At 33.5% G+C, this 219,757-nt stretch carries 200 protein-coding genes and 5 tRNA genes (1 of these 205 running past the window's edge); 89 read left to right on the top strand and 116 right to left on the bottom strand.

All coding sequences use genetic code 11. From position 1 onward, the window contains the following. Positions 1-36 precede the first annotated feature (36 nt). Positions 37-6,255, top strand: coding sequence for a DUF8693 domain-containing protein (locus AC4FRF_RS12555; protein ID WP_491159899.1), 6,219 nt, complete (start codon positions 37-39; stop codon positions 6,253-6,255). Positions 6,256-6,321: 66 nt separating this feature from the next. Here AC4FRF_RS12555 and AC4FRF_RS12550 read toward each other — a convergent pair whose 3' ends face one another. Continuing rightward, positions 6,322-6,774, bottom strand: coding sequence for a DUF4442 domain-containing protein (locus AC4FRF_RS12550; RefSeq protein ID WP_491159898.1), 453 nt, complete (start codon positions 6,772-6,774; stop codon positions 6,322-6,324). Between the two features lie 149 nt (positions 6,775-6,923). Between AC4FRF_RS12550 and AC4FRF_RS12545 the strand changes: the two genes are divergently transcribed. The 5 genes from AC4FRF_RS12545 to AC4FRF_RS12525 all read left to right on the top strand — a co-directional run bounded on the left by AC4FRF_RS12545 (position 6,924) and on the right by AC4FRF_RS12525 (position 11,098). Then, entirely contained in the window at positions 6,924-7,379 is a 456-nt protein-coding gene (locus AC4FRF_RS12545; RefSeq protein WP_491159897.1) for a DUF4870 domain-containing protein, read from the top strand. A gap of 13 nt (positions 7,380-7,392) precedes the next feature. Beyond that, positions 7,393-7,731, top strand: a complete 339-nt coding sequence (locus AC4FRF_RS12540; RefSeq protein ID WP_491159896.1) for a PadR family transcriptional regulator — start codon at positions 7,393-7,395, stop codon at positions 7,729-7,731. Then, the gene (locus AC4FRF_RS12535; protein WP_491159895.1) at positions 7,728-9,410 is read left to right on the top strand and encodes a PspC domain-containing protein; all 1,683 of its coding nucleotides are present in this window, start codon (positions 7,728-7,730) and stop codon (positions 9,408-9,410) included. Before AC4FRF_RS12540 ends, AC4FRF_RS12535 begins: the two co-directional genes overlap by 4 nt. Before the next feature lie 2 nt (positions 9,411-9,412). After that, entirely contained in the window at positions 9,413-10,183 is a 771-nt protein-coding gene (locus AC4FRF_RS12530) for a head GIN domain-containing protein (RefSeq protein WP_491159894.1), read from the top strand. An 87-nt stretch (positions 10,184-10,270) separates the two neighbouring features. Continuing rightward, a complete protein-coding gene (locus tag AC4FRF_RS12525; protein WP_491159893.1) occupies positions 10,271-11,098 on the top strand; it encodes a GIN domain-containing protein in 828 nt (275 codons plus the stop codon). An 86-nt stretch (positions 11,099-11,184) separates the two neighbouring features. Here the strand turns inward: AC4FRF_RS12525 and trxB are convergent, their stop codons facing one another. Together trxB and AC4FRF_RS12515 are read right to left on the bottom strand one after the other, a co-directional pair. Continuing rightward, positions 11,185-12,129, bottom strand: a complete 945-nt coding sequence (gene trxB, locus AC4FRF_RS12520) for a thioredoxin-disulfide reductase (RefSeq protein WP_491159892.1) — start codon at positions 12,127-12,129, stop codon at positions 11,185-11,187. 137 nt (positions 12,130-12,266) lie between these two features. Next, positions 12,267-12,344 (bottom strand) — tRNA-Pro (locus tag AC4FRF_RS12515). A gap of 204 nt (positions 12,345-12,548) precedes the next feature. Between AC4FRF_RS12515 and AC4FRF_RS12510 the strand changes: the two genes are divergently transcribed. From AC4FRF_RS12510 to AC4FRF_RS12485, 6 genes are all read left to right on the top strand, one after another. Then, positions 12,549-13,316, top strand: a complete 768-nt coding sequence (locus tag AC4FRF_RS12510; RefSeq protein WP_491159891.1) for a ParA family protein — start codon at positions 12,549-12,551, stop codon at positions 13,314-13,316. A 4-nt stretch (positions 13,317-13,320) separates the two neighbouring features. Beyond that, complete coding sequence (locus AC4FRF_RS12505) at positions 13,321-14,223, top strand: ParB/RepB/Spo0J family partition protein (protein WP_491159890.1); 903 nt, start codon at positions 13,321-13,323, stop codon at positions 14,221-14,223. Further along, the gene (locus AC4FRF_RS12500) at positions 14,223-14,780 is read left to right on the top strand and encodes a DUF5683 domain-containing protein (protein WP_491159889.1); all 558 of its coding nucleotides are present in this window, start codon (positions 14,223-14,225) and stop codon (positions 14,778-14,780) included. Before AC4FRF_RS12505 ends, AC4FRF_RS12500 begins: the two co-directional genes overlap by 1 nt. A gap of 55 nt (positions 14,781-14,835) precedes the next feature. Next, positions 14,836-15,537, top strand: coding sequence for a 4-hydroxy-tetrahydrodipicolinate reductase (gene dapB / locus AC4FRF_RS12495; RefSeq protein ID WP_491159888.1), 702 nt, complete (start codon positions 14,836-14,838; stop codon positions 15,535-15,537). A gap of 35 nt (positions 15,538-15,572) precedes the next feature. Further along, positions 15,573-17,153, top strand: coding sequence for a signal peptidase I (lepB, locus tag AC4FRF_RS12490; RefSeq protein WP_491159887.1), 1,581 nt, complete (start codon positions 15,573-15,575; stop codon positions 17,151-17,153). 85 nt (positions 17,154-17,238) lie between these two features. Continuing rightward, a complete protein-coding gene (locus tag AC4FRF_RS12485) occupies positions 17,239-17,859 on the top strand; it encodes a WbqC family protein (protein ID WP_491159886.1) in 621 nt (206 codons plus the stop codon). A 43-nt stretch (positions 17,860-17,902) separates the two neighbouring features. Here AC4FRF_RS12485 and AC4FRF_RS12480 read toward each other — a convergent pair whose 3' ends face one another. The 6 genes from AC4FRF_RS12480 to AC4FRF_RS12455 form a co-directional block, all read right to left on the bottom strand. Beyond that, positions 17,903-18,949, bottom strand: a complete 1,047-nt coding sequence (locus tag AC4FRF_RS12480) for an endonuclease/exonuclease/phosphatase family protein (protein ID WP_491159885.1) — start codon at positions 18,947-18,949, stop codon at positions 17,903-17,905. 44 nt (positions 18,950-18,993) lie between these two features. Further along, on the bottom strand, positions 18,994-19,860 hold the full coding sequence (locus tag AC4FRF_RS12475; protein WP_491159884.1) for a rhomboid family intramembrane serine protease: 867 nt from the start codon (positions 19,858-19,860) through the stop codon (positions 18,994-18,996). A 32-nt stretch (positions 19,861-19,892) separates the two neighbouring features. Beyond that, positions 19,893-20,639, bottom strand: coding sequence for a rhomboid family intramembrane serine protease (locus AC4FRF_RS12470; RefSeq protein WP_491159883.1), 747 nt, complete (start codon positions 20,637-20,639; stop codon positions 19,893-19,895). Further along, positions 20,636-22,507 carry a DNA mismatch repair endonuclease MutL gene (mutL, locus tag AC4FRF_RS12465; protein ID WP_491159882.1) on the bottom strand — a complete coding sequence of 624 codons (1,872 nt, stop codon included), beginning with the start codon at positions 22,505-22,507 and terminating at the stop codon, positions 20,636-20,638. Before mutL ends, AC4FRF_RS12470 begins: the two co-directional genes overlap by 4 nt. A 167-nt stretch (positions 22,508-22,674) precedes the next feature. Further along, entirely contained in the window at positions 22,675-23,247 is a 573-nt protein-coding gene (ribH, locus tag AC4FRF_RS12460; protein ID WP_491159881.1) for a 6,7-dimethyl-8-ribityllumazine synthase, read from the bottom strand. A gap of 101 nt (positions 23,248-23,348) precedes the next feature. Further along, positions 23,349-24,122: a tetratricopeptide repeat protein gene (locus tag AC4FRF_RS12455; protein WP_491159880.1), complete on the bottom strand. Its 774-nt coding sequence runs from the start codon at positions 24,120-24,122 to the stop codon at positions 23,349-23,351. Positions 24,123-24,365: 243 nt separating this feature from the next. On the opposite strand from AC4FRF_RS12455, the gene recF reads away from it, so the two are divergent. From recF to AC4FRF_RS12395, 12 genes are all read left to right on the top strand, one after another. Further along, entirely contained in the window at positions 24,366-25,445 is a 1,080-nt protein-coding gene (recF, locus tag AC4FRF_RS12450) for a DNA replication/repair protein RecF (protein ID WP_491159879.1), read from the top strand. A 172-nt stretch (positions 25,446-25,617) separates the two neighbouring features. After that, the gene (locus AC4FRF_RS12445; RefSeq protein ID WP_491159878.1) at positions 25,618-26,007 is read left to right on the top strand and encodes a rhodanese-like domain-containing protein; all 390 of its coding nucleotides are present in this window, start codon (positions 25,618-25,620) and stop codon (positions 26,005-26,007) included. A 22-nt stretch (positions 26,008-26,029) separates the two neighbouring features. Beyond that, positions 26,030-26,707, top strand: a complete 678-nt coding sequence (locus tag AC4FRF_RS12440) for a DUF2461 domain-containing protein (protein ID WP_491159877.1) — start codon at positions 26,030-26,032, stop codon at positions 26,705-26,707. Between the two features lie 79 nt (positions 26,708-26,786). Further along, positions 26,787-27,848, top strand: a complete 1,062-nt coding sequence (locus AC4FRF_RS12435; protein WP_491159876.1) for a glycosyltransferase — start codon at positions 26,787-26,789, stop codon at positions 27,846-27,848. A gap of 105 nt (positions 27,849-27,953) precedes the next feature. After that, positions 27,954-29,006, top strand: coding sequence for a UDP-N-acetylmuramate dehydrogenase (gene murB / locus AC4FRF_RS12430; protein ID WP_491159875.1), 1,053 nt, complete (start codon positions 27,954-27,956; stop codon positions 29,004-29,006). A 109-nt stretch (positions 29,007-29,115) separates the two neighbouring features. Beyond that, entirely contained in the window at positions 29,116-30,222 is a 1,107-nt protein-coding gene (locus AC4FRF_RS12425; protein ID WP_491159874.1) for a glycosyltransferase, read from the top strand. Beyond that, positions 30,213-30,767 (top strand): RNA polymerase sigma factor, encoded by a 555-nt coding sequence (locus tag AC4FRF_RS12420; RefSeq protein WP_491159873.1) that lies wholly within the window; start codon positions 30,213-30,215, stop codon positions 30,765-30,767. The genes AC4FRF_RS12425 and AC4FRF_RS12420 overlap by 10 nt, the downstream gene beginning before the upstream one ends. Positions 30,768-31,021: 254 nt before the next feature. After that, entirely contained in the window at positions 31,022-31,588 is a 567-nt protein-coding gene (locus AC4FRF_RS12415) for a hypothetical protein (protein WP_491159872.1), read from the top strand. A 705-nt stretch (positions 31,589-32,293) separates the two neighbouring features. Further along, complete coding sequence (locus AC4FRF_RS12410; RefSeq protein ID WP_491159871.1) at positions 32,294-33,145, top strand: energy transducer TonB; 852 nt, start codon at positions 32,294-32,296, stop codon at positions 33,143-33,145. A gap of 194 nt (positions 33,146-33,339) precedes the next feature. Then, positions 33,340-34,239 (top strand): lipoyl synthase, encoded by a 900-nt coding sequence (gene lipA, locus AC4FRF_RS12405; RefSeq protein WP_491159870.1) that lies wholly within the window; start codon positions 33,340-33,342, stop codon positions 34,237-34,239. Positions 34,240-34,313: 74 nt separating this feature from the next. Continuing rightward, the gene (gap, locus tag AC4FRF_RS12400; protein ID WP_491159869.1) at positions 34,314-35,315 is read left to right on the top strand and encodes a type I glyceraldehyde-3-phosphate dehydrogenase; all 1,002 of its coding nucleotides are present in this window, start codon (positions 34,314-34,316) and stop codon (positions 35,313-35,315) included. Further along, positions 35,316-37,496, top strand: coding sequence for a tetratricopeptide repeat-containing hybrid sensor histidine kinase/response regulator (locus tag AC4FRF_RS12395; RefSeq protein ID WP_491159868.1), 2,181 nt, complete (start codon positions 35,316-35,318; stop codon positions 37,494-37,496). Here AC4FRF_RS12395 and AC4FRF_RS12390 read toward each other — a convergent pair. Beyond that, the gene (locus AC4FRF_RS12390) at positions 37,493-38,305 is read right to left on the bottom strand and encodes a purine-nucleoside phosphorylase (RefSeq protein WP_491159867.1); all 813 of its coding nucleotides are present in this window, start codon (positions 38,303-38,305) and stop codon (positions 37,493-37,495) included. The two genes, AC4FRF_RS12395 and AC4FRF_RS12390, sit on opposite strands and share 4 nt — an antisense overlap. Beyond that, positions 38,277-39,302: a tetraacyldisaccharide 4'-kinase gene (gene lpxK / locus AC4FRF_RS12385; RefSeq protein ID WP_491159866.1), complete on the bottom strand. Its 1,026-nt coding sequence runs from the start codon at positions 39,300-39,302 to the stop codon at positions 38,277-38,279. Before lpxK ends, AC4FRF_RS12390 begins: the two co-directional genes overlap by 29 nt. A gap of 74 nt (positions 39,303-39,376) precedes the next feature. Between lpxK and AC4FRF_RS12380 the strand changes: the two genes are divergently transcribed. The 4 genes from AC4FRF_RS12380 to rluF all read left to right on the top strand — a co-directional run bounded on the left by AC4FRF_RS12380 (position 39,377) and on the right by rluF (position 43,060). After that, positions 39,377-40,471: a Nif3-like dinuclear metal center hexameric protein gene (locus tag AC4FRF_RS12380; RefSeq protein ID WP_491159865.1), complete on the top strand. Its 1,095-nt coding sequence runs from the start codon at positions 39,377-39,379 to the stop codon at positions 40,469-40,471. Between the two features lie 3 nt (positions 40,472-40,474). Further along, complete coding sequence (locus tag AC4FRF_RS12375; protein ID WP_491159864.1) at positions 40,475-41,254, top strand: zinc ribbon domain-containing protein; 780 nt, start codon at positions 40,475-40,477, stop codon at positions 41,252-41,254. A 40-nt stretch (positions 41,255-41,294) separates the two neighbouring features. Then, on the top strand, positions 41,295-42,185 hold the full coding sequence (locus AC4FRF_RS12370) for an alpha/beta hydrolase (protein WP_491159863.1): 891 nt from the start codon (positions 41,295-41,297) through the stop codon (positions 42,183-42,185). Between the two features lie 62 nt (positions 42,186-42,247). Beyond that, entirely contained in the window at positions 42,248-43,060 is an 813-nt protein-coding gene (gene rluF, locus AC4FRF_RS12365; RefSeq protein ID WP_491159862.1) for a 23S rRNA pseudouridine(2604) synthase RluF, read from the top strand. On the opposite strand, the gene AC4FRF_RS12360 is transcribed toward rluF, so the two are convergent. The 8 genes from AC4FRF_RS12360 to AC4FRF_RS12325 form a co-directional block, all read right to left on the bottom strand. Beyond that, positions 43,057-44,400 carry a TlpA family protein disulfide reductase gene (locus AC4FRF_RS12360; protein ID WP_491159861.1) on the bottom strand — a complete coding sequence of 448 codons (1,344 nt, stop codon included), beginning with the start codon at positions 44,398-44,400 and terminating at the stop codon, positions 43,057-43,059. The genes rluF and AC4FRF_RS12360 overlap by 4 nt on opposite strands. Positions 44,401-44,562: 162 nt before the next feature. Further along, positions 44,563-45,939, bottom strand: coding sequence for a DUF4153 domain-containing protein (locus AC4FRF_RS12355; RefSeq protein ID WP_491159860.1), 1,377 nt, complete (start codon positions 45,937-45,939; stop codon positions 44,563-44,565). Positions 45,940-45,995: 56 nt separating this feature from the next. After that, positions 45,996-46,286, bottom strand: a complete 291-nt coding sequence (locus AC4FRF_RS12350; RefSeq protein ID WP_491159859.1) for a winged helix-turn-helix domain-containing protein — start codon at positions 46,284-46,286, stop codon at positions 45,996-45,998. A gap of 8 nt (positions 46,287-46,294) precedes the next feature. Further along, positions 46,295-46,909 (bottom strand): hypothetical protein, encoded by a 615-nt coding sequence (locus AC4FRF_RS12345; RefSeq protein WP_491159858.1) that lies wholly within the window; start codon positions 46,907-46,909, stop codon positions 46,295-46,297. A gap of 184 nt (positions 46,910-47,093) precedes the next feature. Beyond that, positions 47,094-47,759, bottom strand: a complete 666-nt coding sequence (locus tag AC4FRF_RS12340; protein WP_491159857.1) for a hypothetical protein — start codon at positions 47,757-47,759, stop codon at positions 47,094-47,096. Next, complete coding sequence (locus AC4FRF_RS12335) at positions 47,746-48,123, bottom strand: GntR family transcriptional regulator (RefSeq protein ID WP_491159856.1); 378 nt, start codon at positions 48,121-48,123, stop codon at positions 47,746-47,748. The genes AC4FRF_RS12340 and AC4FRF_RS12335 overlap by 14 nt, the downstream gene beginning before the upstream one ends. A 1-nt stretch (position 48,124) precedes the next feature. Continuing rightward, entirely contained in the window at positions 48,125-48,955 is an 831-nt protein-coding gene (locus AC4FRF_RS12330) for a hypothetical protein (protein ID WP_491159855.1), read from the bottom strand. Further along, positions 48,942-49,781 (bottom strand): ABC transporter ATP-binding protein, encoded by an 840-nt coding sequence (locus AC4FRF_RS12325; protein WP_491159854.1) that lies wholly within the window; start codon positions 49,779-49,781, stop codon positions 48,942-48,944. The genes AC4FRF_RS12330 and AC4FRF_RS12325 overlap by 14 nt, the downstream gene beginning before the upstream one ends. A 281-nt stretch (positions 49,782-50,062) precedes the next feature. Here AC4FRF_RS12325 and AC4FRF_RS12320 point away from each other — a divergent pair, with 281 nt between their 5' ends. Continuing rightward, the gene (locus tag AC4FRF_RS12320; protein WP_491159853.1) at positions 50,063-52,300 is read left to right on the top strand and encodes a response regulator; all 2,238 of its coding nucleotides are present in this window, start codon (positions 50,063-50,065) and stop codon (positions 52,298-52,300) included. A gap of 56 nt (positions 52,301-52,356) precedes the next feature. Here the strand turns inward: AC4FRF_RS12320 and AC4FRF_RS12315 are convergent, their stop codons facing one another. The 4 genes from AC4FRF_RS12315 to AC4FRF_RS12300 form a co-directional block, all read right to left on the bottom strand. Next, entirely contained in the window at positions 52,357-53,238 is an 882-nt protein-coding gene (locus AC4FRF_RS12315) for a bifunctional 5,10-methylenetetrahydrofolate dehydrogenase/5,10-methenyltetrahydrofolate cyclohydrolase (protein WP_491159852.1), read from the bottom strand. A gap of 79 nt (positions 53,239-53,317) precedes the next feature. Continuing rightward, positions 53,318-54,676: a signal recognition particle protein gene (gene ffh / locus AC4FRF_RS12310; protein ID WP_491159851.1), complete on the bottom strand. Its 1,359-nt coding sequence runs from the start codon at positions 54,674-54,676 to the stop codon at positions 53,318-53,320. A 212-nt stretch (positions 54,677-54,888) separates the two neighbouring features. Then, a complete protein-coding gene (locus AC4FRF_RS12305) occupies positions 54,889-55,491 on the bottom strand; it encodes an HmuY family protein (RefSeq protein ID WP_491159850.1) in 603 nt (200 codons plus the stop codon). Between the two features lie 26 nt (positions 55,492-55,517). Further along, positions 55,518-57,578 carry a TonB-dependent receptor plug domain-containing protein gene (locus AC4FRF_RS12300; protein WP_491159849.1) on the bottom strand — a complete coding sequence of 687 codons (2,061 nt, stop codon included), beginning with the start codon at positions 57,576-57,578 and terminating at the stop codon, positions 55,518-55,520. 106 nt (positions 57,579-57,684) lie between these two features. On the opposite strand from AC4FRF_RS12300, the gene AC4FRF_RS12295 reads away from it, so the two are divergent. Next, positions 57,685-58,596, top strand: coding sequence for a DUF6607 family protein (locus AC4FRF_RS12295; RefSeq protein ID WP_491159848.1), 912 nt, complete (start codon positions 57,685-57,687; stop codon positions 58,594-58,596). Between the two features lie 189 nt (positions 58,597-58,785). On the opposite strand, the gene argS is transcribed toward AC4FRF_RS12295, so the two are convergent. The 5 genes from argS to AC4FRF_RS12270 form a co-directional block, all read right to left on the bottom strand. Further along, entirely contained in the window at positions 58,786-60,564 is a 1,779-nt protein-coding gene (gene argS, locus AC4FRF_RS12290; RefSeq protein WP_491159847.1) for an arginine--tRNA ligase, read from the bottom strand. 132 nt (positions 60,565-60,696) lie between these two features. Continuing rightward, positions 60,697-61,704: a 3-oxoacyl-ACP synthase III family protein gene (locus AC4FRF_RS12285; protein WP_491159846.1), complete on the bottom strand. Its 1,008-nt coding sequence runs from the start codon at positions 61,702-61,704 to the stop codon at positions 60,697-60,699. 170 nt (positions 61,705-61,874) lie between these two features. Next, positions 61,875-62,822, bottom strand: coding sequence for an ABC transporter ATP-binding protein (locus tag AC4FRF_RS12280; protein ID WP_491159845.1), 948 nt, complete (start codon positions 62,820-62,822; stop codon positions 61,875-61,877). A 207-nt stretch (positions 62,823-63,029) separates the two neighbouring features. Next, complete coding sequence (locus tag AC4FRF_RS12275; protein WP_491159844.1) at positions 63,030-63,725, bottom strand: YiaD family glycine zipper/OmpA-like lipoprotein; 696 nt, start codon at positions 63,723-63,725, stop codon at positions 63,030-63,032. Positions 63,726-63,764: 39 nt separating this feature from the next. Next, complete coding sequence (locus tag AC4FRF_RS12270; RefSeq protein ID WP_491159843.1) at positions 63,765-64,241, bottom strand: hypothetical protein; 477 nt, start codon at positions 64,239-64,241, stop codon at positions 63,765-63,767. A gap of 182 nt (positions 64,242-64,423) precedes the next feature. On the opposite strand from AC4FRF_RS12270, the gene htpG reads away from it, so the two are divergent. From htpG to AC4FRF_RS12195, 15 genes are all read left to right on the top strand, one after another. Next, positions 64,424-66,307: a molecular chaperone HtpG gene (gene htpG / locus AC4FRF_RS12265; RefSeq protein WP_491159842.1), complete on the top strand. Its 1,884-nt coding sequence runs from the start codon at positions 64,424-64,426 to the stop codon at positions 66,305-66,307. A 296-nt stretch (positions 66,308-66,603) separates the two neighbouring features. Then, on the top strand, positions 66,604-67,191 hold the full coding sequence (locus AC4FRF_RS12260; RefSeq protein ID WP_491159841.1) for a hypothetical protein: 588 nt from the start codon (positions 66,604-66,606) through the stop codon (positions 67,189-67,191). 224 nt (positions 67,192-67,415) lie between these two features. Continuing rightward, positions 67,416-67,721 (top strand): GIY-YIG nuclease family protein, encoded by a 306-nt coding sequence (locus AC4FRF_RS12255; protein ID WP_491159840.1) that lies wholly within the window; start codon positions 67,416-67,418, stop codon positions 67,719-67,721. Between the two features lie 59 nt (positions 67,722-67,780). Beyond that, positions 67,781-68,308 (top strand): hypothetical protein, encoded by a 528-nt coding sequence (locus tag AC4FRF_RS12250; RefSeq protein WP_491159839.1) that lies wholly within the window; start codon positions 67,781-67,783, stop codon positions 68,306-68,308. A gap of 409 nt (positions 68,309-68,717) precedes the next feature. Further along, complete coding sequence (locus tag AC4FRF_RS12245; protein WP_491159838.1) at positions 68,718-69,089, top strand: DUF1801 domain-containing protein; 372 nt, start codon at positions 68,718-68,720, stop codon at positions 69,087-69,089. Between the two features lie 41 nt (positions 69,090-69,130). Next, on the top strand, positions 69,131-69,796 hold the full coding sequence (locus tag AC4FRF_RS12240; protein ID WP_491159837.1) for a hypothetical protein: 666 nt from the start codon (positions 69,131-69,133) through the stop codon (positions 69,794-69,796). Between the two features lie 42 nt (positions 69,797-69,838). Continuing rightward, the gene (locus tag AC4FRF_RS12235; protein ID WP_491159836.1) at positions 69,839-70,405 is read left to right on the top strand and encodes a YdeI/OmpD-associated family protein; all 567 of its coding nucleotides are present in this window, start codon (positions 69,839-69,841) and stop codon (positions 70,403-70,405) included. A 97-nt stretch (positions 70,406-70,502) separates the two neighbouring features. Further along, on the top strand, positions 70,503-71,060 hold the full coding sequence (locus tag AC4FRF_RS12230) for a DUF4256 domain-containing protein (protein WP_491159835.1): 558 nt from the start codon (positions 70,503-70,505) through the stop codon (positions 71,058-71,060). Between the two features lie 76 nt (positions 71,061-71,136). Then, positions 71,137-71,487, top strand: coding sequence for a DUF2200 domain-containing protein (locus tag AC4FRF_RS12225; protein ID WP_491159834.1), 351 nt, complete (start codon positions 71,137-71,139; stop codon positions 71,485-71,487). Between the two features lie 9 nt (positions 71,488-71,496). Beyond that, positions 71,497-72,036: an NADPH-dependent FMN reductase gene (locus AC4FRF_RS12220; RefSeq protein WP_491159833.1), complete on the top strand. Its 540-nt coding sequence runs from the start codon at positions 71,497-71,499 to the stop codon at positions 72,034-72,036. 111 nt (positions 72,037-72,147) lie between these two features. Beyond that, complete coding sequence (locus AC4FRF_RS12215; RefSeq protein ID WP_491159832.1) at positions 72,148-72,951, top strand: NYN domain-containing protein; 804 nt, start codon at positions 72,148-72,150, stop codon at positions 72,949-72,951. A gap of 96 nt (positions 72,952-73,047) precedes the next feature. Then, positions 73,048-74,556 (top strand): FMN-binding glutamate synthase family protein, encoded by a 1,509-nt coding sequence (locus AC4FRF_RS12210; RefSeq protein ID WP_491159831.1) that lies wholly within the window; start codon positions 73,048-73,050, stop codon positions 74,554-74,556. Positions 74,557-74,846: 290 nt separating this feature from the next. Beyond that, positions 74,847-75,419 carry a non-canonical purine NTP diphosphatase gene (locus AC4FRF_RS12205; protein WP_491159830.1) on the top strand — a complete coding sequence of 191 codons (573 nt, stop codon included), beginning with the start codon at positions 74,847-74,849 and terminating at the stop codon, positions 75,417-75,419. A 208-nt stretch (positions 75,420-75,627) separates the two neighbouring features. Then, the gene (locus AC4FRF_RS12200) at positions 75,628-77,493 is read left to right on the top strand and encodes a DEAD/DEAH box helicase (RefSeq protein WP_491159829.1); all 1,866 of its coding nucleotides are present in this window, start codon (positions 75,628-75,630) and stop codon (positions 77,491-77,493) included. Between the two features lie 89 nt (positions 77,494-77,582). Then, positions 77,583-78,350: a carboxypeptidase-like regulatory domain-containing protein gene (locus AC4FRF_RS12195; protein WP_491159828.1), complete on the top strand. Its 768-nt coding sequence runs from the start codon at positions 77,583-77,585 to the stop codon at positions 78,348-78,350. Positions 78,351-78,660: 310 nt separating this feature from the next. Here the strand turns inward: AC4FRF_RS12195 and AC4FRF_RS12190 are convergent, their stop codons facing one another. Then, positions 78,661-80,124, bottom strand: coding sequence for an aminoacyl-histidine dipeptidase (locus AC4FRF_RS12190; protein ID WP_491159827.1), 1,464 nt, complete (start codon positions 80,122-80,124; stop codon positions 78,661-78,663). Between the two features lie 106 nt (positions 80,125-80,230). On the opposite strand from AC4FRF_RS12190, the gene AC4FRF_RS12185 reads away from it, so the two are divergent. Further along, a complete protein-coding gene (locus AC4FRF_RS12185) occupies positions 80,231-81,292 on the top strand; it encodes a DUF3810 domain-containing protein (RefSeq protein WP_491159826.1) in 1,062 nt (353 codons plus the stop codon). A gap of 1 nt (position 81,293) precedes the next feature. Here AC4FRF_RS12185 and AC4FRF_RS12180 read toward each other — a convergent pair whose 3' ends face one another. Both AC4FRF_RS12180 and AC4FRF_RS12175 read right to left on the bottom strand, forming a co-directional pair. Beyond that, positions 81,294-82,109, bottom strand: a complete 816-nt coding sequence (locus tag AC4FRF_RS12180; RefSeq protein WP_491159825.1) for a lysophospholipid acyltransferase family protein — start codon at positions 82,107-82,109, stop codon at positions 81,294-81,296. Between the two features lie 92 nt (positions 82,110-82,201). After that, on the bottom strand, positions 82,202-82,843 hold the full coding sequence (locus AC4FRF_RS12175) for an NUDIX hydrolase (RefSeq protein WP_491159824.1): 642 nt from the start codon (positions 82,841-82,843) through the stop codon (positions 82,202-82,204). 86 nt (positions 82,844-82,929) lie between these two features. Here AC4FRF_RS12175 and AC4FRF_RS12170 point away from each other — a divergent pair, with 86 nt between their 5' ends. Continuing rightward, positions 82,930-83,370, top strand: a complete 441-nt coding sequence (locus tag AC4FRF_RS12170; protein WP_491159823.1) for a DUF4268 domain-containing protein — start codon at positions 82,930-82,932, stop codon at positions 83,368-83,370. A gap of 8 nt (positions 83,371-83,378) precedes the next feature. Here the strand turns inward: AC4FRF_RS12170 and AC4FRF_RS12165 are convergent, their stop codons facing one another. The 12 genes from AC4FRF_RS12165 to AC4FRF_RS12110 form a co-directional block, all read right to left on the bottom strand. Beyond that, positions 83,379-83,792, bottom strand: a complete 414-nt coding sequence (locus AC4FRF_RS12165) for a hypothetical protein (protein ID WP_491159822.1) — start codon at positions 83,790-83,792, stop codon at positions 83,379-83,381. 13 nt (positions 83,793-83,805) lie between these two features. After that, positions 83,806-84,747, bottom strand: a complete 942-nt coding sequence (locus tag AC4FRF_RS12160) for an NAD(P)H-dependent flavin oxidoreductase (RefSeq protein ID WP_491159821.1) — start codon at positions 84,745-84,747, stop codon at positions 83,806-83,808. A 6-nt stretch (positions 84,748-84,753) separates the two neighbouring features. Further along, entirely contained in the window at positions 84,754-86,373 is a 1,620-nt protein-coding gene (locus AC4FRF_RS12155) for a S8 family serine peptidase (protein ID WP_491159820.1), read from the bottom strand. An 86-nt stretch (positions 86,374-86,459) separates the two neighbouring features. Continuing rightward, a complete protein-coding gene (gene mnmA / locus AC4FRF_RS12150; protein ID WP_491159819.1) occupies positions 86,460-87,647 on the bottom strand; it encodes a tRNA 2-thiouridine(34) synthase MnmA in 1,188 nt (395 codons plus the stop codon). A 97-nt stretch (positions 87,648-87,744) separates the two neighbouring features. Further along, on the bottom strand, positions 87,745-88,458 hold the full coding sequence (locus tag AC4FRF_RS12145) for a toxin-antitoxin system YwqK family antitoxin (RefSeq protein ID WP_491159818.1): 714 nt from the start codon (positions 88,456-88,458) through the stop codon (positions 87,745-87,747). A 94-nt stretch (positions 88,459-88,552) separates the two neighbouring features. Beyond that, entirely contained in the window at positions 88,553-90,445 is a 1,893-nt protein-coding gene (gene yidC / locus AC4FRF_RS12140) for a membrane protein insertase YidC (protein WP_491159817.1), read from the bottom strand. Between the two features lie 70 nt (positions 90,446-90,515). Then, positions 90,516-92,129, bottom strand: a complete 1,614-nt coding sequence (pyrG, locus tag AC4FRF_RS12135) for a CTP synthase (RefSeq protein ID WP_491159816.1) — start codon at positions 92,127-92,129, stop codon at positions 90,516-90,518. A 143-nt stretch (positions 92,130-92,272) separates the two neighbouring features. Further along, positions 92,273-92,506, bottom strand: a complete 234-nt coding sequence (locus AC4FRF_RS12130) for a DUF3820 family protein (RefSeq protein ID WP_491159815.1) — start codon at positions 92,504-92,506, stop codon at positions 92,273-92,275. A 15-nt stretch (positions 92,507-92,521) separates the two neighbouring features. Further along, positions 92,522-94,414, bottom strand: a complete 1,893-nt coding sequence (locus AC4FRF_RS12125; protein ID WP_491159814.1) for a LysM peptidoglycan-binding domain-containing protein — start codon at positions 94,412-94,414, stop codon at positions 92,522-92,524. 117 nt (positions 94,415-94,531) lie between these two features. Next, positions 94,532-96,061, bottom strand: a complete 1,530-nt coding sequence (gene guaA, locus AC4FRF_RS12120) for a glutamine-hydrolyzing GMP synthase (protein WP_491159813.1) — start codon at positions 96,059-96,061, stop codon at positions 94,532-94,534. A 123-nt stretch (positions 96,062-96,184) separates the two neighbouring features. Further along, positions 96,185-96,877: a hypothetical protein gene (locus AC4FRF_RS12115; RefSeq protein ID WP_491159812.1), complete on the bottom strand. Its 693-nt coding sequence runs from the start codon at positions 96,875-96,877 to the stop codon at positions 96,185-96,187. Positions 96,878-97,008: 131 nt separating this feature from the next. Continuing rightward, positions 97,009-97,608, bottom strand: a complete 600-nt coding sequence (locus AC4FRF_RS12110; protein ID WP_491159811.1) for a hypothetical protein — start codon at positions 97,606-97,608, stop codon at positions 97,009-97,011. A 238-nt stretch (positions 97,609-97,846) separates the two neighbouring features. Between AC4FRF_RS12110 and AC4FRF_RS12105 the strand changes: the two genes are divergently transcribed. The 8 genes from AC4FRF_RS12105 (at position 97,847) to AC4FRF_RS12070 (ending at position 105,548) form a co-directional block, all read left to right on the top strand. Then, positions 97,847-98,233 (top strand): RidA family protein, encoded by a 387-nt coding sequence (locus AC4FRF_RS12105; protein WP_491159810.1) that lies wholly within the window; start codon positions 97,847-97,849, stop codon positions 98,231-98,233. A 106-nt stretch (positions 98,234-98,339) separates the two neighbouring features. Then, positions 98,340-99,587 (top strand): voltage-gated chloride channel family protein, encoded by a 1,248-nt coding sequence (locus AC4FRF_RS12100; protein ID WP_491159809.1) that lies wholly within the window; start codon positions 98,340-98,342, stop codon positions 99,585-99,587. A 61-nt stretch (positions 99,588-99,648) separates the two neighbouring features. Further along, positions 99,649-101,130 carry a rhomboid family intramembrane serine protease gene (locus tag AC4FRF_RS12095; protein WP_491159808.1) on the top strand — a complete coding sequence of 494 codons (1,482 nt, stop codon included), beginning with the start codon at positions 99,649-99,651 and terminating at the stop codon, positions 101,128-101,130. 78 nt (positions 101,131-101,208) lie between these two features. Next, positions 101,209-102,213 carry a DHH family phosphoesterase gene (locus AC4FRF_RS12090; RefSeq protein ID WP_491159807.1) on the top strand — a complete coding sequence of 335 codons (1,005 nt, stop codon included), beginning with the start codon at positions 101,209-101,211 and terminating at the stop codon, positions 102,211-102,213. A gap of 4 nt (positions 102,214-102,217) precedes the next feature. Continuing rightward, positions 102,218-102,871 (top strand): gliding motility-associated peptidyl-prolyl isomerase GldI, encoded by a 654-nt coding sequence (gene gldI, locus AC4FRF_RS12085; RefSeq protein WP_491159806.1) that lies wholly within the window; start codon positions 102,218-102,220, stop codon positions 102,869-102,871. A gap of 10 nt (positions 102,872-102,881) precedes the next feature. After that, positions 102,882-104,000 (top strand): peptidylprolyl isomerase, encoded by a 1,119-nt coding sequence (locus AC4FRF_RS12080; RefSeq protein WP_491159805.1) that lies wholly within the window; start codon positions 102,882-102,884, stop codon positions 103,998-104,000. Between the two features lie 34 nt (positions 104,001-104,034). Continuing rightward, the gene (locus tag AC4FRF_RS12075) at positions 104,035-105,198 is read left to right on the top strand and encodes a peptidylprolyl isomerase (protein WP_491159804.1); all 1,164 of its coding nucleotides are present in this window, start codon (positions 104,035-104,037) and stop codon (positions 105,196-105,198) included. Positions 105,199-105,326: 128 nt separating this feature from the next. Then, positions 105,327-105,548 (top strand): hypothetical protein, encoded by a 222-nt coding sequence (locus AC4FRF_RS12070; protein WP_491159803.1) that lies wholly within the window; start codon positions 105,327-105,329, stop codon positions 105,546-105,548. 67 nt (positions 105,549-105,615) lie between these two features. Here AC4FRF_RS12070 and AC4FRF_RS12065 read toward each other — a convergent pair whose 3' ends face one another. Further along, positions 105,616-106,056, bottom strand: coding sequence for a hypothetical protein (locus tag AC4FRF_RS12065; protein WP_491159802.1), 441 nt, complete (start codon positions 106,054-106,056; stop codon positions 105,616-105,618). Between the two features lie 203 nt (positions 106,057-106,259). Here AC4FRF_RS12065 and AC4FRF_RS12060 point away from each other — a divergent pair, with 203 nt between their 5' ends. Continuing rightward, positions 106,260-108,155 carry a heavy metal translocating P-type ATPase gene (locus AC4FRF_RS12060; protein ID WP_491159801.1) on the top strand — a complete coding sequence of 632 codons (1,896 nt, stop codon included), beginning with the start codon at positions 106,260-106,262 and terminating at the stop codon, positions 108,153-108,155. 132 nt (positions 108,156-108,287) lie between these two features. Next, positions 108,288-109,760, top strand: a complete 1,473-nt coding sequence (locus tag AC4FRF_RS12055) for a PAS domain-containing protein (RefSeq protein ID WP_491159800.1) — start codon at positions 108,288-108,290, stop codon at positions 109,758-109,760. A gap of 44 nt (positions 109,761-109,804) precedes the next feature. Here the strand turns inward: AC4FRF_RS12055 and AC4FRF_RS12050 are convergent, their stop codons facing one another. From AC4FRF_RS12050 to AC4FRF_RS12040, 3 genes are all read right to left on the bottom strand, one after another. After that, the gene (locus tag AC4FRF_RS12050; protein ID WP_491159799.1) at positions 109,805-110,170 is read right to left on the bottom strand and encodes a hypothetical protein; all 366 of its coding nucleotides are present in this window, start codon (positions 110,168-110,170) and stop codon (positions 109,805-109,807) included. A 60-nt stretch (positions 110,171-110,230) separates the two neighbouring features. After that, positions 110,231-111,409, bottom strand: a complete 1,179-nt coding sequence (locus AC4FRF_RS12045; protein ID WP_491159798.1) for an AIR synthase related protein — start codon at positions 111,407-111,409, stop codon at positions 110,231-110,233. A gap of 179 nt (positions 111,410-111,588) precedes the next feature. Beyond that, positions 111,589-113,778 carry a glutamine synthetase III family protein gene (locus tag AC4FRF_RS12040; protein ID WP_491159797.1) on the bottom strand — a complete coding sequence of 730 codons (2,190 nt, stop codon included), beginning with the start codon at positions 113,776-113,778 and terminating at the stop codon, positions 111,589-111,591. A gap of 275 nt (positions 113,779-114,053) precedes the next feature. Between AC4FRF_RS12040 and AC4FRF_RS12035 the strand changes: the two genes are divergently transcribed. From AC4FRF_RS12035 to AC4FRF_RS12020, 4 genes are all read left to right on the top strand, one after another. Beyond that, complete coding sequence (locus AC4FRF_RS12035) at positions 114,054-115,073, top strand: glutamine synthetase beta-grasp domain-containing protein (RefSeq protein ID WP_491159796.1); 1,020 nt, start codon at positions 114,054-114,056, stop codon at positions 115,071-115,073. Positions 115,074-115,200: 127 nt separating this feature from the next. Next, entirely contained in the window at positions 115,201-116,142 is a 942-nt protein-coding gene (locus AC4FRF_RS12030; protein ID WP_491159795.1) for a TerC/Alx family metal homeostasis membrane protein, read from the top strand. A gap of 179 nt (positions 116,143-116,321) precedes the next feature. Continuing rightward, on the top strand, positions 116,322-116,822 hold the full coding sequence (locus tag AC4FRF_RS12025; RefSeq protein WP_491159794.1) for an RNA polymerase sigma factor: 501 nt from the start codon (positions 116,322-116,324) through the stop codon (positions 116,820-116,822). Positions 116,823-116,824: 2 nt separating this feature from the next. Beyond that, complete coding sequence (locus tag AC4FRF_RS12020; RefSeq protein ID WP_491159793.1) at positions 116,825-119,317, top strand: vWA domain-containing protein; 2,493 nt, start codon at positions 116,825-116,827, stop codon at positions 119,315-119,317. A 72-nt stretch (positions 119,318-119,389) separates the two neighbouring features. On the opposite strand, the gene AC4FRF_RS12015 is transcribed toward AC4FRF_RS12020, so the two are convergent. Both AC4FRF_RS12015 and mtaB read right to left on the bottom strand, forming a co-directional pair. Next, positions 119,390-120,265 carry a L,D-transpeptidase gene (locus tag AC4FRF_RS12015; protein WP_491159792.1) on the bottom strand — a complete coding sequence of 292 codons (876 nt, stop codon included), beginning with the start codon at positions 120,263-120,265 and terminating at the stop codon, positions 119,390-119,392. A gap of 295 nt (positions 120,266-120,560) precedes the next feature. Then, positions 120,561-121,889, bottom strand: a complete 1,329-nt coding sequence (gene mtaB / locus AC4FRF_RS12010; RefSeq protein ID WP_491159791.1) for a tRNA (N(6)-L-threonylcarbamoyladenosine(37)-C(2))-methylthiotransferase MtaB — start codon at positions 121,887-121,889, stop codon at positions 120,561-120,563. Positions 121,890-122,070: 181 nt separating this feature from the next. Between mtaB and AC4FRF_RS12005 the strand changes: the two genes are divergently transcribed. From AC4FRF_RS12005 to AC4FRF_RS11995, 3 genes are all read left to right on the top strand, one after another. Continuing rightward, on the top strand, positions 122,071-122,859 hold the full coding sequence (locus tag AC4FRF_RS12005) for a hypothetical protein (protein ID WP_491159790.1): 789 nt from the start codon (positions 122,071-122,073) through the stop codon (positions 122,857-122,859). Between the two features lie 493 nt (positions 122,860-123,352). Beyond that, positions 123,353-124,300, top strand: coding sequence for a DUF2167 domain-containing protein (locus AC4FRF_RS12000; protein ID WP_491159789.1), 948 nt, complete (start codon positions 123,353-123,355; stop codon positions 124,298-124,300). 156 nt (positions 124,301-124,456) lie between these two features. Then, positions 124,457-125,956 (top strand): hypothetical protein, encoded by a 1,500-nt coding sequence (locus AC4FRF_RS11995; protein WP_491159788.1) that lies wholly within the window; start codon positions 124,457-124,459, stop codon positions 125,954-125,956. A 107-nt stretch (positions 125,957-126,063) separates the two neighbouring features. Here AC4FRF_RS11995 and AC4FRF_RS11990 read toward each other — a convergent pair whose 3' ends face one another. The 10 genes from AC4FRF_RS11990 to hisS form a co-directional block, all read right to left on the bottom strand. Beyond that, positions 126,064-126,861 carry a Cof-type HAD-IIB family hydrolase gene (locus tag AC4FRF_RS11990; RefSeq protein ID WP_491159787.1) on the bottom strand — a complete coding sequence of 266 codons (798 nt, stop codon included), beginning with the start codon at positions 126,859-126,861 and terminating at the stop codon, positions 126,064-126,066. A gap of 33 nt (positions 126,862-126,894) precedes the next feature. Further along, entirely contained in the window at positions 126,895-127,179 is a 285-nt protein-coding gene (locus AC4FRF_RS11985) for a hypothetical protein (protein ID WP_491159786.1), read from the bottom strand. Positions 127,180-127,210: 31 nt separating this feature from the next. Next, positions 127,211-127,429, bottom strand: a complete 219-nt coding sequence (locus tag AC4FRF_RS11980) for a putative signal transducing protein (RefSeq protein ID WP_491159785.1) — start codon at positions 127,427-127,429, stop codon at positions 127,211-127,213. Positions 127,430-127,443: 14 nt separating this feature from the next. Further along, the gene (locus AC4FRF_RS11975) at positions 127,444-128,112 is read right to left on the bottom strand and encodes a DEAD/DEAH box helicase (protein WP_491159784.1); all 669 of its coding nucleotides are present in this window, start codon (positions 128,110-128,112) and stop codon (positions 127,444-127,446) included. 87 nt (positions 128,113-128,199) lie between these two features. Further along, positions 128,200-129,363: a sigma-54-dependent transcriptional regulator gene (locus tag AC4FRF_RS11970; RefSeq protein ID WP_491159783.1), complete on the bottom strand. Its 1,164-nt coding sequence runs from the start codon at positions 129,361-129,363 to the stop codon at positions 128,200-128,202. 62 nt (positions 129,364-129,425) lie between these two features. Next, on the bottom strand, positions 129,426-130,742 hold the full coding sequence (locus AC4FRF_RS11965) for an ABC transporter permease (protein WP_491159782.1): 1,317 nt from the start codon (positions 130,740-130,742) through the stop codon (positions 129,426-129,428). Between the two features lie 74 nt (positions 130,743-130,816). After that, positions 130,817-131,737, bottom strand: a complete 921-nt coding sequence (locus AC4FRF_RS11960) for an ABC transporter ATP-binding protein (protein ID WP_491159781.1) — start codon at positions 131,735-131,737, stop codon at positions 130,817-130,819. 158 nt (positions 131,738-131,895) lie between these two features. Continuing rightward, positions 131,896-133,008, bottom strand: coding sequence for a molecular chaperone DnaJ (gene dnaJ / locus AC4FRF_RS11955; protein WP_491159780.1), 1,113 nt, complete (start codon positions 133,006-133,008; stop codon positions 131,896-131,898). Between the two features lie 55 nt (positions 133,009-133,063). Then, entirely contained in the window at positions 133,064-133,642 is a 579-nt protein-coding gene (locus AC4FRF_RS11950) for a nucleotide exchange factor GrpE (RefSeq protein ID WP_491159779.1), read from the bottom strand. 322 nt (positions 133,643-133,964) lie between these two features. Then, positions 133,965-135,335, bottom strand: a complete 1,371-nt coding sequence (hisS, locus tag AC4FRF_RS11945) for a histidine--tRNA ligase (RefSeq protein ID WP_491159778.1) — start codon at positions 135,333-135,335, stop codon at positions 133,965-133,967. Positions 135,336-135,514: 179 nt separating this feature from the next. On the opposite strand from hisS, the gene AC4FRF_RS11940 reads away from it, so the two are divergent. After that, the gene (locus tag AC4FRF_RS11940) at positions 135,515-136,756 is read left to right on the top strand and encodes an ABC transporter permease (RefSeq protein ID WP_491159777.1); all 1,242 of its coding nucleotides are present in this window, start codon (positions 135,515-135,517) and stop codon (positions 136,754-136,756) included. 491 nt (positions 136,757-137,247) lie between these two features. Here AC4FRF_RS11940 and prmC read toward each other — a convergent pair whose 3' ends face one another. Beyond that, positions 137,248-138,105 (bottom strand): peptide chain release factor N(5)-glutamine methyltransferase, encoded by an 858-nt coding sequence (gene prmC, locus AC4FRF_RS11935; RefSeq protein ID WP_491159776.1) that lies wholly within the window; start codon positions 138,103-138,105, stop codon positions 137,248-137,250. Positions 138,106-138,350: 245 nt separating this feature from the next. Between prmC and ribD the strand changes: the two genes are divergently transcribed. The 3 genes from ribD to AC4FRF_RS11920 all read left to right on the top strand — a co-directional run bounded on the left by ribD (position 138,351) and on the right by AC4FRF_RS11920 (position 140,659). Further along, positions 138,351-139,394 (top strand): bifunctional diaminohydroxyphosphoribosylaminopyrimidine deaminase/5-amino-6-(5-phosphoribosylamino)uracil reductase RibD, encoded by a 1,044-nt coding sequence (ribD, locus tag AC4FRF_RS11930; RefSeq protein WP_491159775.1) that lies wholly within the window; start codon positions 138,351-138,353, stop codon positions 139,392-139,394. Further along, positions 139,387-139,989 (top strand): HAD family hydrolase, encoded by a 603-nt coding sequence (locus AC4FRF_RS11925; RefSeq protein WP_491159774.1) that lies wholly within the window; start codon positions 139,387-139,389, stop codon positions 139,987-139,989. The genes ribD and AC4FRF_RS11925 overlap by 8 nt, the downstream gene beginning before the upstream one ends. Positions 139,990-140,053: 64 nt before the next feature. After that, the gene (locus tag AC4FRF_RS11920; RefSeq protein ID WP_491159773.1) at positions 140,054-140,659 is read left to right on the top strand and encodes an IMPACT family protein; all 606 of its coding nucleotides are present in this window, start codon (positions 140,054-140,056) and stop codon (positions 140,657-140,659) included. A 120-nt stretch (positions 140,660-140,779) separates the two neighbouring features. Here the strand turns inward: AC4FRF_RS11920 and AC4FRF_RS11915 are convergent, their stop codons facing one another. Then, on the bottom strand, positions 140,780-141,181 hold the full coding sequence (locus AC4FRF_RS11915) for an acyl-CoA thioesterase (RefSeq protein WP_491159772.1): 402 nt from the start codon (positions 141,179-141,181) through the stop codon (positions 140,780-140,782). 199 nt (positions 141,182-141,380) lie between these two features. On the opposite strand from AC4FRF_RS11915, the gene dnaA reads away from it, so the two are divergent. From dnaA to scpA, 10 genes are all read left to right on the top strand, one after another. Continuing rightward, positions 141,381-142,808 (top strand): chromosomal replication initiator protein DnaA, encoded by a 1,428-nt coding sequence (dnaA, locus tag AC4FRF_RS11910; protein ID WP_373405347.1) that lies wholly within the window; start codon positions 141,381-141,383, stop codon positions 142,806-142,808. Positions 142,809-142,815: 7 nt separating this feature from the next. Continuing rightward, positions 142,816-143,283 (top strand): low molecular weight protein-tyrosine-phosphatase, encoded by a 468-nt coding sequence (locus AC4FRF_RS11905; protein ID WP_491159771.1) that lies wholly within the window; start codon positions 142,816-142,818, stop codon positions 143,281-143,283. 16 nt (positions 143,284-143,299) lie between these two features. After that, positions 143,300-144,022: an SAM-dependent methyltransferase gene (locus tag AC4FRF_RS11900; RefSeq protein WP_491159770.1), complete on the top strand. Its 723-nt coding sequence runs from the start codon at positions 143,300-143,302 to the stop codon at positions 144,020-144,022. Between the two features lie 225 nt (positions 144,023-144,247). Continuing rightward, positions 144,248-145,375 carry a methionine aminotransferase gene (locus AC4FRF_RS11895; RefSeq protein ID WP_491159769.1) on the top strand — a complete coding sequence of 376 codons (1,128 nt, stop codon included), beginning with the start codon at positions 144,248-144,250 and terminating at the stop codon, positions 145,373-145,375. Between the two features lie 289 nt (positions 145,376-145,664). Further along, on the top strand, positions 145,665-146,546 hold the full coding sequence (locus AC4FRF_RS11890) for an SDR family oxidoreductase (RefSeq protein ID WP_491159768.1): 882 nt from the start codon (positions 145,665-145,667) through the stop codon (positions 146,544-146,546). 365 nt (positions 146,547-146,911) lie between these two features. Beyond that, positions 146,912-147,751, top strand: a complete 840-nt coding sequence (locus AC4FRF_RS11885; protein ID WP_491159767.1) for a toll/interleukin-1 receptor domain-containing protein — start codon at positions 146,912-146,914, stop codon at positions 147,749-147,751. 260 nt (positions 147,752-148,011) lie between these two features. Then, the gene (udk, locus tag AC4FRF_RS11880; protein ID WP_491159766.1) at positions 148,012-148,620 is read left to right on the top strand and encodes a uridine kinase; all 609 of its coding nucleotides are present in this window, start codon (positions 148,012-148,014) and stop codon (positions 148,618-148,620) included. 120 nt (positions 148,621-148,740) lie between these two features. Further along, on the top strand, positions 148,741-149,064 hold the full coding sequence (locus AC4FRF_RS11875; RefSeq protein ID WP_491159765.1) for an FtsB family cell division protein: 324 nt from the start codon (positions 148,741-148,743) through the stop codon (positions 149,062-149,064). A gap of 72 nt (positions 149,065-149,136) precedes the next feature. Continuing rightward, positions 149,137-150,501 (top strand): methylmalonyl-CoA mutase subunit beta, encoded by a 1,365-nt coding sequence (locus tag AC4FRF_RS11870; RefSeq protein WP_491159764.1) that lies wholly within the window; start codon positions 149,137-149,139, stop codon positions 150,499-150,501. A gap of 37 nt (positions 150,502-150,538) precedes the next feature. Then, positions 150,539-152,701, top strand: a complete 2,163-nt coding sequence (gene scpA, locus AC4FRF_RS11865) for a methylmalonyl-CoA mutase (protein WP_491159763.1) — start codon at positions 150,539-150,541, stop codon at positions 152,699-152,701. 45 nt (positions 152,702-152,746) lie between these two features. Here scpA and AC4FRF_RS11860 read toward each other — a convergent pair whose 3' ends face one another. The 5 genes from AC4FRF_RS11860 to dapF form a co-directional block, all read right to left on the bottom strand. Continuing rightward, the gene (locus tag AC4FRF_RS11860) at positions 152,747-153,385 is read right to left on the bottom strand and encodes a peptidoglycan-binding protein LysM (protein ID WP_491159903.1); all 639 of its coding nucleotides are present in this window, start codon (positions 153,383-153,385) and stop codon (positions 152,747-152,749) included. Positions 153,386-153,482: 97 nt separating this feature from the next. Beyond that, the gene (locus AC4FRF_RS11855) at positions 153,483-154,397 is read right to left on the bottom strand and encodes a DUF2279 domain-containing protein (protein WP_491159762.1); all 915 of its coding nucleotides are present in this window, start codon (positions 154,395-154,397) and stop codon (positions 153,483-153,485) included. A 2-nt stretch (positions 154,398-154,399) separates the two neighbouring features. After that, the gene (gene mltG / locus AC4FRF_RS11850; RefSeq protein WP_491159761.1) at positions 154,400-155,440 is read right to left on the bottom strand and encodes an endolytic transglycosylase MltG; all 1,041 of its coding nucleotides are present in this window, start codon (positions 155,438-155,440) and stop codon (positions 154,400-154,402) included. A gap of 10 nt (positions 155,441-155,450) precedes the next feature. Beyond that, a complete protein-coding gene (locus AC4FRF_RS11845) occupies positions 155,451-155,984 on the bottom strand; it encodes a GNAT family N-acetyltransferase (protein WP_491159760.1) in 534 nt (177 codons plus the stop codon). A 29-nt stretch (positions 155,985-156,013) separates the two neighbouring features. Beyond that, the gene (dapF, locus tag AC4FRF_RS11840) at positions 156,014-156,796 is read right to left on the bottom strand and encodes a diaminopimelate epimerase (RefSeq protein ID WP_491159759.1); all 783 of its coding nucleotides are present in this window, start codon (positions 156,794-156,796) and stop codon (positions 156,014-156,016) included. A 136-nt stretch (positions 156,797-156,932) separates the two neighbouring features. Between dapF and AC4FRF_RS11835 the strand changes: the two genes are divergently transcribed. Further along, on the top strand, positions 156,933-158,333 hold the full coding sequence (locus AC4FRF_RS11835; protein ID WP_491159758.1) for a Do family serine endopeptidase: 1,401 nt from the start codon (positions 156,933-156,935) through the stop codon (positions 158,331-158,333). A 343-nt stretch (positions 158,334-158,676) separates the two neighbouring features. On the opposite strand, the gene AC4FRF_RS11830 is transcribed toward AC4FRF_RS11835, so the two are convergent. The 5 genes from AC4FRF_RS11830 to AC4FRF_RS11810 form a co-directional block, all read right to left on the bottom strand. Then, complete coding sequence (locus AC4FRF_RS11830) at positions 158,677-160,140, bottom strand: LysM peptidoglycan-binding domain-containing protein (protein ID WP_491159757.1); 1,464 nt, start codon at positions 160,138-160,140, stop codon at positions 158,677-158,679. Between the two features lie 221 nt (positions 160,141-160,361). Next, on the bottom strand, positions 160,362-162,623 hold the full coding sequence (locus AC4FRF_RS11825; RefSeq protein ID WP_491159756.1) for an aconitate hydratase: 2,262 nt from the start codon (positions 162,621-162,623) through the stop codon (positions 160,362-160,364). 126 nt (positions 162,624-162,749) lie between these two features. Continuing rightward, positions 162,750-165,521, bottom strand: a complete 2,772-nt coding sequence (locus AC4FRF_RS11820; RefSeq protein WP_491159755.1) for a bifunctional aconitate hydratase 2/2-methylisocitrate dehydratase — start codon at positions 165,519-165,521, stop codon at positions 162,750-162,752. Between the two features lie 314 nt (positions 165,522-165,835). Further along, positions 165,836-166,789, bottom strand: a complete 954-nt coding sequence (locus tag AC4FRF_RS11815; protein WP_491159754.1) for an AAA family ATPase — start codon at positions 166,787-166,789, stop codon at positions 165,836-165,838. Between the two features lie 78 nt (positions 166,790-166,867). Next, the gene (locus AC4FRF_RS11810) at positions 166,868-168,298 is read right to left on the bottom strand and encodes a peptidylprolyl isomerase (RefSeq protein ID WP_491159753.1); all 1,431 of its coding nucleotides are present in this window, start codon (positions 168,296-168,298) and stop codon (positions 166,868-166,870) included. 348 nt (positions 168,299-168,646) lie between these two features. Here AC4FRF_RS11810 and AC4FRF_RS11805 point away from each other — a divergent pair, with 348 nt between their 5' ends. Next, positions 168,647-170,236 carry a peptide chain release factor 3 gene (locus AC4FRF_RS11805; RefSeq protein ID WP_491159752.1) on the top strand — a complete coding sequence of 530 codons (1,590 nt, stop codon included), beginning with the start codon at positions 168,647-168,649 and terminating at the stop codon, positions 170,234-170,236. Positions 170,237-170,309: 73 nt separating this feature from the next. On the opposite strand, the gene AC4FRF_RS11800 is transcribed toward AC4FRF_RS11805, so the two are convergent. The 20 genes from AC4FRF_RS11800 to AC4FRF_RS11705 form a co-directional block, all read right to left on the bottom strand. Then, positions 170,310-170,624, bottom strand: coding sequence for a hypothetical protein (locus tag AC4FRF_RS11800; RefSeq protein WP_491159751.1), 315 nt, complete (start codon positions 170,622-170,624; stop codon positions 170,310-170,312). A 213-nt stretch (positions 170,625-170,837) separates the two neighbouring features. Continuing rightward, positions 170,838-171,140, bottom strand: coding sequence for a DUF3467 domain-containing protein (locus tag AC4FRF_RS11795; RefSeq protein ID WP_491159750.1), 303 nt, complete (start codon positions 171,138-171,140; stop codon positions 170,838-170,840). A 97-nt stretch (positions 171,141-171,237) separates the two neighbouring features. Beyond that, positions 171,238-175,545 (bottom strand): DNA-directed RNA polymerase subunit beta', encoded by a 4,308-nt coding sequence (gene rpoC, locus AC4FRF_RS11790; RefSeq protein WP_491159749.1) that lies wholly within the window; start codon positions 175,543-175,545, stop codon positions 171,238-171,240. Positions 175,546-175,788: 243 nt separating this feature from the next. After that, positions 175,789-179,601 (bottom strand): DNA-directed RNA polymerase subunit beta, encoded by a 3,813-nt coding sequence (gene rpoB / locus AC4FRF_RS11785; protein ID WP_491159748.1) that lies wholly within the window; start codon positions 179,599-179,601, stop codon positions 175,789-175,791. Positions 179,602-179,869: 268 nt separating this feature from the next. Beyond that, on the bottom strand, positions 179,870-180,241 hold the full coding sequence (gene rplL, locus AC4FRF_RS11780) for a 50S ribosomal protein L7/L12 (protein WP_408081203.1): 372 nt from the start codon (positions 180,239-180,241) through the stop codon (positions 179,870-179,872). Between the two features lie 87 nt (positions 180,242-180,328). Continuing rightward, positions 180,329-180,832: a 50S ribosomal protein L10 gene (rplJ, locus tag AC4FRF_RS11775; protein ID WP_491159747.1), complete on the bottom strand. Its 504-nt coding sequence runs from the start codon at positions 180,830-180,832 to the stop codon at positions 180,329-180,331. 22 nt (positions 180,833-180,854) lie between these two features. After that, positions 180,855-181,544, bottom strand: a complete 690-nt coding sequence (gene rplA / locus AC4FRF_RS11770; RefSeq protein WP_491159746.1) for a 50S ribosomal protein L1 — start codon at positions 181,542-181,544, stop codon at positions 180,855-180,857. 13 nt (positions 181,545-181,557) lie between these two features. After that, a complete protein-coding gene (rplK, locus tag AC4FRF_RS11765) occupies positions 181,558-181,995 on the bottom strand; it encodes a 50S ribosomal protein L11 (protein ID WP_071185147.1) in 438 nt (145 codons plus the stop codon). Positions 181,996-182,061: 66 nt separating this feature from the next. Beyond that, complete coding sequence (gene nusG, locus AC4FRF_RS11760) at positions 182,062-182,613, bottom strand: transcription termination/antitermination protein NusG (protein WP_491159745.1); 552 nt, start codon at positions 182,611-182,613, stop codon at positions 182,062-182,064. Between the two features lie 8 nt (positions 182,614-182,621). Then, positions 182,622-182,819: a preprotein translocase subunit SecE gene (gene secE / locus AC4FRF_RS11755; RefSeq protein ID WP_486243137.1), complete on the bottom strand. Its 198-nt coding sequence runs from the start codon at positions 182,817-182,819 to the stop codon at positions 182,622-182,624. A 19-nt stretch (positions 182,820-182,838) separates the two neighbouring features. Continuing rightward, positions 182,839-182,909, bottom strand: a tRNA-Trp gene (locus AC4FRF_RS11750). A gap of 53 nt (positions 182,910-182,962) precedes the next feature. Then, on the bottom strand, positions 182,963-184,150 hold the full coding sequence (tuf, locus tag AC4FRF_RS11745) for an elongation factor Tu (protein ID WP_491159744.1): 1,188 nt from the start codon (positions 184,148-184,150) through the stop codon (positions 182,963-182,965). 54 nt (positions 184,151-184,204) lie between these two features. Then, positions 184,205-184,276: transfer RNA gene (locus tag AC4FRF_RS11740), tRNA-Thr, on the bottom strand. A gap of 85 nt (positions 184,277-184,361) precedes the next feature. Then, positions 184,362-184,442: transfer RNA gene (locus AC4FRF_RS11735), tRNA-Tyr, on the bottom strand. Between the two features lie 28 nt (positions 184,443-184,470). Beyond that, positions 184,471-184,544 (bottom strand) — tRNA-Thr (locus tag AC4FRF_RS11730). Positions 184,545-184,635: 91 nt separating this feature from the next. Further along, positions 184,636-184,938, bottom strand: a complete 303-nt coding sequence (gene hpf / locus AC4FRF_RS11725) for a ribosome hibernation-promoting factor, HPF/YfiA family (RefSeq protein ID WP_073240954.1) — start codon at positions 184,936-184,938, stop codon at positions 184,636-184,638. A gap of 19 nt (positions 184,939-184,957) precedes the next feature. After that, positions 184,958-185,866 (bottom strand): tyrosine-type recombinase/integrase, encoded by a 909-nt coding sequence (locus AC4FRF_RS11720; RefSeq protein WP_491159743.1) that lies wholly within the window; start codon positions 185,864-185,866, stop codon positions 184,958-184,960. 74 nt (positions 185,867-185,940) lie between these two features. After that, on the bottom strand, positions 185,941-186,135 hold the full coding sequence (rpsU, locus tag AC4FRF_RS11715) for a 30S ribosomal protein S21 (RefSeq protein ID WP_035659878.1): 195 nt from the start codon (positions 186,133-186,135) through the stop codon (positions 185,941-185,943). Between the two features lie 120 nt (positions 186,136-186,255). Beyond that, complete coding sequence (locus tag AC4FRF_RS11710) at positions 186,256-187,398, bottom strand: acyl-CoA dehydrogenase family protein (RefSeq protein WP_491159902.1); 1,143 nt, start codon at positions 187,396-187,398, stop codon at positions 186,256-186,258. Positions 187,399-187,416: 18 nt separating this feature from the next. Next, positions 187,417-188,298: a ComEA family DNA-binding protein gene (locus AC4FRF_RS11705; RefSeq protein ID WP_491159742.1), complete on the bottom strand. Its 882-nt coding sequence runs from the start codon at positions 188,296-188,298 to the stop codon at positions 187,417-187,419. A gap of 142 nt (positions 188,299-188,440) precedes the next feature. On the opposite strand from AC4FRF_RS11705, the gene AC4FRF_RS11700 reads away from it, so the two are divergent. Then, positions 188,441-190,078 (top strand): amino acid permease, encoded by a 1,638-nt coding sequence (locus AC4FRF_RS11700; protein WP_491159741.1) that lies wholly within the window; start codon positions 188,441-188,443, stop codon positions 190,076-190,078. Between the two features lie 70 nt (positions 190,079-190,148). Here AC4FRF_RS11700 and AC4FRF_RS11695 read toward each other — a convergent pair whose 3' ends face one another. From AC4FRF_RS11695 to AC4FRF_RS11680, 4 genes are all read right to left on the bottom strand, one after another. Continuing rightward, complete coding sequence (locus tag AC4FRF_RS11695; RefSeq protein WP_491159740.1) at positions 190,149-190,376, bottom strand: PspC domain-containing protein; 228 nt, start codon at positions 190,374-190,376, stop codon at positions 190,149-190,151. A gap of 55 nt (positions 190,377-190,431) precedes the next feature. Then, on the bottom strand, positions 190,432-191,703 hold the full coding sequence (locus AC4FRF_RS11690) for a DUF2851 family protein (protein ID WP_491159739.1): 1,272 nt from the start codon (positions 191,701-191,703) through the stop codon (positions 190,432-190,434). A gap of 72 nt (positions 191,704-191,775) precedes the next feature. Beyond that, the gene (locus AC4FRF_RS11685; protein WP_491159738.1) at positions 191,776-192,258 is read right to left on the bottom strand and encodes a 3'-5' exonuclease; all 483 of its coding nucleotides are present in this window, start codon (positions 192,256-192,258) and stop codon (positions 191,776-191,778) included. Positions 192,259-192,270: 12 nt separating this feature from the next. Next, entirely contained in the window at positions 192,271-194,244 is a 1,974-nt protein-coding gene (locus tag AC4FRF_RS11680; RefSeq protein WP_491159737.1) for a putative porin, read from the bottom strand. A 173-nt stretch (positions 194,245-194,417) separates the two neighbouring features. Between AC4FRF_RS11680 and rnhB the strand changes: the two genes are divergently transcribed. Beyond that, positions 194,418-195,077: a ribonuclease HII gene (gene rnhB, locus AC4FRF_RS11675; protein WP_491159736.1), complete on the top strand. Its 660-nt coding sequence runs from the start codon at positions 194,418-194,420 to the stop codon at positions 195,075-195,077. Positions 195,078-195,212: 135 nt separating this feature from the next. Here the strand turns inward: rnhB and lipB are convergent, their stop codons facing one another. The 11 genes from lipB to AC4FRF_RS11620 form a co-directional block, all read right to left on the bottom strand. Beyond that, complete coding sequence (gene lipB, locus AC4FRF_RS11670) at positions 195,213-195,914, bottom strand: lipoyl(octanoyl) transferase LipB (RefSeq protein WP_491159735.1); 702 nt, start codon at positions 195,912-195,914, stop codon at positions 195,213-195,215. A gap of 117 nt (positions 195,915-196,031) precedes the next feature. Beyond that, positions 196,032-196,694: an SCO family protein gene (locus AC4FRF_RS11665; RefSeq protein WP_491159734.1), complete on the bottom strand. Its 663-nt coding sequence runs from the start codon at positions 196,692-196,694 to the stop codon at positions 196,032-196,034. Next, positions 196,672-197,280, bottom strand: coding sequence for a toxin-antitoxin system YwqK family antitoxin (locus AC4FRF_RS11660; protein ID WP_491159733.1), 609 nt, complete (start codon positions 197,278-197,280; stop codon positions 196,672-196,674). Before AC4FRF_RS11660 ends, AC4FRF_RS11665 begins: the two co-directional genes overlap by 23 nt. A 4-nt stretch (positions 197,281-197,284) precedes the next feature. Then, positions 197,285-198,049: a YHYH protein gene (locus tag AC4FRF_RS11655; protein ID WP_491159732.1), complete on the bottom strand. Its 765-nt coding sequence runs from the start codon at positions 198,047-198,049 to the stop codon at positions 197,285-197,287. Between the two features lie 87 nt (positions 198,050-198,136). After that, positions 198,137-198,628 carry a hypothetical protein gene (locus tag AC4FRF_RS11650; protein WP_491159731.1) on the bottom strand — a complete coding sequence of 164 codons (492 nt, stop codon included), beginning with the start codon at positions 198,626-198,628 and terminating at the stop codon, positions 198,137-198,139. Positions 198,629-198,630: 2 nt separating this feature from the next. Then, positions 198,631-198,903 (bottom strand): hypothetical protein, encoded by a 273-nt coding sequence (locus AC4FRF_RS11645; protein WP_491159730.1) that lies wholly within the window; start codon positions 198,901-198,903, stop codon positions 198,631-198,633. Between the two features lie 23 nt (positions 198,904-198,926). Further along, a complete protein-coding gene (locus AC4FRF_RS11640; protein ID WP_491159729.1) occupies positions 198,927-199,472 on the bottom strand; it encodes an RNA polymerase sigma factor in 546 nt (181 codons plus the stop codon). Between the two features lie 27 nt (positions 199,473-199,499). Then, positions 199,500-200,258 carry a hypothetical protein gene (locus AC4FRF_RS11635; protein ID WP_491159728.1) on the bottom strand — a complete coding sequence of 253 codons (759 nt, stop codon included), beginning with the start codon at positions 200,256-200,258 and terminating at the stop codon, positions 199,500-199,502. 61 nt (positions 200,259-200,319) lie between these two features. Next, positions 200,320-200,484, bottom strand: coding sequence for a hypothetical protein (locus AC4FRF_RS11630; protein ID WP_491159727.1), 165 nt, complete (start codon positions 200,482-200,484; stop codon positions 200,320-200,322). Between the two features lie 155 nt (positions 200,485-200,639). After that, entirely contained in the window at positions 200,640-200,795 is a 156-nt protein-coding gene (locus AC4FRF_RS11625; RefSeq protein ID WP_491159726.1) for a hypothetical protein, read from the bottom strand. A 140-nt stretch (positions 200,796-200,935) separates the two neighbouring features. Next, positions 200,936-201,460, bottom strand: a complete 525-nt coding sequence (locus AC4FRF_RS11620) for a hypothetical protein (RefSeq protein WP_491159725.1) — start codon at positions 201,458-201,460, stop codon at positions 200,936-200,938. A gap of 379 nt (positions 201,461-201,839) precedes the next feature. Here AC4FRF_RS11620 and lysS point away from each other — a divergent pair, with 379 nt between their 5' ends. Together lysS and AC4FRF_RS11610 are read left to right on the top strand one after the other, a co-directional pair. After that, positions 201,840-203,543, top strand: coding sequence for a lysine--tRNA ligase (gene lysS, locus AC4FRF_RS11615; protein ID WP_491159724.1), 1,704 nt, complete (start codon positions 201,840-201,842; stop codon positions 203,541-203,543). A 174-nt stretch (positions 203,544-203,717) separates the two neighbouring features. Continuing rightward, positions 203,718-204,191: a DUF4890 domain-containing protein gene (locus tag AC4FRF_RS11610; RefSeq protein ID WP_491159723.1), complete on the top strand. Its 474-nt coding sequence runs from the start codon at positions 203,718-203,720 to the stop codon at positions 204,189-204,191. Between the two features lie 83 nt (positions 204,192-204,274). Here the strand turns inward: AC4FRF_RS11610 and AC4FRF_RS11605 are convergent, their stop codons facing one another. From AC4FRF_RS11605 to AC4FRF_RS11580, 6 genes are all read right to left on the bottom strand, one after another. Further along, the gene (locus AC4FRF_RS11605) at positions 204,275-205,879 is read right to left on the bottom strand and encodes an LVIVD repeat-containing protein (protein WP_491159722.1); all 1,605 of its coding nucleotides are present in this window, start codon (positions 205,877-205,879) and stop codon (positions 204,275-204,277) included. Positions 205,880-206,016: 137 nt separating this feature from the next. Next, the gene (locus AC4FRF_RS11600) at positions 206,017-206,274 is read right to left on the bottom strand and encodes a DUF6755 family protein (protein ID WP_491159721.1); all 258 of its coding nucleotides are present in this window, start codon (positions 206,272-206,274) and stop codon (positions 206,017-206,019) included. A gap of 11 nt (positions 206,275-206,285) precedes the next feature. Then, the gene (locus AC4FRF_RS11595; protein WP_491159720.1) at positions 206,286-206,807 is read right to left on the bottom strand and encodes a QcrA and Rieske domain-containing protein; all 522 of its coding nucleotides are present in this window, start codon (positions 206,805-206,807) and stop codon (positions 206,286-206,288) included. Positions 206,808-206,817: 10 nt separating this feature from the next. Continuing rightward, complete coding sequence (locus AC4FRF_RS11590) at positions 206,818-207,387, bottom strand: 4Fe-4S dicluster domain-containing protein (RefSeq protein ID WP_491159719.1); 570 nt, start codon at positions 207,385-207,387, stop codon at positions 206,818-206,820. Between the two features lie 21 nt (positions 207,388-207,408). After that, positions 207,409-209,625 (bottom strand): molybdopterin oxidoreductase family protein, encoded by a 2,217-nt coding sequence (locus tag AC4FRF_RS11585; RefSeq protein ID WP_491159718.1) that lies wholly within the window; start codon positions 209,623-209,625, stop codon positions 207,409-207,411. Between the two features lie 25 nt (positions 209,626-209,650). Beyond that, positions 209,651-210,700, bottom strand: coding sequence for an MFS transporter (locus AC4FRF_RS11580; protein WP_491159717.1), 1,050 nt, complete (start codon positions 210,698-210,700; stop codon positions 209,651-209,653). Between the two features lie 413 nt (positions 210,701-211,113). Here AC4FRF_RS11580 and AC4FRF_RS11575 point away from each other — a divergent pair, with 413 nt between their 5' ends. After that, entirely contained in the window at positions 211,114-213,573 is a 2,460-nt protein-coding gene (locus AC4FRF_RS11575; protein ID WP_491159716.1) for a TonB-dependent receptor, read from the top strand. Between the two features lie 247 nt (positions 213,574-213,820). Continuing rightward, on the top strand, positions 213,821-214,264 hold the full coding sequence (locus AC4FRF_RS11570) for a DUF4890 domain-containing protein (protein ID WP_491159715.1): 444 nt from the start codon (positions 213,821-213,823) through the stop codon (positions 214,262-214,264). Between the two features lie 49 nt (positions 214,265-214,313). On the opposite strand, the gene hemL is transcribed toward AC4FRF_RS11570, so the two are convergent. From hemL to AC4FRF_RS11550, 4 genes are all read right to left on the bottom strand, one after another. After that, a complete protein-coding gene (hemL, locus tag AC4FRF_RS11565; protein WP_491159714.1) occupies positions 214,314-215,600 on the bottom strand; it encodes a glutamate-1-semialdehyde 2,1-aminomutase in 1,287 nt (428 codons plus the stop codon). A 90-nt stretch (positions 215,601-215,690) separates the two neighbouring features. Beyond that, complete coding sequence (locus tag AC4FRF_RS11560) at positions 215,691-216,527, bottom strand: glucosaminidase domain-containing protein (protein ID WP_491159713.1); 837 nt, start codon at positions 216,525-216,527, stop codon at positions 215,691-215,693. Continuing rightward, positions 216,520-217,416, bottom strand: coding sequence for a 1-aminocyclopropane-1-carboxylate deaminase/D-cysteine desulfhydrase (locus tag AC4FRF_RS11555; protein ID WP_491159712.1), 897 nt, complete (start codon positions 217,414-217,416; stop codon positions 216,520-216,522). The genes AC4FRF_RS11560 and AC4FRF_RS11555 overlap by 8 nt, the downstream gene beginning before the upstream one ends. 63 nt (positions 217,417-217,479) lie before the next feature. Beyond that, positions 217,480-217,815 (bottom strand): hypothetical protein, encoded by a 336-nt coding sequence (locus tag AC4FRF_RS11550; RefSeq protein ID WP_491159711.1) that lies wholly within the window; start codon positions 217,813-217,815, stop codon positions 217,480-217,482. Between the two features lie 67 nt (positions 217,816-217,882). Between AC4FRF_RS11550 and AC4FRF_RS11545 the strand changes: the two genes are divergently transcribed. From AC4FRF_RS11545 to ilvA, 3 genes are all read left to right on the top strand, one after another. Next, positions 217,883-218,065 carry a C1orf53 family protein gene (locus tag AC4FRF_RS11545; RefSeq protein WP_491159710.1) on the top strand — a complete coding sequence of 61 codons (183 nt, stop codon included), beginning with the start codon at positions 217,883-217,885 and terminating at the stop codon, positions 218,063-218,065. Between the two features lie 87 nt (positions 218,066-218,152). Continuing rightward, positions 218,153-218,692 carry a DUF4136 domain-containing protein gene (locus AC4FRF_RS11540; protein ID WP_491159709.1) on the top strand — a complete coding sequence of 180 codons (540 nt, stop codon included), beginning with the start codon at positions 218,153-218,155 and terminating at the stop codon, positions 218,690-218,692. A gap of 189 nt (positions 218,693-218,881) precedes the next feature. Next, positions 218,882-219,757, top strand: the 5' portion of a protein-coding gene (gene ilvA / locus AC4FRF_RS11535) for a threonine ammonia-lyase IlvA (protein ID WP_491159708.1). Its footprint extends 369 nt past the window's final position; the window shows 876 of its 1,245 coding nt (coding positions 1-876); it begins with the start codon at positions 218,882-218,884; its stop codon lies beyond the right edge, outside the window.

Genomic DNA, 219,757 nt, shown 5'->3' with positions numbered 1-219,757 from the left:
GATAATTGTACTGGAATTACTATTACACAAAATCCTGTGGCAGGAAGTACCCAGGCTGCTGTTCACAACGGAACTATTAATGTAACGGTTACCGCTACCGATGCTGCTGGAAATACCGATTCTAAAGTGGTGGTAATTACAGCTAAAGATACGACCAATCCTGTTTTAACTCCGGAAGCCAATCAAAATGTGACTTTGAATGCCGGTTGTATGGTTACTATTCCTAATTTGGTCGATGCCTCTTCGGCTACCGATAATTGCTCGGGAATTACTATTACACAAAATCCAGTCGCTGGAAGTTCACAAACCACGGTTCACAACGGAACTATTAATGTAACGGTTACCGCTACCGATGCTGCTGGAAATACCGATTCTAAAGTGGTGGTAATTACAGCTAAAGATACGACCAATCCGGTGTTGACTCCGGGAGCGAATCAAAGTGCTAACACAAATTCAGGATTATGTACTGCTACTGTGGCTGTAATCAATGCCATTTTCTCTGATAATTGTTCCGGAGCGACTATTACTTATACACTTAGTGGTGCAACTACTAAAACCTCAACAGTGGGGCAAGTAGGAACTTTTATTTTTAACAAAGGTGTTACTACCATAACTTATGTTGTTACAGATGCCGCTGGAAACACCAATACCGATTCTAAAACCATTACGATTACAGACAACATTAAACCGACTATAACTGCTCCTGCCACAATAAATACAACCACGAATACAGCTTGTACCGCAACAGGAGTTAGTTTAGGCACACCAATAACAGCTGATAATTGTGCTGTTGCATCGGTAACTAACAACCATCCTTCAACTACTTATCCTTTAGGAAACACGACCGTCATATGGACAGTAACTGATACTTCGGGAAATACCGCTACAGCAAATCAAATAGTAACGGTAAAAGATAATATTCCTCCAACAATTATATGCCCTGGAAATATCAGTGCAAATACAAGTGCAAATGGAACAGGAGATTGTTATACTACTGTAAATGTGGGTACGCCAACAACATCCGACAACTGTGGTGTTGCCTCTGTTGTTGCAAAAGTAGCAGGTGTTACAATAAATACAGCTACCTATCAATTTCCTACTGGTTCTACTACCCTAACATGGACTGTAACAGATAATGCAGGCTTAACTACTAGTTGTGACCAAATCATTACTGTAATTGATGATGAAAACCCATCAATTAGCTGTCCAGCAGATCAAAATGTAAATTACGATAACAATTGTCAATACAGTTTACAAGATTATACTGCATTGGCAACCACTTCTGACAACTGTGACAGTAGTTTAACTATTACGCAAAATCCTGCTCCAGGTACTTTAATTTCAGCTTCCTCAACTACTGTAACACTTACTGCAAAAGATGATGCCAACAGAACCACCTCTTGTACATTTAAAGTTACAGCGGTAGATAATACTGCTCCTACCGCAGTTTGTAAAAACTACACAGCTGTATTAAGTAGTAATGGAACCGTTAATGTTGCTGCTTTAAATTTGGATAATGGATCATACGATAATTGCGGAATTGCTAATATGACTATTAATCCTAGTTCTTTTAACTGTAGTAATGTAGGAGATAACTCTGTTACTTTTACTGTTTATGACAATGGTGGTAATAGCAGCAGCTGTAATGCTGTAATAACCGTCGTTGATAATACAGCTCCTACTGTTATTTGTAAAAACTATGTAGTCGTAATTGATGCTATTACCAGAATAGCAACCATAGACGCTTCGGATGTTGACAATGGTTCTAATGATGCCTGCGGAATTGCTTCATTAAGTGTTTATCCAAATCAATTTGCAGATTCGCCTAATATCTACACTACAACAACTACTTTAACGGCTGTAGATGTGAATGGAAATTCAAGCAGTTGTACAGCAACTATTACTGTAGAACCACCCAAAAATCTTTATACCTATTTAACCGGTGAAATTGTTTATCCAGTACCTGATAACCCTCAACCACCAAGTGCATTAGTTGAAGTAACTGCTTGCCCTGGAGGAATTACAACTCCAAAAGACATTCAATTTACCTTACAAGCTATTGGAACTTATAATTTACAAGCTTCAGATGTTTTAAATTGGGAATATTCAGACAACAATGGGGAAACTTGGACTACAATACCTAATACCGCTGGCTTATTAACCTATACTTTAACAGGATTAACTAGTGACACCTTTGTACGATTGAGAATTACAGATGCTGATGATTCTTCACTTATAAAAACATCTGCTGAAGCCTATGCCAGATTCCTTCCTCCTGATGAACCTCCTATTATTGTGAGTCATTCGGCTTTAGACATTTGTTTGGGAGATTCAGTAACTATAAATGCCGAGAGTTTTTACGATCAGCCAGAAGGACAATTTGGTAAAGGAGGTAAATTTAATTACGCACAGCCCGATGGATGGCGTGTAGATGGACTAGATGGCTTCTTCCCTGCCAGTGGAAATACAGGTAGCCAACCAACATGGAAGGAAACCAATTCAAATAGTAATTCAAATACAACATTTAGCGGAATAAATTATGACACTTCCGATAATACTAAATTTGCTATTGCTCATGCTGCGCAAGCCAATACAACCACAACATTAGAAACTCCTGTATTTAGCACCATTGGAATGACTTCTAGTGAAGCTATTTTATCTTTTTATACAGCTTATTATTTCTGTAATGGAGGTTCTGGAAAAATTGAATTATCATTTGATGCTGGTAATACTTATACGGTAACACTTAATACGGTACAAAATGATATTTTAACAGCTGGACATACAACAGGTGTGCATACTAAAGTGGGATCAAATTGCAACAAACAATATCCAGTAGCCGATGCCTTCCGCTATACCTCAATAGACTTAGGCGCCTATGCTGGTCTAGCTGGATTACGTGTTCGATTCACTTTTAATTCAGGTCCAAGTGGGGGTTCTTGCAATAATGTAATATTTCCAAAAGACGCTTCTAATACCTGCTCAACAAATCCAAGTTTTAATGTAGGAAGTGGTTGGGCTATTGACGATGTTGGTTTTGCATTTGCAACTGTTGATGATGAATTAGAATGGACTGACGAAGACGGAAACGTAATAGCCAAAGGTACAACAGCTACTGTTACTCCTACTACGCCTGGTATTAGAGAATACGGTGTAACTACTTTAGTAAATGGTTGTAGAACTGATAATGACTCCGGAACTAACTTTGTTAATGTAAACACTAGTTTAGCCTATGCTGGAGAAGACTATACTCCACTTGCTAGTAATTGTGGTGAAAATGCAATCCAATTAAACGCTTATGACAATACTAAATCGGCTGTAACAAATTATAACAAAGGAGCTTGGAAAACAAATCTCTACACTGTTCCTGATACAGCTTCTGGCGATACAGATTATCCTGGAACTGGAATTACAGGAACATGGTCTATAACTTCTGCTAGTTACTCTTCCTGTGGAAATTCAGCTACTTTCTCTAGCGCGACTGATCCTGATGCTATTTTCACAGCTGACCCAGGTAATTACTCCTTAAGATGGACCCTATCAAATGGCTGTTTTGATGATGTAAACATTACTGTTATTGATTGTAAATCAGTAGATTTTGATGGTACTAATGACTATGTATCTTTCAAAGACAATTACAACCTAAACAGTAATTTTAGCATTGAAATATGGGTAAAAGCCAATGCTGTGAATGGTACACGAACAATAATTTCGAGAAAAGATGCAGCAGACAATACTAAAGGTTATGACTTAAGCATAATAAACGGACAAGTTCAGTTTAACTGGTATAATAGTTCTGGAGCAAACAGTATAACAACTGGAAGTTATTCTATTAGCACTGATAGATGGTATCATTTGGCGATTACTTTTGATGGAGTAACTTATAAATTGTACGTGGATGGTTTAGAATTAGCTTCTAAAAATGGAGCAGCTCCAGCAACAACCTCCAGCTCGGTCGAAGCACTTTTAGGTGCTATGGATCAAACCTCTACAAACATTCCTACTAACTATTTTAATGGCTGGGTGGATGAAGTAAAAATTTGGAGCAAAGCCCTAGAGATTGAACAAATACGTCAAATGATGAATCAGGAAATTGATGCTTCGGGGACTGATGTTGGTGGTGTTGTGATTCCAACTAAAATTTATGGAACAGATACAGATCAAAACAGCATTGAAGACAATCCATTATTATGGAGTGACCTTACCGGCTATTATCGTATGAATACCAATTGCGGTGATTTAACCGCCTACAAAGGAGTTAGTGGTCGACTTCACAATATCAATTCCAGCGAACAACAAACTGCCCCTATTCCCTATACTTCAAGAGTTTCAAACCAAAGCTGGGATACTGATAATACTTGGACTAATTATGATGTTTGGGATGTCCCAAATAGTTTAGGGATAAACAATCAGCCTATCAATTGGAATATTGTAAAAATCAATCATAAAATAACTGAAAACACTCAAGATTTAACCTTACTTGGACTGATTGTTATGTCAAATGAACTGGTGATTACAAATTCAGGCACACAAGACGAAAATAATCTTGGACACGGTTTGTGGATTACTCATTATTTAAAATTAGATGGTAAAATTGATTTAGTGGGTGAATCACAATTGATTCAAAAACGATACAATACAAATCAATTCAACGAAAGCGTATTTGAAGAAAGCAGCACTGGATATATTGAACGTGACCAACAAGGAAAACAAAATAGTTTTAATTATAATTACTGGTCTTCGCCTGTTAGCAATCGTGGAGCAGCTAATAACTCCTCTTATTCTATGTCAAATATTTTAAGAGACGGAACTGATTCTGCCAATCCTAAAACCATCACTTTTGGTGACGGAGCATATTTTGCCGATGGTGCACTGACAAGTCCAATTAAAATAAGTAATCGATGGATTTGGACTTATAGTTCTTTAACACCTGCTTCTAATTCAAATTGGGATAACTATTGGCAATGGCAATATAAAGCTAGTACAGGACTTATAGCCGTAGCTGATGGATTTACCATGAAAGGAAGTGGAGGTACTGCTCCTTTAACCGCTTCTCAAAATTATGTATTCACTGGAAAACCTAATTCAGGGACTATCAATAAGTTCATTGCAATAGATCAAACCTACTTAATAGGAAATCCATATCCAAGTGCTTTAGATGCTGATGAATTTATAAAAGACAACCTAAAAGATTGTACTGGCTGTAGAGGAACTACTAATACTTTTGGTGGAGCCTTATATTTCTGGGATCATTTTGGATTATCTAACAATCATATATTGGCGGAATATGAAGGAGGTTATGCAACTTATACACTAACAGGTGGAGTGGCTGCTGTAGCTGATGATCCACTTAATGTAAACAATGGAGCAACAGGTACTAAAATCCCACAACGTTATATCCCTGTTGGACAAGCTTTCTTTATAGATGCTCCTTCAAGTAGTAGCGCTCTAGGAGGTACATTTTCATTTAAAAACAGTCAACGTGCCTTTGTTAGAGAAGCTTCTGGTAATTCTATTTTCATGAAAAAGGTCAATGATAAAAATTCTTTTGCCGCAAAAGAAACTGTAGATAAACGAATGAAAATCAGACTCGGATTTGATTCTCCTATTGGGTATCACAGACAAATATTAGTAGGTACCGATCCTAATACGACTAATAAATTTGATTTAGGTTACGATGCCAAAATGATCGAAATCAAAGGCAATGATATGTATTGGGAATTGGAAAACTTACCATTAATCATTCAAGGAATTCCAAATTTTGATACCGACCAAATTATTCCTTTTGGAATAAAAATTACTGATGAAGGAAAAGCAATTATTAAAATTGATGCCTTAGAAAATGTACCTAATAGTCTTGATATTTATATATTCGATAATGCTACAAAAATCTATCATGATTTGAGAAAAGATGTTTTTGAAATTTCACTTGCTGCAGGAGAATACAACAACCGATTCTCATTACAATTTGTAAACAAAACCTATAGCATCAATGATACCAATGTAAATAACGGAATTATCTGTTACTACACTAATGAAAATCAGATGTTAAATATCAAAAACTACTTTTACGATGTAAACATAGAAGCAGTTACATTATTCAATATTGCCAAACAAAAAATTGGCACTTGGAAAATTACAGATGAAGAACAAAATTTCATTCAAATCCCAATAAATCATGTAAGTACTGCAGTTTATATTGTATCAATTAAAACAGATAAAGGTGAGTTTAGCCAAAAAATAATTATCAAATAACAGCAAATCCAAACCCTAAACCAAGAAACACTTTCATAAATCTTTTTTCATGAAAGTGTTTTTTATTTATTTCAACTTAATAGTCCATTCAAAATCCATCTTGGATACTTCTTCTCCATTTTCATTGGTGCCAATGGATTGTAGCCAAAAAGTTTGCCCTTCACCTGTTGCTATCGTTTTCTGTATTGCTGTTTTTATTTCATTCACATTCTGGCATACAAAAGTAATTCGACCTGTTGCTTTTTTGGAAAAAACACTCTTATTACTAGCCACCAACATTGCTATATTCCGTTTACTTTCTTGGATATGAAGCATTACTAATGCGCCTGTTGTCAATTCAGCTGCCATTGCTTGTACCGCAAAATACATGGAACGAAACGGATTTTGATTAATCCATCGGTGTTTTACGGATACTACACATTTTTCAAATACTATCGATTTTACTCGTACCCCACAAATATAAGCCGACGGCAATTTAAATAGTAAAAATCGATTAAGATTAGTCGCAGTAAGTTTCATTTCTTTGGTTTTAAAACTAATATACAAAATATTACAGAACTCCTAACGGAATTATATTCGTTAATTTTATGTTAATTTTAAGTACTTTGCAATACATAATACCTGCTTTAATACATATATTTGTATAAGAAATTACTAGAATCAAAAAAATGGAAACCAAAAACGACAAAACAATAGCGGCCTTAACCCATTTAAGCGCACTATTACAGTACTTTATCCCTTTTGGGAATTTTATTTTTCCAATCATCATCTGGAGTAGTAAAAAAGAAAAATCTGAATTGATTGATTATCATGGCAAACAAATAATTAATTTTCAACTGAGTTTATTTATCTATTCCCTACTATTTGCTCTGATTGCAATTCCAGCATTTTCAACTGCTATTTTTAGTAGTATGGATTGGACTGAATTATTAAATAATCATGATTTTTTCTGGAACAAGATAAATTTTGCAGACAACATCAGTATTATAACCATAGGAATTATAAGTGTACTGTTATTTTTTATTTTAAAAATAATCGAATTCTTCTTGATTATAATAGCCGCTATAAATGCCTCAAACGGAGAAAAATACGAGTATCCTTTGACAATTAACTTTATTAAGTAAAAACAGTTACATTATGAACATTGAAAACACAAAAGCCCAGATGCGTAAAGGTGTTCTCGAGTTTTGCATCTTGTCTGTATTAAAACAAAAAGATGCCTATACCTCCGAAATATTAGAAACATTAAAAGACGCAAAACTATTAGTCGTAGAAGGAACTATCTATCCTTTACTAACACGATTAAAAAATGATGGATTACTAACTTACCGATGGGAAGAATCTACTTCAGGACCACCGAGAAAATATTATGGTTTAACCGAAAATGGACAAATTTTTCTAAACGAACTTAATGGTACATGGACCGAATTATCCAATGCCGTAAATCTAATCACAAATCAAAAAACAGAGTCATGAACAAAACTGTAAACATAAATCTAGGCGGGGTATTTTTTCACATTGACGAAGATGCATACCAAAAACTTTCACGCTATTTTGACGCTATAAAACGCTCTCTTTCTAATTCATCGGGTCAAGATGAAATCATCAAAGATATCGAAATGAGGATTGCTGAATTATTGAATGAAAAACAAAAAAGCGATAAACATGTAGTAGGCCTTAAAGAAGTAGATGAAATTATTTCTATCATGGGACAACCTGAGGATTATATCATTGAAGACGAACCTAAAACGTTTAAAAATCAAGAACAAGCCAACATTAACTACAAATCAAAAAAATTATATCGCGACAGTGACGGAATGATTGGCGGTGTAGCTTCAGGTTTAAGTTACTATTTTGGTATAGACGTAGTTTGGATTCGCATTTTATTAGTACTACTTGTATTTGCAGGATTTGGAACAGGAATTATTGCCTATATCATTCTTTGGATTGTAACTCCAGAAGCGCGTACTACATCAGAAAAATTAGAAATGACAGGAGAACCTGTTAATATTTCGAATATTGAAAAAAAAGTTAGAGAAGAATTCGAAACAGTTTCAGAAAAAATCAAGAATGCTGATTACGATAAATACGGAAATCAAATAAAAAAAGGCGCTAATAGAGTGGGAAACTCATTAGGAAATTTTATTATAAGTGTTTTTAAAATCATCGCTAAATTTATTGGTGTTTTTTTAATCATCGCCGGATTAGCAACTTTGACAATTTTACTCATTGGCGTTTTTACTTTAGGAACTAATACTTTTATCCATTTTCCTTGGCAAGGATTTATAGAAACAGGCAATTTTACTGAATACCCTGTTTGGGTTTTCGGTTTACTAATGTTTTTTGCAGCAGGAATCCCCTTCTTCTTTCTAACTTTATTAGGATTTAAATTGTTGGCTCCTAACACAAAATCAATAGGTCCAATTGCTAAATATACCTTATTAGCAATCTGGATTATAGCCATCGCTTTAGCTACTTCTTTAGGAATAAAACAAGCTTCAGCTTTTGCAATGGATGGTCGTGCTGCCAAAAAAGAAACGATAAATATTCCTTTAAAAGATACTCTAACAATAAAATTTAAATACAACGATTACTTTGCTAGAGACATATACGATCGCTCTGAATTTAAAATCACAACAGATTCTATCAACAATGATATTATTTTTTCTAATGAAGTTCACTTTAGAATAAAAAAATCAAACGAAAATTACAGTTATATTCAAATTGAAAAAAACGCCAGAGGTAAATCGTTTTCTGAAGCTAGAAAAAATGCAGAAAAAATCCAATATCAGTATAAAATTGTTGGAAACCAACTGATTTTTGATAATTATTTAATTACCGATTTGAAAAACAAATTCAGAAATCAACGAATAGAAATTATCTTATTTTTAACCGAAGGAACCATTTTTAAAATAGATGAAACAGTTCAAAATTATGACCGTTCTGACAATGATTTCTTTGATTTAGATTACGACACCTACGAACCTGTCTACAGAGTAGAGCATTCATCGACTGTTTGTTTAAATTGTATTTCTCATGATACCGATACTAACGAAAGCGCTTCCGAAAACCAAACATCAGACACAATTAACAAAAAAACTACTATTCAAGAATTAAAAATAAACAAAGACGGAATTATCATTAAAACAAAATAGTTATGCAAAAAACAAAATTCAGCAAATACATTTTGTTCGCTTTTGTAACGATTGTTACAAGCTCTTGTATGAATTATGAAAAAAATGAAACCATCAAATTTAGAGGAAACATAACCAATGAATCCAGACATATTGACAAAAAATTCAATAAAATCAATGTAAGCGATGGCATCACTTTAATCATAAAACAATCGGATGATACTGAAGTTATTGTAATAAGCAATAAGGGGTTCAACAAAGAAATCCAAACAGAAGTGAAAAATGGAACTTTGTACATCTCTAACAACACATACAAAACTAGTTTTTCTCTATTTGGCTATAAAAAAAGTACAACAAGAGAAGCTGAAACTAAAAAAGTATTGATTCGCATACCTATAATAAAGGCATTAGAAACAAATTCTGCATCAAGAATTGAAAGCAAAGGAATCTTAAAAGGAGATGCTATTTCTTTAAAATCATCTAGCGCAAGTAAAATAAAACTAAATCTAGAATATGAAAAAATAGAAGCCGAATCTAACAGTGCTAGCAAAATTGAACTAAAAGGAATGGCATTAGATTTTAATGCAAATGCATCTAGTGCAAGCAAAATTGATACTGAAGATTTATTAGTTAATTCCATAAATGCAGAATCCTCAAGTGGTTCCAAAATAATCATTTACCCTACTGTAAGTCTAAATGCAACTGCTAATAGTGGTGGTAAAATAGAATACAAAAACAGCCCTAAACACATTGAAAAAACAATGAATTCAGGCGGAAACATCGAACAAAATTAATACTAAATTCTCTTAAAAAAATCAGAAATCGCCCGCTTTTGGTAGGCGATTTCTTTATATTTGTACACAACATAAATGAACATGAATATGAAAAAAATTAGCATCTTACTTCTGGCATTTTTATCTACAACAATTATTTTGGCTCAAAAAAAAGATAAAATCAGTGGCTCAAAAACAGTAACTACAAAACAAAAAAACATACATAATTTTTCAGCTATTGAAGTCGAAGATAATCTAGAAGTTTCCTTAGAACGAGGTGAATTTCCTGATATTAAAATTGAAGCCGATGACAACCTTATTGATGTAATTGATATTGATGTCACCGAAAACGTGTTACATCTTTCAACCTCAAAAAGAGTGGTAAAAAGTAAATCTTTAAAAATAAAAGTGACTTACACAGCACTATTAAATTCAATTACATCTAAAAATAATGCTGTTGTAAATGTAATTCAAGAAATACTTAGCGACAATTTTACGGTAAAAACATTTGATGATTCTAAAATTTTAATGAATGCCAACACGAAAAACTTTGCTTTACAAGCCGATGGCGATTCTGAAATAGAATTGAACCTAAAAAGTGAGAAAACAAAAATCGAGTTAACAAAAGATGCCGAATTAAAATCATTAATAACAACTGATGATTTAGCTTTAGACATGTATCAAAAAACGAAAGCTAAAATAGAAGGAGAAGCTAACACTAGCCTTATTCGACTAGAAAATAATTCTGATCTTGACGCAAGCAAATTAGAAATAAAAAGCATTGAATTAATCACTGAAGGGCAAAGTAAAAGTAGTGTAAATGCTAAAAAAGACATTATTATTAATGCCAGCGAAAAATCGGAAACAGAACTTTATGGTGAAGCCAAAATTGAAATGAATAAATTTAGCGATAAAGCCAAGCTTTCTAAAAAATAAAATTTTTCACATAGTTAAGTCATAAAAAAAATAGGCTGTTTCTTGTTAGAAACAGCCTATTTTTTTTTTATATAATTTATTACTAATTATTTAGCTGCCAAGTATCTTTCAGCATCTAAAGCCGCCATACAACCTGTACCTGCAGCAGTAATAGCTTGACGATATACATGATCCGCAGCATCTCCAGCAACAAAAACCCCTTCTACATTCGTTTTAGAAGTCCCTGGAGTATTGATAATATAACCTGTTTCGTCTAAATTTAGGTAATCTTTAAAAATATCAGTATTTGGTTTATGACCAATGGCCACAAAGAAACCAGTAGCAGGAATATCAAAAACCTCTCCTGTAGTTTTGTTTTTAGCTTTAACCGCTTCTACCACTTGCTCGTCTCCTAATACTTCAACAGTATCATGATTCATTAAAATAGTAATATTTTCGGTTTTACGAACACGTTCTTCCATGATTTTAGAAGCTCTAAACTTATCGCTTCTTACTAACATAGTTACCTTTTTACAAAGTTTAGATAAATAATGCGCTTCCTCACAAGCTGAATCCCCTGCTCCAACGATTACCACTTCTTGATTTCTATAGAAAAATCCATCACAAACTGCACAAGCAGAAACACCACCGCCCATTTTTAAATAATGTTGTTCAGAAGGCAATCCTAAATATTTAGCAGAAGCACCTGTAGAAATAATTACAGTTTCACAATTCAATTCGATTGTATCATTAATCCAAACTTTATGAATATCACCAGAAAAATCTACTTTAGTAGCCCATCCATCACGAATATCAGCTCCAAAACGCTCTGCTTGTTTTTGCAATTGTATCATCATTTCCGGTCCTGTTACACCATCTACATAGCCTGGGAAATTTTCTACTTCGTTAGTAGTAGTCAATTGTCCACCTGGTTGCATTCCTTGGTACAATACTGGATTCATGTTAGCTCTAGCTGCATAAATAGCAGCAGTATAACCCGCAGGCCCAGAACCTATAATAAGACATTTTATTTTTTCGATTGTATCAGACATAATTATTATGGTTTAATTTTAAAAACAGCACAAAAATAAGTTTTTATTATTGGAAAACTAGATTTGAATTATCAGTTTTTATTATCCTAAAATAGATAAATAAAAAAACCTTCCTGAAGAAACAGAAAGGTTTTGTTTGGTCGGGGTGGCAGGATTCGAACCTGCGGCCTCCTGCTCCCAAAGCAGGCGCGATAACCGGGCTACGCTACACCCCGGTAACGCGGCTGCAAATATACAACTCTTTTTTTCTTTTACAAACAATTATCAAAAATTAAATAAAAATTTAAAAAAAGGGTGTTTTTATGTATAAAATTAATCCCTCAAAACATCCCTAATCAAGCTTTAACAAATGTTAACAAAATAGATTTTTAGAAACAATAATAAATTGTATTTTTACCGTTCAAAATTATAGAAAATAAATGGGCAAAATCATTGCGATTGCTAATCAAAAAGGAGGAGTTGGAAAGACTACATCATCTGTAAATCTTGCCGCTTCTTTAGGTGTTTTAGAAAAAAAAGTATTATTAATTGATGCTGATCCTCAAGCTAATGCTAGTTCTGGATTAGGTATTGATGTGGAAAGTGTAGAAATTGGTACTTACCAAATTCTAGAACACAGCAATACTCCTAAAGAAGCAGTAGTTCAATGTTCAGCACCCAATGTTGATGTTATACCTGCTCACATTGACCTTGTGGCTATCGAAATCGAATTGGTCGACAAGGAAAACAGAGAGTACATGCTTAAAAAAGCATTAGAAAGTGTCAAAGACGATTATGATTTTATTATTATCGACTGCGCCCCTTCTCTTGGTTTATTAACATTAAACGCTTTAACAGCTGCCGATTCTGTAATAATCCCTATCCAATGCGAATATTTTGCTTTGGAAGGACTGGGTAAATTATTGAACACGATAAAAAGTATTCAAAAAATCCATAATCCTGAATTAGACATTGAAGGTTTACTTCTTACAATGTATGATTCCAGATTGCGTTTATCCAATCAAGTTGTAGAAGAGGTGCAAAAACATTTTAACGATATGGTTTTTGAAACCATCATTCAAAGAAATGTAAAACTAAGTGAAGCTCCAAGTTTTGGTGAAAGCATCATTAACTATGATGCCACTAGTAAAGGCGCAACGAATTATTTACATCTTGCTCAAGAAATTATAAAGAAAAACATCCAATAATTTTATGACGAAAGCAATAAAAAAACAAGCCTTGGGAAGAGGTTTATCTGCATTATTAAAAGACCCAGATAACGATATCAAGTCTGTAGAGGATAAAAATGCTGACAAAGTTGTTGGAAATATTATTGAGCTTGAAATTGAAGCAATTGAAATAAACCCTTTTCAACCTAGAAGCAATTTTAACGAAGAATCTTTAAAAGAATTAGCTACTTCCATCAAAGAATTAGGTGTAATTCAACCTATTACGGTTCGCAAATTAGATTTTAACAAATACCAATTAATTTCAGGGGAGCGTCGTTTACGCGCTTCTAAATTAGTAGGATTAACAACTGTACCCGCTTACATTAGAATTGCAAATGACAACGAATCATTAGTAATGGCTTTGGTTGAAAATATTCAACGTCATGACTTAGATCCTATTGAAATTGCACTTTCTTACCAACGTTTAATAGACGAAATCCAATTGACTCAAGAGCAAATGAGTGAACGTGTAGGTAAAAAACGTTCTACTATTGCCAATTATTTGCGTCTTTTAAAACTGGATCCGATTATTCAAACTGGTATCCGTGATGGTTTTATCAGTATGGGACACGGTAGAGCTATTATAAACATTGAAGATTTAGATGCACAAACTGATATCTACCAAAAAATTGTAAGTCAAAATTTATCCGTTCGTGATACTGAAACTTTGGTAAAAAACTACCAAGAAAGTTTAAAACCAAAAGCTGCTGCTACGAAAGCTAAAACAGCTTCTTTTGATATTGATGACAGTCAAAAAAGAATTTTTAATACCTATTTTGGAAACAAAGTAGACATTAAAGTCGCTAGCAATGGAAAAGGAAAAATTACAATTCCATTCCTTTCTCAAGAAGATTTTAATCGAATTATAGAACTAATAAAAGGATAGTGAATAAAAATATTTTCATAGCACTATTTCTTTTAATCTTGGGCAATACCGCTGCATTGGCACAAAAAAAATCCCAATCAGTAGTTGCAAAAGATACTTTAAAGTCAATCGATATTGATCCATTAACTCCCGCAAAAGCAGCTTTTTATTCAGCTGTTTTACCTGGTTTGGGTCAGGCTTACAATAAGAGATATTGGAAAATACCTTTGGTTTATGGTGCCATTGGAACGAGTCTTTATTTTTATATCGACAGTAATAAAAAATACCATCAGTTTAGAGATGCATACAAAAGAAGATTAGAAGGATACACGGATGATGAATTCTCTTATTTAGATAATAGCCGATTGATAGCCGGGCAAAAATTCTACCAGCGTAATCGTGATTTATCTTCTTTATTTGTTGTAGGTTTTTATGTTTTAAACATTATCGATGCCAATGTTGATGCGGCATTAATGCAATTTAATGTTGACGATCGTCTGTCTGTAAAACCTACACTTTATCAAAACAATCTGAATTACAAAACAAATGTAGGGCTCACCCTAAATTATAACTTTTAATCACCTACAAAAGAATTGATCAAATCAATCTTTTTAATTTAAAATAAAAACACAAATGAAAATTGCGCTCTTAGGATACGGAAAAATGGGACAAGTAATCGAAAGAATTGCTCTGGAAAGAGGTCATGAAATTGTTTTAAAAAAAGACGAATTCAATACCTATGATGGACTTTCAACTGCTGATGTAGCTATTGATTTTAGTGTTCCTATGGCAGCCGTTGACAATATTTCGGCATGTTTTAACAACAATGTTCCTGTAGTTTCTGGAACAACTGGATGGCTAGACCGTTATGATGAAATGATTGCTTTATGCAAAGAAAAAAACGGTGGCTTTATCTCTAGTTCTAACTTTAGTTTAGGTGTCAATCTATTCTTTGGACTAAACGAATATTTAGCTAAAATGATGGCTAAAATTGAAGGTTATAAAGTAAGTATGGAAGAAATTCACCACATCCATAAACTAGATGCCCCAAGTGGAACTGCCATTTCATTAGCTCAAGGAGTTATTGAAAACAGCGAATACAGCAAATGGACACTAGATGGAGCTCAAGAGAAAGAAATCCATATTGAAGCTGTTCGCACAGGTGAAGTTCCGGGAACTCATACAGTAACTTATGATTCTGGTATTGATAGCATCGAAATCAAACATACCGCTCACAATCGTGAAGGATTTGCACTAGGTGCTGTTATTGCTGCTGAATGGTTAGCAGGAAAACAAGGTATCTTTAGTATGAGAGATGTACTTAATATTCAATAATTAAAATCCAAACTAACCCTTAATTCAAGAGCATTATGACACTATATCAATGGTTTGTATTCTTTCTTTTAATCCAAATTGTTCACTTTTTAGGAACTTGGAAACTTTATGAAGCAGCTGGAAGAAAAAAATGGGAGGCAGCAATACCAGTATATAATGCAATTGTATTAATGAAAATTATAAGTAGACCTACTTGGTGGACCTTATTGCTTTTCATCCCTATCATCAATCTAATCATGTTTCCAGTTATTTGGGTAGAAACCCTAAGAACTTTTGGAAAACGCAGTCAGTTAGATACTTTTTTAGGAATTATTACTTTTGGATTCTACATCTATTACATCAATTACACTCAAAAATTAGACTATAACGCTGAAAGAAGCTTACACCCAACTAATAAAACTGCCGATACCATTAGCTCTCTTCTTTTTGCTATTATTGTTGCCACTTTTGTACATACTTATTTTGTACAACCTTACACTATTCCAACTTCTTCTTTAGAAAAATCATTATTAATAGGCGATTTTCTCTTTGTAAGCAAAGTAAATTATGGTGCAAGAGTTCCAATGACAACGGTAGCTTTACCAATGGTACACGACTCTATTCCACTGACCAAAAGAAAATCTTATTTAAATTGGCCTCAATTGCCGTACTTTAGATTACCAGGAATTGAAGATAAAATCAAACGTACTGACATCGTAGTATTCAATTGGCCAGTAGACACAGTACATCGTTTCTTTGAATCAAAAGGATCTCCTGGAGTTATAAAACCTATTGACAAAGAATCGAATTACGTAAAAAGATGCGTTGGAATACCGGGTGATAGCTTAGTTATAAAAGACGGAATAGTATACATTAACGGAAAAGTATTAGAACTTCCTGAACGTGCAAAACCTCAATTTTCTTATGCAGTAGGTATTGACCCAAAAAATCCTCCAGTAAACTTTGAAAATCTATTAAGAGAAATGGATGTCACGGATGGTGTGGGGATAAATGAATCCAAAGACACTCTTTATTTTAGAGCGTTAACAGCTGCTAGTGCCGAAAGATTAAAAAATACAGCGGGTATTACTGCTGTGAAAAGACAAATAAGCAGAGGAACTGAACAAGGTATTTTCCCTCACATCAATAAATGGAATGCTGATAATTTTGGCCCAATTTACATTCCTCAACAAGGAAAAACAGTTCCACTTACATTAGAAAGTTTACCATTTTACAAAAGAATTATCACCACTTATGAAACAGATGATAATGGTAATAAAAACGATTTAAAAGTAACTGGAAACGAAATCCGTTTGAATGGAAAAGTAGTGAACAGCTATACTTTCAAACAAAATTACTACTGGATGATGGGTGATAACCGTCATAATTCAGAAGACAGCCGTTATTGGGGTTATGTTCCTGAAGACCACATTGTAGGAAAGCCAGTTTTTATTTGGTTAAGTTTAGACCCTAACGGAAAAGGATTGAACAAAGTGCGTTGGGACAGAGTTTTTACTACTGTTAGCGGTGAAGGTCAGCCTCAATCTTATTTCAAAATCTTCTTAATCCTATTAGCCGCATTTTTTGTAGCTGAATATTTTTCGAAAAAAAGAAAAGAAAAAAAAGAAAACATATAGTTAAATAGCTAAAAGTCAAAAGTCATAAAGTATTTATTTTATGACTTTTGACTTTATGAGTTTAAAACTTTAGACCAATCAACAAATGAAAGCCTTACTACATCCCTCTTATTTCCCATCGATTAGCCATTTTGTTGCTATGTTGCAATCGGATAGTATCGTATTTGAAATGGAAGATAATTTTCAAAAACAAACCAATAGAAATCGAACGTATATCTATAGTCCTAATGGGATACAGCTTTTAAATATCCCCATAAAACATTCGAAAACGAGCCATCAAAAAACAAAAGATATCCAAATAGAAAACGATTTTGATTGGCAAAAACAACATTTTAAATCTCTGGAAGCAGCTTACAGAAGTTCTCCTTTTTTCGAATTTTTCGAAGATGATTTTGTTCCTTTTTTCGAAAAAAAGCATACTTTCTTAATGGATATGAATTTTGAAGCATTGGAAATCATCTCAAAATGCATGCGTACCAAATTTAATTTTGAAACTACTTCAGAATATTTCCACGAAATCGAGGACAAAGAGATTTTAGATTATCGCTTTTTGATCAATGGAAAAAAAGATTCTTCAGTTTTTGAACCCTACACTCAGGTTTTTGATGATAAATTTGGCTTTATCAACAATCTAAGCATTTTGGATTTGCTTTTCAACGAAGGAAAATTTACAGTGGATTATTTAAAATCGCAGCAATTAGTATAATTTTTCTGGAATTTGGAATTTTATAAATTGGAATTTCTGAATTTTAATCCAAAGATAATTTGGCCATTATAGGAAAGTGATCTGAATTTTCAAATTCTGGAAAAGTCTCAAACTTTTTTACAGTCATTTGTCTATCGGCAAAAATATAGTCTATTCTGGCCGGATAATACTTAAAACGATAGGTTTGACCAAAACCTTTTCCAGCTTCTTCAAATCCATCTTTTAAGCTTCCTTTGATGATGCGATACACATAAGAAAAGGCACTATTATTCATGTCACCGCAAATAATAACAGGATAAGGACAATCTTTTAAATTTTCCTTTAAAATCTCTGCTTGTTGCTGTTGCTGTTTGAAAGCCTTGCTAATCCTAATAAACATCATTTGGGATTTCTCTTTGTTAATCACATCGATATTTTCGGAAATCTCGTCTACATCAGGCGAAATTTTAATAGACTGCAAATGCATGTTGTACACACGAATAATATCCTTTCCTTTCTTAATATCAGCATAAACAACGTTATTACTGGAATTAGGAAAAACAATTTTACCTTGTTCGATAATTGGGAATTTAGAAAAAATTGCCTGACCGGTCTTAATCTGATTTCCATCCATAAAAATGGTACGATGTGGATAGACTTTTAAATCCAGATGCCCAGAATTAGAATATTCCTGGACACATAAAATATCAGGATTTTTTTCATTTATGAATTCCAAGATGGTTTCAGGAACATCAGCCTTGTCCTGCCATTTAAACAAATTAAACAAGCGAACATTATAACTCATGACCACAAAATCTTTTTCACTTTCTGGATACTCTTTAGACGAAAATTTATAAAACTTATTGATAAACGTAATTCCTATCAAAAGAACCAAACCTGACATAATCATTCTTTTTTTGAATTGGATGGCCCAATACACAAAAAAAAGACTGTTCAAAATGAAAAAAAAAGGCATAAACAAAGTCAACACCGATAGAAAAGGGAAGATTTTTGGTGCCAAAAAAGGCAACACATAAGCGATAAAAGTAACTACGATGAGGACAATATTTAAGAAAAACATTCCTCTATTGAACCATGAAAGATTTTTCATTTTACTTTATTTAATGTCCGAAGTTTACAAATACTTCAAAACAATTATTTCCCTGATTTAAATAAAAAATCCTTTTCTTCTTTTGTTAAACTATCATAACCTGATTGACTAATTTTATCTAAAATTTCATCAATTTGTTGTTGTGTTTTATCTTTTGTTACAATTCTAGAAGCCGTTCGCTTCTCCACTGGTTTAGAATAATTCTTATGCACTTTCTTAAATGGTGTCGATTTTGATCTTTTAAAACCATTGGCAAAAAAATCAATAATCTTTGTAACCAGCAAACTCATATCAGTTCCATTTTGCAAAGCTTTAATATAAACAAAACCAAAAAAAGCTCCTGCTAAATGCGAGATATGTCCGCCCATATTCTCTAAACGAAGTTGCATCAAATCTAGTATAAGCAACACCGCAGTAATATGCCATAATTTGACATTTCCTATCAACAACAAGCGCACTTGCATTAAAGGTTGGTAAGTAGTTGCAGCCATCAAGATAGCCATAATTGCAGCCGAAGCGCCTACAATTGCGGTATTAATCCCCATAAAATAATAGCTAGCCACAAAAACAACTCCAGCAAAAACAGCACTCAAAAGATACAATCCCAAAAACTGCTTTTGAGTAAAAAAGGTTAAAAACAATTGACTGGCAAAGTTCAAAACCATCATATTAAAAACCAAATGCCAAAACCCTTCATGGAGAAAAGCATAAGTCAAAAAAGTCCAAGGTTTATATATAAAATCAGCTGGATTGGTGGACAAAGCAATCCAAGATGGGAATGAAAAAGAACCCACTTGAAATTGGTAGAAAAAAATTAATGAAATCAAGAAGCAGGCTATATTCCAATAGATCAATCTATGAGCTACGCCTCCTAGTTTGTATTGTAATTTTAAGTCGTCAAAAATATTCATTTACTCTTTTTTAATTTAATTCTTATCTACTATTAATTCCAACGATTGTTATTAAATTGATTTTTTTTCCAATACCACATAATTAAGAAACCTACTAAGGCTCCGCCTACGTGTGCAAAATGTGCAATTCCAGGTCCACCAAAAATAGATTGTCCTGACACACCTAAATACAAATCGATTAGAACCAAACCAGGTACAAAATACTTTGCTTTTATTGGTACAGGAATAAACATTAATGCCAATTCGGCATTTGGAAACATAAAAGCAAAAGCAACTACAACTCCATATATAGCACCAGAAGCTCCAACAACGGTTCCTGCAAAAGCACTAATAAAATTTTGGTATTCTGAAGGTGTTAAAATAGATTGCCATTCGGTATTAATCTTTCCTTCGTTTAAAAGCTGTAAAATATCCGCTCTTTGAAATCCATGTTCTCCTAAGATACCTATTGCATCATTAAAATAATAATAGTTAATCCCTGTGTGCAATAAGGCCGCACCTAAACCACAAGAAATATAAAAAAACAAAAACTTATGACTTCCCCAAAAATGTTCTAATGCTGAACCAAAAGAATACAAAGCAAACATATTGAAAAAGATATGCATAAATCCACCATGCATAAACATGTGCGAAATAATTTGCCATCCATGAAAATCTTGGTTTTCTGGAAAATACATCGCTAACATTTGATACGCTGGGTCACCAACTACCAATGTTCCAATAAAAAATAAAATATTAATTATTACTAATTGTTTTACCGTTTCGGTTACATTCATCATAGTGCAAATTTTTTATCTAAATCTTCCACACGCATCGTGATGAAAGTTGGTTTCTGAAAAGGAGAAACATTAGGATCTTTGCAGGCAAAAAGCCCATTTACTAAATTCTCCTGTTCTTTTATGGTTAAACTTGTTCCTGTTTTTACTGCTAAACTCTTTGCCATCGACTTAGCGATAGTATCGTTTTGACTAAAACTATTTTCTGGTATTCCGTCTTGCAAATCACTTAATAATTGTTCCAAAACCATCGAAATTTCACTTTCGGTCACATTTACTGGAATTCCCGAAATTACCACATGATCGTCATTAGTTTCTTCAAAAACAAATCCTGTATTGACCAATGAAAGTTTGAGTTCGTCGATTAGTTCCATTTCGCTTGACGAAAAATACAAATTCAATGGAAATAACAATTGCTGACTCGATGCTTGATGCACGGTCATATTCGTTAAGAATTGCTCGTACAAAACACGCTGATGCGCGCGCTGCTGATCCACAATTACCATTCCAGATTTTATAGGCGAAACAATATATTTTTTATGAATTTGATACACATTCTGAACTGCGTGCTCTACTTCTTCGTCGTTAAATAACGAACCTGTTACCTCTTCGCTTTCAAATGAAATCTCATTACTTTCAGTTGAAAATTCAGGCTCTTGTTCTAAACCTACATACAAACTTTCCCAACTGGATGTTGATGCCGGTTTTCTATAGCTTGAACCCGATGATCCCGAAGCCGCATAATGTTTGTTGACTTTATCATCTGAAAATGGATTAAAAGTACTATCTACCTGAATAGTAGGCACTGCTCCTTCCAAATCTTTGTAATGATAAGGCGTATCCAAATTAGCATCTCTGTCAAAGTCTAAAACTGGTGCCACATTAAACTGCCCCAAACTATGTTTGATAGATGCTCTTAAAATAGCATACAAAGCACTTTCGTCATCAAACTTGATTTCTGTTTTGGTTGGGTGAATATTGATATCAATAGAATTAGGCGGAACCGACAAATACAAGAAATAACTGGGTTGCGCTCCATCTTTCAAAATTCCGTCATAAGCCGCCATTACTGCATGATGCAAATAACCACTTTTTATAAATCGGTCATTGACAAAGAAAAACTGTTCGCCTCTATTTTTTTTGGCAAATTCAGGCTTGCTAACAAATCCTTGAATTGTAACGATTTCGGTTTCTTCCTGAACGGGAACTAATTTCTCATTGGTTTTTCCCGAAAAAACATTCACCACTCGCTGTCTTAATGTCGAAATGGGTAAATTGAACATTTCACTACCATTATGGTAAAAGGTAAAATGTATGTTCGAATGTGCCAAAGCCACACGCTGAAACTCATCTATAATATGTCTATATTCCACCGTATCCGACTTTAAGAAATTGCGTCGGGCAGGAATATTAAAAAACAAATTTTTAACTGCAAATGAAGTTCCTTGAGGCAACACTGCCGATTCTTGAGAAACAAACTTACTCCCCTCAATAACAATTTGGGTTCCCAGTTCGTCCTGATCTTGTTTGGTTTTCATTTCCACATGCGCAATCGCAGCAATAGAAGCCAATGCCTCGCCACGAAAACCTTTAGTATGCAGTGTGAACAAATCTTCGGCATGACGGATTTTAGAAGTGGCATGACGCTCGAAACACAAACGCGCATCGGTAACGTTCATTCCTTTTCCATTATCAATTACCTGAACCAATGATTTTCCGGCATCTTTTATAATCAACTTAATATCCGTTGCATTAGCATCTACCGCATTTTCAAGTAATTCTTTCACTACCGAAGCAGGTCTTTGAACCACTTCTCCAGCAGCAATTTGGTTAGCAACATGATCAGGAAGTAATTGGATGATACTCGACATTTTTTTAGTATTCAGTTTACAGTAATTAATATTCAGAAGATAAGTAAGGCAAGCAAATTTAATAAATTTCTATCGGCTTTTAGGTCATCCCCACTCATAAATAAAACAAAAAACCTACACTATTTCCAACAAATAGTATAGGTTTCATTCTGAATTATTTAGTTTTTTTATTCTTTTAATTCTAAAGGTGTCCCTTCGTCTAATTGAATTGCTCCTGAAGTCAATAAGTTTGGAGCATAATCATGCGTTAAAGAAGCTTGTTGACGTATATAAGCCATTTTAATCGCTGCAATCGCCGCTTCAGTTCCTTTGTTCCCATGAATCCCTCCACTTCTATCAATAGATTGCTGCATGGTATTATCGGTCAAAACACAAAATATAACCGGAATATCCGTTTGAACATTCAGGTCTTTAATACCTTGCGTTACACCTTCACAAACAAAATCAAAATGCTTCGTTTGTCCTTGAATTACACAACCAATAGCAATTACTGCATCTACTTTTTGAGTTTGCAACATTTTTTTGGCACCATAAATCAACTCAAAACTCCCAGGAACATTCCATCTAATGATATTTTCAGCCGGAACTTCATTGTCTAAAAAAGCTTCTTCGGCTCCTTTATACAAACCTTCTGTGATGTTTTCATTCCACTCCGAAACTACCACTCCAAAACGAAAATCTTTCGCACTTGGTAGTGTATTCTTATCGTAAACTGATAAATTTTTATTAATCGTTGCCATAATCAAATTAAATTTTAAAACTTGAAATTATAAATAAAAATTGGTGATTACAAGTATTTAATTTCTTGTAATCACCAATTTATCTAAATCTTAATTTATTATTATTGAGATAAACCAATCAAAGCTTCAACAGCAGCAGCTTCTGGAGCATTTTCATAATTCTCTTTAATATCTGTAAAGTATTTTAAAGCTTCTTCTTTGTTTCCTAATGCCAAAGCGGTTTTTCCTGCTTTTAACAAGAAACGTGGTGTTGTATAATCATTTTTATTAGATTCAGCTGCTTTTACATAATTCTCTAAAGCTTCTTTAGGTTGTTTGTTTTCAGCATAAGCATCTCCAATAGCTCCTTTTGCCAAAGCGCTTAAAACAACATCTTCTGATTTGAATTTACCTAAATAATCAATAGCCTCAGTAAATTTTCCAGTATTCAAATAAGCAATACCTGCATAATAATTTGCTAGATTTCCAGCTGAAGTTCCTGAATACTCATCAGCAATTTTAAGGAATCCAAATTTTCCTTCTGAACCATTTAATGCTAATTTGTATAAAGAATCGCTTGCCACACCGTTAGCCGCTTGCTCAAAATTTTGTTGTGCCACAAACATTTCGCTCGCCGCTTCTTCTTCTTTAGGCTCAGAAATAAACTTTTGAAAAGCCAAATAACCTACTGTAAACAAAGCAATCGCTCCTACTACACCAATAATGATTTTTTGGTTTTTAGCAACCCAGTCTTCCGTTCTTGATGCAGTTTCATCTAATTTAGAAAAAACCTCAGCCGTTGTACTGTTTTTTTCGTCAATTACCACTTCTTCTACTGTCTCTTTTACTTCTTTCTCTTTTGGTGCTTTATATCCTCTTTTATTGTACGTAGCCATTTAAAAATAATTTAGTGAACCGCAAAAATAAAATTTTTATTCAAACCCACGCAAAAAAACAGAAATTTTATATCTAAATCGAAAATATTTTTATTTTAATTCATTTTCAACAAATTCTAGGCTATTTTTTTTGAAACAGAAAAATCCCAAAAGCCTTTTATATCGATATTTTTCAATAATTTGCAGCCTTTTTTAAAAGCCAATTCAAAAACAGCAAATTCCTCCATAGCAGCAAACTTTAAAATGTATTTAAAAAAAATCTCTTTATTCAATTACAAAAATTTTTCGGAAGCCACTTTTGAGTTTGATGGCAAAATAATCTGTTTTGTGGGTAAAAACGGGATTGGTAAAACCAATGTTCTAGATGCCATTTATCATTTGTCTTATGGAAAAAGCTACTTCAATCCTCTTGCAGTTCAAAACATCAAACATGGCGAAGAGTTTTTTGTTATTGATGCCGAATTCATCAAAAACGAAAGAAGCGAACAATTAGTTTGCAGTTTAAAAAAAGGGCAGAAAAAAATATTAAAACGCAACGGCAAGGCTTACGATAAATTTTCAGATCATATTGGATTTATTCCGCTCGTTATTATTTCGCCCGCCGATAGAGATTTAATTATTGAAGGTAGCGAAATCCGTCGCAAATTCATTGACAGCATCATCTCGCAATTGGACACGCAATACCTACAACAGCTCATTCAATATCAAAAAGTAATGAGTCAGCGCAATGCTTTGTTGAAATATTTTGCTTTGAATCATGTTTTTGATAATGACACCTTATCTATATATAATGAGCAATTGGACAATTTTGGAAAGTATATTTTCGAAAAAAGAAAAGAATTCATCGCCGAGTTTATTCCGATTTTCAATGCACACCATCATGCTATTACAGATTCGCAGGAATCAGTACAATTAGTTTATGAAAGTCATTTATTTGAAAACGATTTATTAACGCTTTTACAAGAAAACATCAACAAAGATCGTGCATTGCATTACACCAGCGTGGGAATTCACAAAGATGATTTGGCTTTTGAAATCGACAATCATCCCATCAAGAAATTTGGTTCACAAGGACAGCAAAAATCATTTTTAATTGCGTTAAAACTGGCACAATTTGAGTTCTTAAAAAAACAAAGTGGCGTGAAACCCATTCTATTGTTCGATGATATTTTTGACAAACTGGACGAAACTCGAGTAGCCAAAATTGTAGAAATGGTCAATTCCGATACTTTTGGTCAGCTTTTTATTTCCGACACTCATCCGGAAAGAACCGAAGCCATTGTAAAATCGACACATCAATCGTATAAGATCTTTAACTTATAATTTTTTTAACCACAAAGAACACAAAGTTTTCCACAAAGAGCACAAAGTTTTTTTAGCTAATAAAAAAGGAAAAATCCATTTAAATCGGTGAAATTCGTGGCAAAAAAAATTCACATACTAAAGAAAACCTATCCTTTTTGATTATTTTTGATACTATTAAAATTAAAATTCGATGAAATTCAAATCCTTACTATCGCTTATTATTTTATTTACTATAATTTCTTGTCAGAGTCAAAGTTCTGAACCCATTAAAACTGTTGAAGTAGCTGCTTTCGCAAAAGAAATAAAGACAACTGAAAAACCACAACTTTTAGATGTCCGCACTCCAGAAGAATTTGCCGAAGGACATATTGACAATGCTCTAAACATCAATTGGCTTGGCGACCAATTTATTCAAGATGCCGAAAAACTTGATAAAGACAAAGCTGTGTATGTGTATTGTAGAAGCGGAAAACGAAGCCTGAAAGCCTCTGAAAAACTAGCTGAATTGGGTTTTAAAAAAATCTATAATCTTGATGGTGGTTATTTAAAATGGAGTACCGAAACTGCAACAGCAAAATAAAAAATTAAAAAACGACACCTTTATGCTTACTAAAGAATCACTACAATTTCTGGACGATTTAAGAGAAAACAACAACAGAGAATGGTTCCAGGCTAACAAAAAAAGATACGAACTCTTCAAAAAAGACTACCACCAATTGGTTGCTGATTTTTTAGATGCCATGAAACCTTTGGATCCTTCTTTAGAAATGCTGGAAATCAAAAACTGTACGTTCAGAATCAATCGTGATATTCGTTTTTCTAAAGACAAATCACCCTATAAAGCCCATTTGGGAATATGGTTATCTTCTGGCTTTAAAGGACTCAATCGCGCAGGTTATTATGTACACATTGACAGAAATGGTTCTTTTATTGCCGGTGGTTTCTATGCGCCAGAAGCCGAAGATTTAAAGAAAATCCGAAAAGAAATTGTTTTTTTTCACGAAGACTTAGAAGCCATCTTAAACGAACCTAATTTTAAAAGAGAGTTTGGTGATTTTAGCCGCAATGAAAAAAGCGTACTTAAAAACCCACCAAGAGGTTACGAAAAAGAGCATCCTGCCATAGAATTATTAAAATTAAAAAGTTTTGAAACGGTACAAAAAATTGACTTTTCAGAAGTGACTAAAAAAGATTTTGTTTCAAAAATGACTCAAAAATTAATCCTTTTAAAACCTTTAAACGAATTCATGAACCGTGCTCTGGAAACAGAGGAGTTTTAAAAACAATGCTAAAATTTCGCTACGAATTCACCAATTCATCTAAAAATAATTTGTGCATTCGTGGCAAAATAAGTCTTTAATGAAAAAAAGAAAAATACTTTTTCTTGGAGAATCCTATCGTGCCGACGCCATTACTTGGATGAACGGCCTAAAAGAATTTGGCGATTTTGAAATCATCACTTGGGAATTAAAAACACCAAATAATTCTTTTTTGAATCGACTGCTGCGTACACTGGAATTCCTATTGGCAATTTTTAACATCAAAAAAAAAATTCGACAACAGCAACCCGACATGATTATTGCCGAAAGAACCACCAGTTATGGTTTTCTAGCAGCACTTTCGGGATTAAAACCAGCTGCCATTGCACAACAAGGAAAAACCGATTTATGGCCTGAAGATGCTATTACAATTCCGTTTAAAAAAATGATTCAGAATTACGCTTTCAAAAAAGCCACACTTATTCATGCTTGGGGTCCAATAATGGCTGAACACATGAAAAATTCTAAAGTGGATATGACCAAAATTTTGATTTTGCCAAAGGGAATTGATTTAAACAAATTTGAAAACAAAAACAATTCTAATTCCAATAAAATTCAGGCTATTGTTACGCGTTCCCTTTTACCCGAATACCGACATGATGTTATCTTAAAAGCATTTGGCATTTTACATCAAAGAGGAATTGATTTCAGTATAACTATTATTGGAGATGGCAAACAACTTTATTCTTTGAAAACCCTAGCTAAAGAATTAAACATCGAAAACAAAGTAATTTTCACAGGAAGAATTCCCAATACGGAACTCCCTAAATTACTTCAAGAATCCAATATTTACATCAGCATGCCTGTAACCGAAGGCGTTTCGGCTTCTTTATTTGAAGCCATGGCTTGCGGTTGTTATCCCATAGTTTCTGATATTCCAGGAAATCAAAGTTGGATTCAACATCGCGAAAACGGTCAATTAATTACAATCGACGATATTGAAATGTTGGCTGAAGAGATAATTTGGGCTTTTGAGAATACAAGTATTCGAAACCAAGCCGTTACAAACAACCGCAATTTCATTGGAAAACAGGTGAATTACAAAACCAATATGAAAATTATTGCGGACAAATACCATGAATTAATAGATTCTAAAAAATAATTTAACCGCAAAGTTCGCTAGGTTTTCACAAAGAATACAAAGCTTAGCGAACTTTGCGCAAACTTTGTGTCTTTGCAGTAAAACCAAAAATTATAATTCTTACTTTTGAACCTTCAATTCACGACTAAAAAAGCACTTTCTTTTATGGAAATTCTAAATCATTTTTCTTTAAAAAAATACAATACTTTTGGCATTGAAGCCAAAGCCAAACAATTTGTTGCTGTTCATTCGGTATCCGAATTGAAAACGATTTTAGAACAACATCAATCAGAGAAAAAATTCATTTTAGGTGGCGGCAGTAATATGTTACTGACCCAAGATATTGATGCTTTAGTGATTCATATTGATTTAAAAGGCAAAAAAATCATCAAAGAAGACGATGATTTTGTTTGGATTGAAGGACAAGCAGGTGAAAACTGGCATGAATTTGTGCTTTGGAACATCGAACAAAATTTTGGTGGACTAGAAAACATGTCGCTCATTCCAGGAAATGTTGGGACAACTCCAGTTCAAAACATTGGTGCATACGGAACTGAAATTAAGGACACTTTTGTTTCCTGTGAAGCTATGAATATTGACACTCAGGAAATGAGAACTTTTACCAATGAAGAATGTCATTTTGGTTATCGCGAAAGTATTTTTAAGCACGAAGTTAAAGACCAATTTATTATTACTTCGGTAGTTTTTAAATTAACGAAACGCAATCATAAAATCAATACTTCTTACGGAGATATTTTAGCCGAATTAGAAAAAAACAACGTTACAATTCCTGGATTAAAAGATGTAAGCAACGCCGTAATAGCCATTAGACAAAGTAAATTACCTGATCCAAAAGAACTGGGAAATAGCGGCAGTTTTTTTAAAAATCCTATTGTTTTAAAAAGTGACTTTGAAGCCATTCATAAAAAGTTTCCGGAGATGAAATATTATGAAGTTTCGGCAACCGAAGTTAAAGTTCCTGCCGGCTGGCTGATTGAGCAAGCTGGCTTTAAAGGAAAACGCTTTGGCGATGCTGGAATTCATAAAAACCAAGCTTTGGTTTTAGTGAATTATGGCAATGCTACAGGACAGGAAATATTAGCCGTTTCTAGGGATGTTCAACAAACGGTTTTTGAGATTTTCGGGATCCAAATTGAAGCCGAGGTTAATGTTATTTAATCCTAAAAATAAGGCTGAAAATTTTCTTTTAAAATTCATATTGTATCATTTTCAAATCTTAATTCTATTCATACCTTTGCACTCGATTTAAACAACCCATTAAACACTGATGCTTATACTGATTCTTTACTTTTTTATTGCTATTGTTGCTATTCAAATTGCGTATTATTTAGGTGTTTTTGGGAAATTTGCTTTCGCCAAAGCACAAAAAATAACACCCAAAAGAATTCCTATTTCTGTTATCGTTTGTGCCAAAAATGAAGAAGAAAATGTAGCAAAATATGTTCCCTTATTAGCGGAGCAAAACTACCCTGATTTTGAGATCGTTTTAATCGATGATGCATCGAGTGATAATACTTTAGAACTTTTTGAAGCATTCGAAAAACAATATTCTAACATTCGTCTCGTTAAGGTACAAAACAATGAAGCATTTTGGGGAAATAAAAAATATGCACTAACCTTAGGCATCAAAGCAGCTAAGAAAGAATATTTATTATTTACGGATGCCGATTGTTACCCAACATCTAAAGATTGGATAACCGCTATGAGTTCGCAATTTACATTACATAAAACGATTGTTTTAGGATATGGAGGCTATGAAAAAATTGCCAATTCTTTCCTAAACAAAGTAATCCGTTTTGAAACGGTACTTACTGCAGTTCAATACTTTTCTTGGGCAAAACTAGGACATCCTTATATGGGTGTAGGTCGAAATTTAGCCTACAAAAAAGAAGAATTCTTTAATGTAAACGGGTTCATCAACCACATTCAAGTACGCTCAGGCGATGATGATTTGTTTATCAACGAAGCTGCTAAAGGAAGCAACACCACAGTAGCTTTTATGCCTGAAAGTTTTACCTATTCGGCACCAAAACTGTCTTTCAAAGATTGGTTTACCCAAAAAAGAAGACATGTAGCTACGGCAAAACATTATAAAATGGTGGATCAATTGCAGTTAGGGTTCTTTTTCAGCACGCAATTATTGTTTATTGTTTTTGCTACAATCTTATTATCTTTCCAATTCCAATGGATATTAGTATTGAGTTTGCTTGGTCTTAGGTATTTATGCGCTTGGATTTGCATTGGATTCTCGGCAGGAAAACTAAAAGAAAAAGATATTAAATTTTGGTTCCCCATTGTAGAATTAGCACTTATTTTTACACAAATAAATGTATTCCTAACTAATATTTTTTCAAAACCAGTCAATTGGAAATAAGCAATCAAATAGAAAAAGCAAAACAAGGAGACCAAACGGCCTTCACTTTTCTGTTGAATCAGTATTGGAACGAAGTCTATGGATTCATGCTCAAACGCACGGAAAACGAGACCAATGCCGAAGACATTACCATTGAAACTTTTTCAAAGGCTTTTGACAAAATCGCTACTTACAATCCTGAATTCCAATTTAATACCTGGTTAATTTCTATTGCCAAGAATGTGTATATTGACATGCTTCGTAAAAGAAAATCAAGTCTTTTTGTGGAGATTACCGAACAGGAAGACCAAAAAGCCTACAACATTGCCGACACCAGTCCTTCCAAAGAAGACGAGCTAATTACCGAACAAAACCTGTCGCAATTACTCCAATACATCAAGGAATTAAAACCGCATTATCAGGAAGTTATCCAACTGCGTTATTTTCAGGAAATGAGCTACCAGGAAATAGCCAAAAAAATTGACGAACCCCTAAACAACGTCAAAGTAAAACTCCTAAGAGCTAAGAAATTATTAGCTGAAATTATCAATAACCACCGTAGATAACATTTTTTAGTTTTTAAAACCATTAAGGAATTTAAGTTACATTAAGAGATTTTTAATGTAGTTGCATTTTGTATTGTATTTACTTTTATACAAGTAAGAAAAGTTTTTATATTTGTATTTTGCAATTAGAAATAATACGCAAAAAAACTAAAACATGCGCATAACATAACAATAAAGAATATAACTAGTTTAGTTTATGCATGTATAAACGAGTTTGCGGTAATTTAGTCTGAAACGTCACAAATCAATAAAGTATGGGAGTTTTTGTTTTTTGTCTAATGCTTATAATCTTTTCAATTGGAGGTGGAATATTATATTTAATTTACTTGCCTTTCAAAATATACCTTAAAAGAAAGCAAAAACTCTCACATGAATTGAGTCGGAAAATAAATATAGCTTATATTTTAACTATTCTATTCGCAATAGTATATATAACTTATGACTCACTTTATCCTTCTGAAAGCTTTTATGCGGAAGAATTTAATACAGTGACTTTAAGAGAACTTCCAGAATCGGCTGAATTCATCGAAAAATCAGCTTCTTACCCTGATTTTAAAGGAGAATATTGCTCTAGTTCTCAAATTAAATTATCTAAACCTGATTATGAAAAGCTTTTAAAGGAACTAGAAGAAGACAAAAGAATTACTGAAGAAAAAGAAATTATTAGTTTCTCAGAATTCAAAAACACGTTAAAAGAAAAAAAAGAAAACAAGATAATTAAAAAGTTTACGCGAAAAATTGCGGGAGAAGAAGATCATTTTTTGAACATTTTTTTCTATAATGATAAGCAAACTATCTTTGTTAATATTTGTGTAACATAACGAAACTACCACTAAGCCCGATAGCGCAAAAATACTTTCCGTGCCCGCAACAATGAGCAAATAACGCAAACAAAATACTTTGTGGAGTTACCGGATGAGATTCCTCGTTCCTCGCAATGAACAGGATTGTGTTAAAGGCGGAAATGTTTTCCCTACCCAAACCAATTAATGAATTCACCTAACTTTTAAAAATCATAGATACGCCTACTAAAACTATAGGCGAGCATATAAAAACCAAAGGCAAGCCTACATAAAACATAGGCGATGCCTTCAAAATAGTAAGCACGCCATACTAAAACTATAGCACTCCTACCTAAAACATAGGTGTTACCTTTAAAAATTACAGCCACGCTTACCTAAACTATAGGCATGCCTACCTAAATCATAGGCAGTACATTCAAAAACAGCAGGCATACCTAATAAATTTGTAGCCACACCTAGCTAAACTATAGGCAATGCCTTTAAAAACAATAAGCAAGCCTACTATTAGCATGGTACGTCTGGTCAATAGCACAAATAAACTATCAATCCCCACAATGACAATCCTATTTATTCATAGCTAGGAACTAAATTTAAAATTATTCTAAATTATTTTCAAAAACAGTACAGAATTTACATATAAATTTATTATCTTAATCCTTTCTAAATAAGAATACCACATACGCTTACGATTTAACTGAATTCTTAACCATTAAATCTATAATTATGTCACACCACAGTCTTTATGAAAGCAAATGGATTAACCTAGTTTTCGAAAACAGAAACAAAGAGTACGGCGCTTTTCAACTGCGCAAGGAGACCACTAAAACTTCTTTTCAAGCTCTTTCTTTGGGAATTTTATTGTGCACTACCCTTATTGTACTGCCCAATTTATTAAGTCATCCTAGCGAAATTTCGGTTCCCAGTGTTCCGGATTGGAAAGAAACCGTAATTCAGTTGCAAGACATTTACTCGGCTGAAAAAGAAGAAGCAGCACCTGCTCCTGCATTATCTGAAGTTAAAGCACAAACGCCAAGCGATGTGATTGACAAAAAACAGCTCATTAATCCAGTGGTAGTAAGTGCACCGCAAGCTAATGCAGATGTTGAGTTCACTATGGATAAACCAATACCAAAAGACTTAAACCCAGATGGAGTGGTGATAGCAGGATCAAGCACAGGAACCTCTGATGGAGTTGGTACTGGAGTTGGAAACGGAAATGGAACAGCTATCGGCAATGGAACTGATGGAAACTCTTCGGATGTTATTATCAATGAGGTGTTAGATAAAAAACCACAATTTCCCGGAGGAATTGAAAAATTCTATCGCTATGTTGGGAATAATTTCAGAAGCCCATTTCTAGATGAAACTAAAAATGTGCGTATCTATGTTTCTTTTATAGTCGAAAAAGACGGTAGCATGAGTACTATAAAAGTACTTAATAAACCAGGACAAGCCTTAGAGAAAGAAGCCATTCGTGTTTTGAATTCTATAAAAGTAAAATGGACACCTGGAATTTACAATTCAAAACCCGTAAGAACGGCCTATAACTTACCGATTATCGTACAAATTAATTAAACCCTTTTTTTTGATAAACCAAAAAGCAGCTTTCGAGCTGCTTTTTTTAAATAATCCTTTCAAGGATTTTACCATACTATACCTTTGCTACATAAGCTCTTTTATTTTTATAACAAATCCAACAAAAAGCTTGATTACATAAAACAATGCTATTAAATGAACATTACGTATATTTGTAGCCTTAAAATTGATTTATGGAAACTGTTTTAGATACTACTACACCGATTGCAAAACAAGGCGCAGCCGAACAGAGCATAGCTAAACCAAAATGGTTAAAAGTAAAATTACCAATCGGAAAAAAATATACAGAACTTCGTGGCTTAGTTGATAAATATAGCTTAAATACCATTTGTACCTCTGGAAGTTGTCCTAATATGGGCGAGTGTTGGGGAGAAGGAACGGCTACTTTTATGATATTAGGAAATACCTGTACGCGTTCTTGTGGTTTTTGTGGAGTTAAAACAGGTCGTCCGGAAACAGTTGATTGGGACGAACCAGAAAAAGTAGCTCGTTCTATAAAAATCATGAACATCAAGCATGCTGTAATTACCAGTGTGGATCGTGATGATTTAAAAGATGGTGGTTCTATCATTTGGATTGAAACCGTAAAAGCCATCCGTAGAATGAATCCTAATACAACTCTAGAAACATTAATTCCTGATTTTCAAGGCATCGAAAGAAATATTGATCGTATTGTGGAAGCCAATCCAGAAGTAGTATCGCACAACATGGAAACCGTACGCCGATTGACTCGTGAAGTCCGTATCCAAGCTAAATACGACAGAAGCTTAGAAGTATTGCGTTATTTAAAAGAAAAAGGCATCAACAGAACCAAATCTGGAATCATGCTGGGATTAGGTGAAGAGGAAGAAGAAGTATTCCAAACCATGAGAGACCTTCGCGCTGCTAATGTTGATGTGGTAACTATTGGTCAATACTTACAACCCAGTAAAAAACATTTACCCGTTAAGGAATTTATCACTCCAGAACAATTTGCTAAATACGAGCAGTTTGGTTTGGAACTAGGTTTCCGTCATGTAGAAAGCGGCCCATTAGTTCGTTCTTCATACAAAGCACAAAAACACATATTATAATAAAGTTTATCTGGTTATTCGGTTATTTGTGTAACGATTAACCAAATAAACAAATAATCAAATAAACGATACAATTGAAAACAAGAATTGCCATCAATGGTTTTGGTCGAATTGGTCGAAACCTTTTTCGTCTACTATTAAATCATCCTGAAATTGAAGTCGTTGCTATAAATGATATTGCCGACACTAAGACGATGGCTCATTTAATCAAATACGACAGTATCCACGGTGTTTTGCCTCAAACCGTAATTGCCGATGAAAAAGGATTTACAATTGATAGAACACATTTTTTGTTTTTCCACGAAAAAAGTATTGCTAATCTGAATTGGAAAGATTTAAATATTGATTTTGTAATTGAATCAACAGGAAAACATAAAACTTACGAAGCTCTAAACGAACATATTATTGCAGGAGCAAAAAAAGTAATTCTTTCAGCGCCTTCAGAAGTTGATACCATAAAAACCGTTGTTTTAGGAGTTAACGAACATATTCTTGATGGAACAGAAACAATCATCTCAAATGCTAGTTGTACTACCAACAATGCAGCTCCGATGATTAAAATAATCGATAAATTGTGCGGAATAGAACAAGCTTATATTACCACTATTCACTCCTTTACTACGGATCAAAGTTTACACGACCAACCGCATAAGGATTTACGAAGAGCCAGAGGTGCCAGCCAATCTATTGTTCCTACAACAACAGGTGCAGCTAAGGCATTAACAAAAATTTTTCCTATCTTAGAGGGCAAAATTGGCGGATGTGGTATTCGTGTTCCCGTTCCAGATGGTTCATTAACTGATATTACTTTTAATGTAAAAACAGCTGTAACGATAGAAGAAATCAACAAAGCTTTTAAATTAGCTTCGCAAAATGAACTCAAAGGAATTCTAGATTACACCGAAGATCCAATCGTATCGGTAGATATAGTAGGAAATAGAAATTCTTGCTTATTTGATGCTCAACTGACTTCTGTTATTGATAAAATGGTAAAAGTAGTTGGCTGGTATGATAATGAAATTGGATATTCATCGCGCTTAATAGATTTAATACTTTTGACCAAACCAACTAACTAAATGAAATTACAAATCAAGTTTTATCTGATTTTAGTTTTTTTATTTAATGCAACTCTGTATTCTCAAAAAGAAGAAACGGATAGTGTGGTCTTTTACAATAGTCAGGCAAATGCAAACATAAAAGCAAACAAATACAAAGAAGTTTTTCTTTATACCCAAAAAGCAATTGATTACGCCCGAGAAAATTCAAATATTAATGAGCAAGCCAAACAAACGGCTAAACTGGGCAGACTCTATTACAGCTTAAAAAAATACGATGATGCCGTTGAAAAATTATCAGAAAGCATCAGCATATTCAAGACTCTTAGTCCTTCTGCGGATTATGCTAAAGCCTATTATTATCTTAGCCTAGCCTATATAGGAAACACCAATTTCAGAGCTGCCGAAATTTGCATCAACAAAACAGCTGCAATCTCTAAAACACTACAAATAAAAGACAATGATGATTTAATCAATCTTCAAAAAGCGATTATTTACAGCGCTAATAAAAAATATGATAATGCGACTTCATTATTCAATTCAATTATTGCTAAAGCTGATTCTCCTTCTATTTTAGATATGAAAGCAGAAGCTTTGTATCAAATGGGACTCATAGAAGAACATAACAACCGAAACAACCTAGCGTTAAACTATTTCAACAAAGCCTTAGACTTAAATGCTAAAAATCAAAATCTAGATCAAAAATCCAATATTTTACTAGCCATTAGCACTGTTTACGACAAAATGTTGGATAAAAGCAATGCTTATTCTTATTTAAAATTACATCTTAATTTAAAAGAAAGTATTGCTATTGCACTCAACGAAAAATTAGGTATTAACGATTACGAAGCTTTTAAAGAAAACCAAAAAAGACAAAATTTAGCCCGTCTTGATAAGAAGAAAAAAGAACAAGAAAAAACCCAAAGATTCTCCAGATTAATCAATTATCTATCCATTGCATTAATTGCTATTCTCTCGATGTTGAGTTTTTCATTGTACAAAAACAACCTCATCAAGAAAAAAACCAATCTTTTATTACAAGAAAAAAATAACGAGCTCATTAAGGCCAAAGAAAAAGCCGAAAAAGCATCTAATGCCAGAGCCGATTTCTTATCCACAGTGAGTCATGAATTAAGAACGCCGTTGAATGCTATTAACGGAATTACCCATCTTTTATTAGAAGAAAACCCTAAAAAAACGCAGTTGCATTATCTAAGTTCTTTGCAATATTCCGGTAATTATCTCACTGCTTTTATCAATGACATTTTAGAAATCAATAAAATCGATTCGAACAAAGTAGAATTAGAACACATCCATTTTGACCTAAAAAAATTATTGGAGGATATCAAAAATTCTTTACTTGAGGTGGCAACAAAAAATCGGAATGAGTTTGTACTTGAAATTGATCCTGAAATACCTAGTAATTTAATTGGCGATCCTATAAAATTGTCTCAAATTTTCATGAACCTGATTAACAATGCGCTCAAATTTACCAAAAATGGAAAAGTAAGCATTGTAGCCAAACTGAAATCTTTCGAAAATCAAAAAGCAGTCGTATCTTTTGAAGTAATCGATACCGGAATTGGAATTCCAGAGGAGAAACTGGAAACTGTTTTTGATAGTTTTTCACAGGGTTCCACTGAAATTAACCGAAAATATGGTGGTACAGGTTTGGGTTTAACTATTGTAAAAAAGTTACTAAACTTATTAAATAGCGATATTCAATTAAAAAGTAGCGTAGGCGAAGGTTCTACTTTTTCGTTTGAATTAGACTTAAAAGTAAGCGATAACCAAACAGTAGCCGAACCTAAAAAAGAAAATTCTTTTGATATATCTAAAATAAAAGGCAAAAATATTTTGGTAATTGAAGACAATAAAATCAACCAAATGATTACCAAAAGAATGCTTGAAAACAAAGAAATTCTTTGTGAAGTGATTGATAATGGAGAAGATGCAATCGAAGCCGTTAAACTTAATACTTACGACTTAGTCTTAATGGACGTCCATTTACCTGGAATAAACGGTACAATTGCTACGCAAGAAATCAGGAAATTTGACAACAAAACGCCCATTATAGCCATGACAGCCATTTCATTGAATGAAAATAGAGAAATGCTGCTTTCTTTTGGAATGGATGATGTAATTACAAAACCATTTATCCCAAACGATTTTTACAAATTACTATTAAAACACTTAAGTTAGCAATTCAAGATTAATTCTTTAATTAACATGCGTACTTTGGGTTCAGCTTTTTTAGCTGCTTCTAAAACTTCGTCATGTGAAATCGTTTCAATACTTTCTTCATTACCCATATCAGTAATTACACTAACTCCAAAGGTCTCTAAATCCATATGACGTGCTACAATAACTTCCGGAACTGTAGACATTCCTACACAATCGGCACCCAGAATTTTTACCATTTTATATTCAGCTAAGGTTTCAAATGTTGGCCCTTGTAACCCCAAATAGATTCCGTTTTTTACCTCTATTTTGTTTTTCTGTGCCAATTCTTTTGCCACAGCTATCATTTTTTTCGAATAAGGTTCGCTCATATTAACGAATCTTGGTCCAAAACGCTCGTCATTTTTTCCACGCAACGGATGCTCTGGAACCATATTAATATGATCATTTATAAGAACAATATCTCCGACTTTATAATTCGGATTCACTCCGCCCGAAGCATTAGAAACAATCAATTTTTGAACTCCTAAATATTTCATGACACGAACCGGAAAAGTAACTTCCTCCATCGAATAGCCTTCGTAGTAATGAAAACGACCTTGCATGGCCACTACTTTTTTAGTGCCAATGGTTCCAAAAATTAAAGCTCCCTTATGTCCTTGAACCGTAGAAACAGGAAAATTAGGAATATCAGCATAAGGCAAACTAAATTCAATTTGAATGTCATCCGTAAAATTCCCCAAACCAGAACCTAAAATCACACCATATTCAGGAGTAAAATGTGTTTTCTCTTGGATATAACTAACGGTTTGCTGTACTAGTTCCCACATAATTTTTTATTTTTTTATCAAATTGATCTGCCGCCGACAGAAACGAACTTTGTATTGGTAAGTAAAAAAGCTCTTCGCTAGGCAAACTTCCTTTTAAACGAACATAGTCTTTTTCGGTAGTAATGATAATACTGTCTTTTGCTTTAAGAACAATTTCCTGAATGTCATTCTCTGAAAAATGATGATGATCGGGATAAGTCAAACAAACATCTTTTCCATTTTTTAAATACGTAAAAAATGGTTCTGGCTTTGCAATTCCTGCCAAAAGCAATTTCTTTTTCTCTTTAATTTCACTTACTACAATTTTCTCATTTTCAGAATAAATGTAATTATCATAAGCGATACAGCTAAAATAAACCTCTTGATTGTTCGTTAATTTTAGCCTCTTTTTTATAAAAAGTTGTTCTGATTCGGAAAGATTTGACGGACATTTAGTTACAACAATTATATCGGCTCTTTGAGCACCATTCCTGCTTTCACGCAAATTGCCTGTTGGTAACATAAAATCATCAACATAGATATCGCCATAAGCCGTAAGTAGAATATAAAATCCGGCTTTTACTTTTCGGTGTTGATACGCATCATCGAGTAAAATAACTTCTGGTTTTTCTGCCTGTTCTAATAATTGTTCAATACCATTTTTACGATTCGCATCAACAGCCACTTGGATATTGGGGAACTTTTGAAAAAACTGAAAAGGCTCATCCCCTAAGATTTCTGCATTCGCATTGGCATCAGCCAAAACAAATCCTTCTGATTTTCTTTTATATCCACGACTTAAAGTAGCTACTTTATATTTTGGCGAAAGCAAACGAATTAAGTATTCTATTTGAGGCGTTTTACCCGTTCCACCTACACTGAGATTACCCACAGCAATTACAGGCAAATCAAACGAGTAAGATTTCAAAACTCCTTTATCAAAAAGAAAATTTCGAATACTGGTAATCCAACCATATAAAATAGCAAAGGGAAAAAGTATTTTTCGAAGTACATTCATACTACGAAAGTATATTTTTTATTTTAAAGTTGATTTGTTTATTCGTTAATTTGTTTATCCGAAAATATCTAAAAATGACAATCAAAGAAATAATTTCCGTTCTAGAAGAAATGGCGCCATTAGCCTATGCCGAAGATTTTGACAATGTAGGCTTACTTGTAGGCGATGCTAAAACTAAAGCAACTGGAGTTTTAGTTTGCCATGATGCGCTGGAAAATGTTATAGACGAAGCGATTGCTAAGCAATGTAATTTGGTGGTTTGCTTCCATCCCATTTTATTCTCGGGTCTAAAGAAAATAACCGGCAAAAATTATGTAGAACGTGCCATTATCAAAGCTATCAAAAACGATATTGCCATTTATGCCGTTCATACTGCTTTAGACAATCATCAATATGGAGTGAATAAAATTTTCTGTAATGCCTTAGGTTTAACCAACACTAAAATATTAATTCCGAAGCCCAATTTTATTCGAAAATTAATCACTTATACCATTCTTGAAAATGCCGAAAAATTGCGTAATGCTTTATTTGATGCTGGAGCAGGAAAAATAGGAAATTATGAAGATTGTAGTTTTAATTCTAAAGGAATTGGAACCTATATGGGCAATGAAAATAGCAATCCCGAAATAGGAGAGCGTTTTGAATTTGTAGAAAGTGAGGAAATAAAAATTGAAGTTACTTTTGAGAAACATTTAGAATCTAAGATTTTAAAAGCACTTTTTAAAAACCATGTGTACGAAGAAGTCGCTTATGAAATTTATGATTTGCAAAATGCACATCAAAATATTGGTTTGGGAATGATAGGCGAGTTAGAAAATCCGATACCTGAAAAAGATTTTTTACTGCTAGTAAAAGACAAAATGCAAGCTGATGGGATTCGTCATTCGAGCTTTTTAGGAAAACCGATAAAAAAAGTGGCTGTGTTAGGAGGTTCTGGAAGTTTTGCTATAAAAAATGCGATTCAGGCGGGTGCCGATGCTTTTTTAACTGCTGATTTGAAGTATCACCAATTTTATGAGGCCGAAAATCAGTTAATTTTGGCCGATATTGGACATTTTGAATCAGAACGCTATACAAAAAATTATATTGTTGATTTTCTTAGAAAAAAAATCCTTAATTTTGCAATCATTTTATCTGAAGAAAATACAAATCCAGTTAAGTACTTATAGAATATGACTAATACGAAAGAATTAAGTGTTGAGGACAAGTTAAGAGCCATCTACGATTTACAATTGATTGACTCTAGAATTGACGAAATTAGAAATGTAAGAGGGGAACTTCCTCTTGAAGTGGAAGATTTAGAAGATGAAGTTGCCGGGTTAAGCACGCGTTCTGAAAAATTGAAAAGTGAGCTTGAAGTAATCGAAGAGCAAATTAAAGCTAAAAAGAATAGTATTGACGAGCACAAAGAGGCTATCAAAAAATATACTAAACAACAAGAAACTGTTCGTAACAACCGCGAATTCAACTCTTTAACTAAAGAAGTAGAATTCCAAGAGCTTGAAATTCAATTGGCTGAAAAGCAAATGAAAGAAATGAAAGCTTCTATCGAACACAAAAAAGAGATTATTGCTCAATCTAAAGAAAAATTAGAATTGAAATCGAATCACTTAAAACACAAAAAATTAGAGTTAGATGATATCATGGCAGAAACTGCTAAAGAAGAAGAATTCTTAACTCAAAAATCTATCGAATTCCAAGAGCAAATCGAAGAAAGATTGTTAGCAGCTTACAAAAGAATTCGCTCTAGTGTACGTAACGGATTAGCAGTAGTTTCTATTGAAAGAGGTGCGTCTGCAGGTTCATTCTTCACCATTCCACCGCAAACACAAGTTGAAATTGCTTCCAGAAAAAAAATCATCATTGATGAGCATTCCGGAAGAATTTTAGTTGACAGTAGTTTAGCTGAAGAAGAAAAAGAAAAAATGGAAAACTTATTCGCAAGTATTTAATTATATTTAAGTCCCGATTCATCATCGGGACTTTTTTATTATGAAGAAAGCACTCTATTTTATTTTTACAAAATCGATTGGTTTATACATTAACCTCTTGAGTTTTATTTTTCCCGAAAAAGCTATCCAAATGGCGCATGGTTATTTTAGCATGCCCAGAAAGGGGAAATTCAACAAAAACAAACTTCCTAAATTTTTAGAAGAAGCTCAACTCGAGACGATTTCACACAATGACGAATCGATTCAAACTTATATCTGGAAAGGAAACGAAACCACCATTTTACTCGTTCATGGCTGGGAAAGCAATTCTTCCAGATGGAAAAAAATCCTACCTTACTTAAAAAAATCCGGCAGTACTATAATTGCCATTGATGGTCCCGCACAAGGATTATCTAGCGGAACAGAATTTACGGTTATTAAATATGCCGAATTTATTGATATTGCATCCAAGAAATACCAACCTAACTACATCATCGGACATTCCTTAGGAGGAAAAACCAGTTTGTATTACCAATACAAATATCAAAATCCGAGTATCCAAAAGATGGTTATTTTAGGAGCACCTAGTGATTTCAACATTATATTTAATAATTTCATTAGACTACTAAGCTTAAACGATAAAGTCGTAAAAGCTCTGGAAAATAAATACGCTTCTATCTTAGAGCAAAGCCTCCATCTTTTTAGTGCTCAGGAATTTGCTTCAAAAATAAATGTAAAAGGCTTTCTTGCTCACGATACTGAAGATATTATTGTATTATTTAAGGAAGGAAAAAAAATTGCTCAATCCTGGAAAAATGTCCAATTTGTTGAAACAAAAGGCTTAGGTCATAAACTTCATGATGAAGAATTATACCAAAAAGTGTATCAGTTCTTATTTGAACAAATTTTCAATGACAATGACAATGACAATCGCAATAATCAATTGCAATAGCAATCTAAATGTATTGTTATTGAAATTGATTTTTTGACATTGAAATTGTTTATTTTTGCAACATGGAAGAAAATCTAAAACGTCTTAATAAATTCATTGCCGAAACGGGTTTTTGTTCCCGTCGTGAAGCGGACAAATTCATTGAAGAAGGTCGTGTTACCATAAATGGTGTGGTCCCCGAATTAGGAACTAAAGTCGCTCCTACTGACGAAGTGCGAATCGATGGTAAACTCATTCATGAGAAAAATGAAAAACCAATTTATCTCGCTTTCAACAAACCTGTGGGAATTGAATGTACTACAAACCTAGAGGTTCGCAACAACATTGTAGATTACATCAATTATCCGAAACGTATTTTCCCTATCGGTCGATTAGACAAAGCTTCAGAGGGTTTGATTTTCATGACTAATGATGGAGATATTGTCAACAAAATTTTGCGTGCCCGAAACAACCACGAAAAAGAATATACAGTTACAGTTAACAAACCTATCACAGAACGTTTTATCCAACGCATGGGGAATGGTGTTCCTATTCTGGATACTGTAACCCGTAAATGCAAGGTAGAACAAATTAGCAAAAACACCTTCAAAATCATTCTCACACAGGGCTTAAACCGACAAATTAGAAGGATGTGTGAATATTTAGGCTATGAAGTTACAGCGCTGAAACGTATTCGTATCATCAATATTTCACTGGATGTACCTGTAGGACGTTACCGTGATTTAACCGATGCCGAAATTAAAGAACTCAATGAGTTGATTGCACCATCCAGTAAAACAGAAGAAGCCAGTTTACCAAAAACGGAAGCACCAAAACGCCGAACGGAATTCATCAAAAAGGACGATCCGAGGTTTAGAAATAGAAAGAGGGATTAATTTAATAATCCCTCTAATAATTTATCTAATTCTTGAGCGCTTGGGTTTACGGCCACTATCACTCCTTTAGAATTAACAAGAAAGGTAGAGCCTCCTGAATTAGAAATATTGTATTTGTCCCAGATTCTATTTGCATTTTCTAGTTCAATAAGGTTCAACCAAGGGTATTTATCTTTTTCCATTGCCTTCTTAAAAGCATTGGTGTTTTTATATTCGTTGGCAACCCCTAAAATCACAAAACCTTTGTCTTTGTATTTTTCATAAATAGGAATATAACTTTTACTAGTAACGCGGCAAGGACCACACCAGGAAGCCCACATATCTAACAAAGCTACTTTTCCTGCAACAATATCCGAAGCGACTATCATCTTTCCATCTATATTAGGTGCTGAAAAATCAACAAACATGCCCCCTACTTTTGCAGTTTTAATACCTTCAAAAATATCAGCAATCTGCTTTGTGTATGGATGGAGCGGATATTTTTTAGCATAAACAGAAACCAATTGATTAATATGATTAATATCAATATTTTTTTTATTCTGTTTGTACCATCGAATTTCTTCTAATAATATCGAATACGAAACAATATTTATGTTTTTTGCAATATATTTTGCTTCCCAATCATACATTAATTTCTGAATAGAATCCATTTTATTATTTAAAAACAAAGCTCTGGAAGTATAGGCTTTTCCATTTTCCATTAATTCATCACGTTCCTTATATAATTTATTCAATTCTTCATCCTTAGCACCTCCTTTGGCTTTAATTTTTTCCATTACTCTATTATAAACTTCGCTAAAATAACTTCCTGAATTCCACAAAGAATCAATTTCCTCGCTAAAATCTTTTTGTTTCGGCTCAAAAATTTTCTTTTTCTCCACTTCATAAGCAATCATTTTATCGGTTAATTTTCCCCCTGAAATGGTATTATTATCAAATGCATCTCCTGTATATAAATTAAAATCAAGCACCGCATTTTCTGCAAAAAAAGAAATAGAACGGAACGCCCCTTTTTCTAATTCTTCTCCAAGTATCAAAGTATATTTTTCAGCAAATGGAGTATGTAAATCATATTCAAAATATCCATTCACAATCGGAATTTTAATTCCACTCATAAAAGGATTATCTCTATCAGTGACCAACTTTAAGTAGTTAGATTTCCCCGCATTTAGTTTTCCTCTTAATTTACAATTGACATCCTCAGTTGTATTAAATTTCGAAGATTTAAATGCAGAATCATAAACAACAGTTTTAGAATTTGAATCCAAATTGACTTTTGTCGTTTGAGAAATACCTATACTAGTTACAAAAAGCAAAACGAGAAGATAACTTTTTTTCATTTTTTGAAAAATTAATTGATTTGCAATATACAAAGATTTATCTTACACAACATACAATATTAACAACTAATCTAGATTCTTGTTCAATATCTCTTTAACAACCCGACTAAGTTGCCTTGCTCAAAAAGATACAATTACAAATATTTTATCAATAATATATTTCTACTCTCTAACCGTTACGAATTCATAATAAAGCGCTTTGGACAAAAATGAAGTTTTCTTATTTTTATTTAAATCATAATCTCCCCATACGTTTTCAATATTATGTTCTTTATAATAATCATTACGTAAATCATGATTATAATCCAAACTATATAAAAATTTAGCATCTACTCCTTTATTGGCTGCGATATTATATTTGGTTATCAAATTTCCCCAATTGACAAAACTGCATATTAAAATTGTCCCATAAAAATACCAAAACATTTGGTTGAATAGAAAGGCGTTTGTTTTTTGCTTTGCTATTTTCACAAAAGAAATCACCAAGCCAATTATTGCTAAAATTAAGAAAGCATATACACCAAGTCGTTTGTAAGTCAAGCCGTAAAAAGAAACATATTCTGAGTTTTTAACCATTGTGCTAAGAATCAAAACTCCATTTAAGACAAGCCAAACTTTCGCCATTTTTTTAAGTGAATTTGCTTTTTTATCAAAATTAAAGCCTCGTTTAAAATAAAATAAAATAACACCAACAGCCATGACAATGGAAAAAATAACTGCATTCACTCTTTCGTGCGTATCCGAACTTAAATTTGATTTTTTAACTGCTTCAAAAAACTGCTCATAATTATACGTTGCAATAAAAATTAACAGCAATACATTTAAAAGAAACAAAGTGATGACACCACTTTTTCTTTCGAAATCAATATCCAAAAAAGAGAAGGTATTCTCGTTTTGGGATTTAACTTCATCCTTAAAATCATTATCTAAAAGTTGATTTTTTTCATAACAAACTTCCGGAACCCAATAATTCCAAAAAGTAAATGAAATATAAAATCCTAAACTTACAATAAGGATCAAATACCAAAAATCAATATCTAAATAATAATCCGTAAATAGAGAAGAAAAATGATCACTTCCAAAAGAGTAAACCGCGAAAAACAATCCCAAAAATACTGTTGGAATAACAAAATAAGCAATTAGTTTTTTAGCAAAACCATTATTTACCTGGCGCTTTGGGATGTACCGGCTAAACATAAAGACTCGACCTAATGTTGTGATTCCATTTAAAAAAATAAGAGGAATCACTTGCACTACTTTCAGATTTGATTCTTGCGTCTTAAACTGTAAAAAAATAATGGATAAACTCAATGCTAAAAAAGAAACAAAATCACCATACCAGGCAAAAGCCAAGCAAGACAATACTGAAGTTGTAACTAATACTAAATGGGTTCTGGTTTTGAGTTTTTCCTGAAAGAAATAACAAATAAAGGCTATTAGTGCCAGTCCAAAAATGGCTAAGTTCAGCCCTACACTCTCATTGTAAAAAAGAAGAGTAAAAATGAAACTACTCACGACGATAAAATGGATTTTTTTCATAATTTAAAATTTAAAAGTACTTTGTATTTCAAAGTTATTGATTAAAAAAAAGGATATTAAGACTTAAATAATTTTTCCAAGGCATTAAGATGAGCGCTAAATGCTACTCTTCCTAGATTAGTGACACGATACGATGTTTTGGGCTTTTTACCCACAAATTCTTTCTTCACTTCTATGTATTGCGCTTTCTCAAGAGCAGCAGAATGACTGGCTAAATTACCATCAGTAATATTCAATAAAGATTTCATTTCGCTAAAATCAATCCAATCATTCACCATCAGAATAGACATAATACCCAATCTAACTCGGCTTTCAAATTCCTTATTTAATTTATCAATAATTCCCATTATCAGGCTTATTTATATTTTTTGAATACGATTAATCCATATAAAATATGTAAAACTCCAAATCCAATTATCCAAAAAATCAAACCATAACCTAGATAAAAAAGTGAAATACAACCTAAAAGCATTTCACAAAATCCTAAATATTTAATATCCGAAAAAGTATATTTCTCAGCATTCACCAATGCTAAACCATAAAATAATAAAGTTGTAGGTGCAATTAACACTGCTATTTGATGGTACAAAAGAGCTAAACAAAAAACTCCTCCCGCTAAAAGCGGAATAGCCAAATTAATCAACATCTTCTTAGTAGAAGAAGTCCAGATGGGTAAATCATTTTTTCTACTTTTTCTAACCGTAAACACAATCCCGAAAATAAATGCAGAGACAAAAATAACAACACCAATAGTTATTAACTCATAAATCAAACTTAATGAAAACTCTTTGCTGGTCGCTTCAAAATAATTAATTCCATTTTGTTCTAACAATTGGTACACATACAATCCTCCTATCAAGGCTGAAAGACCTGCAAATACTCCTGAGAGCCCACTTAAAGAAATAAATCGTGAAGAACGCTCCATCATAGAGCGAATATGTGATAAGTCTTCCTGATGTTTTTGATTCATAATTAAAGTACTTTGAATTGCAAAGTTATATTTTATTTTGAAATAATAATACAGATATTGACTTTATTTAAAAAAAATCCGATAAAGAAAATATTTATTTCTTTATCGGAATCAAATTTAATGTAAAAAATACCTTTTGTAAGTTTAATTTAATTTTTAATTACATAGTATAAATAGAAAATTTTTATCTTATATAGGTTCGACTTGATTTATCTACCTCAAGACTTACTTTTCCTTCTATTGATCCTTGAAATTCTGAATCATTGATTAAACTTCCTGACAACTTTTTAGTTGCTTTTTTAGAATTCATATAAAGTGTTGTTTTATCAAATTGCAGATTTATTTTTTCAATATAATCTCCGTTAAGATGCACATAAGAATTTTTAGAAATAATATTTAGATAAGTAGGTTTATTAAAATCCCAATAGCATGAGGATTTGTTAAGATTCACATACAAGCTATCCACCTGATAATTTCTCAAATTAACATTGTTTTTTTCTTTTGCAATAATAGACTGAACATTTTTGCAATAGATTTCGGGAACAATAAACCATTCGCCATCTTTTCTTGATTTAACTGCAGAAACAAACAACGTATCATTTCTAACTTCATAAGGAGCAAAATCAGGAACCACATCTTTTTTATAACTCTGAGAAACACTAAATTCTCTACCATTCTTTAAAACTAAATAAGCACCTGGTTCAGCAACTACAACCGAAAAAGGAGCTGTCTTATTTGCTGAAACAGAAAATTTTTCCTCAACATAATATTTTGAACCAATACATGCTAAGGTTATTCCCCCAAACAGAAAAATTAAAAAAGAAATAAATAGGATGTTACTTGTTTTCATAGTCGTTATTTTTAATTGCGGATAATAATTCGTTTAAGTCGGTACTGTTCAATTGGAGTAATTTTACTTTAAGTAAGAAATCAGGTAAATCCTGACTGAAAAAATTTTCTTTTTCAGTTTGCTTAATGAGTTCCAGCGCCTTTTCGGAAACAAAAAAACCGATTCCTCGTTTGTTGTCAAAAATCCCAGCTTCTTGCAAATTGGCATAGGCTCGCATCACCGTGTTATGATTCACCTCAAATTCGGCAGCCAAATCCCGTACTGAAGCTACCCGATCTCCCGATTTCAATTGCCCTTCTAAAATTTGTTGACAGAGATTATCTACTATTTGTAGATAAATCCCTTTGGTTGATTTAAAATCCATATTAAGCCTCCTTTTCTTTTAATTTGAAATAGGCAATAGGCAAAAAGAATACCCAAGAAAGTAACGATAACAACAAAATAAAAAATTCCATGCCATGCATTCCAAAAACGAAAAAATTTTTAAATTTAACTTCAAAACCATGGGTTTCCTGAGCGTAAAAAATATGTGAAAGCAAAATCATAAATAAAGCAAATATCCCAAATACAATTCCAGAAACAACTACTGTTTTTATTAAAGCATAGCGCTTAAAGTATGTTGTTCCAGAAAAAAGATAGCACCCATAAGAGAAAAAGCCAAAAACCATAATTAGTATCTCCGGTATACTCCACAAATGATCAACTCCTCTAGTCACTAAAAGACGAAATTCAAAATAAGGAACCAAAGCCGGGTCAAAAAATTGATTTCCATACAGCATTTCTGGAACTAAAGAAGCTTTGGCCAAACGAATGGTAATCCAAAATATTACCAATGCAATAGGAATAAATACCCCTATCCTTAATAAAAATTGAGCCAAAAATTTTTCAAAAGTAGAAGCTGGAGAAAGTAAATAATTTGCTGTTTTAATTTTATCGCTCAATTCAGGAAAAGCAGTTCCAACAACAACTCCAACTCCCATCATATAAAACAGAAAACAAACCATATAATAAACATTAATTTGTTCTTGAAATCGAACAAGAGTTGTTTTATTTGTACTAAGAAACCAATATGATAATAAATAAGTTATCAATCCTAATACTAAAATACCCAACAGATATTTAGTTCTATTAATTAACAAATCCTGTTTCAACAAAAGACTAAATCTTTTGATATTAAAATAATTATTTAACGACATGGCTTTCTGGTTTTAAGGTTACTTTATTAATGATAGCGTTAAAAAGGAGTTCTATGTCTATTTCGGTTTCTTCAAGTTGGTTGGATTCCGTTATAATACGATGACCGCCCAAACATTTCTCTTGATACATTGGGTTTTCCAAACCTGACAAAGTAGTTACCGTTTTGAATTGTAATCTTTGACTAATTTCAAAAATCGATTCGTTATAGACTATTTTCCCTTCATCCAAAACTACAATCGTATCAATTATAGTTTCGATATCTTTTACCTGATGGGTCGAAATCAAGACCAATTGGTCCTCGGAAACCGAACTCACTAAAATTTTTCGAAACAAACTTTTAGACGGAATATCCAAACCATTAGTAGGTTCGTCTAAAACTAACACGCTGCAATTAGTAGATAAAGCAAAAGCAATTAAGAATTTCTTGCGTTGTCCGTGCGAAAGTCCGTTTAGGGATTTTTTAGCATCCAATTCGAATTCCTGTAAAATACGGTTCATTTTTTCGTAATCGAATTTGGGATACAAAGGAGCAGTTGCCTTGATATACAAACCAATAGTTATTGTAGGAAATGAAAACTCCTCAGAAACCATATAAATGTCTGCCAAAAAATCAGGCAAACGATCAAAGGGTTTACAAGCATTAATTGCAAGTTCTCCCACTTGCGGTTTAAGTAAACCCGAAATCAGTTTGAGCAATGTCGATTTACCGGCTCCATTTTTACCCAACAAACCGACAATACTTCCTTTTTCCTGCTCGAAAGATAAATCAGTAAACAAAGCGTCCTGCTTTTTATACTGAAAAGTTAAATGTTGAATTCTTATCATAATATATTTTATTAGTGCACTAGTTTAGTAGTACGCAAAGAAAAGAAAGTTTTTCGAATAAACAAGCTATTAAACCAAATTAAATCCTACAAAAAAATAGAAAAAATAAAAAATCGAGTATTTATAAGGGATAGATGGATAAAAAAACTTTTTAATAAATTAAACATTTGGATGAAAGCAACTTACAAAGGGAAACAATTAATTAACCTTTTCTTTGAACTGACTTAATCTTACTTAAAAAGCAAGACTCTAATTTTACTAGTATTACTAATACATTACAATTGAAATTTTCTGTCCCAAACGTTCGTGATTTTAGAGTTCAAATATTTTTATCATTTACCGTAATGATACTTTTAATTCTAATTTGGTTCTTAACATACCTCTACATCGATCGAAAAGTTGATAATCTTAACGATTTTAGCTACCAATCGTACCGAGTTTCACAAGATTTTAGCGCTAATACCAAACGATTTCAAACTTTTCTATTGTATGGCTATAAGGAAGAAAACTTCTATATCCATCATAGCCAAGAAGACTTGAAACAATACATTTCTAACTTAAACCAACAAAGAAAAGAGGTCGATTTAATTTATAGGGAATCCAAAAACCTTAATATAAAAATCAATCATCAATTGATGCTAATGCTATTTAATAATATTGATAGTCTAATTACAAATGTCCATCAATACAAAAAACTAGCTTTGATAAGAGGTTTCAAAGATTATGGTATTGAAGGTAAAATGCGCGACAAAGCACATTATTTGGAAGAAAAAGAACTTCTAAATCGCTCCACTATATTACAATTCCGACGTCATGAAAAAGATTATTTGTTGCGTTCGGAAGGCATATATATCCGAAAATTTCAAGATTTGTACAACAAAACCATTGTATCCGAAGAATTAAATGCAGATACCAAACAAAACTTGACAGCTTACAAACAATATTTTGAGCAATTGGTCCAATTAAGCAATCAACTGGGGCACGGGCAGCATCTTGGCTTAAACGGAAAACTGAATCAATTAAATAATCAGATTGAAAAAAGTTTGAACCAAATCATTTCGTACAACGAAAAAAGAATTGCGCATTTAAAAACCAATTTATTCTATTTTCAAATCGCTCAAACGCTATTGATGATAGCCATTGCGTTATTTTTATGTCTTTATATTTCAAAGTATTTTACCAAAGACATTAAACTACTTTCTTTAGATATTTCGAATTTTATTTTTTCAAATTTTAAAAATACAACCTCAAACCTAGCCGATAAATCCTCAATTAAAGAAATAGACTTTTTATTGAATAGTTATAAAATTTTAAAAGAAAAATTAGCCGAGACTATTATTTCACTAGAAAAAAATACGGAAGCAGCTAACAACACCGCTAAATTCAAAACCCAATTTTTGGCTAATATGAGCCACGAAATCCGTTCACCATTAAATGGAGTTATTGGAATGCTAAACATTCTTAAAACAAGTCCTCTTAACGGCGACCAATCCGAATATATCGAAATTGCCGAACACAGTGCCAATCATCTGCTGGGAATTGTAAACATGATTTTAGATCATTCTAAAATGGAAGCTGGAAAAATGAAATTAGAACAGCACCCCATTCATCTGCAAAAAGAATTATCTAAACTCATCCGCTTATTTGAATATCGGGTAAAGGACAAAAATATCTCCCTTCATTTTGATTTTGATAAAACCATAAACGACAACATTTTTGCCGATAATTTAAGATTACAACAGGTTTTAATCAATCTTTTGGACAACGCCATTAAATTTACTGCAGAAGGTGATGTAAAACTGCAAGTTAAATTCATTAAACTGGAAAACAACATTCAACACCTGAATTTCCGGGTAATGGATTCGGGAATTGGAATTGATGTCAACAAAACCGAACAATTACTATTAGCTTTTGAACAAGCCGATTTAACTACCACCCGCAAATACGGCGGAACTGGTTTAGGACTCACCATTTCAAACCAATTAATTCATTTAATGGGAGGTTCAAAATTAAACATTATTGCATTGCAGGAAGGCGGTTCCAGTTTTAGTTTTGATATTCCGTTTGAAGTAAACGCTGAAGCAATACTAATTGAAAATCAAAATAATAATTTTCACCATTCTCATAAAAAATCTATAAAAAAAGTACTTATTGTAGAAGACAATATAATCAATCAAAAAGTTCTTAAGAAACTATTGGATAAAATCAATATTCCTTCTGACATTGCTAATAATGGATTAGAAGCTGTTGTTCTTTTTAAAAAAAATGAGTACGATATTATTTTCATGGATTTACACATGCCTGAAATGGATGGTTTTGAAGCTACACAAAAAATCCATTCATTAGCCAAATACAAGTCCAGAAACATTCCAATTATTGCCGTAACCGCCAGTGCTTTTGACGAAGACAAAACCAAAGCAATTGCAAATGGAATGGATGATTTTATAAGCAAACCCATTGTTTTAAAAAACCTCGAAGAAACGATTGCCAAACAAATGGAAATACATCAAAACGAATAAAAAAAACAAACCCAAGACTTTCATCTTGGGTTTTATATAACAACTCATTTAGAGTATTATTTTCTACTTCTAATTTTTCGTGCCAAAAGTGTATTTTTCAGCAACATAGCTATAGTCATAGGTCCTACTCCACCCGGAACCGGAGTAATGAATGATGATTTTTTACTTACTCCGTCAAAATCAACATCACCTTTAATTACGTATCCTTTAGGGTTTGAAGCATCATCCACACGAGTAATACCCACGTCAATAATAACTACACCGTCTTTTACCATATCAGCTTTTAAGAATTCAGGTACTCCTAAAGCGGTAATAATAATATCAGCATTTTTAGTATATTCTTCTAAATTTTTAGTTCTACTGTGTGTTAAAGTCACAGTTGAATCACCAGGATTTCCTTTGCGGCTCATCAAAATACTCATTGGACGACCAACAATATGACTGCGTCCAATAACAACGGTATGCTTCCCAGAAGTTTCTACTTTGTAACGCTCTAACAATTCCATAATTCCAAAAGGCGTTGCTGGTAAAAATGTTTCCATTTCTAAAGCCATACGTCCAAAGTTTGTTGGATGAAAACCATCTACATCTTTTTCAGGATTAATTGCTAAAAGGATTTTTTCTTCGTCAATATGTTTTGGTAAAGGCAATTGAACGATGTAACCATCCAAATTATCATCTTCATTCAGGTCTTTTATTTTGTTCAACAAAGCCTCTTCTGTAATGTCTTCTGGCAAAGCAACTAAAGTAGAATCGAAACCAATTTGCTCACAAGAGCGCACTTTACTTCCCACATAAGTTAAACTCGCTCCATTGGTACCAACAATAACTGCTGCTAAATGAGGTACTTTTTCGCCATTGGCTTTCATTTTTTGAACTTCAGCTGCGATTTCTTTTTTAATATCTTCCGAAGTTTTTTTTCCGTCTAGTATTTGCATTTTTATTTTGAGTTATGGGTTATCAGTTATAAATTATGAGTTGGATAAAAATTCATAATTCATAACTCTCAATTTATAATTATTTCATTCCTGACATTCCACCTGGCATTCCTTTCATTCCGCCCATCATTTTCATCAAGTTCTTCCCGCCTGGACCTTGCATCATCTTCATCATTTTACTCATTTGGTCAAATTGTTTCATCAACTGATTTACCTGTTCTACTTTCGTTCCGGAACCTTTTGCAATTCTCGCTTTTCTTTTCACATCAATCAAAGCTGGTCTTTTTCTCTCTGATGGCGTCATCGAATAGATAATTGCTTCAATATGTTTGAATGCATCGTCTTCAATTTCTACATCTTTCATGGCTTTTGAAGCACCTGGTATCATTCCTACCAAATCCTTCATATTACCCATTTTCTTTACTTGTTGGATTTGAGAAAGGAAATCATCAAAACCAAATTCATTTTTAGCAATTTTCTTTTGAAGTTTTCTAGCTTCTTCTTCATTAAATTGCTCCTGAGCTCTTTCTACTAAGGAAACAACGTCCCCCATTCCAAGAATACGCTCCGCCATACGATCCGGATAGAAAACATCAATAGCTTCCATCTTTTCACCCGTACCTACAAATTTAATCGGCTTGTTCACCACCGATTTAATAGATAAGGCAGCTCCACCACGGGTATCACCATCTAATTTGGTTAAGATAACTCCATCAAAGTTTAGGATATCGTTGAATGCTTTGGCTGTATTTACAGCATCCTGTCCTGTCATCGAATCGACAACAAATAAGGTTTCCTGTGGTTTGATCGCATTGTGAACACGAGCAATTTCGTCCATCATTTCCTGATCCACTGCTAAACGTCCCGCTGTATCGACAATGACTACATTGAAACCGTTAGCTTTTGCGTGGGCAATGGCATTTTGAGCAATGGCAACAGGATTTTTATTCTCTGGTTCAGAATAAACCTCAACCCCTATTTGGTCTCCCACTACATGCAACTGATTAATTGCCGCAGGACGATAAATATCACAAGCTACAAGAAGTGGTTTTTTATTTTTCTTTGTTTGAAGATAATTAGCCAATTTTCCAGAAAAAGTAGTCTTTCCAGAACCTTGCAATCCAGACATCAAAATCACTGAAGGTGTTCCCTGTAAATTAATTCCAGCAACATCACCTCCCATTAATTCAGTCAACTCATCTTTAACTAACTTCACCAACAATTGACCTGGTTGTAAAGTAGTTAATACGTCCTGACCTATGGCTTTGTCTTTTACTCTAGCCGTAAAATCCTTTGCAATTTTAAAATTCACATCGGCATCTAATAAGGCGCGACGTACTTCTTTTAAGGTGTCAGCAACGTTAACTTCGGTAATTTTACCGTGACCTTTTAATATATGAAAAGCTTTATCTAATTTTTCGCTTAAATTATCAAACATAGTATTGTTGTTTTTTAGGAAGTGCAAATATACTAAGAAGTTACAAAGGTTCAAAGTTGCAAAGTAACAAAGTTCAAAGAAGTTAGTCTTTTATTTCTGCCAACAATAAAACTAAAAAGAGGCTGGAAAAATCCAACCTCTTTAAACAAAAAAAATAAAAAAAACCAAGTAATTAACTTAATGACTTCCGAACATTAATTTAATATTTTGTATTAAAATGTAGTAGTGCTATTAGCCTGATAAGCAAATTTAAACGTATAATATCTGGTAGATGCGGAATCCAAAGGGTCTGGTGTTAGCGGTGCATCTTTATAATAGCTTAAGATTTCAAATTTTGCATATTTACCATCATGCGTTTTTACTACAAATACTTTTCCTGCAATAGGTGAAATAAGATGCGATGAAGAATTATAAGAATACCAGCCATTGCCACTACCAGTAGGAATTGCATAAACTCCCTGAGCATCTTGAGCAAAAGTACTGGCCAAAGGAAAATCTTCCACCTCTGCAAATGTCCCCGAAACAATACTTACTGCTGTATCTCCTGTCCTATCTGGTTCCCCTGTAATACCAATTTCTGTTCCGCCATTGACAAGAATAGTTGTTCCCCTAAAAGCAATATCCCAACTATCATCAGTTACAACTGCATTTTCTGAAAAACTAAACTTGGTAAAATCAGAACTACTTGTTGCATCAAGATTAGAAACGGTTTGAGTTTCAACTTCTGGAATTGCATCATCTTTATCATCATTACTGCAAGAAGCTATAAAAAGAACGAATGCTAAAAGTGAAAATCTTAAAAAATTTGTTTTCATTGTAAAAGTGTTTATAAAATTATTAATTAAAAATTGATTTGAATTCGTGTATAAATTTGCCTTCCAGAAAGATTATTAATCTGAACTGGATTTGTATAATCCAATAAATTATTAGCTCCCGCCTGAAACATTAATTTGTCTGTTACTCGTTTAGAAATGGATAAATTTGTCAGCACATACCCTTTAATAAATTTATCGTACTGATCTAAAATCTGATTTCCATCACTATCAAACATTCCGTATTTACTTCTGTAAAAAATACGCAAATTGATATCGGTTTTAATTTTTGGAATACTGTATAAAAACTTGAAATTTGCAGTATGTTTCGATCGATTAAACAACCCGAAGTAATCTGATTTATTTATTTTAATAGTTCCCGAACCTGCAGGTCGGATAAACTGATATTCTTCAAAATCATCAACCACCGATTTATCTTTAGCAATCAAATATTGATAGCCCACTGACATTGTAAATGCTTTGTTAAAAGTATAGGTTGCATTACTCTCCAATCCATAGGTGAAAATTTTGTTATAATTAAAATAACTAAAAACATTTTGCCCATTTGTTTTTTGTGCTACTGCACGGGTATCAATCAAATTAGAAATCGAATTGTAAAAAGCATTTATGTCTACTTTTACTTTGTTCTTTTTAAAAAAAGTCCCAAAATTGAAATTAACTGAACTTTCTGCTTTTAAAGAATTCTCAAAATTTCCTGTAACTGTTCCTTCATTAAGCTGACCTTGGGCTTCTAATTCCTTTAAACGATCTTCTGCAACATTATATCCTAAAACCGTGTATCCTACTGATGAATTGGTAAAATCAAAATACAACTGACGAAAATCTGGTGCCTTGTAACCATATCCTATCGAAGTTTTCAAAGAAAAACCTTCTGTTATTTTATAATTAGCAGCTAATTTTGGACTGAATTGTGAAGCATAAGCAATATGATTATCGTATCTAAATCCGGCAAGAATATTTAATTTAGTTGTGGGATTATAATCATATTGTGCAAAAACATATTGCGAGTTAAATACAACATTCTTATCAAAATAAGTTCGATCTAAGGATTCATAATTAAATCCAATCCCTGTGGTTAATTTACTGTCTTTAATCGAAAAAGTGGTTCGCAGTTCTGGTCTAAAAAGCCATTGATTATAATACACTTTTTCATAAAGCATCTTATTTTCATCATTTAAAAAAGAATCATTTTTATAATTTGTAGCATACAATTCATATTCAGTATACAATTTAGAATTCCAGTGGTGTTCTATTTTAAACTGTGAATTCCATTCATTTTCAGTGGCATCTCCTTGATACTTTTCAGAATCAATTACTGCTTTATTATTTATCTTCTGATTATAAAAACGATTACTGACAGTCAGTTTTAAATTATCTGAAAAATCATAATAGAATTTAGGTTGAATAGTCGTATTGTGAAATTTCTCAATGGTTTTCAACCAAGTACTTTTATCTAAATCATATCCATCTGATGAATAATAATTAGCAAACAAATTGGTTGCAAATTTTTTCTTTTTCCAAAGTAAATTCACATTGGCATCATTAGTATTAAATGTAGCATAACGATTAGAAATGCTCGCTGTGAACACATCTTTTGTAACTCTTTTTGTGATTACATTGATTACACCACCCATAGCTTCTGAACCATATAAAGCTGATGAAGCTCCTTTTACTATTTCAATCCTATCTATATTCCCTACAGCAATTCTTGATAAATCCAAAACACCTGAACTTCTTCCCACAAGCGGAACACCATCAATTAAAATCGTTGTATAAGCTGCATCTAAACCCTGCATTTGTATTCCTTCAAAACCACTTTCATCTGGAATTAAAATAATTCCTGTTTGCTCATTCAAAATCTCATTTAATTTGCTTACTCCTGTTTTTAAAATAGTTTCAGAGGTTATAAGCGTTATCGGCAATGGCAATGAAGAAAGTATCCTTTGCGTTCTAGTTCCTGTTACTACCACCTCTGCCAACTTTTCTTCAACAGCAATACTGTCTTTCATTTGTCCGAAAGTAATTCCACAAAAAAGCAGGCTCATAAACGGTGTAATTCTTAGATTCATTATTTTTATTTAATCTTAATAATTTTTACAAACATACAATTATTTTTATTTATTCTAAATAAATATTAATATATTTGCTCAGAATTTTAAAACAAAAAATGAAATTATGATTACAAAAAAAACTTATCTAACTGTTATTATGCTTGTTACAAGCACAATTGGATTTTCTCAAGAAAATAAAAAAATACACGATATTGAGTCTATTAAATCCATGTGTGGTTGCTATGAAGTTAAATTTAATTTTACCGAAACTTTTCAATATGTTAATGACTCCGCCAATTACAAGCCTTCGGCTACCAAACACGAAACAGCTTTAGAGTGGATTGCATTATTAGAAGACACTCCAAATAAAATCATGCTACAGCACTTATTGATAGCTGGACCTGATATAATTATTAAACACTGGAGACAAGATTGGTTGTACGAAAACACCAATTTGTATTCTTTCTATAAAGACAACACTTGGAAATACAGCAAACTCAACAAAACTGATGTAAAAGGACAATGGACTCAAAAAGTATATCAGGTTGATGATAGCCCCAGATACGAAGGCTCTGCCAGTTGGGTACATGTGGACGGAAAAGATTACTGGCTAAATACTACTGATGCTCCTTTACCAAGAAGGGAACATACCAAACGCAATGATTACAATGTTTTAAAAAGAAGAAACATCCATGAAATTACTAAAACAGGATGGAATCATGAGCAAGACAACGTCAAAATTATTCGCGACAACAATAGTAAAGATGCAGTATTAGCAGAAGAAAAAGGCTTAGACATTTACACTAAAGTGGATGATTCTAAGTGTCAAGCAGCTCAAAAATGGTGGGAGGAAAACAAAACGCTCTGGAAAAATGTAAGAACCAAATGGGATACGGTTTTTGCTCAAAATAAAGATCTTAGTCTAGAAGAAAAAGTAGATAAAAAAACCTTGTATTCGCATTTGTTTAAATTAAAGCCAGATGCAACAAAAGCAGAAAGTGATGCTATTATTGATAGCTTCATTATCAAAAAATAGTTTTAGTTAGTGTGTTGTGAAAAAGAGTCGGTAATCTAGAATTATCGGCTTTTTTTAAATCTATCTTAATAATTTAAAAAAAGCACGTAGGTTTTGCAAATTTTAGCAGTTTTAAAAAATTTAAAATAAGCCGAATCTGCAAAATCTGCGTGCCATAATTTTGTTTAATCTGGTTAAACAGATTATCTATTACATCCTTTCAGGGACATCAATTCCTAACAATCTAAAAGCATCTGCAATAGTATCTGCAACTCTTTTTGAAAGCTGTACTCTGAATATTTTCACTTCTAAATCAGCTTCACCAAGAATTGGCAGTGCCTGATAGAAGGAATTGTATTCTTTTACCAAATCATAAGTATAATTAGCTATCAAAGCCGGGCTGTGATTTTGAGCAGCATTTTGAATTACCTCTGGAAATAACTCCAATTGTTTTAGCAATTCTTTTTCTTTTTCGTGCAACGTTTCTACTTTAGCCACATTCGAAAAATCAAACTCAGCTTTTCTGATAATAGATTGAATTCTAGCGTAAGTATATTGAATAAATGGCCCTGTATTTCCAGCAAAATCAACCGATTCTTCTGGGTTGAACAAAATGCGTTTCTTAGGATCTACTTTCAAAATATAATATTTCAAAGCTCCCATTCCGATGGTTTTGTATAATTTGGCTTTTTCTTCTTCTGAATAACCTTCCAATTTCCCTAATTCTTCGGAAATTTGCTGAGCCGTATCCTGCATATCCTGCATCAAATCATCAGCATCCACAACAGTTCCTTCACGGGATTTCATTTTACCGGAAGGCAAATCAACCATTCCATACGATAGGTGAAACAAATTATCAGCCCAGTCAAAACCTAATTTTTTAAGGATTAAGAATAACACTTTAAAATGATAATCCTGCTCATTCCCTACCGTGTAAACCATTCCGCCTACATCTGGCATGTCTTTTACACGTTGAATCGCTGTTCCAATATCCTGAGTCATATAAACCGCCGTTCCGTCCGAACGCAATACAATTTTACGATCCAAGCCTTCATCAGTCAAATCAATCCAAACCGAACCATCAGGATCTTTTTCGAAGATTCCTTTTTCTAATCCTATTTGAACCACATCTTTTCCTAACAAATACGTATTGCTTTCGTAGTAATAACTATCAAAATCAACACCCATATTAGTATAAGTTGTAGCAAAACCATCATAAACCCATTGGTTCATGGTTTTCCAAAGTGCTACTACTTCGGCATCACCCGCCTCCCATTTGCGAAGCATATCCTGAGCTTCCAAAATCATAGGAGCTTGTTTTTTAGCTTCTTCTTCCGTCTTCCCTTCAGCCATCAATTGATTGATTTCTTCCTTATATGCCTTATCAAAAGCCACATAAAAGTTACCAACCAATTTATCTCCTTTCAATCCTGTAGATTCAGGAGTTTGGTCTTTACCAAATTTTTGCCAGGCCAACATCGACTTACAAATATGGATTCCACGATCGTTGATAATTTGGGTTTTATATACTTTTTTACCTGAAGCTTTGATGATTTCAGCCACAGAATAACCTAACAAATTATTACGAACATGACCTAAGTGCAAAGGCTTATTCGTATTTGGAGAAGAATATTCTACCATTACCGCTTTGTCAGTTGGATTTGGAGCCACAAAACCATATCGAACATTATCTTTAATTCCGTTGAAAAAATTCAAATAATGAGCATCTGAAATTACAATATTTAAAAATCCAGAAACTACATTAAACTTGGCTACCTCAGCTACATTTTCTACTAAATAATTTCCAATTTTATTTCCTAATTCTACCGGATTGCTTTTTATGATTTTCAACAATGGGAAAATTACCATCGTAATATCTCCTTCAAATTCCTTACGTGTCGCTTGAAATTCGATTTTATCGATGGTTACATCAAATAAATCCTGAATTGCTTTTTGTATTGATGGCGTAAGTGTTTGTGATAATGTCATTTTGTAGTTATTTTTTAATGGCTGCAAATATAGGTATTATAGCGCAATTGGGGAAAAGTGATTTATAAAAAGTAAAAAGTGATTAGTAAGAGCTATTCACTAATCACTTTTTGATTTTTTAAGCGTACAACATTACCACTTAATAATAACACTGGCCCAAGTAAATCCACTGCCAAAAGCAGCTAAAACCACGGTATCTCCTGATTTTATTTTCCCTTTTTCCCAGGCTTCTGTCAAGGCAATAGGCACAGAAGCTGCCGTAGTATTTCCATATTTCTGGATATTATTATACACCTGATCATCTGTTAAGCCAAATTTCTTCTGAATATACTGTGAAATACGCAAATTCGCTTGATGCGGAATCAACATATCGATATCGGACACTTTTAAATTATTAGCTTCCAATGCTTCATTGATGACTTCAGCAAAACGAACGACTGCATTTTTAAATACAAATTGCCCGTTCATGTGTGGAAAATAACTTTCATCGTCCGGGTTATTGTCGGCTAAAATATCGTTCACCCAGCGTCCACCCATTCCGGGAGCGGTTAAAACTAATTCTTCGGCATGAATTCCTTCCGAATGCAAATGGGTAGAAAGAATTCCTTTAGTCAAATCTTCTTCGCGACTTAAAATTGCTGCTCCTGCTCCATCTCCAAAAATTACCGAAACTCCTCGTCCACGGGTCGTCATATCCAATCCTGTCGATTGCACTTCCGAACCTATCACTAAAATATTCTTGTACATTCCTGTTTTAATATACTGGTCAGCAACCGACAAGGCGTATACAAAACCGGAACATTGATTGCGAACATCTAATGCTCCCACCGTCTTTAGTCCTAAATCTCTTTGGACCAAAACACCTGGTCCTGGAAAATAATAATCGGGACTTAAAGTAGCAAAAACAATAAAATCAATATCATCTTTATCAATTCCAGCGCGTTCTATAGCTATTTTGGCTGCTTTTACCCCCATTGTAGTGGTGGTGTCTTTGCCTTTGGTGATATGCCTACGCTCTTGAATTCCGGTTCGCTCCTGAATCCAAGCGTCATTTGTATCTATAATTTTTGACAAATCGTCATTAGTCACCACATTAGAAGGCACATAAAACCCTAATCCTGAAATTTTTGAATGATACATACTGCTGTTATTTGATTAGAAAAATGTAATTTAAAATTACAATAACAAATTACTAATTTTTACACGAAATGCACCAATTTACACGAAATACATTTAGCTTTAATTTCATAAAGCTGCCAAAAGCAGAAAAAATTCGTGTAATTTAATTTACAAGCTTACTAAATTTGTGTCTAACAAATCTTCAAATTTACCTCTTGATTAAAACCTAAAGCCGATTGGTGCTCAAAGAAAATCACTTTTCTATCAAAAACAGCTTTGATAAGATAATATCCACCTTTGAAATAAGATTGTTTAACCAGAACATTCATGATTCCTTTTTCATCCACTTTTAATTGATGCGGATACAATAAAACCAATTCGTCTAAATCTTCATCAACGGTAATAAGTTGGGATAATTTCAATTCGTTTACTTCTCCAAAAAGAGAAGCCACATATTTATTAATAGGATTATTGTACAAATTATAAGAATCGGCTTTATCTACCATTTTTCCGTGTTGCAACACGATAGTTTCATCGGCAAAAGAAAGCGCATCGGTACTATCATGAGTGGCAACAATAACCGTAATTCCTTGTGCTTTTAGGTAAGCAAACAAGTTGCGTCTTAACGCATTTTTTCTAAAATTATCAATATGACTAAACGGTTCGTCCAACAACAAAACTTCGGGTTCTAGGGCTAAAACTCTTGCCAGAGCCACACGTTGTTGTTGACCGCCACTAAGGTATTTTGCCTTTACATCGGCAAATTCAGTCATCTCTACGATTTCTAACAATTCTTGAATACGTGCTTTTTTCTTATCCGGATAAATATTCGACAAATATTTCCCCACATTTTCGGCCACAGTAATATATGGCATCAAGTCAAAATCCTGCGATAAATATTTCATAAAAGGCATACCAGGAACCAAATGAAAATCAGGACCTAAAACTTCTTGATCGTTCCAAAAAATCTGTCCTTGATCTAAATCATACAAACCATAAATCAGTTTGAGCAAGGTACTTTTTCCACAACCGCTTTCACCTATTACAGCTATATTTTGCCCTTTTTCAACTGAGAAATGTATGTTTTGAACCACTGGTTTTTCGGTATAACCAAAGGTGATATTTTGAACTTGAAGCATTTTAAAAGAATGTTATTTTTGAGAGTGCAAAGATAGATTTCTTTGGTATAAAAATTTAAAAGAAAATATAAAAAATGAGTAACCTTTGGATATAAAATTCAACCGAAGATTCGCAAATTATAATTAAAAAAACTGTAAATCTGCGGTAAAAAAAAAAGGTCGTCTCAAAATTCTTGAGACGACCTTACTATTTTAAAAAACTAAAAACTAGTTTCCTGCTTCTTTTTCAGCGTCAGCTTTCATTTTTTCATTAGCCACAATAGCAAATTCAACACGACGGTTTTGACTTCTTCCTTCTACAGTACCATTGTCAGCAATTGGATCGGCAATTCCCATTCCTTGAATTGTAAATCTACTTGCCAAAATTCCTTTGCTTACCAAGTAATTTTTAACTGATGCAGCACGCTCACCTGAAAGTTTCAAGTTATAATCAGCTGGACCAGTACTATCAGTATATCCAAAAATAGTGATATCAGTATCTGGGTATTCGTTAAAAACAGTAACTAATTTATCTAAGTTTGTTTTTGCTGTAGCAGTCAAACTAGATTTGTTAGTATCAAAACGCACCGCATTTTCGTTTAAAACCAATTGGATACCTTCACCTACTCTTTTTACCTCTGCACCTGGAATAGCTTGGTCAATTTGTCTGGCTTGTTTGTCCATTTTATTACCAATAACACCACCAGCAACACCACCTACAACACCACCTATAACAGCTCCCATAGCACCTTTTCCACCTTTTCCTAAGTTGTTTCCTAAAATCCCTCCTAAAATAGCACCTCCAGCAGCACCAATAGCAGCTCCTCTTTGTGTTTTATTAGTATTTTTTACAGCCTCACAACTTGTAAACAGTGAACCAGCAATCATTATTAAAGCTAATGCTAATACGGATATATTTTTCATAATTATCTTTTTTTTTGTTATTTATTAAATTTCCTAGAACTAGTTTACACGTTGAAATTGGTAAACCACATCTGTTAATTTTCCACCAACATCAATTTTATCAATCAATTGGAAAGAACTGTCCGTTAAATTAGCTACGTGCAATACATAACCATCTCTAACTCTTTTTGCTTTTTCTCCAGCATCTAAAATCTTCAAAACAAATTCTCCATTAGAATTTACAAACCATGTAATTGGCGAACTAAAAACAGGACAATCATACTTAGTTAAAGCCATCGTTCCTTTGTTGTTGTTAGAAACAAATTTCCAAGTACTTCCTTCAAAACATTTTGAATCAGCCAATTGGAAAGAGTTCACCTTGATGTATTCTGAACCCGGATAAGAAACAGAACTAATAACCCAATTTCCTTTTACGCCTGTTTGGATTCCTCGATCCAGTTTAGTAGCAGTAACCGAAGATGTTTTGCAGGAAAATAGCGCTAGCGCAATTGCTGTAACAAAAAATATTTTTTTCATCGTTTATCGTTTTAATATTAAACTAAGACAAAGATACAATCTAAACTTACAAATTATATTCCATAATCTCATTATTTTATTACAAAATTTATAGGTAAGACAATTTGTCACCTTAGTTTGAATTGGTATTCTATTTGAAGAAACTGTAACTGATTGTAAAACACTTTAAAAAAATTTTAAATATGACAACTGGAAAAATTAACGTCTCAGTGGAAAACATCTTTCCGCTAATTAAAAAGTTCTTATACAACGATCACGAGATCTTTTTGCGTGAATTAATTTCGAATGGAACAGATGCAACATTAAAATTAAAACATCTTACCAATATTGGCGAAGCCAAAGTAGAATATGGCAACCCAATACTTGAAGTAAAGATTGACAAAGAAGGCAAAAAACTGCACATCATTGACCAAGGTATTGGTATGACGGCTGAAGAAGTAGAGAAATACATTAACCAACTGGCTTTTTCGGGTGCTGAAGAATTCTTGGAAAAATACAAAGACTCCGCTAAAGATTCTGGAATTATTGGCCATTTCGGACTAGGTTTCTACTCGGCTTTTATGGTAGCTTCTAAGGTGGAAATTATCACAAAATCATACAAAGACGAACCAGCAGCACACTGGACTTGCGACGGAAGTCCTGAATTTTCATTAGAACCAGCCGACAAAACGGAACGCGGAACAGAAATCATCCTTCATATTGCTGAAGACTCTTTAGAATTTTTAGAAGATTCAAAAATCAGCGGATTATTGAATAAATACAACAAGTTCATGCCTATTCCAATTAAATTTGGAACCAGAACTGAAACTTTACCTAAACCAGAAGATGCTCCGGAAGATTACGTAAACGAAACTATTGAAGTTGACAATATCGTTAACAATCCTAATCCTGCTTGGACTAAACAACCAGCTGATTTGAATGAGGAAGATTATAAAACGTTCTACCACGAATTGTATCCAATGCAATTTGAAGAACCTTTATTCAACATTCACCTGAATGTAGATTATCCTTTTAACTTGACTGGTATTTTGTATTTCCCAAAATTAGGCTCGGACATGCAAATCCAGAAAGACAAAATCCAATTGTACCAAAACCAAGTATTTGTTACCGATAATGTAGAAGGAATTGTTCCTGAATTCTTGATGATGCTTCGCGGTGTGGTTGATTCACCTGACATTCCTTTGAACGTTTCCCGTTCCGGATTGCAGGCTGATGGTGCCGTGAAAAAAATCTCAAACTACATTACCCGTAAAGTTGCTGATAAATTAAAATCCTTATTCAACGAAAACAGAGCCGATTTTGAAGCAAAATGGAATGATATTAAAATCGTTCTGGAATACGGAATGCTTTCTGAAGATAAATTTTACGAAAAAGCAGGCGCATTTGTATTGTACCCAACAGTGGACGACAAATACTTTACACTTGACGAATTAAAAGAAAACCTAAAAGCAGCACAAACCGACAAAGACGGAAAACTGGTTGTTTTATACGCAGGAAACAAAGAAGAGCAACACTCTTATATTGAAATTGCTAAAGAAAAAGGATACGAAGTTTTATTATTAGACTCGCCAATTATCTCGCATTTAATGCAAAAACTGGAAAACGACAATAAAGATTTAACTTTCGTTCGTGTGGATTCGGATCATATTGACAACCTAATCAAGAAAGAAGAAACCACCATTTCTAAACTTTCTGAGGAAGAAAAAGAAAGCCTGAAAACTTCTTTAGAGTCTTATATCCCAAAAACATACACCGTACAACTGGAAGCTATGGACAGCCAGGCAGCACCATTTATCATCACGCAACCAGAATTCATGCGTAGAATGAAAGAAATGAGCCAAACTGGCGGTGGCGGAATGTTCGGAATGGGCAACATGCCGGAAATGTACAATTTGGTGGTAAATACTAATTCGCCTTTGGCAACCACCATTTTAAGTACCGAAGACAAAACAGCACAAGAAAGCCTTGTAAAACAAGCCTTAGACTTGGCTAAATTATCGCAAAACTTACTAAAAGGAGAAGCTTTAACGGCTTTTGTAAAACGTAGTTTTGAGTTGATCAAATAAGCAGAGAACCCATTTTATAACATAAAATGGTGTGAATCGCTTATTCCGAACTTGTTTCGGAATCTCACCAAAATACAAGACCTGCTGGTGCAAACTGGCAGGTCTTTTTTTGTTTTAGGAGCAGAAAGATTGGGTTTTCATAAGCACTTCCCTCCTGCTTTCGCCTTTATCTCTTCGCTACGCTACGAGGATATCGGCTCTATCAGGGCTACTAAATTCATTTCCTTTCCAAAAGATATTTTGTAAGAATATTTTAATATATTTGAAAATAAAATAATTACTAAATCAAGAATCATATGAAAAAAGTCGCTGCTTTTTTGATTTTGATCATAACCATAAGTTGTAATAACAGACAAAACTGTAATGATAATATAAAAATAAGAGAAATTGAAACTAACAATATATTATTAACTCTTATAGACACAACATCAGAAAATATATTCCCAATTTGTACAAGTTTAAAAAAACTCAATATTAGGACTGACTTCAATGTCAAAAAGAAAAAAGTAATTATTAGACTTCCACCTAAAACAGATTTAATATCTGTCAACTCGGACGTTTACTTAGAAACACTTCTAAAAACAAACTATAGAGGTAAAGCATTTTTCGATAAAAATGATTCTTTAAATTTTGTTGAACAAAATTATTGCACAAGCAGTAAATTAATTTCTAACGAAATATCCAAAAAAATCAAGGCCTTTTCTTTAACTGAACTTAAAGATAAAAAATCAAATTTTGAATATATCATTATTTCAAATCCAATATTCTCAAGTGACAATAAGAAAGCATATATAGAAGTTGATACAAAATCAGTGGGTTGTATATATGGAAGTTCATATTTCTTGGAAAAACAAGGTGAAACATGGAAAATAATACAAATTTAATCAGACAACACAGATTTGTAATCTGTACTCTCAACGAGTAGCAACTTTGTAGAATTACATAGTGAGATTGCTTCGTTCCTCGCAATGACATACTGGACGGCATAAGTCATTGCGAGCGACAGCGAAGCAATCTCACTAACACGAGTAGATGTAATCGTACTAACAAGGTAATTTAATCTCACTAAAAAAAAGTAAATCTAATCGCTAAATAAAACCAAAAAAGAATGAAACCAGGATTTGTATATATCATCACCAATAAATACCAAACGGTAGTTTATGTTGGTGTTACATCAAATCTTCCTCAACGAATTTTAGAACATAAAAACAAGAAATACCCAACCTCCTTTTCAGCCAGATACGATGTAAACACATTAGTTTACTACGAGCAATTTCAATGGATTGAAGATGCTATAGCCCGAGAAAAACAAATAAAAGCAGGTTCAAGAGCTGCCAAAAACAAATTGATACAATCTATTAATCCCACATGGAAAGATTTATTTGACGAAATTAGAAATATAATGACTGAATAATAATTAGTTGAAAATTTAAAAATCCAAATCAACCTAACAAACCTTCAAACAACACAACCATGAAAAAATCCATTTACATTATTACACTTTTGCTAATCAACATTTGTCTGTTTTCCTGCTCAAATGATGATGATACTTTAAATTATCAAAATGATTTCGAAAAAAGCAAAAGCGTTTGGCTGGATTTTAAAGCAACCTCTAATAATTCGTATCAATATGTGGTAACCGGAGGTTCGGTATTTTCAACTTCCGGTTGGAAAACAACTATTACTGTATCCAACGGAGTTGTAATACAACGGGATTTTGAATATTTAGGAACACCGGAAAATGTCCCTCAGGAAGATTTAGCATGGACAGAAAATAAAAACGAGATAAACAGTCATCCCAATTCTAATGCTGCAAGTCCGTTGACATTAGATGAAATCTATGCCAAGGCAGAAAACGAATGGTTAATTAAGAGAAAAAACTCTAACACCTATTTTGAAACCAAAAACAACGGACTCATTTCAACTTGCGGCTATAATGAAAAAGGCTGTATGGACGATTGCTTTATTGGAATCCGAATCAAAAGTATTTCAACCCTGTAAATGTCCTCGACAAAGTTGCAACAACCTTTAATTAAATTGCAAATATCTCTGAGCATTTTGCAGATACCTTTGAGCAAGTTACAAATGCCTCTGAGCATTTTGCAGAAACCTTTGAGTAAATTGCAAATACCTCTGAGCATTTTGCAGAAACCTTTGAGTAAATTACAAATACCTCTGAGTAAATTGCAAATGTCTTTGAGCATTTTGCAGAGACCTTTGAGCAAATTGCAAATACACCGAAGCATTTTGCAGCTCCTTAATGACGAACTAAACTTACTCTTTTATTTTGTAGCTTTGGGTTCCAATTGCACAGATTTACAGTCCTTGCCCACAAAGAACAGCTATTTTATCAAGTTACTAGATGAGATTTCTAATTAAATAGATTTTTTAATTACACTAAAATAAAAAAATGCTTGAGCAACTTGATAATTACTATTTGAATAAAGAAGAACCACACAAGAGTTCTTTGCTTGCGCTACGCAGCATTATCCTTAAACAAGACACTAATATTATTGAAACAAAAAAGTATGGAATGCCCTGCTTCTGCTACAAGAAAAAAATATTTTGCTACTTGTGGACCGATAAAAAAACCGATGAACCTTATATTCTTATGGTAGAAGGAAAACACCTTGACCACCCAAAATTGGAAGAAGGCAAGCGTTCTCGAATGAAAATTTTCAGAGTTAATCCAAACAAAGATTTGCCTATAAAGACCATTGAAACTATTTTACAAAAAGCATTAAACTTATACCGGACAGGAGTTATAAAAATTAAAGAATAACAAGATTACTATTAAATCGAAATAGAGATACAAAACAAACAATGAAAACAACACTAATTCTTCTTTCCACACTTTTCGCAACACTAGTATTTGGTCAACAAAAACAAGAAAAAAAGACATCTCATTTTATACCTAAAGGCTTTGTCCTTTTTGAAAAAATAAACGGTGACTTAGATAAAGATGGTGTTGAGGATTGTGTTCTTATCATAAAAGCCACTGATAAAAGTAAATTTGTTAAAGATGAAAATCGTGGAGAATTAGACCGAAATCGAAGAGGTATTATAGTTTTATTAAACAAAAAAGACCATTACGAATTGGTTGCAAAAAACTACACTTGTTTCTCTTCTGAAAATGAAGATGGTGGTGTTTATTTCCCACCTGATTTAAGCATTTTTATAGAAAAAGGAAACTTGATTATGCATTACGGACACGGTAGATATGGCTATTGGAAATATACTTTTAGATATAAAAACGCTGATTTTGATTTAATAGGTTATGATAATAGCAATGGTGGAGCTGTAATTAGCAATGAAACTAGTATTAATTTCTTGACTAAAAAGAAACTAATAAAAGAAAATATCAACAAAAACGATGAAGGTGGTGAAGAAATTTTTAAAGAAACTTGGAAAACCATTAAGCAAAATCCGCTCATCAAACTATCTAAAATTAACGATTTTGACGAACTCTATTTAGAAGATTACGAATAAACCCCTAATTTTATTTTTTAAAAAATTCAACAAGAATTCCCCATGCACGAAAAACCAACCTTATACTTTAAAAACGCTTCCGAATGGAGAGCCTGGCTGCATGAAAACCACGCTTCTCACAAAGCAGTGTATTTGATTTTTTACAAAGTTTCTCATGAAGCCGAAAGCATGCGTTGGGAAGAAGCAGTAAAAGTGGCTATTTGTTACGGTTGGATTGATTCTACGGTTAAAAAACTGGACGAAGACCGAAGGCAACAACTTTTTACACCCCGCAAAGACAAAAGCGTTTGGAGTAAACTCAACAAAACCTATATAGAAGAATTAATTGCTGCTAATTTAATGCAAGAAAGTGGCTTGGAAAAAATTGAAATTGCTAAGAAAAATGGTTCTTGGGAAAGTTTAGACGCTGTAGAAAACTTAGAAATCCCGCAAGACTTACAACTCGAATTTGATAAAAATCAGCAAGCTTTTTCCAATTATAACAACTTTAGTAAAACCTATAAAAAAAGTTATTTGTACTGGCTAAACCAAGCCAAACGGTCAGCAACCAGACAAAACCGAATAGCTCAAATCATCGATTTGTGCGAGCGAAACTGTAAAATGAGATAGAATTTTAATTATACTACTGTCAGTCTGAGCCTGTCGAAGACATCAATAAAAAACATCTCGACAAGCTCAGTGTGACATAATAAAAACAATTAGTATTATGAAAAGAAAATTGTCATCAACTGAAACTGAATCACTTTTGCAAATTGTAAAAGACCGCTTTGAAAAAAACAGAAACCGCCATGAAGGTATTGAATGGAATAAAGTTCAAGCAAAACTAGAATCTAATCCTGAAAAACTCTGGTCACTAAACGAAATGGAACAAACAGGCGGCGAACCGGATGTTGTCCATTATGATAAAAATACCGACGAATATACTTTTTACGATTGTTCAGCCGAAAGTCCTAAAGGCCGCAGAAGTCTTTGTTATGACCGTCAGGCATTAGAGGCAAGAAAAGAAAACAAACCTAAAAACAATGTAGAAGATGTGGCTGCTGCAATGGGAATCACACTTTTATCAGAACAACAATACCGAGAATTACAAAAACTGGGAAAATTTGATACCAAAACATCGAGTTGGATTGAAACTCCAGCCGAAATCAGAAAATTAGGCGGTGCCATTTTTGCTGATTTCCGCTATGGAAATGTCTTTATCTATCACAACGGCGCCGAATCCTATTATGCTGCCAGAGGATTTAGAGGAGCATTAAAAGTTTGATTTTTTAAATACATTAACAATGCTATTGCAACCCTAGGCAATCTATTTTTTTTTCAAGTATCAAAAACCAACAAAAATGAAAAATACCAAAATTTTCAAAATGGCTTTTACCAGTGTGTATCCACATTATATCAATAAAGCAGAGAAAAAAGGACGTACAAAAGAAGAAGTGGACAATATTATATTTTGGCTTACCGGATACAACGAACAATCCTTGCAGGAAATTCTAGACAACAAAACAGACTTTGAAACTTTTTTTGCGCAAGCACCGCAAATGAATCCGAATACCTCTAAAATTACTGGTCTTATATGTGGCTATCGCGTAGAAGAAATTGAAGATAAGCTGATGCAGCAAATTCGCTATTTAGACAAATTAATTGACGAATTAGCAAAAGGAAAATCGATGGATAAAATTTTGAGGAAATAAGAAATCAACATGAGTAACAAGAAAACAATTTTAGCGATAATAGGCAGTGCCAGTGCTAATTCTGCCAATTTAAAATTGGTAAAATACTTAGCCAACTTATCTCAAGACCAATTCCAGTTCAATATTTACACTGACTTAAAATCGCTTCCACACTTTGACCCAGAACTTTCTGAGAATAATCCTCCCGAAGCAATTATCGCACTTAGAAACGCCATTCAAAATGCCGATGGCATACTGATTTGTACTCCAGAATATATTTTCAGCATCCCAAGCGGACTAAAAAATGCTATCGAATGGTGCATTGCCACCACCATTTTTAGCGACAAACCCACAGGACTTATCACTGCCTCTGCCAATGGCCAAAAAGCACACGAAGAACTCCAACTCATCATGCAAACAGCAATGGCAAAATTTACCACTGAAACTACTTTGCTAATCTCAGGAATAAAAGGAAAATTTGATGCACAAGGAAATATAATCCATGATGAAACTTTAAAACAACTAAAGAATTTCAGGGATACTTTTGTAGGTTTGGTAAAAAAAGGGTGAAAAACACCTACCAGTTTATTCTAAAAAACAACATTAACAAAACTTTAAAAATTGTTTTAAGACACTTCCCCTCTAAAGAATTACTATCTTTAGAGCACAAACAAAATACTTATGTCACAAAATACCAAAGAACTCAAACTTGCTGTTCTTATTGATGCCGATAATGTTCCTTATAGTAATGTAAAAGGAATGATGGAAGAAATCACTAAATACGGAACACCAACCACCAAACGCATATATGCCGATTGGACAAAACCCAATGCCAATGGCTGGAAAGGGGTTTTATTAGAACACGCCATTACACCTATTCAACAATACAGCTATACTACAGGTAAAAACTCATCGGATTCAGCCTTGATTATTGATGCGATGGATTTATTATATTCCGGAAAACTGGACGGTTTTTGCATTGTTTCCAGCGATAGTGATTTTACCCGTTTGGCCACCAGATTGCGGGAATCAGGTATGAAAGTAATTGGAATTGGCGAACAAAAAACTCCAAAACCCTTTATTAGTGCCTGCGATCGTTTTATCTTCATCGAAGTTTTAGACGGAGCTATTAAGAAGAAAAAAGCAACGAAGACTGCTACTGTAGACACTAAAAAACCAGTTGAAAAAACTACTACTAAAGCCACCGAAAAACCTTCAGAAAAACCATTAAATAAAATTGACGAACGTACTATTGATCTTATCGAAGATTCCATTGACGATATTGCCGATGATAGTGGCTGGGCTTTCTTGGGCGATGTAGGAAACCTGATTGTCAAGAAAAAACCAGAGTTTGATCCTAGAAATTATGGTTTTTCCAAACTTACTCCGATGCTAAAATCCCTAACCGATATCCTGGAAATAGACGAAAGAGATTCCGACAAAAAAGGAATCAAGCATGTTTATGTTCGCCTGCTTTTTAGCTAGATCATCAGCACCCAAAAGAAAATATTAAAAACATTCAGGATTTACTTAATTCTTATATATTCTTTTTATTTTAGATAATCCCAAGCCTTTTTTATTATGAGAAAAGAATTTTTTATTATTGGTACTGGACTTTTAATTCTAAGTCTAGCAGCACATTTTTTATTCAAAACCAGTCTTTTAATAGCTATTTCTATTTTTATCTTACTGGTTATTGGTTTCTTTAATAGCCTTCAACACAAACATGCCATTCTTAGAAACTTTCCTGTTTTAGGGTATTTCAGATATATGTTTGAAGAAATAGCCCCAGAAATTCAACAATATTTTATTGAAAGAACAACTGATGGAAAACCATTTTCTAGAAACGAACGTTCCTTAGCCTATCAACGTGCAAAAAACATTGGTGCAACAACGCCTTTTGGAACACAATTAGACATCAACACTTCTTCTTATGAAGGATTAAAGCATTCTATTTTTCCTGCAAAAGTACACGAAGAGTTGCCTCGAATTACTATTGGCGGAGCCGATTGTAAGCAACCTTATTCGGCTTCCTTATTGAACATTTCAGCCATGAGTTTTGGTTCTTTGAGTGAAAATGCCATTATGGCGCTCAACAAAGGTGCTTTAAAAGGGAACTTCTACCATAACACTGGCGAAGGAGGATTGACCAAATACCATTTACAAGGAGGTGATATCACTTGGCAAATTGGTACCGGTTATTTTGGTTGTCGCAACGACGAAGGTAATTTTAATGCTGAAAAATTTAAAGAAAAAGCTAATCTTCCGAGTGTAAAGATGATTGAAATCAAATTATCTCAAGGAGCTAAACCTGGTCATGGTGGTGTTTTACCAGCAGCAAAAAACACGGAAGAAATTGCAAACATTAGAGGTGTAAAACCACACACTACAATTCTTTCTCCGCCTTGTCATACTGCTTTTGACAGTCCCAAAGGCCTAATTCAATTTGTAGCACATTTGCGTGAATTGGCTAATGGAAAACCCATCGGATTTAAACTTTGTATTGGTCAAACAACCGAATTTGAAGCTATTTGTCAGGAAATGATAGATCAAAATTGCTTTCCGGATTTCATCACTGTTGATGGTGCCGAAGGTGGTACGGGAGCTGCTCCTTTAGAATTTTCAGATGGTGTTGGAATGCCTTTAGAACCTTCACTTATTTTTGTAAACAAAACTTTAATCCGATTCAACATCCGTGATAAAATACGCATTATCTGTAGCGGAAAAATTATTTCGGGGCACGCTATCCTAAAAGCCATTGCTTTAGGTGCCGATTTATGTAACAGTGCACGTGGCTTTATGTTTTCGCTAGGATGCATTCAGGCATTGCGCTGCAATACAAACAACTGCCCTGTTGGAGTAGCTACCCAAGACAAAATGCTTATCAAAGGATTATCTGTTAGTGATAAGTTTGAAAGAGTCTATCATTTTCACAAAAATACCCTTTATGCTGCTAATGAATTATTAGCCGCTGCCGGAAAATCAAGTTATGAAGATGTAGATGTTTCCATATTCATGCGTGGAGATGAGTTCACCCATCTTTCCGATCTTTATTTCCCAGACAATTTAACAAATGTAACTAAGCACTAAAAAAAGGAGGGCTATTAAAGCCCTCCCCATTGGTTTTGATTTACTATTCTCAACTTATAATTAACTAAATGCTGCTGATGATTGTGTTTTCATTTTTTCTACCCAAATTAACATACACAAGTAATGAATCAAAACCACAGTATAAAGATACAACATTAATTTGAATAAATTGCAATTATCCGCTTTTTTTAAACACCTAACATATTAATTATCAATTATTTAAGAAACCAGTCAAATAAACACAAAACATTAATAATTCATTCATTAAAAATTCAAAAATCAATTAAAAAATGCAACTTGTTTTCGCTTCCAACAATAAAAACAAAATCAAAGAAATTCAGCAATTACTTCCAGATTCTATAAAAATTCTAAGTCTTGAAGCTATTGGCTGTTTGGAAGAAATTCCTGAAACAGCTGATACTATTCAAGGAAATGCTATTTTAAAAGCTAATTATGTAACCCAAAAATATGGTTACGATTGTTTTGCTGATGATACAGGTCTTGAAATTGACGCACTTAATGGTGAACCAGGAGTCTATTCGGCTCGTTATGCCGGAGAACATAAAGACTCAAATGACAATATGGATAAAGTACTCAAAGCTTTATCAGATACAAATAACCGAACAGCTCAATTTAAAACTGTAATAGCTTTAAACCTAAAAGGAGAACAACATTTATTTACAGGCGTAGCCAAAGGAAAAATTACCTCTGAAAAATCAGGAAATCAAGGATTTGGCTACGATCCTATTTTTCAGCCCGAAGGATACCAAGAAACTTTTGCCGAACTAGACTTGACAATTAAAAATCAAATTAGCCATAGAGGAAAAGCCACACAAATGCTAATTTCTTTTTTAAGCAAATAAAATAATTGTTTTAAATCCAACATTTTTGTTCATTTTTATTAGAAAGATTTCCAATTATAGTTGTAAAAATAGAAAAAAGAAAGTTGTGTTTTTTGTTTTAAAACATAACTTTCTGATAATCAAAAGCTATTAAATCACTAAAACTTAGAAATGCATTAGTTTATATCGATTATTAACAGTAATTTTGCACCCTATTTTAAAAATACATATGAATAAATTTGAACAATTAGGATTGAGTGAATCGTTACTGAAGGCGATTAAAGATCTAGGATTTGAAAATCCGTCAGAAGTACAGGAGAAAGCGATTCCCCTATTATTGGAAAAAGATACAGATTTAGTTGCGTTGGCTCAGACTGGGACAGGGAAAACGGCAGCTTTTGGTTTTCCAGTTATCCAAAAAATTGATGCTGACAACAGAAATACACAGGCGTTAATTTTATCTCCAACGCGCGAGCTTTGCTTACAGATTACCAACGAACTTAAAAACTACTCCAAATACGAAAAAGGTATTAATGTGGTAGCAGTTTACGGTGGGGCTAGTATTACCGAACAAGCGAGAGACATTAAAAGAGGAGCACAAATTATTGTGGCTACTCCAGGTAGAATGCAAGACATGATTAACAGAGGATTAGTAAACATCACTCAAATTAATTATTGTATTCTTGACGAGGCAGACGAAATGTTGAACATGGGATTCTATGATGATATCGTAAACATCCTTTCAACAACCCCAGACGAAAAAAACACATGGTTGTTTTCTGCTACTATGCCAGCAGAGGTTGCTAGAATTGGAAAACAATTCATGACAAGCCCTGAAGAAATTACTGTTGGTACTAAAAACTCAGGTTCAGCAACAGTTTCACACGAATTTTATTTAGTAAATGCGCGTGACCGTTACGAAGCTTTGAAACGTTTAGCTGATGCTAATCCAGACATTTTCTCAGTAGTTTTTTGTAGAACAAAACGAGATACACAAGCTATTGCTGAAAAATTAATTGAAGATGGTTACAGCGCTGCCGCTTTGCACGGAGATTTATCTCAAGCACAACGTGATGGTGTAATGAAATCTTTTAGAGGAAGACAAATCCAAATGTTAGTTGCAACAGACGTTGCGGCTCGTGGAATTGACGTAGACAACATTACTCACGTAGTAAACTACCAATTACCTGACGAAATTGAAACTTACAATCACCGTTCTGGTCGTACAGGTCGTGCTGGTAAATTAGGAACTTCTATCGTTATTGTAACTAAAAGTGAATTGCGTAAAATTTCTTCTATCGAAAGAATCATCAAACAAAAATTCGAAGAAAAAACAATCCCTTCTGGAATTGAAATCTGCGAAATTCAATTGTTGCACTTAGCCAATAAAATTAAAGATACAGAGGTAGATCACGAAATTGACAACTACTTACCTGCTATTAACGATGTTCTTGAAGGTCTAACTAAAGAAGAATTGATCAAGAAAATGGTTTCTGTTGAATTTAACCGTTTCATAAATTACTACAAGAAAACAAGAGATATTTCTGCTTCAGGTTCTGATAGACGTGAGCGTGGAGACGATCGTGCACCAAGAGAAAACAATAATGGTGGCGCTACCAGATATTTTGTAAACATTGGTTCTAGAGACAACTTTGATTGGATGTCATTGAAAGATTACTTGAAAGAAACATTAGACTTAGGTCGTGATGACGTTTTCAAAGTAGATGTAAAAGAAGGTTTCTCTTTCTTTAACACTGATCCTGAACACACCGATAAAGTAATGGAAGTATTAAACAACGTACAATTAGAAGGACGTCGTATTAATGTAGAAATCTCTAAAAACGACGGTGGTGGAAGACGTGACCATAACGGAAGAAACTCTGGCGGAAGACGCGAAGGAGGAAGACGTGAAGGTAGTTTTGCTCCAAGACGTGAAGGAGGTTTTAGAAGCGACAGAAACTCCGCTCCAAGAGATGGTGGTTTTAGAAGTGAAAGAAGCAGTGCTCCAAGAAGAGAAGGTTCTTCAGACAGAGCACCTAGACGCTCTGAAAGCTTTGGAGATTCACCAAGACCAAGAAGACCAAGAAGAGACTAACAAGCTATTGTTAATTTTCTTATAATTAAAATAATAAACTACAAAATATTTAAAGCCGTTTTATTACTTTTAAAGTTTTAAACCAGTTTATGAAATATTTTGTAGTTTTCTTATTTTTAGTCCTAGCTGTACCCACTTTTGCCCAAGAAGTAGTTACTTCGCAAAAAGTAACAGGATATATTTACAATGATAACAATAAGACTCCCCTTCCCGGAGTTAACGTTATCAACATCAATAAAGTAAGAGGCGCAATAACCGATTCTAACGGATATTTTGAAATTGATGTTCACCCTTCAGATACCCTACATTTATCCTTATTAGGTTTTCAATCTCTAAGAGTTAAAGTAACCAATGACTGGATAAAAAATAAAGTTTCTAAGATTTTCTTAACTGAAAAAGCCATTGCATTAGAGGAAGTTGTAATACGTCCTTTTAATTTAACGGGCTATCTAGAAGTGGATTCTAAAACTATTCCTGTAAATAACAACTACCGTTATAGTATTTCTGGATTAAACAATGGTTACGAAGCTGGAGAATACTCTCCTGGAGCTTTTGGAAAAGTATTGGGGTCTATTTTTAATCCTGCCGATATGTTGTATAATTTCTTTGGTAAAAAATCAACGGAGTTAAAAAAACTAAAGGAAATGAAAAAAGACGATACCGTGAGAAATCTTTTAGAATCTAAATTTGACCGCGAAACCTTAGCTGTTTTATTAGGCATAGATAAAAAAGAAATTCCTGAAATTTTACAACGTTGCAATTATTCAGAATCTTTTATACAAACGGCAAACGACTTGCAAATCATGGATGCCATAAGTGGCTGTTATGAACAATATAAAATCTTGAAAAAGAAATAAAAAAACTAAACACAATGAATAAATCCTCAATTACAAAGTAGTTGGGGATTTTTTTATCTATAAAAAAGAAAAGCAAACACAATAAGACCTACATTTACTAAAACACAACCATAAAACCCAATTAAGATGGCAAAAAGTCAAGACACTAAAAAGAATGTCAAAAAAGAACCGCTAAAAACAGCCAAAGAAAAGAAGGAAGAGAAAAGAGAAAAAAAGAACAGTCCTAAAAGAGATTAAATTATAGTGATCAGTATTCCGATTTTAGTATTCAGCAACAAACTGAACACTAAAATCGGAACTCTGAATACTTTTATTTCACTGGAATATTAGCTAAAATTTCAACTAAAAACTTCCAGAATTTTTGAGACGAACTTATACTGGCTCTTTCATCAGGAGAATGTGCACCTTGGATAGTTGGTCCAAAAGAAATCATATCCATATCAGGATAATTAGTTCCTAGAATTCCACATTCTAATCCAGCATGACAAGCCACTACTTTAGGTTTTTCTCCATTTTGTCTTTCATAAATTGGAATCAAAGCAGCTAAAATAGCCGAATCAGGATTTGGAGTCCAACCTGGATAAGAACCTGAAATCTCCACTTCGCAGCCCATTAATTCAAAAGCAGAACGCAATTCATTAGCTAAATCAAACTTAGCCGATTCGACAGAAGAACGTGTTAAACATTGAACCGCTAGTTTTCCTTTTCCTAAACTAACCTTAGCTATGTTATTTGAAGTTTCTACTAAATTATCAAAGTCGGCGCTCATTCTGTGGACGCCATTTGCAGCAGTAGCCATAGAACGAACAAAATAATATTGTGCCATTGATGGCATTACACTTGCAGGAACTTTTTTCAATTTTTCGAAAACAATTTCCAAATCAGGTTCGGTGGTTTTTAACTCATTTTTGATTTCATTGACAATTTGTTGCATATCAAAAACAAAAGCCTCATCATAAACCGAAGCAATAATTACTTTAGCAACACTTTCACGCGGAATAGCATTCCGCAAACTTCCACCATGAATTTCTGAAATTTGCAAACCAAAATTATCAAAACCATCAAACAACAATCGGTTCATTATTTTATTGGCATTACCCAAACCTTTATGAATATCAATTCCTGAATGTCCTCCCTTAAGTCCTTTTACGGTAATAGCATAACCTACTGAATGCTCTGGAGTTTCCTCTTCATCATACTCTGCTTCTGCTGTAACATCAATTCCTCCGGCACAACCAATATCAATTTCATCATCTTCTTCGGTATCTAAATTCAACAGAATTTCACCTTGCAACAGGCCACCTTCTAAATTCATTGCACCAGTCATTCCTGTTTCTTCATCGATAGTAAACAAAGCTTCAATAGCTGGATGTGCAATAGTAGTACTTTCTAAAACAGCCATAATTGCTGCAACTCCCAGTCCATTATCTGCTCCTAAAGTTGTTCCTTTAGCACGTACCCAATCGCCATCTACATACATTTCGATTCCTTGGGTTTCAAAATCAAACACCGTATCAGCATTCTTTTGGTGCACCATATCCAAATGTCCTTGTAATACAATTGGCTTACGATTTTCCATTCCCGCTGTTGCCGGCTTACGAATGATTACATTATGAATTTCATCTTCAAAAACTTCTAAACCTAAGTTTTTACCAAAGTCTTTCATAAATGCAACTATGCGTTCTTCTTTTTTAGAAGGTCGCGGTACTGCATTCAAATTGGCAAAATTATTCCATAATGCCTTAGGTTCTAAATTTCGTATCTCTTGACTCATATCTTGTGTTTCGATTTAAAAAACTCAAAGTTACAAAGTTTAAAATCCTTTTCGGCTAATAAATTGAATATTGTAATTATATTTACAACACTATAAAAATGCTATTTTGAAACGCAAATACCTACTCCCATTATTACTAGTAATCCAGATTTTAATTCTCAAAATAATTCGTTTTTTTCCAGAATCTGTTGAACGTTTTTACAGCAATGGAATATATCCACTCTTTTCTAATTTTCTTAGGATTACGCTGGGCTGGATTCCGTTTTCAATAGGAGACGTATTGTATTTTATATTGATTGTATGGACTTTAAAATGGTTTTGGAACAATAGAAAGACTTGGAAAACAAATTGGAAAAATCAAATATTAGCTATCTTGAGTGTATTTTCCGTATTCTATTTCTGCTTTCATTTTCTTTGGGCAATCAACTATTACAGAGTTCCTCTTTTCAAAAAAATGAACATTGAACGTGAATATTCGGATGCTGATTTGTTGGATTTTACAAAAAAAATTATTGCTAAAACCAATCAAATTCACAGTCAAATTACTAAAGATGACAGCTCGAAAGTAGTTTATCCATACACACACGAACAGACATTTCTAAAGAATTTAAACGGTTACAAAAACCTATCTACCAACTATCCATTTTTTACTTACCAACATCTAAGCCTCAAGAAATCCTTATTTAGCTTACCGCTAACTTATATGGGATTTGGCGGATATTTGAATCCTTTTACCAATGAAGCCCAAGTAAATTATTTAATTCCAATGTATAATTTACCCACCACCAGCTGTCATGAAATGGCACATCAATTGGGTTATGCTAGCGAAAGCGAATGCAATTTCATTGGTTTTTTAGCGTCAACAAACAATACTGATTTGTATTTTAAATATTCTGGCTACAGCTTTGCGTTGCGTTATTGTTTGAATAATTGGTACCTTAGAGATGAAAAAACATATGATGAATTACTAAAAACCGTTCATCCTGGTATTATAAAAAACTATAAAGAAAGTGAGCAATTCTGGATGCAATATCAAACCCCAATCGAAAAAGGTTTTCATGCTTTTTACGATCGTTATCTCAAAATTAATCAACAGAAAGAAGGTATTGACAGCTACAGTAGATTTGTAGATTTAATGGTGAATTATTACAAAAAAAGAGCTTTGTAAACTAAGAATCAATTTCCCATTGACGCAATTTGTTCAATTGCTCTTGTTCTTCTATTTCTTCGGCTGGAATTACCTTTAAAAAAGAAGGATGCTGCTCGATGGCATACTCTATTTTTTCAACAATCTCATCAATAGAATCGTTATCATAATCAATTTGAAGTGGTTCTTTTATGATAAAAGATTGTAGAATTCCTTTCTTTTTCATTCGGATTCCTTTTCTATCAAAAGAACGTCTAAAACCATCAATAACAATAGGAACTACAATAGGACGATGTTGTTTTATAATATGTGCCGTTCCTTTTCTAACTGGTTTAAAAGAACGTGTAGTACCTTGTGGAAAAGTAATCACCCAACCATCGCGGAGTGCTTTTTTGATATTTTCTGTGTCGTTAGGATTTACCGCCTTTTTTTCCGTACAATCTACTCCTTCTGAGCGCCAGGTTCTTTCTACAGGAATAGCACCAGCATAAGACAAAATCTTAGGTAATAACCCAGAACGCATGGTTTCTTTAGCAGCTACATAGTAGATATTCATTTTGGGTTGCCATAGATAACCAATGTTCTTAATAGAATCAATACGGCCGCTTAAACTGGCATTAAACACATGAAACATAGCCACTACATCGGCAAAATAGGTTTGATGATTGGAAATAAAAAGCACATTGGCATCTGGTAAATTTCGAATAATCTCTGAACCTTCAATTTGCAAATCGTTAAAACCGCGATAACGTCTATGAGTAAAGCTCCCAAAAACACGGATCAACCATTTTTTTAGAAATAAGATATGTCCAAAAGGATTTCTTTTAATTAGTCCCATAAACTATAAATTTCATTTTTTAAAATTGGATTGCAAAATTACAACTTTTTTATTTGAGCCTTATATTTCAGATTGCCCTTTATTAATCGTTTTTATAGCAAAATAGTATTTAAAACATCTCGCAATTCACTCAACATCATGGCTGTGGCTCCCCAAACAACATGTCCATCTATCATAAAAGCGGGAACTTCAATATTGGTAGCATAAGAAGTAGATAATTTTTCGACAGAAATAATAGCATCATTTCTAAAATCAGTCAAAGGCAATTCGATGATAGCAGCCACCTCCAATGGATCAGGAACAAATTGAACTTCTTCTTTACAAATGCCTAAAAAAGGATGCACCATAAAATTACTTGGCGGAATATATAACGGAGTAAAAGCTTTTATAATGTCAATTTTACTACGTGTAATTCCTATTTCTTCTTCGGTTTCTCTTAGAGCAGTAGCTTGAAAATCGAAATCTTCTTTTTCGAATTTTCCACCGGGAAAAGCAATTTGAGCCGAATGTACGCCTTTGTACGAATTGCGAACGATTAAAACCAAATGTGTCTGCTGGTTTTTAGGATAGAACAACATGGTAACCGCTGCCTCTTTAGGATTCTTTTCTTTCAAATTTATTTTAGCCAAAAGTTCTTTGCGCTCAAAAGGCATCATCTTTTCATGAGAAGCCAATGCCGTCAGTGGTGCTTGAACTAAATCAGGTATAAATTTTAAAAAACATTGAAAATCCATAATCGAAAGTCTATTTTTGCAATAAAAACATAAATATACTTTAGAAAACAAGTTTGTACAAATTTTCTAAAGCCAAAGCATCTAAAATGTATAGTAAAGAAGAAACACAACGATTAAAACGAGAATTCTGGGTCACATTTGCCGAAAAATATCCGCGAAAATGGCTATTATACGACACAAAGATTAAAGATTTCTCTTTTAAATTTTATGTGGATAATAAAAAAGCCCAAGTTCTTATTGATATTGAACACCGCAATAACGAAAAAAGAACGGCTTATTTTGAAAAACTAGTCGCTTTAAAAAATATTTTAGACGAAGAATTTATCAGTGATTTAGTTTTTGAGCAAGATTATGTTCTAGAAAACGGAAAAACCATTAGCCGTATTTGGGTAGAAAAACTAGGTGTAGGTTTTAGCAACCGCAATCATTGGGATAGTATTTTTGATTTTTTCAATGATAAAATGGATGCTTTAGAACGTTTTTATCTAGAATATGATGAGTTTATCAAGGATATTGAAAATGAATAATTAGAGTTTTACATCGTAAAAATATTGTAGACAATCACATAATCTGGATAGGTAATATACAATTGCTTGCGGTTATCTTGTTTTTTTCGGGTAATAATTGAAACCGTACAATCCAAACCATCATTATCCTTACAAGTAAAAGAATAAACTAAATCACTTTCGGATTCTGACTCTGGTTGGTAAGTTAATATTTCATACAATTGGATGTTTCTAGAATATACAATTATTCTATTTTTATTAGTATCTAAGGTGACAGTAATATTAACCAAACTCAAATCGGACCATTTGCCCCATTTTCCTTTTTCGTTTTTTTCTAAAACGCTAAAGCCTGAAGTTCTAAACTTATACGTTTGACTATAGGATTGCTGCAGGCCAATTCCTAAAAAAAGTAGACTTATGTAAAAGCATTTTATTTTTGTCATTTTAATCTATTTATTATAAAAACTGGGCAACACTTTTTTTAGCTAATTGATATTCCTGCATTATATCTAAAATAATTCTTTTTGCGGGTTTTATATCGTGAATTAATCCGGCAATCTGACCAATTTCTAATTCTCCCTCAACCAAATCTCCTTCAAAAATGCCTTTCTTAGCACGTGCTCTTCCTAATAATTGAGTCAAATCTTCTTTGGTTGGACATTTGGCATACAATTCCTGAATATCTTCAAAAAATTTATTTTTTATCAACCGAACCGGAGTCAATTCTTTCAATGTTAATTGTGTGCCTCCTTCTTTTGTATTCAAAATTGTTTGTTTGAAATTATCATGAGCCGATGATTCTACCGAAGCCGCAAATCTACTGCCTATTTGAACACCATCTGCTCCAAGAACCATGGCTGCCAGCATTCCGTTTCCATTAGCAATTCCACCCGCTGCAATAATAGGAATTTTTATTTGTTCTTTCACCATTGGAATCAAAGTAAAAGTAGTCATCTCTTCCCTTCCATTATGACCACCTGCTTCAAAACCTTCGGCAACTATAGCATCTACACCTGCTGCCTGTGCTTTTAATGCAAATTTAGTACTACTGACCACATGAACTACCGTAACACCATTTTGCTTCAAATAGGGCGTCCATGTCATTGGATTTCCTGCCGAAGTAAAGACAATTTTAACGCCTTCTTCAACAATAATTTGCATGATTTCTTCAATATTAGGATACAACATTGGAATATTTACGCCAAAAGGTTTAGAAGTTGCTTTTTTGCATTTTTGAATATGTTCCCGTAAAACTTCTGGATACATAGAACCTGCTCCAATCAAGCCCAAACCTCCCGCATTACTCACAGCACTGGCTAATTTATAACCACTTACCCAGACCATTCCTGCTTGAATAATGGGATATTGAATATTGAAAAGCTTTGCTATTGGGTTCATTGTATATTATTTTTTGATTATTTTACCATATTTAGAAAATGCATCCGATTCTATTTTATAAAAATAAACACCGCTACTCAAGCTTTCCAATGAAAAAGACGCTTCTTTTTCCATAACCTTTTTTTCTATAACTTTTTGTCCTAAAGCACTAAAAAACCAAATAGTTCCTTTATTAAATGTAACTGGAAAATGTATAGAAACAATATCAGTGGTGGGATTGGGAACAGCCACAAAATACTGGAATGATTCTTTTTTTAACGAACTTCCATTGCTTAACGCCAAGTTAAAATCTGGAATTCCATAACCGTATTCGTTATCTGGATCCACATATTTATTCGAAGATTCAAGCAACAATTCTTTTATTTCTTCATTGGTCAAATAAGGATGTGCCTGCCACAAACAAGCTAACATTCCCGAAATTAAAGGAGCAGAAAAAGACGTTCCATTTGAATAAACAGCATTTCCTTTTTCGTCTGAAACAATTACATTTTGCCCCAAAGCCATAACCTCAGGTTTGATTCTACCATCAGCCGAAGGACCAATAGAACTAAAATCCACTTTCTTTTTATCTGAAGCAACCGCGCCAACCGTAATCACCGAAAAAGCATCTGCCGGAACTCCAATATAAGGATCAACAGTACCCCCTTCATTCCCTGCCGAAACTACGACCAACATTCCGCGACTACTAGCAATTTCAGCTCCTTTAGAAGCAAAAGCAGTAATTCCATTTCTATCACTATAATTATGATTGTAAGAAGGATTATCAAACTCGGTGTACCCCAAGGAACTATTAATAATATCTACACCTAAACTATCTGCTTTTTCAGCAGCTTCTACCCACAATGATTCTTCAACAGGATTTTCAGCATTTACATCTTCTGTAACAAATAAATAGTACGAAGCATCAATTGCTGCCCCTATTAATGAATTTTCAGTATAAGCAGCCATGGTAGAAAGTACATTCGTTCCATGAGTATCATTAGCATAAAAATTATTATCTCTGCTAACAAAATTATAACCGCCTAAAATTTGATTGTTTGCTCTTAACCTTTGAAAAGCTGGCGAAGTGTCTACTCCTAAAAAACCAGCATCTAAAACAGCAATGATTTTGCCCGAACCTTTAAAGTTTTCTTGGTGTAAAAACTGTCCATTTAGCATTTCTATTTGCAAAGCATAACCACCAGACGCTTTGATTTTTTTTTCTTTTTTAGTTTTTTTCTTTTGCTGCAAAACTACTTTAGAAACGGAAACTGATTTATTGATTCCATTCAAAGCTTTGTTTGCAAAATCAACTTGGCCAACAAAATCAAAGTTTTTTAGTGAGTTAATACTACTTTGTGAACCTCTAACATGAATTGCATTGAGCCATTTAGATTTGGCCATCACTTGAATTCCCGAAACCATTTTAATACGACTTACAAATTCGGGATTTAAAGGAATATCTTTAAAATCTAAGGGAATATTTTGAATATTTCGTCTATCTAATGCACGCTGCGACAGCATTTGCTGTGGCGAATTATAATAATATTGTTCGTTTGTTTTAGCATTAAAGTATACCCAAGCTTCTTCTTGCGAAAAAACCATTAAAGGGAATAATACAAAAATCAACCAACAAAGCTTTTTCATAGTACAATTGTATTTATAAAAAAAAGTGATTAATCTTAATAAAGAATTAATCACTTAAATATATTGTTTATTTTTTGAAAGTACAACTACGAAATCACTCCCGAACCTATTAATTCGTCATCAAGATGCCAAGATACAAATTGTCCTTCGGTAATTGCCGATTGTGGTTCTTCAAAAGACACATACATTCCGGATTCAAATTGGTGTAAAGTGGCGTCTTGTAAAGGTTGTCTGTACCTAATTCTTGCTTTTACTTTCATCGTTTCTCCATTGGCTAAAGCCAAATCAGGACGAATCCAATGTACTTCAGATTTTTCTACAAACAAAGCTTTTCTAAACAAACCTGGATGATGGCTTCCCATTCCGGTATAAATCGTATTCGAAACTACATCAGTTGCTATAACAAATAAACCTTCGGCAGTTCCTCCTACATTCAATCCTTTACGTTGACCAATTGTAAAATAATGTGCCCCTTGATGTCTACCTACAACCTTACCCATTTCTGGTGTATATTCGATAGGACTGGAAACCAATGACAAGGTTTCTTCATCCGTTAATCCTCTCGGAATAGCTATATTATAAATCGAATTGGATTTATCAATTTGAACAATAACCCCTGCTTTAGGTTGTAATTTTTGTTGTAAAAACTCTGGTAAACGCACTTTTCCAATGAAACACAAACCTTGAGAATCTTTCTTTTCGGCAGTAACCAATTCCATTTCGGCTGCAATTTCGCGCACTTGTGGTTTGGTTAATTCGCCAATTGGGAAAAGCGATTTAGCCAGTTGTTCTTGGGATAACTGACACAAGAAATAGGATTGATCTTTATTTCCATCAACACCGGCAAGCAATTGGTAAACAGGCTTTCCATCTACTTCAACCTCTCCTTTTCTACAATAATGCCCTGTTGCTACATAATCGGCCCCAAGACTTAAGGCGATTTTCATGAAAACATCAAATTTTATCTCGCGATTACAAAGTACATCTGGATTAGGAGTTCGTCCTTTTTCGTATTCGTTGAACATATAATCAACGATTTTCTCTTTGTATTGTTCGCTTAAATCAACGGTTTGAAATGGAATTCCTAACTTTTCAGCTACTAACAAAGCATCATTACTATCTTCTAACCATGGACACTCATTTGATATCGTAACCGAATCATCATGCCAATTTTTCATAAAAAGACCAATCACTTCATAGCCTTGTTGCTGCAACAAATAAGCGGCAACACTTGAATCTACACCTCCAGAAAGTCCTACTACAACACGTTTCATTCTAAAATTTATTTTTATGCCTGCAAAGGTACAAAGTTTTCAAACGATTCTGTCCATTATAACATATCGTTTGTAATCAAAAACCTCTAAACCAAATCTACTTTGTTTTTAATGAACCTTTTGTTGTAGGATGACTCATGTTTTCCTCTGCGGTTAATTTTCCTTTTTCGAAAAATTGCCAAATGCCCGTTTTCTTTCCGTTAGTAAAATTACCTTTAGAAACAATATTGTTATCAACGTCTCTAAAGATTGCTTCTCCATTATATTGGTCATTATTAAAAGTGGCTTCTTCTAAAACAACTCCTTTTTCGGAATATTTTTTAGAACTGCCATTTTTCAAGTTGTTTTTATAATTGGTTTCTTCAGCAATTTTTCCGCTAGGAAAAAATACAGAACGTATTCCTTCTAAATTTCCATTTTTATAATGCTCAATCGTCATAATTGTTTTGGCTCCTAAATGATAGTATTTCCATTCGCCCTCAAACAATTTGTTAACCACCTTACCTTCGCTTACTTTGTTTTTATTTTGGTCGTAAAAAACCGTGTATGCTACATTATCATTAGGATTAAAAGTTCGGGTTGCAATTACAGCTCCTGCTTTAGTATCATCAAAAAACTTGAACTCCCCTATTTCTTTTCCATGTGAAAAAGTTCCTTCGTAACGAGGTCTTTTGGATTCGGGATAAATACCTTTCCACACGCCATCTTTCTTTCCATTAGCATCAACATTATTAAAAGTATTTTGAGCCTGAAGATTAGAAAAACTTAAAACTAGACCTATAACTAAAACTATTTTACATCTTATTTTCATAAAAACTATTTATCAACTAAAAACGGATTAGCTTACTTATAAATTATCTCTTTAACCAAAAAAATCTCGAATGAACGAGATTTTTTTGACTGAATTATTTCTTTTTATTTTGAGCTTTCATGGCTTCTTGTTGTGCCATAGCTTCTTGTAATTTTTGTTGAAACTTACTTTGTTTCTTAGGCTCTTTCTTTTTGTTTTCTTGAATTTGAGCATGAATCTTATCGCTATCAATAATGTAATTTTTAATTACTAACATGATTCCAATGGTGATGGTATTAGAAATAAAATAATACAAACTCAATCCAGACGCATAACTATTAAAGAACAACAACATCATTAACGGCGAAATATACACCATTACTTTCATCATTTTAGCCATATCTGGCATACCTTCTTGTTGTGGTGTTGCCATTTGTTGGTCACCAGTTGTCATTCTCATATAAAAGAAAATAGCAATAGAAGCTAAAATAGGGAACAAACTAACGTGATCTCCATAAGCAGGAATATGGAAAGGCAATTTGTAAACCGAATCAAATGATGACAAATCATCTGCCCATAAGAATCCTTTTTGTCTTAACTGAATAGCCGATGGAAAAAACTGGAACAAAGCATAGAAAACTGGCATTTGCAACAAACCTGGTACACAACCTGCCATAGGATTTACCCCTGCTTTGTTGTATAACTTCATCGTCTCTTGTTGCTTTTTCATTGGTTCATCCTTATACTTCTCACCAATTTCAGTAATTTCAGGACGTAATACTTTCATTTTAGCCTGAGAAAGGAATGATTTATAGGTAACGGGAGACATAACTAATTTTACTAAAATAGTAAACAATACAATAGCCCATCCCTGTGAAATAAACAAACTTAAGAATCCGTATGTTGGAATAAAGATATGACGGTTTATCCAACCAAAAATACCCCAACCTAAGGCTACAATATCTTCTAAATTTCTATCGTAAGATTTTAATAATTTATAATCTGTAGGTCCATAATACCAATTCATTTTTTGGTCTAACTCCCCATTTTTGAATGCTAATGGCATAACAGCCTTAAATTGTTTTGTAAAAACAGTATCAACATTAGCATCATTTACTAGATTGTTAGAATACAATTCAGCTGTTTTAAATGGAGTTGAAGACAACAAAATGGAAGAAAAGAAATGTTGCTTGTAAGCTACATAAGAAACCTCTTCTGCTGTTTCTGTCTTATCATGACCTTGACCTAAATAGTCTTTTTTAGCATCTTCATATTCAAAATACAATTCAGAATAACGGTTTTCGTAAGTAACACTTTTTTCATTAGTATAGGTTTTAAAATCCCATTCTAATTGAACTGGTTTAGCTGTTTTTAAAATAGTATTCAATCCTTGAGTTTGAATATCAAAATCCAGCATATAATCATTTGCTTTTAATACATATTTATATTCCAAATATGCATTAGGAGCGGCTTTTAATCGCATTGACAAAATTTGGTCTTCACCATTTTTAGTCAAAGTTGGTTCAAAATAAAGTTCTTTTGTATTTAAGGTATGATTATCAACAGTAGCTAATTGCAAATTGAATTGAGCATTATTGTCTTTTATTAATTGTACCAATTCGCCTGAACCTTTTTTAGTACGTTCAAAATCCTTTAAAGATGCTTCCACAATATAACCACCTTTATTAGCAATTTTAAGTTTTACTAATTTGTTCTCAATGGTAGTAAATTCCTCTTTTGCAGAAGCTAAAGTAGCTGAATAAGCAAAACTCCCTAAAGATTTTTGTAATTGTGCTAATTGCAAAGAATCACCAGCTGCAGCAACTGTTGGTGTAATTGCAGCAACATTTTTTTGCGCTTTTGGATCTTTAACAACCAATTCTTTTTTGGCTTTTTCTGCGGCAAGTTCTGCTTCAGAAGGTTTGTTTTGATACATTATCCAAAGTAATATACCGAAAATCAATACAAAACCAATTAACGAATTGGGGTCAAACTTTTTTTCTTCCATTTTAATACGAATTATTTGTCTTGACTTATTTTAAGTCAAATTATTTGATGTTATTTCTAAAAATAACCTACTATTTTTTTCTTGCTTTTACAGCTGCAGCCACAAAATTCACAAACAAAGGATGCGGATTAGCTACTGTACTCTTATATTCTGGATGGTATTGAACTCCAATAAAGAATGGGTGATTTTCAATTTCAACAATTTCTACCAATCCTGTATCTGGATTTACTCCTGAAGCTTTCAAACCTCCTTTTTCTAACTCAGCAACATAAGCACTGTTGTACTCATAACGGTGACGGTGACGCTCAAAAATAGTAGTTTCACCATAGATTTTGTAAGCCAAAGTATCTGGTTTAATCTCACATTTCCAAGCACCTAAACGCATGGTACCTCCTTTATCGGTTACATTTTTTTGCTCTTCCATAAGATTAACTACTGGATGAGGCGTTTGATCATTCATTTCAGTAGAATTTGCCTCAGCATACCCTAAAACATTTCTAGAATATTCAATTACCGACATTTGCATACCCAAACAAATACCAAAGAAAGGCATATTGTTTTCACGGGCATAACGTACTGCGGCAATTTTACCTTCAATTCCTCTTTCACCAAAACCTGGAGCAACAAGAATGGCATCGATATCTTTAAATTTGTCAGCGATGTTTTCTTCATCAATATATTCCGAGTGAATAGAAACTACATTTACCTTAGTTTCATTAGCTGCTCCCGCATGAATAAAAGCCTCTAAAATAGACTTGTAACAATCCTGCATCTCCACATATTTCCCAATCAAACCAATATTTACAGTGTGTTTTGGGCTTTTTAATCTTTTTAAGAAAGTATTCCAAGTTTTTAAATCTGGTGCTGCTTTTTTAGGTAAATCTAATTTTTTCAGAGCAACTACATCAAGACCTTCTTCAAGCATTAAGTTAGGTACTTCATAAATAGTTGAAGCATCGATAGATTGAATAACTGCTTCTTTTTTCACATTACAAAACAAAGCTAATTTGCTACGCAATTCCTGAGAAAGTTCATGCTCGGTTCTACAAACTAAGATATCCGCTTTAATTCCGCTTTCCATCAATGTTTTAACAGAGTGTTGTGTAGGTTTTGTTTTTAACTCCCCTGCAGCTGCTAAATAAGGAATCAAGGTCAAGTGAATTACAATGGCGTTATTTTCACCTAAATCCCAAACTAACTGACGAACCGATTCGATATAAGGCAACGATTCAATATCACCAACTGTTCCACCAATTTCAGTAATAACAATATCATAATCACCAGATTTACCTAGCAATTGCATTCTATCTTTAATTTCATTGGTAATATGAGGAACAACCTGAACTGTTTTTCCTAAAAATTCTCCTCTTCTCTCTTTTTCAATAACAGATAGATAAATTCTACCAGTAGTAACGTTATTAGCCTGAGAAGTAGGAACATTTAAAAAACGCTCATAGTGTCCTAAATCTAAATCTGTTTCAGCCCCATCATCAGTTACATAACATTCTCCATGCTCATATGGATTCAATGTTCCAGGGTCTACATTTAAGTAAGGATCAAATTTTTGAATAGTAGTTCTATACCCTCTCGCCTGTAATAATTTTGCTAATGATGCTGCTATAATTCCTTTTCCCAAAGAAGAAGTAACCCCTCCAGTAACAAAAATATATTTTGTTTGATTCATGCTGTTCTAGTTTGTATTGTAGTTGTGTAAAAAACGTGGCAAAAATACGATTATAAATTTAGATTATGCTAATTTGGAAATGAGATAATTTCTAAAAATGACTTTTGTTAATGCAAAAATAAAAACCTCATTAATTTCCTAAATCAATGAGGTTTTGGGTATCTTTTTTTAATATTTCGTATTAATTCTTCTAAACCGTTTAATTTTAATTCATAAATCAGCTTTAATTGTTCCCCTAATTCTCCTTTTGGAAAGCCTTTATTGTGATACCATACCACATAATACTCTGGTAAATCTATCAAAAAACGACCTTCATATTTTCCAAACGGCATTTTAGCATAAGCTAACTTTATAAGTTGCTTTTGATTATCTTCCATACATTACATACTCAATTAATTAGCCACTTTTACCGTTAAATCACTATCATAGTATAAAATATAAACTCCTTTATTAGCATAACCAATACTGTCTTTTTTATAATATTCAAATTTATTTTCAAATTGTTCCGTAGCTGTAGCATTAGCTGTCTCTTCAAAAGTTTTATTCTGCATCAAACGCATCATTGTGTCAAAAGTGACATCAAAACCTCGAGTTGCATAATCACTTGGAGTAATTGAATTTGCTTTTTTAAATTTATTTTCAAAAACAATTCCCTCGGGAGAATTATCATCTCTTGCAACCGATGGATACATTAGCTTTAATTTTACCAAATTAGTAAAACTAATTTCATCACTATCCAAACTATTATTAGGCTCCAAAACTACTAATTGAACCTGATATGTTGGCATTACACTCAACATGGCAGCAATAGTTGTTTTAATCATCCAAGTATTTGCCGTTTCCATTACCACATAATTCATTCGACCAGGAACCAACATTCCTTTTAGATTCTCAGCAGAAACAGTACCATTCTCATTCAAAGGAACCAACCTTACATCTGCCTGATTCTCTTTTAAATATTGAATTACCGAAATTTTCTTTCTATCAACTACTGCAATAACATTTCCTTTCTTAGCTCGCATAAAATCAAACATTCTTGCTTTCAGAACATCATTTGCAGGCACACTTTGATATAAATTACCTATTGAGTTTCCTGCATCTTTAGACAAAGGCGAAATTACAGGAACATTAGTAGCACTTAACAAACGAGCTGTAGCTTCGGCATTATTTTGATAAAACGGACCAATTATTGCATCGACCGTTTGCAAATTATTAGCCGCAACAATTGATGCAATATTCGAATTGTATTTAGTTTCTCCAGAATCATAAATACTAACATCAATTGGTAAACCTAAGGTTCTGGCCGAATCAATTGCCATCATAGCACCAGCGTAAAAATCCAAGGTCATGTTTAAAAACTTATCTTTTTTTAATCGTTCCGAAATAGAATTCACTGTATCATTTTGCACTCTAGAAACATTAAAAGGCAAAAGCATTGCTATTTTTTTTCGCTCTCCAAAATTAATTTTTGGCATTAAATCCGCATACACCTTATTTTCTGCAATTGCTGGAAAACCTGTACTGGCAGGAACTTTTAAAAGCATTCCAATTTCTACACCATTTTTAAGATCAGGATTCAAGACTATTAATTCATCCTGACTCATATTAAACATTTTAGACAAACTATATAAAGTTTCTTTTGGCTTTACTTCATAAGTTGAATATTTTTTAGCTACAACTGCCGATTCATTTACAACAGCATTTGAAGACAAATTGTTATTTTTAGCAGGATTCCCTTTTATCAATAAATGATAACCAATAGTCAAATTAGAAACTATATCTGGATTTTTCTTTTCTAATTCTTCAATAGTGATTCCATATCGCTTTGCAATAGAGTATTTGGTTTCCTTAGGCTGCACATCATGATAAATCACTTTTTCCGAAGACTTAATAGCATTTTTAGACGGAATAGTCAAAACTTGACCAATTTGCAAACCATCAGTTTCCAGAAAAGGATTGGCTTTTTTCAAATCAGCATCCGAAATATTATATTTTTTTTCAATTCCGTATAAAGTTTCTTTAGGTAAAACTTTATGTGTAATTTGAGACTGACCAGCAGTAACCTTAAGCCCTGATTTAGAAGGAATCAAAAGCTTCATTCTGGGTTTCAGCTTATCCTGAGCATCTGGATTTAGTTTGTAGATATCGTAAGGAGTTACTTGATACTTTTTAGCGATTTCAGTTATCGTTTCTCCACGCTCTACTTTATGAGTTATCATTTCTTGAGAAAAAACAACATTGGCAAATAGTATAACAGGAATCCAAATTGCAAAAAAACACTTCATTCGATTATTTTATTTAAAAAATTATTATGCTAAAGATAAGAAAACGGTACCAAATTTTATTCCAAAACCTGATACCGTTTTTATAATAACTAAGAAACTTCCGTTATGAAATCCCTATTATTCCCACTCAATTGTTGCTGGTGGTTTTGAACTAATATCATAAACAACACGATTCACTCCTTTTACTTTGTTGATAATATCATTAGATACTTTCATCAAGAAGTCATAAGGCAAATGAACCCAGTCAGCAGTCATACCATCGGTAGATTCTACAGCACGTAACGCTACTACTTTTTCATAAGTACGCTCGTCACCCATAACCCCAACACTATTTACAGGAAGCAAAATAGCTCCTGCCTGCCATACTTTATCATACAATCCCCAAGATTTCAATCCGTCAATAAAAACTTTATCTACATCTTGCAAAATTTGTACCTTTTCTAAGGTAATATCTCCTAAAATACGAATAGACAATCCTGGCCCTGGAAAAGGATGTCTTCCTAATAATTCAGGATCAATTCCTAAAGTTGCTCCCACTCTACGTACTTCATCTTTAAAAAGCATACGCAAAGGTTCCACCACTTTTAATTTCATATAATCTGGCAAACCACCCACATTGTGGTGCGATTTGATAGTTGCAGATGGTCCTTTTACAGAAACAGACTCGATTACGTCAGGGTAAATAGTTCCCTGAGCCAACCAAGTAACATCTTCAATTTTATGTGATTCATCATCAAATACTTCAATAAAAGCATTTCCGATGGCTTTTCTTTTCAATTCCGGATCAGTAACTCCTGCTAAAGCATCATAAAAACGTTGCGATGCATCTACTCCTTTAACGTTTAATCCCATTCCTTCGTATTGATCCAATACACTTTGGAACTCATTTTTACGAAGCAAACCATTATTTACAAAAATACAATACAGATTTTTACCGATTGCTTTGTTCAATAAAACTGCCGCTACAGTAGAATCTACACCTCCTGAAAGACCTAAAACAACTTTGTCATTTCCGATTTTTTCTTTCATTTCAGCTACAATCTCCTCAACGAAAGCATTTGGTGTAAAGTTTTGAGGAACCTCAGCAATTTTTACTAAGAAGTTCTCTAACATTTTTGAACCATCAGTAGAATGATACACTTCTGGATGGTATTGAATAGCGTAAGTAGTTTCCCCTTCAATTTTGTAAGCTGCAAATTCCACATCGTGTGTACTTGCTAATTTTACAGCATTAGTTGGCAAAGCTTTGATACTATCGCTATGACTCATCCAAACCTGACTGTTTGGAGAAACTCCGTCAAAAAACACTTCACCTTCCTTAATATAGGATAAATTAGCTCTACCGTATTCTCTGGTGTTAGACGCAGCCACTTCACCTCCACTAAAATGAGACAAATATTGCGCTCCGTAACAAACGGCTAGCATAGGTAATTTTCCTCTAATTTGTGACAAATCAGGATGCGGAGCATCTTCTGCGCGAACAGAAAAAGGACTTCCTCCTAAAATTACGGCCTTATAACTTGATAAATCCGATGGAAAATTATTATATGGAAAAATTTCGCAGAATATATTTAATTCGCGAACTCTACGCGCAATCAGCTGAGTGTATTGCGACCCGAAATCTAAAATAAGTACGTTGTGTTGCATGGGCGCAAAATTACTTTTAAAATTTGGAATTGAAAAGTGGATTTTTGAAATTTTTCATTTTTTTTACTTTCCGTTTTCACTCCAAGTTTTAAAAGTAAAAACACCTTGTTAAAAAAACTGATTTTATTCTTTTACAATTACAAATTTACCTTTCACACCCTTGTCCCAGTTATCCCAATACTCCGATCGAACCAAAGCTCCTTTATCATCATAAATTTTAAACTCGCAGGTATTTCCTCCTGAAGTTCCTTTGCTATAAGCTTCCATTTCAAAAATGTTTATACCATCATTTAAATCAAAAGTAAACTGACCGTAACTTGCATACAATTCCATTATACCACCTATCATTTTATTATTGATAGTTGCCTTAATCAAATCGCCATCTATGTAAATATAATCTCGATATTGGACAATAAAATATTTAGATTTTGTTCTAATTTCTCCAAAGTTTTTATCAATTTTCACTAAAAATCTATCATCTTCTTTTAGCCCTTCCCTAACCATGGTTTTATCCAAATCCTTTGTCAATTTATCTCTAATCCTATCACCAGGATTAGCAAATTCATTGGTTTGTTCCATTGAAAAAGATTTTGTTTCGCCTATTTGATATTTTGTACTAGAGGGCAAAACAACATCAGGTTTTGCAAAAATATTTGGCGCTTTTATCACTGGAGCATCAGTTGCTAAAGGAGTCGTTTTCTTAGGAGCAATAGGTGTATTTATTGGTGGAATTGCTTTGAACTTAGCACCAAACTCAGTTTGAGCATAGCCACCAGTTGCAAAACACATCATTATAAATAACAAAAACTGCCTCATATTGTAATTACTTTTTTTTAATATTAAAATATTAACTAGCAACAAATATACCAAGCTTTCATTTTACAAAACAAAACCTCACAGAACATTAAAGAAATTTTAACCAAAAAACAAATTCAATATCTTAATGCTTATTCTTTTTCGATAACAATAGTTGCTTTATATCCTTGTGCAATATTCCACTGGTTAGTAGAAATCACCTCACCTTTATCATCAAAGATCTTAAATTCGGCTGTATTTGGCGCAGCAAACCCTTCATTAATCGCTTCAAAATCAATGCGATTTACCCCTTTTTGCAAAGTAATATCAAAACCTTGAGCTTCACCACTTAACAATACTTCAGGCTCAACAATTACATAATTTAAATATACTCTAACTTTATCACCATCTACATAAGCAGCATCACGATACCTCACTTTAGCAGTTCCTGAACTAGTTTTTATCACTCCTAAATCCTGATCTCTTTTGGCTAATTTTTCAGCATCATAATCTTCTTTTTTAGGAATCTCGTACTCATTTTTATCCAATCCTTGTACTTCATAAGATTTAATCTTATTGAAATCTTCGTTAGAAAACTTAACATCTTTTATTTTAACTTCCTTCTTTTTTACTGGAGCTGCTTTAACTTTAAAGTCTCCACCAAATTCTTCTTGAGAGTAAGCGTTAGAAAGCATTCCGAACATCAAACCCAAAATAAAAACCTGCCCTTTAGAACTAAAATATTGATTCATATTCATTTTTTTTAATTAAAAACTATATCCAAAAAAACAACTTTTCTGAACTTATTCCAAATAGATAACAATAAAGTTATGATTTTATTATATATATCATCAAATGAATCGTTAAATAATAGTATTTTAGTTTCTCGAAAGAGCTGTTTTTTATTTTAGTATTTTTTATAAATTGCACAAAAATTTCTAAACTTAAAGCAGAGGCACATTCCTCTATAAAACAACTAATTACATTCAAATGAAAAGAGAAAACATCTTAACAGGATCGCCATGGGAAGACAAAATGGGATATTGTCGTGCAGTTCGTATTGGAAACATTATTGAAGTTTCAGGAACTGTTGCAATTGTTGATGGTGACAAAGTAAAAGCTGATGATGCTCATGCTCAAACCCTAAACATTTTAGAAAGAGTTGAAAAAGTACTTGAAGATTTGAACGCAAGCATGAAAGATGTTATTCGTACTCGTATTTTCACTACTGATGTAACTACATTTGAAGCAGTGGCTACCGCTCACGCACAATTTTTTAAAGATGTTAAACCAACAACTGGTTTTTACGGAATTAACCAATTAGTTGCTCCTGAATACTTAGTTGAAATTGAATTAACTGCTGTTATTGCAGAATAACTAGATTTCTAAAGTGACTCTTCGAGCGCAACAAAAGCTTCTTTAGATTCTAAATTGCTTTTGTTGCGCTCGATTTCTATTCGAATGCTTGCAAAGACTCCAAACCATGGATTTCAAAAAAACAACACTACTTTCTTTTAAATGGATTTTAATTTGTGCTTTAATAGGCTTTTTATCTGGCTCGGCTTCCGCTTTTTTATTAGTCGCTTTAGAATGGGCTGCACAACTTAGAACCCAAAACATCTGGCTAATATGGCTTTTACCTGTTGGCGGACTATTAATAGGACTGTTGTATCATTATTATGGCAAGGATGTGGTAAAAGGGAACAACCTATTATTAGAAGAATATGAAACTCCCACTAAAGTAATTCCACTAAAAATGGCTCCTTTTGTTCTAATCGGAACTATTTTTACACATCTTTTTGGTGGTTCAGCGGGACGTGAGGGAACAGCGGTACAAATGGGAGGTGCTATTGCCGATCAATTTAGCCGAATTTTCCATTTGGATGCTAACGATAGAAAAACGTTAATCATTTTAGGAATCAGCGCCGGATTTGCTTCTGTTTTCGGAACACCACTTGCCGGCGCCATCTTTGCCCTAGAAGTTGTTTATTGTTGCAAGATCAGTATAAAAAGCAGCATCCTTTCTTTTGTGGTTGCTTTTTTTGCTTATTACACGGTAGACCTTTGGGCGGTACATCACACACACTACAGCATTCCTTTTGTACCGGAGATGAACCTAGAAAACTTACTTTGGATTATTCCATCCAGTGTATTATTTGGATTAGCTGCTATGCTTTTCTCTAGGAGTACACATTTTTGGGGTTCCTTATTTACAAAAACAATTTCGTATCCGCCATTACGTCCTTATGTAGGCGGAATCATTTTTGCCTTAGTCGTTTATTATTTTGGCGCCACTAAATTTATGGGATTGGGAGTTCCTTCTATCGTAGAAGCCTTTAGTGTTCGTAGTGAAAATTACGATTTTCTCCTTAAAATATTATTTACCGGATTTACCTTGGGTGCTGGTTTTAAAGGAGGTGAAGTAACTCCTTTATTTTTTGTGGGCGCAACACTAGGAAGTGCCTTATCAGGATATATACCATTGCCTATGGCTCTTTTGGCTGGAATGGGTTTTGTAGCTGTTTTTTCTGGAGCCACTCATACTCCTGTTGCCTGTACCGTTATGGGGATAGAACTTTTTGGTATAGAAAGCGCCGTTTTTATTGCTATATCATGTTGCGTTGCCTATTTAGCCTCAGGTTCAATAGGTATTTACCATTCTCAAACAGTAAAAGGAGTAAAACATCAATTGTACGAAAGATTCAAAAGAAACAAACTTCAAGATTTTTAAATAAATTCTCAAATAATTTTTATATCATTGTAATACTAATCGGATATAAAAAATTATCACAATGGCTTTTGGATTTCCCGCTTCTCACATTCAATACATTCCATTCAATCATTTATCTCGATTAGAATTTCTTTATTATGCTATCAAAGCCTGTCAAAAAACAAATTGGACCATTTTAGCGATTTCTGATAATGAGTTATTAGCTGAAACCCATGCTAAAAATGAAACTTGGAATGAAAAAATTACAATTAATTTTGAAAACGAGGATGGTTATGTACTAAGCACCAGCAATGGAAATCAAATATACGATCGCGGCAGAAATTTAAAAAATACCGATCTCTTTTTTGAAGCTTTTAATGATGTAAAAATAGAAACACCCACCTCTTTATTAGATCAAAATTTAGTACTTGAAACCATTAATTTAGAGCAGGAAAACTGTAAAAATGTATCGGAAAATAAAATTAACGTTACTAGCTTTTACTCTTTCCTGTCTATTTTTATTCCAACAAAAGGATATACGGTAACTCCTATTTTAATATACCTGAATTTCTTTATTTTTATTGTAATGGTATTTTCAGGAGTTAGTCTTTTCTACCCTAAAACAACTGACATTATTGAATGGGGAGCAAACTACAATCTTTTAACAGTCGAAAATCAATGGTGGAGACTTTTAACTTGCTTATTTATTCATATCGGATTTCAACACTTATTCGTTAATTGTTTTGCGCTAGCTTATGTAGGGCTTTTATTGGAATCCTATCTAAGTCGTTTAGGATTTTTAATCAGTTATCTTTTTTGCGGCGTATTCGCCAGTTTAACTAGTCTTTACTGGTATGACAAAATAATTAGTGCTGGCGCCTCTGGAGCAATCTTTGGCATGTATGGCATCTTGTTGATAATCATTGCTACGAAAGTCATCAATAAAAAACTAAACACTAACACCATAACTATAACTATTGTTTTTGTGGTATTAAATTTCATCAATAGTTTTAAAGAGGGTGTTGATGGCGCCGCACATATTGGTGGACTTATAGCTGGAATCTTTTTTGGTTGTATTTTATTTTTACTGAATCATAAAAGAAAAACTGCAATAATAGCCATAACCGCTATTTCTGTTCTTTTTATTCCTTTATTTTCAGTTTATATCCAATCTAAAAAAATCTATTTGTATCAATTTTATGAATACGAAAATAAGATGCAAGAATTTACAGATATGGAAAAAATGGCCTTAGAAGCCTATAATATTAATGTAGTAGATGAAGCTTCTAAAGAAGAATTATTATACATGATTGAATCCAGAGGAATCTACTATTGGGAAGAAAATATAAAACTTTTAAAAGAAGTCGACTTAATGTATTTACCCAAAGAAACCCACGAACAAAATCGTCTTTTAACCAAATATTGTCAACAAAGAATAAAGCTATACAACCTTGTTTACAAAAAATTCAAATACAACTCCGCTGAATATAACGATGATATTGATGCCGCAAACTCTCAAATAGCCAATCTATTAAACAAACTTTATAGTATAAAGAAAAAATAATTCTTCGTCATTTTATAAAGAATAAAATCCTGTTAACGATTTCATAGTTTAAACTAAAAAAATGTAAATTCGCAAACTATGAATAAACAAGATATACAAGCGATAGAATCCTTATTGGCTACACCAAAAAAAATTGCCATAATTCCGCACAGAAATCCTGATGGAGACGCTATGGGCTCTACACTAGGACTATACCATTTTTTAAAAAAGAACAATCACGATGCTACGGTAATTTCACCCAACGAATTCCCAGATTTTTTAGCTTGGTTGCCTGGTTCAGAAACCGTTCAAATATTTGAAAAAGACAAAGAAAACTGTACTCAACTATTAGAACAAGCCGATATTATTTTCACGCTTGACTTCAATGCTTTTCATCGTACAGGCGAAATGGAAAAAGTACTGGAAGTACTGAATACCACTTACATCATGATTGATCACCATCAAAAACCTGATGCTTATGCGGCTTACACCTACTCTGATACTTCTTTTGGTTCTACTTGCGAAATGGTTTATAACTTTATAAACTTTTTAAATCAAAAAGACCAAATTGACAAAACCATCGGAACTTGTATTTACACAGGAATCCTAACCGATTCTGGTTCTTTCCGATTTCCAAACACTACAGGAAATACCCATAGAATTGTTGCCGAACTAATTGATTTAGGTGTTGAAAACACTACAATTCCTAATTTACTTTTTGACAACAGCTCTTACAATAGATTGCAATTATTAGGCAAGGCATTGCAAAATTTAAAAGTAATTCCTGAACACAAAACTTCTTATATTACGCTTACGCAAGATGAATTAAATAGTTTTAATTATGTAAAAGGCGATACCGAAGGAATTGTCAATTATGGTTTAAGCATAAAAGGAATTCAATTTACTGCTATTTTTATCGAAAATAAAGAAGAAAAAATTATTAAAATTTCGTTCCGTTCTCAAGGAGGATTTGATGTAAATGAGTTTGCAAGAGCCCATTTTAACGGAGGTGGTCATCGCAATGCTGCCGGAGGAAAATCGGAAGTTTCAATGGAAGAAACTATCGATAAATTTGAAAAATTAGTTCAAAATCTAACGCTATAAACACATGAAAGCTATCCGATTTATTATTCTAAGTTGCTTTTTATGCTTGATTTTTACTGCCTGTAAACAGCATCAAGATGCAAGACGTCCTGTTTCTAGAGTTTCGGGAGTTTTTATGAAAAAATCAGTTGAGAGAAACAAAAAATTAATTGCTAGTGAAGAGGATTTAATCAAAGATTTGATGAAAAAAAATCCTAACATCAGCTATTTTGCTTCTAGAAAAGGCTATTGGTATTCTTATGAAACCAGAAACACTTCGGATACGCTAACTCCTAGGAAAGGAGATGTTGCTTTTTTTAACTACGAAATAAAAGACCTCAACGGTACTATTATTTATTCTGAAGTAGAACTAAGACCGCAAGTTTATCGCGTAGACAAACAAGAAATCATGACAGGCATAAGAGAAGGTATCAAATTGATGCGTAAAAATGAAAGAGTTAATTTCTTATTTCCTTCTCATATTGCTTTTGGGTATCACGGAGACAATAAAAAAATTGGTCCAAACCAACCTTTAATTTGTACTGTAACTTTATATGATTTTAAATCTGAAGCGGAATACAAAAAAGAGTTAGAACAAAAGACTACTATTAACAGAACTCCAGCTCAAGATAGTATCAAAAAAACTAAAACAAAAACGCAAGACACCTTAGAACAATAAATAAAAACTTATGAAAAAAAGCATTTTATTTGTATTCCTTCTTATCGCTACTTTATATTCTTGTAATAAAGAAAACAAGAATTTAGCCGATGGATTGTATGCTAAAATTGAAACCGAAAAAGGGAATATCTATTTAGAACTAGATTACAAAAGAGCTCCAATTACGGTTGCCAACTTTGTTACTCTAGCCGAAGGAAAAAATGAATTTGTAACCAATGAACATCTTAAAGGACGTCCTTTTTATGACGGATTAAAATTTCACCGTGTCATTAACAATTTCATGATTCAAACTGGAGACCCACTAGGAACCGGTTCAGGAGACGCAGGATATAAATTTAAAGATGAATTTAGCGATTTAATTTTTGATAAAGAAGGACTTTTAGCCATGGCTAATAACGGTCCTGCAACTAATAGTAGCCAATTTTTTATTACGCATGTCCCTGCTCCATGGTTAGACAATAAGCACACTATTTTCGGACACGTTGTAGACAAAGGAATGGAAGTAGTAAACAAAATTGAACAAAATGACATTATCAAATCGGTAACTATTATTCGTAAAGGGGAAGCTGCTAAAAAATTCAATGCCGTAAAAACATTCTACGATTATTTTTCTGTTGAATCTAAAAAACAGAAAGAGCAATTAAACATAGAAGCACAAAAAGAAAGAGTCTATTATGAAAAATACGGCAAAGTAATTGAAGATAAAGTAGCTTATTTTGATGTTTTAAAAACTAAAGCAACTAAAACCGCAACGGGTTTAAAATATATTATCACTCAAAAAGGAAATGGTAAAAAACCAGCCAAAGGTTCTCAAATCAACATTAATTATGCTGGTTTTCTTGAAAACGGTACTCTTTTTGACACCAGTATTGAAAGTGTAGCCGAAGCATTTGGTAAATATGACCCAGCCAGAGCTGAACAAGGAGGATACCAACCAATTTCTTTTCAAGCAGGAAGAAAAGACGGAATGATTCCCGGTTTTATTGAAGGAATTCAAAAATTATCTTTAGGAGATAAGGCAATTTTATTTATTCCTTCCCATCTAGCCTATGGAGCGGGAGGAGCGGGAGATGTTATTCCGCCTTATAGCAACATTATTTTTGAAATTGAATTAATGCCAGCAAAATAATTTTTAAAACAAAAATTGAACAAACAACAACCAAATGAAAACTAAACTATTAACAATAGTAGCATTCTTTGCTCTACACACTTTTCAAGCACAAGAAACAACTAAAAAACCAACAAAGACATCAAGTAAAAAGACAACTACTATAAAAGAAGATGGTCTTTATGCTACTATTAACACTAACAAAGGTGCAATTGTAATTCAATTGGATTTTGAAAAAACTCCCATAACTGTAGCCAATTTTATTAGTCTTGCACAAGGAAAAAACGAATTTGTAACTGATAAAAAACTAAAAGGAAAGCCATTTTTTGATGGTTTAAAATTCCACCGTGTTATTAATGATTTTATGATTCAAGGTGGAGATCCTCAAGGTACGGGAGCTGGTGGACCCGGTTATTCCTTTAAAGACGAATTTGTTTCTGATTTAAAATTTGACAAAGGAGGAATTTTGGCTATGGCTAACTCTGGCCCAAAAACCAATGGAAGTCAATTTTTTATTACACACAAAGAAACACCATGGTTGAATGGCAAACATACTATTTTTGGTCATGTGGTTCAAGGAATGGATGTAGTAAATAGTATTGTTCAAGATGATGTCATCAAAAACATTAGCATTACTCAAAAAGGAAAAACAGCTAAAAAATTCAAAGCCGATAAAGTATTTGCAAACTATTACAACAACAAGGCTGAAGATGAAAGAAAAGAAGCAGAAGCTAAAGCAGAAGCAGAAAGAATTCAAAAAGAAAAAATGGCTGCTTTAATTGCCGAGAAAGTAGCTTATTTTAATAATTTAAAAACTACAGCTACCACTACTCCTTCTGGATTGGTTTATAAAATAACTCAAAAAGGAACAGGTGCTAAACCTGCTGTCGGTACAACAGTATATTTTCATTATTCCGGATATTTAGAAGATGGAAATTTATTTGACAGCAGTCGCGAAGATGTTGCCAAAGCTTACGATAAATACAATGAAATGCGTTTTATGCAAGGAGGATACAATCCGTTTCCATTTGAGATAGGGAAAAAAGACGGTATGATTCCTGGATTTATTGAAGCCATCAACATGCTATCTTTTGGAGATAAAATGGTTGCCTTTATTCCTGCTAAATTAGCTTATGGCGAAAGTGGCGCTGGTGGAGTAATTCCTCCAAATGCAACATTAATTTTCGATTTAGAAATTTTCGAAAAACAAACTAAATAACATTTAAATGTTCCAATAAAAAAATCCGATTTGTATTTGCAAATTGGACTTTTTTATTGGAACAAACTAAGAGCTAAGGTACTTTCGTTTATTTTTCTTATATTAGAGAAATTCAAAAACAAAAAAACATGAATCTATCAAAAATTATAGGAGCATTATTAATCGTCATCAGCTTAGGATTAGGCTATTTTGGTTTGAATAAAATAAATGAAAACACTACCGAAGTAAACTTACTTGGTATTAAAATAGAAGCCGCTAATGAATCGGCTAAACAGCAAGGATACCTATATCTTGGATTAGCTGTACTACTTCTAGGAGGTGGACTATACAGCCTAAATAAATCCAAATAATACCAAAAGTCCTTTCATTAACAATTAACGAAAGGGCTTTTATTTTTTTAAGCAAAGGAGTTTTTTTTTATTTCTTTCCAAACTTCCAGTCAAATTCATCTTTATCATTAATGATAGCTCCTACCTCAATTTTTACCACCTCTTCAAACTCAGTTTGAAACAACAACCAATTGTCTTCGTTAAAATAGTTTTCAAAAGTATCGAATTCTTCCTGAGTGAATTTAGTAATTCCTTTAGAGGCTAAATCTTTCTTTACCTCTTTGATATTTCTACCCATTAGCTTATTACCAAACAATTCCAAATTGGCACTTGAGGCAACAATATATCCCATTTTAAAACCTTCCTCTTTATAAAAAGTCAAACGCATCTTCAACTTATTATATAGAAAAATTATATTTTCGTCTTCGTCTTTGTAATTTCTATCAGGTTTTCCATAAACGGCTTCAACATCTTTCTGTTTCATACCGAAAATGAGCTTATCAATTCCGTTTTTAAGGTTTATTTTCATAAATAGCTTTTTGACGCAAAGTTCGAAAACTTTTTCACATCTCGTGCATTTTCCCCTTTATAATCTTAAGATTTTATTAAAGCCAAAGTAGATAAGATAATTTTTAAGTAAATTTAGTATATAATGCTAATTGTTAGTATTAAAAGCTATTTTGCTCTAAAAAATTCGAAAAAACAATTCTTTTTGAATAAAAATCGATTCTTATGAACCTACCTTTCAAAGATAAAAAGTTTCTTTTCCTGCTCCTATCGGTATGTATTGTCATTGTTTTAGAAATACTATCGCTTTTAGGAATACATTTACCAATGCCATATGCGCCTTTTATTTTCTGCAGCTTCATCATTGCAATTGGTCACGAGGTGATGCTAAAAGGAATCCAATCACTTTTCAAACTCAATTTTAGCAGTATCAATTTACTAATGACAATTGCGGTTATTGCTGCCTTATATTTAGGCGAATACCCCGAAGCTGCCGTTGTTATTGTACTCTATGTATTAGGCGAACGATTGGAAGATATTGGCTTAGAAAATTCAAAATCAGCATTAGATAATTTAATTCAAAGCGTTCCTAAAACAGCTTTTGTAAAAAAAACAAATCAAGAAACCCTTATTGACCAAATTGAAATAGGAACGATTATCCAAATCAAACCTGGCGCTATAATTCCATTAGATGGTAAAATCTCTTTTGGCGAAAGTAGAATTGACGAATCGGCTATTACCGGCGAACCTATTGCTAAAGAAAAACAGCTAGGTGATGTTGTATATGCTGGTACATTAAACACTAATGGTTATATAGAAATAGAAACTACTAAAATAGCTACCGATACGACTTTTGCTAAAATTATCAAACTGACTTTTGAAGCAGGAGCAGCCAAAAGTGAAACTCAAAAATTCATCCAGCGCTTTTCAAAATTATACACACCAATTATTATTGGAATAGCCATTTTAATTTTTACCATTCCGGTTTATCTATTCGATTTAGATTTCAACCATTGGCTCAAACAAGCCATTACACTTTTAGTCATTGCATGTCCCTGTGCATTAGTGATTTCGACTCCTGTAGCCATCTATGCGGCTATTGGTAACGCTTCCGCAAAAGGAGCTCTGGTAAAAGGCGGAAAATACATTGAAGCCCTAGCCGAAGTGCAAGCTGTAGCCGTCGATAAAACCAGAACTATAACCTATGGAAGTCCTGTTGTATCCGATGTTTTTCCGCTAATAGGAACTAGTCGACAAGAATTACTTGCCTGTACAGCAGGAGCCGAAATGTTCTCGGAACACCCATTGGCTCAAGCCATTATCTCGGCCACTAGATCTGAAGGTTTTGAACCTCATACTGCTAAAGATTTTAAAAGTATTATGGGAAAAGGTGCCACAGCAAAATGCACCGTTTGTAAAATAGATACAGTTCTAGTTGGTAATCTTGAATTTATTAGAGAATATCATGACATATCTGAAGAAGTAGAATCTATTGTCGCTCAATTATCTACCGAAGGAAAAACCAGTGTTCTTGTTAGTTTTGGTAGAGGTGTGGCAGGAATCATTGGTTTAACCGATGAAATTAAGCCCGACAGTCGCTCCGCAATACAAGAACTACAAGAAGAAAACATTTCTGTTATTATGCTCACTGGTGACAGTGAAAAAGCCGCTCATTATGTAGCTCGAAAAGTGGGTATTACAAAAGTTTTTGGAGGATTACTTCCAGAACAAAAATCGGAAGAAATAAAAGCACTCTTGCAACAATACGATAAAGTGGCTATGGTAGGTGATGGAATTAATGATGCTCCAGCTTTAGCCATAAGCACCGTAGGAATCGCCATGGGAGCAGCCGGAAGCGACACCGCTATCGAAACAGCCAATATTGCCTTAATGAACGACCAACTCTCATTAATCCCATTCCTTATCCGATTAAGTAAAAAAACAATGAAACAAATCAAAGCCAATACGTATGGAGCCATTGCAACAAAATTTGTTTTTATTTTGTTGGCCGTTTTTGGATACAGCAATTTGGTACTAGCAATTGCTGCTGATGTGGGGGTGACATTAATCGTAATCCTTTTCAGTTTGAATTTAATGCGATTTGAAAAAACAAAATCCTAAAACTAAACTTCTATCCTTTTCATGGCAAAAAAATAAAGAATTAGACTAATAATCAAGACATTATTTAGTAACTTTCCTATTGTAAATAATTAAAAGCGGCTTTTTATTCTCTTTTATCAAAATCACAAAATCATGAATATCTCTTTTGGAAAAAAAATATTTCTTGGATTTATTATCAATATTGTTGTAGTCATTGCAGCGGCATGGATTTTTATAATCCGATTAAATACAGAAAGAGATACTTCAATGGATGTAAAACTGGATGCAATAGAAATCTTTTTATTTGGACTTTCTATTGTCTTATTAATTGTTGTTTATTTCATTATCCGAACTCAGTTTAAAGCCAAAGAAAAAGCGCAACACTCATTAGAAGAAAATAAAAAATTACTACAATCCATTATTGACAATACTTCTAATCCTATTTTTATAAAAAAACTTAATGGAGAATATCTTTTAATCAACAAGAATTTTGGCGAATTATTTGGTACTACAAACGAAAGAATTATTGGCAAAACCGACCATGATTTTCTCCCCAAAGAAATTGCAGAAAGCTATCGCAATTCTGATTTAGAGGTAGCTAAAAAATTGGTCGAACTCAAATCAGAAGAAACAATTGAACAAAAAGACGGGATCCATACTTACATAGCGGTTAAATTTCCATTGTATGATGCCAGTGGAAGAATTTATGCTATTGGAGGTATTTCTACCGATATCACCGAACGAAAAAAATTGGAAGAATCCTTAAAAGCTACTGATGCCTTTTTTAATATGTCATTTGATATTTTTACCGTAGCTAAAAATGATCATTTCATCAAAATAAACGCTGCCTTTACAAACACCTTAGGTTACACACAACAGGATATGGATGAAATAAAATTCATGGATCTTACTCATCCTGATGATCGTGCCACTTCAAATGAAGTCCTGGCCGAAATTCTCAAAGGAAAAACCGTTATTAGTTTTAAAAATAGAGTCCGCCACAAAGACGGCTCCTACCGATGGTTGGACTGGAACAGTAATATTGATTTGAAAGAAGGAATTATTTATTCGGCTGCCCGAGATATAACAGAAACGGTCGAACTGGGAATTGAACAACAAAAAGCCGTTGACGAACTCTATGAAAACGAAGAAAAACTGCGTGTTATTGTAGAAAATATTGGCGAAGGTGTCATTGTTGCTAATGCTGATAAAAAGGTCATTCTGGCTAATTACATGGCCAATGATATTTTTGGAGTTGAAGAAGATGATAAAATCTCAACTGACTTAACGGCTCATTTCGAACTCTATTTTCCCGACGAAAAAACAGTTTTTCCTGCACAGAATCTACCAATGGAACGCGCTTTTAATGGCGAAATAACCGATGATGTCGATGTGGTACTTTGGGATCCGGCTTCGCGCGAAAAAAGAAGAGTACTCATTAGTGGTCGTCCATTAGTAGATCAGGATAATAATATTGTAGCCGCTGTGGTAACCATTAAAGACATTAGCCAATACAAAAAAATGGAAGAAGAACTCGAAGAAACTGAAAGCAAATACCGCAAATTGATTGGTTTTAAAAACGAAGCTAAAGAGGAAAAAGAAGAAGACAAGAAGAAACCGTCCTGAATAAAAAAAGCGTTAAGTTCAGTGATTCTTAACGCTTTATATTTTCATTCTTCTTCTTCGTACATTTCGTCGTAACGAGCCGGAATTTGTGGGTCATAAAGTGGACACTTGAACTCTTCCATAATCCCCACTAAAATATCCATTGTTCTTCCAGAAGTTCCATAACAATCAATCTCAACCGTTTGAGCTGTAGTTTTTACTTGGAAAGCACCTACCCCATCATTATTTTTCCAACTGTTCTCATCAACTCGTTCCCATTTAGAAAAAACAGAAGCAATTCTATTCATAATTACAGTTACAGGAAGTTCTTCTAAACCTTCAATGAATTCTTGCTCATCAATAGCTTCATAAACTAATTGATGGTTTAAATATACCTCTTCTAAATATTTCCAAAAAACTAATTCGTACATCTGTAAAAATTGAAAGATTAAAAAATTGAAAGATTAAAATCAATCAATACTCTATTTTGATTAATATTCAAAAGTTCCGTATTCGCTAGAAATAGTCAACTTTTTAGTGTCGGCAGCTTCAACACGACCAACAATTTGAGCATTTACGTTGAATGATTTTGAAATTGCAATAATATCTTCGGCAACTTCGGCAGGAACATACAATTCCATACGGTGACCGCAGTTGAAAACCTGATACATCTCTTTCCAATCTGTTTTTGATTGTTCTTGAATCAATTGGAACAAAGGTGGAACAGGGAATAAATTGTCTTTTATAATATGTAAATTATCTACAAAATGTAAAATCTTAGTTTGCGCTCCACCACTACAGTGCACCATTCCGTGAATTTCATTTGAAGAATATTGGTCTAATATTTTCTTGATAATGGGTGCGTAAGTACGTGTTGGCGAAAGCACTAATTGTCCAGCATCAATTGGAGAATTCTCCACTGCATCAGTCAATTTTACTTGTCCTGAATAAATCAATTCTTCTGGAACAGCAGCATCGTAACTTTCTGGATATTTGGCTGCCAAATATTTCCCAAAAACATCATGACGAGCCGATGTTAATCCGTTACTTCCCATTCCACCATTATAGCTTTTTTCATAAGAAGCCTGACCAAAAGATTCTAATCCAACAATGACATCGCCAGCCTTGATATTAGCATTATCAATTACTTTAGAGCGTTTCATACGAGCCGTAACAGTAGAATCGACAATAATGGTACGTACAATATCACCCACATCGGCAGTTTCACCACCAGTAGAATGAATGCTCACACCAAATGAAGCTAACTCCTTAATTAATTCTTCCGTCCCATTGATAATAGCCGAAATAACTTCAGCAGGGATTAGATTTTTATTTCTTCCAATGGTAGAAGAAAGCAAAATATTATCGGTTGCTCCTACACATAATAAATCGTCAATATTCATGATTAATGCATCCTGAGCGATACCTTTCCAAACAGAAATATCTCCTGTTTCTTTCCAGTACATGTAAGCCAATGAGGATTTAGTTCCAGCACCATCGGCGTGCATAATAAGACAATATTCATCGTCTTGGGTTAGATAATCAGGGACAATTTTACAAAATGCTTGAGGAAACAATCCTTTATCTATATTTTTTATAGCATTATGTACATCTTCTTTGGATGCCGAAACACCACGTTGTGCATATCTTTTTGAAGTATCTGAACTCATGAATTGTAATTGTGTAGTTGCATTGAGGCAACTTGGTTTTCCGGCAAAGATACTAATTCCATTTAGGATTTCAGAATTAGCATTTAGGATTTATTATACTTTTTTGATTTCCAAATCATCAGTATAAAAAAACCCGACTAAATTTGGAGTTCAGTCGGGTTTTAGATTATTTTATTTTTTTATTTCGTAAGCAATAATTCTCTGTATTTAGTTAGCGTCCACAATTCATTATCTACTAACAACTCTAATTTATCACAGTGATTTCTAATGATTTCAAAATATGGCTTTACTTTATTGCAATAAGCTTCGGCAGTTTTTTGAGCATCATTCAACATATTCGCTTTCTTTCTTTCGTTTCGCATTTCTTCAACCTTAGCATTAATACCTTCGATATGAAGCGAAATTTCTTTAATCAAACCTATTTGCTCTTTTGCAATAGATTCAAATTCATTACCAAAAATATCTTTCAGACCTTTTACATTTTCAATTAAAGTATTTTGATAACGAATAGCCGTTGGAATCACATGATTTTTAGAAATATCACCTAGAACTCTACTTTCTATTTGAATTTTCTTAGTGTATTCTTCTAATTCAATTTCGTAGCGCGCTTCCACCTCTACGTGATTCATAATTCCTAATTCCGAGAACAAATCCAGTGCTCGTTTTGACGCTCTTGCTTTCAAAGCTTCAGGTGTAGTTTTAAAATTACTCAGCCCTCTTTTCTTAGCTTCTTTTTCCCAAGCTTCGCTATAACCGTCTCCTTCAAAAAGAATATCTTTTGACACCTTAATATACTCTCTTAAAACATTAAAAATAGCATCGTCTTTTTTCATTGCTTTCGACTCAATCAAAGCATCTACTTCTACTTTAAAATCTCTCAATTGTTTTGCTACAATGGTATTTAAAGTCGTCATCGCATTCGAACAATTGGCCGAAGAACCAACAGCTCTAAACTCAAATTTATTTCCTGTAAAGGCAAAAGGAGACGTTCTGTTTCTATCTGTATTATCTAATATTACTTCCGGAATTTTACCAACTACATTTAATTTCAAATCGGTTTTTTCCTCAGGAGATAATTTTCCTCTGGTAACACTTTCCAATTCAGCTAACACCTTAGTTAGTTGTTCTCCAATAAATACCGAAATAATGGCTGGTGGCGCTTCATTAGCCCCTAAACGGTGATCATTACTTGCCGTTGCAATCGATGCACGAAGTAATTCTTCATAATCATTAACCGCTTTAATAGTATTAATAAAGAAAGTTAGAAATTGTAAATTACTCATTGGCGTTTTACTTGGACTCAACAAATTGACTCCTGTATCGGTTGCTAATGACCAGTTATTATGTTTTCCAGAACCATTTACACCTTTAAAAGGCTTTTCATGTAACAACACTTTAAAATCATGACGTTCAGCTACTTTTTGCATAACATCCATCAAAAGACAGTTATGATCTACCGCTAAATTAGTCTCTTCAAAAATAGGCGCTAATTCAAATTGATTAGGTGCTACCTCATTATGACGTGTTTTTACCGGAATTCCAAGTAACATACATTCCTGTTCCAAATCACGCATATAAATCAAGGCACGAGTAGGAATGGAACCAAAATAATGATCATCTAATTGTTGTCCTTTGGCCGAAGTATGTCCTAACAACGTTCTTCCGGTCATCATCAAATCAGGTCGAGAATGCGCTAAGGCTTTATCTACCAAAAAATATTCTTGCTCCCAACCCAAAGTTGCGGTAACTTTTTTTACATTTTTATCAAAATAACGACAAACTTCAGTAGCTGCCTCATCCATAGCTGCTAGAGCTCTTAATAAAGGAATCTTATTATCTAAAGCCTCACCTGTATAAGAAATAAAAACTGTTGGAATACACAATGTTGTACCGTAAATAAATGCTGGCGATGTAGGGTCCCAAGCGGTATAACCGCGGGCTTCAAAAGTATTTCTGATACCTCCGTTAGGAAAACTGGAAGCATCAGGTTCTTGTTGTACCAATTGAGCACCTCCAAATTTTTCAACAGGATCACTACCATCAAAAGAAGTTTCAAAAAAAGCATCGTGCTTTTCTGCAGTAGTTCCGGTTAAAGGCTGAAACCAGTGGGTATAATGAGTTACACCTTTAGACAAAGCCCATTCTTTCATCCCCATAGCAATATAATCGGCGAGCTTTCTATCTATTTTACTACCACTATCTATGGCTCCTTGCACTGCTTTAAAAGCATCTGAAGTCAAATATTGCTTCATTGCTTTTTCATTAAACACATTCGAACCAAAAATACTTGACTTTCTATTGGTTTCTTCAAAATGTATGGGTTTTCTATTTGAAGCCTCTCTTAATGCTTGAAAACGTATTGTTGACATTATAGACTGTTATTTTAAACTGTTAATAATCAATATTTATAATTAAAAACACAAATATAACGAATATCAAGCTAAAAACAGTCCCATACACTATTGCTAAATTGCTTTTTATTTAGCTTCAAAATTGCTTTTTTTTGAATATCCCCCCTACCAAAATATAGTAATGTGAAAAATAACCGCTATTCAAACAAAAGCCCCCCCAAGGTTTTCAGCACTAAAAAAAAAATTCTATATTTGCACCTCAGTTAAAATCAAGAAAATTAATTTATATTATTATGGCAAAAATAAAATTAGAGTACATTTGGCTAGATGGATACGAGCCAACTCAAAATCTTAGAAGTAAAACTAAAGTTGAAGAGCACGAAAACTTCAAAGGAACTTTAGAAGAATTAGACAAATGGTCATTTGACGGTTCATCTACAAGACAAGCTGAAGGTGGTTCTTCTGACTGTTCATTAGTTCCAGTTGCTATTTATCCAGATCCAGCACGTATCAACGGATATTTAGTAATGTGTGAAGTTATGAATGCTGATGGTACTCCACACCCTTCAAATGGTAGAGCTACTATTGACGATGACAATGATGATTTCTGGTTTGGTTTTGAGCAAGAGTACTTTATCATGGATACTAAAACTCAATTGCCATTAGGTTTCCCTGTAGGAGGTTACCCTGCTCCACAAGGTATGTACTACTGTTCAGTTGGTGGAAAAAACACTCACGGAAGAGCTTTAGTAGAAGAGCATGCTAATTTATGTATTGACGCAGGATTAAACTTTGAAGGTATCAACCAAGAAGTTGCTGCTGGACAATGGGAATTCCAATTATTTGCTAAAGGTGCTAAAAAAGCAGGTGATGAAATCTGGGTTGCTAGATACTTACTTGATCGTTTGACTGAAAAATATGGTTACTATATTGAGTACCACCCAAAACCTCTAGGAAAAGATATGGACTGGAATGGTTCTGGTATGCACGCTAACTTCTCTAACAATGTATTAAGAACATGTGGAGACAGAGCTACTTACGAAAAAATCTGTGAGGCTTTCCGTCCAGTTGTTGAAGAACACATTGCTGTTTACGGAGCTTACAACGACCAACGTTTGACTGGTAAACACGAAACTGCATCTATCCACGATTTCTCTTATGGAATTTCTGACAGAGGATGTTCTATCCGTATTCCTTTAATCACCGTTCAAAAAGGATGGAAAGGATGGTTAGAAGACAGAAGACCAGCTTCTAACGGGGACCCATACAAAATTGCTGCAAGAATTATCAAAACAGTTAAATCTGCTTTGTAATTTCAATTTTATAAAAAAGAAAAATGCCTTCAGAAATGAGGGCATTTTTTTTACAACAAATCAAACACTTAAAACGAAGACATCTAACATCAAAAAGCTATATTTGTAATAATACAAAATAAATATCATGATAGTTTGGATTTGTTTTATTAGCACTATATTCGTATTTCTTGCTCTGGATTTAGGAATTTTCAATAAAAACCCACACATAATCAGTTCTAAAGAAGCTGGTAAATGGACTGCAATTTGGGTTTCCTTATCTTTTCTTTTCTCATTAGTAATTTATTGGCTTTACAAACATAACTATATTGAAAATCCCGATTCGTTAAAACCATCGGTAGCCTCAATAAAATTTATAACGGGCTATCTCATCGAACTTTCCCTCAGTATTGATAATATCTTTATTATTGCTATTATTTTTTCATCCTTTAGAATCCCTAAAAAACACCAACATCGTGTTCTTTTTTGGGGAATAATAGGAGCTATACTCTTTAGAGGAATCATGATTTACTTTGGAGTATTGATAATTAAAAAATTCATCTGGACAACCTATTTATTTGGAACTTTTTTAATTTACACTGCCTTTAAAATGTTTTTCAAAAAAGAAGAACAAGAATACAACCCTCATAATTCTGTTTTTTACAAATACCTAAAAAAACTAACTCCTATAACTACTAAAATTGAGAGTGAACATTTTTTTGTCAAAATAAATAATATCAACACAGCAACCCCATTATTTGTAGCCTTAGTCATTATTGAAGTAATGGATATTGTTTTTGCATTAGATAGTGTTCCTGCTATACTAGCCATTACTTCAGATCCTTTTTTAGTCTTTAGCTCTAATATTTTTGCTATTCTAGGATTACGTTCTATGTATTTTTTCCTAGCCAATATGCTGGAAAAATTTGGATATTTAGAATACAGCTTAATAGCAATTCTATGTTTTGTAGGTTTAAAAATGCTGTTGCATGATTTTATTAAAATCCCTGAATGGGCCTCACTATCCTTTATAGCAGTAGCACTTTTAGTTGGCATCCTTACTTCATTAGCCAGAAAAAACAATAAATAAAAAAAAATCTACTTAAATTTTACAAAAAATAAATCACTAAAAATCAACCACATACATGATTATCTGTCGTTTTATTGAAAAAAACTAACTTCACTCCCAACCTTTTCTAATATTAATTGCTCTTTATAATTAAAGACCTTATTGTGATAAACGAAAATCTAATACTAGCCTGTAAAAAAATGCAACGAGATGCTCAGCGTCAGGTGTATGAGTTTTTGGCGCCAAAACTCTACGCTAATTGCAAACGCTATTTGAAACAGGAAGAGGAAATTGAGGAAGCTTTGGCCGATGCTTTTTACATCATTTTTACTAAAATAGACCAATTAAAAGAAATAGGCGCTTTTGAAGCTTGGGCCCGAAAAATAGCAGTCAATCAATGCTTGGCTACTATTAAAAAGAAAACCAACTTTAACATGTATCTCGATGATGTAAAAACTCTATCGCAACCCTTTACAGAAGAAGTAACCAATCTTGAAGAAGAAGATTTACTGCAATTACTCAATCATATTCCTATGGGATGCAAAACTATCTTTAACCTCTTTGTCATTGAAGGTTACAGTCACAAAGAAATAGCCAGCATGCTTAACATTTCTGAAGGCACATCAAAATCACAATTGAATGCTTCGAAAACCAAATTGAAGGAATTAGTAAACCATCTGTATTATCAAAAATCGAATTAGTCATGGACAATCAAGATAAAATATATAACAAAATCAAAAGCGCAGCTCACAAGGCGGAGCAACAAGATTTTCCAGGAATGGAAAAGGTGTGGGCTCGCGTGGAGGAAAAACTCGACAAAAAAGAAGATAAAAAAGCCATTGTACTTTGGAAAAAGCTAGCCGTTGCCGCTTCACTCTTATTGTTTTTCTCTTTGGGTTATCAGTTTCTAAAAACCGATTCAAATCAAATTGTTCCAAAAGAAAACAAGAAAAACAATATCGTAGTCAAAGAAAAAAACAATTCAAAAATTAGCAATCCAAATGACACTAAAGAAAATAATGTAGTAGTCCAAGAAAAAACAGAGCCGAAACCAACCGATAAATTTTCAAAAAACATCAAATCCAATGCGGAAGTCATTCTAAAAAAACAAATTGAAAACCCAGTTACTTTGACTGAAGTAGATACAATTGCAAAAATAAATACCAGCACTAATGGAAATGGAATTGCATCAATGCAAGCAAAAATCGAGGCTTTAAATGAAGTAGTAGTTGTTGGCTATGGAACTCAAAAAAAATCTAATTTAACGGGTTCAGTTACTGCTATAAAAAATAACCAACCAATAGTTGTAAATCATAGCAATAACAATGGCTTGATGAATATTAGCAAGCGTGATAATATACCAAGTCGTGTCGTTACTGCTGCTGATTTAGAAAAAACAAAACCAGTTTATATAACTAATGCACTTCAAGGAAGAGTTGCTGGACTTAAAACATCTCCTAATACAAGTCAAGCTACACCTGGCTCCAATCTAAACATTATGATTCGAGGTGGAGGTTCAATTAAACTTGGAAATGAACCTTTATATATTGTTGATGGAGTCCCTGTTAATTCAACATTATCAGCAATAAAACCTAATGATATTGCAACAATTGATGTATTGAAAGATGCTTCAGCAAATGCTATTTATGGAAGCCATGGAGCAAACGGAGTGATTTTAATAACTACAAAAAACGGAATCCATCAAAAACTTTCTAAAAAACAATTAGAAAGAAATCTCAAAAAACTGAATAAAAACAAAAAATCAGAAGAAAAAGCAGTACCCCCAAAATCTATTGAAGTTTCTCAGGAAGACTATGAAACCTTTGTCGAAAACCAATTTGAAACGCCTAAAAATGCACCTTTATCTACTTTTTCCATCGATGTGGACAATGCCTCATATACTAATATTCGTCGTTTTTTAAACAATGGACAAACGGTACCAAAGGACGCCGTTAGAATTGAGGAAATGATGAACTTTTTCAAATACAAATACCCACAACCTCAAAGTCAGCATCCTTTTTCTATCAATACGGAATACAGTGATTGTCCTTGGAACAGCAGACACCGACTGTTAAAAATCGGATTGCAGGGCAAAAACATTCCAACCGAAAATTTACCAGCTTCCAATTTGGTTTTCCTGATTGATGTTTCGGGTTCTATGAGCGATGCTAACAAACTTCCTTTACTCAAACAATCGATGAAAATTTTAGTAAACGAACTAAGAAAAGAAGACAAAGTGGCTATTGTTGTTTATGCTGGTGCTGCTGGAATGGTTTTGCCACCAACTTCGGGAGACAAAAAACAAACCATCATCAATGCCTTAGACAATCTTAACGCTGGTGGTAGCACCGCTGGAGGAGCAGGAATTGAATTGGCATATAGAACTGCAATGGAAAACTTTATCAAAGGCGGAAACAATCGTGTTATTCTGGCGACTGATGGCGATTTTAATGTGGGCAGCTCTTCTAATACCGACATGCAAACTTTGATTGAAGAAAAACGTAAATCGGGTGTTTTCTTGACTTGTTTGGGATACGGAATGGGGAATTACAAGGACAGCAAAATGGAAATTCTAGCCAACAAAGGCAATGGAAACTATGCTTATATCGATAACATTCAAGAAGCCAATCGTTTTTTAGGAAAAGAATTCAAAGGCTCCATGTTTGCTATCGCCAAAGATGTAAAAATCCAAATTGAATTCAACCCAAAACACGTCCAAGCCTATCGATTAATTGGTTACGAAAACAGAAAACTACGTCCTGAAGATTTTAAAAATGATGCTATTGATGCTGGGGAATTAGGAAGCGGACACACAGTAACGGCTTTGTATGAAATTATTCCAACAGGTATTCAAAGCGATTATACCGTAGACGATTTAAAATATACTAAAACCAGTAGTACGACTAATTACAGTAATGAATTAGCAACGATAAAATTTCGTTACAAAAAACCGGATGGAGATAAGAGTATCGAAATGGTAAAAGTAATTGATAACAAATCCGTTCCATTGAATAACGTTTCTAATGATTTCAAATTTTGTACTTCCGTAGCTTGGTTTGGATTGAAATTAAGAGATTCAAAATTGGTACCCAATAAAGAAACAGTAAAGATTAAAAAATTAGCCAAAGAAGGATTATCTAATGATGAAGACGGTTACAAATCCGAATTTATTCGATTAGTCGAAACAGTAAAATAAATAAAAAAACCATTAAGAAGTTAAGTTTTAAGCTTAATCTCTTAATGGTTTTAAAAATTGAATTCTGAGTACTTATTTTTTATTCTGAATAGTTTCTCTATTTTTCTGTTCTTTTAAAATTGTAGCCATGTAAGGCTGCGTTTCTTTTTCAATTTCAGCAACTGTAATATTCAAACTAGTAGGACCAGAAACCAACTGATACCAAGGTTTTGTTTCGCCAAAAGGATAACTCCCAAAAACAATTACAGGAGTCCCTTTTGCTTTTATATTTTGATTATCCTGAAGAATCCATTCGTCAGCCCATTTATAGAGATTTTTAGCATCACTTTCTTGAAGTCGCAAACAAGAATGTGACGCTGGATAACCCGGTAATTCATATTGATGAAAACCAACACCCAATTTATTTTCTAAATTGAAATTCCATTTTAAATCCCATTCGTCATTAAACGTACTGGTTGTCTTTTCGGCTTTCCAATTAGTAAAAAACAAACCTGTAGGCGTTTTATCGTTTTTCCTTCCCATGTTAGTAGGTCCTGTATAAATTAACTGTCCATTTTCATAAGCAGCAAATGTTTGGGTTAGATAAGAGAAATAGATCATTTTATCAATCTCTTCCAAATAAGGAACTTCCAATGGAAAGGGTAAATAATACGCTAAATCTCCTGTAGCATCAGTAGTAACTAAAACCGAATCTAATTTTTTAAAATTATCCGCATCAGTTCTATTAATAGCATAAGCAATATGCAATTGAGCAGTATCCTGAACTGTTTTCTCTAACCATTCCTTAGTTTTTTCAAAATGATAGGAGATTTCATTGGGTTTCTTTCGTTCTATTTTAATTATCTTTTTGTCTGCTGGTGAATTCTCTTTTTGAATTTTATTATTCTCTTTACAAGAAAACAACACAGAACAAACTAACGCACTAAGTATAACTATTTTTGATTTCATAATGCTTCAATTTTAATTATCTTAAAATTAACTCATTAGTAAGCCAACTCCCTTATAGAATTAAACAAAGAGTTTATAGAATTCAACTTTAAAAACTTCACTATTAAAAAATTAAATTGATTAAGTTATTCACTTAATTTTCTTAATCTCTTAGTGGTTAAACTCATTTGTACTTTTAATACAAACTTAACAAATGTCGCAAGGCTTAAAAAACTTATATGGTAAAAAACAAAAACCATTAAAAAATCAAGCAAAAAACTTAATCTCTTAATGGTTTAAATTATTTAAGTAAAGACTAAACTAAAGTCTCAACAAATTCCATTCGCACACTACCGTCTTCGTCAATGTGTGTCAATTGAACGTGTTGCAAGGTATTAGCTAATTCTGGATTCCAAGGCGTTTTTACTTTAACATAATTCTCGGTAAAACCGTGAATATACCCTTCTTTATTTTCGCTTTCGAATAAAACGGTTCTGCTCGTTCCTAGCTGACTTTCATAAAAGGCACGGCGCTTTTTAACCGATAAACTGCGTAACATTTTACTTCGCTTAGCACGAACATTCGACGGAACCACACCCGGCATTTCGGCTGCTTCCGTATTATCTCTTTCTGAATAGGTAAAAACGTGTAAATAGGAAATATCCAAATCATTCAGAAAATGATAGGTTTCTAAGAAATGTTCATCCGTTTCTCCCGGAAAACCTACAATGACATCGACACCAATACAGGCATGTGGCATCACTTCTCTTATTTTATTGACTCTTTCGGTATAAACCTCACGCAGGTAACGACGTTTCATTAATTTCAAAATATCATTACTCCCTGATTGTAGCGGAATATGAAAATGGGGTACAAAAGTTCTGCTTTTAGATACAAACTCGATGGTTTCATTTTTCAACAAATTCGGTTCTATAGACGAAATTCGCAATCTTTCGATTCCTTCAACTTCATCCAAAGCCTGAACCAATTCTAAAAAAGTATGTTCGTGTTTTTTGTTTCCAAATTCCCCTTTTCCGTAATCACCAATGTTCACACCAGTAAGCACAATTTCTTTGATGCCTTGTTTCGAAATTTCGTAGGCATTTTTCAATACATTTTCCAGTTCGTCACTACGTGAAATTCCACGAGCTAGCGGAATCGTACAATAGGTACATTTGTAATCGCAGCCATCTTGTACTTTTAAGAAAGCACGAGTTCTGTCACCAATAGAATAACTACCCACATAAAAATCAGCTTCCGAAATCTCGCAGGAATGCACTTCGCCAATATCATTTTTAGACAAATCATTGATGTAATCGTTCAGTTTGAACTTTTCAGTCGCACCCAGCACCAAATCCACCCCATCCACATTGGCTAACTCTTCGGGTTTCAATTGCGCATAACAACCCATCGCAGCAATAAAGGCATTGCTGTTTAGTTTCATCGCTTTGCGAACCACTTGTTTGAATTGTTTATCGGCATTTTCGGTTACAGAGCAAGTGTTGATGACATACATATCAGCCACTTCCTCAAAATCCACGCGGTCAAATCCTTCGTCCTGTAAGTTACGGGCAATTGTCGAAGTCTCTGAAAAATTCAGTTTACAGCCTAAGGTATAAAAGGCCACTTTTTTTCTTTTTTCCATAAGTAGTCGCTAATAATGAAATCGTTGTCAAAAATTAGCATGCGCAAATTTACAAACAAATAAGGAAATTGTACAACCTATTTATATTTTATTCTAATAAACGATTTTGTAGTTATTTATTGATATATTTGAGAAAAAGATTTTAATTATTATATTTCTAAAATACAATTATTCATTGTTTATGAAACACATCAAAAAGAAATTTCTATTTCATGAATTTTTACAGAATAAAGATGATGAAAAAATATTTAAAAATGATTTTGAAGAAATTCCATTACCACAGAATATAGACTCTCAAAAAATTTTAAAAGCCGCGAAAGGGAATGTTGGTATTATAAAACGTACCAATGAAGAAAATATATTTAGTATGGTTTATAATGATAATGGAACATACTGTATGATTCCTGTTCCTGATTTTTCATTAATGAATTTTAACCAAGCATACAAATATAACATTGATAGAAAAGAACTTCGAAAAGAGTTAATGAAGCACTTTAAAGATTTAAATAGCGAAGAATACAAAAATTTTGCATTTGCCTATGAATTCCAAGGTTGTGCAAGTGCATGTATAATAATGTTATTCACATCGATAGAATGTTTTGTAAACGATATAATCCCAGCCGAATTTCAATATATTATTTCTGACACAAAACGCACAGAAATATATAACAAAGAGCAAATTCAAGAATTTATTCCATTCATGGATAAATTAAAAAAAGTTTTACCACAAGCTCTTGGAAAAGATTTTTTTTCGAAACCAACTCCTTCCACTTCACATATATATAATCTTAAAGAATTACGAAATGCTATTGTCCATACAAAATCTGACTTAACTGGACAAAATCATGCTGACATCTTAAAAAAATTATTAAACTTCAAATATGATGAAACATTCAAAGCAATATCTTTATATTTTAATTTCTACAAAGAAGGCTTTGTTGAAGATTGTCCTTGCGATGAGATGTGGTAAAACAGCATTGTTTCTTTCATATACCATTACCCTCCATAACTAAAAAAACCATTAAGAAATCAAGCTTAAGAACAAATCTTAAATCCCTAAATTTCTTAATGGTTTAAAAAAAGTAAAACGGCTTAAGTCAATATAAATCGCTCAATTACCTCAGCAACACCGTGATCGTTATTAGAAGCTACAACCACATTGCCTTTGTCTCTTAAATGTGCTTCTACATTATCAAACCAAACAACCTGGACGGTAAATTGTGAGACTGACTCGGCAATATCCCAATTTAAAAAATATACTCTATTTCAGTAAAATAACAGCATGAATTATTGCCCTATTTTATCAATAAAAAAACAACTTTTAAAAATTAATTTGTAAGAAAAAATTTTTATTTTCGCAAAGACATAATTTTTGTTTAAAAATTACAAAAATTATCTTATTAACAATACCAGCTAATTCATTCGCTAACCGTTTTAAAAAATACCAAACCTACCATCTGACCATGAAAAAAAACATCCTGACCCTTTTGTTCTGCTTTACTTCTTTTTTGCTTTTTTCGCAGGAAAACGATTTTAAAATACAGATTGACTCTATTGAAAAAACATTCACCTATCAGCATGGAACCATTACGCTTGATAATGGTGTCGGCCAAATTAAAGTTCCTGAAGGCTTTAAATATCTTGATGCTAAACAGGCTGAAAAAGTAATTGTTGACCTTTGGGGCAACCCAAAAACAGAAAACATTTCCCTAGGCATGCTTTTACCGGAAGCACAAAGTGTTTTAGATGAAAAGGGCTACGTCTTTAATATACAATACGATGAAATAGGTTATGTAAAAGATGATGACGCTGATGATATTGACTACGACGATTTGTTATCCGACCTGAAAGAAGAATCCAAGACAGAAAATGAACAACGCAAAAAAGAAGGATATGCTCCCATTACTATTGTGGGCTGGGCTGCCAAACCTTTTTATGATAAAGACCGTAAAATACTTCATTGGGCAAAAGAAATTAAATTTGGAGATGATGAAGTGAATACCCTAAACTACAATATTCGAATTCTTGGACGAAAAGGAGTAATGGTGCTTAATGCTATTGCTTCTACAAAAGAATTAGGACTCGTGCAGAAAGATATCAGTAAAGTATTAGATGTAGTGCAATTTAACGATGGGTACCAATACGATGATTTTGATTCGAACGTAGATGAAGTGGCTGCCTGGACTATTGGCGGTTTAGTAGCCGGAAAGGTTTTGGCTAAAGTCGGTTTCTTTGCCATTATCGCCAAATTTGGGAAGCTAATTTTTATAGGTATCTTAGGTCTTTTTACTGCTTTCAAAAAACGAATGGCACGCTTTTTTTCAAAAAACAAGAATGAAGAACCAGAAGTGATAGAAGTTCCGGAATTGACTGAAGTGATAGAAGTTCCCGCAGATAATGAGGAAAAATAAATAGTAGTAACCATAAACAAATAATCGTCAGCTAGCTTTGTATTGACAACCAATACTTCTCAAGCTGGCGATTATTCTATTTCTTAAAGACCATTGTTATCTCAAAATAGTAATAACATCAAAAAAACATCTTAATCAATCATTAATAACAACTTTATGAAAAAAACATTGCTACTTCTTTTACTTACAATTACAAATTCGATTCTGGCGCAATCTGTAACAAAACTAAAAGTCACTGAAAGTGCAGAATACAAAGATGATGTCAAATCAATAGATATCCTAACAATTCATACTGCCGAGTCAGGTGAAACAGGAATAATTAGAAGAGGTAAGAATGATTTCTTATTTGACATTTTTGACACTAAACTCCACAAAACATTTTCTAAAGTTTTGGAAGCTGAAAAAGACGAGAAATACGTAGGTGATTTATTCTTCAAAAATCAGTTAAAATTATTTACAGTTTATGCCCCTGAAAAAGACAAGCGAACTTTATTTTGTTACACACTAAATCTTAATTCAAAATCTTGTACCAAAACAACTATTTTTGAAGCCTCAGTTGAAAAAAATCAAAGTTTATTTGGTTCAAAAAACAAACACAAAACCAATTTTGCTTTATCACCTAATGGCAATTATTTTGCTATTGCAACTGATAACATTCTTAAAAATAAAAACTCCTACACCATCCGTGTTTATGATTCAAAAACTGAAAATTTAATCTATTCAAATTCCTATCAGGAAGACGAAAAAAAGACATTTGAATTTAATGACTTATTTATTGATAACGAAGGAAATGTCTTTTCGTTAGGTAAACTTTACAAAAATGGATCATCGGATAAAAATGCTTATGGAGATGCCAATTATCAATTTGTACTTAATAAAATTACAAAAGATAAAACAAGCTTTACACTTATAGACCTAGAAAATGAACACATTAATTCTCTAAGTATTTCAATCAATAACAATGAATTAAATCTAATAGGTTTTTATTCTGAATTGAATGTAAACAGAATTAAAGGTGGATGCAGTTTTGTAATCAATACCAACGATCTAAGTATTAAAAGAAAAAAAATACAAGAACTGCCAAAACAGGTTTATGAAGATTTATACGGTTACAGAACTGCCGAACGCAAAAATGACAAAAAGAAAGAACTAAGAAACTTTGATATAGATTATGTTTTAAGAGATGAAACGAATAATGTTTTCCTTGTAGCCGAAGAATTCTACATAACCTCTATCTATGTTAACACAGGAATGTATGGTGGAGGTTACTGGCAAACGATCTATCATTATGATGATATTTTGATTTTAAAATTTAATACTGAAGGAGATTTGGTTTGGGGAAGAAGTGTTTATAAAAGAGCTACAACACCTTCTTACAATGCTTTTTTAAAAAACGACCAACTCCACCTTATCATGAATTCGGGTAAAAATCTAACTGAAAAAACTGACGGTAGAACAAAATTATCTAAAGGATGGTTAGAATCTACTTCATTGTATGACTTAGAATACTCTAATAAAGGAGAAGTGAACTATAATAAAATACAGGATAATAACGGAAATGAATTTTATCTTCCTTTTTATGGCACTTACGAAGGAAATAAATTTATCATGATGAATGATGGAAGAAAGAAAAAAACATTTATGACCCTAGAATAATTCTACAAAAAAACTAGCAATAAAAAGAAAAAACCATTAAGAAATCAAGATTAAGAACAACTCTTAAATCCCTTAATTTCTTAATGGTTTAAAAAAAGTAAAACGGCTTAAGCCAATATAAATCGCTCAATTACCTCAGCAACTCCGTGATCGTTATTAGAAGCTACTACCACATTGCCTTTGTCTCTTAAATGTGCATCTACATTATCCACCCAAACGCCTAATCCAGCATATTCAATCATGGATAAATCGTTGCCTGCATTCCCCACCGCAATCACCTCTTCTTGCAAAATATTTAATTTTTCGGCTAGAAATTTTACGCTAGCGCCTTTGTCAATTCCGGTTTGAGCCGCTTCTAAGAAAAATGGTTTCGACATACACACACTCAAATGCGGCATGGTTGCTTTCAAGTCATTTTCTACTTCTTTCAAATAAGAAGGTTCTTCGAGCAAAATACATTTTATCGCCGAAGTTTGTACGCGTTCTTTAAAATTAGGTACTACTTCGTGTTCCAATCCTGTAATATTAATTTCGACATCAATATATTCCGAGCGGGTTTCACTCACTACTTTTCCGTCTAAATACGTAATAATATGGGTGTTTTTGGCTTTGCTATAATCGTACAAAGCATGAATTTGTTCTAGTGTCAAACTTTGTTCAAAAATGATTTCGTTGCTTTTTAAATCGGTAACAACAGCTCCATTAAACGAAATCATATAAGAATCCATTAATCCTAAATCTCTAGCATATTCAATCATTGCTGGCGTTGGTCGGCCGGAAGCCAAAATTATCTGTACGCCTTTTTCTTTGGCTTTCGCCAACATGGTTCTATTTTCTTCCGAAATAATATGGTCATCATTCAACAAGGTATCATCCATGTCTAGAACCAACATTTTGTATTTCATTTGTTTTATTTTTTGTTCTGCAAAGTTTACACTTTACCGAGTAATATATCTAGTAAATTTTAAATTTTCTTTCTCTAGCAATAACAAGTTACCGAAATAGCAACCTATTAGATAATAAGAGGCAGAAACTCCATTTTTTGAAATTTTAAGATTAAAATTATCCAAAACTTGAATATTTGGATTTAAGCCAATTGGATCACCTATATAATAACCACTTTCATATTCCCATAAATTATCCAATCGACTTAACAAAAAGAAATATCGGTCTCCAATAATAATCAGGAAAACAAACAAAGCTATTTGATACGTTTTTCTCATTTGTGCTTATATTACTTTATGTAATTCAGCATTAAATATTCAATCTAAACTCCTCAATTACAGGATTGGCTTTAGCAAAATCAGTTTCTTGGATAAACAATTCCACAGCCGAACCTGAACTTCCAAAACCTGCTAATCTAGCCGATTGAATGTTGTCTTTCATCACCGTATCCACACCTACTGCTTCTATTTTTTCTTTCAAAGCCAAAGCTAAAATCTCGCTTCCCGAAAACACTTTCATTAATCCCATACTATCTTTATATTTTATTTTTCTTCGTTTTCATCCTCATCTTCATCTTCATACTCTTCATTATATTCTAAATCTTCAAAATCAAAAACTTCAGGATCTTCCATCATTTTATAAGCCAAAGTCTCAATTCTTTCTGTTAACTGATCTCCAAAAATAATACGCTGTGTTTTAGCAATACTATTCGAAATACGCATAATCTTAGTTTCGTGACGTAATTTCAAAATCGGATTCGCATCATCTAGAATAAACATTTTCAATCGGTTCACATTATAACCAGCCGTCGAAAACATATCGCTCAACTTATTTGGCGTACCAATCAAAACATCAATTCCGGTAGAAACATAGTTTTTATCATAATCCATATCACCTTTATCATGAACACCATAGACTTCTAAATTACTGTATTTCCCATATTTTTCAAAAAGGGCTTCCATTTCCAGCACTTTTTCTTTGTCTTCCACAATAATCAAAGCTCTTGGCGATTCTTCAGTTGCACCAATCAATCGCTGAATCACATTCAACACAATTGTTGTTGTTTTTCCATCACCATCAGGAGCAATAATAATACAATCGACTCCGCTTTTTATGGTCGAAAAAGTTTCTTGTTGCAAATCATTGGCTTCGGTCAAACCATTTTCAACCAATGCCTGCTGTAACTTTTCGTTTATTTTTTTTAGTTTCATATATTTTATATTGAAAGATTTAATAATTGAAAAATTAAAAGATTGTTCCTCCTAATTTTTAAATATTTAAATCTTTAAATTATTTAATTATTTTGATGCAAACAGCTTCACATCATTCTCCGAAATTTGGCTTCCGCCAAGGATAATCAAGCGTTCCACCACATTGCGTAATTCACGGATATTTCCTGTCCAATCGTATTCTTGTAATAATTTGATAGCATCATCGGTAAATTTCTTTACCGCAGTTCCTTGTTCAGAAGCAATTTTTTCAGAAAAATGAGTCACTAACAACGGAATATCTTCTCGTCGATCATTTAACGAAGGTACTTTAATTAAAATAACAGCCAATCGATGGTACAAATCTTCGCGGAAACGCCCTTCTTCAATTTCTTTTTTCAAGTCTTTGTTGGTTGCCGCCACCACACGTACATCGACTTTTATGTCTTTGTCAGCACCTACTCTAGTGATGATATTTTCCTGTAAGGCACGTAATACTTTGGCCTGAGCCGAAAGACTCATATCGCCAATTTCATCTAAGAAAATTGTTCCTTTATCTGCCGCTTCAAACTTTCCTGCTCTATCCTTAACTGCCGATGTAAAAGCACCTTTTACGTGACCAAACAATTCGCTTTCTATCAATTCAGAAGGTATTGCAGCACAATTTACTTCGATTAAAGGAAAAGCAGCACGCTCACTTTTTTCATGCAATTGATGCGCTACTAATTCTTTTCCGGTTCCATTAGGTCCTGTAACCAGTACGCGAGCTTCGGTTTGAGCGACCTTATCAATCATCATTTTGATATGATTAATAGCTTCACTTTCGCCAATCATCTCGTAGTTTTTACTGACTTTTTTCTTTAGAATTTTATTCTCAACTACCAGTTGTTTTCTATCTAAAGCATTACGAACCGTATTTAACAAACGATTCAAATCAGGTGGTTTTGAAATATAATCAAAGGCACCTAAACGCATCGCATTAATTGCCGTTTCCATATCGCCATGACCAGAAATCATGACCATTGGAATTTCGGGTTTTATTTTCTTGACTTCTTCTAGCAACTCCACGCCATCCATTTTTGGCATCTTTATATCACATAAGACTAAATCGTAATCGTTATTTTTAATTTTTTCTAATCCCAAAACACCATCTTCAGCTTCTTCAACCTGATAGCTTTCATTCTCTTCCGAAAGAATTCTCGAAAGCACTCTTCTGATAGCTGATTCGTCTTCAATTAATAATATTTTACTCATTTGTTATCTGATTATTTGATGATCCGGTTAAACTAATAACCAAATCTACGAATTAACATTATTTAATATTTTAACCAGCGGTATAATTCTTTCCAACTTGGTTTTTTTCCATACATTAAAATTCCTATTCGGTATATCTTAGCAGCGAACCAAACTACCAATAAGAAGGTTCCAAACAACAACACAATCGAAGTTGCAATTTGCCATAAGGGCACTCCAAAAGGAATACGCATTAACATCACAATAGGTGAAGTAAGCGGAATCATGGAAAACGCTACAGCAATGGTACTATTAGGGTCGTTTACAACGCTAAAAAAACCTATATAAACACTCAACATCAAAGGCATGATAACAGGCAATAGAAATTGTTGCGAATCGGTTTGATTGTCAACAGCAGCTCCAATGGCTGCATAAAAAGAACTGTATAAAAAGTACCCACCAATGAAATATACCACAAAACCAATCAAAATACTAGCAATAGGCAAATTCCATAATTCTTTGATAAACAATTGCGCCGTTCCGGCAAATTCACTTTGAGTGTGCGCCACTATTTCGGCAGATACCGGCGGTGTAGCTCCAACATTTACTCCAAAAAACACCGATGTACTAAATAACAATGTTAATCCTATTATAACCCAAATGGTGAATTGTAAAATCCCAGCTAACGAGGTTCCAATAATTTTCCCAATCATCAACTGAAAAGGTTTTACCGAAGAAATAATAATCTCTATAATTCGATTTGTTTTTTCTTCAATTACAGAGCGCATCACCATATTTCCATAGATGATAATAAACATCATAATAAGATATCCAAAAGCGCCACCAATAGCAATTTTAGCTTCGTTCAATCCTTTTAAACCTTGCTCTCCAGAGGTTTTGGCAATATTAATATTGACATTAGCTTGGGCTTTTTTAATCGCTAAGGTATCTAAATGTGCATTTTCCAAATTGATTTTAGTGAGTTTTCTAGCCACAATATCCTGTGCGTTTTCTATAAAAGAAATACTTGGACTGGCATTAGAAACAAACTCAATTTTATCTTCTAATTCAGTTATATCATTGGTTTTAGGTATTAACAAAACGCCTTCGTAACCGTTATTAGTAATACTATCTTTTAAATACTGACTGTCTATTTGCGAAAGATCCAGGTATTTATAAGCGTTATCCTCTGAGTTTTGAGCCATAAACTCCTTTGCAAACAATCCTGTTTCATCATGAATAGCTACTCGTTTTACATCGGCTTTCATTGAACTCAAATAACCTACAAAAACTGCTATTCCTACAAACAACAACGGACTTAAAAAAGTCATTACAATAAAAGATTTGTTGCGTACTTTGGCAAAAAATTCTCTTTTTATAATTAGTGATATAATGCTCATACTTCGCAAATTTCAAATTTTAAAATCTCAAATCCCAACTGTTTGGAATTTGGAATTTCTTTGTTCTTTTTTTATTATTTAGTTACTGTTTGGATAAAAATATCATTTACAGTAGGGATTTTTTCTACAAAATGAGTGACTTGTCCGCGCTGGGTTAAAAGATGTAATAATTCATTAGGAACCTCATTTCCTAATTGAATTTCCAGTTTTAATTCATTATTTAAAGATTTAAAATAGGCTGGACTCACTGTAAACTTCTGGGTAATAGCATACATCAAACCTTCTACATTGTCCGTTAAAATACCCACTTCAAAACTATTGGTTTTATGTTCCCTCTTAACATCGTCTAATTTACCTTCAATCAATTTATTCGATTTGTGAATCAAAGCAATATGATCGCATAATTCCTCCACACTTTCCATTCGATGCGTAGAAAAGATGATGGTGGATCCTTGCTCTTTTAAGGCTAAAATTTCGTCTTTAATAACATTAGCATTTACAGGGTCAAAACCTGAAAATGGCTCATCAAAAATCAATAATTTAGGTTTATGCAGCACACAAACCACAAACTGTATTTTCTGTGCCATACCTTTAGAAAGTTCTTGGATTTTCTTATTCCACCATCCCTGAATTCCCAATCTGTCAAACCAATATTCCAGTTGTTTTTTAGCCTCGGCTTTAGACAAACCTTTCATTTGCGCCAAATACAAACATTGTTCGCCTACTTTCATACTTTGGTACAAACCTCTTTCTTCTGGGAGATAACCAATATATTGTACGTGTTTGGGCTGCAATTTTTCTCCATCCAAAATAACTTGACCGCTATCAGGCATGGTAATTTGATTGATGATTCGAATAAGGGAAGTTTTCCCGGCACCATTAGGACCTAAAAGCCCATAAATACTGCCTTTAGGAACAGACAAAGATACTTCGTTAAGCGCTACATAATCTCCGTATTGCTTCACTACTTTATTGACTTCTAATAAGGTATTCATGCTGATTTTTTGAATTTGCTTCTTCAATTAGGTCATTTTAACCTAGCGGTTGTAAAAGTAAATAATTACTACCTAAATCGATTATAATTGTTTCATAAAAAAACCCATTCGCCGCGACGAATGGGTTTCTAATTGTTTTTTCATACTTTCAAAAAAGCTTAAGAAAACATATCTTTCACTTTCTCAAAAAATGATTTATCTGACTTTTCAGGACTTGGAGAGAAATTATCATCTTCTAAATTTTTCTCAAAGAATTGTTTTTGTTCTTTATTCAAGGTTTTTGGTGTCCAAACATTTACATGAACTAACAAATCTCCGTTTCCATATCCATTGATACTTGGAATTCCTTTTCCTTTCAATCGAAGAATTTTTCCAGATTGAATTCCTTCTTCTAATTTTATTCTTACTTTACCATTGATAGCTTCAATATCTTTAGAGACACCTAAAACAGCTTCTGGGAAACTTACATATAAATCATAGTGCAAGTTCTCCCCTTCACGTTTTAAGAATTCATGCTCTAACTCTTCAATAGCCACAATTAAATCTCCTGGAATACTGTTTCCTGGCGCATCATTTCCTTTATTAGAAACTTTTAATTGCATCCCATCAACTACACCAGCAGGAATTTTAATAGAAACCGTTTCGTCTTCTACAATCATTCCTTGTGCATCGGCATTTGAAGGCTTTTTATCTAAAATTTGACCGGAACCTCCACAAGCAGGACAAGTTGTCGCAGATTGCATTCTACCCAAAATCGTATTCGTTACTCGCATCACCTGCCCTTGACCGTTACAAGTAGAACAAGTTTTATAAGATACGCCGGGAGCCTGAACTTTACGTTTTACCTTTACTTTTTTCTCAACGCCATTGGCAATTTCTTCCAAAGTTAATTTTACTTTGATACGCAAATTACTTCCTTTTGCTCGACGAACACCGCCTCGGCTTCCGCCTCCGCCAAATCCACCGAAACCACCTCCAAAAATATCACCAAATTGACTGAAGATATCATCCATATTCATGTGATGACCACCACCAAATCCGCCAGAACCATCAAAAGCTTGATGACCAAATTGATCATACTTTGCTTTTTTGTCAGGATCACCTAGAACTTCATAAGCCTCAGCTGCCTCCTTAAACTTTTCTTCTGCCGATTTGTCTCCAGGATTTTTGTCAGGATGAAACTCAATTGCTTTTTTTCTGTAGGCTTTCTTTATCGCCGCAGCATCAGCATTTTTAGAAACACCTAATATGTCGTAAAAATCTTTTTTCATTTGTCTTTGTTTTTTTGAACAGCATGGCTTTTGACCTTAACTGCAAAATCCTAATTTATTGCCCAATAACAACTTTTGGAAAACGAATAATTTTATCTCCCAATTTGTATCCTTTCTCAAGAACATCTACAATTTTACCTTTTAATTTAGGTGATGGAGCAGGAATTTGTGTAATAGCCTCAGCAAAATCAGCATCAAAAGCGTCACCAACTTTTACATCTACCAACTCTAATCCTTTAGAAGACAAAGTGCTTTTTAATTTCTCATGAATCAACTCAACACCTTTTGCCAATGTTTCATCTTCTGATTTTGCAATTTCAACAATAGCTCTGTCAAAATCATCCAAAACTGGTAACATTGCCAATAAAACTTCTTGATTGGCTGTTTTAAACAAATCAATACGCTCTTTTGAAGTTCTTCTTTTGTAGTTTTCAAATTCAGCAAATAATCGTAAATGTTTATCTTTTTCATTTGCTAAGTCTTGCGCTAATTGCTCTTCAACACTTAACTCCTCGGTAACTGCTTGCTCTTGGCTTGCTGTATTTTCCATAGTTACCTCATCCATTTCTTTATCGATTTCTGTATTCTCAGTACTCATATTTCCCTTATTTTTAAAAATATTCTTAAACTTCATTTTTACACTTTCCTTTGGATAGCAAAAGTACTGCCAAAGCTGACTAAATGTCAAATTGTCACTCTTTTTGCTAATCGTTATTTTTCTCGGCTCTTTTTTCCCGAATTAACTTTTTTTCAACCTTAAACAAAAAAATTAATAAATTTTTAAGACATAATTCAAATAGTTTCTATATGTTTGTTACTAGGTTCAAATTAATCTCTGATTTTTGATTTTAAACAAAGCCAAATCTTAGAGTTAATTTCAAAACAATTATTAATTCGCGATTATTTATATTAAAAAAAGCTTTGTCAAATTGACAAAGCTTTTTTTATATTTCGACTCAAACTAACGCTTTTTTTAGCCCTTCAAAATCCAAAGTTACCTGTTCGCCAGAAACTAAATTTTTAAGCGAATACCTATTGAAACTCATTTCTTCGCCACCAACCAGTACTGCAAAAGGAATATTACGCTTGTCAGCATGTTGAAATTGTTTTCCCACCTTAGCTTTATCCGGATACAATTCTACTTTTATGCCTTCGGCTCTTAACTTTTTTATAGCTTGTAATGCATAAAAAGCTTCTTCATCTCCATAATTAATAAATAAAGCCTTCGAACTTGCCGTTACCGTTTCTGGAAACAAGCCTAATTCTTCTATAACTAAATAAATGCGATCCAATCCAAAAGAGATTCCTACTCCACTCATGTTTTTCAAACCAAAGATTCCAGTCAAATCGTCGTATCTTCCGCCTCCGCCAATAGAACCCATAGCCACTCCTTTAGGTGCTGCCACTTCAAAAATAGCTCCTGTATAATAATTCAATCCTCGGGCTAAAGTCACATCTAAATCCAAAATAGCAGTTGACAATCCCAGTTTAGTTACATTATCGCAAATAAAACGCAATTCTTCTACTCCTTTCATTCCTTCTTCTGAAGTGGCTAACAAGCCTGAAAGTTGCTCCATTTTCTCCGAAATACTTCCCGAAAAAGAAAATAAGGGCTGCACTTTTACAATAGCCTCTTCAGTAATTCCTTTTTCAATCATTTCTTTTTTCACACCGTCTTCTCCAATTTTGTCTAACTTATCTAAAGCTACTGTAAAATCAATCAACTTATCCGAAGCGCCAATCACCTCAGCAATTCCAGACAATATTTTTCTATTATTGATTTTAACTGTAACTCCGTTCAAACCTAAAGCTGTAAAAACAGTATCATATAATTGCACCAATTCCACTTCTTGCCACAAAGACTTTGAACCTACGACATCGGCATCACATTGAAAAAATTCTCTAAAACGACCTTTTTGCGGACGATCGGCACGCCAAACTGGTTGGATTTGATATCTTTTAAAAGGAAATTCAATTTCATTTTGGTGTTGTACTACATAACGTGCAAAAGGAACGGTCAAATCATAACGCAATGCCTTTTCAGAAATACTTGACGTTAATTTTGTACTATCCTTAGCTTCTAAATGCGTTGCATTAGCCTTAGCCAAATAATCGCCAGAGTTCAAAATTTTAAAAATCAATCGATCGCCTTCTTCTCCATATTTACCCATTAAGGTTTCTGAATTTTCAAACGAAGGTGTTTCTATCGGTTGGAAACCAAATTTTTCAAAATTACTTTTTACGGTTTGGATAATATATTGACGTTTTGCCACCTCAGCTGGTGAAAAATCTCTTGTTCCTTTAGGAATGCTCGGTTTTGATGCCATTTTTAAAAGTTAGAAGTTAGAGGTTAGAAGTTAGAGGTTAAAATCTTACGGTACAACTACACCTAACTTTTAACGCCTAACTCCTATTTTCGACTGCAAATATCTTATTTTTAAAATAAATAACTGAACTTGAAAACAAACTTCTATCAAAAATTGTATTTTCGTATCAAACTAGCAAGATGAGCAATCTATTAAAGGAAAATATAAAAATCGCTTTTGGTTCTATCAAAACCCAAATTTTACGTACTATACTTACCATTTTAATTATTGCTATTGGTATTACAGCTTTAGTAGGAATCCTTACAGTAGTATCTGCTTTAGAAAACACTATTTCCTCTGATTTTGCTTCTATGGGTGCCAATACCTTCAATATAAATCGATACGAAAACACTATAAAAAGACATGGTGGAGAAGAACGCACCATTATTAATCCGATTATTTCTTATCCTGAAGCAGTAGCTTTTAAGGAAAAATATAATTTCCCACTATCACAAACTTCACTTTCATTTAAAGCAACTTCAACTGCCGAAGTAAAGTTTGAATCAGAAAAAACAGATCCTGAAATCTCAGTTATAGGTGTTGACGAATACTTTACCACTAACTCAGGATTGGAAACCAGTATGGGAAGAAATTTCAATAATTTTGACATCAGCAACAACAATTATGTTTGCATTGTAGGTTCTGATTTTCTAAAAGGAATTTTAAAAGATATCAACCCAATTAATAAAATCATCTCTATTCGTGGTGCTCGATTTAAAGTTATTGGTGTGTTAAAAGAAAAAGGATCTACTTTTGGCAACAGCCAAGATTTAAGAGTATTGATTCCCATTCAAGTAGCTCGTTCCCTTTTTACTGCCCCCAACATCAATTACAACTTAAGTGTAATGGTTAACAATAAAGATTTTCTTGATTTAGCTACCGATAACGCCATTAGCACCATGCGTAGCATTAGAAAATTAAGCCCTGTAGAAGACAATAATTTTGCCGTTGTTAGAAGTGATGACTTAATCAATCGAATACTAAGTATTACCCAATATTTAGGTTGGGCATCTTGGGTGATTGGAATCATTACCATCTTAGGCTCATCTATTGCCTTGATGAACATTATGATTGTTTCGGTTACAGAACGTACTCGCGAAATTGGCGTCAGAAAATCATTGGGAGCCAAACGTTCTACGGTTGCAATTCAATTTTTTATAGAAACTTTACTTATTGGGCAACTAGGAGGATTAGCCGGAATTGTTTTCGGAATTCTAATTGGTTATGGAATTGCCTCTGCTCTACACTTTGCCTTTATAATTCCGTGGATGGCAATTTTTGCCGCTTTTGCTACCAGTTTTGCAGTGGCCATCGTTTCAGGATTATATCCTGCCATCAAAGCTGCGATGCTTGATCCTATTGAAGCGTTGCGTTACGAGTAATTCAGGCTGCAGAAGGCCGTTTCTGAAGGTCGATTTTAGATTCAAATTTAAAAACACATGACAAAACAATTCTATAAAAATCTAGCAATTACGTTTTTCATTTCAACTTTTTGGTGCATATATGTTTTCTTTGACTACTATACAGACCACTCATTTTTATCAGGACTAACTTTAATGTATGACTTTTTTAGTTCTTCAATATTTATAATTGGATTATCGATTATAAATATTTTTTTAAGATTTTATTTTTTCAGAAATCTTAAAATAAAACATAATTTCTTTTACATCTTTTCTGGATTCACTAACACACTACTTTCCATTATATATTTAATATACATAGTAGTCTCCAATAACATTAAAGATTTTTTTTCTTCATTTGAAATAACTACATTTTATATCTGCTTAAATATAATTTTTGGTTTCATCATATTGTTTGATTTACACAAAAGTATCTTATTCCCAAAAATAAAAAACTGAATACTGAATACTGCCTACTGAATACTGCTTCTAGTCATCCGGTCATTCCCATAAATATCTTTTCGTAGTTCGATATTCTTGAAATTCATTTTTTCGAGTAAGACAATCATTTCATTTCCCAGATACTGATTGATTTCAAAAAATAATTGTCCGTTTGGGGAAAGATTTTTTTGAGCTAATTCAGCTATTTTTTTATAAAAGACTAATGCATTGTCGTCTTCTACAAAAAGCGCCAAATGTGGTTCGTTATCCAAAACGTTTTTCTTAATTTCTTTTTTTTCTAAATTTCTAACATAAGGCGGATTAGAAACAATAATATCAAATTCCTGTTCTAAATCTGTTGTTTCTAATATATTTCTGTGGATAAAAGTGACATTTACATTATTATTGACAGCATTTTTTTGGGCTGTAGCCAAAGCTTTTTCAGAAACATCAATAGCAAAAACCTGAGCATTCGGAATGTTTTTGGCCAGCGAAATCGCAATACAACCACTTCCTGTACCAATATCCAAAATCCGAATTGGATTTGCAGATTTAATTATTTGGCTATTTAAAACAATCCAATCTACTAACTCTTCCGTTTCTGGTCTTGGAATCAAAACATTTTCGTTTACTTCAAATTCCAATCCGTAAAAATGTGTTTTCCCAAGCAAATACTGAACTGGAATTTCTAATTTTAATTGTTCTAAAATTGAATCCCATAGTTGTATCTCTTCATCAGTAAAAGCCAAATCTGGCTGTAACGCCAAATCAATTCGTTTCAATTGCTTTTTATCTTCTAAAACCAAATAGAAAAAACTTTCGGCCTCGCCAGAATCATAAATAGGCGAAAGCGTTTGAATAAATTGACTCCTGTATTGTTTGATTTGCATGGTTTCTACTAAAATTTAAAAAAGCAAAAATAGAAATACTTTATTGTTATTTTTAGCGGTTTCAAGACTAAATACTGAATCCTAGATAAATTACCTTAATTATCACAAATTATGAGGATTTGATTTACTGATACAAATTGAATACATTAAATCCTTTTCCCTTTTGTGTTAATTGATGCAATAAGTGTCTGCTTTTTTAAGTTTTTATACTAAATCCTAAACCCAAAAATAACTATTTTTGCCCTGTGAAGACACATGAAAAATACCTAGCGCGCTGTATTCAACTGGCCAAAAATGGCTTAGGAACTACCTATCCTAACCCGATGGTTGGGAGCGTAATTGTTTATGAAGATCAAATTATTGGTGAAGGTTGGCATAAAAAAGCTGGAGAACCGCATGCCGAGGTAAATGCGGTAAATTCAGTAAAAGACAAATCCTTATTACAAAAAGCAACTATTTATGTGAGCCTAGAGCCTTGCAGTCATTTTGGAAAAACACCGCCTTGTTGTGATTTAATAATAAAAAATAAAATTCCAAATATCGTTATAGGAACTGTGGATCCTAACGAAAAAGTAGCTGGAAATGGTATCAAAAAACTCCTTGAAGCAGGAATTAATGTTACTGTAGGTGTCTTAGAAGAAGAATGTAACGCACTCAACAAACGTTTTTTTAGCTTTCACCAAAAAAGAAGACCTTATATTATTTTAAAATGGGCCGAAAGTCAAGACGGATTTATTGCTCCAGTGGAAAGAAACGAAAACAAACCCGTTTGGATTAGCAATCCGTATTCGAGACAATTGGTTCACAAATGGCGAAGTGAAGAACAAGCTATTCTGGTAGGAACACAAACCGCAATTGATGACAATCCAAAATTAGATGTTCGTGATTGGGCTGGGAAATCGCCAGTAAGAATCGTTTTAGACCAAAACAATCGCATTCCCCAAGAGAACCACCTATTAGACAAGCAACACAAAACAATTGTTTTTTGCCAATCAAACACAAATTCAAACCAAGAAAATCTTATCTTTGAAGTAATTGATTTTAAACAAGCTATCATTCCCCAGATTTTAAAAATTTTATTTAAACATCAAATTCAATCTGTAATTATTGAGGGTGGTCGTCAAACGTTACAAACTTTTATTGACGAAAACCTTTGGGACGAAGCACGAATTTTTAGAGGTAAAACCACCTTTGAAACCGGAATAAAAGCACCTATTATACAAGCAAAAAAAAACCAAAAACAGTTTATCCTTGAAGACAAACTTTTAATTCTTACAAACCATGATTAATGCTATCATTTTTGATTTTGGAGACATCTTCATCAACCTGGACAAAAAAACCACAATGGATGGTTTTAAAAATTTAGGCTTAAAAGAATGGAATGAAGATTTAGACCAATTGAATATTCAATTTGAAAAAGGACTCATATCTAAAGAAGATTTTTTAGGCGGATTTCAAAAACACATGCCTAATGCTTCTATTGATGAAATTCTAGAAGTATGGAATATCATTTTAGCTGATTTTCCTTTATACCGCTTGGAATTTTTACAAATGTTATCTCAAAAATACCGCTTGTTTCTATTAAGCAACACCGATTCAATACACATTAACACCTTCGAACAAAAAGTAGGCCCTTCTTTTTATAGTGATTTTTACCAATGTTTTGAAAAAGTGTATTTTTCTTTCGAAATGGGTATGCGCAAACCTGATGCCGAAATCTACCTTACGCTATTAAACAATCACCAGCTACAGGCAAAAAACACCTTATTTGTAGACGACAAAAAAGACAATACCGATGCCGCAAAAGCTTTAGGCATCCATGTTTGGAATTTACAAGTAGGAAAAGAAGATGTGGTAGACTTATTTGAAAAAGACATTCTTTAAAGAGATAGCAATTTCAATGTCAATTTTTTACTATTGAATTTTGACATTGAAATTGGCATTAAAAATGAAAGACACCTACAACAGTATTGCATTTCCATCTGAAGAAATTCTTTTTAAAGAAAAAGGAAGTAAATTCTTTGGCTACGCCTTTCCCATAACTTCTGAGGAAGAAGTAAAGCCAATTATTGATGTTTTAAGAAAAAAACATCCTACTGCCTGCCACTATTGTTATGCTTACCAAATTGGCACCGAAAAAATCAATTATCGAGCCAATGACGATGGAGAACCCAGCAATTCAGCAGGAATGCCTATTTATGGACAAATTCAATCATTTTCAGCGACCAATATCTTACTAGTTATCGTTCGTATTTTTGGCGGAACCAAATTAGGTGTTGGCGGATTAATTACCGCTTACAAAACAGCAGCTCAACTAACCTTAGAAAATTGTTCTATTGTAGAAAAAACCATCGACATTCATTATTTAATTTCTTTTGATTATAAAAACATGAACAAAGTGATGCGCATTATCAAAGAAAAAAACTTAGCTATTGTACATCAAAAAATGGAAATGAGCTGCGAAATTGAAATTAAAACCCGAAAAAAAAATGCCGAACAAATATTCGACATTTTTAATTCTTTATATGAAATTGACATCAAAACAAAAGAGTAATATTTTAAATTCAAAAATAAAAACGAAAAAACAAACTCTAATAAATTTCGAAATCATCAAATTTAACAGTCTAATTTCTGCTTGATTTTAAAGAAAAACAAATATCAAATCCCTAGATTTTTATATTCGTAAAAGTTGCGTTTTTACATAATCTGGAGCAGCCATCGGACGCCCCGTTTTCATGTTTACAAAGACCAAAATTGAGTTGCCAATTGTTAATAACTCATTCTGTTCATTATAAATTTCATAATCGAATTCAATCTTAGCCGAAGTCTGACTTTTAAAAATTGTTTTTACCCTCAATAAATCATCATATCGAGCTGGTTTTTTATAATTCATAGTCAAAGAAACCACTGGAAGCATTACTCCATTTTCTTCCATCCATTTATAAGAAATCCCAATATTTCTAAGCCATTCCACGCGTCCCATCTCAAAATACTGAGCATAATTCCCATGATAAACCACTCCCATTTGATCTGTTTCTGAATACCTTACCCTAACATTAAACTCGAATGTTTTCATTTTAAAACTGTATTATTTTATATATTTTTTTGAAATCCTTTTCCTCTTACTTACAACAATATTTCTACAAAATCAACCCCTATAAATTTTTTTTTAACGAAAATTGTTCACATATTTGTTACCCCGATAAATAACAACTTTTTTTGTTGTTATTTACTTCAAACAACCGAATACAAAATATAATAATTTAACAGAATTTATGAACAAAACTGCTCAATCAGTATGGGATAACTGTTTGTCTTTTATAAAAGACAATATTCAAGACCAAGCATACAAAACTTGGTTTGAACCTATCAAGTCAGTTGAACTTACCGATAATGCATTGTATATTCAGGTTCCTAGTAAATTTTTCTACGAATGGTTAGAAGAACATTACGTTAAATTATTAAAGGTTGCCTTAACTAAAGAACTTGGTAAAAACGCAAAGTTACTTTATAAAATCAAAATGGAAAACACTTACGGCAACAAACAACCGTTTACGGAACAATTGCCAAGTGCGAACCGCTCTCCAATGAAACCACAAAATGTGGATGCCCCTTTAAAAAATCTAGACCCAGAATTAAAAAATCCTTTTGTGATTCCTGGAATTAGAAACTTAAAGATTGAATCGCAACTGAATGCTAATTATAGTTTTGACAATTTCCTTGAAGGAGATTCTAACAGACTAGCGCGTTCGGCTGGTATGGCTGTTGCCAATAAACCGGGTGGAACTTCATTCAATCCATTATTAATCTTCGGAGGTGTTGGATTAGGGAAAACGCATTTAGCACACGCTATTGGAGTTGAAATTAAAGATAAATATCCTGAAAAGACCGTTTTATATATTTCTGCTGAAATTTTCACGCAACAATATATTGACTCGGTAAAGAAAAACAATAGAAATGATTTTATTCATTTCTACCAATTAATCGATGTTTTAATCATTGATGACGTGCAATTCTTATCTGGAAAATCAGGAACACAAGACGTATTTTTCCATATTTTCAATTATTTGCACCAAAACGGGAAACAAGTTATCTTGACTTCTGACAAAGCACCAGTTGACATGCAAGATATTGAGCAGCGCTTACTATCTCGTTTCAAATGGGGACTTTCTGCTGAATTGCACCAACCTGATTACGAAACTCGAATTTCTATCTTAAAAAACATTTTGTACCGTGATGGTGTTGAAATGCCTGATGAAATTATTGAATATGTAGCGCGCAACATCAAATCGAATGTTCGCGAACTAGAAGGAGCTATCATTTCATTAATTGCTCAATCTTCTTTCAACAAAAAAGAAGTAACAATTGAGTTAGCGAAAAGTGTTGTTGAGAAATTTGTTAAAAATGTAAAACGCGAAATTTCGATTGATTATATCCAAAAAATTGTTTCGGATTATTTCCAATTGGACATCGAAACATTACAATCTAAAACAAGAAAAAGACACGTAGTACAAGCCAGACAATTAGCGATGTTTTTTGCTAAGAAGTTCACTAAGTCATCTCTTGCTAACATTGGTTCTCAAATAGGTGATCGCGACCACGCAACAGTATTACACGCTTGTAAAACAGTAGATAATCTAGTTGCTACTGACAAACAATTTAAAAAGTTTGTCGAAGACATCCACAAGAAACTAACGCTATAAAAAGCTTATGTCTGTCAAAATTTTAATGGTTTGTTTAGGCAATATTTGTCGGTCTCCATTGGCCGAAGGAATTTTAGCTTCCAAACTACCAAAAGACAAATTCTTTGTCGATTCTGCTGGTACAGGTGCATGGCACTCAGGAAATCAACCCGACGCTCGTTCTATTGCCGTTGCCAAAAAACACCAATTAGACATTTCCACTCAAAGAGCCAGATTATTCAAAGTAGAGGATTTCGAAACTTTTGATTACATCTATGTGATGGACAAATCCAACTTTAGAGACGTAATCCGTTTAGCTAAAAATGATGAGCATAAAGAAAAAGTTGAAATCATTCTGAACGAATTGTATCCAGACGAAAATGTCGATGTTCCAGATCCTTATTACGGCATTGCCAATGGATTTGAAATGGTATATCAAATGCTGGATGAAGCCTGCGAAATCATCGCTACCAAACTAAAAGCCAATCACGGCTAACTCTAAAAACATTACAATGAAATCAAACACTCCTCTTGGAAAACTCTATTTAATCCCAACCACAATGGGAGAATGCGACCCAATGGATGTTTTGCCACAAACTGTAAAAAGAACCATTGATTTTATTGACTATTATATTGTTGAAAACAAAAAAACAGCTCGGAAATCAATCAAAGGAGTCAATCCTGAGAAAAAACAAGCTGATTTAGTACTTTTTGCTTTAAACAAACATACGGAAGCCAAAGAACATTTAGACTTCATCAAACCTTTGCTAGAGGGTAAAAATGTAGGTTTAATGAGCGAAGCAGGTTGTCCTGGTGTTGCCGATCCTGGTGCTGTAATTGTAAAATTAGCACACGAAAGAGGCATTCAAGTAATTCCATTAGTAGGACCTTCTTCTATTTTATTAGCTATGATGGCTTCGGGAATGAACGGACAAAGTTTTACGTTCCACGGTTATTTACCTATAGAAAAAGACGAAAAAAGAGCGAGTTTCAAAAGCCTAGAAAGAACTTCTTTCGAGAAAAATCAATCACAAATTTTCATTGAAACACCTTATCGCAACAATAAATTACTGGAAGATTTAATTCAGACGTTACATCCTGAAACCCATTTGTGTATCGCCACCGATATTACCTTGCCAACGGAATACATCAAAACCAAGAAAATTTCCGCTTGGAAAAAAGAAAATGTAGACCTACACAAACGTCCTACTATTTTTATTATTCATAAAATGTAGTTTTCTTGTTCATTTGTAAGTTTATAAAATTCAAACTATTAAGAACTTAAGCCTCATTAAGTTTTCTTTCTTCGAAAGAGAAGCTTATGTGACTTTTATGGTAAAAAAACTAAAAAGAAAACCTTCCTCCTGCTTCTTTCATCTTTATTCTTTACTCTTTCTTCTATTTTCTTTTTCCACAACTCAAGTCCTTTGCTTACTTTTAGCCTTTCTAAAAAGAAAAGTATGTCTAAACTCCCCAATAGTACAACCAGTATTTTTACAGTCATGTCGAAAATGGCTGCAGAACACAATGCCATCAATTTATCTCAAGGGTTTCCTAATTTCCCTGTGGATGAAAAACTGACCGAAATTGTAGCTAAATTGGCTCAAGAAGACATTCATCAATACACCCCTATGGCAGGCTATCCGCCATTAATGAATAAAATTACCACACTGGTTGCCCATTCGTACCAAAGAACAATTCAGTCTGAAACCGAGATTTTGGTCACTACCGGAGCCACTCAGGGAATTTTCAGCAGTGTTCAGGCTTTAGTGGGCAATGGAGACGAAGTCATAATTTTAGATCCCAGTTACGACTCTTACGAACCTAATGTTTTATTATCAAATGGAACTCCTGTTCGGATTGCATTAAACGATGATTACACCCCCAATTGGGAAATCATCGAAGCGGCTTGTTCGGAGAAAACCAAAATGATTATCATCAATAATCCACACAATCCAACAGGAAAAATTCTAACCGAATCGGATTTTGAAGCCTTAGAAAAACTACTGGAAAAATTCTCAAATATCATTTTGCTGTCTGACGAGGTATATGAATACATCACTTTCGAACAAAAACACATTTCTGTACACACCAAACCATTGCTTCGCAACCGGGCCGTTGTGATTTCTTCTTTTGGAAAAACCTTTCACATTACGGGGTGGAAAATTGGTTATGTAGTCGCTCCAGAACATTTAATGACAGAAATTAAAAAAGTACATCAATTTCTGGTTTTCAGTGTCAACAGTCTTTCGCAAGCAGCTATTAGCGAATATTTAGATATCGTTTCCGTTGATAGCATTGGTGATTTCTTCCAACAAAAAAGAGATTATTTCAGACAGTTACTTGGCAAAAGCCGATTCAAATTATTACCTTGTGAAGGGACTTATTTTCAAGTCGTTTCTTATGAAACAATTTCAAACGAAAACGATGTTGACTTTTGTAAACGCCTAATCACTGAACACGGTGTAGCCGCCATTCCTATTTCTAATTTTTATGAAAACGGCAAAGATTTGCATTTAATACGTTTTTGTTTTGCCAAAGACAATGCTACTTTAGAAGAAGCTGCTAAGAGACTTTCTGCAATTTAGACAAACTACTCAGGGCAAACGTCCTAATTTTAGAAATAAAAAAACAACCACAAATTACACGAAACAACACAAATTTGAATGTTATTTTATTACACGAATCTGCTAAAAGCAGATATAAATTGGTGTAATTTATTTTTAGAATCACTATTTTTTTTGTGCAAATTAGTGACATTCGTGGCAAAAAAAAACTCATACGTTTGCCTTAAAAAACTACTTAGCTAAAATTATAATCAAAACCCAATTACAACAAATATCCGATTTCGTATATTTACAATAAAACCATATCAAAATGAACTTTAGCCAAAAAATGTTACGAGACGATGCCTTACAAGGAAAAGTAATTGTAGTTACCGGAGGCGGTAGCGGATTAGGAAAAGCCATGACCAAATATTTCCTGGAACTAGGAGCAAAAGTTGCCATTACTTCCCGTGATTTAGACAAACTCATCAATACTACTACCGAATTAGAATCAGAAACAGGCGGTACTTGTTTGCCCTTGCAATGCGATGTCCGTCATTATGAAGAAGTCGAAAACATGTTGCAAAAAGTCCTCAACACTTTTGGCAAAGTCGATGTTTTATTGAACAACGCTGCGGGCAACTTCATCTCTCCTACCGAACGATTGTCGGCTAATGCCTTTGACACCATTATCGATATTGTTCTAAAAGGAACTAAAAACTGCACCTTGGCTTTTGGAAAACATTGGATAGACAGCAAGCAAACTTCGGCTACGGTTTTAAATATTGTGACCACTTATGCTTGGACGGGTTCGGCTTATGTGGTGCCCAGCGCCACGGCTAAGGCGGGTGTCCTTGCCATGACCCGAAGTCTGGCGGTAGAATGGGCTAAATACGGTATTCGTACCAATGCGATTGCTCCGGGACCTTTCCCTACCAAAGGCGCCTGGGACCGATTACTTCCTGGCGACCTAGCCGAAAAATTTGACATGGCTAAAAAAGTCCCTTTAAAACGCGTAGGCGACCATCAGGAATTGGCTAATTTGGCTGCTTATCTCGTTTCCGATTTTTCTGCTTATATCAATGGCGAAGTCGTGGTCATTGACGGTGGCGAATGGCTCAAAGGCGCAGGACAATTCAACATCCTAGAAGCCATTCCCGAAGAACTTTGGGACCAACTCGAACAGATGATTAAAGCGAAGAAAAATAAATAAACTTCCATTATTTTTTGGGCGTTACCCCGCTTACACGCAACAGCAATCCAGAAACTTCGGGATAGCGGGGTCAGGCTGTACGCTATATCTTTTTATTTTGTCATCCTGAGCCTGTCGAAGGACAAAATAAAAAGGATACCGCTTCCATCCTTAACGCAAACTCTACCCACCACGGTTGTCATTGCGAACGCAGTGAAGCAATCTCATTAAGCTTTTTCAAACTCAATTAAATCTAAAAAACACAAATACATATTTGTAAACAATTATTGATATATTTGAAAAATCATAAAATAAATACATGAGCGTTAATTTGTAGTGAATATATACTTGTTAACGTGCAATATTAAATCAAAATTCGATTCTACATGAAAGTATTTTTAAGCTGGTCAGGTAATATTAGTAAAGAAATTGCCGAAGAACTCAATAAGTGGATCCCAACTGTTGTACAATTTGTAAAACCTTATTTCTCACCATCAGATATTGAAAAAGGTTCTAAATGGGATAGTGAAATTACAAAAAACCTTAATGAATCAACCATTGGAATAATCTGCGTAACACCCAATAATATGCATAGTCCTTGGATTTTATTTGAAGCTGGTGCTTTATCAAATAAACTTGAAAAATCCAGGGTTTGTCCATTACTATTTGAACTAAGTAATCCTGATTTGACTGGTCCATTAGCAACCTTTCAGACTACTATTTTCAACAAAGTTGAATTCAAAAAATTAATTCAGACAATTAATAAACAACTAGGAGAGAACAAAGTTGCTGACTCAATTTTGGATGAAACCTTTGAAATGTTTTTTCCAAAACTTGAAAGTAAAGTAAATGAAATAATTAAAAAAAATCAGCCTGAAAATAATCCTAAAGTTGTAGAAAGGACAGAACGAGACATTTTGGAAGAGATATTAGAATTAACAAGGCGACAATATTTAATTGAAAACCAACCAACATATGGTCTACAGTCAACAAAAAAAGCTTATGACTTAAAGAAGGAATACAATAGCATATCTGATTCTGAGAAAAAATTTATAAATGGAATGATTTATCAATATATGCAAGCAAATAAATTTAGGTTAGCAGAATATCAACAACTTGACAAAGAATTAGTGTATGACTACCTTAAAAAAAATACGGAAATTAAAAAAGCAGCAGGAAGTCCAGAGAATCTTAGAATGATAATTTCAGAATTCATATCTCAATAAATACTACAAACAACAAATTGTAATACCCAGCACTACAAAATTTGCAACTATGCGGCAATGACTATCGTTTTATAATCGATATTTTTGATGCTTTATTGCTACAGCTATCACAGAGACCATAAAGCCTCCTCAAAGTCAAAGACTTTGCGGAGCGAGAACAAAAAAACCTGTTGAAAACCAACCAACATTTCATCTGAAAACCAAAATATACTCCCAATTAAATTCCTATTTTTGTTGGATAACAACAACAAAACCATTTTATGCTGATTATAGGAATTGCAGGCGGAACAGGAAGTGGAAAAACAACGGTGGTACAGCAAATTATGAATAAATTGCCGGATACCGAAGTCGGCGTTATTTCTCAAGATTCCTATTATAAAAAAACGGATCATCTGAGTTATGACGAGCGCGCTTTAATCAACTTTGATCATCCCAGAGCCATTGATTTTGACTTATTAGTAAGCGCCTTGAAAGCGCTCAAAGAAGGCAAAACCATTCAGCAACCCGTTTATTCTTTTGTAACTCACAACCGCACCGAAGACAGCATTAGCACCCATCCTAGAAAAGTAATGATTGTAGAAGGCATCTTAATCCTAGCAAACCCAGAATTAAGAGACTTATTTGATATTAAAATTTTTGTGCATGCCGACGCTGATGAAAGACTCATCCGCAGACTCAAAAGAGACATTGCCGAGCGTGGTCGTGATATGGAAGAAGTTTTAAACCGCTATCAACAAACCTTAAAACCCATGCACGAACAATTTATTGAACCTACAAAAGCCTTTGCCGACATCATTATCCCTAATAACAACTACAATACCGTTGCTATAGACATGCTTCGCAGTGTAATAAATCAAAAAATTCTATAATTTATTGTAACTTTATAATACATTTAGTCAACTAAAAACAGAGTCTGTCAGACGAAGCTTGTCGAAGTCTGACCAATAAAATATATCAAGTAGTATTCCACTTGAACTAATAAACAACGAATGAAAAACCCTTACAAAGACAAAGCCTGGTTTAAATTTTTAAGCAACAAATACATGTGGTCACTTAGCTTTTTTGTTGTTTGGATGCTGTTTCTGGACAATTATTCTTATTTTGACCATAGGGTTTTAGACAATCAAATTGAAGAATTAGAAGACAACAAAAGCTATTATCAGGACGAAATTAAAAAAGACGAGCAACAAATTAAACAGCTCAAAAATCCTGAACAAATAGAAAAATACGCTCGCGAAAAATACTATATGAAAAAAGATAGCGAGGACATATACCTCATTGAATTTGAAGGTGACACGATTGAAAAAAAATAAAAACTTACGTTTATAAAAACTATACAACACACCCCTAACCCCTCTCAAGAGGGGAATTAAAATCAAACTGAAATGGCTACTCATTTATTCCAAGATTTTGACCCTGTTTCATCCAAACAATGGAAACAAAAAATCCAGTACGAATTGGATGGTGCCGATTATAATGAAACCTTAGTTTGGAATTCGCCAGAAGATATTAAGGTCAAGCCTTTTTATCACAGTGATGATTTTAGCAAAATCACTACAGCTGCTACAAACGCAACGAACTTTAAAATTTGTCAAAATATCTTTGTTTTTGATGTCGAAAAATCTGCGGAAAAAGCTTTAGAATTACTGCAAAGAGGAGCCGAAAGTTTGCGATTTACAATCGAAAATAAATCTTTAGACATCAAAAAATTACTTAAAAAACTTCCGCTAGAAAACACCCCGATTTACTTTGATTTGAAGTTTTTATCGGTTGATTTCATAAACCAAATCAATGCTCTTATCGAAAATAGAAAAGCAACTGTTTATTATAATTTAGACCCTATTGGCCACCTAGCCAAAGAAGGAAATTGGTTTACAACCAAAGAAAAAAACAATTTTGAAACGCTACAAATTCTTTCTAAAAACACTCGTGAGAGCTCGCTAATCAGCATAAATCTGGCTTTGTATCAAAATGCTGGAGCTAATATGGTGCAGCAAATTGCTTATAGTCTAGCACATGCCAATGAATATTTGAACCGCATTCCAACGATTCATCAAGCTATTGTTTTTGAAATTGCAGTGGGAAGCAATTACTTCTTTGAAATCGCTAAACTGCGTGCTTTGCGACTATTGTTTCAATTAATCGCTAAAGAATATTATCACGATAAAGACTGTCATTTTTTAGCTACTCCTAGCAAACGCAACAAAACCTTGTATGATTACAATACCAATATGTTGCGTAGCACTACCGAATGCATGTCGGCAATTCTAGGTGGCGCTGATGCTGTTGCTAATTTGCCTTACGATGCTATTTATCACAAAAACAATGAATTTGGCGACAGAATAGCTCGAAATCAATTGTTGTTGCTAAAAAATGAAAGTTATTTTGACAAAGTAAACAACCCTGCCGATGGTAGTTATTATATTGAAACACTAACACAACAATTAGCAGAAAAAGCACTGCATTTGTTCAAAGAAATAGAAGCCAATGGCGGATTTTTAAAACAATTGAACGACGGAATTATCAAAAGAAAAATTCAAGAAAGTGCTGACAAGGAACAACAGCTTTTTGATGTTGACAAAGAAACCCTTGTGGGAACTAATAAATATTGGAACACAAAAGACAGTATGAAAGAACAAATAGAGCTCTATCCTTTTGTAAAAATCAAACCACGTAAAACCTTGATTACTCCTATTATTGAAAAACGCTTGGCAGAAAAATTAGAACAAGAACGTTTGGCCGCAGAATAATAGCATTTCATAAAATAAATTTGCAAAAAGCATTACAATGATTCGAAAAGACCTGAAACATATTCAACTCGACACTAAAAAATCGCAAGCTAATTCTAGCTTCGAGGATGCTTTTGCAAAAAAAACAACAAACCCAACTCCAAATAATTTTGTTACCGCTGAAGGAATTGAGCTCCAACAAAATTATTCAGAAAATGACATGGAAAGCCTGGAGCATTTGGAATTTGCTGCGGGTTTCCCGCCCTATCTTCGTGGTCCTTACACCAGCATGTACGTTCAAAAACCTTGGACTATCCGTCAATATTCTGGTTTTTCTACAGCCGAAGAAAGCAATGCTTTTTACAGAAGAAACATCAAAGCAGGACAAGAAGGACTTTCCATTGCTTTTGATTTGGCTACGCATCGCGGTTACGATTCCGACAACGAAAGAGTCTTTGGAGATGTCGGAAAAGCCGGTGTAGCTGTTGATACAGTTGAAGATTTCAAAATATTATTTGACCAGATTCCTTTGGATACGATGTCAGTCTCCATGACCATGAACGGAGCTGTTTTACCTATTATGGCCTTTTATATTGTGGCAGCCGAAGAGCAAGGTTTTAAACCCGAGCAACTTTCCGGAACCATTCAAAATGACATCTTAAAAGAGTTCATGGTTCGCAATACTTATATTTATCCACCAGAAGCTTCGATGAAAATTATTGCTGCCATTTTTGAATATACCAGCAAAAAAATGCCCAAATTCCATTCGATTTCTATTTCTGGTTATCACATTCAAGAAGCGGGAGCTACTGCCGATATTGAATTGGCATACACCCTAGCCGATGGATTAGAATATGTAAGAACAGGACTTTCGACAGGAATGAAAATAGATGATTTTGCACCACGCTTGTCCTTTTTCTGGGGTATTGGAATGAATCATTTTATGGAAATTGCCAAAATGAGAGCGGCAAGAATGATTTGGACCAAACTAATTAAAGAATTCAATCCAAAGAACAATAAATCATTGACTTTACGAACGCATTGTCAAACAAGCGGCTGGAGTTTAACCGCCCAAGATCCGTTTAACAATGTAGCTCGAACTTGCATTGAAGCCGCTGCAGCCGTTTTTGGAGGAACGCAATCTTTACACACCAATGCTTTAGACGAAGCCATGGCTTTGCCAACCGACTTTTCGGCACGCATTGCCAGAAACACCCAACTATTTTTATTAGAAGAAACTAAAATCAGTAAAACCGTTGATCCTTGGGCAGGAAGCTATTATGTGGAAAATTTAACACATGAACTGGCTCAAAAAGCCTGGAAACTCATAGAAGAAATTGAAGCATTGGGTGGTATGACTAAAGCTTTAGCTACTGGAATTCCTAAACTACGCATTGAAGAAGCCGCTGCTAGAAAACAAGCCCGTATTGACAGTGAACAAGATATTATCGTAGGAGTGAATAAATTCAATTTGAAAAAAGAAGCTCCGTTAAACATTTTAGACATTGACATTGAAAAAGTCAGATCACAACAACTAGAACGTTTACAAGAAGTTAAAGCCAAACGGAATGATACAAAAGTAAAAGAGGCCTTAGAAAAAATTACACTTTGTGCACAAACAGGAACAGGTAATTTACTTGAATTAGCCATTGTGGCCGCTAGAGAACGAGCTACCTTAGGTGAAATTAGCTTAGCTTTAGAAGCCATTTATGGAAGGCATGAAGCAGAAATAAAATCGGTTTCTGGTATTTATAGCCAAGAAATTAAAGACAATAAAAAATTTGAACAAGCGAAAGAATTGGTTTCAGTTTTTAGCCAACAAAACAATTGTAAGCCTAAAATTATGATTGCCAAAATGGGACAAGATGGTCATGATAGAGGGGCTAAAGTCGTATCTACTGCTTTTTCCGATATCGGTTTTGACGTTGTTATTGGTCCGCTTTTTCAAACTCCAACTGAAACAGCAGCCTTAGCTGTTGCCAATAATGTTCATGTTTTGGGAATTTCTTCATTAGCAGCGGCGCATAAAACACTAGTTCCTCAAGTAGTTGACGCACTGAAAAAATTAGACAGAGAAGATATTAAAGTTGTGGTAGGAGGTGTGATTCCAACGCATGATTACCAATACTTGTTAGATAATGGTGCTGCAGCGGTTTTTGGACCAGGAAGTAACATTAACAAAATTGCCTTAAAAATATTAGATCTTTTTATAAATGAATAATACTAAAAAAACCATTTGATGAACAAATGGCTTTTTTATTTATAATTAAAGCGAGACAACTGCATTTACATTAGGCTGAATAAACGAAGTGTCATAACCCCCAAATGCTTTTAAATAACTACGTATTGAAGTTCCATAAGCATCTTTAATATATTTTTTTCCGTTGTTTTTAAAAAATCTTTTTACAGAACCCGCACCTCCCAAATGAGCCGCAGCTAGAATACCAGACTCAGTAATCAAAATACCATCTACCACTTTTCCGTCGTATTTCTCAATGACGTCTTTTAAAATAGATTTGTTTTTGGATAATAAAGCAACAAAGGCTTTTTCTTGTAGTTTAGGACTTTTTAAAAATTTATCGGTATCATGAATTCCGATAGATTTTAAAGTTTCATTTCCGAATTGATATTTACCCAAATATCCTAATGAATTTACTTTTTTGTATTTGTTTTCGGATTCTCTGTATCCAATTGCTTCTTTAAAACCAATGAATAAATTTCCAGTAAAAGGAATATTTAAACTGGTATAATCCTCTTGTTCGAGCGCTGGAAAAAGATATTGTGCCCCATCATTACTTTTCCTCAAAAACCACTCTTTTGAATCTAATTTTAGTGGTTTAAAACTGTAACTTAAAAAGACAATAATTACAGTTAAGCTGGTGTAAAAATACCATTTTTTTATCATAAATTGTTTTTCTTCTAAACCTGTCACGTTCAGAAATTTCTGCATGCAAAGATACAACTTTTTTAATAAATATTGATAATCAAGCTATTAATGCATTTTAGAAGTACAACAAATGAGTTCTAAATCCCTCACGCCCTGAGTATTCAATGGTGGGAGCAGGAATTTTTAAAACTGAAAAAACAGAGAAAAAAGTCTTCAAAAAATGAGATTTTGTTTCGATTTTCGTCAGATCAAGATCCAAACTCAAGTAAAATTGACGTGAAATAGGCTGATTTAGATTGGTAAAAACGAAAGATTTTTCGTTATTTCCAGAGAGCATTCCATCCGCTCCATAACCGATAGCGAGGTTTAAAATTTTAGGTGTTTTAGTGTTTTTAAAAAAGGATTTTAAATTAAACGACAACCAATAAGTTTGACCGTTGTAATCTTTTAGAATTTGTTCGGTAAAATTACTTCCCAAAGCATCGGGTCTGTATTTTGCAAATCGAGTAGTATGAAATGAAAATTTAGGAATAATACGTTGCTCTTTCCATAATAATTGCTGCGAAACATACAAAGCTGTTCCTGTAGCATTGGCAATAACATCTCCTGTAGAAGCACCCCATTGTGACGAAAATCCATCCAAAACTTCAACAGCAGTTAAAAAAGCAAATCCTAAACCTGCTCCATACACTAATTGTTTTTTAGAACTAACACCACTCCACTGTAACATTTCACTCCCCAAACGTCCCAAATGATACGAAGAATACAAATGGCCTATCTTATCCATTTGCAACCATTCTTGGTTGTCATTAATAAAATGAAACTTGGATCTGGGATAATCAGCATACCAAAGCTGATTTAAACCTACTAGAGCAACTCCGCCAACAACTGCTTCCGATACGAAAACAGTGCTTTTTCTTTTCGAATTTAAAGTATCCGAAGGCTTAAAAAAAGAATTTATTCCACTTTGAGCTATACAATTGAAAATTGCGAAGAAAAAAAATAAGAATAAAATGCTTTTATACTTCAAAACTATCTTTTAACTCCTTGTGCATTAATCCAATCTGAATATTTTTTAGCATTTACATTATGTTCTTGCAAAGTAGCCGCAAATTCATGGTAACCAAAACGTTCTACAGAAGCACAGAAATAAATATAATCATTTTTCTCTGGATTCAATACCGCTTCTAAGGCAGTAATGTCTGGCATTGCAATAGGTCCTGGAGGAAGCCCTGTTACTTTATAAGTATTGTAAGGTGAATTCAAAAACAAATCATTATAAAATACTCTTTTGATTATCTGATTGAAATCGTTATCCTTTTTTTTCTTTGCAAAAATCACTGTGGGATCGGCCTGTAGTGGCATTCCTAATCGCAAACGATTCAAATAAACCGCTGCAATTCGTGGTCTTTCATCTTTTTTCACCGATTCTTTATGAACAATAGAAGCTAAAATAGTTGCTTCTACTGGTGTTAAGTTTTGTTTTTCGGCTTTAGCAACACGTTCTTTGGTCCAAAAATTTCGGTATTCCTTAATCATTTTATCTCTAAACTTAACTGCTGAAGTATTCCAATACACTTCATAAGTATTAGGAATAAACATTGCTAAAACATTTTCTTCGGTAAATCCATTTTCCTTTAAAAAAATCGAATCTTTAATAGAATTCATCAAAGAAGTACTATCGGCTTCAATTTGAGACCCCACACGAGCCGCTAAATTCTCAACACGTTCCTGATTATTGAAGGCTAATTTTACAGGAATATTATTTCTCATGGCTTTTACCAATTCGTAACTGTTCATTCCTTTTTTCAATAAAAAACGACCTGATTTTACATTGGCTGGATAACTCATTTTTTTCGCAACCATTTCAAAACGATCCAAATTAGTTACATATGGCGCCACTGAATCTAAGACTTGTGAGTAAGTAGCTTCCGTCGGAATATGAACATAGACTTCATTCTCCGTAAACTTAGTATTGTTAGAAAAGATTTGACCAATTAAAACAAAACCATAAATAATCAATCCCGAGATAACAACTATGGATGCGATTGAAATAACTTTTTTTGTGCTCAAAGCTAAAAATTTAAAATTGTTGATTAACTAACTGATAGATGACCTCGTCTTGATAGGCTCCATTGATAAGATTCCAATCTTTTTTTATCCCTATACATTCAAAGCCAAATTTAGTAAAAAGCGCTTTACTCGCTTCATTTTCGACCCCAATATTTGCATACAATTGATGCAAATTTAAATGACTAAATGAATAACGAATTAACAACTCTAAAGCTTCTGAACCTATTTTAAGATTTCTGTTTTCAATCTGTTGAATTAGTATGCCTATTCCTGCCCTGTTATTTTTCGGATCAAATTCAAACAAATCAATCAATCCTATGGCAGGAAAATCTTCATCTTGACAAATTGCCAAACGCAATTGTTTGGCTTCATAAATATCTTGATGGGCATTTTCAAGATACTGTCGAATTAAAAAACGGCTATAAGGTGTTTGAGTATTACTCACTTCCCAAATGCTTTGATCATTTTCTATAGCATAAATAAATTCTAAATCATTCGGCTCAAGAGCTCGTAAATAAATAGAATCGCCTTTTAATGTTATCATTGGAAAGTGAGTGTTTTTTCTATGTGAAATTAAATTTCGATAGTCCCTTCAAAAACAAATTTGGCAGGTCCATTCAGGAAAACATTGATATATTTATTACCTTCTTTTTCAAAAGAAACAGATAATTTACCACCTTCAACATTCATATTGATAGCAGTCAAATTAGTTTGCCCTGTAGCATTCATAGCAATTGCCGCAGCTGTAGCTCCTGTTCCACAGGCTAGAGTTTCATCTTCAACTCCACGCTCATAAGTACGCAATGCAAAAGTAGCGTCGTCTATTTTTTTGACAAAATTGATATTGCTTCCAACTTTGCCATACAATTCACCATAACGAATAGCAGCACCATTCTCTTTTACATTGTAATGTTCCAAATCTTCCACTAACTGTACATGGTGAGGCGAACCAGTATTTAAAAAACTATATTCTGGATTAATTTGTATTCCATCAACATCAATCATTTGTAACGAAACAATTCCGTCTTTATCTACAGAAGCGTGGTGCAAACCATCAATGGCATTAAAAGAAGTGGTATCTCCAATCACATTTAATTGTTTTGCAAAAGCAACTAAGCATCTTCCTCCATTACCACACATCGTACTTTGATTTCCATCAGAATTGTAATAGACCATTCTAAAATCGGTTTCAGGATCATTTTCAAGCAACATCAATCCGTCAGCTCCTATTCCAAAACGTCTATCACAAAGACGTTCTATTAGCTTTGTATTTTCTTTTGGAAAAAAACCAGAACGATTATCAATTATGACAAAATCATTTCCTGTACCTTGGTATTTATAAAATTGTATTTGCATTATTTCTAATTAAGTTCTACAAAAGTACGAACTATTAATGAAATGTTAATCATTGTTAAACAGCGTTAAAGTGTTTTTTAACATTCAAATTTCGCTTTAAATTTACTTAACAAATAACGTAAAAACGATCTCTATTATGAAACGATTTTCAAATCTATTTTTAGTGTCTTTATTAAGTGGAGCCACAACATTAGGGGCATACAAATTATTATTTGACAACAATGGTTATTTTTCAAATGACAAAAAAACACTAACGACATTATCAGCCGAAAATTATACCAAAAGAGTAGGTTTATCATCGGATGTACTTGATTTTACTGAAGCAGCCGATAAAACTATTCACACGGTTGTACACGTAAAAAATGTATCTTATCAAAAAGTAGGCAACCCAATGCTAGAGTTTTTCTATGGTTATAAAGGTGGACAAACTCAGGAACAAGTAGGGACTGGTTCCGGAGTAATTATTTCTGAAGATGGCTATATTGTAACCAACAATCACGTAATTAAAGATGCGTCAGAAATTGAAATTACACTGAATAACAAAAAAACATATAAAGCAAAACTTATTGGTACCGATTCTAAAATGGACATTGCGCTGTTGAAAATTGATGCCGATGAAAAATTGCCTTATACAACTTTTGGAAATTCTGATGATGTAAAAGTAGGCGAATGGGTACTTGCGGTAGGAAACCCATACAACCTGACATCGACAGTAACAGCAGGAATTGTTTCGGCGAAGGCCAGAAATTTAGGAACTGACGGAATCCAGTCCTTCATACAAACCGATGCTGCAGTTAACCCTGGAAATAGTGGTGGTGCCTTAGTAAATACCCGTGGAGATTTAATAGGAATCAACACAATGATTACTTCAATGACCGGTTCTTATGTAGGATATTCATTTGCAGTACCCTCTAACATTGCTCGAAAAATAATCGAAGACATTATGGAATATGGTAATGTACAACGAGGAATTCTAGGTGTTGAAGGAGGTGAATTGAACGGAACCGTATCCAAAGAATTAGGCCTAAAACAAACAGAAGGTTTTTACATTAAAAATGTACAACAAAATTCTGGTGCTGCTAAATCTGGCTTGAAAAAAGGAGATATTATTGTAAAAATCGATAATCAAAACATTGCCACTTTTGCAGATCTTTCTGGTTACCTCAACACCAAGCGTCCTAATGACAAAGTAGCCGTAACTATTATTAGAGATGGAGACAGCAAGACAATTCCGGTAACTTTAAGTAAAAATGAATTTTTCAGTACTGAATTTAAAGGAATCGTATTAGAAAACATTTCGGCAACAGATAAAAAGAAATTCCACGTAGATTATGGGGTAAAAATCAAATCTATCAACAATGATAACCTAAGTCAATATGCCGACGAATTAGAAGGAAACATTATCTTAAGCATTGACAATGTAAAGGCTAAAGATATCGAAACTGTATCAAAGCTCCTGAATAAAAAAGACGAACAACAAAGTCTTAGAATTGAAATGATTAATAAAAATGGAGAACTACTCCGAATCATTATTTAATATCATTCACAAACACTAAAACAAAGCCAGTAAAAAAAATATTTTACTGGCTTTCTCTTTTAATCATATCTTATAACTTTTACATAAAAACCGATTCCTAAACATAGTTACTAATCCAAACTAATTAGAATTGTTTTAGTAAAAAATCTAACTCAAAAGCCTATCGTTTACGAAATCTATATATTCTACTTAAAACCCTACACCTTTTAGAACTAAATACAATTGATTTCATCATTAGTAATTAAACGTGTATATTTAAATACAGCAACACATTACTAAAGCAAGAGCATAAAAAAAAGCACTAAAAAGCGCTTTACAATTTATAACTCCCAAAAACAAAAAACTATAAAACCCGGTTTATTTGAGTCAATCTTTTGCTGTAATATTTTTCTTTAATCGACGAAATAATAACGCCGCCACCAACCGAAGCATGAATAAATTTAATATCCCCATCAGCTACTTCAACAACCATTCCTACATGATTAATCTGACTTCTTCCATTGGTCTTAAAAAAGATTAAATCTCCTTTTTGAGCTTCTTCATTGCTTACTTTTACTCCATATTGCGATTGCTCAAAAGAAGTTCTAGGCAATTGAATATCAAAAGCTCCAAAAGTAGTACACATTAAACCTGAGCAATCAAAACCATCTTTAGTTACTCCTCCAGTCCTGTAACGCACACCAATGTTTTCTGAAGCCGTAGAAACCAACTGATCTATAAAATCAGTACCATGAAATGATTTTACATTATAAGTAGACTGTAAATTATCATCTAAATTCTCTTCACTAAAATAATCTTTTGGAGGAGTTTTAATATTAGATTTTAAAGTACGAATCGTTAGCTTTTCACCAACAATAAGAAGCTTATTTGTAACTTTAGGGTTTTGGACTTCTAATTCTTTTACAGTCAACCCAAATTCTTTTGCTATTCCGTATTTGGTTTCTTTAGGCAAAACCTCATGTGTTATTTGCACTTCTGGATCTACTTCTTCTGTTTTAGTTTCTACCGTTTCTGTTACCGCTTCTTTCACATCAACTACAACGGCAACCTTATTAGTAGCTACCTCATTTACTTTTTCAGGAACAAGCTGTATTACATTATTTTTTGGTATAATTAATTTTTGACCTATTTGTAATGGTTGATTTCCTATAGCAGGATTAACTCTTTCCAATTCAGCCACTGTAATACCATATTTTGTCGCAATCCCATACAGCGTTTCCTTTGCTAAAACTTCTTTAAGCTGATTCCCATCAGCATCTATAATAAAATCAGCATTAACAGTATCTTGTTTTTCGTCAATAACTTGAGCAATTGGAGCTTTATCAACCAGCTTACTTTCTACTTTTAAAATTTCCGGTTTAGAAGTGTTTTCAAGCTTTGTGGCAGTAGATTCTGGCGCAGGAACACTTATTTCAGTCCCCACACGCAAACCTCTCTTTTCTAAAGAAGGATTCAAAGCATACAAATCAGTCACTTTTACACCATATTGTTTGGCAATTCCATACAAAGTTTCTTTTGCTAAAACTTTGTGCTTGTCTTGCTTGATAACTTCTTCAGAAACTTTGACAACTACTTTTTCATTTTTAGCTGAAGAAGAAACCGGTACTAATAAAATTTCTTTGTATTTAATTCCTTTTTTAGCATCTGGATTTATTTCGTAAATAACAGCTTGTTTAACCTGATATTGTTGCGCAATTTTGGAAACTGTTTCTCCTTTAGCCACTTGATGTTGAATGAATTTTTCCTGAGAGAAACCATTCCAGTTGCTAAGTAGAACCAATAAAACTATCCAAAAACGACACCTCATACATTCAAATTAAGAAAACACAAACTATTTATTACTAATCTTTTAATAAAAAAAGAACACTAAATCCCTTTATTTATTTTTAAAAATTTAACGAAAGCGAATTTAACATTTTAATACTAATAAACCCAATTTTTAACACCACTTTAAACCATAATTTACACAATCCCCAAAAAAAAGCGCTTTGATTAAACAAAGCGCTTTTTTTCAGCATTTTAATTGGATTATGCTTCAGCAGCAATTAGGTTCAATGCCGAACCTGCTACGAACCACCCAATTTGACTTTCATTATAAGTATGATTAGCCAAGATTATATCCTTAGAACCATCTGCATGAACAAACTCTAATGTCAATGGCTTTCCTGGAGCAAAATCAACTAAATCCGTAAAATTAATGGTATCATCTTCTTGAATTTTATCATAATCCGCTTCATTCGCAAAAGTTAAAGCTAACATCCCTTGTTTTTTTAGATTTGTTTCATGAATACGTGCAAAAGATTTTACTAATACCGCTTTCACTCCTAAAAAACGTGGCTCCATTGCCGCATGCTCACGAGAAGAACCTTCTCCATAGTTTTGATCCCCAACTACAATTGAAGGAACAGCTGCCGCCTTATAAGCACGTGCTACAGCCGGAACTGCATCATATTCACCAGTCAATTGATTTTTAACCGAATTTGTTTTTTGATTGTAGGCATTCACTGCCCCAATCAACATATTATTCGAAATATTATCTAAATGCCCACGGAAACGCAACCAAGGTCCAGCCATAGAAATATGATCTGTAGTACATTTTCCATAAGCTTTAATCAATAATTTAGCTCCTGATATATTCTTACCATCCCAAGCATCAAATGGTGCTAACAACTGTAAACGATCCGAAGTTTCACTTACCGCAATTTTAACAGATGAACCATCTTCTGCTGGAGCTTGAAAACCCGCATCTTCTACATCAAAACCTCGATTTGGTAATTCATCACCAAATGGAGCTTCTAATTTAACTTCCTCTCCATTATCATTTAATAAAGTATCAGTGATAGGATTAAAATCCAATCTTCCTGAAATTGCCAAAGCAGCAACCATTTCTGGTGAAGTTACAAACGCATGTGTATTTGGATTACCATCGGCACGTTTAGAGAAATTACGATTAAATGAATGTACAATAGTATTCTTTTCTCCTTTATCTGCTCCTGCTCTATCCCATTGCCCAATACATGGTCCACAAGCATTAGTAAACACCTTAGTTCCCATTTTTTCAAAATCGGCAATAATTCCATCTCTTTCAATAGTATAACGAATTTGCTCAGAACCCGGATTGATACCAAATTCAGCTTTAGGAGTAATTCCGTGTTTTACCGCTTGTCTTACAATAGAAGCCGCTCGAGACATGTCTTCATAAGAAGAGTTTGTACAAGAACCTATCAATCCCCACTCCACTTTTATTGGCCATCCATTAGCTTCTGCCTCATCTTTCATTTTGGAAACTGGAGTTCCTCTATCTGGAGTAAAAGGACCATTAATATGAGGTTCTAATTCAGATAAATTAATTTCAATAACCTGGTCAAAATACTGATCTGGATTAGCATACACTTCAGCATCTCCTGTTAAATAATCGGCTACTTTATCAGCAGCATCTACCACATCTTGACGACCAGTAGCAGATAAATACCTACGCATAGAATCATCATAACCAAAAGTAGAAGTTGTAGCACCTATTTCAGCACCCATATTACAAATGGTACCTTTACCAGTACAAGACATATTAGTTGCTCCTTCGCCAAAATATTCAACAATCGCTCCAGTTCCACCTTTTACAGTAAGAATATCAGCGACTTTAAGAATAACATCTTTTGGTGCTGTCCAACCCGACAATTTTCCAGTTAATTTTACTCCAATTAGTTTAGGAAATTTGAGTTCCCATCCCATTCCCGACATTACATCTACTGCATCAGCACCACCAACACCAATCGCCAACATTCCTAATCCTCCTGCATTTACAGTATGAGAATCAGTTCCAATCATCATCCCTCCTGGAAATGCATAATTTTCCAAAACAATTTGATGAATAATCCCTGAACCTGGTTTCCAGAAACCAATTCCGTATTTATTGGAAACCGAAGAAAGAAAATCAAACACCTCTTTAGACTGCTTATTTGCTGCTGCTAAATCAAATTCAGCACCATTTTTAGCTAAAATTAAGTGATCACAATGTACTGTTGTTGGTACTGCAACTGTCTTTTTTCCAGCATGCATAAACTGTAGCAAAGCCATTTGAGCCGTTGCATCTTGACAAGCTACTCTATCTGGCGCAAAATCAACATAATCAACTCCCCTACCATAAGCCTGCTTAGCTACTCCATCCCATAGATGACTGTACAAAATTTTCTCAGTTAAAGTAAGCGGACGGCCAACTATTTCACGTGCTACATCAACACGACTAGCCATCTGTCCATAAACTTTTTTAATCATTTCAATATCAAATGCCATAATATTTTTTTATTAGTTTTTGTTATTCAACTTTAAACACACAAGTTACAAAAAAATTGAGTAGCTAAAAAAAAAGCCTGAGTTATTCACTCAGGCTTTTTGATATATTTAACAGATAATCAATAATTATCCAACTAATTGCTTATGTGGAGGAGCAAACTTAGTCAAGTTGATTCCTTTTACAGCAGCTTTGTATTCATCCATAGTAGGAGTTCTACCAAGAATTGTAGACAAAACTACCACTGGAGTAGAAGAAAGCAAAGACTCTCCTTTTTTACCATCAGCATCTTCAACAACTCTTCCTTGGAAAAGACGTGTAGAAGTAGCCATTACAGTATCACCTTTAGCCGCTTTTTCTTGGTTACCCATACAAAGGTTACATCCAGGACGCTCTAAGTAAAGCATTTTCTCGTAAGATGTACGTGCAACTGCTTTAGGCGCATTATCATCAAATTCAAAACCAGAATACTTTTGTAAAATTTCCCAGTCCCCTTCAGCTTTCAATTCATCTACAATATTATATGTAGGAGGAGCCACAACAAGAGGTGCTTTAAAATCTACTTTACCTTGTTGATCATCAATATTTTTAAGCATTTGAGCAAGGATTTTCATATCTCCTTTATGAACCATACAAGATCCAATGAAACCAAGATCTACTTTTTTATCCCCACCATAGTAAGACAATGGTCTAATAGTATCGTGAGTATAACGCTTAGAAACATCAATATTGTTTACATCTGGATCAGCAATCATTGGCTCAGCAACTACATCAAGATCAACTACTACTTCAGCATAATATTTAGCATCAGCATCTGGAGCTAAAGCTGGTTTTTCACCAGATCTAATTTCAGCAATTCTCTTATCTGCAATAGCTATTAAACCTTTAAGCACTTGTTTGTCATTATCCATGCCTTTATCAATCATGATTTGGATTCTGCTTTTAGCAATTTCTAAAGATTCGATCAAAGTTTCATCTTCAGAAATACAGATAGAAGCTTTAGCTTTCATCTCTGCTGTCCAATCTGTAAATGTAAAGGCTTGATCCGCAGTAAGAGTTCCAATGTGTACTTCAATAACTCTACCTTGGAAAACATTTTCACCTTTAAATTGGTGCAACATTTGCGCTTGAGTAGCATGAACCACATCTCGGAAATCCATATAATCTTTCATTTCTCCTTTGAAAGTTACTTTTACAGATTGAGGAATAGGCATTGTAGCCTCACCTGTAGCTAATGCAAGAGCAACAGTTCCAGAGTCAGCACCAAAAGCAACACCTTTAGACATTCTTGTATGGGAGTCACCACCAATAATAATAGCCCAATCATCTACTGTAATATCATTCAATACTTTGTGAATTACATCGGTCATTGCATGATATTTCCCTTTAGGGTCACGTGCAGTAATCAAACCAAAGTCATTCATAAATTTCATCAATCTAGGAATATTAGCTTTAGACTTGTTATCCCAAACTGAAGCAGTATGGCAACCTGATTGGTAAGCACCATCAACAATTGGAGAAATAACTGTAGCGGCCATAGACTCTAACTCTTGAGATGTCATCAAACCAGTTGTATCTTGAGAACCAACGATATTTACTTCTACACGTACATCAGAACCTGCGTGTAACACTTTACCCGGAGTAGTTCCAACTGCGTTTTTATTGAATATTTTCTCAACTGCTGTAAGACCTTGTCCTTCAATAGAAATTTCTTTTGATGGAGCGTATACCTGAGGAATAGCTATATTTAAAGTTTTACAAGCAAATGTTTGTAATTTTTTACCAAATACAATGGCATAAGAACCTCCTGCTTTGATAAATTCTACTTTTTGTGGAGTTAAAGATGCAGAAATATCAATCAACTCTTTATCTCCGTTATAAAGTTTCTTTGTTTTAGTATTGATAGTTAAAACAGTTCCTGTAGCTACAGAGTAGACTTCTTCAAGAACTGGCTCTCCTGCTGCATCAACAACAACATTACCTTGATCATCTAATTTTTTAACCCAGTTTTTAAGATCAATTCCAATTCCTCCTGTAACACCTACAGTGGTAAGGAAAATTGGAGAAATCCCATTAGTACCTGCAATGATTGGAGCAATATTGATAAATGGAACATAAGGGCTAGCTTGTTTACCAGTCCATAATGCTACGTTGTTAACTCCTGACATTCTAGACGATCCAACTCCCATTGTACCTCTTTCAGCAATTAACATCACACTCTTATCTGGGTTCGCTTCTCTTAATGCTTTAATTTCATCTTGAGCTTGCGGAGAAATCAAACATTTTCCATGTAATTCACGATCAGATCTTGAGTGCGCTTGATTCCCTGGAGAAAGTAAATCTGTCGAGATATCACCTTCACCTGCAATATAAGTTACTACTTTAATCTCTTCTGGAATATCAGCCAACTTAGTAAAGAATTCTGCCTTAGCATAGCTCTCTAAAATAGCCGCAGCTATTGGGTTTCCATTATTATAAGCTTCTTCTAAACGAGCGGTATCAGCCTCATAAAGATACACTTGCGTTTTCAATACTTCTGCAGCATCTTTTGCAATAGCAGCATCAGCACCTAAAGCTAAATCAAGCAATACCTCGATGGAAGTTCCACCTTTCATGTGTGACAATAATTCTAAAGCAAAAGCAGGAGTAATTTCAGCAACTACTGATTCACCTAAGATGATTTCCTTTAAAAATTTAGCTTTTGCACCAGCAGCACTCGTAGTACCAGGCACAACATTATAAATAAAGAAGTTAAGAGAATCCTCTCTGTGCTCATTATTCAAATCTTTAATCTGTGCTATAATTTCGCTAAGTAGTTCAGCGCTATCAATTGGCTTAGGGTGAAGCCCTTGACCTTTTCTTTCCTCGATTTCTTTGAGATAATCGTTATAAATGTTCATATTAGAAGTCTTTTCAATGTTAAAGGCAGATTTTCTTGATTATTTAAGAGTCAAAAGCCGTAATATCTAGGTTTTTTTATTTATTCGAGGTGCAAATTTAGTTATTTAAGATGAGATTTAAAAAAAATTTAATCTACCTATATTTTCAAAAAAATCATTATTGAAAAATACGCATTCTGATAGCTTTAATTTAAGAAAAACAAGGTAAAAGCTTTTGTTTTATAAAAAATCAATAATACGATAATCAATATCTAACAAACTTAAAATTTGTTGTTACATTGAGAAGCTTATTTTTCCATAATTAACATTCTAAACTAAAGTAATTTAGCAATTATCATTTCTTCAGTAATTCCTTCTGCATCTGCTTTATAATTCTTAATTATACGATGTCTTAAAACCGAAGTAGCTACCGCAATTACATCCTCAATATCCGGGGAAAATTTACCATTAAAAGCAGCATGTGCTTTAGCCGCCAATATCAAATTTTGCGAAGCTCTTGGCCCTGCTCCCCAATCCAAATAATTCCTCACATAATCAGTTGCCAAATTACTATCAGGACGTGTTTTACCTACTAATGTCACAGCATACTCTACCACATTATCAGCCACTGGAATTCGTCGAATTAAATGCTGAAAGTCTATAATTTCTTGAGCCTTAAACAAAGGATTAATTTTTTGATTCACATCAGAAGTAGTTCTTTTAACCACCTGAACTTCTTCTTCAAATGAAGGATAAGCTAATTTTACCGCAAACATAAAACGATCTAATTGCGCTTCTGGCAAAGGATAAGTCCCCTCTTGTTCAATTGGATTTTGTGTTGCCAAAACAAAATAAGGCAAATCTAATTTATGATTTACACCCGCTATTGTAACAGAACGCTCTTGCATGGCTTCTAACAATGCTGCTTGCGTTTTAGGTGGCGTTCTATTAATTTCATCTGCCAGAACAATATTCGAAAAAACAGGCCCTTTTACAAATTTAAACTGACGATTTTCATCTAATATTTCACTTCCCAAAATATCCGAAGGCATTAAATCAGGCGTAAATTGAATCCTTTTAAACTGAAGTCCTAAAGCTTGAGAAATTGTATTTACCATTAAGGTTTTTGCCAGACCAGGCACACCAACTAACAAAGCGTGACCACCCGAAAAAATACAAAGCAATAACTGATCTATTACGTCTTCCTGACCTACAATAATTTTTGCTATTTCATTTTTTAACTCTGTTCGTTTCTGAACCAAATTCTGTATTGCCGCTACATCTGACATTTTAAAACTAATTTAAATTAAAAAAGAGTCAACTCTATGAATTCATAAAGCTAACCCTTTTTGTTTATTTTGAACAAATTATTTTTTCAACCAGTTATTGGTAAAATCACAATCTCTATATTCTCCAACAATCTTAATATAAGTTTCTTTGATTTTCTCATCAAACCATTTCCCAATAGCTTTAATTTGTTTTTCTTTTAATGCCAAATCTTTAATTTTTACATAATCCTGAGCATAATCAGCAGTATGCTCATTAATTCTATTGGTAACTGTAATTAATTTATACTGTTTTTTCCCAGCAGGCGTTTCGTCTAAAATAGGCATCGAAATCTCATTATCTTTTAAATTAGAAACTTGAGAATACAAAGTAGGATCCATTTTAGTCAATTCAAAACGAGTATCCTGTGTATTTGGATTAATCAAAATACCACCATTAGCTCTTGTTTCTTTTTGATCTGACATAGTTCTAGCCGCATCTGCAAAAGAAATTTCTTTATCCATAATGCGCTTTCTAATCAAAGTTGCTTTTTCTTTAGCTTCATCCAAAGCTTCTTTAGTAACTGTTGGTGTTAACAAAATATGACGCAACTCTAACTCTTGCCCTTTTATTTTTTCCAAATAGATAATATGAAATCCGTATTCCGTTTCAAAAGGAGCCGAAATCTCCCCTTCATCTAAACTAAAAGCAACATCTTTAAATTCTTTAACAAAAGGAGTTTTTCTAGTCATTTTATAAAAACCTCCACTGGATCTTGAACCCGGATCCTGAGAATACAAAACTGCCTTTGTAGCAAAACTGGAACCTTCCTGAATATCTTTTTTAAATCCATTCAATCGATCAATCACTTTCTGTTTTTCAGCCTGAGTAATTTTAGGTTCAACAACAATCTGAGCTACTTCCATTTCAGCACCAAAAACTGGTAATTCGTCTTTAGGTATTTTTTTAAAAAAATTACGCACTTCTTCTGGAGTAATCTCCACTTCATCAACAATCTTTTTTTGCATTTCAGATGTCAATTTGTTTTCTTTTAAAATATCAAAGAAATAAGTTCTAAATTCTTCTTCAGAATCTTTCTTATAATATTTTACCACTTTTTCCATAGAACCAATTTGCTGAACCATATAATTCAAACGTTCATCCATCATGGCTTTCACTTCAGCATCGGTTACCTTCACACTATCTTGAACTGCTTGATGCGCATACAATTTGTCTTCCAATAATTTACCTAGCATTTGGCATCTAGTAATATCTTTTACAGAACCACCTTGACTAGAAATTTCTAAATAAGCTTTATCAATATCCGAATCCAAAATAATGTAATCCCCAACCGTAGCAATTACTCCATCAATTTTTTGTCTTTGAGAGGAAGTCACTTTTTTCTTTTCAGGAACCAAGGTGTCTTTTATAATTTCTTGTGCATTCATCGCAGTATTCAATAACAGCACTGCAAAAAACAAAAGCGCATTCTTACAATTTATGGATTTCATTCTTAAATATTTTAAAGGCATTTTCTTTTGGAATTATATATTTTTCAGTTGATTTCTAAATGTAATTACTTAATAAAATTACAAGCTGGCAAGATAACAACTTAAAAGTACATTATTTGTGTTTTATGATAGTAAAAACGAACAAAAATAGCAATTCAATTACATTATACAAGTTTCCTTTAGACTATTAACAAAAAATTATCTAAGAAAAAAGCAGTGTTAGATTTCAAAAAAAACTTTTTTTAAAACAAATACACAAAGTCGAAAAAAAATAAAAACTAGATTAAGTAGAATACAAACAACTGAAAGCTTATTTATTTTCAAATCGTATATATAAATAGTACTTTTGCAGACCATTTAGAATTATATATGAGCTTTTTAAAAGAAATACAACGAAGAAGAACCTTTGGAATTATCTCGCACCCTGATGCTGGAAAAACAACACTTACTGAAAAACTACTTCTTTTTGGAGGTGCTATTCAAGAAGCTGGTGCTGTAAAAAATAACAAAATTAAAAAAGGCGCTACCAGTGACTTTATGGAAATTGAGCGCCAAAGAGGAATCTCGGTTTCTACTTCTGTCCTAGCCTTTAACTATAAAGACAAAAAAATCAACATTCTTGATACACCTGGACACAAGGATTTTGCCGAAGACACTTTTAGAACCTTAACTGCAGTTGATAGTGTAATTGTGGTAATTGACGTTGCAAAAGGAGTTGAGGAACAAACAGAAAAATTAGTTGCAGTTTGTAGAATGCGTAAAATTCCAATTATTGTTTTCATTAACAAATTGGACCGTGAAGGTCATGACGCTTTTGACTTAATGGATGAAGTAGAACAAAAATTAGGACTTACGGTTACGCCATTGAGCTTCCCTATCGGAATGGGTTATGATTTTCAGGGAATTTACAATCTTTGGGAACAAAACATCAACTTATTTAGTGGAGACAGCCGAAAAAATATCGAAGAAACGATTGCTTTTGAAGATGTTCAAAATCCTGAATTAGAAAAAATAATTGGACAAAAGCCCGCAGATCGTTTAAGAGAAGAATTGGAGTTAATTGACGAAGTCTATCCAAAATTCAACCAAGAAGATTATCTAGACGGAAAATTACAGCCTGTGTTTTTTGGTTCTGCTTTAAATAATTTTGGCGTTAGAGAATTATTGGATTGCTTTGTTGCTATTGCCCCGTCTCCAAGACCTAAAGAATCTGAAACAAGATTAGTTGATCCAAAAGAAGAAAAACTATCCGGTTTTGTGTTTAAAATCCATGCTAATATGGATCCTAAACACCGTGACCGTTTGGCTTTTATCAAAATTGTTTCTGGAACTTTTGAAAGAAACAAACCTTATTATCACGTTCGCCAAAAGAAAAATCTAAAATTCTCCAGTCCAAATGCCTTTTTTGCTGAGAAAAAAGAAATTGTAGACATCTCTTATCCTGGAGACATTGTTGGACTTCATGATACTGGTAATTTTAAAATTGGAGACACACTTACTGAAGGTGAAGTAATGAATTTTAAAGGAATTCCAAGTTTCTCTCCTGAACACTTTAGATACATTAATAATGCCGATCCAATGAAAGCGAAACAATTGGACAAAGGTGTAGACCAATTAATGGATGAAGGAGTTGCGCAATTATTTACTTTGGAGATGAACAATCGAAAAGTAATTGGAACTGTTGGAGCACTTCAATACGAGGTAATTCAATATCGTTTAGAACATGAATATGGAGCAAAATGCACCTACGAGAACTTCCCTGTACACAAAGCCTGTTGGGTAAAACCTGATGATGCTAAGAATGACGAGTTCAAAGAATTCAAACGAATCAAACAAAAATTCCTTGCTAAAGATAAATACGATCAATTGGTTTTCTTAGCCGATTCGGACTTTACAATTCAAATGACACAAAACAAATACCCAAGTGTTAAATTGTATTTTACATCTGAATTAGATTAAAACCCAGATATTATCACCTAAAAAAAGGTCTCATTTGATGAGACCTTTTTTTTATGATTTTATATTACTAAGCTTATGATAATGCATTTTCGTAATTTACTACTTTTTTCAAAAAAGCTTTAATTAACAAACGGTTTGGTGCCATTCCAGAAGTAATGATTAATTTTTTAGCACTAGTTCCTTCTGCAGATAACGTAGAATTAGGGTCTTGTTTAGAACCCATAAACCAAAGTGCAAATTCCATATTAGATGTAGCTCTTGAACTTTCTAATTTCACATTAGTTGGTTGTTCGCTAGAATTAAACTCTACTGTTGAAGCTGCTTGAGATTGGCTATATCCAGAAAAAGAAAACATTAAAAACAGCATAAAAAAGAATATTGATGTCATCAATTTTGAGTTAGAGCTATTTATTTTTGAGTTGTTCATGGCTTGATTTCTTATCGGTTATCATTTTATTATGAAACAAATCTATAGCAATAGAAAAGCACTAAAAAAAATTTCCGACAAACTACTATAAAACTCGTTTAGCTACTAAAAAAAGCAACAAACTATCAAAATGCAAAAAAAAGCCTTCAATAAAATTGAAAGCTTTTGAGTTATTTATGCTTGCCCGGCAGGACCAAAATTAAGCGGAATAGGCGTTTGCTCCGTGTCTTTGATTTCTCCATGAGCCATTTCAAAACGATGAATATTATCACCTATTGCCTTTAATAATCTTTTAGCATGCTGAGGCGTTAAAACTATTCTTGACTTTACCTTAGCCTTAGGCACACCTGGCATTATGCTCACAAAATCTAATACAAACTCTGAAGCTGAATGATTAATGATGGCTAAATTAGAATAAATCCCTTCGGCTGTTTTCTCGTCTAATTCAATATTTATTTGTTCTTGTTGTTCTTTCATATCTGATCTTTTTATAAACTAAAAAGTTAAAAGTAAAAAAAATAGAAAGACTACACGAGGTAATCTTTCTATTTTTTAATTTAAAGTATATTATTTATTAATAAATATATTCTTCTTTGTTTGCCATCATATCGTTATAATCTTCTTTAGAACCTACAATAGCATTATCGTACTCTCTCATACCTGTACCAGCAGGGATTCTGTGTCCTACAATAACATTCTCTTTCAATCCTTCTAATAGATCTACTTTTCCGGCAACAGCAGCCTCATTTAATACTTTCGTTGTTTCTTGGAACGAAGCAGCAGAAATAAACGATTTCGTTTGAAGCGAAGCTCTTGTAATACCTTGTAATACTGGAGTTGCAGTTGCAGTAACTACATCACGAGCAACAACTAGGTTTTTATCAGAACGTTTCAATAAAGAATTTTCATCTCTCAATTGACGTGGAGTAACAATTTGACCTTCTTTTAAGTTAGAAGAATCTCCTGCATCCTCAACCACTTTCATACCGTATAATTTATCATTCTCAACAATAAAATCTTTAGTATGAATCAATTGATCTTCTAAAAATAATGTATCTCCCGGATCTTCAACTCTTACTTTACGCATCATTTGACGAATAACTACCTCAAAGTGCTTATCATTAATTTTTACCCCTTGTAAACGGTATACCTCTTGAATTTCGTTAACCAAGTACTGTTGAACAGCTGCTGGACCTTGAATTCTCAAGATGTCGTCTGGAGTGATTGCTCCATCTGATAAAGGAACACCAGCTCTTACGAAGTCATTTTCCTGAACAAGAATTTGACTCGATAATTTCACCAAGTATTTCTTAATTTCACCAAACTTAGATTCGATGATAATCTCACGGTTACCTCTTTTGATTTTTCCAAAAGAAACCACCCCATCAATTTCAGAAACCACAGCTGGGTTAGAAGGATTTCGTGCTTCAAGCAACTCAGTAATTCTAGGTAAACCTCCCGTAATATCCCCAGATTTAGAAGAACGACGTGGAATTTTAACCAATACTTTACCTGCTTTAATTTTCTCACCATCTTCAACCATCAAGTGGGCTCCAACTGGTAAGTTGTAAGAACGAATCAAATCACCATCTTTACCATAAACTAATAAAGTAGGAATTAATTTTTTGTTTCTAGATTCAGAGATTACCTTTTCTTGGAAACCAGTTTGCTCATCGATTTCAACCATGAACGATTGTCCTTGCTCTAAATCTTCGTAAGCAATTTTACCAGTAAACTCAGAAACAATAACTCCATTATATGGATCCCATTTACAGATTACATCTCCTTTTGCAATAGACTGCCCGTCTTTTACATAAATACTAGAACCGTAAGGAATATTATGAGTATTTAAAACAATACCTGTTTTTTCGTCAACTAATTTCAATTCTGTAGAACGAGAAACAACGATATCCACTTCGTTTCCTTCATTGTCTTCGCCTTTTACAGTTTTTAAATCTTCTACTTCAAGTTTTCCTGGGAATTTAGCAACAATACTAGACTCTTCAGAAATACCTCCTGCAACCCCTCCAACGTGGAATGTACGAAGTGTCAACTGTGTACCTGGCTCACCAATAGACTGTGCAGCAATTACACCTACAGCCTCACCTCTTTGAGTCATTTTTCCAGTAGCTAAGTTACGTCCGTAACATTTAGCACAAATACCTTTTAATGCCTCACAAGTTAATGGAGAACGAACTTCAACACTTTCTAATGGAGAAGCGTCAATTGCCTTAACAATTGCCTCAGTGATTTGTTGTCCTGAAGCCACTAACACTTCATTAGTTAAAGGATTAATTACGTCTTGTAATGCAACACGTCCTAAGATTCTTTCACCTAATGATTCAACGATTTCTTCATTTTTCTTCAATGCAGAAACTTCAACACCTCTTAAAGTACCACAATCTTCTATATTAACAATAACGTCTTGAGAAACGTCATGTAATCTACGAGTCAAGTAACCAGCATCCGCCGTTTTAAGAGCCGTATCCGCAAGACCTTTACGAGCACCGTGAGTAGAGATAAAGTACTCAAGGATAGAAAGACCTTCTTTAAAGTTAGAAAGAATCGGGTTTTCAATAATTTCACCACCACCAGCAGTAGATTTTTTAGGCTTAGCCATCAAACCACGCATACCAGTTAACTGACGAATTTGCTCTTTAGATCCACGAGCTCCAGAATCAAGCATCATATACACCGAGTTGAATCCTTGTTGGTCTTCTCTAATGTTTTTCATTGCTAATTCTGTCAATTGTGCATTAGCAGAAGTCCATACGTCAATAACTTGGTTGTAACGTTCGTTATTTGTAATAAGACCCATGTTATAGTTAGTAGAAATTCCTTCTACTTGCTCTCTAGCGTCAGCAATCAATTGAGTTTTTTGCTCTGGAATTCTAATATCACCTAATGAGAAAGATAATCCTCCGCGGAATGCAAATTTATACCCCATATCTTTCATGTTATCCAAAAAGGCAGCCGTTTCAGGTACACTTGTTGAATTTAATACGTGACCGATAATATCTCTAAGGTTTTTCTTAGTCAATACTTCATTGATATATCCAGCTGCTGGTGGCACTACTTCATTAAATAATACACGTCCCGCAGTTGTTTGGATAATTTGGTAAACCAATTCTCCTTCTTCATTAAAATCTTTTGCTCTAATTTTCACACGAGCATTCAATTCTAATCTTCCTTCATTTAAGGCAATGTTTACTTCCTCAGCAGAGTAAAAAGTAAGTCCTTCTCCTAAAATCTTCTTTTCTGGAGTAGACAAACGCTCTTTGGTCATATAATAAAGACCCAAAACCATGTCCTGAGAAGGTACCGTAATAGGAGCACCATTTGCAGGGTTCAAGATGTTGTGAGAAGCTAACATTAATAATTGAGCTTCAAGGATTGCTTCTGGTCCTAATGGCAAGTGAACTGCCATCTGATCCCCATCAAAATCCGCGTTGAATGCCGTACATACTAATGGGTGTAATTGGATTGCTTTTCCTTCGATTAATTTTGGTTGGAAAGCTTGAATACCCAATCTGTGCAAAGTAGGAGCACGGTTCAGTAATACTGGATGTCCTTTAATTACATTTTCAAGAATATCCCAAACTACTGGCTCTTTTTTATCAATAATTTTCTTAGCAGATTTAACTGTTTTTACAATTCCTCTTTCTATCAATTTACGGATAACAAAAGGTTTGTATAATTCAGCTGCCATATCTTTTGGCAATCCACATTCGAACAATTTCAATTCAGGTCCAACAACAATTACCGAACGAGCAGAATAATCCACACGTTTTCCAAGTAAGTTTTGACGGAAACGTCCTTGCTTACCTTTTAAGGAATCAGATAATGATTTTAATGGTCTGTTTGATTCTGTTTTAACAGCAGATGCTTTTCTTGTATTATCAAATAATGAATCTACCGATTCTTGCAACATACGTTTCTCGTTTCTCAAGATTACTTCTGGAGCTTTAATCTCCATTAATCTTTTCAAACGGTTGTTACGAATAATTACACGACGGTATAAGTCATTTAAATCTGAAGTTGCAAAACGACCTCCATCAAGTGGAACTAACGGACGTAATTCTGGTGGAATAACAGGAACCACTTTCATAATCATCCATTCAGGACGATTTTCGCGGTTTAAGTTAGACTCACGGAAAGATTCCACAACTTGTAATCTTTTTAATGCCTCAGTTTTACGTTGTTTAGACGTTTCATTATTAGCTGAGTGACGCAATTGGTAAGACAATTGATCTAAATCAATACGAGCTAATAAGTCCATAATACATTCTGCTCCCATTTTGGCAACAAATTTATTAGGATCAAAATCGTCTAAATATTGGTTATCCTGAGGAAGTGTATCTAAGATATTCAAATATTCTTCTTCAGTTAAGAAATCTAATCTTTGCAATGATTCCCCATCTGCATTTTTAGCAATACCTGCTTGGATTACTACGTATCTTTCGTAGTAGATAATCATATCTAATTTCTTAGATGGAAGTCCAAGGATATAACCTATTTTATTTGGAAGAGAACGGAAATACCAAATGTGAGCAATAGGAACTACCAAGTTAATGTGACCTACTCTATCTCTACGTACTTTTTTCTCAGTAACTTCAACCCCACATCGGTCACAAATGATTCCTTTGTAACGGATTCTTTTGTATTTACCACAAGCACATTCAAAATCTTTTACTGGTCCGAAGATTCTTTCGCAGAAAAGACCGTCACGTTCTGGTTTGTGCGTTCTATAATTGATAGTTTCTGGCTTCAAAACCTCACCTCTTGATTCTTTCAAGATAGATTCTGGAGACGCTAATCCTATCGAAATTTTATCAAACCTTTTTACTTGGTTTTTCTCTTTATTATTTCTGTTATTCATCATAGTTTTTACTATTGATTTATTTGCAATTAAAAATTGATTTTAGATTTTGCCTTAAGCATCCTCCATTACCTCGAATTACTTCTCTAAACTTCAAACGACTATTTGAAGTGCTAGTTATAAAACCCTCTTGGTTTCTATAAAAAATCGGAACGGTTTACGGGTATAAATCCTGAAAACTAAAAAAAGTGTTCAGTGTTTGATTGACATTTACCGCAACCAAACACTGTTCACTGAATACTATTATTATTCTTCTAATCTAATGTCTAATCCAAGACCTTTCAATTCATGCATCAATACATTGAATGATTCTGGCAATCCTGGTTCTGGCATAGTTTCTCCTTTTACGATAGCTTCGTAAGTTTTAGCTCTACCAATTACGTCATCAGATTTAACTGTTAAGATTTCTCTAAGGGTACTAGAAGCTCCATAAGCCTCCAATGCCCAAACTTCCATCTCTCCAAAACGTTGACCTCCAAATTGAGCTTTACCTCCAAGTGGTTGTTGTGTAATCAACGAGTATGGACCAATAGAACGTGCGTGCATCTTATCATCAACCATGTGTCCTAGTTTCAACATATAAATTACACCCACAGTTGCAGCTTGATGGAAACGCTCTCCTGTACCACCATCATAAAGATGTGTATGTCCAAAACGTGGAATTCCAGCTTCGTCAGTTAATTCATTGATTTGGTCTAGAGAAGCACCATCAAAAATTGGAGTAGCATATTTTCTACCTAATTTTTGTCCAGCCCATCCAAGAACAGTTTCATAAATTTGACCAATGTTCATACGAGAAGGTACCCCAAGTGGATTCAATACGATATCAACTGGTGTTCCGTCTTCTAAGAAAGGCATATCTTCATGACGAACAATACGAGCAACGATACCTTTGTTACCGTGACGTCCTGCCATTTTATCCCCTACTTTCAACTTACGTTTCTTAGCGATATAAACTTTAGCTAATTTCAAAATTCCTGATGGCAATTCATCTCCAACAGTAATTGTGAATTTCTCTCTTCTTAATGCTCCTTGTAAATCGTTCAACTTAATTTTATAGTTATGAATTAAATCATTCACCATTTTATTAGTTGCATCATCAGCTACCCATTGACCTTTGCTTAAGTGAGCAAAATCTTCAACAGCGTAAAGCATTTTTTGAGTGTATTTTTTACCTTTTGGTAAAACTTCTTCACCCAAATCGTTCATTACACCTTGTGATGTTTTTCCGTTTACGATTAAGAAAAGTTTCTCAATTAATCTATCTTTTAATTCTGTAAATTTAACTTCGAACTCCATTTCCAATGCTCCTAAAGCATCTTTGTCCTGAGTACGTTTGCGTTTGTCTTTTACAGCTCTTGCAAATAATTTTTTGTCTAAAACTACACCGTGAAGAGATGGAGAAGCTTTCAATGAAGCGTCTTTTACATCACCAGCTTTATCCCCGAAGATGGCACGAAGCAATTTCTCTTCTGGAGTTGGATCAGATTCCCCTTTTGGCGTAATTTTTCCAATAAGAATGTCACCAGGTTTCACCTCGGCACCAATTCTAATCATACCGTTTTCATCCAAGTCTTTAGTAGCCTCTTCAGAAACGTTAGGAATATCATTCGTTAACTCTTCATTACCTAATTTAGTATCTCTTACCTCTAATGAGTAATCGTCTACGTGGATTGAAGTAAAGATATCATCACGAACTACTTTTTCAGAAATTACAATCGCATCCTCGAAGTTGTACCCTTTCCATGGCATGAACGCTACTTTTAAGTTTCTACCTAAAGCTAATTCTCCATTTTCAGTAGCATATCCTTCTGATAATACTTGACCTGGAACCACTCTATCCCCTTTTCTTACGATCGGTTTCAAGTTAATACTTGTTCCTTGGTTGGTTTTTCTGAATTTAATTAAATTGTATGTCTTTTCATCAGCATCAAAACTTACCATTCTTTCTTCTTCAGAACGATCGTACTTGATAGTAATGATATTAGCATCTACATATTCTACAGTACCATGCCCTTCAGCATTAATCAATACTCTAGAATCAGAAGCTACCTGACGCTCTAAACCAGTTCCAACAATTGGAGCTTCAGGACGAATTAATGGTACGGCCTGACGCATCATGTTCGATCCCATCAACGCACGGTTCGCATCATCATGCTCCAAGAAAGGAATTAAAGATGCAGAAATCGAAGCAATTTGGTTAGGAGCAACGTCAGTATAATCTACCTTAGAAGGGTCAACAACCGGGAAATCACCTTCTTCACGTGCAATTACGTTTTCAGCGGTAATTTTTCCAGAATCTTCCATTTCAATGTTGGCTTGCGCAATCAACATTCCTTCTTCTTCTTCAGCACTTAGGTAAGTTGGCTCAGAAACTAAATCAACAACACCATTTGTAACTTTACGGTAAGGCGTTTCAATGAATCCCATTCCGTTTACTTTAGCATAAACTCCAAGAGATGAAATCAAACCAATGTTTGGTCCCTCTGGTGTTTCAATAGGACATAAACGTCCGTAGTGCGTATAGTGAACGTCACGAACCTCAAATCCAGCTCTCTCTCTCGAAAGTCCACCTGGTCCAAGTGCAGATAATCTTCTTTTGTGTGTAATCTCAGCTAATGGATTTGTTTGATCCATAAATTGAGACAACTGGTTAGTTCCAAAGAAAGAGTTGATAACTGATGATAATGTTTTAGCATTAATCAAATCAATTGGTGTAAACACCTCGTTATCTCTAACGTTCATTCTCTCACGAATAGTTCTAGCCATACGTGCTAAACCAACACCGAATTGCTGAGACAATTGTTCACCAACTGTTCTAACACGACGGTTTGATAAGTGGTCAATATCATCAATATCCGCCTTAGCGTTTATCAACTCAATTAAATACTTCACGATAGTAATGATATCTTCTTTGGTAAGCACTTGCTTTTCCATTGGGATATCTAAACCAAGTTTTTTGTTCATTCTATATCGACCTACTTCACCTAAATTGTAACGTTGATCAGAGAAAAACAATTTATCTATAATACCACGAGCAGTTTCTTCATCAGGCGGTTCTGCATTACGCAATTGTCTGTATATATGCTCAACAGCTTCTTTTTCAGAGTTTGTTGGATCTTTTTGTAATGTATTATGAATGATAGCATAATCAGCTTGATTAGCATCTTCTTTATGCAACAAAATAGATTTAACGTTAGATTCAATGATCTCTTCCACATTATCTTTATCGATAATCGTGTCACGATCAAGAATAATCTCGTTACGTTCGATAGAAACTACTTCACCAGTATCTTCATCTACGAAATCTTCATGCCATGTATTCAATACACGAGCCGCTAATTTTCTACCGATATATTTTTTTAGTCCTGTTTTAGAAACTTTAATTTCTTCAGCAAGGTCAAAGATTTCAAGGATATCCTTATCTCTTTCAAAACCAATAGCGCGGAATAAAGTTGTTACAGGTAATTTTTTCTTTCTATCGATATAAGCATACATTACGCTATTGATATCAGTAGAAAATTCTATCCAAGAACCTTTAAAAGGAATTACTCTGGCAGAATATAATTTTGTTCCATTTGCGTGGAATGATTGTCCGAAGAAAACACCTGGAGATCTGTGAAGTTGAGAAACAACTACACGTTCAGCACCATTAATAACAAAAGTACCACTAGGAGTCATATAAGGAATTGTACCAAGATATACATCTTGAACAATAGTTTCAAAGTCTTCGTGTTCTGGATCTGTACAGTATAGTTTCAACCTTGCTTTTAAAGGTACACTATGTGTTAGACCTCTTTCTATACATTCTTGAATTGTATAACGTGGTGGATCTACAAAATAATCTAGGAATTCCAATACAAAGTTGTTTCTTGTATCTGTAATTGGAAAGTTTTCCATGAAGGTGTTGTATAAGCCTTCGTTGCCTCTTTCGTCAGATTTAGTTTCTAATTGAAAAAAATCTTGAAAAGATTTTACCTGAACATCCAAGAAATCTGGATACTGAGGTATATTTTTTGTAGAGGCAAAATTCAATCTTTCAGTCTGATTTGTTATCATCAATGGACAAAATTTTGATTAAAAAAAAGTAGTTTTTTGTGTAAAACACATTGTTTAATTGATACTTTCTTTTTAGAATCAATACATCTTTAAAAACAAACTGATATAAAATACAGTATCATTTTTTTTCTTCGTATTGATCAAAAACTTTTTGGTATTTTTAAACTATTACAATAATAAAATTTGAACTATTTTATTATACGAAAAATGGTTTAGGCATTAAGTGATTAACTTAATACCTAAACCTAGTTCTTAAAACTGTTTAAACTTATTTAAGCTCAACTACAGCTCCAGCTTCTTCTAATGATTTTTTAAGACCTTCAGCCTCTTCTTTAGAAACACCTTCTTTTACGTTAGATGGAGCACCGTCAACTACGTCTTTAGCTTCTTTAAGACCTAATCCAGTTAATTCTTTTACTAATTTTACAACAGCTAATTTAGAAGCTCCAGCTTCTTTTAATACAACTGTAAATTCAGTTTGAGCTTCTTCAGCAGCATCTCCTGCACCACCTCCTGAAACTACTACAGCTGCAGCAGCTGGTTCGATTCCGTACTCATCTTTTAATATTGTTGCTAATTCGTTAACTTCTTTTACAGTTAAGTTAACTAATTGTTCTGCGAATTGTTTCAAATCTGCCATTTTTTCTATCTTTTAAAATGATTTGTGAAATTATAATTTATTTATTGTGCGCAATTTAAAATAAACCCGAGCGCAAACTCAGTTTTATTATGCTTCTGTTTCTGCTTCTTCTCCAGCAAATTTGTTTTGAAGTGCAGAAATAATTTTTTGAGCAGGTGATTGAAGTAATCCAATGATTTCTCCAATAAGCTCTTCTTTAGATTTAATAGTTGCTAATGTATCCAACTGATCATCACCAATATAAATCTCAGAATTTACGTAAGCTCCTTTTAAAATAGGTTTTGCTGCTTTTTTTCTAAAGTCTTTAATAACTTTTCCAGGCGCATTAGCAACATCTGAAATAAGAATAGCACTATTACCAGTCAATACTGAAGGTAAATCACCATAATCATTATCAGAAGCTTCCATAGCTTTTGCAAGCAAAGTATTTTTTACAACTTCTAATTTAATTCCTGCTTTAAAACAAGCTCTTCTTAGGTTTGAAGTTGTTTCTGCATCAAGTCCAGAAATATCAGATACATAAATAATATTTGTACCAGCTAACTGTGCAGTTAAATCTTCAATCGCGATTGATTTTTCTTCTCTAGTCATACTAAAAATTTTTAACTACCAATTATACTGCTTTTGGGTCTAATGCAATAGCAGGACTCATTGTGCTTGTAAGGTGAATACCTTTAATGTAGGTACCTTTAGCAGCAGTTGGCTTAAGTTTGATTAATGTTTGAATAATTTCGTGTGCATTGTCATAAATTTGCTCCGCTCCAAAAGAAACTTTACCAATTCCTGCATGTACAATACCAGTTTTATCAACTTTAAAGTCAATTTTACCAGCTTTTACCTCTGTAACAGCTTTTGCAACATCCATAGTTACAGTACCTGTTTTAGGGTTAGGCATTAAACCTCTAGGTCCTAAAATACGACCTAACGGACCTAATTTACCCATAACAGCAGGCATAGTGATGATTACATCAACATCTGTCCAACCGTCTTTAATTTTTTGTAAGTACTCGTCTAATCCAACGTAATCAGCTCCAGCTTCTTTAGCTTCAGCTTCTTTATCTGGAGTAACTAATGCCAATACTTTTACATCTTTACCAGTTCCATGAGGCAATGTTACTACACCTCTCACCATTTGATTCGCTTTTCTTGGATCTACACCCAAACGAACTGCGATATCAACAGACTCATCAAATTTTGCAGAAGCAATAACTTTAATCAATGCCGAAGCATCTTTTAAAGAATACAACTTGTTCTTTTCAATTTTTGAAGCAGCCTCTTTTTGCTTTTTTGTCAATTTTGCCATGTCTTTCTCTTAATTAAAAAGGAGCGTCTCCTGATACAGTTATACCCATAGATCTAGCTGTTCCAGCAACCATACTCATAGCTTTCTCAATCGTGAAAGCATTTAAGTCTGGCATTTTGTCTTCAGCAATAGTTCTAATTTGTTCCCAAGTAACACTAGCTACTTTTTTACGATTAGGCTCACCTGAACCAGATTTTAGCTTTGCAGCTTCCAATAATTGAACTGCTGCAGGAGGAGTCTTAACAACAAAATCAAATGATTTGTCTTTATACACAGTAATTTGTACTGGGCATATTTTGCCAGGTTTATCTTGTGTTCTAGCATTAAATTGCTTACAGAACTCCATGATGTTAACCCCAGCAGCTCCTAAAGCAGGTCCAACCGGTGGCGACGGATTCGCAGCACCTCCCTTAACTTGTAGTTTAACTACCTTACTAATTTCTTTAGCCATTTTTTAAAAAATTTAACACAACAATTTACGGAAGCAATTGAAGTGATTATTATAGTGTAACGAAAATTATACTTTTTCTACTTGCATAAAACTTAATTCTAATGGTGTCTTTCTACCGAAAATCTTAACCATAACTTCAAGTTTACGCTTTTCTTCATTAATTTTTTCAACTGTACCGTTGAAACCATTGAAAGGCCCATCAATAACCTTAACCGTTTCACCTAAGTTGAATGGAATTGATTTAGTATCTGTATTTACAGCTAATTCATCAACCTTACCAAGCATTCTATTAACTTCTGATAATCTAAGCGGAACAGGTTCACCACCTTTAGTTTCACCTAAAAAACCAATTACACTTGTAACTGATTTAATAATATGAGGAATCTCTCCAACTAAATTTGCCTCTATCATAACATAGCCAGGAAAATACACTTTCTCCTTAACTAACTTCTTACCATCCTTTACTGATACTACTTTCTCAGTAGGAACAAGAACTTGAGACACATAATCAGCCATCCCTAATCTAGAGATTTCTGTTTCTATATATGCCTTTACTTTATTTTCTTGCCCACTTACCGCTCGAACAACATACCATTTTTTAACATTATTATCTGCCATAATAAAACCTAAGCTTTTAACCAGTTAAAAAATCCTGCTAATGCTTTTGCAAAAAACTCATCTACTCCCCATGTTGCCAAAGCAAATAATACCGAAAAAACAGCCACAATAATTGTTAGACTTTGCACCTCAGCCCATTCTGGCCAAGTTACATTTGACTTCAATTCTTCAAATGCTTCTGATATGTAATTAACAATTTTTGCCATTATGATATATTTTTTTTTGCACGGGCGGAGGGATTCGAACCCCCATCAACGGTTTTGGAGACCGCTATTCTACCCTTGAACTACGCCCGTATAAAACACAGTAGCAACCTAAGTTGCTACTGTGTCAATTTATTTATAGAAAATTACTCTACGATTTCAGTTACCTGACCCGCACCTACAGTTCTACCACCTTCACGGATAGCAAAACGTAAACCTACGTTCATAGCAATTGGAGACAATAAAGCAACATTGATTGTCAAGTTATCCCCTGGCATAACCATCTCTACACCTTCTGGTAAAGTAATAACTCCTGTTACGTCAGTTGTACGTACGTAGAACTGTGGACGGTAGTTATTATGGAATGGTGTATGACGACCACCTTCTTCTTTTTTCAAGATATAAACCTCAGCTTTGAAAGTTGAGTGTGGTTTAACTGAACCTGGCTTAATAATAACCATACCACGTTTGATATCAGCTTTATCAATACCTCTTAACAATAAACCTACGTTATCTCCAGCTTCACCTCTATCAAGGATTTTACGGAACATCTCAACTCCTGTAATTGTAGAAGTTAATTTTTCAGCTCCCATACCAATGATTTCAACGGGATCTCCAGTATTAGCAACTCCAGTTTCGATACGACCTGTAGCAACAGTTCCACGACCTGTAATTGTAAATACGTCCTCAACTGGCATCAAGAATGGTTTAGCTACGTCACGTACTGGCTCTTCGATCCAAGCATCAACAGCTTCCATTAATTCAAGAATTTTAGGAACCCAAGCAGCATCATTATTCAATCCTCCTAAAGCAGAACCTTGAATAACTGGACAGTTATCTCCATCATACTCATAGAAAGATAATAAATCTCTAATTTCCATTTCTACAAGCTCTAACAACTCAGCATCATCAACCATATCCACTTTGTTCATGAAAACAACGATACGTGGAATACCAACTTGACGTCCTAAAAGGATGTGCTCACGAGTTTGTGGCATTGGACCATCAGTAGCAGCAACTACTAAGATAGCACCGTCCATTTGAGCAGCACCAGTAACCATGTTCTTAACGTAATCCGCGTGACCTGGACAGTCAACGTGAGCGTAGTGACGGTTAGCAGTTTCATACTCTACGTGAGATGTATTAATAGTAATACCTCTTTCTTTCTCTTCCGGAGCGTTGTCAATTTGATCAAAAGACTTAGCTTGACAGTATCCTGCATCAGATAATACTTTAGTGATTGCAGCAGTCAAAGTAGTCTTTCCGTGATCTACGTGTCCGATAGTACCAATATTTAAGTGTGGTTTCGAACGATTAAAACTTTCTTTTGCCATTTTACTTAATTTTTAATCTTAGTTATATATTAATTTCAATTTCCTACTTATTTGAGCCAATGTCGGGATTTGAACCCGAGACCTCTTCCTTACCAAGGAAGCACTCTACCCCTGAGCTACACCGGCAGAGAGTTCTTAATTTAGATTTCAAACCCAAACTTTAGATTTGCCAATCTAAAATTTAAAATCCAAAAGCTTAAACTTCATTTTGTGGGGAGAGCAGGATTCGAACCTGCGAAGTTTTCACAGCAGATTTACAGTCTGCCCTCGTTGGCCGCTTGAGTATCTCCCCTAACCAATAATTTCAATATTTCAAAAAGAGCCGATAGAGGGACTCGAACCCACGACCTGCTGATTACAAATCAGCTGCTCTAGCCAGCTGAGCTACATCGGCATTTTCAATAAAAAAAGTCCGCTATTTCTAACGGACTGCAAATGTATAGATTTTATCTCTCAATCAAAACATTTTTTGAAAAAAATTTAAATTATATATGTGTTCTTATTTTTTCTTTTCTTTTTACAAGCAAACGCTCCAATGATTCTGCCGACAATTCCACTGCCTCTTCAAAGGTTTTACACTGTTTTTTTACCAAAAAATCATCTCCAGGCACATTTATTTTAACCTCTACAATTTTATTCTCCTTTTCACTTGTTTTCTCAACTTTCAAATAAACATCTGAAGAAACCACTCTATCGTAGTACTTTTCTAATTTATCCATTCTACCTTGAACAAAATCTACTAGCTTTCCATCAACTGCAAAGTTAACGGCATGAACATTTACCTTCATAATCAATATTTTTTTATGGTTAAACTTTAGAATCATCACCACCTCTAGGATGCGCACCAACATAAACTTTTTTCAACTCCAACAAACTGTTATGAGTATAAACTTGCGTTGAAGCTAAACTAGAATGCCCTAACAACTCCTTAACTGAATTCAAATCAGCTCCGTTATTCAATAAATGAGTTGCAAAAGTATGCCTTAACATATGCGGACTTCTTTTTACCTTTTCGGAGACTTTACTAAAGTAAGAATTTATTAAGCGATACACAAAAGATTCACTTAATTTTAAACCTTTTTTTGTCAAAAAAAAATAAGCCTCATCCTTAACCACTTCTAAACCGTTCCTCTCCTTAAGATACAACTGCATTTGCCCTAAGACCACTTTCAAAATCGGAATCAGCCGCTCTTTATTTCTTTTACCCAAAACTTTAATAGTAGCATTAGAAAAATCAACCGCATCCAACTTTAAATTAATCAGTTCCGATCGCCTAATTCCTGTTGAATACAACAACTCAATCAACAAGCGATCTCTCACTGCTTCAAAATCATCTCCTAAACCAACCTCACTCAAAACAGATTCTAATTCTTTTTCCGAAAAAGGAATCTGAACTTTTTTAGACACTTTCAAAGCCCGATGCTTCAACAAAGGACTCACTTCGATACATTTAATTTTTAAAAGAAATTTATAAAATGCTTTTAGCGAAGCTATTTTTCTATTTACAGAAATAACAGACAAACCACCTTCTACTAAAAAAACAACCCAAGATCGTATTTGAGTATACTCTACACGACTTATATCTTCTTGCTCAAAATTCACAATATTGTATTTCTGAAAATCAGACACATCTTTCACATAAGCGCCAAGCGTATGCGAGGAGTATTTTTTCTCCTTTTGTAAATAATCCGCAAATGCTTCTAAGTTTGTAGCCATAAAAAAAACCGTTAGCATCAAATTTATAAAAAATCTGACCACTAACGGTTATATTTGTTTCAAAAAGAAAACTACTAACTCTCTAAGCTATCTTTCAAACCTTGGATGTAAGCTGCTTTTTGGAATTTCATTCTGTTTTTAACTGACGGTTTAATGAAAGCCGTACGAGCTCTTAATTGACGAACAGTTCCAGTTTTATCAAATTTTCTTTTATAGCGCTTTAATGCTCTATCGATATTTTCTCCGTCTTTAATTGGTATAATTAACATAATTTTGACACCTCCTCTCGTTAAGGCTGCAAAAGTAAAAATTAATTATGAATTACAAGTTATAAATTGTAATTAATTTCAAAAAAGCTATTTATCCAGCGAATTCTATAACTTTCGTTCCTATCCTTTTAGAATATTTCTAGAAATCACCACTTTTTGTATCTCTGTAGTACCTTCTCCAATTGTACAGAGCTTAGCATCTCTGTAAAATTTCTCAACGGGAAAATCTTTGGTAAAACCATAACCTCCATGAATCTGCACAGCTTCATTAGCTACTTTCACACATACTTCAGAAGCATACATTTTAGCCATAGCACCTGCTGTAGTAACTGGACGATGCTGTTCTTTCAGGAAAGCTGCTTTGTGCAACAACAATTCCGAAGCTTCAATTTCAGTAGCCATATCCACTAACTTAAAAGAAACTCCTTGAAATTCAGAAATTGCTTTTCCAAACTGATGTCTTTCCTTAGAATATTTCAAAGCTGCTTCATAAGCCCCTTTTGCAATTCCTAACGACAAAGCTCCAATAGAAATCCGCCCGCCATCAAGAATTTTCATTGCTTGAATAAAACCTTCACCTACTTCACCTAACCTATTAGCATCTGGAATACGACAATTATCAAAAATCAATTCGGCTGTTTCACTAGCACGCATTCCTAATTTATTTTCTTTCTTTCCAGAAGTAAATCCTGCCGTTCCTTTTTCAAAAACAAAAGCAGTCATTCCTCTCGAATCTCCTTTTTCACCCGTACGAACAATTACCACAGCAACATCTCCAGATATAGCATGTGTGATAAAATTCTTTGCTCCATTAACAACCCAATAATCACCTTCTTTCTTAGCTGTAGTATTCATTCCTGCAGCATCCGATCCTGTATTATGCTCTGTTAATCCCCAAGCACCAATATGTTCACCCGAAGCTAATTTTGGAATCCATTTCTTTTTTTGTTCTTCATTTCCAAAAGTTAAAATATGATTGGTACATAAAGAATTATGTGCCGCCACCGACAAACCTATTGAAGGATCTACTTTAGAAATTTCTTCTATAATAGTAATATATTCGTGATATCCCAATCCAGAACCACCTAACGCCTCGGGAACCAAAACACCCATAAACCCCATTTCGCCTAATTTCTTAAACAACGGAACTGGAAAAACCTGAGCTTCGTCCCATTCCATTATATAAGGTCTCATGTTTTTTTCAGCAAAATCCCTTATAGATTGCGCAATCATATTTTGCGTCTCACTAGTATCAAAATACATCATTCTGGCTTATTATTTTTAAAAGTCCAAATATAAGGCTATAATATCTGCATTTTCAATAGGCATCCCTTTAATTTTTAATAAATCAGAAGTATTTTTTATATCTCCGTTCATACTTCTATAAATTACAATTTCTCGCGCCAAATTATAATTAAAATAAGGAAACCTAGCTAATTCTTTCACGGAAGCATTATTGATATCTACTTTTTTGAAATCTGGAAGCGCACTAACTTTAAAGCTTATGTTCAACTTTTCTATTACTTCGGGAGATAATCCCCAAACATCTTTCATTTGATTCATCGAAACAAAACCTCCTAAACGCTCTTTAAATTTTAAAATTCGGAGCGAAATAGCTTCTCCAATTCCGTAAATCTTAATTAAATCTTCCTGCGTAGCCTGATTAATATCTTTAACAATGATTTTTTCTTTTTTCGAAAAATACTCTGACTTTGTATTCGAAAAACCTGCTGACTTAGAAATTGCTTTATTTTTAACCCAATCTGGAAATTTAAAATAAGGAGCAATAACCGCCAACAAAGAATCAGAAACGCCCGTTACAATCTGAAATTCTTTAGCCGAATTCACATATTTATTTTCCTTTCTAAAAGCAAATAGTCTATCAATTTCAGCAACAGACATTCCTAATTTATAGCCTTTATAATCTGAAATAAAATTAGGATTAAAGGGATAAATTTTAGTCTCCTTTTGATTTTGTTCTTTTTCAATATTTTTTATTTCATTATCTAACAAAAGCCATTGCTGTTCTTCAAGACTTTCTTTTGGAGTTGTTTTAAAATCTACAAAAAAACAAACAAATTGAATGACAATAATTATAAGAAACAAACCCAGAATTCCTCTTTGTTGTTCTTTCGAAAATTGAAAACTACTTCTGTTTTTCATAAAAATATCTAATCATCAATACTAAGCAAAAGCTAAATTTATAAATAATTACAATGATATAAGACTAATTCAAAAACATAATTATTGTTTTTTCATAAAAAACTATACTTTTGAAAAACCATAACCTAAAAAACAAAAAAACATGTCTATCTGGAAAAGAAAACCATTGGGCCAACTTTTAGCCGAAGCCGAAGATTCTGAAAAAGGATTAAAAAAAACCCTAACCGCTCCCGGCCTCGTTGCTTTAGGTATTGGAGCCATCATTGGGGCTGGATTATTTTCAATAACAGGTCTGGCCGCTTCATTAAATGCCGGCCCTGCCATTACCATTTCGTTTCTTATAGCAGCCTTTGGATGTATTTTTGCGGGTCTATGTTATGCTGAATTTTCCTCAATGATTCCCGTTGCCGGAAGTGCTTACACCTATTCATTTGCAACCATGGGAGAATTTATAGCCTGGATAATTGGTTGGGACTTAGTACTAGAATACGCAGTAGGAGCTGCTACGGTATCCATAAGTTGGTCTCGTTATTTAGGAAAATTATTAGGAGGATATGGTATACACATTAGTGATTCCTATATGCTTTCGCCTTTTGAAGGAGGGATAATCAACATTCCTGCCGTTTTTATTGTCATGTTAATGTCCTTAATATTAATAAAAGGCACAAAAGAATCTGCTTTTATTAACGGAATTATCGTTTTACTAAAAGTTTCTGTTGTACTAACATTTATTGCTGTAGGTTGGCAATATATCAAACCCGAAAACTACAGCCCATACATCCCTGAGAATACTGGAAAATTTGGCGAATTTGGTTTCTCTGGAATCATTAGAGCTGCAGCAATTGTATTCTTTGCGTATATCGGTTTTGATGCGGTTTCTACTGCCGCTCAAGAAGCAAAAAACCCAAAAAGAGATATGCCTATTGGTATTTTATTATCATTAGCTATTTGTACCGTATTATATATTTTATTTGCCCATGTAATGACAGGAGTTATAAACTATAAGGCTTTTGCTGGAAAAGACGGAATTGCACCTGTTGCCATTGCCGTTGAAGCTATGGGACCTACAGGCGCTAACGGTATGATTACTCCTGCTTATCCTTGGCTGAACAATGCTATTTTATTAGCCATTTTAGGAGGATATTCTTCTGTTATCTTAGTCCTTTTAATGGGGCAAAGCCGCGTATTTTTCTCTATGAGTAAAGATGGGTTGATTCCAAAGGTGTTTTCAGAAGTACATTCTAAATTTAGAACACCTGCTAAAAACAACTTATTATTTATGGTTATCGTAAGTATTTTTGCAGCCTTTATCCCCGCAAGAGTAGTTGGAGAAATGACCAGTATTGGAACTTTATTTGCCTTTATTTTAGTTTGCTTAGGCGTATTAATTATGCGTAAAAAAATGCCCGATGCACCAAGAGCTTTTAGAACACCACTTGTTCCTTTTGTTCCAATTGCTGGAGTAGCCGTTTGTTTGTTCATGATGGTATTTTTACCATTAGACACATGGATAAGACTTATTGTTTGGATGATGATTGGTTTTGACTTGTATATTTTCTACGGAATGAAAAACAGCGCTTTAAACAAAGGACAATTTAGTTTGAAAAACCAAAAAACAGTTGCTGGTTCTGGATTAGGAATGGTGATTATACTTATCATTATTGCTTTTATCCATCATAGTGATCCAAATCTAAATGATCTTTATTTATTTTATTTCTCTTTACTTTTCGCTATAATCCATGCCTTTGTTTATGGTTACAGTTATAAAAAATCTAAATAATCTAAAAATATACCCAATAAAAAAGGGACTCTAAAAAATATTTAGAGTCCCTTTTTTATATAAATTAAATTTACAAATCAAATACCGAAGTACGCTTAGACCTTATTAAATCTTTTAATCGTATCCAAAAAGCCAACGTTAAGTAGACTCCAAATCCCAACCCTACAGTTACAAAAGAAATATAAATAAAAAACAAGCGAACACTAGTTACTCGCATACCTAATTTATCAGCAAGACGCGATGAAACTTGAAATCCATATTTTTCGAAAAAAAACTTGAGTTTTAAAATTGCTGACATTCTTGCTATTTTTATATGTGAGCAAATTTACAAATTATAGTGGCAAATAAGCAAACTAAGAGTTCTTTAATAATTCCATCCCAATTGCACAATCCAAACATTTACCGGTTACACAATACTCGTTTTTTAACTGCAACAAGGATTGGGTTTCGTATGAATTATTTGCCCTAATTCCAAAAGCTTTAAATTTATCAATAATACTATTTTTTTCTGGAGCTACAGCGGTTAAAATTGCAATCAAGTCATCTGAAATTTCCTTTCCAAGACTTTTAGCATAAGCAAATTGAATTGGGATAACGGTATTAATGAGTAATAAATCGATGAAGGATTTTGATAACTTTTTTGCCTTCTTCGGACTTTCTTTATCAAATTGATAATGGTTCTCCCAATAAGATGATGGACTAACTTGAAAAAGCTGATAAACTGCGTCAAGCGTTGAAGTATTAATGAGTTGTGAAAATAAATTTTGATATAAATGATACAAATGTGCTAATTGAGACAATCGAATGGTCGGGAAATTATCCGGACGATGTTTAAAAAACTGAACCAATCCTTCACTTCTAACATCTAATTGATATTTATGCAATAAATAATAGTATCTAAATTTTAAATCTTTAAAATAATTATCTTCCTTTTCAATATCTAACAAAGAGGCTTTCCCTAACAAAAGTGCTTCTAGATTTTCGACTTCAAAGCTTTCTTTTCTTATAACCGAAAAAGGAATTGATTGAGCAATTTTAAAAAAAACATCACCATTAGTATTCAAACCAAAGTTTTTAGCAAGCATACAAAACAACACCGCTTCCCAATCATTATTGGTTTGTTCTAACAAATCGTAAATAGCTTTGGATTTTCGTTCTAAACGCTCAAAAAACAAACGCTCTTGCCAGTTTTTTAAAACAAAATCATCTAAATCTTGTAATTGTTTTTCGCAAAAAATCCAAGATTTAGGAGTAAGTAATCTTTGATAATTCGTTAATACATCTTTATCAACATAATTTTTAAGTTCTAAAACAGGGATTTCAGAGTTATCTTTTCTAAAAACTTCAGTATCATGCTCCCAAACTACATGAAGAATTACATTTTCATAAGCAGCATCTATTTCATGATGATGTACATACCAATCAGAAGATTTGATATGAATTTCAACATTACCAGCCCATTTTTGATTCCCAATACTAATTTGTGCATTAAAAAAATCCGGCCCTGCTTGTTCTAAATACTGACCAACATTAGCAATACTAATTGTTTCACCTGTACTCGTTTTTAAATCAAGTGTATTCCACTTTTTATACCTCCATAAATAATGTAAAAAATCTTCTTTCATAACAAAGATTTAGATTGATCACACTAATTTAATGAAAAAACTTACACGACTAGCTTATTAGAAAAGATTTTATTACTGCATCAAATATAATTTAGCGCAAGCTCTGGCATCTGATAAGGCTTCATGATGATTCAACTGAATATTCATTTGACGGCAACAATCACTGAGTTTGGTTGGTTTTACTCCTTTAGCCTTATAAATTTTAACCGTACATTCCCAACGTGAGGCAATGTTCAAATCGGCATAATTTAAGCCATAATAAGCCATAGACTTTACTAATACATTGCGATCAAAACTCTCATTATGTGCTACTACAACTCTGTTTTGAAGTCTTTTTTGAATTTCAGGAAATACTTGAAGAAAATTTTTCGCTCTGACGGTATCACTCGGATAAATACCATGAACTTGTATCGTATAAGGATTGTACAAATTATTTGGCGGCTGGATTAACGTAACATATTCATCTATAACAATCCCATTTTCCACCATTACAATCCCCACAGAACAAGGATGAAAAGAAGTAGCTGTTTCAAAATCGATAGCAGTGAAGGTCATTGTTATATTATTCTAATTAAAAAAATTCCAGATTAATCCAAAACGAATAGTCATATCACGATACGGATTATTAGGAGCTGAAAAATAATTATAACCTGTATAGGCCGCATTAAAATGTTCGGCTTTGATATAGATTCTAGTTCGTTGAATTTTAGCATTAATAAAGAAATCCAAATTTGGATAATTCCCTATTTGCTTTTTATCCTGAACAAAAAATTCTCCAATTACTGGATTGTAATCATTTGCATAATAATTCGTAAAATAATTTAACGTTAATCCTGTTTGTAAAAACAACGCTCTATTAAAGAAATAACTTGAAAAGTAAAAAGTATTTCGAGTCACCAAATCAGGCACATTTAAAACGGCTTGACTTTGATCTACTTTTTGATATAAAACCGTATTATTTAAAGCGAATTTTCCAAAAGTTAACTCTTTGCTCAATTTAAGCGAAAGATATTTTATAGTTCCCCCAAATTGACTTGGTGCTACTATTTGCTGACTATCATCAGTAGCTGCATTTTCAAAATACAAATGATCAGTTAAAGCTGATAATTGCAAAGAAGCATTAAACCATGGAGTAGTAGCATCTCCACTAATCACGTTGATTTTTTCGTTTTTAAAGTTATTTGACCAATTGTAAGCTACATATTCACTTTGATACAAATTATAAAGATCATTTGGTAATTTGCTTAGATTTTGATATCCGAAAACAAACTGAAAATCATCATTCAAATCATAGTTCAGTTTAGCATCTAAATTAGAAATCGATTGTTTGCTAATCGATTTGTAAAGTAAAAATTTACCATGCCATTTATTTTTCCAATATTCATATTGCCCGCCAACATTATTAATGTTTCGGGACAAAGTAGAAGGAATTACTTTTGTTGATACACTAGAAGGATTTTCAACATCATCTTTGATTAAAATTCGATAATAATAAAAATTACTTCTAAAATCATCTACAAAAAACTGAAACTTTCCGAGTGTAGTATTCTCATAAACCAAACCAGCTTTGTTATACATTTTATTATAATGTGTTTGATCTTTAAGTCCCGAAGTTACAATAGCATCACCAAAACGAGAAACAGCTTGCGTTCCTACAGCCGACAATATTGTAGGTTGAGAATACTCAAAATATTTGTTTTCATAATTAAATTGATGCGTTACATATAAATTGTTCGCTGTCTCTTTTGGATTCACCCTAAAAATATGATCTACAAAAATACGTTTGGCTCTAATAAAAGACTCCGCATCTGTTAAATACACCTGCAAACGCTGTCTGTTTGTGTATTTAGTATCGCCATCTTCAAAATCACTTACTGTTGTTATCCCTCCATTTTCCTCATTCAAAGCATCTTGAGAGGTAAAATGCGATTTAATAAAATAACGTTTGCTTGAAGTATTATAACTCATCGTAAAACGAAAACTTCCAGTACTTGTTAACTGATTGATATATTTTCCTTCGGAACGCAATCCTTTATAAGCAATGGACAAGTTTAAATTTGGCGAAAGATTCACTGCAAAAAACGAATCTACCGATTGCCCTTTAGTTAAAGTCGATTTAAAAAATAATTCGGTTACAGGAGTCGCTACCGAAGCATATCGAATTTGATTAGCTTTTAAAAAATTAAAATGTTTAGCTGTAAAACCCATTTCCGGAAAAGGAGAATAATCCGTTAAGCTATATTGAAGCGTGTTGTAAGCTTGCCCTTCATTAGGAAAAGCTAATAATCCAAAAAGATCTTTTCTAAGATAATTATGACTGTATTCTTTTTCAACAGTTAGTGTAGTATCTAAATAAGTCGTATCTCGTTCTACAGAAATAAAACGATACATGTCAATTGAGGCCACTTTAGCTGTATCTTTTTCTTTTCCGCCTTTTAACCTATCCGAAAAACTTCTTTTGGGAGCTTCTTCTCTAGAATCATCTTGAGAGAACATCAACGTGGGCAATACTAAAAAATATAATAAAAAGAGAATTCTCATTCGGAACAGATATAAAATTGGGCTTTTATTTTAAAACTAAAATTGAGGCAAAGGTAAACGATAAAAACGTATAAAAAAACATCTTAATTAGCAGTTCTTTTTAAGGAAACGTTAGATTAACGAACAATTATCTTAAAAATTTTATAATCTTTGCTTTTCAAAAAACAATCAATATGCTTGCTCCTACTTTTTCTAAACTCCTTCTTGAAGCCGGAACCGACGAAGCGGGTCGCGGTTGCCTTGCTGGACCTGTTACCGCAGCTGCAATAATCCTGCCTACAGACTTCAACAATTCTATCTTAAATGACAGTAAACAATTATCAGAAAAAGTTAGAGAAAAATTACGTCCTGTAATCGAAGAACAGGCTGTTAGTTTTGCCGTAACACATTTATTCCCAAATGAAATTGACGAAATCAATATTCTGAATGCTTCTATGAAAGGCATGCAGGAATCGGTTTTAAAATTAAATGTAGTTCCTGAATTTATTATTGTGGATGGAAACAGAAGCTTGAATGCTAAACTAGGACTTAAAAACACTACCGGAAAACAATTTACTACTACAGAAATTGAATTGCTAAAATCAATCCCTAATCAAAGTATTGTAAAAGGAGATGCTAAATATTTGAGTATTGCTGCGGCTTCGGTATTGGCCAAAACCTACAGAGATGAATATATGGACAAAATCCATGAAGAATTCCCGATGTACAATTGGAAAAAAAATAAAGGTTATCCCACTAAAGAACATCGAGAAGCCATCAAAAAATACGGCCCCTGCAAATACCACCGCATGAGTTTTAGATTATTACCAGAACAACTTACTTTAGACTTATAATTGCTGATTTTTTTTTTTAAACCATATAAGTCACATAAGTTTTTTAAGCTTCACCTCTAGAACTTAATTCTTTATTCACTCAATTAAGTCCATTAAATCTCTGCGAACTTCGTGCCTACTTTGTGACCTTTGCGGTTAAACCTCGAATTCAGCTTCAAACAATTCTTTGAAATGTTTTAGAATTTTTGCTTTCACTTCTTCCTCATCTACTTTTTCTACGCCAAGTTCTACGTTTAAAGTGGTGACTGCTTTTCCGCGAATTCCACAAGGAATAATGTTATCAAAATAACCCAAATCGGCATTGACATTTAAGGCAAAACCATGCATCGTTACCCAACGTGAAGCTCGTACGCCCATGGCGCAAATTTTTCGGGCAAATGGTGTTCCTACTCCTAGCCAAACACCTGTTTCTCCATCACTGCGTCCACAGACAATACCATATTCTGCTAATGTCAAAATAATAGCTTCTTCTAGAAAACGCAGATATTTATGAATGTCCGTAAAGAAATTTTCTAAGTCCAAAATAGGATAACCCACAATTTGCCCAGGTCCATGATAAGTGATATCACCACCACGATTAATCTTGTAGAAAGTAGCACCTTTGGCCTCCAACTGTTTTTCGGACAATAATAAATTTTCAAAATCGCCGCTTTTCCCTAAAGTATACACATGTGGATGTTCTACAAAAAGAAAATAATTGGGTGTTGGCAAATTCGTTTCTTCCCTTCTATTTTGAATTTTCAAATCTACAATTCCTTTGAACAATTCTTCTTGGTATTCCCAAGTACTTTTGTAATCTCGGTTACCTAAATCTTGAAGTTGGATAATTTTGTTCATTTGTCTCGTCAAAAAACGAAGTTTTTCGTTCAGTTATTGGTAAAAGGCAAAAGTACGATTAAATATTTTGATTTACTAAGAACTCACAAACTCAGGAAATTTTATGATTAATTAAAATCATTTTTCCTTTTTTAAAGTTGTAATATCCTCTATAATTCGATCCATTTCGACGGGTAAAGTACCATTATAAACCCCGCGAATGTGACGTTTATCATCTACTAAAATAAAATTTTCGGTGTGTAAAAAATCATTTAATTTTCCATAATACCCTATGGAATCACCAGCAAAATACTGTTTTTTAGCCAACATATAAATGTCATTTTTATTCCCGGTAAGCAAATGCCATTTACCCGAAATACAGCCTTTTAAAACCGCATATTCTTTGAGTTTTTTCACATTATCAATTTCAGGTGTAACCGAATGCGAAAGCAATACTACTTTTGGGTCATTTGCATATTTATCTTGCAGGATTTTCATATTATCGGTCATTCTGGGACAAATACTCCCGCAACTGGTAAACATAAAATTAGCTACATAAATCTTACCTTCAACTGTTTTTTCGGTTATATTTTGACCGTTTTGATTGATTAATGAAAAAGCAGGAATCGTATGGATTTGAACATATTCCGGACTTTCTTTAGAAATCCATTCTGGCGTGAATTCAGGTGTATTAAAAAAAGGCAAACCGCCTTCCTCTTCTTGTTTGTTTTTTTGGCAAGACAACAACATCAGCAAAATAATTATTCCAACTCCAAACTTATTTTTCAGCAACTTTTTCATAAGGATTTTTACATAATTTAATTCCGATTAAACCGTATTTCTTAGCTTTTTTAATCACATAATTAGCTCGCACCGTTCCGTTTTCATACCACAGTCGCTCACTTCCTTCTTCATGTCCGTTTTCGTAATGGAATTTTTTAAAGAGTTGTCCTGTATAGTACCATTCCAAAACTTCACCATGATAATCATCATTATAAAATTGATAGCGGTACCTAGGTTTTTCGTTATCCCACCAACCCTGATGCTCTCCTTCTTTTTTATTGGAAATATACAAACGCTTTTCGGCCAGAACACCACTAGGATACCATTGCTTTTGCTCACCTTCCAGCATACCATTTAAATAAGACTTTACAAATGCTGTATCTTTATTGGGATATAAAAAATACTGTTTACCCGAATATTTTTTAGTTTTCCAATACAAAGTATCCTGATTGAAATGAAATCCCGAATCAGAAGCCAAAGTATAAATTGAAGGAACTGTATTGGGTATTCTAATTGTTTCATTTTTTTGCTTACAACTCAAAAAGAAAGCTACCGCCAAAAACAGTAAACCATTAATTGGTATTTGAAAAATATTCCATTTCATTAGATTAATTTGAAACCGTTCCTGCTGTTCCATAAAAACCATTTCCATTGATGTATGGATCGGTGTTGGTAATGTGATAATGATAAATCCCATCAGGATAATCTGCAGTAGCCGAAGTATGACCATGATAAACATCTAATCCTGTCACTGCCACTCCATTTTCTTCTGGGCCATAAACAGGAAAACCATCTAACAAAAAACCTAATAAAGCTTCTTTTCCCTTGGTTTCCGTTAAATAAATAGGTTCCACATGGTAATGATAAATTCCTGTAGCTTGAGGGTGTCCCCAATATTGGTCAAATGAAGTTACCTCATTAGTAAGTGGTAAATTAGGCCCTGCATACTGATTAAAAAACGGCACTCCGTTTATGGAAACTCCTATCGCTCCAAGCGGTGTCGCAGAATGACTACTTGCCACAACAGGATGCAATGGAATTTTGAATGTAAAAGCTAAAGTTGTGCTGATACTATTAGGATTTTTATGAAAAGTAGTTCCGCCAAAAGTAGTTCCGCTAAAATTTTCATATTTAGCATTAGAAGTAGGATAATAAATACTTTTATGATCCGGTTGCCCGTTGGTCTTAATTGTTACATAAGTTCCATCTGAAGTGATGCTTGTAGCACCGTATATTTTTTTATACACATCAGGAACTGTTGTTGTTGTTGTTGTTTCTTCCTCTTCTCCTGTAAAAGGATCCTCAGAATTGCTACAAGCTAAAAACAAAACAAGCAATAAAAATGGAATCATGGAGTACACTGATTTTTTCATAACTAAATATTTAAAATTAATCAATACTATTTAGACGTAAATCCTTTTCCATTCCTGCGGTCTTTTTTATTTTTTTTCAAAAAAGTTTTATTCTGGTCTTCTTGGTCTATTTTCCTCAGCTTGCAATCTTCTTTTCCCAGAAAAAAGTCTTCCTAATTCTTTTGTTAATGCTTCAAAATCCTCTTTTTGCTCGGTAGATTCACAAAGTGATTTTATTTTTTGAAAATGATCAAAATGTGTTTTTTCAATTTGTAGCTGACAATTCGCAAGCACATTTATCAAACTGTCTTTCGCTTTTTCATTGACTTTTGGTGCTAACAATAGCCTATAAAGTTTTTCTTTGTTTAATCTAATTTGACGTTCAATAGCTTCAATAACATTTCTATGTTCTTGAATTAAAACAGCATATTCTTCTTGTTGATTGGCATCAAAATGAAGTTTTTCGATAATTATTTTTCGAGGCCCTTCTCTATTCACGCCATCCAACCTTGGTTTCAAAACCATAAAAAACACCAATAACCCCACATTAAGTATAACTAGAGTTATAACGGAAACGATTAGTACTTTTATCTTAGTCATAATTATTTGTATAATTGATTTGAATCTGAAATAACAGCAACTAAAGCAATTTCATTAGTTGTTTTTGACGTTTTTATTTCTTTATAAACCAATCTTACATTGATGGTTACTAAAATTACAATCGAAGCTGCTGCCAGCCAAACCCATTCTTTTGCTATTGTTTTTTTGGTTTCCAATTGGTTTTGAATTTTAAAAAACAAAGCATCATCCGGACTTACTTTTACGATTTGGTTCGTACTGTCCAAAATTTCAGTTATCCATTCTTCCTTTTCCATACTATATTAGACTATAATTATTATTAATTCTTGTGGTACTCTTCAAATTTATCTGCTAATTTTTTCTTAAGATTTTCTTTAGCTCTAAAAAGCAATGATTCTACAGATGAAACTGTTAGCTCCATAATAGTGGCTATTTCAGGATTACTTAATCCATCTATTTTAGATAAAATGAAAGCTGTTTTTTGATTTGCAGCTAATTGATTAATAACGCCAAAAAGCACTTTAGATTTTTCCTTATTCTCTAATAAAATACCCGGATGTTCAAAATTTGAAATGTTTTGAATTTCGAATTCATTCTCTGAGCGCTTACCAAAAATAAAAAAACGTTTTTGACTTTTTTTATGTTTCAAATAATCCAAACTCTTATTAATAGCAATGCGATAAATCCATGTTTTTAACGACGATTGATTTTTGAAACCAGCCATCGATTGATGCAATTGAATAAAAACATCCTGAGTAATTTCCTCTGCATCTTCTGCATTTTGAACATAACTGAGTGCTAGGTTGTACACAAGAGCATTGTATTGCTGGTATAATTCCGTAAAATCAGTAGTATTCAAATTCATTCTAACACTTGATTGCGCTTTTGTATTTTATTCAAAAGCTACATTAAGATTCAATTTCTCGGGATTTTCAGTGTAATCCGTAAAAGGATATTCTACCGTAATGGTTTTTCTATCGGCACTAAAAAGCGCATCAGGATTTGAAACTGACTTTACCGCTTTAGGAAAATGATATTTCAAAGTATATTTAGACGATGCAAAAATCATCTTAGCCATTCCTGTCGAATCTGCTTTAATTTTTTGAAGTTGGTCTTTAGAAATAATTGCTTTCCTAACAAAGGTTTTACCATTATATGAATAGTCAATTTTTGCATTATTATTTATGCTTTCATTTATTGGGTCTGCTAATTTCTTATTGTCAGATTGTCCTTTTAAATCTTTGAGAGTTTTAATACCATTCATCATATTCTGAATATCTGAAACATTTTGAAACTCTGTATCCATCGAAAACAACAATTGTTTGGCTTCGGGATTCATTTTAATTTTCATTACAAAACTTTCCAACTTTTTCAGAGCCGTTTGCTGCTCTGCAGACAACTTAGCGATACTATCTTTCTTAGCCTCAAAAATTTCTTTGAATGAAAAAGTAGAATCTATTGCCTTTGCATTATTTTTAGCTCCAAATTGATCTCCAAGTTTATCACCAGCCATCGCCATCAATCCAGCACCATCCATTTCTAAAGAAAATTTTCCTGTTCCGTCTGGTTGAATATCTATGTTTTCAGTGAAGTTGCAGCTTGCTAATACTATAATAACAAATAATAAAATGGATTTTTGGAAGAATTGCATAATTTTTATTTTTTACCAAATATAGAAAGTTTGGTTTAATTTTTTTTGTCAATCCTCAATTCTAACGAGCTATATGTAAAAATCCATTAGGCGGTGGTGGACCGTATGTTTTTTTATTCATATTAAAAACAGTTGTTTCTGTAGTAGAAAAATCATCAGAATAGTTGCAAACTAAATACAAAACAATTGCTAAAAATGAAATAATTACATACAGCGTTTTTTTCATAACTAAATATTTTAAATTAATAGATAGTATTTAGACGCAAATCCATTTCTATTCTTGCGGTCATTTTAAAAAAACTTTATTTTTTTGCTTCTAAAAAACAAAAAATCTTTTTCAAATTTTCAAATTACCACATTTTCAAATTTTCCCAAAGCCTCTTATTGCTCTAGAAACAACTTAACCATACTGTCTTTTTTAGTTTCAAAAATCTCTTTAAACGGAAAAGCAGAATCTATTGCCTTAGCATTATTTTTCATACCTAATTCATTTCCTAATTTATCTCCCGCCATCGCCAGCAAACCTGCCCCATCCATTTCTAATGAAAATTTTCCGGAACCGTCAGGCTGAACATCGATGTTTTCGGTAAAGTTGCAACTTACGAAAGTTACGCTTAGAAGAATTACACAGATAATTTGATTAATTTTTGTCGTAATTGGGTCACTTTTTTTTATTATCAGAAAGACAAGGCAAGACCGTAATTCATTTGTTTATCATAATCCACTTTAAAGCAAAGTTTCAATTTATCACCATCTTTGCCTTCATTGAATCTGTTTATAATATTAAAATAATCTTTTTTTCCAGGAGCAATGATAAGATGTAAAACACCTCCAAGAGCAGCTATGCCTAATCCTTTAAAAAGAGTCGCCGATTTCATATCTTCACCTTCTTTCTTACTTAATCCCTCGTTTAGCATTATTGCTGCACCGCTTAAAAAAAGACCATAACCTACCACATTGGAAATTGTTTTTTTGTTGGCTATTTTATGTACTTGCTGCGTTAAATCGGTTTTCAATTCATTTGGCATTTCAGTTTCCGCAATAAACTGCTTTAATCCTCTCGGATTCACTGAATAATATTTATCCTGATACCTCAACTCACTATAACCATTATTTCCTCCTCCAAAATAAAAATAATGAAATTGACAATAGGAATAACTTGGTATAAGGGTTAACAACAAAACAACTACAATTTTTTTCATGGGTATTATTTGGTTTTTTCTTAACTGTTAAACGTCCTTCTATTCTAAAAAAATTCTGACGCAAAATAAGTAATTATATTCATTTAAAAAGAAATAATATCTTTCAAAATTAAATTCATTTTTTTAATACTGCAAGGTTACTAAAACCTTGCAGGAAAAACGTTCTACAAAAACAATAGTTGTTATTTAACCCTGATGGAAACGACATCCTTTTAATCTCGTTCTTCAAACGAGATTAAAAGATAGAGTATACAGCAGGACAAATCATGATAAAAAACGGGAATTTTCTGCTCCTAAAAATCCAAAAATCATTTTCAAATTTTCAAATTGCTACATTTTCAAATTTGCTTATCTTTGCGGTCTTAAAAATCAGACTATAATGGCATTATCAGAACAAGAAATCATCCGAAGAGAAAAACTTCAATCTTTACGCAACTTAGGAATCAATCCTTATCCTGCTAATCTTTTCGCTGTAAATCATACTTCAAAACAAATTAAAGATACTTTTGAAGAAGGAAAACGCGTGATTGTTGCAGGACGTTTGATGAGTGTTAGAGATCAGGGTAAAGCTTGTTTTGCCGAATTGCAGGATAGCGAAGGCCGTATTCAATTGTACGTGAACCGCGATGTTTTGTGTGAAGGCGACGATAAAACCTTGTACAATCAGGTGTTTAAAAAACTAACCGATTTAGGTGATTATATCGGAATTGAAGGCGAATTATTCACCACTAAAGTAGGTGCACAATGTATTCGTGTAGATGGATTTACTTTTTTAAGCAAAACATTACGTCCACTACCATTACCAAAAGTAGATGAAGACGGAAAAGTTTTTGATGCTTTCAACGATGCCGAATTGCGTTACCGTATGCGTTATGTAGATTTAACGGTAAATCCACAGGTAAAAGAAACCTTTATCAAAAGAACCAAATTGTTCAACGCGATGCGTGGTTTCTTTAACGATGCTGGATATCTTGAAGTGGAAACTCCGGTTTTACAATCGATTCCTGGTGGAGCAGCAGCTCGTCCGTTTATTACACATCATAATTCATTGGATATTCCGTTGTACATGCGTATTGCGAATGAGTTATATTTAAAAAGATTAATTGTAGGTGGATTTGATGGTGTTTATGAGTTTTCGAAAAACTTCCGTAACGAAGGAATGGACAGAACTCACAATCCTGAATTTACCGCTATGGAAATATATGTAGCCTACAAAGACTACAACTGGATGATGGATTTCACGGAGCGTTTGCTAGAGCATTGTGCGGTTAGTGTAAATGGAACGAGCGATGTGACTTTTGGTGAAAACCAAATTAGTTTCAAAACGCCTTTTGCTCGTGTAACGATGACGGATTCCATCAAACACTTTACAGGTTTTGATATTTCCGGAAAAAGCGAAGCCGAATTATACGAAGCCGCTAAAGGAATGGGAATTGAAGTGGATGAAACCATGGGTAAAGGAAAACTGATTGATGAGATTTTTGGCGCTAAATGCGAAGGAAATTATATTCAGCCAACATTCATTACCGATTATCCAAAAGAAATGTCACCGCTTTGTAAAGAGCACCGTGACAATCCGGAGCTGACAGAGCGTTTTGAATTAATGGTTTGCGGAAAAGAAGTTGCCAATGCTTATTCGGAATTAAATGACCCAATTGATCAAAGAGAGCGTTTTGAAGACCAAATGCGTTTAGCTGCAAAAGGAGATGATGAAGCTAACGGAATTATCGATGAAGATTTCTTAAGAGCTTTAGAATACGGAATGCCTCCAACATCAGGATTAGGAATTGGAATGGACCGTTTAATGATGTTCTTGACCAATAACGCTTCTATCCAAGAAGTTTTATTATTTCCACAAATGAGACCAGAGAAAAAACAAATTCAGTTAGAATTAACTCCTGAAGAGAAAGTAATTTTAGACTTATTGAAAGGAAGCGAAAACAAAATGGATTTGGTACAACTTAAATCTATAGCTGGTTTAAGCGGTAAAAAATGGGATGTTTCCATGAAAAACTTATCGAAACACGGTTTGACTAAAGTAGCTGTGGATGGTGAAAGTAAAGTAGTAGAACTAGTAGAATAACATGAAATAAATAGAATATACAAAAGGAACTTCTTAGCGGAGTTCCTTTTTTTATTCTTATATCCAACAATCTTTCTATTTTCATTTATATTTACAAATCATAATTAATTCTTAAGAATTAAACTATTAATACATTTTGTTGTCTTAATTAAAAAACTTAAAAAGACAAACATTATGAAAAAATTAATCACACTTGCTCTAATTGCAATCATAAGCGCAACCACTTATGGCCAAGAAAAAAAGGACAAACCTGCAAGACAAGAAAGAAATCCAATGGAAAAATTCACACCAGAACAACGCAATCAACTGATGTTGAAAAAAATGACTTTAGAATTGGATTTGGATGCTAATCAGCAAAAAGAAATAAGCAAAATGATTGCTGAACAAGGAGCAAAAAGAGAAGCCTTTATGAAAAACAGAAAAGAAAAAACAGAAAAACCTACTTCTGACCAAATCTTTGAAATGAAAAGTAAAATGCTTGACGATCAAATTGCAATGAAGTCAAAAATGAAAAAAATTCTTTCAGCAGACCAATTTAAAAAATGGGAAGAAATAAAAAAACACCACCGTCAAGGCATGAGAAATCACGGTCTTCATGGAATGAAAAAAGACATGAAACACAAAGACAGTAGTGCGGTAAAAAAATAAATCCATTCTTGATTATTAATTCATAAAAAAATGCTGTTTTCAAAATTTGAAAACAGCATTTTTTTATGAATTTTTATTTTTACTTATTTCAATTTATTAAAAGTATCTTTATAAGTTCCTGTAATAGTTACTCCATTATTTTTTGTAACTGAACCATAAATAGTAATTTCAGAATCAGAACCCAAGAATTCTAATTTAGCTCCACTATTCATAATAAGGTTACCGTAAATTACAACACTACCTTCAATTTTCATGGTTCCATTTATATTAAGGGATAAATAAGGGTTATTATAATTACCCTGAGCCATTGATCCCTTCATTGTGAATACTCCGCCACTATTAACATTAATTCCCTGAGCTACTGCAAGAGATCCGCAAAAAGTAAGTTTATCATTTACATTTATTCCCTGTAATGAAGCTGAACCTTTGTAACTAAAATTATCACCCGAATTCACATTCAGCCATTCTCCTCCGCTGTAAGTTGCAAAACTACTGCAATCAATAGCAGAAACGGTAACTTTTTTGATGATTTTTAATCCGCCATTCCCACTAGCTACATAGATATAATCTCCCACACTTTTTACATAATTAGAAGAACCTGAAAGATCAATTGTTCCCAATAAACTTAGATTACCATTTGTTATTTTATACACGGTAATTCCGGCCGCACCGTTTGCTACATATACATAATCACCATTTACAGAAACAGCATTAGTAACCACATCATTTTGATCAACATCACCAACAACTGCTGGAACAGCTAATGTTTGTTGTAAAACTCCACTTAAATTATAAATACCTAAACCAGAAGCTCCCTGCGCGACTAAGACATTATTTCCTTGAAAATCAATTGTTCTTTTTGCCTCAGCTACATCAACAGGGGTGACAAATGAAGATTCTAAGCTTAAGGTTCCTGCATTGTAAATCATCACTCCCTCTGTACCACTCAATACTACAATTTTATTATCGATACGACCTAAAGCTCTCAAATCATCAACAGCTATTGTAGTTTCAATCGTGTTAGTAGTTTTATCTAATTTAGCAAGAATACCATTATTTCCAGAAACAGCATAATATTTTGAATCGGCAACAGCAAGTCCTGTACCTACATACCCCACTAAGGAGTTCAACACATAATCATTAGTCAGTAATCCCGATTGCAAAGGCATCTGAGCAACAAAAGCCGGACTAGGTACATTATTGAAATCTACATCAACCGCACCAGCAATATATAATTTACCGTTATTAAAAAGCACGGTGCTAATATCTACATTGGGTAAAATAGCCTGAACTACTAATTTAGGATTATTAGGAATACTAATATCAATAACATCAATACCTCCTAAATAAGCCTCACCTTGAGTATTATAAGACACATAAACATAATTATCTTTAACATCAACATGAGTTGCCATTAATGTTTTTCCATTATAAGTTGGAGGCTTAACCTCGGCTAATAATGACATTGGAAAAGTTCCTGCTTCAGTTTCTGTAGTTTTACCAGTAATACTTGAGGAAGTAACTAAGTCTAAAACTCCTGAACCACTAAGATTTATTCTATTATTGAGGGTTTTAGAATTTGTATTTAAAATAACTTTTTCATTACCTCCTCCAGAACTGTCGTCAGATTGACAAGATTGGATTAAAAACAAGCCACAAAGTGACAATGCAAGTACAATTTTTTTCATATTTTATATTTTTGGGGTACGCAAAAATACAATATTATTCTTTCAATTTTAAAAACAGTAACTTTTATGCTTTAATAAACCAACATCTCATCTAATCGATACAAAAAAAACTCTAATTAGAGTTCTTTTTTTATTTGTTAGGGTCTTTTATTCATTGTAGTATTCCCTGTTGGCATATAATACAATAAAATAGTTCCCACTAAAAACAATCCAAATGAGGCAACAAATGCAGGAATAAGAATCTCTATATTATTATCCAGAGCATTGTTCAAAGCAGCATACAGCAACCAAATTTGAATGGTTACATTCAGAATTAATATAAAAATTAATGTGGAAAGAATAGCATTCAACTTATTAGGATTTGACTGATTCTGACCTCTTCTAAAATTACTCATACTGTTTCTTTTTACATTATTCTACTTTTCTCTTCTTGTGCTGCTTTTACATAAATAGCATCGTCTTTGAAAAAAACATCTAATTTAGGTAACGCTCTTGGTGGCGGACCACCTAAAACATTTCCAGTTTTAGCATCAAAAGATCCTTCATGACAAGGACAATGAATAATTCCGGTCCCTGGCTTGTAAAAAACAGAACAAGAAAGGTGGGTACATTTTTGCTCATAGGCTTTAAACTCGCCAGTTTCCAGATGAATTAATATATAAGGAATCGTACTTCCTTCAATAACAAAAGCTCGTGTTCCTCCTAATGGCACTTCTTCTTTTTTACATACAAAATGCTCTCCTTCTACTTCTTCTTTAGGATACATATATGCTTTGGCAGCAACTAATCCACTACCTACCATCAATCCACCAGAAACCAAAGTCAAGAATTTAGCAAAATCTCGTCGACTTACATTGGTTGCTTGTTGCTTTTCTATTGGAAAATCTTTCTTCCAATTTTTATTTAAGTTTTCTTCTTTTTTAGACATGAATCTCAAACTAATAAATTACTAATTCTGTGCTTCCTTTAGGCATCATAATATTCACTTTGGTATTCACAATTTCTTTCCCAAAAATAAAACTATTAACAGGTGTACTATTTGGACGCATTTCCTGAATTTCATCTTTGGTGCCATAAAACAAAGCGCCACTTGGACAAACTGTTGCACACATTGGTTTTTTACCTACACTCGTACGATCATAACACATGGTACATTTCATCATCAAATCGTAATTTTCTTCTTTTTTTGGTACACCAAAAGGACAAGCCATTACACAATTGGAACAACCAATGCAACGCTCCGTATTAGCAGTATGCACAATTCCAAATTCGTCTTTAGAAATAGCATCGGCAGGACATACATTAGCACAAACTGGATCATCACAATGCATACACACCTGAACCGTGGTTTGAACAGTAGCCGCACGATCTACATAATTAACATGAATCATAGATTCCTGACCGTTTGTTTCACATTCGGCGCAAGCCAATTCGCAGGCTTTGCAACCTATACAACGCTGCATATCTACAAAAAACTCTTCATTTTTATTAAAACTGGTATAGTTCATCTTACATCAATTCTTTATAGATTAAACACTAGCATAAGCTGTTGATTCTTTTGAAGGCGGAGCAATTTTGCCTAATGGTTCCAAATGACAAGCACAAACTTTAAATTCTGGAATTTTAGAAATAGGATCCAAAGTACCCGGCGTTAACTGGTTTGCCGATTTTTTCCCTGACCAGTGATACGGAATAAAAACGGTGTCTTCTCGGATAGTCTCCACAATATTAGCTGGAAAAATTCCTTCGCCTCTTCGCGTAGAAACTCGGATTAATTCTCTTTGTTTGATTCCGTATTGTTGAGCCAAATTAGGATGGATTTCTACTAAAGGTTCTGGATATTGATCGACTAACTTTCCAATTCTTCGCGTTTGTGTTCCACTTAAATATTGCGAAACCACACGTCCCGTAGTTAAAATTACAGGGAAATCAACGCAGGTTACTTCGCTGGGAAGTTTATATGGCGCTGGGTTAAAATGCGCTTTTCCATCAGGAGTTTTAAACTTCCTGTCCTCCCACAAACGAGGAGTTCCAGGATGCCCAATTTCTGGACAAGGCCAAAAAACCCCCATTTCAGCTTCTATTCTTTTATATGTAATTCCATAATAATCGGCAGTTCCTCCTTTAGAGGCCACACGCAGTTCATTGAAAATTTCTTCGCTATTTTCGAAAGCAAATTTGGTTCTTACCCCCAAACGTTTGGCTAATTCTAAAATAATCGAAGTATCTGTTCTTGCATCTCCTGGAGGCGTTACCGCTTGTCTTATTCGAATAACCCTTCCTTCTGCTGAAGTTGTTGTTCCTTCTTCTTCCTCTTGCAACGAGCCTGCCAAAACAATATCAGCATGGCGAGCAGTTTCATTCAAGAAAAAGTCAATGCATACATAATATTCTAACTTTTCTAAGGCTTCTCTAACATAATTGCTATTAGGCAAAGACACCAATGGATTGAAACATATAGACAACAAACCTTTGATTTCTCCTCTATGAATGGCTTCAATTATTTCATAAGCCGACAACCCTTTACCTGGCAAATCTTTTTCATCAATTCCCCAAACATCCGAAATATATTTACGATGTTCTGGATTTTCTATATCTCTATTTCCAGGCAATTGATCGCATTTATGACCGTGCTCTCTACCTCCTTGCCCATTTCCTTGACCAGTAATAGTAGCATAACCACAATAAGGCTTACCAATTCTTCCTGTTGCCAAAACTAAATTGATACATCCCAAAACATTATCCACTCCTTTCGAATGATGTTCAATTCCACGGGCATGAAGCAAGAAACTCGTACTTGCTCTACCCCATAATTCAGCTGCTTGTTGGATTTTTTCTTTCTTAATTCCTGTAATTTCTTCTGCCCATTCTAGTGTATTATCTTTTACCGCATCTAAGGTTTCTTGAAATCCAGAAGTATGATTATTAATAAAATCATGATCTAGCATATCATGATCTGCCAAATATTTCAACATGGCACCATACAAAGCCGAATCGGTTCCTGGACGCACATCCAAATGAAGATCAGCTGTTCTAGCCAGCGGAATCATTCTCGGGTCAATCACAATCAGCTTAGCTCCTCTGTCTCTTGCTTTCCAAATCCAATGCGTTAATGTTGGAAAAGTTTCGCTAACATTGGCTCCAGCCACAATAATGACTTCAGCATATTCTAAATCCGAATAATTATTAGAGCCTCTGTCTAAACCAAAGGCTTTTTTATTTCCCGCTCCAGCACTTACCATGCACAAACGTCCATTATAATCTAAGTTTTTAGTTTTTAAAGCTACTCTAGCAAATTTGCCCATCAAATAACTTTTCTCATTTGTCAATGAAACTCCAGAAAGGACTGAGAAGGCATCATTACCATATTCTTTCTGAATGCGTTGTATTTCCCTAACGGTTTTTGTCATGGCTTCATCCCAAGATGTAGGTACAAAACCTTGCCCTTCTACTCTTTTTAACGGACCTAATAATCGGTCAGGATGGTTGTTTTGCAAATAACGTTGTACTCCTTTGGGACACAATCTTCCTTCATTAAAAGGGAATTCCATCCAAGGTTCAAAACCTACCACTTTATTTTCTTTAACTGACAATTGAATTCCACATTGCATCCCACAAAAACAGCAATGGGTTTTAACCAACTGGTCTGGTTCATCTCTTCCCTCATAACCTTCTTTAGGGCTATAATTTAGGTGTGGACCAAATTGCGTAATAATATGCTCTTCTGAAACAGGTAATTTTGCCATGTTTATTTTCTTTTACTTCGTTGAATTATCCAAATAATTTACCACCTTCTTCTCTTGCTTTCAAATGGGCTTGTGCTAATCGAGACCTTTTACCTTCTGGACTTAGATCTAAATGGGAACTTCCATCTTCTCTATCAAAATCAAACCCTAATTCTTTTGTCAATATTTTTAAATCTTTGATATGCAAATTTGTGGTAAACTCCTCTCCGGTATGCTCACAAACCGCCATTCCTTGTTGTTTTCCTACTCGATGATAAATATGTGCAGCAATTTGTGCTGGTCTTTGTATAATGTGAAAGAACTTTCCAAACGGAATCCATATTAAAAATAAGATTACAGTAACCGCGTGTAAAACGGCTAAAAAGTCGAAAGCCAAGCCTTTCATAAATTCGTAGGAATAGGTCAAACCTAATCCTGTAACTGAAATTGCTATCAATAATATTAATGGTAACAAATCGCCTTCAAAAGACTGTGTTGCAATCAAACCAGGATTGGTCAATCGTCGTCTTAAATAATATCCTGAACCAAAAATCACCAAATAAGAAGACCAGTTTAAGGCGTGGAAAGTCATAAATGCCATGAATGAATCCAAATCAAATTCCATGATTTTAAATCCAAAAAAGTGCGCTTCATAAACTGAAATAGAATTAGCTGCCATGGTAAAATGAACCCAACCAAAGGTCAATGGAATGGTAATTAAAAAAGCTGAAGTACAACCAACTGCAATCATAAAATGAGCCATCCAACGGTATTTTCCTCTAGGATAAATGAATTTTTGAAAAGCAAGATTGGAAACAGTCTCTTTAGAAGCAAACCAAAAATGAGAAAAAACTTTTCCTGTAAACAAGAAACAAACCCCTCTCTTAAAATACATCCACGTAGGTGGACGTTGCAACCAAACAGAATAACGGTATACAATACCAAAAAAAGCAAATACAGTTCCAAATAAATAGGTAACTAAAGCAGCATCAAAATTTTGCAATTCTCTCGAACCATAAAAAACCAAAACAACCATTAACGCAGATAATACAGTTGCAATTAGAAAAGCCTTTATGTTGTAAGTTCTATTTTTCATTTAATTTTACTTTTTAAAACAATCTCATTTCTGAAATCTTATCTTCTTTTTTAAAAAATACTTCATTTTACAAAAGTATAATTAAAAACGAAATATCTAAGTAAAATTACTTAAGTATTTTATCCGACACAAAAAAAACAAAATATGTTATATTCTTAATCCTAACATTTTAACTATAAAACTATACGTACTACATACGTATATCAACAAGAAAGATTAGAGTTTTGAAAAACAATAATCTAAATTTATCATCCTAACAATTTGCAAGATTAAAACTATATTTGAACCTAATTAAACCAAATCAGAAAAAGTAAGTCTATTAACACAAGATGCTTATTAAATAAGAGCCAAAAATTTGTAGAAATAAAATCAACCATTTTTGTTTTCTACAAAAAACCAAAACCACCAAAATTATGAGAAACAATATTGCCTTATTCCTTATTTTATTCCTTGTCAATCCCTTAATTACTTTGGCACAAAACGACAGTATTGTAAGCCCCCCAAAAAAAACGTCCATTCCTGATATCGAAAAAGTATACCTACATACCGATAGAAATTATTATACCATAGGAGAATCATTATGGTACAAAGCTTATACTGTATATGCTTACAATAACCTATTATTTGATAATAGTAAAATACTTTATGTAGAACTTGTTTCGCCTAAATCCAAAATAATAGCTCGAAATATTACACGTTTAGAAGGCGGTTTAGGTCATGGCGATTTTATGTTGTCGGATTCCATCGGAATTAAACCAGGAAAATACCAATTAAGAGCTTATACAAATTGGATGCGTAATTATGGAGATGATTTTGTGTATACCAAAGAAATTCAAGTCATTACACCTAGTAACGAAACCAACGTTGCAACTAAAGAAAACACTGTTTTATCGAAAAACCAAAAGAAAAATGCCATTGAAGCAGAAGATAAAAAAAACTTGCAAGTTGCTTTTTTCCCGGAAGGGGGCTCATTAGTAGAAGGAGTAAACAGCTATGTAGCGTTTAAAGCAACGGATCAATATGGAAATCCCATAGAAGTGGAAGGCATTGTATATGATGGAAGTGGAAAAAAAATAAGCCTATTAAAAAGTCAACATGATGGTATGGGAAAATTTATCCTCACTCCTGAAAAAAACCAACAATACACTGCTGAAATCACCAGCGCTGACAATCAGCAAATAAAAATTACTGTTCCACAAGCCTTAAAAACAGGATATATATTAAGTCTTAAACAAGTTAAAGACAAAAATATTATGTCCATTAAAACCAACACTGAAACTTTAAATCAAAATCCGAATACAAATTTAACCATGATTTGTACCTCAAGAGGAATTAACTACTACACTAGCTCTCAAGTTTTAAACCAAACTAGTTTTTCTTTCTTATTACCCGAAGACCGACTTCCTGAAGGCATTACTCAAGTTACATTCTATGATGACGAATACAAACCCCAAACCGAAAGATTAGTCTATATTGAAAAGAAAAACAATATGGCTATTTCTTTAACAACAGACAAATCGCTATATACTCCTAGAGAAAAAGTAAGTTTGAATTTTTCGGCCAAAGATCAGCAGGGTGCTCCTTTAATTGCAAGCTATTCCCTAGCGGTAACTGATAATGGAAAAACGGAAAACAACTTAGACTACAATAGCAATATCTGTTCTTATTTTCTTATGGAATCTGATATTAGAGGAAAAGTAAACAATCCTGGATATTATTTTGACGCTTCAAATCCTGAACGTTTTTTTCATTTAGATTTACTATTACTAACCCAAGGATGGCGCGATTTTATTTGGAAAAAAATTCCCGCTTTAGATGAAAATCCAGCTTACAAAGCCGAAAAAGGAATTTCTATTTATGGAAAAGTAAAAAGATTACTTAGCGATGCACCTAAAGAAAATAGTTCCGTGCAACTGGCTTTAATAAAAAAAAATGATTTAACAATACTAGATGACACAACAGATAGTAATGGAAAATTTAAATTTGAAAATCTATTGTTTTATGGAAAAACAATGATGCTGTTAAATACTAAAAATGAAAAAGGGAAAAACAGCGGAATGCTTGTATTAGATTCGATTTACAATCCAGCCATAGCAAGCCATTTCAACGGTACAACTATTAATGAATCTGAAAAAAAATCAATAAATCAATTTAGAGAAAACATTCATGAGAAAAATATCCTTTTTAATATACCTGAAGAAAATCAATTGAATGATGTTGTAATCAAAGCCAAAAAAAAAGAAAAAGATACCGGACCAAGTATATATGGTTTTGCGGACTACACTTATATTCCCGAAGAAAATGGACCACACTACTCCAATATTTTTATGATGATCCAAGTTGCTATTCCTAATGTTACCGTTTCTGGCAATACAATTCAATTTAACCGATACAATGGTCCTGCTTATATTTTAGTAGACGGTATTGAAACAGATATGGATCTTTTAAACAGTATTTCTACCGATGATATTGCTAAAATTGAAGCTATAAAAGGGCCCGGAGCAGCAATTTTGGGATCTCGTGGAGGAAATGGAGCAATCCTTATCTATACCAAAAAAGGTGGAGGTGTTACTAGTAGTAAAAAGGTTTTCCATTCTATAAGCGAACAAATTTCCGGTTACCAAAACGCCCGATATTTTTATTCTCCTGATTATAGTGAAAACAAAAACATAGCAAGCGAAGAACCTGACATTAGAAACACTTTGTACTGGAATCCTTATGTTCAAACCAATGAAAAGGGAACTACTGAAATTAATTATTACAATAGTGATGTTAGTTCTAATATAAAAATTAGCCTAGAAGGTATTACCAATACAGGTATCCCAATTGTAGTTAAAACCAATTATACCATTAAAAAAGAACAAACTCAATAAAAAACAGATTATTTCTTTTAAATCAAAATTACCAGAAAACAAACCGTTAAAAATCAATTCATTACAAATAAAAAAAAAGTCATTATTTGGTTTAAAAAGTGATAAAAAAACAAAGCAAGACTAATAATTCAACAATAAATTAACTTTAACATTATTAATTTCATGTTAACAATTAAACCTTTTTACCGAATTACCATCTTACAACAATAACATTTAACAAAAATCAAAAAATCAAAATTTTAAAAAAATGAAAAAATTAATTATTGCCGCATTATTGGTTGTTAGTGTATCAACATTTGCACAAGACAAAAAAGAAAGACCACAAAGGGCTGATATGGGAAAAATGACTCCAGAGCAGCGCAACGAAAGACGTGTTGAAAGAATGACTAAGGAATTAAACTTAGACGCTAAACAACAAGAGCAACTTAAGCAACTTTACGCTGACGAAGCCAAAAACAGAGAGGCTAAAATGGCTGAAATGAAAGACAAAAAAGGTCAAGGTAGAGAAATGATGGCTGAACAAAGAAAAGCTATGGAAGAAAAAATGGCTGCTATCTTAACTCCTGAACAATTATCAAAATGGAAAAGCAGTCAAGAAAAAATGCAGCAAAGAATGCAGCAAAGAATGGGCGAAAGACAAGGTAGAGGAATGGGTGACGGACCACAAGGTGGTGGTGACATGGAAAACTAAAAAAAAAGCTTCGAGACACAACTCGAAGCTTTTTTTTGCTCTTTAAATATTATAAAGTTTTAGTTACTTTATCAATGGCATTAATCGTAAAATCTAAATCTTCATAAGTCAAAGCATCAGTAATAAACCAGGTTTCATAAGCTGATGGCGCAATATAAACACCTTCCTGCAATAAGCCATGAAAGAATTTTTTAAACGTTTCATTATCTCCCTTAGCAGCCGTTTTAAAATCGACAACTGGACTTGCATCAAAATGAACCGAAATCATCGACCCAACTCTATTAATAGTATAAACAATATTATTAGCTTTTAATACTCGGTGAATTCCAGCTTCTAAATAAGCTGTTTTTTCTTCTAATCTCTGAAAAATAGCTGCTTCGCTATTCAAAGATTCCAACATAGCTAATCCAGCAGCCATTGCCAATGGATTACCAGATAAAGTTCCCGCTTGATAAACTGGACCTAGTGGCGCTAAATAATTCATAATCTCTTCACGAGCAGCAAAAGCCCCCACAGGCAAACCACCACCAATTACTTTTCCAAAACAAACAATATCAGCATTGATGTTCAATAATTCTTGAGCACCACCTTTAGCTAATCTAAAACCTGTCATCACCTCATCAAAAATAAGTAGTATTCCGTTATCAGAACACAATTGGCGTAGCCCTTCTAAAAACCCTTTAACAGGAGGCACACAACCCATATTTCCAGCAACCGGTTCTACTATAATAGCTGCGATTTCGCTTGGATTTGCTGCAATTAAATTTCTTACATTATCTAAATCATTGTAAGTAGCTAACAAAGTATCTTTAGCTGTTCCAGCAGTTACTCCAGGACTATTAGGTGTTCCAAAAGTCATAGCACCGCTTCCAGCCTGAATCAAGAAAGAATCCGAATGTCCATGATAACAACCTGCAAATTTTATTATTTTATCTCTTTTTGTAAATCCACGTGCTAATCTTACAGCACTCATACAAGCCTCAGTTCCTGAATTTACAAAACGAATTTTATCAATATTAGGAACCATAGCAACAGCTAGAGCTGCTATTTGAGTTTCTAATTCTGTAGGCATTCCAAAAGAAGTTCCTAACTTAGCTTTTTCCGTTACTGCCTGTACTACTGGTTCGTATGCATGACCTAAAATCATTGGCCCCCATGAATTAATATAATCAATCAATCGGTTCCCATCTTCATCATACAAATAAGCTCCTTTGGCTTGTTTTACAAAAATAGGCGTTCCACCTACTGACTTGAATGCTCTAACTGGCGAATTTACTCCTCCCGGAATTACTTTTTCTGCTTCAGCAAAAAGCTGACTACTTCTTTGATATAACATTTTTTATTTTGGATTTCAGATTGGAGAATTCAAATTGGAGATACAAAACCTTCATTTCTTACTTACTCCTTTTTATTTTTAAACTTGTAATTAATTTACTTTCAGTTTCTGACCAATGTAAAGGGTATTGTCTGATAATTTATTTTTTTGTTTTAAATCGTCTACTAACACATTGTATTTCTTAGAAATAGAATACAATGTATCTCCTTTTTGCACTTCGTAATAAACCTCATCATTTCGAGGACTCATATTTACAACTCTTGAATTCTGATTTTCAATTGGCACAAACTTAGTACCTAAAACCAAAGCATCATATTGTGCTAAATTATACCGTTCTATATAAGAAATCAATTTATCAGGATATCTTGGATCTGTTGCATAGCCTGCTTTCCTTAAACCTTTGGCCCAAGATTCGTAATCATCTTTGTCCAATGTAAACAAACTGGCATACCTGCCTTTACCCGTTAAAAACAAAGCATGATCTTTGTACGATTCGGCTACTTTATCATATTTTCTAAAACACTCTTGACGCGCATCATCATCATGTCTAACAGAATCACCTGTCCAATCAGAATGACATTTGATTCCGAAATGATTATTAGCCGACACAGCCAAATCTCCTCTTCCTGCACCTGACTCTAATATTCCTTGTGCCAAAATAATACTAGCTGGAATTCCATAAGTTTTCATATTACCCATTGCAATATCCTTATACTGCAACACATAATTACTAACAACATCATTGGTCACCACTGTCCTTGAAGATGATTCAATAACCTCGCTCCTGCTTTTTATCGGTTTTTTATTTCTAGAAGAATAGGAAGTATTTTTACTAGCTGCTTTTTTGGTTGTTACAATTGGAGATTTTGTAGCATGACAACTAATAAGCGTGAACACAATAAATAAAAGTAGGCTTTTCTTAAACATCTATAGCTATTATTGGTAATTGTTTGTTTTTTAGTTTTTCATTCATTCCCTGAATTCCTTGCAGTCCACCAGTATGAATGAGTAAAATATTTGAATGTGCTGGAAAATAATTCTTTTGAATCAAATCAATAACACCAAAAAACATTTTCCCTGTATATATAGGGTCTAGTGGAATTTTAGCATCTAAATAAAACTGATTAATAAAACGAATTAATACTTCATTTATTTTTCCATATCCACCAAAGTGATACTCACTAATCAGCTCCCAATTTTCATTCTGCACAAAAATACGGATTTCATCTTGTAAAAAATCTCCTTTCAATGCAGGAAATCCTAAAATTTTTTGATGTGGCAAAGCACTATTGATAATTCCCGAGATGGTTCCACCAGTTCCTACCGCACAACAAATATAATCAAACTTGCTATCCTCCTTTGTTAAAATTTCCTGGCAACCTTGTATTGCTAATTGATTTGTTCCTCCTTCGGGTACTAAATAAAAATCACCAAATTGCTGTTGCAAAGAATCTAAAAAAGTAGCCTCACTCTTTAATCGGTAGGCTTCTCGAGAAACAAATTTAAACTGCATTCCACATTCCTGAGCAAATTGCAAAGTAGGATTACTTGCTATTTTCTCTCTTAATTCATCACCGCGAATAATACCTATACTTTTAAAACCTTGCTCTTGAGCAGCAAAAGCAACCGCAGCAATATGATTTGAAAAAGCTCCTCCAAAAGTTAATAGCGTTTTTTTATTTTCAATTTTTGCTTGTAGCAAATTGTACTTAAGCTTTCTAAACTTATTTCCGGAAACCACAGGATGAAGCAAATCTTCCCTTTTAATAGTAATCGAAATAGAATTTGGAAATGATATTTGAAGATCTTGGTTCAAACTAAATTTAATTTCTGCAAAGGTAAAACTTCTACCAAAATAAATCAGAAATCCCAAATGATTCTAATCTTTAAATAAATACTTCCAAAAACTAAAAAGAGGTCTATTTTTAAGATAATTTAAATCCGATTCATTTGTATATGCCTCTCTTTCAAAAGAAATATTTCGATAGGCACGATTTTTGTTGTTATATTTTAACAAGCGAAATAGGAATTCTAGAAAATACAACACAAAAAAAGGAAGTACTAATAATTCTAATTGCTGTTTCAAATGAATGCGTTCGTGATTGACAAAAACAGGATTTTCTTTGTCTACACGATATTTTAAAAATACAAATGGATAAGCCGTTAAACCACGGAAACCCTTTGGTATTAAATACTTGTTAACGACAAAAAACATTGGCTTTTAAATTTATAAATTTGTGTAATTACACAGTATAACAACAAAACAGAAATACAATCTATTAATGATAGGACAAAGTAATGAAAATAAATTAATAGAAGGCGAAGATTTCTATTACACTGCCGAAGGATACAAATGTTTTACAGAGAAATATCATTTAAAAAGAGGCTATTGTTGCAAAAGTGGATGCCGCCATTGCCCTTACGGATACGATAAAAAAACAGGAACAAACAAGAAACAAAATTAACTGTTTAAAATCTTAGCTGCTGTTTTAATCGTATATAAATTAAGAACCTGAATTTTAATTATATATTAGTAATCAAATAATTGCATTATGAAAACATTCAAAATATTACCGCTTTTATTTCTTTTTATATTGAGCTCCTGTAGCTCAATAAGAGTCAACTCTGATTACGACAGTCGTGCTGATTTTACGCAATACAAAACCTATGCTTTTCACAAAAGTGGAATTGACAAAGTTCAAATTTCCGGATTAGACAAAAAAAGAATTCTACGTGCAATTGACAACGAATTAAGTCTAAAAGGAATGACTAAAAGTGAAAATCCCGACTTGCTCGTAAATATTTTCACTAAAGAAAGAGAACAAATTGACGTAAACCAATTCAATATGGGTTGGGGATACGGTTGGGGATGGGGCTGGAATCCTTATTTCTGGGGAGGCAACAACTATGTTACTTCATCTACCCAAGGTACACTATTTATTGATTTAATTGATGCCAAGAAAAAAGAATTAATCTGGGAAGGTGAAGGAATTGGAGTATTAACCGAAAACCGAAGAGAGAAAGAAAAACAAATCAATGAATTTGTGGCTAAAATTTTAGCACAATACCCTCCTGATCAATCAAAAAAATAAGTCTTCTTTAAATTTGAAGCATAAAATTGATATATTTGTATTTCAACTAAGAAAATGAAAAACACTATTAGCATACGTATCGCAATCAACATTATTATTCAACAATAGTGGCGGAGTGTTATGTAAATAAGTAATCAAATACATTTATCAAACCTCCTGCAATGGGAGGTTTTTTTATACCTATAAAACATGAACTTATTTCATCAAATACAAGAAGCTCAAAAACAATTACAGGACGTAGTTATGGCAACGCCCTTGTCTGAAAATTTAAATTTATCAAATGAGTTTAATGCCCAAATCTTATTAAAAAGAGAAGATTTACAAACCGTACGTTCTTATAAAATAAGAGGTGCTTACAACAAAATAAGTACACTTAGTACTGAAGAAAAAGAACAAGGTGTAATTTGTGCCAGTGCTGGGAATCATGCACAAGGCGTTGCTTATTCTTGTAAATTACTCCAAATAAAAGGGAAGATTTACATGCCAAAAACCACACCCAAACAAAAGATAAAGCAAGTCAATCTTTTTGGTGGTTCTTTTGTAGAAATTGTACTAACAGGAGACACTTTTGACGACGCCTATGCCGCTGCAATGATTGATGCAACAACAAACAAAATGGCTTTTATACATCCATTTGACGATGAAAAAGTAATTGCTGGACAAGGTACCGTTGGACTTGAAATCTTAGAAAATTACTCGAAACCTATCGATTATGTATTTGTTCCCATCGGTGGTGGTGGATTAGCTTCGGGACTTTCGGAGGTTTTTAAACACTTGAGTCCTAATACAAAAATCATTGGAGTAGAACCAGAAGGAGCTCCGTCGATGAAAAACTCAATTACCAATGGAAAAGTGACTGTTTTAGAAAACATAGACAAATTTGTTGATGGAGCCGCTGTAAAACAAGTAGGTAAAATAACTTTTGACATTTGCCAAAAAAACCTAAGTGATATTATCCTTGTTCCCGAAGGAAAAGTTTGCACCACTATTTTGCGTTTATACAATGAAGAAGCCATGGTAGTAGAACCAGCTGGCGCTTTGACTATTTCAGCATTGGATTTTTAC

This window comes from Flavobacterium sp. ST-158 (assembly GCF_058309975.1).
Note: the sequence above shows the minus strand (reverse complement) of the source record. Positions and strands in the feature narration are given on the sequence as shown.

Excerpts from the sequence above, each read along its gene's own strand:
- AC4FRF_RS12015 (WP_491159792.1), bottom strand. The coding sequence starts at position 120,265 with ATGAAATCAAAAATAGTTATACTTAGTGCGTTAGTTTGTTCTGTGTTG.
- AC4FRF_RS12255 (WP_491159840.1), top strand. The coding sequence starts at position 67,416 with ATGAAACCAGGATTTGTATATATCATCACCAATAAATACCAAACGGTA.
- AC4FRF_RS12275 (WP_491159844.1), bottom strand. The coding sequence starts at position 63,725 with ATGAAAAATATATCCGTATTAGCATTAGCTTTAATAATGATTGCTGGT.
- dnaA (WP_373405347.1), top strand. The coding sequence starts at position 141,381 with ATGAACAAAACTGCTCAATCAGTATGGGATAACTGTTTGTCTTTTATA.
- mtaB (WP_491159791.1), bottom strand. The coding sequence starts at position 121,889 with ATGGAAAAAAGAAAAAAAGTGGCCTTTTATACCTTAGGCTGTAAACTG.
- AC4FRF_RS12235 (WP_491159836.1), top strand. The coding sequence starts at position 69,839 with ATGCACGAAAAACCAACCTTATACTTTAAAAACGCTTCCGAATGGAGA.
- AC4FRF_RS11655 (WP_491159732.1), bottom strand. The coding sequence starts at position 198,049 with ATGAAAAAATCAGTGTACTCCATGATTCCATTTTTATTGCTTGTTTTG.
- AC4FRF_RS12190 (WP_491159827.1), bottom strand. The coding sequence starts at position 80,124 with ATGAGTCAAGAGATACGAAATTTAGAACCTAAGGCATTATGGAATAAT.
- AC4FRF_RS12375 (WP_491159864.1), top strand. The coding sequence starts at position 40,475 with ATGACTAATACGAAAGAATTAAGTGTTGAGGACAAGTTAAGAGCCATC.
- AC4FRF_RS11550 (WP_491159711.1), bottom strand. The coding sequence starts at position 217,815 with ATGTTTTTTGTCGTTAACAAGTATTTAATACCAAAGGGTTTCCGTGGT.
- prmC (WP_491159776.1), bottom strand. The coding sequence starts at position 138,105 with ATGCAAATCAAACAATACAGGAGTCAATTTATTCAAACGCTTTCGCCT.
- AC4FRF_RS12045 (WP_491159798.1), bottom strand. The coding sequence starts at position 111,409 with ATGAGTTCAGATACTTCAAAAAGATATGCACAACGTGGTGTTTCGGCA.
- AC4FRF_RS11665 (WP_491159734.1), bottom strand. The coding sequence starts at position 196,694 with ATGAAAAAGTTGCTGAAAAATAAGTTTGGAGTTGGAATAATTATTTTG.
- lysS (WP_491159724.1), top strand. The coding sequence starts at position 201,840 with ATGGCATTATCAGAACAAGAAATCATCCGAAGAGAAAAACTTCAATCT.
- AC4FRF_RS11875 (WP_491159765.1), top strand. The coding sequence starts at position 148,741 with ATGAAAAACCCTTACAAAGACAAAGCCTGGTTTAAATTTTTAAGCAAC.
- AC4FRF_RS12215 (WP_491159832.1), top strand. The coding sequence starts at position 72,148 with ATGTCACAAAATACCAAAGAACTCAAACTTGCTGTTCTTATTGATGCC.
- trxB (WP_491159892.1), bottom strand. The coding sequence starts at position 12,129 with ATGTCTGATACAATCGAAAAAATAAAATGTCTTATTATAGGTTCTGGG.
- AC4FRF_RS12090 (WP_491159807.1), top strand. The coding sequence starts at position 101,209 with ATGAATAAACAAGATATACAAGCGATAGAATCCTTATTGGCTACACCA.
- AC4FRF_RS11625 (WP_491159726.1), bottom strand. The coding sequence starts at position 200,795 with ATGGATGGGGCAGGTTTGCTGGCGATGGCGGGAGATAAATTAGGAAAT.
- AC4FRF_RS12165 (WP_491159822.1), bottom strand. The coding sequence starts at position 83,792 with ATGACAAAAATAAAATGCTTTTACATAAGTCTACTTTTTTTAGGAATT.
- AC4FRF_RS12225 (WP_491159834.1), top strand. The coding sequence starts at position 71,137 with ATGAAAAATACCAAAATTTTCAAAATGGCTTTTACCAGTGTGTATCCA.
- AC4FRF_RS12330 (WP_491159855.1), bottom strand. The coding sequence starts at position 48,955 with ATGTCGTTAAATAATTATTTTAATATCAAAAGATTTAGTCTTTTGTTG.
- dnaJ (WP_491159780.1), bottom strand. The coding sequence starts at position 133,008 with ATGAAAAAAGATTTTTACGACATATTAGGTGTTTCTAAAAATGCTGAT.
- AC4FRF_RS12210 (WP_491159831.1), top strand. The coding sequence starts at position 73,048 with ATGAGAAAAGAATTTTTTATTATTGGTACTGGACTTTTAATTCTAAGT.
- AC4FRF_RS11605 (WP_491159722.1), bottom strand. The coding sequence starts at position 205,879 with ATGAAAAAAATTGTACTTGCATTGTCACTTTGTGGCTTGTTTTTAATC.
- AC4FRF_RS12220 (WP_491159833.1), top strand. The coding sequence starts at position 71,497 with ATGAGTAACAAGAAAACAATTTTAGCGATAATAGGCAGTGCCAGTGCT.
- AC4FRF_RS11635 (WP_491159728.1), bottom strand. The coding sequence starts at position 200,258 with ATGCAATTCTTCCAAAAATCCATTTTATTATTTGTTATTATAGTATTA.
- AC4FRF_RS11830 (WP_491159757.1), bottom strand. The coding sequence starts at position 160,140 with ATGAGGTGTCGTTTTTGGATAGTTTTATTGGTTCTACTTAGCAACTGG.
- AC4FRF_RS12350 (WP_491159859.1), bottom strand. The coding sequence starts at position 46,286 with ATGGGAATTATTGATAAATTAAATAAGGAATTTGAAAGCCGAGTTAGA.
- AC4FRF_RS11825 (WP_491159756.1), bottom strand. The coding sequence starts at position 162,623 with ATGGCATTTGATATTGAAATGATTAAAAAAGTTTATGGACAGATGGCT.
- AC4FRF_RS12030 (WP_491159795.1), top strand. The coding sequence starts at position 115,201 with ATGATAGTTTGGATTTGTTTTATTAGCACTATATTCGTATTTCTTGCT.
- AC4FRF_RS12060 (WP_491159801.1), top strand. The coding sequence starts at position 106,260 with ATGAACCTACCTTTCAAAGATAAAAAGTTTCTTTTCCTGCTCCTATCG.
- AC4FRF_RS11695 (WP_491159740.1), bottom strand. The coding sequence starts at position 190,376 with ATGTCAGCAATTTTAAAACTCAAGTTTTTTTTCGAAAAATATGGATTT.
- htpG (WP_491159842.1), top strand. The coding sequence starts at position 64,424 with ATGACAACTGGAAAAATTAACGTCTCAGTGGAAAACATCTTTCCGCTA.
- AC4FRF_RS12510 (WP_491159891.1), top strand. The coding sequence starts at position 12,549 with ATGGGCAAAATCATTGCGATTGCTAATCAAAAAGGAGGAGTTGGAAAG.
- AC4FRF_RS12170 (WP_491159823.1), top strand. The coding sequence starts at position 82,930 with ATGTATAGTAAAGAAGAAACACAACGATTAAAACGAGAATTCTGGGTC.
- AC4FRF_RS12125 (WP_491159814.1), bottom strand. The coding sequence starts at position 94,414 with ATGAAGTGTTTTTTTGCAATTTGGATTCCTGTTATACTATTTGCCAAT.
- AC4FRF_RS12075 (WP_491159804.1), top strand. The coding sequence starts at position 104,035 with ATGAAAACTAAACTATTAACAATAGTAGCATTCTTTGCTCTACACACT.
- rplA (WP_491159746.1), bottom strand. The coding sequence starts at position 181,544 with ATGGCAAAATTGACAAAAAAGCAAAAAGAGGCTGCTTCAAAAATTGAA.
- AC4FRF_RS11835 (WP_491159758.1), top strand. The coding sequence starts at position 156,933 with ATGAAACGATTTTCAAATCTATTTTTAGTGTCTTTATTAAGTGGAGCC.
- AC4FRF_RS11630 (WP_491159727.1), bottom strand. The coding sequence starts at position 200,484 with ATGAAAAAAACGCTGTATGTAATTATTTCATTTTTAGCAATTGTTTTG.
- AC4FRF_RS12065 (WP_491159802.1), bottom strand. The coding sequence starts at position 106,056 with ATGAAAATAAACCTTAAAAACGGAATTGATAAGCTCATTTTCGGTATG.
- AC4FRF_RS11690 (WP_491159739.1), bottom strand. The coding sequence starts at position 191,703 with ATGAAAGAAGATTTTTTACATTATTTATGGAGGTATAAAAAGTGGAAT.
- AC4FRF_RS11645 (WP_491159730.1), bottom strand. The coding sequence starts at position 198,903 with ATGGAAAAGGAAGAATGGATAACTGAAATTTTGGACAGTACGAACCAA.
- AC4FRF_RS12035 (WP_491159796.1), top strand. The coding sequence starts at position 114,054 with ATGGCAAAAATAAAATTAGAGTACATTTGGCTAGATGGATACGAGCCA.
- AC4FRF_RS11545 (WP_491159710.1), top strand. The coding sequence starts at position 217,883 with ATGATAGGACAAAGTAATGAAAATAAATTAATAGAAGGCGAAGATTTC.
- AC4FRF_RS11940 (WP_491159777.1), top strand. The coding sequence starts at position 135,515 with ATGAGCAATCTATTAAAGGAAAATATAAAAATCGCTTTTGGTTCTATC.
- scpA (WP_491159763.1), top strand. The coding sequence starts at position 150,539 with ATGATTCGAAAAGACCTGAAACATATTCAACTCGACACTAAAAAATCG.
- rplL (WP_408081203.1), bottom strand. The coding sequence starts at position 180,241 with ATGGCAGATTTGAAACAATTCGCAGAACAATTAGTTAACTTAACTGTA.
- AC4FRF_RS11710 (WP_491159902.1), bottom strand. The coding sequence starts at position 187,398 with ATGTATTTTGATACTAGTGAGACGCAAAATATGATTGCGCAATCTATA.
- AC4FRF_RS12370 (WP_491159863.1), top strand. The coding sequence starts at position 41,295 with ATGAAGAAAGCACTCTATTTTATTTTTACAAAATCGATTGGTTTATAC.
- gldI (WP_491159806.1), top strand. The coding sequence starts at position 102,218 with ATGAAAGCTATCCGATTTATTATTCTAAGTTGCTTTTTATGCTTGATT.
- AC4FRF_RS12295 (WP_491159848.1), top strand. The coding sequence starts at position 57,685 with ATGATTACAAAAAAAACTTATCTAACTGTTATTATGCTTGTTACAAGC.
- AC4FRF_RS12200 (WP_491159829.1), top strand. The coding sequence starts at position 75,628 with ATGAATAAATTTGAACAATTAGGATTGAGTGAATCGTTACTGAAGGCG.
- AC4FRF_RS11795 (WP_491159750.1), bottom strand. The coding sequence starts at position 171,140 with ATGAAAGAACAACAAGAACAAATAAATATTGAATTAGACGAGAAAACA.
- AC4FRF_RS11610 (WP_491159723.1), top strand. The coding sequence starts at position 203,718 with ATGAAAAAATTAATCACACTTGCTCTAATTGCAATCATAAGCGCAACC.
- AC4FRF_RS11620 (WP_491159725.1), bottom strand. The coding sequence starts at position 201,460 with ATGAAAAAAATTGTAGTTGTTTTGTTGTTAACCCTTATACCAAGTTAT.
- AC4FRF_RS12080 (WP_491159805.1), top strand. The coding sequence starts at position 102,882 with ATGAAAAAAAGCATTTTATTTGTATTCCTTCTTATCGCTACTTTATAT.
- AC4FRF_RS12340 (WP_491159857.1), bottom strand. The coding sequence starts at position 47,759 with ATGAAAACAAGTAACATCCTATTTATTTCTTTTTTAATTTTTCTGTTT.
- recF (WP_491159879.1), top strand. The coding sequence starts at position 24,366 with ATGTATTTAAAAAAAATCTCTTTATTCAATTACAAAAATTTTTCGGAA.
- lipA (WP_491159870.1), top strand. The coding sequence starts at position 33,340 with ATGGAAACTGTTTTAGATACTACTACACCGATTGCAAAACAAGGCGCA.
- AC4FRF_RS12050 (WP_491159799.1), bottom strand. The coding sequence starts at position 110,170 with ATGTACGAATTAGTTTTTTGGAAATATTTAGAAGAGGTATATTTAAAC.
- AC4FRF_RS12270 (WP_491159843.1), bottom strand. The coding sequence starts at position 64,241 with ATGAAAAAAATATTTTTTGTTACAGCAATTGCGCTAGCGCTATTTTCC.
- hisS (WP_491159778.1), bottom strand. The coding sequence starts at position 135,335 with ATGGCATCAAAACCGAGCATTCCTAAAGGAACAAGAGATTTTTCACCA.
- AC4FRF_RS12110 (WP_491159811.1), bottom strand. The coding sequence starts at position 97,608 with ATGAATCAATATTTTAGTTCTAAAGGGCAGGTTTTTATTTTGGGTTTG.
- AC4FRF_RS11685 (WP_491159738.1), bottom strand. The coding sequence starts at position 192,258 with ATGACCTTCACTGCTATCGATTTTGAAACAGCTACTTCTTTTCATCCT.
- AC4FRF_RS12175 (WP_491159824.1), bottom strand. The coding sequence starts at position 82,843 with ATGGATTTTCAATGTTTTTTAAAATTTATACCTGATTTAGTTCAAGCA.
- hpf (WP_073240954.1), bottom strand. The coding sequence starts at position 184,938 with ATGAAGGTAAATGTTCATGCCGTTAACTTTGCAGTTGATGGAAAGCTA.
- AC4FRF_RS12160 (WP_491159821.1), bottom strand. The coding sequence starts at position 84,747 with ATGAACCCAATAGCAAAGCTTTTCAATATTCAATATCCCATTATTCAA.
- AC4FRF_RS11920 (WP_491159773.1), top strand. The coding sequence starts at position 140,054 with ATGAAAGACACCTACAACAGTATTGCATTTCCATCTGAAGAAATTCTT.
- AC4FRF_RS11965 (WP_491159782.1), bottom strand. The coding sequence starts at position 130,742 with ATGAGCATTATATCACTAATTATAAAAAGAGAATTTTTTGCCAAAGTA.
- rluF (WP_491159862.1), top strand. The coding sequence starts at position 42,248 with ATGGAAGAAAATCTAAAACGTCTTAATAAATTCATTGCCGAAACGGGT.
- AC4FRF_RS11985 (WP_491159786.1), bottom strand. The coding sequence starts at position 127,179 with ATGAGAAAAACGTATCAAATAGCTTTGTTTGTTTTCCTGATTATTATT.
- AC4FRF_RS12470 (WP_491159883.1), bottom strand. The coding sequence starts at position 20,639 with ATGATGAATGTAACCGAAACGGTAAAACAATTAGTAATAATTAATATT.
- mnmA (WP_491159819.1), bottom strand. The coding sequence starts at position 87,647 with ATGAAACGTGTTGTAGTAGGACTTTCTGGAGGTGTAGATTCAAGTGTT.
- AC4FRF_RS11970 (WP_491159783.1), bottom strand. The coding sequence starts at position 129,363 with ATGAGTAAAATATTATTAATTGAAGACGAATCAGCTATCAGAAGAGTG.
- AC4FRF_RS12485 (WP_491159886.1), top strand. The coding sequence starts at position 17,239 with ATGAAAGCCTTACTACATCCCTCTTATTTCCCATCGATTAGCCATTTT.
- AC4FRF_RS12360 (WP_491159861.1), bottom strand. The coding sequence starts at position 44,400 with ATGAAAAAAAGTTATCTTCTCGTTTTGCTTTTTGTAACTAGTATAGGT.
- AC4FRF_RS12425 (WP_491159874.1), top strand. The coding sequence starts at position 29,116 with ATGCTTATACTGATTCTTTACTTTTTTATTGCTATTGTTGCTATTCAA.
- AC4FRF_RS11560 (WP_491159713.1), bottom strand. The coding sequence starts at position 216,527 with ATGTTTAAGAAAAGCCTACTTTTATTTATTGTGTTCACGCTTATTAGT.
- dapB (WP_491159888.1), top strand. The coding sequence starts at position 14,836 with ATGAAAATTGCGCTCTTAGGATACGGAAAAATGGGACAAGTAATCGAA.
- AC4FRF_RS11815 (WP_491159754.1), bottom strand. The coding sequence starts at position 166,789 with ATGTCAGATGTAGCGGCAATACAGAATTTGGTTCAGAAACGAACAGAG.
- AC4FRF_RS12355 (WP_491159860.1), bottom strand. The coding sequence starts at position 45,939 with ATGAAAAAAATCCATTTTATCGTCGTGAGTAGTTTCATTTTTACTCTT.
- AC4FRF_RS12445 (WP_491159878.1), top strand. The coding sequence starts at position 25,618 with ATGAAATTCAAATCCTTACTATCGCTTATTATTTTATTTACTATAATT.
- AC4FRF_RS12545 (WP_491159897.1), top strand. The coding sequence starts at position 6,924 with ATGGAAACCAAAAACGACAAAACAATAGCGGCCTTAACCCATTTAAGC.
- AC4FRF_RS12115 (WP_491159812.1), bottom strand. The coding sequence starts at position 96,877 with ATGAGGCAGTTTTTGTTATTTATAATGATGTGTTTTGCAACTGGTGGC.
- rnhB (WP_491159736.1), top strand. The coding sequence starts at position 194,418 with ATGCTTGCTCCTACTTTTTCTAAACTCCTTCTTGAAGCCGGAACCGAC.
- AC4FRF_RS11905 (WP_491159771.1), top strand. The coding sequence starts at position 142,816 with ATGTCTGTCAAAATTTTAATGGTTTGTTTAGGCAATATTTGTCGGTCT.
- AC4FRF_RS11870 (WP_491159764.1), top strand. The coding sequence starts at position 149,137 with ATGGCTACTCATTTATTCCAAGATTTTGACCCTGTTTCATCCAAACAA.
- AC4FRF_RS12025 (WP_491159794.1), top strand. The coding sequence starts at position 116,322 with ATGCAACGAGATGCTCAGCGTCAGGTGTATGAGTTTTTGGCGCCAAAA.
- AC4FRF_RS12005 (WP_491159790.1), top strand. The coding sequence starts at position 122,071 with ATGAAACACATCAAAAAGAAATTTCTATTTCATGAATTTTTACAGAAT.
- mutL (WP_491159882.1), bottom strand. The coding sequence starts at position 22,507 with ATGTCGAGTATCATCCAATTACTTCCTGATCATGTTGCTAACCAAATT.
- AC4FRF_RS12020 (WP_491159793.1), top strand. The coding sequence starts at position 116,825 with ATGGACAATCAAGATAAAATATATAACAAAATCAAAAGCGCAGCTCAC.
- AC4FRF_RS11595 (WP_491159720.1), bottom strand. The coding sequence starts at position 206,807 with ATGTCTAAAAAAGAAGAAAACTTAAATAAAAATTGGAAGAAAGATTTT.
- AC4FRF_RS12245 (WP_491159838.1), top strand. The coding sequence starts at position 68,718 with ATGCTTGAGCAACTTGATAATTACTATTTGAATAAAGAAGAACCACAC.
- AC4FRF_RS12315 (WP_491159852.1), bottom strand. The coding sequence starts at position 53,238 with ATGCAAATACTAGACGGAAAAAAAACTTCGGAAGATATTAAAAAAGAA.
- secE (WP_486243137.1), bottom strand. The coding sequence starts at position 182,819 with ATGGCAAAAATTGTTAATTACATATCAGAAGCATTTGAAGAATTGAAG.
- AC4FRF_RS12285 (WP_491159846.1), bottom strand. The coding sequence starts at position 61,704 with ATGTATCATTCAAAAATTTCAGGATTAGGGTTTTATGTGCCTTCTAAT.
- AC4FRF_RS12395 (WP_491159868.1), top strand. The coding sequence starts at position 35,316 with ATGAAATTACAAATCAAGTTTTATCTGATTTTAGTTTTTTTATTTAAT.
- AC4FRF_RS11590 (WP_491159719.1), bottom strand. The coding sequence starts at position 207,387 with ATGAACTATACCAGTTTTAATAAAAATGAAGAGTTTTTTGTAGATATG.
- tuf (WP_491159744.1), bottom strand. The coding sequence starts at position 184,150 with ATGGCAAAAGAAAGTTTTAATCGTTCGAAACCACACTTAAATATTGGT.
- rplK (WP_071185147.1), bottom strand. The coding sequence starts at position 181,995 with ATGGCTAAAGAAATTAGTAAGGTAGTTAAACTACAAGTTAAGGGAGGT.
- AC4FRF_RS12105 (WP_491159810.1), top strand. The coding sequence starts at position 97,847 with ATGAAAAGAGAAAACATCTTAACAGGATCGCCATGGGAAGACAAAATG.
- AC4FRF_RS12335 (WP_491159856.1), bottom strand. The coding sequence starts at position 48,123 with ATGGATTTTAAATCAACCAAAGGGATTTATCTACAAATAGTAGATAAT.
- AC4FRF_RS11860 (WP_491159903.1), bottom strand. The coding sequence starts at position 153,385 with ATGATAAAAAAATGGTATTTTTACACCAGCTTAACTGTAATTATTGTC.
- AC4FRF_RS11975 (WP_491159784.1), bottom strand. The coding sequence starts at position 128,112 with ATGAAACTAAAAAAAATAAACGAAAAGTTACAGCAGGCATTGGTTGAA.
- AC4FRF_RS12195 (WP_491159828.1), top strand. The coding sequence starts at position 77,583 with ATGAAATATTTTGTAGTTTTCTTATTTTTAGTCCTAGCTGTACCCACT.
- AC4FRF_RS11925 (WP_491159774.1), top strand. The coding sequence starts at position 139,387 with ATGATTAATGCTATCATTTTTGATTTTGGAGACATCTTCATCAACCTG.
- AC4FRF_RS11995 (WP_491159788.1), top strand. The coding sequence starts at position 124,457 with ATGAAAAAAACATTGCTACTTCTTTTACTTACAATTACAAATTCGATT.
- AC4FRF_RS12345 (WP_491159858.1), bottom strand. The coding sequence starts at position 46,909 with ATGAATCAAAAACATCAGGAAGACTTATCACATATTCGCTCTATGATG.
- AC4FRF_RS12535 (WP_491159895.1), top strand. The coding sequence starts at position 7,728 with ATGAACAAAACTGTAAACATAAATCTAGGCGGGGTATTTTTTCACATT.
- AC4FRF_RS12390 (WP_491159867.1), bottom strand. The coding sequence starts at position 38,305 with ATGTGGGAACTAGTACAGCAAACCGTTAGTTATATCCAAGAGAAAACA.
- AC4FRF_RS11720 (WP_491159743.1), bottom strand. The coding sequence starts at position 185,866 with ATGGCTACAAACTTAGAAGCATTTGCGGATTATTTACAAAAGGAGAAA.
- ribH (WP_491159881.1), bottom strand. The coding sequence starts at position 23,247 with ATGGCAACGATTAATAAAAATTTATCAGTTTACGATAAGAATACACTA.
- AC4FRF_RS12415 (WP_491159872.1), top strand. The coding sequence starts at position 31,022 with ATGGGAGTTTTTGTTTTTTGTCTAATGCTTATAATCTTTTCAATTGGA.
- AC4FRF_RS12325 (WP_491159854.1), bottom strand. The coding sequence starts at position 49,781 with ATGATAAGAATTCAACATTTAACTTTTCAGTATAAAAAGCAGGACGCT.
- AC4FRF_RS11705 (WP_491159742.1), bottom strand. The coding sequence starts at position 188,298 with ATGAAAAACAGAAGTAGTTTTCAATTTTCGAAAGAACAACAAAGAGGA.
- AC4FRF_RS12180 (WP_491159825.1), bottom strand. The coding sequence starts at position 82,109 with ATGGGACTAATTAAAAGAAATCCTTTTGGACATATCTTATTTCTAAAA.
- AC4FRF_RS12540 (WP_491159896.1), top strand. The coding sequence starts at position 7,393 with ATGAACATTGAAAACACAAAAGCCCAGATGCGTAAAGGTGTTCTCGAG.
- rpoB (WP_491159748.1), bottom strand. The coding sequence starts at position 179,601 with ATGATAACAAATCAGACTGAAAGATTGAATTTTGCCTCTACAAAAAAT.
- AC4FRF_RS11700 (WP_491159741.1), top strand. The coding sequence starts at position 188,441 with ATGTCTATCTGGAAAAGAAAACCATTGGGCCAACTTTTAGCCGAAGCC.
- dapF (WP_491159759.1), bottom strand. The coding sequence starts at position 156,796 with ATGCAAATACAATTTTATAAATACCAAGGTACAGGAAATGATTTTGTC.
- AC4FRF_RS12435 (WP_491159876.1), top strand. The coding sequence starts at position 26,787 with ATGAAAAAAAGAAAAATACTTTTTCTTGGAGAATCCTATCGTGCCGAC.
- AC4FRF_RS12440 (WP_491159877.1), top strand. The coding sequence starts at position 26,030 with ATGCTTACTAAAGAATCACTACAATTTCTGGACGATTTAAGAGAAAAC.
- AC4FRF_RS11580 (WP_491159717.1), bottom strand. The coding sequence starts at position 210,700 with ATGAAAAATAGAACTTACAACATAAAGGCTTTTCTAATTGCAACTGTA.
- AC4FRF_RS11680 (WP_491159737.1), bottom strand. The coding sequence starts at position 194,244 with ATGAGAATTCTCTTTTTATTATATTTTTTAGTATTGCCCACGTTGATG.
- AC4FRF_RS12095 (WP_491159808.1), top strand. The coding sequence starts at position 99,649 with ATGGCTTTTGGATTTCCCGCTTCTCACATTCAATACATTCCATTCAAT.
- AC4FRF_RS11950 (WP_491159779.1), bottom strand. The coding sequence starts at position 133,642 with ATGAAGTTTAAGAATATTTTTAAAAATAAGGGAAATATGAGTACTGAG.
- nusG (WP_491159745.1), bottom strand. The coding sequence starts at position 182,613 with ATGGCAGATAATAATGTTAAAAAATGGTATGTTGTTCGAGCGGTAAGT.
- AC4FRF_RS12100 (WP_491159809.1), top strand. The coding sequence starts at position 98,340 with ATGGATTTCAAAAAAACAACACTACTTTCTTTTAAATGGATTTTAATT.
- lipB (WP_491159735.1), bottom strand. The coding sequence starts at position 195,914 with ATGAACAAAATTATCCAACTTCAAGATTTAGGTAACCGAGATTACAAA.
- AC4FRF_RS12455 (WP_491159880.1), bottom strand. The coding sequence starts at position 24,122 with ATGGCTACGTACAATAAAAGAGGATATAAAGCACCAAAAGAGAAAGAA.
- AC4FRF_RS11960 (WP_491159781.1), bottom strand. The coding sequence starts at position 131,737 with ATGAATACCTTATTAGAAGTCAATAAAGTAGTGAAGCAATACGGAGAT.
- AC4FRF_RS12475 (WP_491159884.1), bottom strand. The coding sequence starts at position 19,860 with ATGAATATTTTTGACGACTTAAAATTACAATACAAACTAGGAGGCGTA.
- AC4FRF_RS11800 (WP_491159751.1), bottom strand. The coding sequence starts at position 170,624 with ATGACATCAATATTCTTTTTTATGCTGTTTTTAATGTTTTCTTTTTCT.
- argS (WP_491159847.1), bottom strand. The coding sequence starts at position 60,564 with ATGACATTATCACAAACACTTACGCCATCAATACAAAAAGCAATTCAG.
- AC4FRF_RS11640 (WP_491159729.1), bottom strand. The coding sequence starts at position 199,472 with ATGAATTTGAATACTACTGATTTTACGGAATTATACCAGCAATACAAT.
- AC4FRF_RS12000 (WP_491159789.1), top strand. The coding sequence starts at position 123,353 with ATGAAAAAAAACATCCTGACCCTTTTGTTCTGCTTTACTTCTTTTTTG.
- hemL (WP_491159714.1), bottom strand. The coding sequence starts at position 215,600 with ATGTTATATCAAAGAAGTAGTCAGCTTTTTGCTGAAGCAGAAAAAGTA.
- AC4FRF_RS11900 (WP_491159770.1), top strand. The coding sequence starts at position 143,300 with ATGAAATCAAACACTCCTCTTGGAAAACTCTATTTAATCCCAACCACA.
- AC4FRF_RS11805 (WP_491159752.1), top strand. The coding sequence starts at position 168,647 with ATGAGCTTTTTAAAAGAAATACAACGAAGAAGAACCTTTGGAATTATC.
- pyrG (WP_491159816.1), bottom strand. The coding sequence starts at position 92,129 with ATGAATCAAACAAAATATATTTTTGTTACTGGAGGGGTTACTTCTTCT.
- lepB (WP_491159887.1), top strand. The coding sequence starts at position 15,573 with ATGACACTATATCAATGGTTTGTATTCTTTCTTTTAATCCAAATTGTT.
- AC4FRF_RS11915 (WP_491159772.1), bottom strand. The coding sequence starts at position 141,181 with ATGAAAACATTCGAGTTTAATGTTAGGGTAAGGTATTCAGAAACAGAT.
- rpoC (WP_491159749.1), bottom strand. The coding sequence starts at position 175,545 with ATGATGAATAACAGAAATAATAAAGAGAAAAACCAAGTAAAAAGGTTT.
- AC4FRF_RS11895 (WP_491159769.1), top strand. The coding sequence starts at position 144,248 with ATGTCTAAACTCCCCAATAGTACAACCAGTATTTTTACAGTCATGTCG.
- yidC (WP_491159817.1), bottom strand. The coding sequence starts at position 90,445 with ATGGAAGAAAAAAAGTTTGACCCCAATTCGTTAATTGGTTTTGTATTG.
- AC4FRF_RS11585 (WP_491159718.1), bottom strand. The coding sequence starts at position 209,625 with ATGGCAAAATTACCTGTTTCAGAAGAGCATATTATTACGCAATTTGGT.
- rpsU (WP_035659878.1), bottom strand. The coding sequence starts at position 186,135 with ATGTTAATTATACCAATTAAAGACGGAGAAAATATCGATAGAGCATTA.
- rplJ (WP_491159747.1), bottom strand. The coding sequence starts at position 180,832 with ATGACTAGAGAAGAAAAATCAATCGCGATTGAAGATTTAACTGCACAG.
- AC4FRF_RS11600 (WP_491159721.1), bottom strand. The coding sequence starts at position 206,274 with ATGAGTAATTTTAGAAGAGGTCAGAATCAGTCAAATCCTAATAAGTTG.
- AC4FRF_RS11820 (WP_491159755.1), bottom strand. The coding sequence starts at position 165,521 with ATGAACATTTATAACGATTATCTCAAAGAAATCGAGGAAAGAAAAGGT.
- udk (WP_491159766.1), top strand. The coding sequence starts at position 148,012 with ATGCTGATTATAGGAATTGCAGGCGGAACAGGAAGTGGAAAAACAACG.
- AC4FRF_RS12205 (WP_491159830.1), top strand. The coding sequence starts at position 74,847 with ATGCAACTTGTTTTCGCTTCCAACAATAAAAACAAAATCAAAGAAATT.
- AC4FRF_RS12145 (WP_491159818.1), bottom strand. The coding sequence starts at position 88,458 with ATGAAAATAAGATGTAAAATAGTTTTAGTTATAGGTCTAGTTTTAAGT.
- AC4FRF_RS11990 (WP_491159787.1), bottom strand. The coding sequence starts at position 126,861 with ATGAAATACAAAATGTTGGTTCTAGACATGGATGATACCTTGTTGAAT.
- AC4FRF_RS12260 (WP_491159841.1), top strand. The coding sequence starts at position 66,604 with ATGAAAAAAGTCGCTGCTTTTTTGATTTTGATCATAACCATAAGTTGT.
- AC4FRF_RS11810 (WP_491159753.1), bottom strand. The coding sequence starts at position 168,298 with ATGCCTTTAAAATATTTAAGAATGAAATCCATAAATTGTAAGAATGCG.
- AC4FRF_RS12380 (WP_491159865.1), top strand. The coding sequence starts at position 39,377 with ATGACAATCAAAGAAATAATTTCCGTTCTAGAAGAAATGGCGCCATTA.
- AC4FRF_RS11885 (WP_491159767.1), top strand. The coding sequence starts at position 146,912 with ATGAAAGTATTTTTAAGCTGGTCAGGTAATATTAGTAAAGAAATTGCC.
- AC4FRF_RS12280 (WP_491159845.1), bottom strand. The coding sequence starts at position 62,822 with ATGCTTCAAGTTCAAAATATCACCTTTGGTTATACCGAAAAACCAGTG.
- AC4FRF_RS12070 (WP_491159803.1), top strand. The coding sequence starts at position 105,327 with ATGAATCTATCAAAAATTATAGGAGCATTATTAATCGTCATCAGCTTA.
- AC4FRF_RS11845 (WP_491159760.1), bottom strand. The coding sequence starts at position 155,984 with ATGATAACATTAAAAGGCGATTCTATTTATTTACGAGCTCTTGAGCCG.
- AC4FRF_RS11650 (WP_491159731.1), bottom strand. The coding sequence starts at position 198,628 with ATGACTAAGATAAAAGTACTAATCGTTTCCGTTATAACTCTAGTTATA.
- AC4FRF_RS11570 (WP_491159715.1), top strand. The coding sequence starts at position 213,821 with ATGAAAAAATTAATTATTGCCGCATTATTGGTTGTTAGTGTATCAACA.
- AC4FRF_RS11660 (WP_491159733.1), bottom strand. The coding sequence starts at position 197,280 with ATGAAATGGAATATTTTTCAAATACCAATTAATGGTTTACTGTTTTTG.
- AC4FRF_RS12480 (WP_491159885.1), bottom strand. The coding sequence starts at position 18,949 with ATGAAAAATCTTTCATGGTTCAATAGAGGAATGTTTTTCTTAAATATT.
- lpxK (WP_491159866.1), bottom strand. The coding sequence starts at position 39,302 with ATGAATGTACTTCGAAAAATACTTTTTCCCTTTGCTATTTTATATGGT.
- AC4FRF_RS11890 (WP_491159768.1), top strand. The coding sequence starts at position 145,665 with ATGAACTTTAGCCAAAAAATGTTACGAGACGATGCCTTACAAGGAAAA.
- AC4FRF_RS12505 (WP_491159890.1), top strand. The coding sequence starts at position 13,321 with ATGACGAAAGCAATAAAAAAACAAGCCTTGGGAAGAGGTTTATCTGCA.
- AC4FRF_RS12550 (WP_491159898.1), bottom strand. The coding sequence starts at position 6,774 with ATGAAACTTACTGCGACTAATCTTAATCGATTTTTACTATTTAAATTG.
- ffh (WP_491159851.1), bottom strand. The coding sequence starts at position 54,676 with ATGTTTGATAATTTAAGCGAAAAATTAGATAAAGCTTTTCATATATTA.
- AC4FRF_RS12305 (WP_491159850.1), bottom strand. The coding sequence starts at position 55,491 with ATGAAAACAAATTTTTTAAGATTTTCACTTTTAGCATTCGTTCTTTTT.
- AC4FRF_RS12530 (WP_491159894.1), top strand. The coding sequence starts at position 9,413 with ATGCAAAAAACAAAATTCAGCAAATACATTTTGTTCGCTTTTGTAACG.
- AC4FRF_RS12300 (WP_491159849.1), bottom strand. The coding sequence starts at position 57,578 with ATGAATCTAAGAATTACACCGTTTATGAGCCTGCTTTTTTGTGGAATT.
- AC4FRF_RS12250 (WP_491159839.1), top strand. The coding sequence starts at position 67,781 with ATGAAAAAATCCATTTACATTATTACACTTTTGCTAATCAACATTTGT.
- AC4FRF_RS12230 (WP_491159835.1), top strand. The coding sequence starts at position 70,503 with ATGAAAAGAAAATTGTCATCAACTGAAACTGAATCACTTTTGCAAATT.
- guaA (WP_491159813.1), bottom strand. The coding sequence starts at position 96,061 with ATGCAACACAACGTACTTATTTTAGATTTCGGGTCGCAATACACTCAG.
- AC4FRF_RS11540 (WP_491159709.1), top strand. The coding sequence starts at position 218,153 with ATGAAAACATTCAAAATATTACCGCTTTTATTTCTTTTTATATTGAGC.
- AC4FRF_RS12040 (WP_491159797.1), bottom strand. The coding sequence starts at position 113,778 with ATGTCAACAATACGTTTTCAAGCATTAAGAGAGGCTTCAAATAGAAAA.
- AC4FRF_RS12525 (WP_491159893.1), top strand. The coding sequence starts at position 10,271 with ATGAAAAAAATTAGCATCTTACTTCTGGCATTTTTATCTACAACAATT.
- AC4FRF_RS12240 (WP_491159837.1), top strand. The coding sequence starts at position 69,131 with ATGAAAACAACACTAATTCTTCTTTCCACACTTTTCGCAACACTAGTA.
- AC4FRF_RS11575 (WP_491159716.1), top strand. The coding sequence starts at position 211,114 with ATGAGAAACAATATTGCCTTATTCCTTATTTTATTCCTTGTCAATCCC.
- AC4FRF_RS12130 (WP_491159815.1), bottom strand. The coding sequence starts at position 92,506 with ATGGAAGATAATCAAAAGCAACTTATAAAGTTAGCTTATGCTAAAATG.
- AC4FRF_RS12410 (WP_491159871.1), top strand. The coding sequence starts at position 32,294 with ATGTCACACCACAGTCTTTATGAAAGCAAATGGATTAACCTAGTTTTC.
- AC4FRF_RS11980 (WP_491159785.1), bottom strand. The coding sequence starts at position 127,429 with ATGGGATTAATGAAAGTGTTTTCGGGAAGCGAGATTTTAGCTTTGGCT.
- AC4FRF_RS12055 (WP_491159800.1), top strand. The coding sequence starts at position 108,288 with ATGAATATCTCTTTTGGAAAAAAAATATTTCTTGGATTTATTATCAAT.
- AC4FRF_RS12155 (WP_491159820.1), bottom strand. The coding sequence starts at position 86,373 with ATGAAAAAGCTTTGTTGGTTGATTTTTGTATTATTCCCTTTAATGGTT.